At 65.4% G+C, this 230,686-nt stretch carries 186 protein-coding genes, 3 tRNA genes, 3 pseudogenes and 1 riboswitch (1 of these 193 only partly in view); of the genes and pseudogenes, 95 read left to right on the top strand and 97 right to left on the bottom strand.

What is annotated here, in order from left to right:
* Positions 1-45: 45 nt before the first annotated feature.
* The 3 genes from clpP to ACLIMP_RS13950 form a co-directional block, all read right to left on the bottom strand.
* Entirely contained in the window at positions 46-714 is a 669-nt protein-coding gene (gene clpP / locus ACLIMP_RS13940; RefSeq protein ID WP_054440656.1) for an ATP-dependent Clp endopeptidase proteolytic subunit ClpP, read from the bottom strand.
* A gap of 204 nt (positions 715-918) precedes the next feature.
* The gene (gene tig, locus ACLIMP_RS13945) at positions 919-2,475 is read right to left on the bottom strand and encodes a trigger factor (protein ID WP_054440658.1); all 1,557 of its coding nucleotides are present in this window, start codon (positions 2,473-2,475) and stop codon (positions 919-921) included.
* 76 nt (positions 2,476-2,551) lie between these two features.
* Positions 2,552-2,635: transfer RNA gene (locus ACLIMP_RS13950), tRNA-Leu, on the bottom strand.
* A 202-nt stretch (positions 2,636-2,837) separates the two neighbouring features.
* Here ACLIMP_RS13950 and ACLIMP_RS13955 point away from each other — a divergent pair.
* Complete coding sequence (locus tag ACLIMP_RS13955; protein ID WP_165913258.1) at positions 2,838-2,999, top strand: hypothetical protein; 162 nt, start codon at positions 2,838-2,840, stop codon at positions 2,997-2,999.
* Positions 3,000-3,002: 3 nt separating this feature from the next.
* Here ACLIMP_RS13955 and sppA read toward each other — a convergent pair whose 3' ends face one another.
* On the bottom strand, positions 3,003-4,895 hold the full coding sequence (sppA, locus tag ACLIMP_RS13960) for a signal peptide peptidase SppA (RefSeq protein WP_324696207.1): 1,893 nt from the start codon (positions 4,893-4,895) through the stop codon (positions 3,003-3,005).
* Positions 4,896-5,096: 201 nt separating this feature from the next.
* On the opposite strand from sppA, the gene ACLIMP_RS13965 reads away from it, so the two are divergent.
* Together ACLIMP_RS13965 and ACLIMP_RS13970 are read left to right on the top strand one after the other, a co-directional pair.
* Positions 5,097-6,077, top strand: coding sequence for an aspartate carbamoyltransferase catalytic subunit (locus ACLIMP_RS13965; protein WP_054440661.1), 981 nt, complete (start codon positions 5,097-5,099; stop codon positions 6,075-6,077).
* A complete protein-coding gene (locus ACLIMP_RS13970; RefSeq protein WP_132469332.1) occupies positions 6,074-7,315 on the top strand; it encodes a dihydroorotase in 1,242 nt (413 codons plus the stop codon). The genes ACLIMP_RS13965 and ACLIMP_RS13970 overlap by 4 nt, the downstream gene beginning before the upstream one ends.
* 140 nt (positions 7,316-7,455) lie before the next feature.
* On the opposite strand, the gene ACLIMP_RS13975 is transcribed toward ACLIMP_RS13970, so the two are convergent.
* From ACLIMP_RS13975 to ACLIMP_RS13985, 3 genes are read right to left on the bottom strand one after another with little or no spacing between them, the layout of a single operon-like run.
* On the bottom strand, positions 7,456-8,709 hold the full coding sequence (locus ACLIMP_RS13975; protein ID WP_324696210.1) for an SPOR domain-containing protein: 1,254 nt from the start codon (positions 8,707-8,709) through the stop codon (positions 7,456-7,458).
* 23 nt (positions 8,710-8,732) lie between these two features.
* Positions 8,733-9,272 (bottom strand): hypothetical protein, encoded by a 540-nt coding sequence (locus ACLIMP_RS13980; protein WP_243692667.1) that lies wholly within the window; start codon positions 9,270-9,272, stop codon positions 8,733-8,735.
* Positions 9,273-9,274: 2 nt separating this feature from the next.
* The gene (locus ACLIMP_RS13985) at positions 9,275-10,000 is read right to left on the bottom strand and encodes an AAA family ATPase (protein WP_132469333.1); all 726 of its coding nucleotides are present in this window, start codon (positions 9,998-10,000) and stop codon (positions 9,275-9,277) included.
* Between the two features lie 291 nt (positions 10,001-10,291).
* On the opposite strand from ACLIMP_RS13985, the gene ACLIMP_RS13990 reads away from it, so the two are divergent.
* The 5 genes from ACLIMP_RS13990 (at position 10,292) to ACLIMP_RS14010 (ending at position 14,689) form a co-directional block, all read left to right on the top strand.
* The gene (locus ACLIMP_RS13990) at positions 10,292-11,383 is read left to right on the top strand and encodes an SPOR domain-containing protein (RefSeq protein ID WP_324696214.1); all 1,092 of its coding nucleotides are present in this window, start codon (positions 10,292-10,294) and stop codon (positions 11,381-11,383) included.
* Positions 11,384-11,446: 63 nt separating this feature from the next.
* Positions 11,447-12,745 (top strand): DUF418 domain-containing protein, encoded by a 1,299-nt coding sequence (locus tag ACLIMP_RS13995; RefSeq protein WP_443477913.1) that lies wholly within the window; start codon positions 11,447-11,449, stop codon positions 12,743-12,745.
* A gap of 71 nt (positions 12,746-12,816) precedes the next feature.
* Positions 12,817-13,011: a (2Fe-2S)-binding protein gene (locus tag ACLIMP_RS14000; RefSeq protein ID WP_054435417.1), complete on the top strand. Its 195-nt coding sequence runs from the start codon at positions 12,817-12,819 to the stop codon at positions 13,009-13,011.
* Positions 13,012-13,124: 113 nt separating this feature from the next.
* Positions 13,125-13,604 (top strand): bacterioferritin, encoded by a 480-nt coding sequence (gene bfr / locus ACLIMP_RS14005; RefSeq protein WP_054435419.1) that lies wholly within the window; start codon positions 13,125-13,127, stop codon positions 13,602-13,604.
* A 26-nt stretch (positions 13,605-13,630) separates the two neighbouring features.
* A complete protein-coding gene (locus tag ACLIMP_RS14010; RefSeq protein WP_324696220.1) occupies positions 13,631-14,689 on the top strand; it encodes an NAD(P)H-dependent flavin oxidoreductase in 1,059 nt (352 codons plus the stop codon).
* Here the strand turns inward: ACLIMP_RS14010 and ACLIMP_RS14015 are convergent.
* Positions 14,676-16,793, bottom strand: coding sequence for a prolyl oligopeptidase family serine peptidase (locus tag ACLIMP_RS14015; protein ID WP_443477914.1), 2,118 nt, complete (start codon positions 16,791-16,793; stop codon positions 14,676-14,678). The two genes, ACLIMP_RS14010 and ACLIMP_RS14015, sit on opposite strands and share 14 nt — an antisense overlap.
* 117 nt (positions 16,794-16,910) lie before the next feature.
* Here ACLIMP_RS14015 and ACLIMP_RS14020 point away from each other — a divergent pair, with 117 nt between their 5' ends.
* The gene (locus ACLIMP_RS14020; RefSeq protein WP_054435422.1) at positions 16,911-18,080 is read left to right on the top strand and encodes an AI-2E family transporter; all 1,170 of its coding nucleotides are present in this window, start codon (positions 16,911-16,913) and stop codon (positions 18,078-18,080) included.
* 43 nt (positions 18,081-18,123) lie between these two features.
* Here the strand turns inward: ACLIMP_RS14020 and der are convergent, their stop codons facing one another.
* Positions 18,124-19,500, bottom strand: coding sequence for a ribosome biogenesis GTPase Der (gene der / locus ACLIMP_RS14025; RefSeq protein ID WP_185996946.1), 1,377 nt, complete (start codon positions 19,498-19,500; stop codon positions 18,124-18,126).
* A gap of 187 nt (positions 19,501-19,687) precedes the next feature.
* On the opposite strand from der, the gene ACLIMP_RS14030 reads away from it, so the two are divergent.
* On the top strand, positions 19,688-20,311 hold the full coding sequence (locus ACLIMP_RS14030) for a CHAP domain-containing protein (protein WP_324696223.1): 624 nt from the start codon (positions 19,688-19,690) through the stop codon (positions 20,309-20,311).
* Positions 20,312-20,358: 47 nt separating this feature from the next.
* Here the strand turns inward: ACLIMP_RS14030 and ACLIMP_RS14035 are convergent, their stop codons facing one another.
* Positions 20,359-20,646 (bottom strand): DUF3297 family protein, encoded by a 288-nt coding sequence (locus ACLIMP_RS14035; protein ID WP_054435425.1) that lies wholly within the window; start codon positions 20,644-20,646, stop codon positions 20,359-20,361.
* Positions 20,647-20,734: 88 nt separating this feature from the next.
* On the opposite strand from ACLIMP_RS14035, the gene ACLIMP_RS14040 reads away from it, so the two are divergent.
* From ACLIMP_RS14040 to ACLIMP_RS14060, 5 genes are all read left to right on the top strand, one after another.
* Positions 20,735-20,809: transfer RNA gene (locus ACLIMP_RS14040), tRNA-Val, on the top strand.
* Positions 20,810-20,929: 120 nt separating this feature from the next.
* Entirely contained in the window at positions 20,930-22,210 is a 1,281-nt protein-coding gene (gene serS / locus ACLIMP_RS14045) for a serine--tRNA ligase (protein WP_324696226.1), read from the top strand.
* A gap of 160 nt (positions 22,211-22,370) precedes the next feature.
* The gene (gene surE, locus ACLIMP_RS14050) at positions 22,371-23,135 is read left to right on the top strand and encodes a 5'/3'-nucleotidase SurE (RefSeq protein WP_054435428.1); all 765 of its coding nucleotides are present in this window, start codon (positions 22,371-22,373) and stop codon (positions 23,133-23,135) included.
* Entirely contained in the window at positions 23,132-24,247 is a 1,116-nt protein-coding gene (locus ACLIMP_RS14055; protein ID WP_324696228.1) for a LysM peptidoglycan-binding domain-containing M23 family metallopeptidase, read from the top strand. Before surE ends, ACLIMP_RS14055 begins: the two co-directional genes overlap by 4 nt.
* 11 nt (positions 24,248-24,258) lie before the next feature.
* Positions 24,259-25,326 (top strand): potassium channel family protein, encoded by a 1,068-nt coding sequence (locus tag ACLIMP_RS14060; protein ID WP_324696230.1) that lies wholly within the window; start codon positions 24,259-24,261, stop codon positions 25,324-25,326.
* On the opposite strand, the gene ACLIMP_RS14065 is transcribed toward ACLIMP_RS14060, so the two are convergent.
* Entirely contained in the window at positions 25,318-25,710 is a 393-nt protein-coding gene (locus ACLIMP_RS14065) for a DUF1761 domain-containing protein (RefSeq protein ID WP_054435430.1), read from the bottom strand. The genes ACLIMP_RS14060 and ACLIMP_RS14065 overlap by 9 nt on opposite strands.
* Positions 25,711-25,871: 161 nt before the next feature.
* Between ACLIMP_RS14065 and rimO the strand changes: the two genes are divergently transcribed.
* Complete coding sequence (rimO, locus tag ACLIMP_RS14070) at positions 25,872-27,254, top strand: 30S ribosomal protein S12 methylthiotransferase RimO (RefSeq protein ID WP_324696232.1); 1,383 nt, start codon at positions 25,872-25,874, stop codon at positions 27,252-27,254.
* Positions 27,255-27,527: 273 nt separating this feature from the next.
* Here the strand turns inward: rimO and ACLIMP_RS14075 are convergent, their stop codons facing one another.
* On the bottom strand, positions 27,528-27,725 hold the full coding sequence (locus tag ACLIMP_RS14075; protein ID WP_324696234.1) for a hypothetical protein: 198 nt from the start codon (positions 27,723-27,725) through the stop codon (positions 27,528-27,530).
* A gap of 126 nt (positions 27,726-27,851) precedes the next feature.
* On the opposite strand from ACLIMP_RS14075, the gene ACLIMP_RS14080 reads away from it, so the two are divergent.
* Positions 27,852-28,613: a competence/damage-inducible protein A gene (locus ACLIMP_RS14080; RefSeq protein ID WP_324696236.1), complete on the top strand. Its 762-nt coding sequence runs from the start codon at positions 27,852-27,854 to the stop codon at positions 28,611-28,613.
* Positions 28,603-29,157, top strand: a complete 555-nt coding sequence (locus ACLIMP_RS14085) for a hypothetical protein (RefSeq protein WP_443477915.1) — start codon at positions 28,603-28,605, stop codon at positions 29,155-29,157. The genes ACLIMP_RS14080 and ACLIMP_RS14085 overlap by 11 nt, the downstream gene beginning before the upstream one ends.
* A 70-nt stretch (positions 29,158-29,227) precedes the next feature.
* Here ACLIMP_RS14085 and ACLIMP_RS14090 read toward each other — a convergent pair whose 3' ends face one another.
* The 3 genes from ACLIMP_RS14090 to rplK all read right to left on the bottom strand — a co-directional run bounded on the left by ACLIMP_RS14090 (position 29,228) and on the right by rplK (position 31,391).
* Positions 29,228-30,076 (bottom strand): TauD/TfdA dioxygenase family protein, encoded by an 849-nt coding sequence (locus tag ACLIMP_RS14090; RefSeq protein WP_324696240.1) that lies wholly within the window; start codon positions 30,074-30,076, stop codon positions 29,228-29,230.
* Positions 30,077-30,253: 177 nt separating this feature from the next.
* Positions 30,254-30,955 (bottom strand): 50S ribosomal protein L1, encoded by a 702-nt coding sequence (gene rplA, locus ACLIMP_RS14095; RefSeq protein WP_132469337.1) that lies wholly within the window; start codon positions 30,953-30,955, stop codon positions 30,254-30,256.
* A 4-nt stretch (positions 30,956-30,959) separates the two neighbouring features.
* Positions 30,960-31,391 (bottom strand): 50S ribosomal protein L11, encoded by a 432-nt coding sequence (rplK, locus tag ACLIMP_RS14100; RefSeq protein ID WP_054435442.1) that lies wholly within the window; start codon positions 31,389-31,391, stop codon positions 30,960-30,962.
* 204 nt (positions 31,392-31,595) lie between these two features.
* Here rplK and ACLIMP_RS14105 point away from each other — a divergent pair, with 204 nt between their 5' ends.
* Positions 31,596-32,339 carry a GNAT family N-acetyltransferase gene (locus tag ACLIMP_RS14105; RefSeq protein ID WP_324696243.1) on the top strand — a complete coding sequence of 248 codons (744 nt, stop codon included), beginning with the start codon at positions 31,596-31,598 and terminating at the stop codon, positions 32,337-32,339.
* Between the two features lie 51 nt (positions 32,340-32,390).
* Here ACLIMP_RS14105 and nusG read toward each other — a convergent pair whose 3' ends face one another.
* The 4 genes from nusG to ACLIMP_RS14125 form a co-directional block, all read right to left on the bottom strand.
* A complete protein-coding gene (nusG, locus tag ACLIMP_RS14110) occupies positions 32,391-32,927 on the bottom strand; it encodes a transcription termination/antitermination protein NusG (RefSeq protein WP_054435445.1) in 537 nt (178 codons plus the stop codon).
* A gap of 30 nt (positions 32,928-32,957) precedes the next feature.
* On the bottom strand, positions 32,958-33,152 hold the full coding sequence (gene secE / locus ACLIMP_RS14115) for a preprotein translocase subunit SecE (RefSeq protein ID WP_054435447.1): 195 nt from the start codon (positions 33,150-33,152) through the stop codon (positions 32,958-32,960).
* Positions 33,153-33,338: 186 nt separating this feature from the next.
* Positions 33,339-34,868 (bottom strand): hypothetical protein, encoded by a 1,530-nt coding sequence (locus tag ACLIMP_RS14120; protein ID WP_443477916.1) that lies wholly within the window; start codon positions 34,866-34,868, stop codon positions 33,339-33,341.
* A 250-nt stretch (positions 34,869-35,118) separates the two neighbouring features.
* Positions 35,119-35,194, bottom strand: a tRNA-Trp gene (locus ACLIMP_RS14125).
* A gap of 147 nt (positions 35,195-35,341) precedes the next feature.
* Between ACLIMP_RS14125 and aat the strand changes: the two genes are divergently transcribed.
* A complete protein-coding gene (gene aat, locus ACLIMP_RS14130) occupies positions 35,342-36,166 on the top strand; it encodes a leucyl/phenylalanyl-tRNA--protein transferase (protein ID WP_324696247.1) in 825 nt (274 codons plus the stop codon).
* A 35-nt stretch (positions 36,167-36,201) separates the two neighbouring features.
* Here the strand turns inward: aat and ACLIMP_RS14135 are convergent.
* A pseudogene (locus ACLIMP_RS14135) lies at positions 36,202-36,501 on the bottom strand (DUF2155 domain-containing protein); the annotation flags it as partial.
* 131 nt (positions 36,502-36,632) lie between these two features.
* Entirely contained in the window at positions 36,633-37,040 is a 408-nt protein-coding gene (locus ACLIMP_RS14140) for an NADH:ubiquinone oxidoreductase subunit NDUFA12 (protein ID WP_324696249.1), read from the bottom strand.
* Positions 37,041-37,301: 261 nt separating this feature from the next.
* Here ACLIMP_RS14140 and ACLIMP_RS14145 point away from each other — a divergent pair, with 261 nt between their 5' ends.
* Positions 37,302-38,354 carry an extracellular catalytic domain type 2 short-chain-length polyhydroxyalkanoate depolymerase gene (locus ACLIMP_RS14145; protein ID WP_443477917.1) on the top strand — a complete coding sequence of 351 codons (1,053 nt, stop codon included), beginning with the start codon at positions 37,302-37,304 and terminating at the stop codon, positions 38,352-38,354.
* Positions 38,355-38,377: 23 nt separating this feature from the next.
* Here ACLIMP_RS14145 and ACLIMP_RS14150 read toward each other — a convergent pair whose 3' ends face one another.
* Both ACLIMP_RS14150 and ACLIMP_RS14155 read right to left on the bottom strand, forming a co-directional pair.
* Positions 38,378-38,872, bottom strand: coding sequence for a DUF192 domain-containing protein (locus tag ACLIMP_RS14150; RefSeq protein WP_324696252.1), 495 nt, complete (start codon positions 38,870-38,872; stop codon positions 38,378-38,380).
* The gene (locus tag ACLIMP_RS14155; protein ID WP_324696254.1) at positions 38,873-39,418 is read right to left on the bottom strand and encodes a regulatory protein RecX; all 546 of its coding nucleotides are present in this window, start codon (positions 39,416-39,418) and stop codon (positions 38,873-38,875) included.
* 149 nt (positions 39,419-39,567) lie between these two features.
* Between ACLIMP_RS14155 and ACLIMP_RS14160 the strand changes: the two genes are divergently transcribed.
* On the top strand, positions 39,568-41,328 hold the full coding sequence (locus ACLIMP_RS14160; RefSeq protein WP_185996936.1) for a fatty acyl-AMP ligase: 1,761 nt from the start codon (positions 39,568-39,570) through the stop codon (positions 41,326-41,328).
* A 71-nt stretch (positions 41,329-41,399) separates the two neighbouring features.
* On the opposite strand, the gene ACLIMP_RS14165 is transcribed toward ACLIMP_RS14160, so the two are convergent.
* From ACLIMP_RS14165 to ACLIMP_RS14185, 5 genes are all read right to left on the bottom strand, one after another.
* Positions 41,400-42,668 carry an MFS transporter gene (locus tag ACLIMP_RS14165; RefSeq protein WP_324696257.1) on the bottom strand — a complete coding sequence of 423 codons (1,269 nt, stop codon included), beginning with the start codon at positions 42,666-42,668 and terminating at the stop codon, positions 41,400-41,402.
* Between the two features lie 82 nt (positions 42,669-42,750).
* Positions 42,751-43,212: a DUF2721 domain-containing protein gene (locus ACLIMP_RS14170; protein WP_231635469.1), complete on the bottom strand. Its 462-nt coding sequence runs from the start codon at positions 43,210-43,212 to the stop codon at positions 42,751-42,753.
* 3 nt (positions 43,213-43,215) lie between these two features.
* On the bottom strand, positions 43,216-44,031 hold the full coding sequence (locus ACLIMP_RS14175; RefSeq protein ID WP_324696261.1) for a class I mannose-6-phosphate isomerase: 816 nt from the start codon (positions 44,029-44,031) through the stop codon (positions 43,216-43,218).
* Positions 44,032-44,041: 10 nt separating this feature from the next.
* The gene (locus tag ACLIMP_RS14180; RefSeq protein ID WP_324696262.1) at positions 44,042-45,088 is read right to left on the bottom strand and encodes a mannose-1-phosphate guanylyltransferase; all 1,047 of its coding nucleotides are present in this window, start codon (positions 45,086-45,088) and stop codon (positions 44,042-44,044) included.
* A gap of 265 nt (positions 45,089-45,353) precedes the next feature.
* Positions 45,354-46,181: a TonB family protein gene (locus ACLIMP_RS14185; RefSeq protein WP_324696264.1), complete on the bottom strand. Its 828-nt coding sequence runs from the start codon at positions 46,179-46,181 to the stop codon at positions 45,354-45,356.
* Positions 46,182-46,260: 79 nt separating this feature from the next.
* On the opposite strand from ACLIMP_RS14185, the gene ACLIMP_RS14190 reads away from it, so the two are divergent.
* The gene (locus ACLIMP_RS14190) at positions 46,261-47,028 is read left to right on the top strand and encodes a dienelactone hydrolase family protein (protein WP_054436781.1); all 768 of its coding nucleotides are present in this window, start codon (positions 46,261-46,263) and stop codon (positions 47,026-47,028) included.
* Between the two features lie 361 nt (positions 47,029-47,389).
* The gene (locus ACLIMP_RS14195) at positions 47,390-50,041 is read left to right on the top strand and encodes a TonB-dependent receptor (RefSeq protein ID WP_185996931.1); all 2,652 of its coding nucleotides are present in this window, start codon (positions 47,390-47,392) and stop codon (positions 50,039-50,041) included.
* 52 nt (positions 50,042-50,093) lie between these two features.
* Here ACLIMP_RS14195 and ACLIMP_RS14200 read toward each other — a convergent pair whose 3' ends face one another.
* On the bottom strand, positions 50,094-51,161 hold the full coding sequence (locus ACLIMP_RS14200) for a phosphotransferase (protein WP_324696267.1): 1,068 nt from the start codon (positions 51,159-51,161) through the stop codon (positions 50,094-50,096).
* Positions 51,162-51,309: 148 nt separating this feature from the next.
* On the opposite strand from ACLIMP_RS14200, the gene ACLIMP_RS14205 reads away from it, so the two are divergent.
* The 4 genes from ACLIMP_RS14205 to ACLIMP_RS14220 all read left to right on the top strand — a co-directional run bounded on the left by ACLIMP_RS14205 (position 51,310) and on the right by ACLIMP_RS14220 (position 55,405).
* Positions 51,310-52,521 carry a CaiB/BaiF CoA transferase family protein gene (locus ACLIMP_RS14205; protein WP_324696269.1) on the top strand — a complete coding sequence of 404 codons (1,212 nt, stop codon included), beginning with the start codon at positions 51,310-51,312 and terminating at the stop codon, positions 52,519-52,521.
* The gene (locus ACLIMP_RS14210; RefSeq protein WP_054436790.1) at positions 52,521-52,922 is read left to right on the top strand and encodes a Zn-ribbon domain-containing OB-fold protein; all 402 of its coding nucleotides are present in this window, start codon (positions 52,521-52,523) and stop codon (positions 52,920-52,922) included. The genes ACLIMP_RS14205 and ACLIMP_RS14210 overlap by 1 nt, the downstream gene beginning before the upstream one ends.
* Complete coding sequence (locus ACLIMP_RS14215; protein WP_324696272.1) at positions 52,919-54,103, top strand: thiolase family protein; 1,185 nt, start codon at positions 52,919-52,921, stop codon at positions 54,101-54,103. Before ACLIMP_RS14210 ends, ACLIMP_RS14215 begins: the two co-directional genes overlap by 4 nt.
* Positions 54,104-54,193: 90 nt before the next feature.
* Positions 54,194-55,405 (top strand): amidohydrolase family protein, encoded by a 1,212-nt coding sequence (locus tag ACLIMP_RS14220; protein ID WP_324696274.1) that lies wholly within the window; start codon positions 54,194-54,196, stop codon positions 55,403-55,405.
* Between the two features lie 50 nt (positions 55,406-55,455).
* Here the strand turns inward: ACLIMP_RS14220 and ACLIMP_RS14225 are convergent, their stop codons facing one another.
* From ACLIMP_RS14225 to ACLIMP_RS14240, 4 genes are all read right to left on the bottom strand, one after another.
* Complete coding sequence (locus ACLIMP_RS14225; RefSeq protein ID WP_443477918.1) at positions 55,456-56,505, bottom strand: phosphotransferase family protein; 1,050 nt, start codon at positions 56,503-56,505, stop codon at positions 55,456-55,458.
* Positions 56,506-56,637: 132 nt separating this feature from the next.
* On the bottom strand, positions 56,638-57,474 hold the full coding sequence (locus tag ACLIMP_RS14230) for an IclR family transcriptional regulator (protein ID WP_443477919.1): 837 nt from the start codon (positions 57,472-57,474) through the stop codon (positions 56,638-56,640).
* Between the two features lie 62 nt (positions 57,475-57,536).
* Positions 57,537-59,090: a class I adenylate-forming enzyme family protein gene (locus ACLIMP_RS14235; protein ID WP_324696280.1), complete on the bottom strand. Its 1,554-nt coding sequence runs from the start codon at positions 59,088-59,090 to the stop codon at positions 57,537-57,539.
* A gap of 141 nt (positions 59,091-59,231) precedes the next feature.
* Entirely contained in the window at positions 59,232-60,629 is a 1,398-nt protein-coding gene (locus ACLIMP_RS14240; protein WP_443477920.1) for a helix-turn-helix domain-containing protein, read from the bottom strand.
* A 144-nt stretch (positions 60,630-60,773) separates the two neighbouring features.
* On the opposite strand from ACLIMP_RS14240, the gene ACLIMP_RS14245 reads away from it, so the two are divergent.
* From ACLIMP_RS14245 to ACLIMP_RS14260, 4 genes are all read left to right on the top strand, one after another.
* Positions 60,774-62,366, top strand: coding sequence for an isocitrate lyase (locus tag ACLIMP_RS14245; protein ID WP_324696284.1), 1,593 nt, complete (start codon positions 60,774-60,776; stop codon positions 62,364-62,366).
* Positions 62,367-62,467: 101 nt separating this feature from the next.
* Positions 62,468-62,638 carry a hypothetical protein gene (locus ACLIMP_RS14250; RefSeq protein ID WP_165913302.1) on the top strand — a complete coding sequence of 57 codons (171 nt, stop codon included), beginning with the start codon at positions 62,468-62,470 and terminating at the stop codon, positions 62,636-62,638.
* A 295-nt stretch (positions 62,639-62,933) separates the two neighbouring features.
* A complete protein-coding gene (locus ACLIMP_RS14255; protein ID WP_443477921.1) occupies positions 62,934-65,006 on the top strand; it encodes a putative bifunctional diguanylate cyclase/phosphodiesterase in 2,073 nt (690 codons plus the stop codon).
* A 103-nt stretch (positions 65,007-65,109) separates the two neighbouring features.
* Positions 65,110-66,039, top strand: a complete 930-nt coding sequence (locus tag ACLIMP_RS14260; RefSeq protein WP_324696289.1) for a 1-phosphofructokinase family hexose kinase — start codon at positions 65,110-65,112, stop codon at positions 66,037-66,039.
* On the opposite strand, the gene ACLIMP_RS14265 is transcribed toward ACLIMP_RS14260, so the two are convergent.
* Entirely contained in the window at positions 66,036-66,689 is a 654-nt protein-coding gene (locus tag ACLIMP_RS14265; RefSeq protein WP_324696291.1) for a TetR/AcrR family transcriptional regulator, read from the bottom strand. The genes ACLIMP_RS14260 and ACLIMP_RS14265 overlap by 4 nt on opposite strands.
* Positions 66,690-66,841: 152 nt before the next feature.
* On the opposite strand from ACLIMP_RS14265, the gene ACLIMP_RS14270 reads away from it, so the two are divergent.
* From ACLIMP_RS14270 to ACLIMP_RS14280, 3 genes are all read left to right on the top strand, one after another.
* On the top strand, positions 66,842-67,168 hold the full coding sequence (locus tag ACLIMP_RS14270; protein ID WP_054436809.1) for a 2Fe-2S iron-sulfur cluster-binding protein: 327 nt from the start codon (positions 66,842-66,844) through the stop codon (positions 67,166-67,168).
* Positions 67,169-67,190: 22 nt separating this feature from the next.
* Positions 67,191-68,450: a cytochrome P450 gene (locus tag ACLIMP_RS14275; RefSeq protein ID WP_054436811.1), complete on the top strand. Its 1,260-nt coding sequence runs from the start codon at positions 67,191-67,193 to the stop codon at positions 68,448-68,450.
* A 1,688-nt stretch (positions 68,451-70,138) separates the two neighbouring features.
* Complete coding sequence (locus tag ACLIMP_RS14280) at positions 70,139-71,491, top strand: MATE family efflux transporter (protein ID WP_324696295.1); 1,353 nt, start codon at positions 70,139-70,141, stop codon at positions 71,489-71,491.
* Here the strand turns inward: ACLIMP_RS14280 and ACLIMP_RS14285 are convergent.
* The 9 genes from ACLIMP_RS14285 to ACLIMP_RS14325 are packed head-to-tail and all read right to left on the bottom strand — an operon-like array spanning position 71,478 to position 78,146.
* Positions 71,478-72,080: a DUF938 domain-containing protein gene (locus ACLIMP_RS14285; RefSeq protein ID WP_443477922.1), complete on the bottom strand. Its 603-nt coding sequence runs from the start codon at positions 72,078-72,080 to the stop codon at positions 71,478-71,480. The two genes, ACLIMP_RS14280 and ACLIMP_RS14285, sit on opposite strands and share 14 nt — an antisense overlap.
* Before the next feature lie 23 nt (positions 72,081-72,103).
* Positions 72,104-72,445 (bottom strand): hypothetical protein, encoded by a 342-nt coding sequence (locus tag ACLIMP_RS14290; RefSeq protein ID WP_054436819.1) that lies wholly within the window; start codon positions 72,443-72,445, stop codon positions 72,104-72,106.
* 4 nt (positions 72,446-72,449) lie between these two features.
* Entirely contained in the window at positions 72,450-72,902 is a 453-nt protein-coding gene (locus ACLIMP_RS14295; protein WP_054436821.1) for a chemotaxis protein CheW, read from the bottom strand.
* Between the two features lie 13 nt (positions 72,903-72,915).
* Positions 72,916-73,287, bottom strand: coding sequence for a response regulator (locus ACLIMP_RS14300; RefSeq protein WP_082370293.1), 372 nt, complete (start codon positions 73,285-73,287; stop codon positions 72,916-72,918).
* 16 nt (positions 73,288-73,303) lie between these two features.
* Positions 73,304-73,852: a chemotaxis protein CheD gene (locus tag ACLIMP_RS14305; protein ID WP_054436822.1), complete on the bottom strand. Its 549-nt coding sequence runs from the start codon at positions 73,850-73,852 to the stop codon at positions 73,304-73,306.
* Positions 73,853-73,856: 4 nt separating this feature from the next.
* Positions 73,857-74,894 (bottom strand): chemotaxis-specific protein-glutamate methyltransferase CheB, encoded by a 1,038-nt coding sequence (gene cheB, locus ACLIMP_RS14310; protein ID WP_132469630.1) that lies wholly within the window; start codon positions 74,892-74,894, stop codon positions 73,857-73,859.
* On the bottom strand, positions 74,891-75,757 hold the full coding sequence (locus ACLIMP_RS14315) for a CheR family methyltransferase (protein ID WP_443478168.1): 867 nt from the start codon (positions 75,755-75,757) through the stop codon (positions 74,891-74,893). The genes cheB and ACLIMP_RS14315 overlap by 4 nt, the downstream gene beginning before the upstream one ends.
* Positions 75,757-77,889, bottom strand: coding sequence for a chemotaxis protein CheA (locus tag ACLIMP_RS14320; protein WP_324696303.1), 2,133 nt, complete (start codon positions 77,887-77,889; stop codon positions 75,757-75,759). The genes ACLIMP_RS14315 and ACLIMP_RS14320 overlap by 1 nt, the downstream gene beginning before the upstream one ends.
* Complete coding sequence (locus ACLIMP_RS14325) at positions 77,886-78,146, bottom strand: STAS domain-containing protein (RefSeq protein ID WP_324696305.1); 261 nt, start codon at positions 78,144-78,146, stop codon at positions 77,886-77,888. Before ACLIMP_RS14325 ends, ACLIMP_RS14320 begins: the two co-directional genes overlap by 4 nt.
* 172 nt (positions 78,147-78,318) lie before the next feature.
* On the opposite strand from ACLIMP_RS14325, the gene ACLIMP_RS14330 reads away from it, so the two are divergent.
* A complete protein-coding gene (locus tag ACLIMP_RS14330) occupies positions 78,319-79,353 on the top strand; it encodes a chemotaxis protein CheB (protein ID WP_443477923.1) in 1,035 nt (344 codons plus the stop codon).
* Between the two features lie 69 nt (positions 79,354-79,422).
* Here ACLIMP_RS14330 and ACLIMP_RS14335 read toward each other — a convergent pair whose 3' ends face one another.
* Genes ACLIMP_RS14335 through ACLIMP_RS14345 form a run of 3 tightly spaced genes read right to left on the bottom strand, consistent with a single transcriptional unit; the run spans position 79,423 to position 83,578 of the window.
* Positions 79,423-80,976 carry a DHA2 family efflux MFS transporter permease subunit gene (locus ACLIMP_RS14335; RefSeq protein ID WP_054436828.1) on the bottom strand — a complete coding sequence of 518 codons (1,554 nt, stop codon included), beginning with the start codon at positions 80,974-80,976 and terminating at the stop codon, positions 79,423-79,425.
* Positions 80,976-82,115: an HlyD family secretion protein gene (locus ACLIMP_RS14340; protein ID WP_443477924.1), complete on the bottom strand. Its 1,140-nt coding sequence runs from the start codon at positions 82,113-82,115 to the stop codon at positions 80,976-80,978. The genes ACLIMP_RS14335 and ACLIMP_RS14340 overlap by 1 nt, the downstream gene beginning before the upstream one ends.
* Complete coding sequence (locus ACLIMP_RS14345; protein ID WP_185996915.1) at positions 82,115-83,578, bottom strand: efflux transporter outer membrane subunit; 1,464 nt, start codon at positions 83,576-83,578, stop codon at positions 82,115-82,117. Before ACLIMP_RS14345 ends, ACLIMP_RS14340 begins: the two co-directional genes overlap by 1 nt.
* Positions 83,579-83,644: 66 nt before the next feature.
* On the opposite strand from ACLIMP_RS14345, the gene ACLIMP_RS14350 reads away from it, so the two are divergent.
* The 8 genes from ACLIMP_RS14350 (at position 83,645) to ACLIMP_RS14385 (ending at position 94,170) form a co-directional block, all read left to right on the top strand.
* Positions 83,645-84,265, top strand: a complete 621-nt coding sequence (locus ACLIMP_RS14350; RefSeq protein WP_054436833.1) for a TetR/AcrR family transcriptional regulator — start codon at positions 83,645-83,647, stop codon at positions 84,263-84,265.
* A gap of 157 nt (positions 84,266-84,422) precedes the next feature.
* A complete protein-coding gene (locus ACLIMP_RS14355; protein WP_324696311.1) occupies positions 84,423-87,818 on the top strand; it encodes an acyl-[ACP]--phospholipid O-acyltransferase in 3,396 nt (1,131 codons plus the stop codon).
* A gap of 68 nt (positions 87,819-87,886) precedes the next feature.
* Entirely contained in the window at positions 87,887-88,378 is a 492-nt protein-coding gene (locus tag ACLIMP_RS14360; RefSeq protein ID WP_054436837.1) for an asparaginase domain-containing protein, read from the top strand.
* Positions 88,379-88,579: 201 nt separating this feature from the next.
* The gene (locus ACLIMP_RS14365) at positions 88,580-90,037 is read left to right on the top strand and encodes a sensor histidine kinase (protein WP_324696313.1); all 1,458 of its coding nucleotides are present in this window, start codon (positions 88,580-88,582) and stop codon (positions 90,035-90,037) included.
* Complete coding sequence (locus ACLIMP_RS14370; RefSeq protein ID WP_054436838.1) at positions 90,030-90,479, top strand: response regulator; 450 nt, start codon at positions 90,030-90,032, stop codon at positions 90,477-90,479. The genes ACLIMP_RS14365 and ACLIMP_RS14370 overlap by 8 nt, the downstream gene beginning before the upstream one ends.
* A gap of 68 nt (positions 90,480-90,547) precedes the next feature.
* On the top strand, positions 90,548-92,314 hold the full coding sequence (locus ACLIMP_RS14375) for a putative bifunctional diguanylate cyclase/phosphodiesterase (RefSeq protein WP_054436840.1): 1,767 nt from the start codon (positions 90,548-90,550) through the stop codon (positions 92,312-92,314).
* Positions 92,315-92,450: 136 nt separating this feature from the next.
* The gene (locus tag ACLIMP_RS14380; RefSeq protein ID WP_324696317.1) at positions 92,451-92,966 is read left to right on the top strand and encodes a nitroreductase/quinone reductase family protein; all 516 of its coding nucleotides are present in this window, start codon (positions 92,451-92,453) and stop codon (positions 92,964-92,966) included.
* Positions 92,967-93,003: 37 nt separating this feature from the next.
* The gene (locus ACLIMP_RS14385) at positions 93,004-94,170 is read left to right on the top strand and encodes an FAS1-like dehydratase domain-containing protein (RefSeq protein WP_324696319.1); all 1,167 of its coding nucleotides are present in this window, start codon (positions 93,004-93,006) and stop codon (positions 94,168-94,170) included.
* Between the two features lie 48 nt (positions 94,171-94,218).
* Here ACLIMP_RS14385 and ACLIMP_RS14390 read toward each other — a convergent pair whose 3' ends face one another.
* The gene (locus tag ACLIMP_RS14390; RefSeq protein WP_324696321.1) at positions 94,219-95,088 is read right to left on the bottom strand and encodes a PhzF family phenazine biosynthesis protein; all 870 of its coding nucleotides are present in this window, start codon (positions 95,086-95,088) and stop codon (positions 94,219-94,221) included.
* A gap of 175 nt (positions 95,089-95,263) precedes the next feature.
* Between ACLIMP_RS14390 and ACLIMP_RS14395 the strand changes: the two genes are divergently transcribed.
* Positions 95,264-95,635 carry a glycine zipper 2TM domain-containing protein gene (locus tag ACLIMP_RS14395; protein WP_054436846.1) on the top strand — a complete coding sequence of 124 codons (372 nt, stop codon included), beginning with the start codon at positions 95,264-95,266 and terminating at the stop codon, positions 95,633-95,635.
* A 94-nt stretch (positions 95,636-95,729) separates the two neighbouring features.
* On the opposite strand, the gene ACLIMP_RS14400 is transcribed toward ACLIMP_RS14395, so the two are convergent.
* On the bottom strand, positions 95,730-96,518 hold the full coding sequence (locus ACLIMP_RS14400) for a GGDEF domain-containing protein (RefSeq protein ID WP_324696324.1): 789 nt from the start codon (positions 96,516-96,518) through the stop codon (positions 95,730-95,732).
* A gap of 232 nt (positions 96,519-96,750) precedes the next feature.
* Here ACLIMP_RS14400 and ACLIMP_RS14405 point away from each other — a divergent pair, with 232 nt between their 5' ends.
* Positions 96,751-98,250, top strand: a complete 1,500-nt coding sequence (locus ACLIMP_RS14405) for a methyl-accepting chemotaxis protein (protein ID WP_324696326.1) — start codon at positions 96,751-96,753, stop codon at positions 98,248-98,250.
* Positions 98,251-98,355: 105 nt separating this feature from the next.
* Positions 98,356-99,021 carry a hypothetical protein gene (locus tag ACLIMP_RS14410; RefSeq protein ID WP_132469637.1) on the top strand — a complete coding sequence of 222 codons (666 nt, stop codon included), beginning with the start codon at positions 98,356-98,358 and terminating at the stop codon, positions 99,019-99,021.
* Here the strand turns inward: ACLIMP_RS14410 and map are convergent.
* Both map and ACLIMP_RS14420 read right to left on the bottom strand, forming a co-directional pair.
* Entirely contained in the window at positions 99,018-99,791 is a 774-nt protein-coding gene (gene map / locus ACLIMP_RS14415) for a type I methionyl aminopeptidase (protein WP_324696328.1), read from the bottom strand. The two genes, ACLIMP_RS14410 and map, sit on opposite strands and share 4 nt — an antisense overlap.
* Positions 99,788-100,024, bottom strand: a complete 237-nt coding sequence (locus ACLIMP_RS14420; RefSeq protein ID WP_324696330.1) for a ParD-like family protein — start codon at positions 100,022-100,024, stop codon at positions 99,788-99,790. Before ACLIMP_RS14420 ends, map begins: the two co-directional genes overlap by 4 nt.
* Before the next feature lie 245 nt (positions 100,025-100,269).
* Here ACLIMP_RS14420 and ACLIMP_RS14425 point away from each other — a divergent pair, with 245 nt between their 5' ends.
* Positions 100,270-100,602: a glycine zipper 2TM domain-containing protein gene (locus ACLIMP_RS14425; RefSeq protein ID WP_054436853.1), complete on the top strand. Its 333-nt coding sequence runs from the start codon at positions 100,270-100,272 to the stop codon at positions 100,600-100,602.
* A gap of 110 nt (positions 100,603-100,712) precedes the next feature.
* Positions 100,713-101,498, top strand: a complete 786-nt coding sequence (locus ACLIMP_RS14430; protein WP_324696332.1) for a sulfotransferase family 2 domain-containing protein — start codon at positions 100,713-100,715, stop codon at positions 101,496-101,498.
* Here the strand turns inward: ACLIMP_RS14430 and ACLIMP_RS14435 are convergent.
* Complete coding sequence (locus tag ACLIMP_RS14435; RefSeq protein WP_324696334.1) at positions 101,484-101,999, bottom strand: nuclear transport factor 2 family protein; 516 nt, start codon at positions 101,997-101,999, stop codon at positions 101,484-101,486. The genes ACLIMP_RS14430 and ACLIMP_RS14435 overlap by 15 nt on opposite strands.
* A gap of 252 nt (positions 102,000-102,251) precedes the next feature.
* Here ACLIMP_RS14435 and ACLIMP_RS14440 point away from each other — a divergent pair, with 252 nt between their 5' ends.
* From ACLIMP_RS14440 to ACLIMP_RS14460, 5 genes are all read left to right on the top strand, one after another.
* Positions 102,252-103,007 carry an SDR family oxidoreductase gene (locus ACLIMP_RS14440; protein ID WP_324696336.1) on the top strand — a complete coding sequence of 252 codons (756 nt, stop codon included), beginning with the start codon at positions 102,252-102,254 and terminating at the stop codon, positions 103,005-103,007.
* Positions 103,008-103,106: 99 nt separating this feature from the next.
* Positions 103,107-104,354 (top strand): cyclopropane-fatty-acyl-phospholipid synthase family protein, encoded by a 1,248-nt coding sequence (locus ACLIMP_RS14445; RefSeq protein WP_324696338.1) that lies wholly within the window; start codon positions 103,107-103,109, stop codon positions 104,352-104,354.
* A gap of 89 nt (positions 104,355-104,443) precedes the next feature.
* A complete protein-coding gene (locus tag ACLIMP_RS14450; protein ID WP_443477925.1) occupies positions 104,444-105,664 on the top strand; it encodes an argininosuccinate synthase in 1,221 nt (406 codons plus the stop codon).
* A 129-nt stretch (positions 105,665-105,793) separates the two neighbouring features.
* On the top strand, positions 105,794-106,333 hold the full coding sequence (locus ACLIMP_RS14455) for a septal ring lytic transglycosylase RlpA family protein (protein ID WP_443477926.1): 540 nt from the start codon (positions 105,794-105,796) through the stop codon (positions 106,331-106,333).
* Positions 106,334-107,954: 1,621 nt separating this feature from the next.
* Entirely contained in the window at positions 107,955-110,306 is a 2,352-nt protein-coding gene (locus ACLIMP_RS14460; protein ID WP_443477927.1) for an arylsulfatase, read from the top strand.
* Positions 110,307-110,682: 376 nt separating this feature from the next.
* Here ACLIMP_RS14460 and ACLIMP_RS14465 read toward each other — a convergent pair whose 3' ends face one another.
* Complete coding sequence (locus ACLIMP_RS14465) at positions 110,683-111,717, bottom strand: IS110 family RNA-guided transposase (RefSeq protein ID WP_054434091.1); 1,035 nt, start codon at positions 111,715-111,717, stop codon at positions 110,683-110,685.
* Between the two features lie 226 nt (positions 111,718-111,943).
* Complete coding sequence (uvrA, locus tag ACLIMP_RS14470) at positions 111,944-114,844, bottom strand: excinuclease ABC subunit UvrA (protein WP_324696346.1); 2,901 nt, start codon at positions 114,842-114,844, stop codon at positions 111,944-111,946.
* 488 nt (positions 114,845-115,332) lie between these two features.
* On the opposite strand from uvrA, the gene ACLIMP_RS14475 reads away from it, so the two are divergent.
* Both ACLIMP_RS14475 and ACLIMP_RS14480 read left to right on the top strand, forming a co-directional pair.
* The gene (locus tag ACLIMP_RS14475) at positions 115,333-115,734 is read left to right on the top strand and encodes a UrcA family protein (protein WP_185996903.1); all 402 of its coding nucleotides are present in this window, start codon (positions 115,333-115,335) and stop codon (positions 115,732-115,734) included.
* A gap of 201 nt (positions 115,735-115,935) precedes the next feature.
* Positions 115,936-116,331, top strand: coding sequence for a hypothetical protein (locus ACLIMP_RS14480; RefSeq protein ID WP_443477928.1), 396 nt, complete (start codon positions 115,936-115,938; stop codon positions 116,329-116,331).
* A gap of 49 nt (positions 116,332-116,380) precedes the next feature.
* Here ACLIMP_RS14480 and ACLIMP_RS14485 read toward each other — a convergent pair whose 3' ends face one another.
* Positions 116,381-117,406, bottom strand: a complete 1,026-nt coding sequence (locus ACLIMP_RS14485; protein ID WP_443477929.1) for an N-acetylmuramidase domain-containing protein — start codon at positions 117,404-117,406, stop codon at positions 116,381-116,383.
* A 199-nt stretch (positions 117,407-117,605) separates the two neighbouring features.
* On the opposite strand from ACLIMP_RS14485, the gene ACLIMP_RS14490 reads away from it, so the two are divergent.
* Complete coding sequence (locus tag ACLIMP_RS14490; RefSeq protein ID WP_324696352.1) at positions 117,606-119,294, top strand: M28 family metallopeptidase; 1,689 nt, start codon at positions 117,606-117,608, stop codon at positions 119,292-119,294.
* A gap of 3 nt (positions 119,295-119,297) precedes the next feature.
* Here the strand turns inward: ACLIMP_RS14490 and ACLIMP_RS14495 are convergent, their stop codons facing one another.
* Complete coding sequence (locus tag ACLIMP_RS14495; RefSeq protein WP_324696354.1) at positions 119,298-120,803, bottom strand: ABC1 kinase family protein; 1,506 nt, start codon at positions 120,801-120,803, stop codon at positions 119,298-119,300.
* Between the two features lie 117 nt (positions 120,804-120,920).
* On the opposite strand from ACLIMP_RS14495, the gene ACLIMP_RS14500 reads away from it, so the two are divergent.
* Positions 120,921-121,505, top strand: a complete 585-nt coding sequence (locus ACLIMP_RS14500) for a septal ring lytic transglycosylase RlpA family protein (protein WP_443477930.1) — start codon at positions 120,921-120,923, stop codon at positions 121,503-121,505.
* A 30-nt stretch (positions 121,506-121,535) separates the two neighbouring features.
* On the opposite strand, the gene ACLIMP_RS14505 is transcribed toward ACLIMP_RS14500, so the two are convergent.
* The 4 genes from ACLIMP_RS14505 to ACLIMP_RS14520 form a co-directional block, all read right to left on the bottom strand.
* A complete protein-coding gene (locus ACLIMP_RS14505; RefSeq protein WP_443477931.1) occupies positions 121,536-124,169 on the bottom strand; it encodes a transferrin-binding protein-like solute binding protein in 2,634 nt (877 codons plus the stop codon).
* 74 nt (positions 124,170-124,243) lie between these two features.
* On the bottom strand, positions 124,244-125,176 hold the full coding sequence (locus ACLIMP_RS14510; protein WP_324696358.1) for a transferrin-binding protein-like solute binding protein: 933 nt from the start codon (positions 125,174-125,176) through the stop codon (positions 124,244-124,246).
* 11 nt (positions 125,177-125,187) lie between these two features.
* Complete coding sequence (locus ACLIMP_RS14515) at positions 125,188-126,519, bottom strand: surface lipoprotein assembly modifier (RefSeq protein WP_185996896.1); 1,332 nt, start codon at positions 126,517-126,519, stop codon at positions 125,188-125,190.
* A gap of 160 nt (positions 126,520-126,679) precedes the next feature.
* Positions 126,680-127,129: a globin domain-containing protein gene (locus ACLIMP_RS14520; RefSeq protein ID WP_054436877.1), complete on the bottom strand. Its 450-nt coding sequence runs from the start codon at positions 127,127-127,129 to the stop codon at positions 126,680-126,682.
* Positions 127,130-127,223: 94 nt separating this feature from the next.
* On the opposite strand from ACLIMP_RS14520, the gene ACLIMP_RS14525 reads away from it, so the two are divergent.
* The 3 genes from ACLIMP_RS14525 (at position 127,224) to ACLIMP_RS14535 (ending at position 130,364) form a co-directional block, all read left to right on the top strand.
* Positions 127,224-127,643: an Rrf2 family transcriptional regulator gene (locus tag ACLIMP_RS14525; RefSeq protein WP_324696362.1), complete on the top strand. Its 420-nt coding sequence runs from the start codon at positions 127,224-127,226 to the stop codon at positions 127,641-127,643.
* Positions 127,644-127,742: 99 nt separating this feature from the next.
* Positions 127,743-127,901 carry a hypothetical protein gene (locus ACLIMP_RS14530; RefSeq protein ID WP_197282991.1) on the top strand — a complete coding sequence of 53 codons (159 nt, stop codon included), beginning with the start codon at positions 127,743-127,745 and terminating at the stop codon, positions 127,899-127,901.
* Between the two features lie 276 nt (positions 127,902-128,177).
* Positions 128,178-130,364: a M3 family metallopeptidase gene (locus ACLIMP_RS14535; RefSeq protein ID WP_443477932.1), complete on the top strand. Its 2,187-nt coding sequence runs from the start codon at positions 128,178-128,180 to the stop codon at positions 130,362-130,364.
* A 72-nt stretch (positions 130,365-130,436) separates the two neighbouring features.
* Here the strand turns inward: ACLIMP_RS14535 and ACLIMP_RS14540 are convergent, their stop codons facing one another.
* From ACLIMP_RS14540 to ACLIMP_RS14555, 4 genes are read right to left on the bottom strand one after another with little or no spacing between them, the layout of a single operon-like run.
* Positions 130,437-131,216 carry an ABC transporter ATP-binding protein gene (locus tag ACLIMP_RS14540; protein ID WP_054436881.1) on the bottom strand — a complete coding sequence of 260 codons (780 nt, stop codon included), beginning with the start codon at positions 131,214-131,216 and terminating at the stop codon, positions 130,437-130,439.
* Positions 131,213-132,181, bottom strand: coding sequence for a FecCD family ABC transporter permease (locus ACLIMP_RS14545; RefSeq protein ID WP_132469620.1), 969 nt, complete (start codon positions 132,179-132,181; stop codon positions 131,213-131,215). The genes ACLIMP_RS14540 and ACLIMP_RS14545 overlap by 4 nt, the downstream gene beginning before the upstream one ends.
* Entirely contained in the window at positions 132,178-133,128 is a 951-nt protein-coding gene (locus ACLIMP_RS14550; protein ID WP_324696369.1) for an ABC transporter substrate-binding protein, read from the bottom strand. Before ACLIMP_RS14550 ends, ACLIMP_RS14545 begins: the two co-directional genes overlap by 4 nt.
* Positions 133,125-134,957, bottom strand: coding sequence for a TonB-dependent receptor domain-containing protein (locus ACLIMP_RS14555; protein WP_324696371.1), 1,833 nt, complete (start codon positions 134,955-134,957; stop codon positions 133,125-133,127). The genes ACLIMP_RS14550 and ACLIMP_RS14555 overlap by 4 nt, the downstream gene beginning before the upstream one ends.
* Positions 134,958-135,059: 102 nt before the next feature.
* Positions 135,060-135,260: riboswitch (cobalamin riboswitch) on the bottom strand.
* Positions 135,261-135,477: 217 nt separating this feature from the next.
* Here ACLIMP_RS14555 and ACLIMP_RS14560 point away from each other — a divergent pair.
* From ACLIMP_RS14560 to ACLIMP_RS14615, 12 genes are all read left to right on the top strand, one after another.
* Positions 135,478-136,623, top strand: coding sequence for a cell wall hydrolase (locus ACLIMP_RS14560; RefSeq protein WP_292635994.1), 1,146 nt, complete (start codon positions 135,478-135,480; stop codon positions 136,621-136,623).
* Positions 136,624-136,745: 122 nt separating this feature from the next.
* Entirely contained in the window at positions 136,746-137,120 is a 375-nt protein-coding gene (locus tag ACLIMP_RS14565; protein ID WP_185996890.1) for a hypothetical protein, read from the top strand.
* 375 nt (positions 137,121-137,495) lie between these two features.
* A complete protein-coding gene (mdh, locus tag ACLIMP_RS14570; RefSeq protein ID WP_185996889.1) occupies positions 137,496-138,458 on the top strand; it encodes a malate dehydrogenase in 963 nt (320 codons plus the stop codon).
* A gap of 167 nt (positions 138,459-138,625) precedes the next feature.
* Entirely contained in the window at positions 138,626-139,516 is an 891-nt protein-coding gene (gene sucD, locus ACLIMP_RS14575; protein WP_132261868.1) for a succinate--CoA ligase subunit alpha, read from the top strand.
* 181 nt (positions 139,517-139,697) lie between these two features.
* Complete coding sequence (locus tag ACLIMP_RS14580; RefSeq protein ID WP_324696379.1) at positions 139,698-142,547, top strand: 2-oxoglutarate dehydrogenase E1 component; 2,850 nt, start codon at positions 139,698-139,700, stop codon at positions 142,545-142,547.
* An 8-nt stretch (positions 142,548-142,555) separates the two neighbouring features.
* Positions 142,556-143,791 (top strand): 2-oxoglutarate dehydrogenase complex dihydrolipoyllysine-residue succinyltransferase, encoded by a 1,236-nt coding sequence (gene odhB, locus ACLIMP_RS14585; RefSeq protein WP_185996887.1) that lies wholly within the window; start codon positions 142,556-142,558, stop codon positions 143,789-143,791.
* Positions 143,792-143,910: 119 nt separating this feature from the next.
* Entirely contained in the window at positions 143,911-145,308 is a 1,398-nt protein-coding gene (gene lpdA / locus ACLIMP_RS14590; protein WP_324696381.1) for a dihydrolipoyl dehydrogenase, read from the top strand.
* A 99-nt stretch (positions 145,309-145,407) separates the two neighbouring features.
* Positions 145,408-145,833 (top strand): VOC family protein, encoded by a 426-nt coding sequence (locus ACLIMP_RS14595; RefSeq protein WP_054435831.1) that lies wholly within the window; start codon positions 145,408-145,410, stop codon positions 145,831-145,833.
* Between the two features lie 145 nt (positions 145,834-145,978).
* A complete protein-coding gene (locus ACLIMP_RS14600; protein WP_324696383.1) occupies positions 145,979-146,425 on the top strand; it encodes a hypothetical protein in 447 nt (148 codons plus the stop codon).
* Positions 146,426-146,444: 19 nt separating this feature from the next.
* The gene (locus ACLIMP_RS14605) at positions 146,445-147,200 is read left to right on the top strand and encodes a TorF family putative porin (protein ID WP_132469617.1); all 756 of its coding nucleotides are present in this window, start codon (positions 146,445-146,447) and stop codon (positions 147,198-147,200) included.
* Positions 147,201-147,266: 66 nt separating this feature from the next.
* The gene (locus ACLIMP_RS14610) at positions 147,267-148,775 is read left to right on the top strand and encodes a DUF4403 family protein (protein ID WP_231635653.1); all 1,509 of its coding nucleotides are present in this window, start codon (positions 147,267-147,269) and stop codon (positions 148,773-148,775) included.
* Between the two features lie 136 nt (positions 148,776-148,911).
* Complete coding sequence (locus tag ACLIMP_RS14615) at positions 148,912-149,853, top strand: quinone oxidoreductase family protein (protein WP_082370186.1); 942 nt, start codon at positions 148,912-148,914, stop codon at positions 149,851-149,853.
* 10 nt (positions 149,854-149,863) lie between these two features.
* Here ACLIMP_RS14615 and ACLIMP_RS14620 read toward each other — a convergent pair whose 3' ends face one another.
* The 3 genes from ACLIMP_RS14620 to ACLIMP_RS14630 all read right to left on the bottom strand — a co-directional run bounded on the left by ACLIMP_RS14620 (position 149,864) and on the right by ACLIMP_RS14630 (position 154,220).
* Positions 149,864-151,516, bottom strand: a complete 1,653-nt coding sequence (locus ACLIMP_RS14620; protein ID WP_443477933.1) for a DUF8614 domain-containing protein — start codon at positions 151,514-151,516, stop codon at positions 149,864-149,866.
* Positions 151,517-151,677: 161 nt separating this feature from the next.
* The gene (gene recN / locus ACLIMP_RS14625; RefSeq protein ID WP_185996881.1) at positions 151,678-153,339 is read right to left on the bottom strand and encodes a DNA repair protein RecN; all 1,662 of its coding nucleotides are present in this window, start codon (positions 153,337-153,339) and stop codon (positions 151,678-151,680) included.
* Between the two features lie 83 nt (positions 153,340-153,422).
* The gene (locus ACLIMP_RS14630) at positions 153,423-154,220 is read right to left on the bottom strand and encodes an outer membrane protein assembly factor BamD (protein ID WP_054435825.1); all 798 of its coding nucleotides are present in this window, start codon (positions 154,218-154,220) and stop codon (positions 153,423-153,425) included.
* Positions 154,221-154,366: 146 nt separating this feature from the next.
* Here ACLIMP_RS14630 and ACLIMP_RS14635 point away from each other — a divergent pair, with 146 nt between their 5' ends.
* Positions 154,367-156,148 carry a cation:proton antiporter domain-containing protein gene (locus tag ACLIMP_RS14635; protein WP_185996880.1) on the top strand — a complete coding sequence of 594 codons (1,782 nt, stop codon included), beginning with the start codon at positions 154,367-154,369 and terminating at the stop codon, positions 156,146-156,148.
* A gap of 10 nt (positions 156,149-156,158) precedes the next feature.
* Here the strand turns inward: ACLIMP_RS14635 and ACLIMP_RS14640 are convergent, their stop codons facing one another.
* Both ACLIMP_RS14640 and alaS read right to left on the bottom strand, forming a co-directional pair.
* The gene (locus tag ACLIMP_RS14640; RefSeq protein WP_324696393.1) at positions 156,159-157,124 is read right to left on the bottom strand and encodes a glutaminase; all 966 of its coding nucleotides are present in this window, start codon (positions 157,122-157,124) and stop codon (positions 156,159-156,161) included.
* A 143-nt stretch (positions 157,125-157,267) separates the two neighbouring features.
* Positions 157,268-159,928, bottom strand: coding sequence for an alanine--tRNA ligase (alaS, locus tag ACLIMP_RS14645; RefSeq protein ID WP_324696395.1), 2,661 nt, complete (start codon positions 159,926-159,928; stop codon positions 157,268-157,270).
* A gap of 221 nt (positions 159,929-160,149) precedes the next feature.
* On the opposite strand from alaS, the gene ACLIMP_RS14650 reads away from it, so the two are divergent.
* Entirely contained in the window at positions 160,150-161,967 is a 1,818-nt protein-coding gene (locus tag ACLIMP_RS14650) for a DUF885 domain-containing protein (RefSeq protein ID WP_324696396.1), read from the top strand.
* Between the two features lie 87 nt (positions 161,968-162,054).
* Here the strand turns inward: ACLIMP_RS14650 and recA are convergent, their stop codons facing one another.
* The 4 genes from recA to smpB form a co-directional block, all read right to left on the bottom strand.
* On the bottom strand, positions 162,055-163,128 hold the full coding sequence (gene recA, locus ACLIMP_RS14655; RefSeq protein ID WP_054435821.1) for a recombinase RecA: 1,074 nt from the start codon (positions 163,126-163,128) through the stop codon (positions 162,055-162,057).
* Between the two features lie 97 nt (positions 163,129-163,225).
* Positions 163,226-165,676 (bottom strand): hybrid sensor histidine kinase/response regulator, encoded by a 2,451-nt coding sequence (locus tag ACLIMP_RS14660; RefSeq protein ID WP_185996876.1) that lies wholly within the window; start codon positions 165,674-165,676, stop codon positions 163,226-163,228.
* Positions 165,673-166,290, bottom strand: coding sequence for a DUF2062 domain-containing protein (locus ACLIMP_RS14665; RefSeq protein ID WP_054435820.1), 618 nt, complete (start codon positions 166,288-166,290; stop codon positions 165,673-165,675). The genes ACLIMP_RS14660 and ACLIMP_RS14665 overlap by 4 nt, the downstream gene beginning before the upstream one ends.
* Positions 166,287-166,769, bottom strand: coding sequence for an SsrA-binding protein SmpB (gene smpB / locus ACLIMP_RS14670; protein WP_054435819.1), 483 nt, complete (start codon positions 166,767-166,769; stop codon positions 166,287-166,289). Before smpB ends, ACLIMP_RS14665 begins: the two co-directional genes overlap by 4 nt.
* Before the next feature lie 306 nt (positions 166,770-167,075).
* Between smpB and ACLIMP_RS14675 the strand changes: the two genes are divergently transcribed.
* Positions 167,076-168,953, top strand: coding sequence for an alpha/beta hydrolase family protein (locus ACLIMP_RS14675; RefSeq protein ID WP_324696403.1), 1,878 nt, complete (start codon positions 167,076-167,078; stop codon positions 168,951-168,953).
* 64 nt (positions 168,954-169,017) lie between these two features.
* On the opposite strand, the gene dapA is transcribed toward ACLIMP_RS14675, so the two are convergent.
* Complete coding sequence (gene dapA, locus ACLIMP_RS14680; protein WP_054435818.1) at positions 169,018-169,899, bottom strand: 4-hydroxy-tetrahydrodipicolinate synthase; 882 nt, start codon at positions 169,897-169,899, stop codon at positions 169,018-169,020.
* Positions 169,900-169,978: 79 nt separating this feature from the next.
* Here dapA and ACLIMP_RS14685 point away from each other — a divergent pair, with 79 nt between their 5' ends.
* Positions 169,979-171,955 (top strand): lytic transglycosylase domain-containing protein, encoded by a 1,977-nt coding sequence (locus ACLIMP_RS14685; protein WP_185996874.1) that lies wholly within the window; start codon positions 169,979-169,981, stop codon positions 171,953-171,955.
* 203 nt (positions 171,956-172,158) lie between these two features.
* On the opposite strand, the gene ACLIMP_RS14690 is transcribed toward ACLIMP_RS14685, so the two are convergent.
* The gene (locus tag ACLIMP_RS14690; protein ID WP_443478169.1) at positions 172,159-173,532 is read right to left on the bottom strand and encodes a glycoside hydrolase family 27 protein; all 1,374 of its coding nucleotides are present in this window, start codon (positions 173,530-173,532) and stop codon (positions 172,159-172,161) included.
* 125 nt (positions 173,533-173,657) lie between these two features.
* Between ACLIMP_RS14690 and greB the strand changes: the two are divergent.
* The 3 genes and pseudogenes from greB to ACLIMP_RS14705 form a co-directional block, all read left to right on the top strand.
* A pseudogene (greB, locus tag ACLIMP_RS14695) lies at positions 173,658-174,134 on the top strand (transcription elongation factor GreB); the annotation flags it as partial.
* Between the two features lie 216 nt (positions 174,135-174,350).
* A pseudogene (locus tag ACLIMP_RS14700) lies at positions 174,351-174,722 on the top strand (TPM domain-containing protein); the annotation flags it as partial.
* Positions 174,723-174,763: 41 nt separating this feature from the next.
* Positions 174,764-175,276 (top strand): hypothetical protein, encoded by a 513-nt coding sequence (locus tag ACLIMP_RS14705; RefSeq protein WP_324696413.1) that lies wholly within the window; start codon positions 174,764-174,766, stop codon positions 175,274-175,276.
* Between the two features lie 73 nt (positions 175,277-175,349).
* Here the strand turns inward: ACLIMP_RS14705 and ACLIMP_RS14710 are convergent, their stop codons facing one another.
* Positions 175,350-176,030 carry an outer membrane protein gene (locus ACLIMP_RS14710; RefSeq protein WP_054435839.1) on the bottom strand — a complete coding sequence of 227 codons (681 nt, stop codon included), beginning with the start codon at positions 176,028-176,030 and terminating at the stop codon, positions 175,350-175,352.
* 329 nt (positions 176,031-176,359) lie between these two features.
* Here ACLIMP_RS14710 and rlmN point away from each other — a divergent pair, with 329 nt between their 5' ends.
* Both rlmN and ACLIMP_RS14720 read left to right on the top strand, forming a co-directional pair.
* Positions 176,360-177,634, top strand: coding sequence for a 23S rRNA (adenine(2503)-C(2))-methyltransferase RlmN (rlmN, locus tag ACLIMP_RS14715; RefSeq protein ID WP_324699067.1), 1,275 nt, complete (start codon positions 176,360-176,362; stop codon positions 177,632-177,634).
* Positions 177,635-177,793: 159 nt separating this feature from the next.
* Positions 177,794-178,720: a formylglycine-generating enzyme family protein gene (locus tag ACLIMP_RS14720; RefSeq protein ID WP_324699068.1), complete on the top strand. Its 927-nt coding sequence runs from the start codon at positions 177,794-177,796 to the stop codon at positions 178,718-178,720.
* 57 nt (positions 178,721-178,777) lie between these two features.
* On the opposite strand, the gene ACLIMP_RS14725 is transcribed toward ACLIMP_RS14720, so the two are convergent.
* The 4 genes from ACLIMP_RS14725 to ACLIMP_RS14740 form a co-directional block, all read right to left on the bottom strand.
* Positions 178,778-179,518, bottom strand: coding sequence for a LuxR C-terminal-related transcriptional regulator (locus tag ACLIMP_RS14725; RefSeq protein ID WP_054435814.1), 741 nt, complete (start codon positions 179,516-179,518; stop codon positions 178,778-178,780).
* A 1,280-nt stretch (positions 179,519-180,798) separates the two neighbouring features.
* Positions 180,799-181,482 (bottom strand): PIG-L deacetylase family protein, encoded by a 684-nt coding sequence (locus ACLIMP_RS14730; protein WP_054436306.1) that lies wholly within the window; start codon positions 181,480-181,482, stop codon positions 180,799-180,801.
* A 3-nt stretch (positions 181,483-181,485) separates the two neighbouring features.
* Positions 181,486-182,391, bottom strand: coding sequence for a methionyl-tRNA formyltransferase (locus ACLIMP_RS14735; RefSeq protein ID WP_324696419.1), 906 nt, complete (start codon positions 182,389-182,391; stop codon positions 181,486-181,488).
* A 39-nt stretch (positions 182,392-182,430) separates the two neighbouring features.
* Positions 182,431-183,720, bottom strand: coding sequence for a glycosyltransferase family 4 protein (locus ACLIMP_RS14740; protein WP_185996871.1), 1,290 nt, complete (start codon positions 183,718-183,720; stop codon positions 182,431-182,433).
* A 370-nt stretch (positions 183,721-184,090) separates the two neighbouring features.
* On the opposite strand from ACLIMP_RS14740, the gene ACLIMP_RS14745 reads away from it, so the two are divergent.
* Genes ACLIMP_RS14745 through ACLIMP_RS14755 form a run of 3 tightly spaced genes read left to right on the top strand, consistent with a single transcriptional unit; the run spans position 184,091 to position 188,314 of the window.
* Positions 184,091-186,190, top strand: coding sequence for a nucleoside-diphosphate sugar epimerase/dehydratase (locus ACLIMP_RS14745; protein WP_324696422.1), 2,100 nt, complete (start codon positions 184,091-184,093; stop codon positions 186,188-186,190).
* A 13-nt stretch (positions 186,191-186,203) separates the two neighbouring features.
* Positions 186,204-187,469 carry a DegT/DnrJ/EryC1/StrS family aminotransferase gene (locus ACLIMP_RS14750; protein ID WP_324696424.1) on the top strand — a complete coding sequence of 422 codons (1,266 nt, stop codon included), beginning with the start codon at positions 186,204-186,206 and terminating at the stop codon, positions 187,467-187,469.
* Positions 187,466-188,314, top strand: coding sequence for a sulfotransferase family protein (locus ACLIMP_RS14755; protein ID WP_054436311.1), 849 nt, complete (start codon positions 187,466-187,468; stop codon positions 188,312-188,314). Before ACLIMP_RS14750 ends, ACLIMP_RS14755 begins: the two co-directional genes overlap by 4 nt.
* Positions 188,315-188,318: 4 nt before the next feature.
* Here the strand turns inward: ACLIMP_RS14755 and ACLIMP_RS14760 are convergent, their stop codons facing one another.
* From ACLIMP_RS14760 to ACLIMP_RS14775, 4 genes are read right to left on the bottom strand one after another with little or no spacing between them, the layout of a single operon-like run.
* Positions 188,319-188,615: a DUF1294 domain-containing protein gene (locus tag ACLIMP_RS14760; RefSeq protein WP_185996867.1), complete on the bottom strand. Its 297-nt coding sequence runs from the start codon at positions 188,613-188,615 to the stop codon at positions 188,319-188,321.
* 13 nt (positions 188,616-188,628) lie between these two features.
* A complete protein-coding gene (locus ACLIMP_RS14765; RefSeq protein ID WP_185998706.1) occupies positions 188,629-189,510 on the bottom strand; it encodes a transglutaminase family protein in 882 nt (293 codons plus the stop codon).
* Positions 189,510-192,020: a circularly permuted type 2 ATP-grasp protein gene (locus tag ACLIMP_RS14770; RefSeq protein WP_420719846.1), complete on the bottom strand. Its 2,511-nt coding sequence runs from the start codon at positions 192,018-192,020 to the stop codon at positions 189,510-189,512. The genes ACLIMP_RS14765 and ACLIMP_RS14770 overlap by 1 nt, the downstream gene beginning before the upstream one ends.
* A 4-nt stretch (positions 192,021-192,024) precedes the next feature.
* A complete protein-coding gene (locus ACLIMP_RS14775) occupies positions 192,025-195,423 on the bottom strand; it encodes a transglutaminase family protein (RefSeq protein WP_324696430.1) in 3,399 nt (1,132 codons plus the stop codon).
* Between the two features lie 182 nt (positions 195,424-195,605).
* Here ACLIMP_RS14775 and ACLIMP_RS14780 point away from each other — a divergent pair, with 182 nt between their 5' ends.
* Both ACLIMP_RS14780 and ACLIMP_RS14785 read left to right on the top strand, forming a co-directional pair.
* Positions 195,606-197,774, top strand: coding sequence for an RNA degradosome polyphosphate kinase (locus ACLIMP_RS14780; protein WP_420719887.1), 2,169 nt, complete (start codon positions 195,606-195,608; stop codon positions 197,772-197,774).
* Positions 197,775-197,828: 54 nt separating this feature from the next.
* Positions 197,829-199,310: a Ppx/GppA family phosphatase gene (locus tag ACLIMP_RS14785; RefSeq protein ID WP_185996864.1), complete on the top strand. Its 1,482-nt coding sequence runs from the start codon at positions 197,829-197,831 to the stop codon at positions 199,308-199,310.
* A 28-nt stretch (positions 199,311-199,338) separates the two neighbouring features.
* Here ACLIMP_RS14785 and ACLIMP_RS14790 read toward each other — a convergent pair whose 3' ends face one another.
* Entirely contained in the window at positions 199,339-200,244 is a 906-nt protein-coding gene (locus ACLIMP_RS14790) for a LysR family transcriptional regulator (RefSeq protein WP_185996863.1), read from the bottom strand.
* 92 nt (positions 200,245-200,336) lie between these two features.
* Between ACLIMP_RS14790 and ACLIMP_RS14795 the strand changes: the two genes are divergently transcribed.
* Together ACLIMP_RS14795 and ACLIMP_RS14800 are read left to right on the top strand one after the other, a co-directional pair.
* Positions 200,337-200,756, top strand: coding sequence for a DoxX family protein (locus ACLIMP_RS14795; RefSeq protein ID WP_324696435.1), 420 nt, complete (start codon positions 200,337-200,339; stop codon positions 200,754-200,756).
* 14 nt (positions 200,757-200,770) lie between these two features.
* Positions 200,771-201,559, top strand: a complete 789-nt coding sequence (locus ACLIMP_RS14800; protein ID WP_324696437.1) for a DODA-type extradiol aromatic ring-opening family dioxygenase — start codon at positions 200,771-200,773, stop codon at positions 201,557-201,559.
* A gap of 40 nt (positions 201,560-201,599) precedes the next feature.
* Here ACLIMP_RS14800 and ACLIMP_RS14805 read toward each other — a convergent pair whose 3' ends face one another.
* The 6 genes from ACLIMP_RS14805 to ACLIMP_RS14830 all read right to left on the bottom strand — a co-directional run bounded on the left by ACLIMP_RS14805 (position 201,600) and on the right by ACLIMP_RS14830 (position 208,903).
* A complete protein-coding gene (locus ACLIMP_RS14805; protein ID WP_185996861.1) occupies positions 201,600-202,583 on the bottom strand; it encodes a GGDEF domain-containing protein in 984 nt (327 codons plus the stop codon).
* 267 nt (positions 202,584-202,850) lie between these two features.
* Positions 202,851-203,351, bottom strand: a complete 501-nt coding sequence (locus ACLIMP_RS14810; RefSeq protein WP_054436319.1) for a L,D-transpeptidase family protein — start codon at positions 203,349-203,351, stop codon at positions 202,851-202,853.
* A 4-nt stretch (positions 203,352-203,355) separates the two neighbouring features.
* Entirely contained in the window at positions 203,356-204,645 is a 1,290-nt protein-coding gene (locus ACLIMP_RS14815; protein ID WP_054436320.1) for an adenylosuccinate synthase, read from the bottom strand.
* 144 nt (positions 204,646-204,789) lie between these two features.
* Positions 204,790-205,932 (bottom strand): ATP phosphoribosyltransferase regulatory subunit, encoded by a 1,143-nt coding sequence (locus ACLIMP_RS14820; protein ID WP_324696438.1) that lies wholly within the window; start codon positions 205,930-205,932, stop codon positions 204,790-204,792.
* A gap of 141 nt (positions 205,933-206,073) precedes the next feature.
* Complete coding sequence (serA, locus tag ACLIMP_RS14825; protein ID WP_054436322.1) at positions 206,074-207,660, bottom strand: phosphoglycerate dehydrogenase; 1,587 nt, start codon at positions 207,658-207,660, stop codon at positions 206,074-206,076.
* Positions 207,661-207,766: 106 nt separating this feature from the next.
* Positions 207,767-208,903 carry a phosphoserine transaminase gene (locus ACLIMP_RS14830; protein WP_054436323.1) on the bottom strand — a complete coding sequence of 379 codons (1,137 nt, stop codon included), beginning with the start codon at positions 208,901-208,903 and terminating at the stop codon, positions 207,767-207,769.
* Positions 208,904-209,176: 273 nt separating this feature from the next.
* On the opposite strand from ACLIMP_RS14830, the gene ACLIMP_RS14835 reads away from it, so the two are divergent.
* Positions 209,177-209,854 carry an extensin-like domain-containing protein gene (locus tag ACLIMP_RS14835; RefSeq protein ID WP_132469291.1) on the top strand — a complete coding sequence of 226 codons (678 nt, stop codon included), beginning with the start codon at positions 209,177-209,179 and terminating at the stop codon, positions 209,852-209,854.
* A gap of 95 nt (positions 209,855-209,949) precedes the next feature.
* On the opposite strand, the gene ACLIMP_RS14840 is transcribed toward ACLIMP_RS14835, so the two are convergent.
* Positions 209,950-211,218 carry an amidohydrolase family protein gene (locus ACLIMP_RS14840; protein WP_054436325.1) on the bottom strand — a complete coding sequence of 423 codons (1,269 nt, stop codon included), beginning with the start codon at positions 211,216-211,218 and terminating at the stop codon, positions 209,950-209,952.
* A gap of 182 nt (positions 211,219-211,400) precedes the next feature.
* On the opposite strand from ACLIMP_RS14840, the gene ACLIMP_RS14845 reads away from it, so the two are divergent.
* The gene (locus ACLIMP_RS14845) at positions 211,401-212,678 is read left to right on the top strand and encodes a cytochrome P450 (protein WP_324696440.1); all 1,278 of its coding nucleotides are present in this window, start codon (positions 211,401-211,403) and stop codon (positions 212,676-212,678) included.
* 48 nt (positions 212,679-212,726) lie between these two features.
* On the opposite strand, the gene ACLIMP_RS14850 is transcribed toward ACLIMP_RS14845, so the two are convergent.
* Both ACLIMP_RS14850 and ACLIMP_RS14855 read right to left on the bottom strand, forming a co-directional pair.
* The gene (locus ACLIMP_RS14850; RefSeq protein ID WP_324696442.1) at positions 212,727-217,469 is read right to left on the bottom strand and encodes an NAD-glutamate dehydrogenase domain-containing protein; all 4,743 of its coding nucleotides are present in this window, start codon (positions 217,467-217,469) and stop codon (positions 212,727-212,729) included.
* Positions 217,470-217,765: 296 nt separating this feature from the next.
* Positions 217,766-218,884 carry a glycoside hydrolase family 68 protein gene (locus tag ACLIMP_RS14855; RefSeq protein WP_324696444.1) on the bottom strand — a complete coding sequence of 373 codons (1,119 nt, stop codon included), beginning with the start codon at positions 218,882-218,884 and terminating at the stop codon, positions 217,766-217,768.
* A gap of 227 nt (positions 218,885-219,111) precedes the next feature.
* On the opposite strand from ACLIMP_RS14855, the gene ACLIMP_RS14860 reads away from it, so the two are divergent.
* The 4 genes from ACLIMP_RS14860 to ACLIMP_RS14875 all read left to right on the top strand — a co-directional run bounded on the left by ACLIMP_RS14860 (position 219,112) and on the right by ACLIMP_RS14875 (position 225,227).
* On the top strand, positions 219,112-220,479 hold the full coding sequence (locus ACLIMP_RS14860) for an MFS transporter (protein WP_443477934.1): 1,368 nt from the start codon (positions 219,112-219,114) through the stop codon (positions 220,477-220,479).
* Positions 220,480-220,501: 22 nt separating this feature from the next.
* A complete protein-coding gene (locus ACLIMP_RS14865; protein WP_054436329.1) occupies positions 220,502-221,578 on the top strand; it encodes a LacI family DNA-binding transcriptional regulator in 1,077 nt (358 codons plus the stop codon).
* A 164-nt stretch (positions 221,579-221,742) separates the two neighbouring features.
* Positions 221,743-223,449, top strand: coding sequence for an Hsp70 family protein (locus ACLIMP_RS14870; protein WP_324696448.1), 1,707 nt, complete (start codon positions 221,743-221,745; stop codon positions 223,447-223,449).
* Positions 223,446-225,227, top strand: coding sequence for a hypothetical protein (locus tag ACLIMP_RS14875; RefSeq protein ID WP_324696450.1), 1,782 nt, complete (start codon positions 223,446-223,448; stop codon positions 225,225-225,227). The genes ACLIMP_RS14870 and ACLIMP_RS14875 overlap by 4 nt, the downstream gene beginning before the upstream one ends.
* 4 nt (positions 225,228-225,231) lie before the next feature.
* Here the strand turns inward: ACLIMP_RS14875 and ACLIMP_RS14880 are convergent, their stop codons facing one another.
* The 4 genes from ACLIMP_RS14880 to ACLIMP_RS14895 form a co-directional block, all read right to left on the bottom strand.
* A complete protein-coding gene (locus ACLIMP_RS14880; RefSeq protein ID WP_324696452.1) occupies positions 225,232-226,440 on the bottom strand; it encodes a BaiN/RdsA family NAD(P)/FAD-dependent oxidoreductase in 1,209 nt (402 codons plus the stop codon).
* Positions 226,437-228,059: an NAD(P)/FAD-dependent oxidoreductase gene (locus tag ACLIMP_RS14885; protein WP_324696454.1), complete on the bottom strand. Its 1,623-nt coding sequence runs from the start codon at positions 228,057-228,059 to the stop codon at positions 226,437-226,439. Before ACLIMP_RS14885 ends, ACLIMP_RS14880 begins: the two co-directional genes overlap by 4 nt.
* A gap of 212 nt (positions 228,060-228,271) precedes the next feature.
* The gene (locus ACLIMP_RS14890; protein ID WP_324696456.1) at positions 228,272-229,225 is read right to left on the bottom strand and encodes an alpha/beta hydrolase; all 954 of its coding nucleotides are present in this window, start codon (positions 229,223-229,225) and stop codon (positions 228,272-228,274) included.
* A gap of 46 nt (positions 229,226-229,271) precedes the next feature.
* Positions 229,272-230,686, bottom strand: the 3' portion of a protein-coding gene (locus tag ACLIMP_RS14895) for an amidohydrolase (protein ID WP_324696458.1). Its footprint extends 262 nt past the window's final position; the window shows 1,415 of its 1,677 coding nt (coding positions 263-1,677); the start codon falls outside the window, past its right edge; the stop codon is at positions 229,272-229,274.

Below are 230,686 nucleotides of genomic sequence, written 5' to 3' on the forward strand. Positions count from 1 at the left end.
AGGACTGAAGGGCGGGGTTCGAAGACCCCACCCTTCCGGTCATGCTCAGGCGTCGGCCGGCTTGTCGCCATCAGGGCGCGTTTCGAAGACCTTGTCGACGAGGCCGAACGCCAGCGCTTCCTCGGCTTCGAGGAAGGTGTCGCGGTCCATCGCCTTCTCGATCTCGTCGAGCGACTTGCCGGTGTACTTCACGTAGAGATCGTTCAGGCGCTTGCGCATCCGCAGGATTTCGCGCGCCTGGATCTCGATATCCGAAGCCATGCCCTGCGCGCCGCCCGAGGGCTGGTGCACCATGATGCGGGCATTCGGCAGCGCGATACGCATGCCGGGCTCGCCGGCGGCCAGCAGGAAGCTGCCCATCGAGGCGGCCTGGCCGATGCACACGGTCGACACGCGCGGCTTGATGTACTGCATCGTGTCGTGGATCGCCATGCCCGCCGTAACGACGCCGCCCGGCGAATTGATGTACATCGAGATGTCCTTCGAGGGATTTTCCGACTCGAGGAACAGGAGCTGCGCGACGATCAGCGACGCCATGTGGTCTTCGACCTGGCCGGTGATGAAGACGATGCGTTCGCGCAGGAGGCGCGAGTAGATGTCGAAGCTGCGCTCACCGCGGCTGGTCTGCTCGACGACCATCGGCACCAGCGCGCCGGTCACGGGATCGGTAGTGAACTTTCCTTGGGCGCCCGTGGCGCCAAACAGGTCGAGCATGGGAGTCCTCTTCTGGTTTGGACCGCCTATGTCGCGTGCCCATCGCCGATGTTCAAGGGCTTTAACGATCTAACGCGGATGGATGTGGGATAACGTCCTCACGCGGCAGGCAGGCGGGCGGGATGGGAAGGCATCGGCCATACGAAAAACGGCCCGGCGCATCTCCTGCGCCGGGCCGCTTCACGAAATCAAGCCGAAAGGAGATCAATCCTCCTTGGCGGCAGCCTTCTTCTTGGCCGGAGCCTTCTTGGCCGGCTTTGCCTCGGCATCGGCTTCGGCAGCCTCATCCTTCTTGGCAGCGGCCTTCTTGGCGGGAGCCTTCTTCGGCTTTTCCTCGGCAGCAGGAGCTTCCTCGGCGGCCTCTTCCTTCTTGGCAGCAGCCTTCTTCGCCGGAGCCTTCTTGGCCGGCTTCTTGGCTTCGACCGTCTTTTCGCCGTCGGTGTCGGCCTCGATGGCGGCCTGGAGCTCGTCGCGGGTCACTTCACGCTCGGTGACTTCGGCCTTCTCGATCAGGAAATCGACGACCTTGTCTTCGTAAAGCGGCGCGCGCAGCTGGGCGGCCATCATCGGGTCCTGCTGGACATATTCGAAGAAGCGCTGACGATCTTCCGGGCGATACTGCTGGGCAGCCTGGCCGACGAGCATCTGCATTTCCTGCGCGGTCACTTCGACGCCGTTGGACTGGCCGATTTCCGACAGGAGCAGGCCAAGACGCACGCGGCGCTCGGCGATCTTGCGGTAGTCGTCCTTCTCGGCCTCGATCTCGGCGAGAGCGGCTTCCGGGTCTTCCTCGTGGCTGGCTTCGTGCGTGAGCTGCTGCCAGATCTGCGCGAATTCGGCTTCCACCATGGTCGGCGGCACGTCGAAGTCGTGGCCGGCGGCAAGCTGGTCGAGAAGCTGACGCTTCATCGCGGTGCGGGTAAGGCCGGCAGTTTCCTGCTCGAGCTGGCCCTTGAGCAGGCCCTGGAGCTGCTCAAGGCTCTCAAGACCCAGTTCCTTGGCGAAATCGTCGTCGATCTTGCTTTCGGCGGGAGCCTTCACTTCGTGCGCCACGATGTCGAAGGTGGTTTCCTTGCCGGCAAGGTTCGGAGCCTGGTAGTCCTCGGGGAAGGTCACGGTGATGACGCGCTCTTCGCCGGCCTTGATGCCTGCGAGCTGCTCTTCGAAGCCGGGGATGAAACGGCCGGCGCCGATGACCAGCGGGGCCTTCTCGGCCTTGCCGCCTTCGAACTCGACGCCGTCGAGCTTGCCGGTGAAGTCGATGATGACCTGATCGCCGTCTTCAGCCGCGCCGTCCTTGGTCTCGAAACGCTGCTGCTGCGAGGCAATGCGCTCGACCGCTTCGGTCACGGCGTCTTCAGCGACGGGCACGACCAGCTTCTCGAGCTTGAGGCCGTCAAGCGAGGGGGCTGCGATCGTGGGGAGGATTTCGAGGCTGACGGTCAGCTCGGCGTCCTTGCCCTGCTCGTAACCCTCGCCGAGGGCGACGTCGGGGTTCATTGCAGGGCGCAGGGCGTGATCGGCGACCAGCTTGTCCATGGCTTCGCGGATAGCCGCGTTCAGCGCGTCCTGGTGGATCGCTTCGCCGTGCATCTTCTTGACGAGATTGGCGGGGACCTTGCCGGCGCGGAAGCCGGGCATCTTCACCTGCGGGGCGATCTTCTTGATTTCGCCTTCGACACGGGCCGTGATGGTCGTGGCGGGAATGGTCACCGTGTAGGCGCGCTTCAGGCCTTCGTTGGTGGTTTCGACGATCTGCATTTCAAATGCCTTCCTGTGCAATTCAACGGGCCTTACGGGCCAATTCTCGCGACTTATCTCCCCCAGGGCGGCGTAATGGTGCGGGCGAAGGGACTCGAACCCCCACATCTTTCGATACTGGTACCTAAAACCAGCGCGTCTACCATTCCGCCACGCCCGCAAAGATCAAGCCTGAAACTCAAGGGACGTGCCCTTATAAGGACACGCGGAAAAGGGCAAGCGCCGCGAGTCGCGCTATGTGCAAGTCCGTTGCGGCGTTCCCGCTGCGGGATGGATTGCCGCCACCCCGTCTTCCGCCGTCTTGCCCCTGCCCTGCACGCTGCCCACCTTGGATGGAACAGTGCAGAAATGAGAGGTAATCGATGGCCACGCAACCAGCCGACAATCCCGGTGACACCCCGCCGGAAACGCCTGTGCCCCCGGCCGACCCCGGCGAGCCGGACGCACCCACCGAGATCCCCGAAACCGGTCCGGATTTCGACCGGCCCGAAACCGGGCCGATCGAAATGCCTCCTCCGGACTGAACCTCAGTCGCGCCCGGCAAGGCGCGAGAACGTCTCCAGAAGGGAGATAGCTTTCGCGCCCCGCGGCTGTGCCGAGCCCGTCACCACCGGGCATTCCAGGCAATAGGCCTGCGCGCCCCGGGTAGAGAGCATCGCGGTCAGTTGCTGCATGGCCCGGTCCGCCTGCTGGTCCCGGCGCAGGGAAACCAGGCTGGCGAAATCGTAGGCGCCCATTCCGCCCAGCCGCGCCTGCTGCGGCTTCGAGGTCAGGCCATTGACGAAGCGGGTGATCGAATCCTCCTCGCCCTTGAGGTAGACGGCCTGGAACTTGCCGTTGCCGACACCGCCAAGGCGCGCTGCCTCTGCAAGGGCCGCATCGAGATTGCCGATCTTGTCGACCAGACCGATGCGGCGCGCCTCCTCGCCCGGCCAGACCCGCCCCTGCGCGATCGCGTCAAGTTTTTCCGGCGTCGTCTTGCGGGCGGCGGCGGAAAGGCCGACGAACTTGCGATAAGTGCTCTCGATCGAGGCCTGCAACATCCCTTCGACCTCGGGCGTGAAGCCCGCGAAAACATCAGGCTGGCCGGAAAGCGGCGTGGTCGTCACCCCGTCGCTCGTCACGCCGTAGTCCGCCAGCGTCTTCTCGAAGCTGGTCACGACCGCGAAGACGCCAATGGAGCCCGTGATCGTTTCGGGCTGCGCGAAAATCTGCTGGCCGGGCGTCGCGACCCAGTAGCCGCCGCTGGCCGCCATGTTGCCCATCGATACGACGATCGGGATCTTGCGCGCCTTGTAGCGCTCGATCGCGCGGCGAATCCGCTCAGCCGCCATGGCCGAGCCGCCCGGCGAATCGACCCTGACAACGAGCGCCTTGAAGCCCTCGTCGATATTGTCGTCCAGCAGGTCGGCGATACGGTCACCCCCGGCCTGTCCCGGTCCGGCATCGCCATCGACGATCTCGCCCGCGATGGTAACGACACCGATTTTGGCGCCCTCTCCCTTCTCGGGATTCGCGGCGAGCCACGGCTGAAGGCGGGTTGCCTTGTAAGGCAAGTCGCCGTTTTCGTCCTTGCCCGCGATTTCGGCGACGCGGTTCTCGAACTCGGTACGGTCGCCGATACGGTCGACCAGACCCGAAGCCTTGGCGCCCTGTGCGAAATCGCCGCCCGAGGCCTTGGCCCAGGCGATCGGATCGCCGGTCATCTGGTCAAGCCGGGCCTGCGGGCGGGCGCGCGCGATGTCGGCCTTGTAGCCGCTCCACAGCGCACCGTAGATATCCTGATAGGCCTCACGCGCGGCGGGCGACATGTCGCTGCGGATATAGGGCTCGACGAAGCTCTTGTAGGTGCCGGCGCGGTAGACATGGGCGTTGACCTTGAAGCGGTCGATCAGGCCCTTGAAGTAGAGGTGGTTCCCACCCGGCCCGGCGACGAAGGCACCGCCCATCGGATCGACCCAGACCTCGCTGGCATGGGCCGCCAGCTGGACGCCGTCATCGGCATAGGCATTGGCGAATGCGAGCACCGGCTTGCCGGCCTTTCGCACCGCGTCGAGCGACTTTCCGATCTCCTCGATGTGCACCATGCCGCCCCCGAGGAAGCGCGACAGATCGAGCACGACCACCTTGATCCGCGAATCCGTTGCCGCCAGCGCCAACGCCCGTTCGATATCGCGCGCCTGATACTCTCCGGCAGGTGCCTCGGTGCTCATCAGCAGCTTGAGCGGATCGATGTTGCTCTTCTCCTCGACGATGTTCCCGTCGAGTTCGAGGAGCAGCGCGCCGTTCTCGATCTTGCCCGCCGAAGGCCGTGCGGTGAGCGCGGCATAGAGCAGCGCGAAGAACAACAGCAGGAAAATCAACGCCAGGGCATCCTTCACGCCCACCAGCAGTTTCCAGATCTTGCGCGCGAACGTCATGAATTCACCAGCCTTTCGATCCCCATGCCATAACGCCCGAACGGCGGCGCGGCCAGAGCAAGCGAAAGGGAAGGAACCGATACCGCCCAAGTTCCCGTCCGTGCGAAACCCGCAAGCAAAGCCCTTGTACCCAAGAGATAGGCCGCCGACCCAAAATACACCTTGAGCCCACCCCCACCCGAGCCTAAGGCCTTGTCTTCGATGACAGCACCAGAATTCATTTACCCGGAAGGCTCCGCAGCCTTCCCGCATCGCAGCCTCGTGGGCATCGGCGGGCTCGCCCCGCATGAGATCATGTTCCTGCTGGACGAGGCCCAGCAATGGGTCGATCTCAATCGGGGCACGCAGAAGCGCCGTGACCTGCTTTCCGGCCTGACGATCATCAACGCCTTCTTCGAAAACTCGACGCGTACGCTGCTGAGCTTCGAGATCGCCGGAAAGCGCCTGGGCGCCGATGTCGTAAACATGGCGGTCGCCACGTCCAGCGTGAAGAAGGGCGAAACCCTGATCGACACGGCGATGACCCTCAACTCCATGCGCGCCGATGCCATCGTCATCCGCCACGCCAGCTCGGGCGCGGTGCATCTCATCTCGGATCTCATGGATTGCCCCGTGCTCAACGCTGGAGACGGCCAGCACGAGCATCCCACCCAGGCCCTGCTCGACGCGCTGACGATCCGCCAGGCCAAGCGCGCCTTCAACGGCCTGCGCGTAACGATCTGCGGCGACATCCTGCACAGCCGCGTTGCCCGTTCCAACATCCTCTCGCTCAATTCACTGGGTGCCGAGGTGCGCGTCTGCGCGCCGCCCGCCCTGCTGCCCGCCGATATCGAGCGAATGAACGTCAAGGTCTTCCACGATTTCGACGCGGCGCTGAAAGGTGCCGACGTGGTGATGATGCTGCGCCTCCAGCTCGAACGCATGGAAGGCCAGTTCATCCCCTCGCCCCGCGAATATCGCCACCTCTACGGCCTCTCGCTCGATCGTCTTGCCAAAGCGGAAGGCAATGCCCTCGTCATGCACCCCGGCCCGATGAACCGCGGCATCGAGATCGACAGCAATGTCGCCGACCTCGTCGGCCGCTCGCAGATCACCACCCAGGTGGAAATGGGCGTCGCCATGCGCATGGCCTGCCTGGAAGTTCTGACCAGACGGGCACGCGGTGTGGAGGGCTGGGCATGAGCAACAACGCGCCCCTGACCGTGACCGGCGGCAAGCTGATCCTGCCCGATGGCACCGTAACCGCCGGCGCGCTGCGCAGCGAAGGCGGCTTCATCACCGCCCTCGGCGCCAACGTGGCCCCGCAACCCGGCGACGAAGTTCACGACGCCCGCGGCAAGTTGATCGCTCCCGGCCTCGTCGATATCGGCGTCTTTGCCATCGACAAGCCCGCCTTCCATTTCGGCGGGATCACCCGCGCCGCACTGATGCCGGACCAGAACCCGCCGCTCGACGTGCCGGCGCGTGTTCGCTTCGCGGCCCAGTCGGGCAAGCCGGACCTCTGGGTCCACCCGCTCGCCGCCGCGACGCAGAATCTTGAAGGCAAGGCGCTTGCCGAAATCGCCCTGATGCGTGACGCCGGTGCGAAGGCCGTGACCACCGGCCGCCAATGGATCGGCGATTCGGGCACGATGCTCCGTCTGCTCCAGTACACCGGCATGCTTGGCATGGTCGTGCTCTCGCACCCGGAAGATGCCGGGATCACGGGCAAAGCCGTTGCCACCTCGGGCGAGATGGCAACCCGCCTCGGCCTGCCCTCCGCGCCTGCCGAAGCCGAAGCCATCGCCATTTCGCGCGATATCGCCCTTGCCGAACTGGCGGGCGCCGCGATCCACTTCCGCAAGGTCACGACCGCCCGGGGCCTCGACCTCGTGCGCCGTGCGAAGGATCGCGGGCTCAGGGTCACGGCGGGTGTCACGCCCGCCTACTTCATGCTCTCCGACCTCGCGCTGGCGGGCTTCCGGACTTTCGCGCACCTCTCGCCCCCGCTGCGCTCGGAAGACGACCGCAAGGCCGTGATCGCCGCGATCGGCGACGGTACGATCGACGTGATCGCCTCCGGCCACGACCCCCGCGGCCCCGAGGACAAGCGCCTGCCCTTCGCGGATTCCGCCCCCGGCATGGCCGGCGCCGAAACCCTGCTGCCGCTGACGATGAATCTCGTGCGCGACGGTGTGATCTCGCTCTCGCGCGCCTTCGAACTGATCGCGACCAATCCGGCAAGGCTCCTCGGCGTCAATGCGGGCAAGCTGGAAATCGGGGCCGAAGCGGATATTGCGATCGTCGATGCAGACCGGCCGTGGATCGTCGATTCGGACAAGATGGCGGCCGCTGCCGGAAACACCCCGTTCGACAAGCAACCCGTGCAGGGCCGCGTGCTGGCGCTGTTCAAGGGCGGCGTTGCCGTGAAGGCGAAGTAAGGGATAGGCGGGCCCCAAGTATCTGCTTAGGCCCCTGCCCCCAATTCCCCTGAAACCAAAAAAAGACGGCTCCTGTCCGAAGACAGGAGCCGTTTAGTTCACATGGAACTCAGGTGCGAGGCCAGGGCCTCGCGGAAACTCTAAAGCTCGGCGCGGCGCATCTGGTTGGTGCCGACGCCGCCCGGCAGCGGCCGCTGCTGGGCATAGGCGAGACAGGGATTGCCGCCCTGTCGCACGCTGGAACATACCGACTGGGCGGCGCGCTGGTCGAAGCCTTCGGCCGCGACGCGGTAATAGGTCTGCCCGTTCACTTTCGCCTCGGTAATGCGAAGACCGTGGCCTTTGAGCGCGGGATTGCGGGACTGGATGATCCCCCAGGCGCGGCGGGCACCGTCCATCGTGCGGAAGGAACCGAGCTGGACAAGATGCGTAGCCTGGGTTGAGCTCACAGTCTGCGGCTTGCGAGAAGGCACTGCCTTGCGGACCGGAGCGGGATTCGCGGCAGCCATCCGAACCGGCGCGGCAGGCATGGCTACCGGTGCGGGTGCCGCTTCGGCGGCACGGCTGGTGCCCCAGAAGCTCTCGCCGGTCTGGACGGGCGGCAATTCGCCGGTCGGCGCGGCAGGCGCCGGTTCGGGCGCTTCCACACGCGCCATCTGGACGTTGCCCGCAGGCGTATCGAGCGCAAGCATGGCCGGTTGCCCCGGATCGCTGCGCAGCGGTGCGCCGATAAGGCCGGCGATGCGGGCGCGGGACTGGTCGGGCCGCGCGGCGGCGGCCCACTGGCCGAGGCGCGCATCGAGCTGGTCCGCCGGAACGTCCTGCGAAGCGATCAGGCGAGCTTCGCTCCAACGCCCGTCAAGCGCATAGGCATAGGCGAGGTTCTGGCGGGCCTTGGGTGTATTCTCGCCGCCGCGCACGACGTCGGTCAACACGGCGACGCCTTCGGCAGGCTGCCCTGCAAGCGAGATGGCAAGGCCATAGTCGCTGGCGGGAATCCGGTCGTGAAGGCGTGCCAGCACTGCCGTCGCTTCGGCGGAACGCCCTGCGCCAATATAGGCAAGCGCGGTGCCGAGCCCCGTCCGGGGGCTCTGGTCGCCCAGCGCAACGGCATCCTCGAACGTAGTCGCCGCCGAATCGAACCGACCCGCGGAAAGATAGGCCTGCGCCAGTGCGGCGCGGGCCGAACCATCGCGCGGGGAGCGGGCCACGCGCTGTTCGGCACGGGCGAGATCCCTGTCGGGGCTCCGACCGGCCTCGGCGTCACCTGAAATGGCAGTCGCTCCGGTCGCCGCTAGCGGCATCTGCCCCGCACAGCTCACGAGGAGCGCGGCGGCCATCGCGGTGCAGACGGCAAGTCCGGCATTGCGGGCACGAATGTTGAGGCGGTTCATCGGATCGACCCTTTGGCCCGGCATCAACCTCGCCCGCCGACCGTGACGGTCAGCGGCGCGATTTCCGGCATTTCGGAGAGGAACTTGTCGAGCGCCTCGGTCACGAGGACTTGCGCACTGCGGTTCAGCAGCACACCGGCCATCCTGAGCCGGAAGTGACGTTCCGCATCAAGCCGCAGCGTGAAGGCCGCGCGGCGACCTTCCAGCCCGGACGAACGCGTCGGCAGGGCGCCGCGATTCATGCGCTCGGAGATCGCCTCGATCTGGCGGACCACGTCAGGCACCGGCGCGCTGGCAGGCAGTTCGGTGCTCGGACCGGGCAGCGGCGCCGTTTCCGGCAGACCAGCAAGTTCCCGATCGCACCGCTCCGGATCGTTCCGAGCGCCCTCGCTCTGGCCCCAGTCGTTCCAGCCGAGATCCTCGATACGTGCGGTATCGACCGGAAATCCGCCAATTCCGAAGTTCGCCGCGTCCTGACGGCGCATCGCCGGGCGGGCGCGGCCCTTGCGGGCAAGCAGGCCCGGCGTCAGCGAGGCAAAGCCGTGTTCGCTCATTCCGGTCATCGTCAGGACCCTGCAACACGGCGGCCGAAGCCACCGACGGGACGAGGCGCACCGGGCGTGGCCGTCTGTCCGGCAAGCTGGGGCGCGGAAAAGACGGTGCGGCGGAAATTGCGTTCGAGACGGTCGGAAACGTAGTTCCACAGCGCCGTCACTTCCTGTGCCGAGCGCCCGTTGGGATCGACTTCCATGACCGTGCGGCCATCGATCATCGAGGCGGCGAAGTCCGTCCGCTGGTGCAGCGTGACCGGCGCGACCGTCCCGTGCTGCGACAGCGCGACGGCAGCCTCGGCAGTGATGCGGGCCTTGGGCGTGGCCGCATTGACGACAAAGATCAGCGGTTTGCCGGAACGTTCGCACAAGTCGACGGTCGCCCCTACAGCGCGCAGGTCGTGCGGGCTGGGGCGTGTCGGCACCACGATCAGTTCGGACACCGAAATGACGCTCTGGATCGCCATGGTGATCGCCGGCGGCGTATCGATCACGGCGAGCTTGAAGCCCTGCTGGCGCAGCACCTGCAAATCGCCGGCGAGACGGGCCACGGTAGTCTGGGCGAAAGCGGGATATTCGGCCTCGCGCTCGTTCCACCAGTCGGCAAGCGAGCCCTGCGGGTCGATATCGATGAGGACGACGGGGCCAGCTCCGGCACGCTGCGCCTGCACGGCGAGATGACCGGAAAGCGTGGTCTTGCCCGAACCACCCTTCTGCGATGCCAATGCCAGTACGCGCAAAGCCGTTACCCCCCGAGGACGCCGCCGGAAAAAATCGGCGACCCACAAGAGGCTGGATCGCAGATCGTTCCTAATTTAGGGTTAATCCCGAGGGACCGTTCCGGCCTCTCCCATGCCGCGTCCGCCCCGTTGGCCGCGGTGGGGCAGACGCGGCCGCAACATTTATTTTACCATCGAGGTTAACGCGACTTTCGCCCTTACATGGGCATTTTCCAGGATCTTCGGATGGAACGGCGAACACCTTCGCTTACCATGACCGGGACCCGGCGACGAAATTGGGGCCAAAGCAACGTGCGGAAAAATCTACGCTCCCTTCGGCTCGGCCTGTGCGGCTGCACACTGGCGGGAATCGCCTTCACACCGGCGCTGGCCGATGTGAAGGCCGGAGTCGATGCCTGGTCCGCCGGGAACTACCAGGCCGCCGTCCAGCAGTGGAAACCCCTTGCCGACAAGGGTGACGCCGACGCCGAATTCAACCTGGCGCAGGCCTACAAGATGGGCCGCGGCGTTCCGCTCGATCCGGCCAAGGCAGAGGATCTCTACGGCAAGGCAGCGGCCAAGGGCCACATCCAGGCGGCCGACACTTACGGGCTCATGCTGTTCCAGCGGGGCGAGCGCCAGAAGGCCCTTCCCTATCTGGAGGCGTCCGCCGCGAGGGGCGATGCACGGGCGGAATACATTCTCGGCGTTGCGCATTTCAACGGGGATGTCGCGACGAAGGACTGGGTCCGGGCTTACGCGCTCGTCAGCCTTGCCCGGCAAGCCGGACTGCCCCAGGCCGCCAATGCGCTGGCGCAAATGGATGAGCATATCCCGCTGGAAGATCGCCAGAAAAGCGTCCAGCTCGCCGCCCAGCTTTCCAGTGAGGCCGAGGCGAATCGCGCCAGGCAGACGGCGGGCGCCGAACTTGGCAGCCCGGCGCGCGCTGCGCCCACGCCCACGCTTCCCAGGGTGGCTGCGGTGAACGGACCCGCCAATGCCGGTGCGGACTATACGCTCGCCCCGTCACCCCGCCCGGCCGCCACCTCCACGCCATCGCGCATCGCCGCCGCAACTCCGGTGCCCAAGGCCGAGCCCGTAAAGGCCCAGCCGCCGAAAGCGCCGGCTCCGAAAGCGCCAGCTCCGAAACCACAAACTTCACCGGCCGCCGCGGCCGGTGGCTCCTGGCGGCTCCAGCTTGGCGCCTTTGGCGTGTCCGGCAATGCCGAAAAACTCTGGGCCTCCATTTCAGGCCGCCCGGAAATGGCAGGAAGCCGGCGCCAACTGGTGCCCGCAGGCAAGCTGACAAAACTCTATGCCACCGGTTTTTCCAGCAAGGCACAGGCGGAAAAGGCCTGCGGGGCGCTCAGGGCTTCGGGCAAGGAATGCATCGTCACCTCGTAGTCTTCGGCTCACCGTCGACTCGAAACGGTTGATCGCTTACTCTCCCGGCCGGGAGAATGAGGAATGCCGAAAACGATCACGGGCGAACATGCCCGTGCAGTCCACCGTGCGCCCGAAACACCGCCCGCACCCGGCGGCGGCCGCATCGTCACGCTCGACCTGATCCGCGGCGTAGCCATTCTCGGCATTCTCGCGATAAACGTGTCCGGCTTTGCCGGGCCTGCCATCGGCACATTATCGCCGGACTTTCCTTCCCCAAGCAACTTCGCCAACGAAGCCGCGTGGGGCTTCGGATTCCTGTTCTTCGAAGGAAAGATGCGGGCACTCTTTGCCATGCTGTTCGGCGCCGGGATCGCCCTGCAATGCGAACGCATGGATACGGCAGGACGCGACGGCGACGTGATCCAGGTGCGCCGCCTGTCATGGCTCATGGTATTCGGCACCCTGCATTACCTGCTGCTCTGGTGGGGCGACATCCTGTTCGTCTACGCCTGCTGCGGCCTTGCCCTCCTGTTCCTGCGGCGCCTTTCCGGCCCTGTTCTGCTCGGCATTGCCGCAGGTATTTCCCTCACCGCCATGGCCATCGACTTCTGGTCCACGCTCCCGCTCGTTCGCGCAGAAGAAGCAGTAAGGCTGGGAACCGCCAGCCTCTCCCAGCAACAGGACGTCTTCGCGCGGCTGGAGCTCTACCGCCAGAATGTCGCGGCGCAGGCCCTCCTGTACCACTCGGACTTCACCGATATCGCGCTGACCAAGCTGCGCGGCGATCCGTTCTGGCTGTTCCGGATGACGGCCCACGCCTGGAGCGAAGTGCTGCCGCTCATGCTCATCGGCGTCGTGCTGCTTCGCGGCGGCTTCTTCTCCGGCACATGGCCCCGCCGCAGGATATGCGCGCTGGGCCTTGGCGCTGGCGCGACCGGCCTCGCTCTCACGAGCGCCGTTCTCTGGTGGAGCTGGTCCCGGCACTTCCCGCCGATCGCCATGGCCGCGCTGCTGGGCGAAGGACTGTTCGTGCCGCACCTGCTGACGGCGCTGGGCTACGCATCCCTGCTGATACTGGCCGCTCCGCGCCTGACCCGCACCGGCCTGGGAAGACGGCTCATGGCGACAGGGCGCGTCGCCTTCAGCAACTATATCGGGACCAGCCTGCTGATGTGCTGGCTGTTCTACGGATGGGGACTGGGGCTTTACGGACAGGTCGGTCCGCTGGGCCAATGGCTCGTCGTGGCGATGGGCTGCACGGGCATGCTGGGATGGAGCGAATTGTGGCTGAGTCGCTTCCAAAGAGGCCCGCTGGAGCTGCTCTGGAGGTCTCTCGTACTGCAAAAACGGTTGAAAAATCGCCTCCCCGCAACGGCTTGAAAGGCAAATGAAGAACGCTATTGCGATCCATTTGCATTTGCATATGATGGTCTCCCAAGAGGATTCGCACCATGTACGTCTGCATCTGCAATGCCATTCGTGAGACCGACCTGCGTACCGTTGCCCGCTGCTGCCGCGGCGATGCCACGGCGCTTTACGGGGCTCTCGGACATGCGCCGCAGTGCGGACAGTGCCTGGACGAAGCCGAAGATATTATCGCCGAGGAATCGGCAACCGCCAACGCGCCACTGAGCGCGGCAGCCTGACCCTGTAACAAGGCGGTCAAACCCGGCTTCTGTCGGGTGTTTTCGCGCGCCTGCTTGCCTTGTCAGTTCGGAGGGGCCATAATCCGCCCGAACAAATTCAGGAGCATCCCCCCATGAAGGGCGACCAGCAGGTCATCGACTATCTCAACAAGGCGCTCTTCAACGAGCTTACTGCGATCAACCAGTACTGGCTGCACTACCGCATGCTCGACAACTGGGGCATCAAGAAGCTGGCCGAATACGAACGCCACGAATCGATCGACGAGATGAAGCACGCCGACGTGCTGGCCGATCGCATTCTCTATCTCGATGGCCTCCCCAACTTCCAGGCGCTCGGCAAGCTGCGCATCGGCGAAAGCGTCGAGGAAGTGCTCAAGGCCGATCTCGCGCTGGAATACGATGCCATCCCCCTGCTCCGGGATGCGATCGCACACTGCGAAACCGTGCGGGACTTCGTCAGCCGCGAGATTTTCGCCCGCATTCTCGAAAGCGAGGAAGAGCACGTCGACTTCCTCGAGAAGCAGTTCGACATGATCGAACGCATGGGCATCCAGAACTACTGCCAGCTCCAGAGCAAGCCGGCCGAGGACTGACCGAAACCGGAGGCGCGCAAGACCGCATGGATTTTCTCGCGCGCCTCCAGCTTTCGATCCCCCTGATACAGGCACCGATGGCGGGCACTTCGACCCCCGCGCTCGCCGCTCAGGTTTGCGAAGCCGGTGCATTGGGCTCACTTGCCCTCGGCGCCATCGGCCCTGAAGCGGCGCGGCAACAGATTGCCCAGTTGCGCAGCCACACGGCCCGGCCTTTCAACCTCAACCTCTTCGTTCACGAGACATCTCGGCCCGATCCTGCTGGAGAGCAGGCCTGGCTCGAAGCGCTGGCCCCCACTTTCGCGTTGTACGGTGCCCAGCCACCCACCGCGCTGGAAACGATCTACGAAAGCTTCGCCGGCAACGCGGCCATGGTGGATGTGGTCCTTGAGGCCAGGCCAGCGGTCGTCAGCTTCCATTTCGGACTGCCGGAAGCCGCCACGATCGATGCGCTGAAGCGGGCAGGATGCCTTCTGCTCGGCAGCGTCACCAGTCTGGCCGAGGCCGAACTATCGCGCAGCGCCGGGATCGACGTGCTCGTTGCGCAAGGGTGGGAGGCCGGCGGACATCGCGGCATGTTCACCCCCGATGCGCCGGACGACCGGCTCGGCACCTGCGCGCTGACACGCCTGCTCGTTTCATGGGGCAAACTGCCGGTGATCGCAGCGGGCGGGATCATGGACGGCCGCGGCATTCGCGCCGCCCTCGATCTCGGCGCAGTGGCCGCGCAGCTCGGAACCGCTTTCGTCGCCTGCCCTGAGAGCAACGCCGATGACGGCTACCGCGCACTGCTGGCCTCCGATGCCGCATGGCACACGGTGATGACCCGGGCGATCTCGGGCCGTCCGGCGCGGTGCCTCGCCAATCGCTTCACGGAGCTTGGGCAGCGCGCGAATCTTCCGCCGGTTCCGGCTTATCCGCGCACTTATCATGCCGGAAAGGCGCTCAACGCCGCTGCCCTGAGCCAAGGAGAGGCCCTGTTCGGCGCGCAATGGGCGGGACAGGGCGCACCCTTGTCCCGCGCCTTGCCGGCGGCGCAGCTGGTTGCCCTGCTGGCCGCCGAACTCTCGTCTACTCGGCCTTAGCAGCAGGAGCAGCGGCCTTGTCGGTGCGATACTTGTCGAACCACGCAAGGATCGCCGAGGCTTTCGCCGCCGATTGCGAGGGCCGTGCGGCAATGCCGCCATGGCTCGCCCCCGGCACCTTGACCAGCGCGGTGGGCACGCCGCGGATCTGCAGCGCCGCGTAATACTGCTCAGCCTCGCTGACGGGCGTGCGATAGTCGTCCGATCCCACCACGACCATGGTCGGCGTCTTGACGTTTCCGACCAGGCTCAGCGGCGAGCGGCGCCAGTATTCCATGGGATCTTCCCAGGGCTTCTTGTCGAACCAGTAACGCGAGGTGAACGGCGTGGCATCCATCGTCAGGGCTTCGCTGATCCAGTTGATCACAGGCTTCTGCGTGACGGCGGCCTTGAAACGGTCATTCTTGCCGACGATCCACGCCGTCAACACGCCGCCGCCCGATCCCCCGGTGACGAAGAGGTTGTCAGGATCCGCCACCCCGTCCGCGATCGCGGCGTCAACCGACGCCATGAGGTCGTCGTAGTCGGTGCCGGGATAAGCCCGGTCTATCAGGTTGGCGAACTCCTCGCCGTAGGACGTGCTCCCGCGCGGATTGGTATAGAGCACCGCATAGCCGTGCGCCGCGTAGAGCTGGTAATCCGTGGAGAAGCCCGGTGCATAAGCCGTGTTCGGACCGCCATGGATTTCAAGGATCAGCGGCGCCTTCCTGCCCGGCGCCAGGCCCGGCGGCGTCACCAGCCATGCATCGATGGAACGGCCGTCCGGCGCGGTCACGGCAAGCTTGCGAACGGGCGCCAATGCCTTCGCATCCATCCATGTGCCGTTGAGGTCGGTCAGCTTGCGCCCTGCCCCGCCGCCCGACACCCAGAGGTCGGCAGGCCGCTGGGCCGTGCCCGAGGTATAGGCGATGCGCCCGTTGCCGGACACGCTGAAGGCGCCTCCGGTATAGGGACGGTCGAAGTGATCACCCGGGCTCAGCCCCTCGACGACGTTCTTGATCGAACCGTCCAGCCCCACCCGCGCGACATGGGTCTTCGCGTGATCGTCATACTGAACCATGATCGCCGAATTGCCCGCCCAATCGAGCGCATCGATCGAGTGGTCGAAGCTCTTGGTCAGCAACCTCGAACCGGTGCCGTCGATATTCATGACGTAGAGGTCTGAATTCTCGTAGGAACGGTTGACGTCATCGAAGCCCACATAGGCGACATGTTTGCCATCCGGCGAAACCACCGCGCCGGCGTCGGGCCCATTGCGCGAGGTCAGCGCCGTAACCGCGCCGCTGGCGAGGTCGAGCGCGTAGACTTCCGAGTTGTTGATGTCGCGCTGCCAGTTCTCGTGGCGATTGGCGCTGAACAGGATACGCTTTCCGTCCGGGGTCCACGACAGCGGCCCGCCATCGTCGAAATCGCCGAAAGTGAGCTGGCGCGGTGCGCCGCCCTCGGCGGAGACGAGGAACAGGTGGTCATAGCCGGGCTGCGCATAACCGCCGCCGTCGAAACGGTAAGTCACGCGGTCGATCACCTGGAGCGGTTCAGCCCATTGCGCACCCTCCGGCCGATTCGCCGGCTGCGAACCCATCTTGGCACCCTCGCCCGGCACCCGCATGGTATAGGCGATCTGGCGGCCATCGGGCGACCAGGAAAGACCGCCGGGGCTGTCAGGAAGTCCCGTCACCTTCACTTTCGCGCCGCTGTCCAGCCAGAGCACGTAAAGCTGCGGCGCGCCGGTTCCGTCGCTGGAAACGAAGGCGAGCCGCTTGCCATCCGGCGACCAGCGCGGCGAAAAGTGCGCGCCCGCACCCGTGACGAGAGGCCGCTGCACCCCTGTTGCCGCATCGACCAGCCAGATCGAAGGAACGACCTTGTCCGTCATCACGTCGGCCGCGGCGCGAACGTAGGCTATGCGGCTGCCATCCGGGGAAATCTGCGGATCGGTAACGCCGGACAGCTTGAAGAGATCGTCGGGAGTGAACCCGCGCTCGGGCCCCTTGGCCGCGGTGTCCTCCGCCGCCAGCGCGGGCGAAAGCGGAACAGCCGCGCAGGAAAGCGCGAGTACAGCCAGCCGGAAGGGCAAGGCGCGATAGGCCAGAGATCTGGGCAAGATGGAGAGCTCCCCGCTCGAATTGTAGGATGACACTCTGTCGCGCAGAGCCGATGAAAAATCCAGTCAGGATGCCTACCGGGATTGCCTCTCCCGAAATCGTGCTAAGACAGGGTCATGGAGCAACCTGAACGGCCACCTTACACCATCGAGGACTACGGTTTCGGCGTCCTCGTCATTCTCGTCACCGCGGCATTCGCCTGGCTATTGCTGCCCTATTTCGGAGCCGTGCTCTGGGGCGTGGTCGCCGCGATCCTCTTTCAGCCCCTGACCGCCAGGCTCGCCACCCACCTCGGCGGCCGCAAGAATCTGGCGGCAGGCCTCATGCTGCTGATGCTGCTGGCAATCTTCATCATTCCCACCCTGCTGCTGGGCGCCAGCCTCGTGCAGGAAGTCTCGACGATCTACGAAAAGGTCCGGGACGGGCAGATCAATGTCCCACACATGCTCGAACAGTTCCGCGCGGCCCTGCCCGATTCGCTGGAACGGATGATCGACCGCTACGGGCTCACCGATTTCGAGAACCTTCGCCGCCAGTTCGGCGCGGGCATCGCCAACGGGTTGCAAGGGCTCGCCGCAAGGCTGCTTTCGGTGGGCCAAGGCGCGCTCAGCTTCCTCGCGGCGCTGGGCGTGATGCTCTACCTCACCTTCTTCCTCCTGCGCGACGGCGACCGGTACGGCGCCCTGATCCGCGATGCCATGCCGCTGCGCCCGCATCTGCGGGACCGGCTGGTGAGCAACTTCATCGTCGTCGTGCGCGCAACGATGAAGGGCACCGTGGTTGTCGCGGTGGCGCAGGGCGTGGTGGGCGGTACGATCTTCTCGCTGCTGGGCATCGAGGGATCGCTGCTCTGGGGCGTAATGATGGGCTTCTTCTCGCTGCTGCCAGCCGTCGGCACCGGCCTCGTCTGGGTGCCCATGGCCGGCTACCTCTTCGCGACGGGGCAGGTCTGGCAAGGCGCGGTCCTGGCCTTCTGCGGCATGTTCATCATCGGCATGATCGACAACATCCTGCGCCCGATCCTGGTCGGCCGCGATACCCGGATGCCCGATTTCGTGGTGCTCATCGCAACGCTGGCGGGCCTGCAGATCTTCGGGCTCAACGGCTTCATCGTCGGCCCGGTGATCGCGGCCCTGTTCATCGCGGTGTGGAACCTCATGCGCGAGATCAAGAACAGCGACGGCCTGCTGGAACCCGACGCGATCGACATCGAGGAAGTGGAAGTCGAGGAAAGACAGGCCGAATCCCCCAGCTCCGAAGCCGAAGTGGCAGCGCACCCCTCCTGATACGAAACAGGCCGCCGGAGACGATCTCCGGCGGCCTTTTTCGTTACTTGGCGAACGGGTTCTTGGGCATCCGCAAATTGAGCCGGATCGGCACCGCGTCGAACCCGAGTTCCCGGCGGATGCCGTTGATCAGGTAACGGCGGTAGCTTTCCGGCAGCAGGTCGAGCCGGGTGCCGAACAGCACGAAGCCCGGCGGGCGGGTCTTGGCCTGCGTGATATAGCGCAGCTTGATGCGCTTGCCGCCCGGCGCCGGCGGCGGATTGGCCGACAGCGCATCGTCGAACCAGCGATTGAGCGCCGCTGTGGGCACACGCTTGCTCCATGCCTCGCGAATCGAGAATCCGGCGGCGATGAGTTCGTCCAGCCCCTTTCCGGTCCGCGCCGAAACCGCCAGCAGCGGCACGCCGCGCACCTGGGCAAGGCCATCGTCAAGCGCGCCGCGAATGCCGTTGAACAGCGCAGAGGCGCCTTCCGCAACGTCCCACTTGTTGATCGCGATGATCAGCGCACGGCCTTCTTCGAGCACCTTCGAGGCGATGGTGAGATCCTGGTGCTCCAGCCCGCGCGTGGCATCGAGCAGCAGCACGACGACTTCTGCAAAGTCGATCGCATGGCGCGCGTCGGCCACGGCCATGCGCTCCAGCTTCTCGGTGACATTGGCGCGCTTGCGCATGCCGGCGGTGTCGATCAGGCTGACTTGGCGGACTTCCTGCGTCTTGGGATCGGTCCATTCCCAATCCACCGTGATCGAATCGCGGGTGATGCCCGCTTCCGGTCCGGTAAGCAGCCGGTCCTCACCCAGAATCCGGTTGATCAGGGTGGACTTGCCCGCGTTTGGACGGCCGACGATGGCAAGCTTGAGCGGACGGCGCAGCAGCGCCTCCTCGTCAACTTCCTCCTCGAATTCCGGCTCTTCGGGCTGAAGCGGATCGAGATGCGGCAGGAGCGATTCGAACAGGTCGGCCATGCCCACGCCATGTTCGGCCGAAAACGTGATCGGCTCGCCAAGGCCAAGCGAATAGGCCTCGAGGACGCCGCTCTCACCCGCGCGCCCTTCGGCCTTGTTGGCCAGCAGGACCACCGGCACCGGCGAGGCGCGCAGCCACTGGCCGATCTCCTCGTCGAGCGGCGTCAGGCCGGCGCGCGCATCGACCACGAAAAGCGCGACATCGGCGGTTTCCAGCGCCGCTTCGGTCTGCTTGCGCATACGGCCGGGCAAGGTTTCGGCCTCGTCGTCTTCCCAGCCCGCCGTGTCGACGATCTGGAATTTCAGGCCGAGCAACTCGGCGTCGCCGAAACGACGGTCGCGCGTCACGCCCGGCTGATCGTCGACGAGCGCGAGCTTCTTGCCGACGAGCCGATTGAACAGCGTGGACTTGCCGACGTTGGGTCGGCCGATGATGATCACCTGAGGAAGCATGTTGATAACTCGATAAAGGATTCCGGCCCCTAGGGGAATTCGGCGCAGATGGAAACGTCTGCATTTTCGCAGCGCAACAGGGAAGCCCGGGAACAAATTCTTACTTCGGCGTTAACCATGTGCCGAAGGAATCCCCTAACCGTATCGGGCAAATCTGGAAAACATGAAGGTTTATCCGATAGCAATCATGTTGAGCCTGGCTGCCGCGGCCTCCTCTCCGGCCAGCGCCCGCTCCGCGATCGACGACGCCCTGGCCGGCATGGACGACGACCGCTCCGCCGCCGCCAAAGGCCCGGATTACCTCGAATGCGTGCCTTATGCACGCCAGCTTTCCGGCATCCAGATATACGGCGACGCCCATACCTGGTGGAAGCAGGCAAAGGGTCGCTACGCCACCGGCCGCGCACCGCGCATCGGCGCGGTCATGGCGATGGAACCTTACGCAGGCTCGCAGCTCGGCCATGTCGCCACGGTCAGCAAGGTCGTCGATTCGCGCACGATCCTGGTGAGCCATGCCAACTGGTCGCCCATCGAGGGGCAGCGGGGGCGGATCGAAAAGAACGTTACCGTTCTCGACGTATCTCCCTTGAATGACTGGAGCGAAGTGCGGGTCTGGTATGCGCCGATCCACAATCTCGGCAACACGCACTGGCCGGTAACAGGCTTCATCTACAACGCCCGTCCCGGCACGGTGCAGGACGGAGCGTTCCAGACAGCCGATGCGGCCGCAGCCCCCCGGGAACGGGTGAAAGCCAGGAAAAAGGGCCGCCGAAGCGACCCTATCGGCGACATCATCGCCGGAAACTACTGACAGGTCCGCGAACCGGCCGCCCGTTTCGGACAGCCGATCATGCGTCATCAGGCCTTGGCGACAGGCGCGTCTTCGCCGAGATCCTCATACCAGGCTTCGACAGGCCCTGCGAGCTTGACCGTCAGGGGATTACCCTTGCGATCCAGCGTCTTGCCGGCCTGAACGCGCACCCAGCCTTCGGAAATGCAATATTCCTCGACATTGTTGCGAACCGTTCCCTTGAAACGGATGCCCACGCCGCGCTGCAGCTTTTCCTCGTCGAAGAACGGGCTCTTCGGGTTGATCGCAAGGTGGTCGGGCGGCACGTCGGCGCCGGTTTTTGTCTCTTCGGTCATGTCTCGCGATTTAAATGGAGATGGGCGCTTGTCAATTCGATCCGACTCATCTAGAGGCGCGCTTCCGCAACGGACACAGTCCAGCAGCGGGCGCGTAGCTCAGTGGTAGAGCACACCCTTCACACGGGTGGGGTCGCAGGTTCAATCCCTGCCGCGCCCACCATCCCTTATATCCGGGATGGCTGAAAAAGGCGGACATTTCCCCAAAAACACGATGCAACTCCGGTCGAAACGGGCCGCACAAATCTTGCTTGTGCGGGCATGAGGCGGCATAGCGCGCGCCATGCACGATATCCGCCTGATCCGCGAGAATCCCGAAGGATTCGACGCCGGCCTCGCCCGCCGTGGGGTAGCCCCCGTGGCCGCCGAAATCCTCGCCCTCGACGAGCAGCGCCGCTCCGTCGCCACGCGCATGCAGGAAGGGCAGAATCGCCGCAACGAGGCCTCGAAGGCGATCGGCAAGGCCATGGGCCAGGGCGACAGCACCACGGCCGAAGCTCTGAAGGCCGAAGTCGCCCAGCTCAAGGACACCCTCCCCGCGCTCGAAGCCGAGGAGAAAGACCTTTCGGCGCAGCTGCACAATGCGCTCGCCGCCCTGCCGAACATCCCGGTAGCCGACGTGCCGGACGGCGCGGACGAGACCGAGAACCTTGAAGTCGCCAAGTGGGGCACGCCCGGCACGTTCGCGTTCGAGCCGAAGGAACACGCCGATCTCGGTCCGGCGCTCGGTCTCGACTTCGAGACAGGCGCGAAGATTTCCGGCGCCCGCTTCACGTTCCTGAAGGGCCAGATGGCCCGCCTCCACCGCGCGCTCGCGCAGTTCATGCTCGACACCCAGACCGGCACCAACGGTTACATGGAATGCATCGTGCCGCTGCTGGTCAAGGACGAGGCCGTGTTCGGCACCGGCCAGCTTCCCAAGTTCGCGGAAGATCTGTTCAAGACCACCGATGGCCGCTGGCTGATCCCCACCGCCGAAGTTTCGCTGACCAATGCCGTGCAGGACGAAATCGTCGATACTGCCGCCCTGCCCCTGCGCATGACCGCGCTCACCCCCTGCTTCCGGTCGGAAGCGGGCGCTGCGGGCCGCGACACACGCGGGTTCATCCGCCAGCACCAGTTCGAGAAGGTCGAACTCGTCACCGTTTGCCAGCCCGACCAGTCGGAAGCCGAGCACGAGCGCATGGTCGCCGCCGCCGAATCGATCTTGCAGGCGCTGGAACTGCCTTATCGCAAGGTGCTGCTCTGCTCGGGCGACATGGGCGCCACCGCGAAGAAGACCTTCGACCTCGAAGTCTGGCTGCCCGGCCAGGCGGCCTACCGCGAGATCAGCTCGATCTCGAACTGCGGCGACTATCAGGCCCGCCGCATGAACGCACGTTTCAAGCCGGAAGGCTCCAAGAAGACCGAGTTCCTGCACACGCTCAACGGCTCGGGCCTCGCGGTGGGCCGCACGCTGGTTGCCGTGCTGGAGAATTACCAGCAGGAGGACGGCTCGGTACTGGTGCCTGAGGCGCTCAAGCCCTGGATGGGCGGGATCGAAAAGCTGGAGCCCCGCTTCTAAGGGGCTTCGACAAGCTCGGCCTGAGCGGATTTGAGTGGGGCATCCTCCCATTTCACGCAGGCCGAGCCTCCCCTCCGCTCATCCCGAGCTTGTCGAAGGATGAATGGACCGGCGCCTCGCTTGGACCACCAAGCCCGCGCCACATTGCGAGAAAGACACCATGCGCATTCTGCTCACCAACGACGACGGCATCAACGCCCCCGGCCTCTACGTTCTTGAAAAGATCGCCGCGCAGCTTTCGGACGATATCTGGATCTGCGCGCCGAGCGAGGAACAGTCGGGGGCCGGCCATTCGCTGACGCTCGGTCGTCCGGTGCGCATGCGCGAACACGCGCCCAAGCGCTTCTCTGTCACCGGCACGCCTACCGATTCGGTGACCATGGGCATCAAGAAGGCCATGCCCGGACCGCCCGACCTGATCCTCTCCGGCGTCAACCGCGGGGCCAACCTCGGCGATGACGTGACCTATTCGGGCACCGTCTCGGCCGCGATGGAGGGCGCGCTCGCAGGCATCCGCTCGATCGCGCTGAGCCAGGTCTATGCGGGCGAAGGGCACGGCAACAACGTCAGCTTCTCCGCTGCCGAGGAATGGGGCGCAAAGGTACTGAAGCCCCTGCTCGATGCGCCATTCGCGCCGCGAACGCTGGTCAACGTCAACTTTCCGCCCGTCGCCGGGGCCGAGGTCAAGGGCATCCGCGTGGTCCGCCAGGGCTTTCACGATTATGCACGCGGTTCGGTGGTCGAAGGCGTGGACCCTCGCGGGTTCCCCTACTTCTGGTTCGGCCTTCACGGCATCGAGCATACGGCCGGCCACAACACCGACCTCGAAGCGATCTCCGAGGGTTATATCTCGGTAACGCCGCTCCAACTCGACCTCACGCACGACGCATCGCTGGCCGAGATCGCGAGCCGCTTCGAAGCATGATGCGGAAGTCCCTTCTCCTGCTGGCGGCGCTCGCGCTGCCGATCGCGCCCGCCTTCGCCGCGCCCCCTAGGCAAGAAAGCGAGGCCGTGCACGTCGTCGTGGCGGGCGAGACGCTGAACGGCATCGCCAACCGTGCGGGCGTTTCCGCCGAGGCGCTGGCCAGCGCAAACAGCCTCAAGGCTCCTTACGTCGTGAAGCTCGGCCAGAAGCTGACGATCCCTCGCGCCAAGGTAGCTGCGACCAAGGCCGCTCCGGTGCCCGCCAAAAGCGCGGCGAACCCGGCAGCGCCGGCAAAGAAGGCCGCAGCCGCCGCAAATTCGACTGCAAGAGCCGCCATCGCCGCTGCCGGGCCGCCCGAGCAGGAGAGCGTCCACGTCGTCCAGCCCGGAGAGACGCTCGGCAGCATCGCACTCGCCGCCCAAGTACCGCGCATCCTGATCGCCGAGGCCAACGGCCTGCAGCCGCCCTACAATGTGCGCCTGGGCCAGAAGCTGCAAATCCCGCGCACCCGCCGTCATGCGGTAAAGGCAGGCGATACCGGCTTCTCGATCTCCTACAAATATGCCGTGCCATGGGAGCAGATCGCCCTCGCCAACGGCCTCGATCCAACGGCTCCGGTAAAGGCGGGGCAGTCGCTGTTGATCCCCACCCTGCTCGATCCGCCCGCGACCAGCGCCGCCCCCGTCACCGCGGTCACAGCGCCGCCCCCGCCGAAGGCAGCGCCGTCCACCGGGACAGCGCGTTTCGCCTGGCCGGTGAACGGCCCCGTGCGCCGCGGTTTCGCGACCGGCGCCGACCATCACGACGGGCTCGACATCAAGGCGCCTGAAGGCACGATGGTCCGCGCCGCCGCCGCCGGCACCGTCCGGTTCGCCGGAATGGAGAAGGAGCAGTTCGGCAACCTCGTCGTGATCGATCATGGCCAGGGCTGGTTCACCGCCTATGCCTTCCTCAGCCGGGTCACGGTGAAGGAAGGCGCGAAAGTCGCCATTGGCGAGCGCGTCGGCCTGGTCGGCAGCACCGGCCTTGCCAAGGGCAACGAACTGCACTTCGAAGTCCGGCAGGACGGCAAGCCGGTTGACCCGCTGGACGAGCTGCCCAAGGCTCCGTAAGCTCGCCGGGCATGTCGAAGAGACGCTCTGCCTCCAATCCGCCAAAGGCGCCCGTTTTCAAGCCGCTGCGCCGCTCGCTGGCGGTTCCGGTGTGGGCCGACGTGGCCCTGCGGCTGGGCGGCGCATTTTTCCTGATCTTCGTCGTCATCATGGTCCACTGGAGCGACCGGGCGGGCCTCCACGATGTCCATGACGGGCAGGTCAGCTTCCTTGATGTCGTCTACTTCACGATGATCTCGATCACGACGACAGGCTTTGGAGACATCGCCCCCGTCAGTGATCGTGCCCGCCTGATCGAGGCCGTACTGGTCACGCCGATCCGGCTCGCCGTCATCACCATTTTCGTCGGCACCGCCTACAATTTCATCATCAAGCGCAGCTGGGAGACATGGCGCATGAAGCGCATCCAGGAACGGCTGGAAGACCACATCGTCGTGCTCGGCTTCGGCGTCAGCGGCTCGGAAGCAGTGAAGGAACTCGTCGAACGGGGAACCGAACCGGCCTGCATCGTTGTCGTCGATCCGGTACAGGCCCGGCTTGCGCAAGCCGAAAGGATGGGCTGCAACGTCCTCCAGGGAGACGCCACGCGCGACGAGATCCAGAACGCGGTGCGCGTGACCACGGCAAGAACCGTGCTGGTCTCAGCCGGACGAGACGATACCTCGGTGCTCATCGTCCTTACCGCCCGGCACCTTGCCCCCAAGGTGCCGATCACGGTTGTCATCCGCGCCGACGACAACGAACTGCTCGCCCGGCAGGCCGGGGCGAACAACGTCATCAATCCGGTTCGCTTCACCGGCCTCCTGCTGGCCGGCTCGGCCGATGGGCAGCATGTGGCGGACTATTTCTCCGACCTCGCTTCGGTGGCAGGCCGCGTCCAGCTTGTCGAAAGACCGGTTGAACCGTCGGAAGTGGGCCGTTCGCTCGACCAGCTTGCGACCGGCGGCAAGGGCCTCAGGATCTATCGCGGAAACCGCACGATCGGCTTCTGGGAAGACGAGGCGCAGTCCCTGCAACCGGGTGATATCGTGGTCGAGATCACGCCGACGAAGAGCAGCGACGACGAGCCGTCAACCTAGCGCCCAGAACACCAGCCCCATCGCCAGATAGGCAACCAGCCAGAACAGGCAGTCCATCACACGGCGAATCGGCTCGGCACGGTAGCGAACATGCGTCAGCCAGATCGCGGGCAAGACGAAAGCAATGGCGACGCCGCCGGTCTGCATGAAATAGAGCCAGGGCTTTGCCGCAAGCGTTTCCGCGCCGATCCGCGCGAAGTTGTGCCCGAGCATGATCGAACTGACGAGAAACACGAAGCAGACGATTCCGTAGTTCCCCGCGCGTTCCGATTTTCCCGGCGCCAGTCGGCGGTCATTCTGAAACGGCGGTCCGTTCCAGACGAAGCCCACTACCACGGCGAGCACTGCTGCGAGAACCACGGCCAACCAGTTTACCGGACCCATTGCCACATTCCTTTTTCCAACAGGACCTTCCTTGCGCAGGCTCATTGCCGTGGCGCAAGGCCGCGGTGAGATCGTGAAGCGCATCGGCGGGGCCGCAGTGCTGGCATGATTCGTTTTTCGTGACTCTTGGCCGTAATAAGCGTATCGGGCCGGCCATTCCTATGGCTATTGAAATCCCCTCTCCGCCCAAGGTCGGCATGGTCAGCCTCGGCTGCCCCAAGGCGCTTGTCGACTCCGAACGCATTCTCACCCGGTTGCGCGCCGACGGCTACACGATGAGCCCGGACTATGCCGGCGCCGATGTCGTGCTCGTCAACACTTGCGGTTTCCTCGATTCCGCAAAGGAAGAGAGCCTGGCTGCGATCGGTGAAGCCATTGCCGAAAACGGCCGCGTGATCGTCACCGGCTGCATGGGCAACGAGGCCGACGTCATCCGCGCGCGCTTCCCGGACGTGCTCGCCGTAACCGGCGCGCACCAGTACGAAGCCGTGGTCGAGGCCGTGCACGACGCCGCCCCGCCCGAGATTTCGCCCTATGTCGATCTGATCCCGCAGATCTACGACGAAGCGGGCGTGAAGCTGACGCCGCGCCACTACAGCTATCTGAAGATCTCGGAAGGCTGCAACCACGCCTGCTCTTTCTGCATCATCCCCAGCCTGCGCGGCAAGCTGGCGAGCCGCCGCATCGACGCGGTGCTGCGCGAGGCGGAAAAGCTCGTGCAGGCGGGCACGCGCGAACTGCTGGTCATCAGCCAGGACACTTCGGCCTATGGTGTCGACGTGCGCCATGAAACGCGCACATGGAAGGACCACGAGGTCCGCACCCACATGACCGATCTCGCCCGCGAGCTTGGCCAGTTGAGCGATTCGCAAGGCCGCAAGCCTTGGGTGCGCCTGCACTACGTCTACCCTTACCCGCACGTCGACGCGGTGATCCCGCTCATGGCGGAAGGGCTGCTCACCCCCTACCTCGACATTCCGTTCCAGCATGCGGCACCCTCGGTGCTCAAGTCGATGAAGCGCCCGGCCAACGAAGCCAAGGTGCTTGATCGCCTGCGCAAGTGGCGCGAAATCTGCCCGGATATCGCCATCCGCTCCAGCTTCGTGGTCGGCTTCCCCGGTGAGACCGAGGCGGACTTCCAGTACCTGCTCGACTGGCTCGACGAAGCGCAGCTCGACCGTGTCGGCGCGTTCCGCTTCGAGCCGGTCGAAGGCGCCAGCGCCAACAACTTGCCGAACGCCGTGCCGGAAGAGGTCAAGGAAGAACGCTACGCCCGGATCATGGAGAAGACCGCCGCGATCAGCGCGGCCAAGCTCCAGGGTAAAGTCGGCCGCATCCTGCCCGTCATCATCGACGAAGTGGGCGAAGCGGACGAGGATGGCGACATCGGCGCAACCGGCCGCTCTCAGGCCGACGCCCCCGAGATCGACGGCAACGTCTTCCTCCGCAATGCCGGGAAGGACATGCAAGTCGGTGATATCGTTGATGTTCTCATCGAGGATGCCGACGAGCACGATCTTTATGGAGCGATCACTACCGGCTGACGACATCGGTGGCAGACGCCTGAGTTGCACGCCTTGCAACATTGCCCAATCTTTTCGCATTTGCGGCGAATCGGTGTCGGGAGCATATGGAGCAGGCCTTTCAGGCATCCTCTCCCAAAAACTTTCAAAGGGCTGGTCTTCGGACCGGCCCATTTTTTTGCCCGCTTTCCTTGCCTGGCGATCGGTATCGCTCTCCGACCAAGAAGTGCGTGCGAGAACGCGAGAGGCCTGAGGACAGGCAACCCTTATCCAGATTCGATCATGCCTCGTGCATCAGCCGCAAGGAACGAGCGCCTCGGCATCGTTCACTTTGCCCTTCTTCATGTGCAATTCCGGCAAGTCCTGAAGCCGATGGGAATGCCGGTTTTCCAGCGCCTGAGCGATTGGTTGCATGTCACGCAACAGCAGGAAAGTTTTTCGCATTTGCAGCAAAACGTGTCCGGGATCATAAGGATCGGGCCTTTCAGGCATCCTCTCCCAAAACTTTTCAGGGCTGGTCTTCGGATCGGCCCTTTCTTTTTGCCCCGGTCCCGCGCGTGCGAAAGAGAAGCAAATGCACGACTGGCGGCGCGCGCAGCTTTGTCCTAGCCATGCGCCATGGCCGAATCCTCGCGAATCTACACAGCCGCCCTCGTCGTCATCGGTGACGAGATTCTTTCGGGTCGCACGCACGACAAGAACATCGCGCAAGTCGCAACCTGGCTTCAGGTGCAAGGTATCCGCCTGAAGGAAGTGCGCGTCGTCGCGGACGACACTGCCGCGATCGTCGAAGCGGTGAACGTCCTTCGCGCCCGCAACGATTACCTTTTCACAACCGGCGGAATCGGTCCCACGCACGACGATATCACGGTGGACGCGATCGCCGAGGCCCTGGGTGTACCGGCAAGCGTACACCCCGAAGCGCGCGCAATCCTGGAAGGCTACTACGAGACTCGCGGCGGACTGACCGAGGCACGGCTGCGCATGGCACGCACGCCGGAAGGCGCCAGCCTGATCCCTAACCGCTACACCGGCGCCCCGGGCATCCGTTACGAAAACGTCTTCATCATGGCAGGCGTCCCGAGCATAACGGCCGGAATGCTTGACGCCCTGTCCGGGCAGCTCGAAGGCGGAGCGCCGCTGCTGTCCGAGACCATCGGCTGCTGGGTGGGCGAAAGCGAAGTCGCCGAATTGCTCCGGCAGACCGAGAAGACACATGAGAGCTGCCAGATCGGCTCCTACCCTTTCTGGGCGGAAGGCAAGACCGGCGCCAACTTCGTGATCCGCTCCGTCAGCGCCGACGATCTCGCCGCCTGTTCACGCGCGCTGGTCGAGGGCCTCGAAGCGATGGGCCGAGCCGCGGTGCCAGGTGGCATTTGAGCTTGCCGCCGCGTTTGCGCTGATGGCCACTCCTGCCCCTTCCCTGACTGCCGCGCCCACGCTGGACGCATTCGAGGCTGTGCTGAGCCGCCATGACAGCGCCACGCTGGCGCTGGAGGAATGGTGTGCCGCACGAGGATTGGGCGATCCTGCGAGGATCACGGCGCACCTCGTCCAGGGAGCGGATCAGCCGGCACCGGACGACATTCGCACGGTGTTGGCGATCGGACATGGCGACACCGTCAGCCTGCGCAATGTTCGGTTGAACTGCGGCGCCAAGGTCCTGTCAGTGGCATGGAACTGGTATGTCCCGGAGCGCCTGACGCCGGCCATGAACGCGGCGCTGGGGTCCACCGATATCCCCTTCGGCAAGGCGGTGGCCGCCCTTCAATTCCGCCGCAAGCCGCTCTCGACAGTAGCCGGTACGGCCGCGAACTGCCCGCCCGAGACCATTTCCACCCATCAGGCGATGCTGCTGCTGCCCGATGGACGGCCGCTGGCCTATCTGGTCGAGTGCTATACGGCGGCCAACCTGGAGCCCTGACGCCGCCCGTGACCCGCCTGCCCTGGCAAAGCGGGTATTCGGGACGGCGTTCCTGAACGCCTGACCCGGATCAGGCGGCCACGGTCTCAGTGCCGGCGATCGATGTACGGTGCATCATGCGGCCGGTCGATTTGTCATAGGGAATGGCCCGGTGCATCGCCCCGGTATTGTCCCAGATCACGAAATCGCCCTTGGTCCACTTGTGGCGCAGGGAAAACGCCGGCTGCGCCGCCCATTCCTGCAGGCGGATCAGCATCGCCCGGCCCGCCGGAACCTCCATGCCGACGATATGATCGGCAGTAGTCCCTATCACCATCGACTTTCGGCCGGAACCGTGTGTCCAGACCAGCGGATGCTCCTTGACGAGCCCGATGCCGAGCACGCGCTCACGATGCTTTTCCGGAATGGCATCGGCGATCGGCGACAGACTGGCGCGCACGGAGTGCACGGCCTTGAGCCCTTCGAGCGCCTGCTTCTCTTCCTCGGGCAGGCCCTCGTATGCGGCATAAGTGCTGGCGAACTCGGTTTCCCCGCCGATGGCGGGCGCGATGCGGCACGACAGCAGCGTGGCGAAAGGCGGCGGCATGTCCACGGTGATCCCGTCCATGTGCCAGAAGAACGTCCCCAGCACATATTCCGGCTGAGGATTGATCTTCTCATCCAGCGTGACCTGATAGACGTTTTCGTCGTTCTGCTGGACGTTGTTGCGCGCGGTCAACTTCACGGTCCCGCCCATCGCGTCGGTAATGGCAAGTTGCTCGACATCGGTGAGGTTCAGTTCGGGGAAGACCACGACGGTACGCTCTTCCACTTTGGCCCGGATCGCCTCAGCCGCTTCCGGCGTGAAGATGTCCGCTCGGTCGTCCCATACGACACGCGAACCGATGTGTTCCTTGATGTCCTCGAATCGGATGGCCATGGCGGCACGCTCTCCAGTTTATCGTTTTGAACAGTTGTTCAGCACGAAATACACCGCTCGGCGGAACGGTGCAAGAAGGAGCGCCCTGCCGAAGGATCGCCGCAACGAAAAAAGGGCCGGAGGTTTCCCTCCGGCCCTTCTATCCGTTTCGCATGATCCCGAAGGATCAGGTGCCTATCAGGCGCCAGCGATTTCGGTCGTGTCGATCTTCAGGCCGGGGCCCATCGACGACGAAAGCGAAATCTTGCGAACGTACTTGCCCTTGGAGCCCGAGGGCTTGGCCTTGACGATCGCATCGACGAACGCGCTGAAGTTGGTCAGCAGGTCGGCGTCCGAGAACGACATCTTGCCGATGCCGGCGTGGATGATGCCCTGCTTTTCGACGCGGAACTCGATCTGGCCGCCCTTGGCGTCCTTCACGGCCTGCGTGACGTTCGGGGTCACGGTGCCGAGCTTCGGGTTCGGCATCAGGCCCTTCGGACCCAGCAGCTTACCGAGACGACCGACGACGCCCATCATGTCCGGGGTGGCAATGACGCGGTCGTAGTCGAGGTTGCCGGCCTGCATGTCGTCCATGAGGTCTTCCGCACCAACCTTGTCGGCGCCGGCGGCGAGAGCTTCCGCAGCCTTGTCGCCCTTGGCGAACACGGCGACGCGAACGGTCTTGCCGGTGCCGGCCGGAAGCGAAACCATGCCGCGAACCATCTGGTCAGCGTGACGCGGGTCAACACCCAGGTTCATCGCGACTTCGACGGTTTCGTCGAACTTGGTCGTCTTCAGGTCGCGCAGGGTCTGCAGCGCTTCAGCGACAGGGTAGTGCTTGAGGTTTTCGCCGAGCTTCTCGGTCAGCGACTTCTGCTTCTTGGTCACCTTGGCCATGGAATCAGCCCTCCACCACTTGCAGGCCCATCGCGCGGGCCGAACCTTCGATGATCTTGGTGGCGGCTTCAATGTCGTTGGCATTGAGGTCGGCCATCTTGACCTGGGCGATCTCGGCAAGCTGCGAGCGCTTGACGGTACCGGCGCTGATCTTGCCCGGCTCCTTCGAGCCCGACTTCAGGTTCACGGCCTTCTTGATGAGGAAGGTCGCCGGGGGGGTCTTGGTGACGAACGTGAAGCTGCGATCCGCATACACCGTGATGATGGTGGGGATCGGCATGCCCTTTTCGAGCTCCTGCGTGGCAGCATTGAACGCCTTGCAGAATTCCATGATGTTCACGCCGCGCTGACCCAGCGCAGGGCCGATCGGCGGGGACGGCGTGGCGCTGCCAGCCTTGACCTGCAGCTTGATGTAACCTTCGATCTTCTTGGCCATTTGGCCACTCCTTTCACACTTTCACACCTGCACGGCAGATGCTCATGTTTAGCGGTCTTACGGACGCTGGAGCATCCTCCCGCAGGGAATCGCACCGGCACGAGGCCGATCCGAAGTGCGCGCCCCTAAACGATATCGGGATAAAAGGAAAGGGCAGGATTTCCGGCTTTCTCTCGCCCGGTGCAACCGCCATAGAAAGCCAGCATGCACGAGAAACAGGACGCCGGCCGAGACCGTGACCACGGGCACGAACTCGACAACCTCATCTGGAACGCCCTCGAGGGCGAGCAAGCCGGCTTTGCGATCGGAACCGCGAACGCACGGCGCTTCCGCCCCGAAATCGGCCCGCTTGCGGCGGTACGCGATTTCTCCCCGGAATGCCTGGCCGAATTCGCCGACCTTGTGCGCACTACAGGCCCGTTAGCCCTCGCCCGCAGCCGGGTCGCCGAGGACACGATCATCCCGGACCTCGAGATCGTGCGCGGCGCGCAAGGCGTGCAAATGGTCTTCGCCGGTGACGAGGCTGCACTGGAAGCGGTGGAGCACGCCGTCGCCGATCCCCGCATCGTGCCTCTCGGCGAAAGCGACTATCCGGAAATGCTTGCCCTGGCATCCCTGACCGAGCCCGGCCCCTTCGCGGCACGTACCGGTGACCTGGGACGGTTCTGGGGCTTGCGTGAGGACGGGCGACTGCTCGCGATGGCAGGCCAGCGAATGCGCACCCGCCATCATATTGAAGTCAGCGCCGTCTGCACTCATCCGGATGGACGCCGACGAGGCCTCGCCGCCCTGCTCTCCCGGCGCGTGGTGGCGGCGATCCGGGCGGAAGGGCGCCGACCGGTGCTTCACAGCTACACCGACAACGCGACTGCACGCGCGCTCTATCGCCGGCTTGGCTTTACCGAGCGCAGCCTTGTACGCTTCACGCAATACGCCCCGCAGGCCTGACGGCGAGCGGGGCGCTTTGAGCGAGGTGCCGGGCCGAAAGCCCGGCCCCGATTACTTGCTGAGTTCGACGTGCTCGAAATCGAGCTCGACCGGCGTGGCGCGGCCGAAGATCGAGACTGCAACCTTGACCTTGTTCTTGTCGAAGTCGAGTTCCTCGACCAGGCCGTTGAAGCTGGCGAAGGGACCGTCAAGAACCTTCACCGAATCACCGATCTCATAGTCGATGTTGATCTGCTTGCGCGGCGCGGCGGCAGCGGCTTCGGCGGCGCCGAAGTAACGCGCGGCCTCGGTTTCGCTGATCGCCTGCGGCTTGCCGCTCGACCCCAGGAAGCCGGTGACTTTCGGGGTGTTCTTGACGAGGTGGTATACGTCGTCATTCAGCGCGAGCTTGGCGAGCACGTAACCGGGCATGGTCTTGCGTTCGACCTGGACCTTCTTGCCGCGCTTGACCTCGGTGATGGTCTCGTGCGGGACCTGAACGTCCTCGACGAGCTGCGAAAGACCCATCCGCTCGGCTTCCGAGAGGATGGATTCCTTCACCTTGTTCTCAAATCCGGAGTAGGCGTGGATGATGTACCAGCGGGCCATGGTTCTCTCTTCGTTGTCTGGTTCAGGCGATCACAGCAGCGACAGGATCGAGGTGACGATCCAGCCGAACAGCGCATCGATGCCAAGGAAGAACACCGCAAGCAGGACAGTCATCAGCCCGACGAAGATCCCCGTCGTCACCGTCTCCTGGCGCGAGGGCCAGTAGATCTTGGAGGCTTCGTTACGCACCTGCCGGATGAATTCGCCGGGACTGGTCTTGGCCATTTCAGTCGTTCTCGCGTCTTGCCTGCTGCCTGAGCAGAAATGTGTCTCGTTTCTTCCGGATAGGGGCCATCGCCGCCCCGGCCGAGGCCGGGAGGGGCAATTCGTGATCCGCATATCGGAAGGAACCGCGGACTTAGCCCCGCTCCCTGCATTTTGCAAGGGTCGCCCTTCCCATCGCCGGACGATCTAGTTGGCGATATCCGCCGGATCGGCCAGGCGCGCCAGGAACGAGTTGGGGCTGGAGTAGAGGATACGCGCGCCGTCCGGCAGCGCCACGGGCTTTATCCTGCCGATATACCAGAGGTACTCGGCATGACGGGCCGGCGCGAACTTGCGCAGGTCGATATGCTGGCGCGGCGAATAGAGGATGCGCTGGCTCGGATCGGCAAACCGATAGGAAAGATCGCGCATAGACAGCATGTGCACGTCGGGGAGCGCGAAATTCGAATTCTCCATCGCGCTGCGGCGGACCACGGCATAGGAGCCGAAGTGCTCGAACGGACCGAAACGCCACTGGACGCGCGGAATGGCGACGGCCGTAGCGACTCGCGCGCCCTCCGGCACCTGGTCCAGCGCCGCGATCAGTTGCCGCGCGGTCTGCGCATCCTGATACCACACGACCGTCGTAACAGCGGTGCGCGAGATGAACAGCGAAGCCGCAGCCACGATCGCCCAGCGTGGCAGGCTCCAGTCGATCGCCAGGCAGGCGACGAGAAGCGCGGTCGTGCTGAGACGATAGTCGGCATAATCGCCGCCGAAGATCTGGCGCGGCACCGCCAGCGTCAGTACCAGCAGGATGACCGCTGCCCAGCCCAACCTGCCGTCGAAATGGCGACGGAAGATGGCGACTGCAAGCAAGGTGGCAACCGCGCTGACACTGGCGATGTCGAACCAATAGTCATAGCTGCGCATCGCCTTGTACAGGATGCCGAACTTGTAATCGAGGACGTAGCGCCCGTAGGAAACCTTGGAATTCGCGCCTACGCCGAGCAGCATCGGGAACAGCGGGAAGATCAGCGGCCAGGGCTTGATGAAGGGCCGCCAGTCCAGCCAGTTACGGCGGCGGCTCCATTCATAGCCGAACATCAGCACGCCCATCACGCCCCAGCCGGAAACGTGGCAGAGCCAGACGACGAAGCCGATCGGCACCATCACGGCCCAGCGCCAGGGCCGGTCTTCAAGCCTGATCCAGAGCGCGAATGCCAGCAGCCCCAAGGCCACCGACAGCGAATAGTTGAGGAAGCCCATCAGCAGCGAGGGCGACCAGATCATCGCGAAGGCGAGAATCGGGCCGACATCGACCCGGCGGCCCAGCGAGCGGCAGACCGCGATGATCGACAGGCCCGAAAGGAACGGAATCATCACCACGATGATTCGCCCGGCCTGCTCAAGACCGAAGAGCGGCGCCATCGGCACCATCAGCAGTTCGACGCCGAGGTTCCCCGTCCACTCCCAGTTGAACACGAAATAGCGTGTCAGGTAGGGGTCCTGGCCGTGGTCCAGCGCAACCTTGTATCCCGCAAGGTGCGAGGGATAGTCCGTCATCTGCGGAGCCCAGGCAACCAGCGCCGGCAAGGCCGCGATCGCGGCCAGCAGCACGCCCAGCAACAGCGCCCGGTCCCCTCCGAGCAATTCGGCGAGGCGTTGCCATCGGGCTCGCCATGAGGCCCGTGTGAGACCGATCTGTTCCGTCTGCGGTCGCGCGGTTCCGTGCATCTACGCTGATTCTTTCCCGAGCAAGTTGCCGAACGAATCTGGGCCGCACTGTCGACCGAAGCCGCGCAAATGCCCGATTCGCCAAACGCGGCCCTCCTAGTCACAGCACCGCGTTTGACAAGGGCGACACGGTATCGTGCTTCCCCGTTCATCGCAAATGCCGGAATGAGCCGCGCAAAAACCCTTAAAAGCAAAACGCCCGCCGCGGAGTATTCCGGGGCGGGCGATATCGCCGCTTTTCATAAAAAGCTGGCAGGAGTGCACGGACTCGAACCGTGGGCCCTCGGTTTTGGAGACCGATGCTCTACCAACTGAGCTACACTCCTGCGGGCGAGGCAGCCTCTAGAAGGAGATGGAGAGGAATACAAGAGGGTGCAGCAGCATGATGACAAGATATTCCCGCCCCTTGCAATTTGACGTGGAGAAGCCCCAACTCAAGATGGAATTCCGCAGAAACCCTTCAGGATAAACACGTGCACGCCCCCCGCTCCCCCACCACGATCGAGCCGGAACTCCTGATGCTGGCCTATCGCAGCGGAATTTTTCCGATGGCGGACAGCCGCGACGATCCGGAAATCTTCTGGATCGAGCCACGCCTCCGCGCGACTCTTCCGCTCGATGGCTTTCACATGTCGCATTCACTCGCTCGCACCTTGCGGCGCGGACGCTTCACGGTCACCTGCAACGCCGCCTTTTCGCAGGTCATGGACGCCTGCGCCGCGCCGCGCCGCGTCCGCCCGGATAGCGACGACGAAGGCGGAAGCTGGATCAGCCATCGCATCCAGTCCAGCTACGAAAGCCTTCATGCACTGGGCCATGCCCATTCGATCGAAGTCTGGCTGGAACGCGAATCGAGCGAACGCGAACTGGTAGGCGGGCTCTACGGCGTCGGCTTCGACCGGGTATTCTGCGGCGAAAGCATGTTCTCGCGGGAGACCGATTCGTCGAAAGTGGCGCTATGCTGGCTGGTAGCGGCGCTGCGGCGGGCCGGTGCGACCTTGCTGGACTGCCAGTTCATGACGCCGCACCTTGCATCGCTGGGCGCTGTGGAAATGCCGCAGAAGCGCTATCTTGCGCTATTACAGCAGGCTCAATCCTCGACGGGAGCCTCGGGGGACGCGACAGGAGCCGGAGCGACGGCCGATGGCGCGGCGGTCGGCGAAGATACAGCGGCAGGCGCGGAAGCCGTGCTCGCACTGCCGGCGGCTTTTGCGGCATTGCTGGAGGATGCCTCTGCCGTGGGCAAGGCTTCTTCACCCGGGAAGGTCATAGCGCAGGCCTTGACCCAGACATCGTAGACCGGATGCTCGACGACGTTGAGCGCCGGCGAATTCTTGAACAGCCAGCCCGAGAACACCTTGCGCCAGCCGAGTTTTTCGGCGGCATTGCGGCGTTCCTCGGCGAAGACCTGCACAAACGCACCCTCTTCCTGCGGCCGCTCCCAAGGGAGTGACTTCTCGCAAGTGGCCACCTTGACGACGAGGTTGCCGATGCGGCGCGCCTCGCCCGGCTTCATCACCAGGTCCTGCGTCAGGTTGTTGCGCTTGTTGAGGACGCCGAGCGTGACCACGCGGTCCTTGTTCGGCGTGCCGATCTGCTGCCCCTTGGCGGCTTGCGCCGGTCCAGCCTGCATCCCCGCGATGGCATCGGGAACGCTGGTGTCCTGCGCCTCGGGCGCAGGTTCGCCGCTACCGCACCCCGCGAGGAGCGGCAGCAGGACGAGAACGGGTGCGAGGGCATGAACCGGCTTCAAGGCAGCGCCCCTCAGGCGTCGGGCGACCACGCTTCGTAGTCGCCGGTGGCGGCGGCACGCTTCCCGCCGCGCTCGAGCGCGCCCTGGGGGCGATAGGCGGCGGCGGTACCGGTGGCGTTGGGCGTATAGTCCACTTCCCAGATGCGCGGCGGCGCCAGATGGCTTTCCGGCACGCCGTCATAGGAATGGTGCAGCCAGCCGTGCCATTCGGAAGGCACGTTGCTGGCATCGTTCGCGCCGGCATAGATCACCCAGCGGCGTTCATAGCCCTCGGTGGTACGCACCTTGTCCCGCTTGGAACGATAGTACTTGTTGCCCTGCGCGTCGGTGCCGACGTGCTCGCCATTGCGCGAGCTCCAGAGCGAGGTGCCGATGGTGGCGCCGTCCCACCAGGTGAAGATCTTGGACAGGATTCCCATGAGCGGCGCGTTAGCGCTGTTCGCAGCGGATGCCAAGCGTGTTGAAAGCGGACACCGGGCATATTCGCTCCATCCGCGCGAGACATGCCCAAAACAGCCATACGAGCTTCCGCCATTCGGCAGTACCTCCGTTTCCGATACGACCCGGCCGCCTCAAGGCTGGACATGTGGCAAGCCGGGGAACACCGTGCCTTCGGGAGAAATGCCGAAGGCTGCGTTTGATCGATATCGAAGCGCCATATCGAACAGGGGAATGTTCGCATGCCTCCATGGTCACTCTTCCGGATTGTCCTTTGCGCTCTTGTGCTTGCGACTTTCGCACCAGCACATGCCGGCCTTGCGGCAGCCCGCACGCCGCCGCCACTCACCCAACTGCCGAAGCTGGGTGCCGATTCGGCAAGAACCTCGGTCTCGGGCCTGTCCTCGGGCGGGTTCATGGCCGTGCAGTACGCCGTGACCTATTCGGCAAGCACCATCGGCGCCGGCATCGTTGCTGGCGGGCCTTACGGCTGCGGCCTCATGGGGCTGGCAGCCACCCTGCCCTGCATGAAGGGTACACCTTCCGGAAGCGGAAGCTATTGGGCCGCAAACTGGTATCAGGGATTGGGCGCAATCGATCCGATCGCCCACATCGCCCGGCAGCGCATCTACCTTTTCCATGGCACTGCCGACAGCATCGTGGGCTCGGCAACGATGAAGGCCGTGCACGATTTCTACACCGACCTGCATGTCCCGCCGGCCAATCTCGCCTACATCGCAGACTTGCCCGCCGGGCACGCATTTCTGTCCATCGCCCTGGGCGGGGCCTGCGATGCCAATGCAGATCCCTACGTCAATCGCTGCAAGGTGGACGACAAGCCTTACGATCAGCCCGGCGCAATCCTCACGCAGATACTCGGCCAGGCTCTGAGCGCGCGCGCCGAAACGCTCTCCGGCAAAGTGCGCAGCTTCGACCAGCGTCCCTACCTGAGCCCGTTCAGCGCTATGGCCGACACCGGCTACCTCTACGTCCCCGCCGGATGTCGGAAATCCGGCGCGAAGTGCGCGGTACATGTCGTATTCCACGGGTGCGGTCAGGCCGCGAAATATGTGGGTGACGATGTCTACGGCCAACTCGGCTTCAATAACTGGGCGGATACCAACGGGCTGATCGTGCTCTACCCTCAGGTCGAGAAGAGCCAGCCCCTGCCGTTCAACCCGATGGGCTGCTGGGACTGGTGGGGCTATACCGGGTCAACCGCCTTTGCCACGCGCTATGGCCCGCAGCTCAGTTCGGTTCGTGCCATGGTCGAGCGATTGGGCGGGGAAGACTGACCCCTGCCCCGCCGTCCGCTGCCCTACCAGCGCATCTCATCGCCCGGCTTGATACCCAGTTGCGCCGCACGTCCGCCATTAAGTTCGAGAACGCCGATCGCCACGCCCTTCGCCGGCAGCGGGGTTTCATCGTAGGGCACCGCATTCGCCGCAATATTGAGGATGCGGTGATCTGTCCCGATGAAGATGATATCGAGCGGGATCACTGTGTTTCGCATCCAGAAAGCGGCACGGCGCGGCGTCTGCTCCGGAAAAATCATGCCCTCGTCAGCCCCCATTTGCGTGCGGAACATCAGCCCTTTGGCCTGCTCCGCTTCGCTGCGCGCCACTTCGACCATGAACGTGTGCGTTCTGCCGCCCGACTGCACCTTGAGCGGGACCACCGGCAAACCTGATTCGGAATGAACCGCGGGCTTGCCCGACGCCTGACCGGCCGCCACCTTGTCATCGCCCTGAGAGCATCCCGTAGCCGCCATCAGGCCGGCCAACGCGAAAACGAAGCAACGGGTCAGGCGCACTCAATAGTCTCCGCAGTCAGATTCGGCCCATTGTTCGGCCGCTTCAGGATCGTCGGCTTCTACGACCCTGCGGGCAATGTCGAGCCGGTGGCCGGCCCGCAGCATCGCCGCGATATGCTTTTCCCGCGTAGGCCGATCTGGCAAATCCCGCGCGAAGGGCCCCAGCCGCCGCCGCCGCGCCAGCACCACCGCCGCCTGACGCTCCGCCGCGGCATCGGGCCGCATCTCGTCGCGCAGTTCCTCACCAAGACCGGCCTGGCCGAGCGCTTCGCCCACACGCCGCGCCCCATAACCGCGCCTCAGCAGGCTTCCCGCCTTCATCCGCGCCCAGCCGGCATCGTCAACATAACCCAGTTCCACGTAGCGCGCGATCAGCCGGTCGATATCGGGCCGTTCCTCCTCGTCCCAGCCACGCTCATGCAGCTTGCGCTGGAGATAATCGCGTAACTTGCCTTGCGTAGTGGCGAAACGCGCGACATAGGCCAGCGCCAATTCTTCCAGGCGGGGTCCCGTAAGGGGCTGTGGATTGTGACGCTTGGCGGACATCTTGCCCTATTCGTGCCACAGTCGGCTCGGAATGGGGAGAGCGCGCGGAACTTGGCATGTGGAACAGCTATCTCCGGTTCATGTAACGCCGGTTAGAAGCGCCCGGTTCCGATAAGATAAACGTTATAACAACAACGGGTTAGAACGAAATGAACGACACCATCAACATGGTGCCGCAAACGAGCGAAGCACTTGTCGCCACCCCCAACAGGGACGCGCTTGCCCGCCGGTTTGCCGATTTCGACACCTTCTGCGATGCGCTCGACTATGCGGCGCAGGGCCAGCGTGGATTCAATTTTCATGACCCGCGCGGCACGCTGAAGCAGGTCTATCCGTATAGCGCGCTGCGCGAGGATTCGATCAAGGTCGCCCATGCGCTGGTCGCTCGCGGCGTGAAACCGGGTGAACGCGTGGCGCTCATCGCCGAAACCGGCTCCGATTTCGCAGCACTGTTCTGCGGCGTGGTCTACTCTGGCGCCTGGCCGGTGCCGCTCCCGCTGCCGACCAGCTTCGGCGGCAAGGACAACTATATCGAGCAGTTGGCCGTCCAGCTTTCCAGCTCGGACCCGATCCTGCTCGTCGGCCCCGACGAGATCGCCGAGATGACCGCGAAAGCGGCCGAACGCCAGGGTTGCGGCCACGCCACCTGGGCTGACTTCGCGGGCAAGGACGCCCCCGAAGTCGAACTGCCCAAGGCCAGCCCGGACGATATCTGCTACCTCCAGTATTCGAGCGGCTCGACCCGCTTCCCGCACGGCGTCGCGGTCACGCATCGTTCGCTCATGTCGAACCTTGCCGCGCACAGCCACGGCATGGAACTGGCCGAGAACGACCGCTGCATCTCGTGGCTGCCCTGGTACCATGACATGGGGCTGGTCGGCTGCTTCCTCTCGCTGATCGCCAACCAGGTCTCGGGCGACTACCTCAAGACCGAGGACTTCGCCCGCCGTCCCCTGGCCTGGCTCGACCTCATCACCCGCAACGAAGGCACCTCGATCTCGTACTCGCCGACGTTCGGCTACGACATCTGCGCACGCCGCATTTCCAGCCAGAGCCATGTCGACGACCGCTTCGACCTGTCGCGCTGGCGGCTGGCCGGCAACGGCGCCGACATGATCCGCCCGGACGTCATGCAGAACTTCGTCAACGCCTTCGCCGATGCGGGCTTCAAGGCCTCTGCCTTCCTGCCCAGCTACGGCCTTGCCGAAGCGACGCTGGCCGTCACCATCATGCCCCCGGGCGAAGGTATCCGCGTCGAACTGGTCGAGGAAGAACGCCTCTCCGGTAGCCCGCGCGACCTCAGCCGCCCGGCCCGCTACCGCGCCATCGTCAATTGCGGGAAGCCCGTGCTCGACATGGAAGTGGTGATCCGGGGCGAGAACGGTGCGAGCCTTGCGGACCACAAGATCGGCAAGGTCTGGTGCCGCGGCACCAGCGTCATGCATTCCTACTTCCGCGATCCCGAAGCGACCGAGGCCTGCCTTGTCGACGGATGGCTCGACACCGGCGATATGGGCTACATGGCGAACGGCTATCTGTTCATCGTCGGCCGCGCCAAGGACATGATCATCATCAATGGCAAGAACCACTGGCCCCAGGACATCGAATGGGCCGTGGAACAGCTGCCGGGCTTCAACCATGGCGACATCGCGGCCTTCTCGGTGGAAATGGACAATGGCGAGGAAGCTCCCGCCGTCCTCGTGCACTGCCGCGTCTCCGATCCGGTAAAGCGCATCGAACTGCGCGACCTGATCCGCGACAAGGTGCGTTCGATCACCGGCATGAACTGCGTGGTCGAACTGGTGCCCCCCAAGAGCCTGCCGCGTACCAGCTCGGGCAAGCTCAGCCGCGCCAAGGCCAAGAAGCTCTACCTTTCGGGCGAGATCGAACCGTTCAAGCTCGCCGCCTGAACCGCGGAACCTGAATGGAATACGGGCCGGAAAGCTACACGCTTTTCCGGCCCGTTTCGTTTTCGGGTGGCTCAGGCGATCGCTTCGTCCACGGGCTCAGCGCTATCCCAGCGCGGGTAGGCCGGCAGCGTCACCAGCAGCCCGCCGCCGAGAATGCAGCCGATCGTCCCGGCCCACAGGAACGGACCATATCCTCCCGAATAGTCGTAGATCGCGCCCGCTATCAGCGGCCCTAGACCCGAGGCGAGCGCAACGATGGCGGACATCATTCCATATATCGCGCCAAAACTGCGCATGCCGGCATAGCCCGCCGTCAGATAGGCGCAGATCTGCATCTTGGTGCCGGCGGCATAGCCATTGACCAGCAAGGCGAATACGATCGCTGCCGTCGATCCCATCGCCACGGTCAGCAGGAAGAAGGTCACGGCCGTCACCCCCATGGTCAGGCCGCCGATCCAGTTGGGCCGGAACCTGTCAAGCAGAGCGCCCGTCGCCAGCTTGCCGATGATCCCGGCAACGCCCGTCAGCGAACTGAGCCAGGCTGCATTGGTCCGGCTCATCCCCGATTCGGTAAGGATCGGAAAAAGATGGATCCCCAGACCCATGGTCAGCAACATGACCACGAACGTCGAGATCGCCACTTGCCATAGCGGACGGCTGCGTAGGGCCTCCTTGCGGGTCAGGCCCGGAAGATGGGCACCGCCACGCGAAACGCCCGTCTCGCCCCGCCTGGCCGCGCGGTCATGCGCATCGTAAAGGAAAAGCACACAGAGCAGCAGCGACAGCCCGCCCCAGCCCAGCCCGAACCACACGAACGCCCCGCGCCATCCCACTTCGTCAATCAGGAAATTGCCGAGCGGCGGCACGATCGCCTGCGCCAGCGCGGTGCCGGCAACGGTAAAGCCCAGCGCGAGCCCCCTCCCCTTGTCGAACACACTGGCAACCGCAGCGGTCCAGATCGTGGACTTGATGCTGGTAAGGAGCACGCCGAACACCAGCCAGAGCGCGATCCACTGCACTTTCGATCCATTCGCAAATGCGAAGGTGCAAGTTGCCGCCATGACGGCAACGAGGCCCGGCAGGGCCAGCTTTCGCGATCCCAGCTTGTCGATCAGGACACCGTAGAACGGCGAGAGAATTGCAGTGATGAAAGTCGCCAGTCCTGGCCCGGCGGATAGCAGGGAGCGGCTCCAACCGAATTCCTTCGACAGCGGCTCCATGAACAGGCCCGTCCCCGCCAGCAGCACGGACAGGAACGAAAATCCGATCGACGAGGCAAGTACGAGCGTCCAGCCCGACTTCCATTCCCCGGCCTGCCCTGGCACGCGCGGCTTGTTCATGGCAATTCTCTCCCTCGGCGCAGAAGCCTAAAGGGAAAGCGAAAATCACCAACCGCAGGGACGATACCCGCGAGAGCGCAGATCAGATGGTGCGATGCAGTTCCAGATAGTCGCGCGGGATGCTGAGCGCCTGAGCGGCGACCTGCGTTTCATGCAGAAACAGCACCAGCGCCACGAGCAAAAGCACGATCGAGGCCAGAAAGATCACCGCGGCCAGCCCATGGAGATCGAGCCCGGCCAGCCCTTGCAGGAAGAGGATCGCCACGGTCGTGCCGATCGCCAGGGCCGACAGCACCATGAAGCGGATGGCTTTGGTGATGATCGTGATGCGCCTGTCGACAAGGCGAATCTCCAGCACGACCATGTCATGCTCGGCGCCCTGCGTTTCGTTATGGAGCTGCTGCAAGGTCCGCGCACGATCGACCACCCGGCCGAGGCGCGTCGAGAGGATATTCAGAATATTGCCGATCGCCACGAGGACGAACACCGGCGTCAGGGCCAACTGGATGGTCTGGACGATCATGGTGTCCTGTATGGCAAACACGCCTCAGACTGCACAGGCCCTGGCCAGCAGACAGACGCCGTTTTCCGCAAATTCGACGTCCTCCAGCGCGGCTGCCAAGCCGCAGCCGCCCGGCCCTATGGCCTCGCCCGCAACCCTGACAGTGCCTTCGCGCGGGATGACCAGCAAGGCGTCGGGATAACGGCCGGCGATTTCGGCCGAAGGGCGCCCTTCAACCTGGTCGAGCAGGAATAGGGGACCATCTACCAGGGTTTCAGTGGCATGCGCCGCCACCCGCTTGTGCCATTTCGCCAGATCGTAAACTTCGCCCTTCGAGACGGCCATGCCTTCTTCAAGGTGAAGTTCGCGCGGCCGGCCATAGTCGTAGAGGCGGTAAGTGATGTCGCTGTTCTGCTGCACCTCGATCAGGCTGACGCCGATACCGATGGCGTGAACTGTGTTGGCGGGAATATAGAAGAAATCCCCCGGCACGACCTCGTGCCAGGTCATCAATCCCTCGATCGAACCGTCAAGCGCAGCTTCGCGCATGTCCTCCTCGCTGATCGGCGCGTTGAAACCGATCCCCAGCGTGGCGCCGGGCTCTGCGGCGAGGATGAACCAGCATTCTTCCTTGCCCTGCCTGCCGATCCCCTTGGCGAGCGTCTGCGCGTCGCTCGGGTGGACCTGCACCGATAGCTTCTCGCTCGTGAAAATGTACTTCACAAGAAGGTCCGGCAGCGCGGCAGGCGGTTCGAACCAGATCTCGCCAATGCGCTTCCCCTCCGGCGCCTTGAACGGCGCGGGCAGGACATCCTTACCCCAGGGCTTTTCAACCTGGCGGATAGGCAGCGCAGCATTCATCGACTTGTCCTTACTGGTTGACGGCACCGGATAGCTTGCCGACCTTTTGCACACCTTGGACGGTGGTGACCAGTATGTCGTTTCCATCGACGACGACGACGACGTTTTCGAGGCCGATGACCGAGACGCGCGGGCCGTCGCTGTCGACCAGGACATTGCGGCAATCCACCAGTTCCGCCTCACCCGCGCCGCGCGCCGCGTTGCCGTCGGCGTCGCGATCGAGCGCTTCGTGCAGGGCGTGCCAGTTGCCGATGTCCGACCACTCCATGTCGGCCGGCACCAGCGCCGCGCGGCGGGTGTTTTCCATCACCGCATAGTCCACCGAATCGCTTTCCACTTCGGCGAAAGTCGCCGCGTCGGGATGGAAGCGGTGGCCGTCGAGCGTGCCTTTCGCCACGGCCTCGCGCACCTTGGCGGCGATCTGCGGGCGGTGCTCGGCGAGTTCGGCCATGAAATCGCTCACCCGGAAAGCGAAGATGCCTCCGTTCCAGGCGTAATTGCCCTCAGCCAGGAAGGCGCGGGCACGTTCGAGGTCGGGCTTCTCGACGAACTGGGCCGTGCGGAAACCGGGCGTGCCCTCGATCGCCTCGCCGCGCCTGAGGTAGCCGAAGCCGGTTTCCGGCGCGGTCGCCTCGATGCCGAAGGACACCAGCCAGCCGTCCCTGGCGAGCGCGGCGGCAGCAGCCGCGGCACGGGCGAACACGTCCGGGCGGCCGATATGGTGGTCGCTCGGGCAGACCAGCATCACCGCGTCATCCGGCAGGCGGCAGGCGGCCAGCGCGATGGCGGCAGCGGTGTTGCGCGCGGCCGGCTCGACGATCACCGAGGCGCCTTCCTGTCCATGAAGCTGCGCCTCGACATGTTCGAGGTGCTGCCGTCCCGTCACCACCACCGGCGCCGCGAAACCCAGATCCGGCGGGCAGCGCGACACCGTCGCCTCGAACAGCGTGCTCTCTCCCACCAACGGCAGGAAAGGCTTGGGCTTGGCAACGCGGCTGCGCGGCCAAAGCCGCGTGCCGCTGCCTCCGCACAGAATAACTGGAACGATCTGGGACATGGGGCTCGATGAAGGGGCCAAATCGGCGTCATTGGGCGCGTTAATGGTAGCACCTTCCATCAATGCAACGGAGTCGATCAGGTTCGATTTCATCCAAAGCTCCTGCCGGGGCAACATCTCTTTCGGGCAGAGGCTGCCCTGCCTTCGCTCGGTTAGTCCGATCCGGGGCTTCCGGAGATCCAGATCAGCTAAAGGATGACGAGTTGCCTCGCGAGGATCGACACCACCATATCGGATCAACGCGGCGAGGCAGCCGGAAGATCCCTCACCCGGCATCCCTCAGGAACCAGCGCTGGCGCCATCCGAATTCCGCTTCCACCGGCTTGCCGGCAGCATCGCGGGCCGGACGGAAACGAAACCGCTCGGCAGCAAGCAGGCACGTGATGCGATCGGCTTCGTCATCCGGGCTGGCCCTGATGACGCGGCAGCCCTTCACACGTCCATCCACCCCCACCTTCAAGGACACGATGACTTCCGAGCCCAATCGCAAATCACGGCTCCGGCGGGGATAATCGCGCGCCGAATTGATATCGCCGCCGATCTTGACCGGCCCCGAGGCTGCTCCGCCTCCCCCTCGCCCGGAGCCGCCCGTGCCGGCCCCCGTGCCTGTTCCTTGACCGGACGCCCCGGTTCCGTCTCCCTGATCCCGCGCGCCGGACGCATTTTCCGTCCCTTTCCCCACGACTTGTGGCGCTTGCGTGGGCCTGATGGCAATGACCGCCCTGGGCACGGCGACGGCGCGCGGCGCGGCCCGCTTTCCCGGGCTCCCTGCGCCGCCTTCCGCGGCCGGAGCCACCGGCGTCACCGCCAGCGTGGGTTCAGGGCGAGGTTCCGGTGAAGGCCGGGGCGGGTCGAGCGGGATGTCGAAGGCCTGCGTCACTCTACCCGCGATCGAAGCGGCGATCTCCGGGGTAAAGGCCCTGATCAGCACCGCGATCGCCGCAAGATGAAGGATCGTCACCAGCGCTATCGCGCCAAGACGCGCCTTGCGCGCCGGTTTCAGATCGGCCCCGGTCATGCCTTCGAATGCCACGCCGCCGCCATCCCTGGCAATGTCCGGCTGTGCTTTGACATGACCACTGATTGAAGCCATTCTCGATTTGCGAACATAAATTCACCAATTCGACGCGATTCGAAAACGAGGGTGAAACGCGCGAGGAGAGAGCGAACCGATGACCGGCTTCGAACCACTGCCATGCATTCATGACGGCACGCGCTTGTCGGGCCGCCTCGCACGGCCGCAAGGCCGATGGAACGGCGCCGCCGTCCTGATGTTTCCAGGCGCAACCGGCCCCGGCCCCAGCTTCGACCGCGCGATCCGGGAACTGGCGGCAATGGGCTATCTGGTGGTGAGCGCGGACATGTACGAGGCAGGTGCCGACCTCTCTTCGCGAGAAGCCGCAGGCGCGCAGTTCGCAGCCCTCATGGCCGCCCCGGGATTATTGCGGGACCGCACCGTCGCATGGTTCCGGCACGTTCGCGGGCTCGACGGTGTCGACCCCGAACGCATCGCCGCGATCGGCTACTGCTTCGGCGGGAAATGCGTGCTCGAACTGGCACGCAGCGGAGAGCCGGTAAGGGCAATATCCAGCTTCCACGGCCTGCTGGCCACCGATGCGCCTGCCCAGCCGGATACGATCCAGGCCGAAATCTCGATCTGGACCGGCGGAGAAGACCCTTATGTCCCGCAAGAAGATGTCGAGGCCCTGCAAGCAGAACTCGGTGCCGCCCGCGCCCGCTATCAGGTCACGCGCTTTGCGAAAGCCAGGCACGCCTTCACCGATCCCGATCATGATGGCTTCGGACCCGGTATCGCCTATGACCGAATAGCACACAGAATTGCCTGGATGGGCACTCTTGGGCTGCTAGCCGAAACGGTCGGCGAAGATGCGCCATCAAATGTTACCTTACAGCAACGAATACCCGAAAAAGCGCGCTGACCCGCTACAGGAGAGAATTGCGCAAGTTCTCTTCGAGGCATATTTTCCATCCCGTGCCCGGTCTGAAAGCCGGCACGGACGAAAGAACGAAAACATAAGAGAGGTCTCGGCCATCTGCGCAAAATCAACGCGGGCGGGACTTTTGGGATTGAGAAGCAAAGACCTGTGAAGCCGAATACGGCTCGGGATTTGGGAGGGACGGCACCTGGGGAATTACGGGATCACGCCCAGTTCGGGTCGTAATTCCGCACCTTTATCCAACCCTGGACAACCGCAGTAACTCACGGACCGGCAATGACCGGCTACCCGGCGTTCAATTCGGCGACAACTGAGAACACAGTTTCCGGAGGAGAGGACGAACATGGTTGCAAGGAATTTCAGGGCAGCGCTGATGGCTGGCGCTGCGCTTGGCGGCACCACGGCGGCAATGCCGGCGCTGGCGCAGAGTTCGCCGACCATCAATCCGGGCGAGATCATCGTGACGGCTCGCCGCACGGAAGAGCGCCTGCAAGACGTTCCCATATCCATCACCGTGTTCAACCAGGAGCAGCTCAACAATCGGAACGTGGTGAGCGCCAGCGACCTTGCGACGAGCACGCCTTCGCTTTCGGCGAACAACAATTTCGGCTCGCAGAACTCGTCCTTCGCGATCCGCGGCTTCGTGCAGGAAATCGGCACCGCACCGGCCGTGGGCGTCTACTTCGCCGACGTGGTTTCCCCGCGCGGCGCATCGAACGGCCTTCCGTCAGGCGACGGCGCCGGTCCTGGCGCCTACTTCGATCTCCAGAACGTCCAGGTCCTCAAAGGCCCGCAAGGCACGTTGTTCGGTCGGAACACCACGGGCGGCGCGATCCTGCTGGTGCCGCAGAAGCCCACCGATGTGCTGGAGGGCTACGTCCAGGGCTCGATCGGCAATTACGACATGCGCCGCGTCCAGGCCGTCTTGAACGTTCCACTGGCCGAGACGTTCAAGGTTCGCCTCGGCGTCGACCGCATGAAGCGCGACGGCTACCTGAAGAACAACAGCGGCGTTGGGCCGAAGGACTTCAACGATGTCGACTACCTGTCCGCGCGCCTCAGCGTGGTTGCCGAACTGACGCCAGATCTGGAGAACTACACGATCGCGACGTACAGCCGGTCTGACACGCATGGTGACGCGCAGAAGCTCATTGCGGCCGACGCCGCCTATTCGCTGGGCCATTTCGCCGCCGAACAGCTCGATCCCGACAGTCCGAACTATCAGGGCGGCGGCTTCTACGACTTCGCGCAGGACCTTCCGAACGCCCGCTCCCTGTTGACGACATGGCAGATCATCAACACCACGACCTGGCACGCCAGCGACACGCTGACGGTGAAGAACATCGTGAGCTATGGCGAACTGCGCGACCTGTTCAACAATCCGATCTTCGGCACCGCCTTCGAAAGCCCCGCCATCGCTCCGATCGGCCTGCCGAGCTATCGCTTCGGCTTCGCCAGCAGCCAGTCGCTTCCCGGCCATCGCACTGCCGACGAATCGACCTTCACCGAAGAGTTCCAGCTCCAGGGCCGCAGCACGGACGACAAGCTGAACTGGCAGGCCGGCGCCTATCTGGAATCGGTGCGTCCGCTCGACGTGGTCGGGTCCAAGTCACCGGTCATCCAGTCCTGCGCCGGGCCGGAGCAAGTGGCAGCCAGCGAATGCTACGACATCCTGGGCTATCTGGGCGCGATCACCCCGGTGTTTTCCGGCGGCGCCTTCGACCCCACCTCTCACGCAGGCGCGATCAACACCACGGCGGGCCGGACCTCGTTCCACGACGTCGGCCTTTACGCGCAGGCAACTTACAAGCTGAGCGACCAGTTCAAGATCACCGGCGGCTTCCGCTACACCTGGGATCGCGAAAAGAACACCAGCGTCCAGACCACCACGATTACCGGCTATCCGCTGAGCTTCCCCGGATTCCAGCCGATCCCGGCAGGCCCCCTCGCCACGTTCTGCACTTATCCCGATGCGCCCGTGCAGGATCCCGGCGCGATCGACGGCTGCCGCCGCGATATCAAGCAGAAATCCAAGGCGCCGACCTGGCTGATCGATATCGACTATACCCCCACGACCGACGTTCTGATCTACGCCAAATATGCCCGTGGCTACCGCACCGGTGGCATCGCACCGAACGTGACCTCGGCCTTTGCCGTGTTCGAGCCCGAGAAAGTCGATGCCTACGAAATCGGCGCCAAGACCGGCTGGCACGGTTCCATGCCGGGCACGTTCAATGTCGCCGGTTTCTATAACGACTTCCAGAACCAGCAGCTCCAGCTCGGCTTCAACGCCAACCCCTGCCAGTCGGTCGACGCCAACGGCAACTGCGTGGCGGCGCCGGTTTCGCCCACGGCTGCGCCGGTCAATGCCGGCAAGTCGCGTATCTGGGGCGTCGAAGTGGAAGCCTCGTTCAATCCGTTCGCGGGGCTGCTGCTTCAGGTGGGCTATACCTACCTGAACACGAGACTGACCTCGATCGACACCTTCTCGCTGGAACCCGGGTCTCCCTATGTGCTGGCCGGGGCCTATACCAAGGGCGATCCACTGGCGCTTTCGCCCAGGAACAAGGTCACGATAACCGGCACCTACACGCTGCCGCTGCCGGAATCCGTGGGTGCGGTCTCGTTCGGTGCCACATTCACGCACACCGACAGCATGTTCGGCAATCCGTCCAACCGCTTCTACTTCGGCTGCAACGGCACGGCCAATACCTACATGCCCAACTGTCAGACCGGCGCGGTCTCCGACCCTGCCACGGTCGCCTATATCCAGAGCCTCAGCCGCATCCAGAGCACGGACCTGCTCAACCTGAACTTCAACTGGAACAATATCGCGGGAGCCCCGGTCGATCTTGCCCTCTTCGCCACCAATGTTACCAAGGAGAAGTACTACAACTTCTACCCCGGCCTCGTATCCGGCACCGGCTTCGAGACCGCATCGGTCGGCGCACCGCGCATGTACGGGATGAGCCTCAAGTACCACTTCGGAATGTAAGAGACCCGGCAGGGCCGCGCCTTCACCGGCGTGGCCCTTCCGCTTTCGGCAGTCAGATCCCCAGCAGGGCATGGCTTTCATGGCGAGTAACCGCCTTGCCAAGGCGATCGACGAAAGTGGCGATGATCGGCGGATCGACGCGGCGGGTGATCGCCCAGAGATAATAGCCGTAGATCGCCGCTTCGCGGTACTGCCGCCACGCCTCCTCGTCGCCGGGCATTGCCAGGCCGTGGCCACGCATCATCGAGAGATATTCACCGAGCAGCCTGCGCTCCTCGGCTTCGGCAACATCCACGCAGAGCACCGCATTGACGTGATAGGCCACGTCCAGCGCCCAGCCGCCGCGTTGAAGCAGTTGCCAGTCGATCAGGCCCACCCCCCCGCCAAGGCGGAAGACGTTTCCGGCATGGGCATCACCATGGACGAGGAATTGCGGGCACTGTCCATCGCGGGCCGCCAGCGCCCGGATTCCCGCGATCAGGCGCGGTGCGCTGCGGACTTGCCGGGAAAGACCGTCGCCGCGCGGTCCGTCCAGCAGCTCCTGGAGCGTTTCCGGTGTAACGTAGGTCATCTCCGCCAGTTGCGAAACGCGCGGGCGGATCCAGTCTGCCCCTTCCAGCAGGTCGCTGCGCGCGTGAAGCTGTGCGAGTTGCCCCAGACTGAGCACCGCGTCATCGGCACTGAAACTATCCAGAGCGGAACAGAACGTCGCGCCCTGTCCGATCAGGTCGAGCATCACCGTCACCGCCTGCCTGCCCCCCCGGTCGATCACCGTCGCCACGCAGTCAGGCACGGTGAGATCGACGGTCGGCGCGATCCGTCCGTAGAAGTCAGCCTCCAGAACACAGGTCGGTCCGCCGCGTGCGGTCGTCTCGTCCACGTCGAGCAGGCCCTTGAGACAGAACGCGCCGCTCTCCCCGCCCTCGAAAGTGACGGTGAACCGTACCTTGGTCGCGACCGTGCGGATCACTTCGACGGTCTCGACCCCGGATACCACCCTCCCGCCCGAGAACCCGGCGAGCACCGTGGTCAACCAGGCAGGATCGAGCGCCTCCGCGAGTGTGCGGGGAACATGGGCGCTAATCTGCTGCGGCCTCTTCCGAATGGCGGCTTCCGGCATGTCTGTTCTCCCGTGGCCGGTTCCGTCCGGCTTGTACAATTCTCTATTTCGGTACATAATTCGCAATAGAGAATTTATCGTGCCCGCGCAAATAGTCCCGAATGACCGGGAAAGCTGCGGAAATTCGCGAGATGGAGAAGGATCGCCGATGGGCAGGCCGCTGGAAGGCATCAAGGTCGTGGAGGTCGCGATGTGGGCATTCGTGCCGGCTTGCGGCGGCATGCTGGCCGATCTCGGCGCGGACGTCATCAAGGTCGAACCACCCAGCGGAGACCCCTTGCGCGGCCTCACGATCGGCTCGCTATCGGGCAAAGGCACGATCGACTATTCCTGGGAGAGCTACAACCGGGGGAAGCGCTCCGTCACCCTGGATCTCAAGCAGGAGGCGGGCCGCGCCGTGCTGGATCGCCTGCTCGCCGATGCCGACGTGTTCCTCACCAACCTGCTGCCTCCGGCCCGGCGCGCCATGGGGATCGATGCGGAAACGCTGCGCCGCACGTTCTCGAACCTGATCTACGCCAGCGGCAGCGCACTCGGCCCCAACGGCCCTGAAAGCGACCGTGGAGGCTACGACGCGATCACTTTCTGGGCACGCGGCGGCATCGCATCCTCGCTCACCGCGGATGAGGCGCCGCATCCGGTCGGCCCGCCCGGCCCGGCCTTCGGCGATACCTTGTCCGCTGCCATGCTCGCCGGCGGGATCTGCGCCGCCATAGCCCGCCGCGCGATGACCGGCGAGGCAGGCGAAGTCGATGTTTCCCTGCTGGCCGCCGCCATGTGGTCGCAGCAGCGGCTGATCTGCCAGGCCACTGCCGACGGGGTGCGGAAGTTCCCGCGCCCCGATGCGGCCCACCCGCACAATGTACTGGTCGCCAACTACCGCACCCGCGACGGCCGCTTCCTTGCGCTGTGCATGTTGCAGGCGGATCGCTACTGGGCCCGCTTCTGCGAGGTTTCGGGCCGCCCCGACCTTGCCGCCGACCCGCGCTTTACCGATGCCGAGGCCCGGCGCCGGAATCTTGCCGCCTGTCATGCCGAAGTGACCTCCCTGTTCGCCTCGAAAACGCTCGCGGAGTGGAAGCAGATCCTCGCCCGGCAGGACGGCCAATGGGATGTGGTGCAGGATGTCGGCGAACTGGCGCAGGACGAACAGGTTCGCGCCAATCGCTATCTCAAGGCGGTGCACTGCGCGGACGGCAGCACGATCCCGATGGTTTCGGTGCCGATGCTGTTCGAAGGCGAGGCCTTGCCCTCTGACCGCTCGCCCGAACTCGGCGCGGACAGCGACACCGTGCTTGCCGCACTGGGCTACAGCGAAGACGAAATCATCGACCTGAAGGTGCAGGGCGTGGTGTTCTGATGTTGCCCCGCAAACTGCCCATGCTGGAACCGGAAAGCGCCTTCTTCTGGACATCGGGCCAAGACGGAAAGCTGCGTATACAGCACTGCCTCGCCTGCGGGACATGGCAGCACCCTCCCCTGCCCCGGTGCGCCCAGTGCGGCAGCGAGGATGTCTCGCCGGAACCGGTTTCAGGCAGAGGCGTGCTGGCCAGCTTCACGATCAACAACGAACCATGGCTGCCCGGCCTCGAAGTGCCCTTCGTGTTCTGTGCAATCGAACTGCCCGAGCAACGCGGGCTCTACGTTTTCAGCAACCTTCTTGCCGACGTGGCGACCGCTCGCATCGGACTTCCTGTCACGGTCGTGTTCCAACGACACGAGGATATCTGGCTGCCCTTGTTCACACCCGAGACCGCATGACCCTGCTTCCCGAAAAACACGTCTGCGTGACCGGCGCCGCCCTATCGGAGATCGCACGTCCATCCGGGCGAACCGCGCTGCAACTGACCGCCGACGCCTGTCTCGCCGCCATCGCCGACGCCGGCCTTTCCCCGCGCGAGATCGACGGCATCGCCACCTATCCCGGCAAGTCATCCGAAGGCGGCGGGATCGCGCCGGTCAGCCCATCCGAGGCCGCTGCCGTACTGGGGATCGCTCCACGCTGGATTCTCGCTTCCTCGGAAGGCTTCAGCCACATGGCGCCGATCTTCAACGCGATCACCGCCATCGCCTGCGGCCTTGCGCGCCATGTCGTCATTTTCCGCACCGTGGCTCAGGCGAGCGCGCGGCAGCACGCCCGCGGCTCCACGCTGATGGCGGCCAGCCGGGAGCGCGTCGATGGCAACAATGCCTGGACGGTACCCTTCAACGCCCTCTCGCCGGTCAACACTTTCGCGCTTTACGCCCAGGCCTACTTCGAACGCTACGGCGCGGCGGCAGAGGAACTCGGCGCCATCGCCGTCAACGCCCGCGCGAACGCCGCGCACAATCCTTCCGCGATCTACCGCGAACCCATCACTCTGGACCAGTACATGGCCGCCCGCGTGATATCCTCGCCGCTGCGGCTGTTCGACTGCGACGCGCACGTCGACGGCGCCACCGCGCTGGTGCTGTCCCACCGGGATGCCGCCAAAGACCTGCTGAACCCGCCCCTCCATATCGAAGCCATGGGCATGGCCGTGGGCGGCCTCTGGACCGGACAGCACGAAGGCGACTTCACCCAGCTGCCCGCCGCCCGCCGCGCCGGAGACATGCTGTGGTCCCGTACCGACCTGAAGCCCCGCGAGATGGACTGCGCGCAGATGTACGACGGGTTTTCCATCTTCGTCTGGCTCTGGATGGAAGCGCTCGGCCTCGTTCCCCGCGGCGAGGCCTGCCGCTTCACACGCGGCGGCGAACGTATCGCGATCGGGGGGGAACTGCCGCTGAACACCGGCGGGGGCCAACTCTCCGCCGGACGGCTTCACGGATATGGCCACATTCATGAGGCAACCGTCCAGCTCTGGGGACGCGGTGGCGGCAGGCAGGTGCCCGGCGCCAGAACCGCAATCGTCTCGAACGGGGGCTATGGATACGGCGCGATGATCCTGCGGCGCGACTGATCGTATCAGCCGGACCGAGTCGCCCAATTGACTAGACAGTTCTTAATTGCGATCATTTGTTCGGTATTGCGAATAAAAAGGAATCGGGAGATGAGCGAAGCCGATCTGGCACTGAAACCGGCCCCGGAAGGCGCCCAAGCCGCATCCTGGCCCTATGGCCCGATCTTCGATGCCGACGCGCATATCGATCCCCCCCACGACATGTGGAAGGACTACCTTCCTGCGCGGCTCAAGGACCGCGCGCCCTTCATCGAGCACGCCGAGGACGGCGACTACATCTGCTTCGAAGGCAACCGCCGTCCCTTCATGATGATAAACAACCAGGCCGGGCGGGAAGGCAGGAACTTCAAGATGAAGGGCCGCCTCGCCGATCAGCGCAAGGTCTGGGAACCCACAACGCGGCTGGCCGACATGGACGCGGACGGCATGGGCGCCGCCCTGCTGTTCGGCGGCGGGCCGCTCGGCTCGTTCGACAACGAACTCTACGTCGCCAGCTACGAAGCCTATCAGAACTGGGTTCTGGACTTCTGCGCCGCCGCACCGGACCGGCTCTATCCAGTGGGCTACGTGCCGATGCGCGATGTCGGCGAAACCGTTGCCCACGTCCGCCGCCTTGCGGCCAAGGGCTTTCGCGCCATCAACCTGCCTGCCTTCCCCCAGAACCCCGAAGCCTGGAACACCAGTTCCGGCGTCGCCGCGCTCAAACCGGGGCAGGTCTCCGCGCTTACCGGCGATCCGAAGGGAAGCCTGCAATATTACCAGCCGGAGTTCGATCGCCTCTGGTCAGCGATCTGCGATCACGATCTCGTCGTCACGTTTCACCTGGGTGCCCGGGTGCCGCGCTTCGGTGAGAAGCAGTTCTTCCTGCCCGACATGCCGATGAGCAAGCTGGCCATGGCCGAACCGCTCGGCATCCTGATCTACAACGGCGTGTTCGACCGTTTCCCATCCCTTCGCATAGGCTCGATGGAAAGCGGTGTCGGCTGGTTCGCATGGTACGCCGAATACAACGACCGCACCTGGGAAAAGCAGCGCTTCTGGACGGAATCCCCGCTCAAGAACCCGCCGAGCTGGTACATGGACCGCAACGTCTACGGTTCCTTCATCCAGGACCGCGCCGGTATTCTGAACCGGGACCTGCCGGGCGGCCGCAACATCATGTGGTCATCGGACTATCCGCACTCGGAAACCACCTTCCCCCGCTCGCGCGAGGTTATCCTGCGTGACTTCGAGGGCGTGCCGGAGGCGGATGTACGGGCGATCATCCATGACAATTGCCGGCGGATGTTGGGGCTGACGTAACGAAAGCAGGGGCGGTGAGCGCAGCGGGCGCTCCCCCTTCGCCAGCGCCCTCACCCCACCTTCAATCTCGCAGCCATCGCCGAAGCATCCATCATCGGCGAACCGCGCAGATGGCCAAGCCGGATACCCGTGCACGTCATCTTGAACTTCGCAAAGTCCTCATACCATTCAAGTTCGGCGGCAGACTTTCCGGTCAGTTCCTCCCACAGCGCGACTGTTTCCTCACGGCTGCCCATGCCTTCCAGCGGAGCCCCGTGGGCCGAGCGCGGACCATGCATCGTTTCCGCCAGTACGCAGAACCACGCGAGGTCATGAAGAGCCCCGCCAAGCGAGGGCTGTTCCCAGTCCATCACCGCCACCACGTCGAAATCCTTATCGAACATCATGTTGCCGACCCGCGCATCGCCCCAGACGAGGCCCTCGGGCTGATTATCCGGCCAGAGCGAGCGAAGGCGCGCCAGCGCCGCGTCGAGCACGGGCAGCGGCTCGACCTGTTGCAACCAGCGCGCGAAGCGATTGTACTTGGCCCATTCCTGATCGAGCCCGCGCGGCGCGTCCGGCTGCCCGGCAAGGAAATCGAGAGAGCCGAGCGGAACCGCCTGCACCGCAGCAAGCTGCCCCACTGCATTGCGCCAGAGCACGCGGCGCTGCGCGGGGCTCGCATCCCGCAGCCACCCTTCACGGGCATAGGGCGGGACCGAAACCGGCACCCGCCCGACCTTCCTCTCCATCACGAAGAACGGATTGCCGAGCAGCGCCGGGTCAGGCTCGAACCAGAGCGGCCGGGCGACGCGAACCTGTCCGTCATCGGCCAGGACTTGCATGACCCGGTACTGCTCGTCGAACAGGTCGTCGGGAAAGACCGTGAAAGCGCGCGGCTTGATACGGACCACGCAGCCCTGCCGGCGTTCGGCACCCTGTTCGCGCCAGCAGGCATCGAACAGGACCGTCTCATGGCTTTGCCCGGCCCCGCGCGGATAGGCGACATCGCGGATTTCGACATCTGCCGCCTGCGGCATGCGCGCACCGAGCCAGCGCGCGAGCGTCACCGCCAGTTGTTCGAGATTCCGGGTCTCCGGCGCGACGATCACGTCCGACATCCAGTCCTACTCCCACCTGCATTCACGATTGTTCGATATCGCGAATTTATTTTCGGTATTTGTAAGATGCCGCACGGATGCGGTCAAGCGAGGCGAGCCTCGCCTGAAAGGAAAGCCGCGTGGAGCGGGGTGTCAGTCGGTTTCGGGATGTCCGATCAGGAAGCGCGAAATGCGGGTGCAGGCTTCGGCGAGCGCATCGCCCGCCCTGCGGATTTCCACACCGGTCATGGGGCCGTTGAATCCGGCCAGCACCAGCGAGATCGAGACCTTGTCCCTCGCTTCGTAGATCGGCGCCATGATCGCCATCAACGGATAATTGCGCGCATCGTCCAAAGCGGTTTCAGGCAGGACTGGCGGATCTTCCAGGTTGGTGACGATCGCGTTTTCGCCCGGGATACTGTCCGGCCGGCGGGTCAGCGCGATGAAGCCGTGCTCGCGCACGAAGGCCATGCCGCCGGCAAGCTGCTCGATCTGCTCGGCCGTGGGGGACGGGTTTATCCGTGCCTGGGCGGCGTCCGCGTCACGCGGGCTGCGCGCGTAGAACGCCGTTGCCTGCACCCAGCGCAGCGGCATCCGCGTACCCAGCGGAACCGGATATCCCACATGGCTCACCGAAGCGGCACGCTCGCGCAAGTGGATCACATCGCCTTCGAGGAAATAGGCGCCGCAGACGACATCGAAATCGTCCGCCAGCTTGCGCATCTCCGGCTGGACTACCTGTAGCGGCGAGAAATGCTCGGCGGCGGTACGGCCGATCGCCGCCAGCGCCGGGCCCAGCACGTAAGTCTTGTCGCTGGTACGATAGAGGTAGCCCACGTCGACAAGGCCGGTCAGCAAGGCGTGACAGGTCGCGCGGCTGAGCTTGAGCGCGCGGACGAGATCGGTCAGCGCGAAGGCCTGCCCCGGATGGTCGGCGATGAAATTCAGGATGGCGGCCATGCGGGCGACGCCGGGAGAGGAACGCGACATGGGCACTTTCGCTATTTCGAATTCGTCGGGTATGCCCTGCACCGATCTTCGTCAATAGCGCCCTACCCCTGCCGCCGGAGCCGTTCCGCCACGACCCGCGCGATCTCCCGCCGGGCCACCTTGTTGGAATGGAGCAGCGGCACGTCCTCACGCGCCATTTCCACCCAAGCACGGGGCACCTTGTAGCCGGAAAGGCTGGCGCGCATCCTTGCTTCGATGGCGGCAAAGTCCAGCACCGCCCCCTCGCGCGGAACCACCGCCGCCGCCAGCAGCGTTCCGCGCTCCCGGTCCGGCAGGCCGACGACATAGGCGCTGTGCACTCCGCCAAGCGCCTGAAGCTCCATCTCGACTTCGGCGGGAGAAACATTGGAGCCGGACACCTTTATCATGTCCCCACCCCGCCCGACGAAATGAATGCGGCGCCCGTCGGCATGATCCTCGACCAGGCACATGTCCCCCGTGCGCAAGTAACCATCGGCGGTATAGTGATCGGCGCGCTCTATCTTGTGCAGGGCGGGTGCAACCGCGAGCCCGCGCACCTGCATCTCGCCCACTTCGCCGTCACCTACGGAATTGCCCTCCTCATCGGCTATGCGGATGTCGTAGCCGGGGGCGAAATGGTCCATCGGCGCGCAGACGGGGCGGCCGGGCACGCGGAATTCATCCCCCCAGCCGTATGGCCCCAGAGTCTCGCTCATGCCGAGGCCCCACCAGGGTTGCGGCCCCCGGATGCGTTCCAGATCCTCCTCGGCCAGTACGCTCCCCATGGCGAAGCGGCTGTTGCTGAGCGTGCGTTCGGTACAGACCGTTACCGCACCCACTTCCCAGTTCGGCACCAGCGAAAGCATCAGCCCGCCAACCCAGAACATCGGCAATTGCGCGGCGCGTTGCTCGCCCGCCTTGATTCCCAGCATTCCCGCCAGCCAATGGCCACGCGCCATGACCGCTCCATGGAGGTGGCGCACGCCCTTGGGCAGGGCCATCGATCCGGACGTGTAGATCTCGATCATCTGGTCGGTCGGATGAACTTCGCTCTCGACCGCCCTGAGCAGGTCTTCGCTCACGCCAGTCCCGGCCTCGATCAGCCAGGCCGTCGGCGCGATAGCCTCGTGAAGCGCCTCTCCATCGGAAACGATCCAGCGCAAATAGGGAATGCGGGGGATGAGCAGCGCCCCTGCCACCTGCCCATCCAGTTCGGGAACCGCCTCGGCCAATCGCGCCGCCATATCCTTGCCCAACATCTCGCGCTGGACCACCAGGCCCTGCACGTCGGACTGGCGCAGTACGCGGACCAGTTCATTGGCGCGGATCATGGTGCTGATCGGAACGGCGACGGCGCCGATCCGCGCTATCGCGGCCAAGGTAACGGCAAACCCCGGTCCATTGCCGAATATGAAACCAACGCGCGTACCCTTGCCCACCCCGCGCGCCAGCAAACCCTTCGCAAGGGCCGCTGAATCGCGGTCTAGACCGGTGAACGTGGCGCTATCGACACCGGACTCGGTTTCGAGGGTGATGGCGCATGTCCCGCCATGGGCATGAGCGGCCGACCGGATCAGTTCCGGGAAAGTGCGGGCCTTGCCCGGCGCATCTTCCGCGCACGCTTCGCTGGTCACTGCCCGATCATCCTCTCGCTGGGGTCATGCCCTGTCGAGAGCGATCCTGCGGCTTGCGGCAGGGCTGGGCAAGTTACCGGCAAAGGGCATCGCCCCTGCGTCATTCCCTATATGAGAATATACGTTCACTATCGCGAATTTTTAGCTTTCGGCAAAAGTGTAGGGCTGCGCCGCGCGGCGGTAGTCGTCGGCCAATACGTCCCGCCCGATCGGCGGCACCGAACGGGCGGCGCATTCCGCGCGCTGGCAGAGGCGGCAAGTCACCCCGATAGGCGTTCCCGCCACGGTCCCACCCTTCACACCTGCCGCATAGACAAGCTTGTCCGCCTCGTCCGCCGCACAGGCAAGCGCCACGGCGCGTGTCACCCTGGCGCGCCCATATCGCCCCTCGCCAAACGTCACCGTGCGCGCGATCGAGAAGAAGCGCTGCCCGTCCGGCAGTTCGAGCCACTGGGTGCGTATCTCTCCCGGCCAGCGGAATACCTGATGTACCGACCACAGGGGGCAGCCGCCGCCATGCGCCGCGAAAGGGAAGCCTGCGCCGTCCAGCCGCTTTGAGACATTGCCGGCCTCATCCACGCGAAGGAAGAAGAACGGCACCCGTTCCTCTCCCGGCCGATGGAGTGTGGTCAGTCGGTGCGCGACCTGCTCGAAACTGGCACCGAACAGGGCGCCGAGCGCATCGATATCGTAACCGCGCGCCTCTGCGGCACGGGCAAACCGGCCGTAAGGCATGAGGATCGCCGCCGCCGCGTAACCGGCCAGCGCGCGCCGCACGAGCGTGGCGGTCGTGGTCTGCGCAAAAGCCGCAGCGCGCACGACCGACACGATATCGCTGCGCATGGCGGTATGAGCGATGTGCGTGGCGATCTGGAACGCCCGGCTGGCGGGGCCAAGCGTGTCGTCGATCAGGAGTTGCTGGTTATGACGGTCGAACCGCCGCAGGGAATCGACCATGACATCCGGCGGCAGGAAGCGCACCCGCACGCCTTTTGCGCCCAGCCATGCCGCAGCCCCTCCCGCCTGCTCGATTTCGGCAGCCAACTCTTCGGCACGAACATCCAGCGCATGAAAATAGTTGCGAGACTGGCCAAGGAAGCGCTGCGCTTCGCGAACGGGCTCGCTTTCCTCCGCCGCCGGGCCGGATGCGCGTTGCTCCGCCAGCGCCTGGCTTTCGCGGGAATAGGCGCCGTGCAGGCGCAGCAGCGCTTCGGAAATGCCGGGGAAACTCATCGCAAGGTCGGCGATCTCCAGCGGCGGCAGGTCAATATCCGCGAACAAGGGATCGCGCAGCACCTCGCCCACGCGGCGGGCGTAGTCCTCACCGTCGTCTCCGGCGATGTCGGCCATGTCGAGCCGGTAGGTCCGCGCAAGGCGCAGCAGCATGTCCGCCGTAACGGGCCGCTGGTTGCGTTCCAGCAGTGCGACGTAGCTGGGCGAAATCTCCAGATCGTCGGCCATGGCCTGCTGCGTCAGCCCCAGTTCGCGGCGCAGGCGGCGCAGTCGGGGACCGAGATAAAGAGGGCGCGATTCAGCCATGACGGCAATCTTGTCATGCCCACACATCTTTACAAGGAATATCTGTAAAGTTTGACAACCGGACTTCGCCGCGCGTTTCGCACTGCACAAATGCCGCCTAACTCAAGGTCATCGCCCAAACACTTTCGACGGGGACTTTTGGCAGTGACCTACCAGAGCAAGATCAGCGAAGCCGGCCAGACCATCGGCACCGAGCCCACCTGGAACGGCATCGAACCGGAATCGGTCGCACGCATGCGTCTGCAGAACCGCTTCCAGACCGGCCTCGACATCGCCCGCCATACCGCGCGCATCATGCGCGAGGACATGGCCGCCTATGACGCCGATCCTGCCCGCTACACCCAGTCGCTGGGTTGCTGGCACGGATTCATCGGCCAGCAGAAGATGATCTCCATCAAGAAGCACTTCGGCACGACCAAGGGCCGCTACCTCTACCTGTCGGGCTGGATGGTCGCGGCGCTGCGCAGCGAGTTCGGCCCCCTGCCCGACCAGTCGATGCACGAGAAGACATCGGTTCCGGCGCTGGTCGAGGAACTCTACACCTTCCTGCGCCAGGCCGATGCCCGCGAGCTTGGCATGATGTTCCGCGATCTGGACAAGGCGCGAGACGCCGGAGACGAAGTCGAGGCCAAGCGGATCGAACATGCGATCGACAGCCACGAAACCCACGTCGTGCCGATCGTCGCCGATATCGATGCGGGCTTCGGCAATGCCGAGGCGACCTACCTGCTCGCCAGGAAGTTCATCGAGGCGGGCGCCTGCTGCATCCAGATCGAAAACCAGGTCTCGGACGAGAAGCAGTGCGGCCATCAGGACGGCAAGGTCACCGTTCCGCATGAGGACTTCATCGCGAAGATCCGCGCGGTTCGTTACGCCTTCATGGAACTGGGCGTGGACGAAGGGCTTATCGTGGCACGGACCGACTCGCTGGGTGCGGGGCTGACCAAGCAGATCGCCTTTACCCGCGAGGCAGGCGACATCGGCGACCGGTACAACAGCTTCCTCGATTGCGAGGAGGTTTCGCCTGATACGCTTGGCCACGGCGAAGTCCTCATCAGCCGCGACGGCAAGTTGATGAAGCCCCGGCGCCTGCCCAGCAATCTCTACCAGTTCCGCCCCGGGACCGGCGAGGATCGCTGCGTGCTCGATTGCATCGAATCCCTCAGGAACGGCGCAGACCTGCTGTGGATCGAAACCGAAAAGCCGCACATCGGCCAGATCGGCGGAATGGTCAGCCGCATCCGTGAGGTGATCCCGAATGCCAAGCTGGTCTACAACAATTCGCCCAGCTTCAACTGGACCCTCAACTTCCGCCAGCAGGTCTACGATGCCTGGGAAGCGGAAGGGCGTGACACCGGCGCCTATGACCGGGCAAAGCTGATGAGCGTGGACTACGACGGCACCGAACTGGGCCAAGAAGCAGACGAGCGCATCCGCACCTTCCAGAAGGACGCGGCGCGCGAGGCGGGGATCTTCCACCACCTCATCACCCTGCCGACCTACCACACCGCCGCCCTGTCGACCGACAATCTGGCGAAGGAGTACTTCGGCGAGGCGGGCATGCTCGGCTACGTCAAGGGCGTGCAGCGTCAGGAGATCCGCCAGGGCATCGCCTGCGTGAAGCACCAGAACATGGCCGGCTCCGACATCGGCGATGACCACAAGGAATACTTCGCCGGCGAGGCGGCCCTCAAGGCCGGCGGCACGCACAACACGATGAACCAGTTCGCTGCCTGAGGCAGCGGAGGGAACCAGTTCGCTCTGAGGCAGCGGGCGAACCAGTTCGCGGCCTCAGGCCCTTGGGGAAGATCCCCGCATAGCAAGGAAAGGAAGGTACTATGACCACCATGACCACCGAACCGGCCCGCGCCCGCGCGGTGCTTTCGAACCAGGACTTCAAGCTGCTTCAGGAAGCCGTGCTGTTCTACATGCGTGCACACGAGGACGATCCGGTCTCGTCGACTTATTCGAACCTCTACCACCGCCTCGGAACCGCGGGTCGGCGCTGAGCCAGTGAAATCCGCAAGGGAACGCCGGCATCGATAACGCCGGCGACCCGCGCGACCGGCCCCTCGGGACCGGATAACCACTCAAGCGTTTTCCTGGGGAGGAAAGCCAAGGCCCGTCGCACTCCGGTGCGGCGGGCTTCTCGTGTCAGTTAACTTTATCTTCGAATGCGCCTCCCCATCGGCAACCAAATGCTCCGCCCTGCGTTGGCAGAAAAATTAACGTCTTGTGGCATAAGGTGATTTCAGCACAGGGGCTTGGTCGTTGGTTCTGGGAAATGCTGAGAAAGAATACGTGATGCCGGACGGCGACCTGCCGACCGGAACGCTCGAAGCCGCACTGGCTGCTGCTTCGCGGGCGGATCAGCGACTGCGCGAAGCGATCGACGTGCTGCCGCAAGGCGTGGTGTTCCTCGACGAGGAAGGCCGATACATCCTGTGGAACCGCAAGTACGAGGAAATCTACTGCCGCTCGGCCGACCTGCTGGAACCGGGCGCCAGGCTGGCCGATACGCTGCGAGTGGGCGTCCAGCGCGGCGACTATCCCGAAGCCATGGGCCGCGAGGAAGAATGGCTGAACGACCGCCTTGCGCTTATCCAGCAGCCCACCAGCCGTCACGAACAGCGCCTGTCCAATGGCCGCTGCATCCTGATCGAGGAACGCAAGACGGAGGACGGCGGCTCGATCGGCCTTCGCGTCGACATTACCGACCTCAAGCAGAAGGAAGAAAGCTTCCGGCTGCTGTTCGAACAGAACCCGCTGGCCATGCTGGTTCACGATTCCGGCACCGGCCGGATCAATACCGCCAACCAATCCGCCTGCCGCCTGTTCGGCTATTCCGCCGCCGAAATGTCGGGCCTCAACGCCCGAAAGCTGTTCGGCGAGGATAACTGGGCTGCTGCCGCCAGAATGCTGGCCGCCAGGAACCCCACCCGCGATGCCGGATGGCAGATGCTGCGGCGCGACGGCGAAGTGGTGGAAGCGGTTGTCTCCACCCGCCGCCTGCTCCTCGATGGCGTGGAAGTGACGATCGTCTCGATCTTCGACGTGACCGAGCGCCGCCGGATCGAGCAGCGCATGGAACACATGGCGCGCCATGACGAACTGACCGGCCTCGCCAACCGCTCGCACTGCCGCGATACCTTGCGTAACATGCTCGACGCGGCCTCGCCTGCCGAAACCGTCACTCTCGCGCTGATCGACCTGGATCACTTCAAGACAGTGAACGATACTTACGGCCATCATTTCGGCGATGCCCTGCTGACCGACGCGGCGCGCAGAATGCGCGAACTCGTGCCGCCAGGCGCCTTGCTCTGCCGGATCGGCGGAGACGAATTCGCGATCATCTTCCGCCGGTCGAGCCTTACGCAAGCCGAACTCGTGAGCAAGGCGATCATCGCGACGCTTTCCGAACCCTTCCACGTCCACGGCAACACCCTGCACATCGGCGCCACCGTCGGCTTTGCCAGCGCGCCCTTCGACAGCACCGACCACGAAACGCTCATGCGCTTCGCGGACCTTGCGCTCTATGCCGCCAAGGCCGAGCGCAGGGGCAGTTGCCGCGCCTTCGAAATGGCGCTGGACGAAGCCGCACAGGCCAAGAGCCGGCTGGAAAAGGACTTGCGCCAGGCCGTCCGCGACGGCGAACTCGAAGTCCATTACCAGCCGCTGCTCAATCTCGAAACGAACACCATCGAATGCTGCGAAGCGCTGCTTCGCTGGAACCACGCCGAGCGCGGCCAGGTCTCGCCCGAAGTGTTCATCCCGCTTGCCGAGGAACTCGGGCTGATCGACAAGCTGGGACGCTTCGTGCTCCAGACTGCCTGCCACGAAGCCATGAAATGGCCTGACGATGTGCGCCTCTCGGTCAATGTCTCGCCGGTCCAGTTCCGCAACGGAAACCTCCTGGGCACCGTCATCAACGCCCTGTCCAGTTCCGGCCTCGCCGCAGACCGGCTTGAACTGGAAATCACCGAGGCCGTGCTGATGGAGCGCGGCCCCCGTCCTGCCGCGATCATCCGCAACTTGCGCTCCTTCGGTATCGGCATTTCGCTCGACGATTTCGGGACCGGCTACTCATCGCTGAGCTACCTGCTCAATTACCCCTTCACCAAGATCAAGATCGACAAGTCCTTCATCCTCAACCTCCACGAAGAGGCCAATTCGCGCGCGGTGATCCGGGCAGTGATCGGTCTGGGCCGCAGCCTCGGCCTCACCGTCGCGGCAGAAGGGATCGAAAGCGAGGTGGAGCGCGAATACCTTCGGGCCGAAGGCTGCACGCAAGGCCAGGGCTTCCTGTTCGGCCGCCCTCAGCCAGGCACGATGCTGCGCTTTTCATCGCAGCCATCGAGCGCGCTCGACGCCGCCTGATCCTTCCCGCAACTGTCACTGAATCCGGCGAATACTTTGCGATCCGGCGCGAGGCAGGGCATGAAGCCGTGACCCACGCCAGAGCCGTCCAAGGAGCCGCTGGATGAAGAACATCGCCACCCTGACGATGAACCCGACGATCGACGCATCCTATGACGTCGGCAAGGTTCGCCACACCAACAAGATGCGTACCGACAACGAGCATTACGCTCCCGGCGGCGGCGGCATCAATGTGGCGCGTGTCTTCGTCCGGCTCGGCGGCAATGCGCGCTGCTACTATCTTTCCGGCGGCGCCACCGGCCCTGCCCTCGACGGCCTGATCGACCTTCACCAACTGGTCCGAACCCGCATCCCCATCGCGGGGTCCACGCGTATCGCTGCCGACATCCTCGAACACGAAACAGGCAAGGAATATCGGTTCACGCCCGCCGGGCCGGAAATCAGCGAAGCGGAATGGCGGGAATGCCTAGATCGCGTCGCCGAAGCCGATTGCGACGTGATGGTCATGAGCGGATCGCTCCCCCCGGGCGTCCCGGAGGACTTCTACGCCCGTGCCACCCGCCTGTTGCGCCCGCGCGGTATCGAAGTCGTTCTCGACACCTCGGGCGCTGCGCTGGTCGCCGGAATCGATGCCGGAGGGCTGCTGCTGGTCAAACCGAGCCAGAGCGAATTGCAGCATTATGCCGGACGCACGCTCGACTCGGTCGGCGCGATCGGGACTGCGGCCATGGAAATCGTCGAGGCGGAGAAGGCCAGGTTCGTCACCGTGACCATGGGCCATGAAGGCGCGGTCCTGGCGCGCGCCGAGGGGCCGTTGTTCCTGCCTGCCCTCAAGGTCGACGCGGCAAGCGCCGTGGGCGCGGGCGACAGCTTCGTCGCGGCGATGGTTCATGCCCTGTGCCGGGGCGACGGCGAACTCGAGGCATTCCGCCGCGGCATGGCCGGCGGCTCCGCCGCCGTGCTGCGCGCCGGCACCGATCTCGCCCGCGCCGAAGACATCGACCGGCTGCTGGAACGGGTGGAACCGCTCTAGACTACGATCGCCCGGCGGCAGAACTCCCAGATTGCCACCCCAAGCGTTTCACGCTCGGCAAGATCGGGGGCGCCGCCTTCCTCCTGAAGCAGCACGGTGTGAACCGTGGTCGAGACAAGGTTGTAGATCAGCCGTGCCTGCAGGCTGGGATCGGCCTGCAGGAGCAACCCCTGTTCGATGCCTTCGGCGACATGGCCGGCAATCAGGTCCAGTAGCGGTTGCAACGCCGCCTGCAATTCGGCCGGGCGAGACTGCGCAAGCCGGAGGTGTTCGCGGCTGAGCGCGGCGCTGCGCAAGTGCGCGCCGCTGCTCCGCGTCTGCCCCAACTGGCCCACGACGATGCCGGAAACGATAACCTGCAACGCCTCCACAGGATTGTCTGCGCGCGACGAGATATCCCGGAACTGCAACGCCGCCGCCCGCAGCGAAGCATCGAATACCGCCAGCACGAGGTCGTCCTTGCTCTGGAACCGCTCATAGAAGGCACGCCGCGCCAGGCCCGTGCGTGACAGCACCGCCCGGATCGTCAGGCCTTCGAGCCCGCCCTCGTCAAGCAGGTCATGCGCCGCCTCTATCAGCAGGCACGTCCGATCGCGTTCGCCGTCATCGAATTCGGCAAGTTGGGTGGGAGACGGTCGAACAGTGGCCATGGGCGATGGATTAGGCCCTCCGTCCGCGCCGGTCCAGTGCCCGCAATTGCGAAGTTCTCGCCGGTGATTGACTTCACCGGGGGGGAGCGGCTAGAAAATGGAGAACAGCGTTCTCAGAAACGCGCTCAACGGATGAAGGACAGGAGAGTTCGATGCCCAAGGTCACTTATGTCGATCACGAAGGTCACACGACCGACGTGGACGTGGCGATCGGCGAAAACGTCATGCGCGGTGCGGTCTATAATGGAATAGAGGGCATCACCGGCGAATGCGGCGGCGGCCTCTCCTGCGCCACCTGCCATTGCTACGTAGACGAGAACTGGACCGAAGCGGTGGGCGGGCCTTCGTCCCAGGCGGAGGAGGAACTGCTGGAATCGGCTGCTGCCGAAGTGAAGCCGAGCAGCCGCCTCTCCTGCCAGATCGACATGACCGAGAGCCTCGACGGGCTCGTGGTGCACATGCCCGAGCATCAGTTCTGAAGCCGGACACAGGGAGAGAACGATGCCTATCGACGCCGCCAACCCGGTTCCGCCCAGTTTTCCGCGCCATGTCGGCATGGACCAGGTGCCCGATCATGTCCCCCCCGAACTGATCCGCCAGTCCGGCCTCACCTTCGGCCCCGATTTCCTGGCCAACCCGCATGACTTCATGGCCGCGCTGCACGAAAAGCAGCCGCCGATCTATTACGACGTCAGCCCGATGGGCAACATGTGGCACCTCACCAAGCATGAGGACGCGCTGTTCGGTCTGCGCCATCCGCAGATCTTCTCGAACGAAGGCGCCACACCCTTCCCGCGCGATCCGAACGACTATTTCTACTTCATCCCGATCGAGATCGATCCCCCGCATCACCGCAAGTACCGCAACATCGTGGACCCGGTGTTCAGCCCGCAGGGCGTGCTTAAGCTCGAACGGCTGATCCACCAGCGCGCGAACGACCTGATCGACGAGATCGAGGCCAAGGTCGCGGCAGGCGGCGAGTGTGAGTTCACCGAGGACTTCGGGCGGCCACTGCCGGTTGCGGTGTTCCTCGACATCATGGGCCTGCCGCAGGACATGCGCGATACGTTCGTGGAATGGGCAATGGAACTGCTCCATTCGAACGACCGCGCGATCATGGGCCAGTCGATGGCCAAGATCACCGCCTATCTCAAGCAAGCCATCGCCGAGAAGAAGGCCAACCCGGACGACGGCGTCGTCAGCCTGATCGCCCATGCGGAACCAGACGGCGTGCCGCTTTCCGACAAGGAAATCTTCGGCTTCGTCTGCTTCCTGTTCATCGCCGGTCTCGACACCGTTTTCGCCACGCTCAACAATATCTGGGCCTGGCTGGCGGAAAACCCCGAGAAGCGTCAGGAAATCATCGACCGTCCGCAGGACATCGACAGGATCGTCGAGGAACTGCTCCGCCGCTGGTCAGTGACCTTCTCCGGCCGGGTGCTTGACCAGGATCATGAAATGCGCGGCGTGCAGATGAAGAAGGGCGATCGCGTCACCTTCATCCTGCCTGCCTGCAACTTCGACCCTGAGGTGTTCCCCGACCCGATGACGGTGAACTTCGACCGCCCCCGCAAGACGATCCTCGCCTTCACGGTCGGCGTTCATAGCTGCATGGGCGGGCACCTTGCACGGCTCGAAGTGAAGATCGCATTGCAGGAATGGCTGAAGCGCGTGCCTGACTTCACGCTCAAGCCCGGCACCCGGATCGAGTACCGCCCCGGCGGCGTGATCGGCCCCGAAGCCGTGCCGCTGGTCTGGTAAGGGCACCGAGCCAAGGGAGCCGCGCCAATCGGTGCGGCTCCCTTTTCATGTCATTGCATCCCGCGCGATCTCCATCGCTGCGAGTTGCAGCCTCAGGCCTTCGTTTTCTGCGCGCAGCGCGGTGATCTCGCGGTGGGCGCGGACGATGGCCGGCACAGCCACCCGAGACGGTTCAGGCCTACGTTTCGGCGGGCCGGCATTCGGGGCGGCACTCCGCAACATGGCCGCAAACCGATTGGCCGAGGCACGAACCCACGCCTCCATCAGGACAAGCGCGCCATCGCGCCAGATGGCCGGCGCACGATCGCTTGTGAGGGGTTCCGGCCCAGAGGACATTGGCATCGCGAAGGCTTCGTCCACGGATAAAGCGGCGCAGGCCTCCTGACAGGCCTGCGCCGCACGAGCAGCGCGCGGGACGACCCTTGGCGCCTGCTCCCCGGACTTCGCCGCCCACAGTCCGGCGGCGCGCCCTGAACTCCCATGATGACCGTCACGGCCTGGCCGCGCCTGCCGAAGTGAACCCGTCCCCCGCCCGTGGCCCTTCGCACAGGAAACCGGCTCGTTTCCGGCCAGTACGGGCTTGGCCCTTGCGGCCTCCCGGCGCCCCTTTACTACCGGCTGCATCAAGGATCGGAGCAGGGTGAGCAGCGGATCCTGCGAGGCACCGTACCCGGCGCGCAGGCCGCAAGTGCACAGCCTGGGGGCGGTCCAGATCCATCCGCGATCATGACACAGCGCCGCTCCGCTTTCAGCGCCCCCACTGGCGTTCCCGTCATCATTGGCAGCCGGAACCATCGAAGGCCCACGCCGCTCCAACGCCAGTTTCCGCACACGCTTCGTCGCGTGCTGCCCCGATGCGCCCCGAGGGTCAGTCTGCAGATGCCGTTCGGCTATGCCTTTCCCGCGCCGCGTTTCCGGTTTCGATCTGTCCCCGGCAGCTTTTCGCGACCCCGAGTCCTGCAACGACCGGTTGCTCCGGGGGTTTGATCCTTTCCCCTTGCTTCCGGGCAGCTCTTCACCCGGGGCCTCTTCGTCCATGGGCTTTCTCCCAAGTTCTGAAGCTTTCCCCATGGCTGTCACGCGAGCGGCCGGGATTGAAGGTCAGTTAACTCCGTTTTCGTCCGACAGCCCGCTGCGCGCGCGGGACACCGCCCAGTGCCTGTGGTTAATCGAACGGAAACGGGCGCACTTGAGTCAACCCGGAGTCCAGGGCCGCGAGCGCCGCCGCAGCCGGGCAAGGCCTCGTGCCCGGCCTTGCAGCACCGAGGATGCAATCGTTGCGCACGCAAAAGCCATGCACAAACGAGCGCGGATCATGCCATTCCGCTTTGAGATCGCGAGAAATTGTTGCAGAGTGCTTGGCGAAAGGCCGCTAGCGGCTTTACCGGCGTTGGGAGAGAGCGCGCCGGGAGGGAGGTCTACTTCCTTTCCGGCGCGCCGATACTTCGCAGGTGCAACATCATCCAAATATTCGGTTTTGACAACCCTGTTCCGCAAAATTGCGGGGCAGGGTTATCGATGCCATGCTGCATGAAGCACCGCTTGTTAGCGGATGCAGCATGCCCTGCTGCGGCTTCATCGCGTGGCGACGCAGGAGGAAGTGATTCGCCGCGCCGCCCGGCCGCATCTCGATTGCGGGCATGGAACGCCTGGGCTAGCCGCGGGGTACATCAGCAGCGAGCCCGTTCTTGACCCAGCCGACCGTCCCCCACCCCACTCCGCCGCGCAAGGGACAGGCCCGGCTGCTCTGGTCCATCGCGCTTCCCGCGATGCTCACCAACGTTGCCACCGCCCTGTTCGGGCTGGCCGACATGTGGGCCATAGGCCGCCTCGGCGATGCACCGGCGCAAGGCGCGGTGGAACTCGGCGCGAAGTACATGATGGGCCTGCTCAACGTGTTCAACTTCCTGCGCACCAGCACCGTCGCGCTGACGGCTCAGGGGACCGGTCGCGCCGACCGGCAAGCGCAGGCGGAAACACTAACCCGCGCCATGGCCGTGGCGATGGGCATCGGGGTGCTGCTGCTCTGCCTGATGCCCGTGGCGATCCCGTTCGGGCTCGACCTGCTCGAAGCGAGGGGGCCGCTGCGCGAAAGCGCCGGGGACTATATCGCCATCCGCTATTGGGCAGGGCCGCTTTGGCTCGGCAACTGCGTGCTGGTGGGATGGCTGATCGGACAGCGACTGGTGCGCCATGTCCTCGTGGTGGAAATCGGCGCCAATATCCTGCACATCGCGCTCGACCTGTTGCTCGTCCTCGTCGCGAAGTGGGGCGTTGCCGGCGTGGCAACCGCGACGCTGACGTCGGAACTGTTCAAGTTTCTGGTTCTCGCCGCCATCGTCTTGCGCCGCCCCGAAGCCGGCACGGCCTTCGCCCTGGCCCGGTGCCGGACAACGTGGCGGCGCGGCGAACTGGCCCGCCTTTTCGCACTCAACCGCGACCTGTTCCTGCGAACCCTGTTGCTCACCGCCGTGCTGCTCGCATTCGCCCGTGCCGGTGCGCAGGCCGGGCCGCTGACGCTGGCGGCGAATGGCATCCTGTTCCAGCTCTTCATGCTCGCCACCCTCCTGCTCGACGGCTTCGAAAGCGCCGCACAAGTGCTCTGCGGCGAGGCGCTCGGCGCGCGAAACCGGGCTGGCTTCGCGGCAACGGTTCGCTCGGCACTGCTATGGGGCGGCGTGATGGGCCTTGCCCTCACGCTCGCTTACGCGGTGGGAGGCAAGGCGCTGGCGGCCGCATTCAACACCGATCCGGGGGTGATCGCGGCCACTGCGGTTTACGCGCCATGGCTCACCCTGCTGCCACTGCTCGGGGTCTCGGCCTATGTTCTTGACGGGGTGTTCGTTGGCGCCGGGTGGACGCGGGCGATGATGGGGACGATGCTGGCCGCAATGGCAGGTTACGCGCTGCTGCTCTGGCTGCTCCATCCGCTGGGCAACCACGGCCTCTGGGCGGCCTTCACGATGTTCTTCGTCATTCGCGGGCTGGGGCAGGCTGTGGTGCTGCCCCGCCTCGCAAGGCGCAGCTTCAGCGTTTCCTGAACACCAGGCTCAGGTTGTCGGCAGGCATGGAGATCACCTGTTCCAGATCGAGCCCCCTGACGGCGGCGATATCCGCGACGTCTTCGAGCAGGCGCAGGCCCCATTCGGGATTGCGGCGCTTGAGGTCCTCGTCGAAAGCCGCGTTGCCCGGTTCGATCGCATGTCCCTCGCGGCGGTAGGGACCATAAAGCACGAGCGGCGCCCCCGCGGTCAGCAAACGTCCCGCCCCCGCCATGAGCCCCAGCGCCGATTGCCAGGGGCTGATGTGGACCATGTTGATGCACACGATCGCATCGGCGCTGCCGACAGGCCAGTCCTGCGCGGCAGCGTCGAGTTCGAGGGGCGCCAGCAGGTTGGGCAAGCGCTCCGTCTCCCGCCAGCCCTCGATGGAGGCGCGGGCGGCAGCATCCGGATCTGTCGGCTGCCAGTCGAGCCCGGTCATGGCCCGTGCGAAGTATACCGCATGTTCGCCGGTGCCCGAGGCGATCTCCAGCACAAGGCCGCTCGATGGCAACGCACCGCGTAGTACGGCGAGGATAGGATCGCGGTTGCGGGCAACGGCGGGAGCATGGCGGCGAGCGTCGTTCATGCGGCGGGACTAGTCCCGCCGCATCACTCCCACAAGCCCAGCGGATCGCACCCGGCGGTGTCTTCGATCGGGACTTCGCAGCAAGTCTCGGCGGTTCCGTCCATGAACCCGCAGAAGCGTTCATGCAGGGTTTCAAGATTGATGCGCCGCATCTCCACTTCGCTGAACCCGGCCGCAAGGATCGCGGCGAGCGCACGCTGCTTCTGGGCGATAAGGTCTATCGCCTGAAGCTCGCGCAAGTGCCGCGCAACGAAAGTCTCGTCACGGCAGAACACTTCGCCCAGGGCTTCGATCTCGGCGCCGAGTTCGCCCAGGACTTCGGCCATGGCGATGAAGCGCGGCTCGAAAATCGGTTGGTGGATCATCCGCTCAGGCCGCCGCCGCCACGTCGCCCGGCGTACCGCCGGTTTCGCTCAGCGCCCGCAGGTCGAGCACCATGACCATTCGCTCGTCGATGGCGACGAGCCCTTCGAGGAACGGCGTCACCTCGTCCTGCCCCGCATTGGGCGGGGGCTGCAAGGTTTCCGACTGGAGCGCGACGATGTCAGAAACCGAATCCACGATCAGCCCCTGCGCCTGCCCACCCACCTGGCAGACGATGATGGCGTGGCGCGCAGTGGCCTCGGTGGCGGGCCAGCCGAGCCGCGCCGCGAGGTCGATCACCGGCAGGACGGTTCCGCGCAGGTTGACCACGCCGGCGACATAGCGCGGCACACGCGGCATGGGTGTCACCGGGGTCCAGGCGCGTATTTCGCGGATGGCCATGATGTCGAGCGCGAAGATCTGTCCGGCGACTTCGAAAGTGATGAGTTCGCGGTGCATGGCGAGCCTGTCCTCAATGTGCGACGCGGCGAACTGCCGCGACAAGCTTGTCGGTGTCGAAAGGTTTTACGATCCATCCGGTAGCGCCGGCGGCCCGGGCACGGGCTTTCTTCTCGTCCGAGCTTTCGGTGGTGAGAACCAGGATGGGCCGGTCGCGGTGGCGGGTTCCACCGCGCACTTTCTCGATCAGGCCGAACCCGTCGAGCCGGGGCATGTTGATGTCGGTGATGACCACGTCCACCTCGTTCACCGCAAGCCATTCCAGCGCCGAAAGGCCGTCATCCGCCTGCGCCACGTCGAAGCCATTGGTGGAAAGCGCATGGTTGAGCAGCGCGCGCATCGAGGCGCTGTCGTCTACGGTCAGGATGCGGGTGCTACGGGACATAGGGAGCCTCGTTTCTTCAGAACAGTTCGACTTCGCCGCGCGCGGCCGGGCGAACGGGGGGCTGGACGACCGGCTCGGGCGCATCGGCCGCCGCCACCATGCGGCAGCGCACGAGACCGGAAGCCGGGCGGAAATCGAGGCGACGTGCGGCAAGGCCGCCAAGATCCTCGCGCACCAGATCGATCCCCTCGCGCAGGAGGAAGCTGCGCGCGAATTCGGCATTGGCGCTGCCGATCCGCTGCATCCCCCGGTGGAGGTTGGCGCCGCCGTACAGGTGCGCGCGCATCCTGTCCTTGCGCCCGCCCTGCTGCAGCATCTCGTTGATGAGCATTTCCATGAGGTAGACGCCGTAATGCACGTCGACCTCGCCCCGTTCGGTGCCGGACAGCGGCTTGGGCAGGAGAAAATGGTTCATTCCGCCCAGTCCCGCGGCGGGATCGTGGAGGCAGGTGGCGACGCAGCTGCCCAGCACGGTGCCGAACTCGTCCGCCGGCGAGGCGCTCACGCGGAACTGCCCCTGGAGCACGGTGACATGGCTCATGCCGTCCAGCCGATTGTCAAGCATCGCCTCAGGCCGCCTGATGCAATGCATGACGCGCAATGCGGTCGATCGGCGCGACGACGCTGGCAGCGCCGAGCGAAATCGCCGCGCGCGGCATTCCGAAAACCGTGCAGGTGCTTTCATCCTGCGCGATGGTGTGTGCTCCGGCGCGGCTCATCGCCAGCAGCCCGCGCGCGCCGTCCTGCCCCATGCCGGTAAGGAGGATTCCTACGGCCCCGCTTCCCACTTCCGCCGCAACCGAAGCGAACAGCGCGTCCACGCTCGGGATGTGCCCGGAAACCGGCTCCCCCCGGCGCAGCCTTGCGTGCAGCGCGCCGCCTCCCCCACCGCTCATCGCCGCCTTCACTGTGAGGTGGCAGTCCGCTTCGGCGGCGAGATAGACGTTGCCATGGCGCAGCGGCATATCCTGCGCCGCAACCTGCACCCGCGCCGGGCACACCTGGTCGAGCGTGCGCGCGATGGCCGGGGCGAAGCGCGGGTTGACGTGCTGGACGATCAGCGTCGGCGGGCAGTCTTCCGCGAAATCGCGCAGCAGAACCTGCAGCGCCTCGACCCCGCCGGTAGAGGAGCCGACCGCGATCAGCCGCGTGTCGCGCCGGATCGAACGGCGGCCCTCCTCTGCCACGGCCCGGGTCGCCGGGCGGTGAAAGCGGACTTGCGCAGCCTGCCGGATCATCGCCGCCAGTTCGCCGCCATCCTGAAGCGTCAGGCGGCCCGAGCGATCGTACTTGGCATAGCAGTCCACCGCGCCGAGGCCGAGGGCGCGCGCGGTAACCTCGCTGCCCTCCTGCGTCGCGCCGGAGACGACGATCACCGGAGTTGGCCGCAGGGTCATGATCTTCTCGAGGAAATCGAGCCCGTTCATACCCGGCATCTCGATGTCGAGCGTGACCACATCGGGATCGAGCCGCTTGATCATCTCGCGCCCCTCGGCGGCGTTGGATGCGGCGGCAACCACCTCGATGTCGCCCTGCTCTCGCAGCCGGGACATCAGGATCGCACGCATGGTGGGGGAATCGTCGACGATGAGGACGCGGATGCTCATGCGCCCCTCCGGCGGTAGATCGTCGGGCCGACCAGTTCGAGCAGGTCCGCCGCCGATCCGGTCACCCGCTCGGAATGGCCGATGTAGAGGTGGCCGCCCGGAAGCAGCGCCTCGGCGAAGCGGCGCACGAGCCGCTCGTTGGTCGCGGCGTCGAAATAGATCATGACGTTGCGGCAGAAGATCACGTCGAACCGGCCCCGGATCGGCCATTCGCCAAGCAGGTTGAGCGCGCGGAACCGAACGATGGAGCGCGGCGGCTCGGCCAGCGTCACGTGTCCGTGCTGCTCGGCCGTCCAGAGCCTGCGCAAGTCCTGCGGCACCGGCTTGAGATCCTTGGCCGCGTAAGTCGCGCCCGCCGCCTTCTGCAGCGCGTGCGGGGCGATGTCGCTGGCAAGCACGCGCAGGTCGCGGCGCGCGAGGTCTATTCCCGCCGCCCGGTCCGGGCCCAGCAGGGTCATGACGATCGACCATGTTTCCTCGCCGCTTGAACATCCCGCCGACCACAGCCGCACGGGGTCGCGCTGGTGGAGCTTTTCCACGAGGCGCGGGCGGACCTCGCCCTGCAGATGCTCGAAGTGGTGCGCCTCGCGGTAGAAAAAGGTGTGGTTGGTGGTGAGCGCCGCCACCGCCCTGCCCATTTCCTCACCGTTCGCGCGCATCATCTCGATATAGCGCGAGAACGTGACCGCCCCCGCCGCGCGTACCAGCGGGGCGAGGCGGGAATAGACCAGCATCGCCTTGCCGTGCGGCAGGACGATGCCGACCGCCTCGTGGACGATCCGCGAGACCGCCGTGAAATCGGCGGTGCTGTAGATTTCCGGGCTGACGCCGGGAACCGGGTCGGTCATCGCGCTCGTGGCCATCACGCCGCCTGCCTTTCCGGGCCGGACGCCTCCGGTCCCGGCATCGCCGGAGACGACAGGACGCAGGCAACCAGACCGTCCACGTCGACGATCAGGGCCACCCGCCCGTCACCCAGGATGGTCGCCCCGGCCACGCCTTCCACCGATCGGAAGTTGGTCGCCAGGCTCTTGATGACGAACTGGCGCTGGTCCTGGATGTCGTCCACCAGCAGCGCAGCCTGCCCGGCGCTCTCGGTATCGACGACGACCAGCACGCCTGCCCCCGCCGAAGGTGCGCCGCCGCACGCGCCCAGCGCCTCGTGCATGGCGATGACCGGGATGAAGCGTCCACGCACGTTGAGCACCTGACGGCTCGTGCCGATGCCCTGCACCTCGTTCTCGCCGGGACGCAGGCTCTCCACGACATGGGAGAGCGGCACCACCAGGGTCTGGTCGCCGACGTTGACGATCATGCCGTCGGAAATGGCGAGGGTTAGCGGGAGCGTGAGGATGAATTTCGTGCCCTGCCCCGGCGTGCTCTCGATCGTGATCCGTCCGCCCAGTTCCTTCACGTTCTGCCGCACCACGTCCATGCCGACCCCGCGCCCCGAGATGTTCGAGACGACTTCCGCGGTGGAGAAGCCCGGCGCGAAGATCAGGTTGTCAATCTCCTCGGCGGAAAGCTGCGTGTCGCTGCCGACGATGCCCTTGTCGATGGCCTTGGCCAGCACGCGCTCCCGGTTGATGCCCGCGCCGTCATCGGCGATGGAGATGAGGATGCGGCCGGAGCGATGCTCGGCAGCAAGGGTCAGCGTGCCTTCGGGACGCTTTCCGGCGGCGATCCGCTCTTCGGCGCTTTCTATGCCGTGGTCCACCGCGTTGCGGATCAGGTGCGTCAGCGGCTCGCCGAGGCGTTCGATCACGGTCTTGTCGAGTTCGGTGGTTTCCCCCAGCACTTCCAGCCGCACATGCTTGCCGGTGGTCGCGGCCAGATCGCGCAGGATGCGGGGAACCCGGCTGAACACGCTGGCGATCGGCTGGGCCCGGATCGACATGGCGCTTTCCTGCATGTCCCGCGTGAGGCCTTCGAGCAGCGAGAGTTCCTCGCTCGCGGTGACGCCCGCCCCCTCCAGCCGCTGCACGAGCATGGCCTGCGCGATCACCAGTTCGCCCACCAGGTCGATCAGGCGGTCCAGCTTGAAAAGATCGATGCGGATCGACTGCCCGGCGGCAGACGCGGCGGCGGGCTCGCCCTTCCCCGGCAGCGGCTCGGCCCTGCCGGCAGGCGCTTCGGACGGGACCGTTTTCGCCGCCGCTTCGGCCGGGGGCATGGCGATTTCGGCGGGTTCGACAGGCGGGATCGCCTCGCCCTCCCCGATCGCCAGCACGCAGTCCTCGCCGATGAAGTCGAATATCTCGCGTACCATGTCCTCGGCGACATCGCCCGGCATCGCATAGCTCCAGCCGAGATAGCCCTGCGAAACGTCAAGCTGGTCCAGCGGCGGCACGTGCGAAATGTCGCAGTGCAGGCATTCGCCGCCGAGCGCAGCCACATCGCGCAGCATCAGCAGCGGCTCGCTGCCGTTGCGCATGGCACCTGCGCGGGGGCGAATGTGGACCTGCCAGCGCGGCTGTTCGCGCGGCGGCAGGTCGAACCCGCCGGTGAGATCGTCAAGCAATGCATCGAGGTCGAGCGCGAAATCCTCGGCGGCCGGGGCTTCCGGCGCGGGCATGGCGGCGGGTTCCGGCTCAGGCGCATGGGCGTGGGCGTGCTGCGGATTGGCCATCGCCGCTTCCATCTCGGCAATCAACGCCGCATCGGCCGGCGGCGCACCGTCCTCCCGCGCGGCCTCGACATGGTCGGAAAGCGTGTCCAGCGCGCGCAGCAGCAGGTCGACCAGCTTGCGTTCGATCGGCACCAATCCCTCCCGCACGTCGGAGAGCAGCGTCTCGAAGACATGGGTATAGGCCTGGAGCGCGGCATAGCCGAAAGCGCCTGCCCCGCCCTTGATCGAATGGACACCGCGGAACACCGCGTTGACCGTATCGGCGTCCTGGGTGCCCGCCTTGCAGGCGGCCAGACCGGCTTCGGCGGCGGCAAGCGATTCCTCGCACTCGGCAAAGAAGATCTGCTGGATTTCCTCGGGGCTCATGCCGCGGCATCCTCGAAGAGTTCCGCGGTCAGGCCGGTCAGTTCCGCCACATCGCGCAGGACAGGAGACGGTGCGATCACCGCCCCGCCGCCGCTGCGACGTGCCGAAACCAGCAGTTGCAACATGGCCTGCCCCATATGCTCCACCCCCGAACCGTCGATCCCCATGGGCTCGGTGCCCATGGCCGCCGCCAGTTCCGGCCAGAGCGCCTCGGCGGCGGCCCGGTCGCAGCGGGCAGGAAGGATGATGCTGGTCATGTCGGGCCCCGCAAAAGAAGATCGGTCCGATCCACCTATCCGCCGCGATGCCAACAGCGGGTTTTCCCCGGGCTCAGGCGAGTCCCGTATCGGGATGGAGGGATTTCGTTCCATCCTTGGCGCTATCGCGGGCGCCCCAATGCGGTTTTTCGCAAACGAGAAGGCCCCCCTCATGCATGACGCCCGCGTGCTGGTAGTCGACGATTCAGCCGCCATGCGCGCGCTGTTCTGCGACGTGCTGGAGCAGTCCAAGAACGTGCGCGTCGTCGGCACTGCCGCCAGCGCCGCCGAAGCCCGCGACCAGATCGCCGAGCTTTTGCCCAATGTCGTCACGCTCGACGTCGAGATGCCGGGAATGAGCGGAATCGAGTTCCTGGAGGAGATCATGAGCACCAATCCGATGCCCGTGGTCATGCTGTCCGCCCTGACACAGAGCGGCACTGAAACGTCACTGAAAGCCTTTGAGCTGGGGGCGGTGGAATGTTTCCCCAAGCCGCTCAAGGCGACGCCCGAACAATTCGCCAAGACCGTGGGCAAGCTCGGCAAGATCGTCCTTGCCGCCGCCAATTCCAACGTCAGGGACCGTCCCCGCCACCGCGCCGCCAAGCCCGCCGAGAACAACGGCGGCTATGTCGCCAATGGCCGGCTTGCCGCCTTCAGCACATCGATGGGCGGTGTCGACGCCCTGACCGAAGTGCTCTCCCACTATCCGAAGTCGTGCCCGCCGACGGTGATCGTGCTCCAGACCGAACCGGCGCTCGCCGAGATGTTCATCGCCCGCGCCGACAAGGACAGCGCCTGCGCCGTCAAGGCCGCTGCCGACGGGGCCGAGCTGGTGCCGGGCGTGGTCCACATCGCTTTCGATCCCGGCCGCCACGTCATCGTGGAACCCGGCGCCCCGGCGCGCATTCGCCTGGTCGAACGCGATCCGGTCGAGGGCTTCCGTCCATCTGCCACGCTGCTATTCGGCTCCATCGGCCGGGGCGGCATGCCCGCCATCGGCGCGGTGCTGACCGGCATGGGCGAGGACGGCGCCAAGGGGCTCAAGCTGCTTCAGGCGGCGGGCTGCCGCACCCTTGCGCAGGACCGGGCGAGCGCCACGGTGCCGCAGGCCCCCGCCGCCGCGGTCGAAGCGGGCGCGGTGGATGCGGAACTCAAGCTGGAGGATCTCGCGGCCGACGTGCTGGCCCGTTGCGGCGCAGGCTGACAGAGAAAAGCCGCCGACGCCGGGGGGGATGGCATCGACGGCTCTCCTGGCCTCAGGCGGGACGAGGGATCAGTGCCCGCCCGAAGCCGGCTTCGCACCGCGCGGGGGACGCGGGGCGATCCAGATGGTCATGGCTGCGATCAGCAGCAGGATGGCGCAGAGGGCGAAGACGTGGACGGTGCCCAGCGCCGTCCCCTGCGCGGTAACGAGGTTGTCGATCGTGCCGCGCGCCTGCTCCATGGACATGCCTGCCTGCTGAAGCTGGTTCACGGTCTGCTCCGAACCGTTGAGCATTCCCGACAGTTCGGCCTTGTTGTGGCGGGACATGTCGTCCCAGGTCGTCGTGACCAGTGCGGTGGCGATGGCGCCCGCCAGGGTGCGGCCGAAGTTGGCGATGCCCGCAGCCGATGCGGTTTCGTCGGGCCGCACCGAACTGAGGCTGATCGTGGTGAGCGGCACCATGAACAGCGACACCCCGACACCCTGCACCAGCTGCGGCCAGGAAATCGCCCAGAACGTGGAATCGCTGGACCAGCCGGTGCGGAACACCGCGCACATCGCGATCCACGAGATGCCGATGAACACCAGCAGCCTGGGATCGAAACGCTGCATCAGCTTGGGCACGAAGGGCGATGCGATCACCGCCAGCACGCCGGAGAAGGCCATCGCCTCGCCCGCCTGCGTGGCGGTGTAGCCCATCGAGGTCTGGAGCCATTGCGGGATCACCACCACCGACGAGAAGTAGGTGCCGAAGGCGATGGTCAGCGAGAAGGTCGCCGCGCTGAACCCCCGGTGCCGGAACACCTTCAGGTCCACCACCGGATGCTCCTCGGTCAGTTCCCACACCACGAAGGCGATGAAGAAGATCACCGCGATGCAGGCCAGCGCCACGATGAAGGGCGAACCGAACCAGTCGTGCTCACGGCCGAGATCGAGCATCATCTGGAATGCGCCGACCCAGCAGATCAGCAGGAACAGCCCCACCATGTCGATCGGCAGCGAGCGCGTCGGCGTCTCCATGCCCTTGAGGATCGTGGCGAGCGCGAAGAACACCAGGATCACGATCGGCACGTTGATGAAGAAGATCCACTCCCACGACCAGTTGTCGGCGATGTAGCCGCCCAGGATCGGGCCCGCGATCGGGGCCGTCACCACGGTCATCGCCCACATCGCCATGGCGCGCGGGTGCATGTGCTTGGGGAAGATGCGCAGCAGCAGGGTCTGGGTAAGCGGCATCAGCGGACCGCCGCAGAACCCTTGCCCGAGGCGGAACACCACCAGCAGCGGGAAAGTATGCGCGATGCCGCAAAGCGCGGAAAACACGCCGAAGCCCACCAGCGACATGAGGAACACGCGCAAGGTGCCGAAGCGGCCGGAAAGCCACCCCGTCAGCGGAACGCAGATCGCCTCGGCCACGGCGTAGGACGTGATCGCCCAGGTGCCGTTGGACACCGAAACGCCAAGCCCGCCCGCGATGTGCGGGATCGAGACGTTGGCGATCGTCATGTCCAGCACGACGACGAAGTTCGCCATGGCCAGCAGGAAGCCCGCGATCAGCAGCTTCCCGCCCGTCAGAGTGCCTTCCTCGCCTGCTCCGGCTCCGGCAGCAGGTGCGCTGGCCATCAGTCGGCGTCCGCCAGTTCGATCTCGGCATCCATCGAGAGACCGATGCGCAGCGGATGCGCCTCAAGCTCCTTGGGATCGAGCTCGATGCGAACCGGCAGGCGCTGCACCACCTTGATCCAGTTGCCGGTCGCGTTCTGGGCCGGGATCAGCGAGAAGGCCGAACCGGTGCCGCCCGCAAAGCCGATCACCTTGCCGTGGTAGACCACGCCGCTGCCGTAGAAGTCCGACTTGAGCGTCGCCTTCTGGCCGGGGCGGACCTTGCCGAGCTGCGTCTCCTTGAAGTTCGCATCGACATAGAGGTGGCCCACCGGAACCACGGTCATCGCCACGCCGCCGGTCTGGACCTTCTGGCCGACCTGGATGGCGCGCTTGGCGATCACGCCGTCGATCGGCGCGCGCACGACAGTGCGTTCGAGGTCGAGCTTCGCCTGATCGAGCTTGGCCTGGGCCTGGCGGATTTCGGGTGCGGTGGTGTCCGTGGTGCCCTTGGTGAGAGCGACCGAGGCTTCTTCCTGACGGCGGGCGCTGACGGCGGCGGCCTGCATCTGGGCGAGCATGGCGCGCGCCTCGCTGGCGGCGGCCTGCGCCGAGGACAGCTGCTGGCGGGCGGTGGTCAGTTCGTCACCCGAAACCGCGCCGCTGCCGACAAGGGCCTGGCGGCGGGCGAAGTCGGTCTTCGCCTTGGTCAGGGTGGCCTCCGCCGAAGCCACGCTGGCCTTGGCCGAATTGATCTGCGCGTCGCTGGCGTCCGCCGAAGCGCCGAGCGCGCGGTTCTGCGCCAGCGACTGCCCGTAGCGACGCTGCGCCGCGGCGAGTTCGGCTTCGGCCTGCGCCAGCGCGATGCGCTGGTCGGCATCCTCGATGCGGAACAGCAGCTGCCCCTTGCGGACCGGCTGGGTGTCCGTCACGAGCACTTCGACCACGCAGCCCGAAGTCAGCGGGGTCACTTGCGCATTGTCGCCGCCGACATAGGCATTGTCGGTCGAGACCGAGCGGCTGCCGATGAAGACATCATAAGCGAAATAGATCAGGCCCACCGCCGCCACGCCAACGGCAAGGCCGATCAGGAGCGGCTTGCGCTTGTTTTTGTTGAGAACGCTCCCGGAGCCCTGCTCATTGGTTTGTTCGTCACTCATTACTCGGGAGCCTTCTTGCTTGAATTGTCTTCGTAACCGCCGCCCAGCGCGCGCTTGAGCGCGACTTCGCTGGCAAGGGTCCGGAAATGGGCATCGACGGCGGCCTGCCGCGCATCGAGCGCGGTGGTCTCGGCGCTCAGCGCGTCGAGGTAGTTGCCAAGGCCGCCCTTGTAGCGCTTCATGGCGATGTCGTAGGCGCGGGCCGACTGGTCCCGCGCGTCCGCCGAGGCCTGTTCCTGCTCGGCCGCCGCATTGCGCGTGGCGAGCGCATCGGCCACGTCCTGCAGCGCGCCGATCACGGTGCCGTTATAGTCCGCCACCGCAAGATCGTAGGCGCCGCGAACCTTGGTGTATTCGCCCTTGAGCCGGCCGCCCTGGAAGATCGGCAGGCTGATCGCGCCGCCGGCGTTTCCATAAGTGGACCCGCTCTTGAACAGGTTCGAGAGGCCGAGCGACTGGAGGCCGAACAGGCCGCTGATCGAGATATCGGGCAGGAAGGCGGCCTTGGCGGCATCGATCCGCTTGCCCGCGCCTTCGGCGCGCAGACGCGCCGCAACGATGTCGGGACGGCGACCGACCAGGCCGATGCCGGCATCGGCGGGAACCGGCGTGACCGGCAGGCTGGTAATCGCGGTCGGCACGATGGCGAGGCCGCGATCCGGCCCGGCGCCAAGCAGCGCGGCAAGCGCGTGGCGGCGCAGCAGGATCTGCTCGTCATTGGCGGAAAGCGCGGCCCGTGCGGAAGCCGACAGCGACTGCGACTGGCGCAGCGGCAGTTCGCTGTCGAGGCCCTGACGGTTGCGCTGGTCGCTGAGCGTGACCATCGCCTCGCGCGCCTTCACCGCTTCCTTCAGCGCCTCTCCGCGCGCCACGAGGCGGGCGAGGTCAAAGTAGGAGGAGACCACGTTCGAGGAGAGCATCAGCTCGGCCTGGCGGGCATCGGCCTCGGCGGCTTTCTCCTCGGAAGTCGCGGCGGCGAGCGCCTTGCGGTACTTGCCCCAGAGATCGAGGTCGAAATCGCCCGAGAGCGCCAGATCGCCGGTGCTCTTCCAGCCCTTGGGCACGAAGTCGGCCGGGATGCCGTTGTTGTAACTCTGCTTGGTGCCGCCCGCCGAACCCTGCCCGTTGACGGTCGGCAGGGTGGAAGCCCCGGCCACCAGGGTTGCGCCGCGCGCCTGCATGATGCGGGCCTGCGCCTCGGCCACGTCAGGCGAATTGGCCAGTGCCTCGGCCACCAGGGCATCGAGCTGGGCATCGCCATAGGCGGTCCACCACTGCTGCTGCGGCCATGCCCCGTCGGACGCCGCGCCCGGCGGCGACGCCAGCGACCGGGCGCTGTCCAGGGTTGCGGGAGCCCGCATCTGCGGCTTCGGCCCGAGGTCGGGCACGGCGCAGGCGGACAGCGAAAGGCCTACGGCGAGCATCGAAGCTGCCGCGACTCGGGGAAGATTGATCGTACTCATCAGTACAGTTTTTATCGGAGCCCGGCTTGCGCCTGTCAACGGAAAAGTGTACTGACCAGTACCACTATGACAGAAAATCCGGGCAAGAGAGAACTCAACAAGGCGAAAAAGCGCGCCGCCATCGTGGAAGTTGCAACGAAGTCCTTCTTCGAGCGGGGCTATGCCGCCACCACGATGTCTTCGATCGCCGATGAACTGGGCGGCTCGAAAGCCACGCTCTGGGCGCACTTCAGCTCGAAGGAAGAGCTTTTCGCCGCCGTGGTGGACAACAAGGTCGACAGCTTCTCGCAGGACGTGAACGAGGTGCTCACCGGGCAGACCTTCTCGTTCGCCGCGCTGCGGCGCGCCTGCCTGCGCTTCCTCGACTGCCTGCTGCGCGAAAATTCGGTGCAGCTCTTCCGGCTCGTCGTCAGCGAGGGCGAACGGTTCCCCGAGATCAACGAGATGTTCTACGAACGCGGCCCGTCGAAATTCCGGGCTTGCGTGACCTCGTTCTACGAAACCCAGTTCACCCGCGAAGAGGCAGAGCGGCTGACCCAGCTTACGGTTTCAGCGCTGGTGGGCTTTCGCTCCGACATCCTGATGCGGCCCGCGCGCCCCACCCTCAAGGAACGCGAAGGCTTCGTGGACGATCTCATCGGCCTGATCGACTGGCCCCGCCGCCCCTGCCCGCAAGCTGCGGACTGAACGCCGCGCGAGGAAATTGATCGGCGCTCAGAATTAAATTGAGCGCCGTATATTTTTGTGTCACACGATCGTCACGGCGGGAGTGCCTTCGGGCATTTACCGCTTGTGAATTTTCCCGAGCCCATGGAAACGTCCACGGCAACCGAGGGGGATAGGCGTGTCGGCACCTGATTTTTCATTGCTTTCGAGGCGGCGTTTCGCGCCGATGTTCTGCGTCCAGTTCCTGGGCGCCTTCAATGACAACCTGCTGAAATACGCGATGCTGCTGCTGGCCAATTACGGCCTGCTGCGCGATGCGCCGGACAAGGCGGGGATGCTCTCGGTCGTGGCGACCGGGCTGTTCACGCTGCCCTATTTCCTGTTCTCCGCGCTGGCCGGGCAGATTGCCGACCGGATCGACAAGGCCCGCCTCGTGCGCTGGATCAAGGCGGCGGAAGTGGGGATCATGGGCATCGCGCTCCTCGGCTTCGCGCTGGAATCGATCGCGCTGCTGCTCGCCAGCCTGTTCCTGATGGGTCTTCATTCGACGATCTTCGGGCCGGTGAAATACTCGATCCTGCCCCAGCACCTGTCCGAGCGTGAGGTCATGGGCGGCACCGGCCTGATCGAGGCCGGCACTTTCCTGGCGATCCTCGGCGGGCAATTGCTGGCCGGGCAAGTGGTGCCGTGGGAAGCCGGGCTGGTCGCCATGGGCCTTGCGGTGGTGGGCTGGCTGGCCGCGCTGGCCGTTCCGCCCGCGCCGCCCAGCCGTGACGGCCATCCGATCGACTGGAACATCGCGCGCGGGACCTGGGCCGTGCTGGTCGCCGCGCACAAAGGCCGGGGCATCTGGCTGGCGGTGCTCGGCATAAGCTGGTTCTTCACGGCAGGCGCGGTGCTGCTGACCGAGTTCGTTCCCCTCGTCTCCGACACGCTGCAGGCGCGCAAGGAAGTGGCGACGCTGTTCCTGGTGATCTTCTCGGTAACGATCGCGCTCGGCTCGATGACGGTGAACCGCCTGCTCAAGGGCGAGGTTTCCGCCCGCTACGTTCCCGTCAGCGCGTTGATGCTGTCGATCGGCCTGATCGACCTGTGGCTCTCCACGCGCGGGTTCGTGCCCACTGCGATCGACGCCACCGTTCGCCAGTTCGCCGCCGATCCGCAATCGTGGAAGATCTTCGCGGACCTGGTGGTAATCGCCTTCTCCGGCGGCATGTTCATCGTGCCGCTCTACGCGATCCTCCAGATCCATTCCGCGCCGGAGGAACGTTCGCAGGTCATTGCCGCCAACAACATCCTCAACGCAGGCATGACCGTGGCCGCCATCGCCGTTGTCGCGGTGCTGCTGGGCAGCGGCATGAGCGTGCCGGGCGTCATCGGCGTTCTCGGCTTCGCCACGCTGGCGGTGGCGGTGGTCTCGATCTGGCTGCTGCCCGAAACCCTGTTCAAGGCGGTGATCCGGGCCGTGCTCAAGGCGCTCTACCGGGTCGAGGTAACGGGCATGGAAAACATGCCGAAGCCCGGCCAACCGGCGGTCGTCGTGGTCAATCACCTTTCCTATCTCGACGGCCTGCTGCTGGGGGCGTTCCTTCCCGGCAAGCCGACTTTCGCGGTCCACACCGCCATCGCCAAAAGCTGGTGGATCCAGCCCTTCCTCAAGCTGTTCCGAGCATTCCCGGTCGATCCCACCAACCCGATGGCGGCCAAGGCGATGGTCCGCGCCGTAAAGGAAGGCCGGACGCTGGTGATCTTCCCCGAAGGCCGCATCACCGTAACCGGCGCACTGATGAAAGTGTTCGACGGCCCCGGCATGGTGGCCGACAAGGCCGACGCGCCGATCGTGCCAGTCCGTCTGGACGGGCCGCAGTACACGCCCTTCTCCCACCTCAAGGGCAAGGTCCGCCAGCGCTGGTTCCCCAAGGTCTCGATCGACGTGCTGCCCGCGCGCCGTTTCTCGATCGAGGGCGAGATGACCGCCCGCCAGCGCCGCGCCATCGCCGGCCGCCGTCTCTATGACGAGATGAGCCGGATGATCTTCGACACCAGCCACACGGACCGCACCCTGTTCACCGCGCTCTGCGATGCGCGCGAAGTGCACGGCGGCAAGACCAGGGTGGTGGAGGACATCAAGCGCACCCCGCTCAGCTACGACCGCCTGATCCTCGGCGCCGAACTGCTGGGCGAGCGCCTCGCCTTCCGCACCCGCCCCGGTGAGGCGGTGGGCCTGCTGCTGCCCAACGTCAGCGGCGTGGCACTGGCCTTCTTCGCGCTTCAGGCGGAAGGCCGGGTTCCGGCCATGCTGAACTTCACCGTGGGCCAGGCCAGCCTGGTGTCCGCCTGCGCCACCGCGAAGATCGAAACGGTGGTCACCGCGCGCGCCTTCATCGATCAGGGCAAGCTGGAAGCCACCGTCGCCGCGCTGGAGGCGGACGGGCGCAAGGTACTCTACCTCGAAGACCTGGCCGCCGAGATCGGCACTTTCGCCAAGCTCTGGCACATGGTTTCCGCCCGCGCCGCCGATGGCCGCCACGCCCGCCGCAAGGTCTCTCCCGATGCGCCGGCGGTGATCCTGTTCACCTCGGGCTCGGAAGGCGCGCCCAAGGGCGTGGTGCTGACTCACCGCAACCTGCTGTCCAACTGCGCGCAGCTTGCCGCGCGGATCGACTTCAACCCCGCAGACGTGGTGCTGAACGCGCTGCCGGTGTTCCACTCGTTCGGGCTGACCGGGGGCACCCTGCTGCCGCTGCTGAACGGCATCCGCACGGTGTTCTACCCGAGCCCCCTGCACTACCGCATCGTGCCCGCGCTCGCCTACGACGCCAATGCCACGATCCTGTTCGGCACCGACACTTTCCTCTCCGGCTATGCCCGCATGGCGCACAGCTACGACTTCTACTCGCTGCGCTACATCTTCGCGGGCGCGGAGAAGGTGCGCGAGGAAACCCGGCGTACTTATGCCGACAAGTTCGGCCTGCGCATCCTCGAAGGCTACGGCGCCACCGAGTGCGCGCCGGTGATCGCGGTAAACACGCCGATGCACTTCAGGGCGGGCACCGTCGGCCGGATGCTGCCGGCGATGGAAGCGCGGCTCGAGGAAGTGCCCGGCATCACCGAGGGCGGCCGCCTTTACGTGCGCGGGCCGAACGTCATGGCGGGCTACCTGCTGGCGAGCGAGCCCGGCGTGCTCCAGCCGCCCGCCGAGGGCTGGCACGACACCGGCGACATCGTCACCATCGACGAGATCGGCTTCGTCACCATTCGCGGCCGCGCCAAGCGCTTCGCCAAGATCGCGGGCGAAATGGTCTCCCTTCCCGCGGTAGAGGGTTATGCCGCCAAAGTCTGGCCCGATGCGGAGAACGCGGTCGTCACCCGGCCCGACCCGAGAAAGGGCGAACAACTGGTGCTCTACACCACGGCCGGGGGCGCGGATCACAAGGCGCTTCAGGAATGGGGCCGCGCCAACGGCGTTGCCGAGCTCATGATCCCGCGCGATATCCGGGTGCTCGGTGCCCTGCCGGTGCTGGGAACCGGCAAGATCGACTATGTGACCCTGGGCGAAATGGCGAAAGGCTGAGTGCAAGGCCGGTGGCGGGCGGTGTTCGGACGTTGCTCCGCACCCGCCTTCCGGTTTAAAGGCGCGGGATGACCCAGGCACCCATTCTCGTCATCACCACCGGCGGCACCTTCGACAAGCAGTACTTCGACGCGCTCAGCGAATATCAGATCGTCGAGAGCGTGATCGAGAAGCTGCTCAAGGTCGCGCGCGTCGCCCACCCGTTCCGCGTGGTCGAGCTGCTGCGCAAGGACAGTCTCGAACTCACCGGAGAGGACCGCGCGCTGATCGCGGCGACCATCGCCGCCGCGCCGGAAACCCATGTCGTCATCACTCACGGCACCGACACCATGACCGACACCGCCAAGGTGCTTGCCGACATCCCCGGCAAGACCATGGTGCTGACCGGCGCGCTGGCCCCGGCACGTTTCGCCGAGAGCGACGCCACCTTCAACCTCGGCATGGCCTTCGCCTGCACCCAGTCCGCACCCGAAGGCGTATGGATCACGATGAACGGTTCGGTGTTTAACGGGCTCAAGGTCCGCAAGGACCGCGAAGCCGGAAAATTCGTGGCAATTTGACACCGCAATCGTTGCTAATGATCGTTAACTAGGGAGATCCCCGGAAAGCACCTTTCGTCAGGTGCAAAGGGGCTGCCCCTAATCATTGCCGCAGGAGGCCGATCCTGCGTCGTTTCAAGAACGCAACACGACCTCCCGGTCGCACCGTTACGCCGGCTCCCTTCGCGGGGAGCGGGCCATTCGCTGCAATAGGGAGTGACTGTGTCGATAGCGCTTCAGAATCAGGCCGAGGTTCACGCCGCGCTGGCTCATGCGCCGATCGGCGCCATGATAATCGACGAAGCCGGCGTCATCTCCTGGGCGAACCAGGCGGTCGCGGCCCTGCTCGGCGAACCGGACCCTGCCGCGCTGCGCCTGACGCTGGCCTTCGTCTGGCTGCCCGAAGACGATGCCGAGGTCCTGCGCCAGATGCTGGACATGTTCTTCGCCGCCCCGGCGGATGCCCGGCCCACCTGGTCCCGCGTGGTCCCGATCCAGACGATGGAAGGCATCCGGCAAACCGCGGAACTGACGCTGACTTGCGCGCCGGGGGACTTCGACAAGCGCGCATTGCTCTATTTCCAGAGCCTGACCCGCCAGACCATCGCCGAAAAGCGCTTCTCCCAGGTCTTCGAGAACCTGCCGCTCGGCGCGCTGGTGGTCGATACCCGCCAGCGCATCGTCCAGGTCAATTCCGCGCTCGCCAGCGAGTTCGGCTACCCGCGCGAGGAGCTGGTCGGCCAGCCGCTCGAAACGCTGCTGCCCGCCCGCTGCCGTCCGGCGCACCGTGAACATGTCGAAGGCTATGTCGCGGCGCCGGCATCGCGGATGATGGGCACCGGCCGCGATCTCACCGGGCTCCACCGCTCGGGCCAGGAAATCCCGGTCGAGATCGCCCTCACCCGGCTGGAAAACGCGGCGCAGCCGATGTTCATGGCGATCGTCAGCGACATCTCCTCGCGCAAGCGCAGCGAGACGGCGCTCCAGCAGACCAATGCCCAGCTTGAGGAGTTCACTTACGTCGCCAGTCATGACCTGCGCTCTCCGCTGCGCGGCATCGGCGACCTCGTCACCTGGATTCGCGAGGACCTGAGCGGTTTCGAACTGCCGGACGACGTGCAGTACAACTTCGACCGGATTTCCCTGCGGATCGACCGGGCCGAACAGATGATCGACGATCTCCTCCGCTATGCCCGCGCCGGCGTGCGCGACACCGACATGGAGACGATCTCCCCCGCCGAACTGGTGGAGGAGGCGCTCGCCCTCGCCCTGGTGCCGGACAGCTTCACGATCGAGGTGGACCTGCAGGGCGGCGATATCGTCGCCCCGCGCGCGCCGCTCTCCACCTCGCTGCGCAACCTCATCGGCAACGCCGTGAAGCACCACGGCGGCGCGTCCGGCCGCGTGCGCATCACGATGCGCGAGGAAGGCCGCTTCTCGGTCTTCACGGTCGACGATGACGGTCAGGGCGTCACCCCCGGCAACGAGGAGCGCATCTTCAAGCTGTTCCACCGCGCCTCGCCCGGCACCAATGGAGACGGCGTCGGCCTCGCCTTCACCCGGCGCATGATCAACGCGCACGGCGGCATGGTGACGGTGCGTTCGCCCGGCGCGCTCGGCGGCGCCTCGTTCGAGATCCACTGGCCGCGCATTCTCCTGAAGGAACACGAGGATGAATGAGACCCGCCCCGCACCCGAAACCACCTGCGACTACACCGTGCTGGTCGTGGACGACGATGACGTGGCGCTCGAAGGCGTTCTGCGCAGCTTCCGCCGCCACGGCGTGCCGTGCCGCAGCCAGACCGCCGGAGACGGATGCGAGGCGCTGGACGTGCTGCGCGGCCGCCATCCCGCCAAGCAGCTCGCCACCCCGGTGATCGTCCTGCTCGATCTCAACATGCCGAACATGGACGGTTTCCAGTTCCTGGAGGCCCTGCGCGCCGATCCCGAGCTGAAGCGCACCGTGGTCTTCATCCTCAGCACCAGCGCGCGCGAGCAGGACCGTTCACGCGCCTACGACGAACATGTCGCCGGATACATGGTGAAGTCCGCCGTCGGCCCGCAGTTCGCCCAGCTCGCCCAGTTCATCACCAAGTACGCAACGACCCAGAACCTGCCCTGAAACAGGCCGATCGACACGATCCCATGAGCTTGCCTCACGGTCGCCCAACCCCGGAGGACTCGAATACGATGGAATATTCTCACAACGGCAAGACCGAAATCCACGCCCTCGTGGTGGACGACGACGACGTCGACCGGGAGCGGCTGATCCGCATGCTCCAGCGCGGGCCAAGGTCGATCAACGTGATCGAGGCCAGTTCGCAGGCCGAAGCGCTCCAGATCATCCGCCATGCCGAGCCCGCGCTCGACATCGTGTTCCTCGACTTCGGGCTATCCGACGGGGACGGGCGCGATCTCGTTCCCACCATCCGCGCCGAAGTCGATCAGGACTGCCCGATCGTCGCCGTCACCGGCAATGCCGACGAGCAGATCGCCGCGGATTCGATCAAGGCGGGCATGACCGAGTATCTCACCAAGCGCGCGCTTTCCCCCGAACGGGTGGCCGCATCGGTCGAGGAAGGGATCGCCTGGCGCAAGTATCGGCATGACTTGCGCCGTACCGAGGAGGAACTCACTCACCGCAGCCTGCACGACCCGCTCACCGACCTGCCCAACCGCACCCTGCTGTTCGACCGGCTGGGACAGGCCTGCGCCCGCGCGCGCCGCAACGGCAGTTCCTTCGCGGTGATGATGATCGACCTCGACCGCTTCAAGGAGATCAACGACAGCTTCGGCCATGCCGCCGGCGATGTCGTGCTCACCACCATCGGCCGGCGGCTGCGCGGCCACTTGCGCGAAGTGGATACGGTGGCAAGGCTCGGCGGCGACGAATTCGCGCTGCTGCTTCAGGACGTGCCCGACTACGACACCGCAACCGGCCTTGCCGGGAAACTGGCACGCGTGATCGAACAGCCGATCGTCCACGAGAACCGCATCCTCCATGTCGGCGCCTCGATCGGCATCGCCATGTGCCCGCAGCGCGGCTATGCCCCCACCGGCCTGCTCTCCGCCGCCGACGATGCGATGTATGCGGCCAAGCGCGGGCTCGACAAGCTCGTGACCAGCCGCGAGAATCTGCCCGCCGCACCTGCCTTCGATCCCAAGGACATGCTGGAAGAGATCGACCAGGCCATCTCCCACGATGCCCTGGAATGGCACTGGCAGCCCAAGGTCGACCTTCGCGACGGGCGCGTGCTCGGCTTCGAGGCGCTGGTCCGCTGGCGCCATCCGCGCAGCGGCAACATCCCCGCCGACCAGCTCATCCGCACGGTCGAACAGTCGCCCCTGCTGGAAACCTTCACCAACCAGTGCCTAGATACCGTGCTGGCCCAGTTCGCCCGCATCCAAGACAAGGTGGACGGCGCGTCCATCGCCATCAACGTCTCGGCCCGGATGCTCGAACGGCCGACTTTCGTGGACAGCGTGGTCGAACTGATCGAATGCCACCGCATCGCCCCCGAGCGGGTGACGCTGGAGCTGACCGAAACCGCGCTCATCACCAACCCCTCGCAAGCCAAGCGGGTGATCGAAAGCCTGCACGAGCACAAGATCCCGCTCTCCATCGACGATTTCGGGGCGGGCTTCACCTCGTTCGGCTACTTGCGCGAATTCGCGATCAGCGAGATCAAGATCGACCGCTCGTTCATCTCGCGCTTCACCGAGAACCGCTTCGACCAGTCCCTGGTCAACAGCCTCGTGGTGCTCTGCGAAAGCCTCGGCATCCCGCTGGTGGCCGAGGGCGTGGAGAATCCCGAGACGCAGGAACTGCTCGTCTCGCTCGGCTGCAATGCCGGGCAAGGCTACGGCATCTGCAAGCCGATGCCTTATGACGACGTGCTCGACTGGATGGACTCCTGGCGCAACCAGACCCCGATGATCCGGCAGGTCAACGCCTGAAAGGTCATGGGTCATGACCTGATCACCGGGGCGCGGACTACGCCCCGGTGATACCTGCGCGGCATCGGTCCATCGCTGCTGGACCCTGCCTGCGCCTTTCGCGATCCTCCCGCCGAAATCAGGAGAGGAACGCGTCATGAGCGACGAATCGGCAGCGGCGATCAGCGCCGTGCGGCGCGACTGGGTTACCGAACACCGCGACATGTATCTGGGCTCCGGCGGCGCGCAGGGGCACATCATGGACATCACCCCCGTCGGCGGCCGGGCCTTCGCCACGCATTGCCTGGTCAAGTACACCGGTCGCAAGAGCGGGAAGGTCTTCATCACCCCCCTGTGCTACGCGGATATCGGCGGCGAAGTGGTGATCTGCGGCTCCAAGGGCGGAGCGGACACGCATCCGCAATGGTATCTCAACCTCGTTGCCCGCCCCGAAGTCGAATTCCAGATCGCCACGCAGGCCTTCCGGGGCACATGGCGCGAACCCGAAGGCGCCGAGCGCGGGAAGGTCTGGGACTTCTTCGTGGACTGCCACCCCTTCTACGCCGCCTACCAGACCTCGACCGAACGGGTCCTGCCGCTGGTGCTGATGAAGGCGGAAACCGAAATCCCCGTGTTCCGGCCCGAAGAGGCCACCGGCATCCGCACCGCCTGACCCTTTTCGCACCGCATTTTCAGGACATCCATTCGCCATGAGCACCACCACGATCGACTTTTCGGATATCGACCAGTACCTCGGCAAGACCATGGACTTTTCGCCCATGCGCGAACCTGTCGCCAACAACGACATCCGGCGCTGGGTCCATGCCATGCATTACGCCAACCTGCTGCACTTCGATCCGGCCACTTTCGAGGCCAGCCGCTGGGGCCGCCTGGTCGCGCCGCAGAGCTTCGCCATCGCCACGGACGACGGCCACGGCGCCGCACCGGCCTGCGTGGGCTGCATCCCGAACTCGCACCTGCTGTTCGGCGGTGACGAATGGTGGTTCCACGGCCCCCGCATCGAGGCCGGAGACGTGGTGACGAACACCCGCATCCCCTTCGACTACAAGGTCAAGGAAACCGGGTTCGGCCCCACCTGCTTCCAGCGCGGGGACAACAACTATTCGAACCATAAAGGCGAGCAGATCGCCACGCAGCGCTCCACCGCGATCCGCTACCTCGCCCATGCCGGCGGCGATTCCGTGAAGGCCGACGAATTCGAAGAGCCGGAATGGACCGACGAGGCGATCGCCGCACTCGAAGACCGCAAGTTCGCCTGGGTGAAGATGCTTCACGACCTTGGCCACAAGGAGCGCTGGTGGGATGACGTGGCGGTGGGAGACCAGCTTCCCGAACGCGTCTTCGGCCCGCACTCGATCGCCAGCTTCGCGACCGAGTGGCGCGCCTATATCGTCAACACCTGGGGGACGATGAACCTGCGCAAGAATGACCTCGAAGCGCTGGGCTTCACGCGCGAGATGGCCGGGTACGAGAACGACCCGGACATGATGCTGGTCAACCCCTCGCTCACCGACGGCGCCTATTACGGCCCCTCGCGCGGACACCTGTTCCCGAAATACGCCCGCCGCATCGGCATGCCGCGCGGCTACGGCTATGGTGCCTCGATGGGTTCGTGGGTCACGGATTTCCTGGCAGGATGGGCGGGCGAGCATGGCATGGTCGTCCATTCCATCGCCAATTATCGCGGCCCGGCGCTCACCGGCGACGTGACGATCCAGACCGCCGAAGTGACCGAGAAGTCAGTCGACGCGGAAGGCCGCCATCTCGTCCACGTCAAGCACCTCATGACCAACCAGAACGGCAAGACCATGTGCACCGGCACGGCGGAGATCGCACTGCCGAAGAAGGCGGGCTGACGACGGTATCGTGAAACTCGTCCCGGCGCGCTCCGGGACGAGATTTCCTCAGAACGGCCCCGGCAGTGCCCCGCCTTCCGAAACCGTGGTAGCCTTGCCTGCAATCCAGACCGCGCCATCCGCATCCCGGCGGCAATGGACCAGCCCGTCCGCGCCGACCTTCCGCCCTTGCGCCGCGACATAGGGCCCTTGCGCCTGCCCGCTGGCGAAGAGGTACTGCGCGACCGCCGCATTGAGGCTGCCGGTCACCGGGTCCTCGCAAAGGCGCCCGCTCGCATCGGCGAAGAAGGCCCGCAGCTCCCACTGGGCCGCGCTGCCAGCCGCGCTGCCAGCCGCACTGGTCGTCGTTATGGGGCCAAGCAGCGCGACATCGGTATGCAGCGGCGCGCGTGCCGCCGGCTCGGCCGCCAGCACCGCTTCGGCCGACGTAAGGTGGAGCACCTTCCACCCCGGCCCGTTGGCGGCATGGACCCCGGCAAGGACATCGCCTTCGTCAACACCGCAAAGCCTGATCGTCTCGGCGAGATCCTCCGCGTCCAAAGGCCCCGACCGCACCAGGGCCGGCGCGCGGAAGGCGAGCATTTCCCTTTCCTGCCGCACTTCGACGAGGCCGATGCCGCACTCCTGCACGATCGTTCCCGCTGTCCGGGGCACGCCGCCTGCCGCCAGCCAGGCATGGGCGCTGCCAAGCGTCGGGTGCCCCGCGAAAGGCAGTTCGCCCGCCGGATAGAAGATCCTCACCCGGTAATCCGCGGCCGGATCGGTGGGCGGCAGCAGGAAGGTCGTTTCCGAATAGCCGAGCCAGCGGGTGATCCGCTGCATCGTTTCGCTGTCGAGATCCTCCCCGCCGCGCACGACCGCCAGCGGATTCCCGCTGAGCGGCCCCGAGCCGAACACATCCACCAGATCAAGTTGCATTTTTTCGAGTAGCCTTTCGTATCCCGGCATTCGGGCATAGCCTCGTTTCATCGCAGGACAGCCTCGCCCCGTCTTTGGCCCTTCGCGATTTTTTCTGCGGTTCATTCAAGGTTGAGGAGCAAGATCGCAGGCGGACCGTTACAGCAACAAGATCCATTCCAGGAAGGAAACTTCGATGAAAAAGACCCTGCTGGCGCTCACCATGGCCGCGCTCGTGCTGCCGATGGCCGCCCCCGTGGCCGCCGCGCCGCACCACGATCGCCGCGGCCATGACCGTTACGATCGCCGCGATTACGATTCGCGCGGCCGTTACAAGGAGCCGCGCCGCATGTCCCGCAACGATCACGCATGGCGCGGCCGTGACGGCCGCTACTACTGCAAGCGCGACAACGGTACGACCGGCCTCATCATCGGCGCGGGCGCGGGCGCACTGGCCGGTCACGAGATCGCCGGCAGCGGCGACCAGACCCTTGGCACGATCCTCGGCGGTGTCGCCGGTGGCCTGCTCGGCCGCGAGATCGACAAGGGCGACGTGAAGTGCCGTTGATCGGTTGATTCCGGGCCTCTGGACAGGAACGAAAAAGCGCGTCGTCCCCGTGGACGGCGCGTTTTTTATCAGGTCGTAAACGTCAGGGTTGCCGTCAGAGGTGACCCGAGACGAGCCGGAGATGATGCTCCGGAGACGGTTCCGCTGCGGAAACCGTGCGGTTGCGGCCTTGTCGCTTGGCTTCGTACAGCGCCTCGTCCGCGCGGCGCATGGCTTCCGCCAGCGATAGTCCGTGCGTTGCCGAGACGCCGAGGCTGAGCGTGGGCACGACCTTGCCGCCAGAGAACGTCGAAACCGCGAGATCGGCAACCGTGCCGCGCAGGCGCTCGGCGGCGGCATGGGCTTCACGGCCGCTGCGGGCATGGAGGAACAGGCCGAACTCCTCGCCGCCCAGCCTTCCGCACAAGTCCCCCGCGCGCAGATTGGCCTGGATCGCATCGCCGATGGCCACCAGCACCCGGTCCCCCACGCTATGGCCGAAACCGTCGTTGATCTGCTTGAAATGATCGACATCAGCCACGATCAGCCAGCCCGCACGCTCCTCCATCGCCTCGCGGGTCATCTCGATGAAGACGTCGCGATTGGTGAGCCCGGTCATCCCATCCACCCGGGCCATACGCTCCAACCGCTTGAAGGCCTGCGCCAGTTCCCCGTGCAGCGCCGCGATCCGCACCTGCTGCCGCATCAGCACGAGGCAGACCGGTGCCGACACGGCAAGTGCGATCACCACGCCCAGCACCAGCAGCCCCCCTGCGTTCCCGCTCGCCGCACGGTCAGCCATGGCCAGCCCCGGCACGACGTGCGCCAGTTGCAACAGCAGCACGGTGGTCAGCACCGATAATCCGGTGCCGGCAGCGACATTGCGCAAGCCGTGACTCTTCATGCGGATGGAACCCTACCCCGTTGATACCCTCGCGTGCATGTAATGCATGATAGTTAATTATTTGTCATTTCACGCCATTGCGAACTAACCGCGCCATGCAGCAGCCTAGGGTCACCCCCTAAACGGTGCGGAAAACCATCTTAGTCTATCGGCTCTAAAAGCCCTTCCCATGCTCCCGGCTCCTCGGTGCCGGGAAGGCACCGTCATGCAACGCAGGGGAAGAAGACAGCACATGAGCGCTACCTCGCACAGCACGGGTCACGGCAGCGGCCAGGCCGCCAGAGCCAATATCGCGCCGCTCGACGAAGCCAACTACCGGACCTTCCCGCGCATTCTCGCAGCGATCCGCAAGCATGCTCCGGTGGCGCTCAAGAGCCTGTACCGGCGGATCGAATCGTCCCCCGCGCTCAGCCAGCTCCTGCCCGATGCCGAAATCCGCCGCCGCGCCTCCGATGCGCAATACGAGCACTGGATCAAGATGTTCTCCGGCCGGTTCGACAGCGACGCCGCCAAGCGCAGCGAGAAGATCGGCAACATCCATGCCCGCGTAGGGCTCACGCCGGACTATTACATCACCAGCTATGCGCTGGTGCTGGAGGACATGATCGAGGCGATGATGGCGAGGCGCTTCATCTCGCCATTGAACAGCCGCGCCACGGGCAAGATGATCGGCACGCTGGTCAAGGCCGCGCTCCACGACATGCAGATCGCACTCGGCGCCTATTTCGACGCCGAAGCCGAAGCCCGCAACCGCGTGCTGGATTCCATGAGCGAAGCCTTGTCAGAAATGGCCACCGGCAACCTCCAGGCCCAGCTTGGAGACCTTCCCGAAGCTTACGAGAAGCTGGGAGAGGACTTCCACAACATGCGCCACCACGTGGGTTCGCTGGTGGTGGAGATCACCGATTCCGCCGACAGCGTGAAAGTCAGCGCGCAGGAAATCAGCGCCGCCGCCAATGACCTCGCCTTTCGCACCGAAAGCCAGGCCGCGACGATCGCCCGCATTTCAGAAGGCGTGCGCGAAGTCACCGGCGCCATCGGCACGACCGCCAGCAGCGCCAAGAGCGTCGACTCCAGCGTTTCCGAAGTGGCCGGCCATGCCCGGCGCGGCGGCGAGGTGATGGAATCGGCAGTCGTCGCCATGGACAAGATCAAGAATTCCTCCACGGAGATCGCCCAGATCATCGACGTGATCGAAGCCATTGCCTTCCAGACCAACCTGCTGGCGCTTAACGCTGGGGTAGAGGCGGCGCGGGCCGGGGAAGCGGGCAAGGGCTTCGCGGTGGTCGCCACCGAAGTGCGCGCGCTGGCCCATCGCACCACCGAATCGGCGAACAACATCAAGAACCTGATCACCAAGTCGACCCAGGACGTTCACCAGGGCGTGGATCTCGTGGCGCAAACCCGCTCGGCGCTGGACGAGATCATCGCCCGTCTTGCGGAAACCACGCATATGGCGGACGAAATCTCGCGCTATTCCACCACCCAGGCGCAGACCATGCGCGAGCTTTCCACCGAGATCCAGCAGCTCGACACCAATACCCAGCAGAACGCCGCCATGGTGGAGGAATCCAACGCCGCCGCCCGCGCGCTTACCGAACAGGCCCATGCCATGGCGACGACGGTGGGCAAGTTCCGCTTCGAGCGGGGCACGGACCAGCGCCCGGTCGAAGCCGAGCGCCCGCGCCGCGGCGGCAAGCCGATGGCGGTGCGCAAGGCCGTGGGGTTCTAGGTCCGAATAAGTGCTTCCCACCGGGTGATTCCTCGGTCATCGTGCCGCGCATCCGTCCTGTCAGGAGTGCGCGTGTACCGTCCGACGTTGATCGCCGTGAGTGCCATGACCGGTCTGTCCGCGCTTGCGGCCCCGGCTGCCGTGATGGCCGATACGCCGCGCGAACTGCTGACCGCCGCCGCCTTCCAGGCACCGGACAAGGCCAGGGCGCTCGCCCTGATCGGGCAGGCCATCACCGCGTCCGACAAGATACTGGCCGCGCGGCCCGGCGATCATGAGGCCACTCTCCAGCGCGGCGTCGCCATCGGTTACCGCGCGAAGCTGACCCGGAGCCGGTCGGACGCGCGAACCTCGCTCGGCATCTTCGAGCGTCTCGCCGCACAGAACCCGCGCGACGCCGAAGCCCAGATGGTCATCGCCGGCTGGCACCTCGACGCGATCGACCAGTTGGGCGGCCTGGTGGCCCGCACCGCGCTCGGCGCGAAGACGCAGGCCGGCGAGACGGCTCTCTCCCGCGCCGTCGCCCTTGGCGGAGACCGCGCTTTCTATCCGGGACTGGCGGCGCTGATGCAGATCCGCAAGGACCACGGCCAGGTTGCGCAGGCCCGCCGCTGGGCCGAGGACGCCGCCACCGCGCCGACCCCCACGCCGCTCGACACGCTGATGAAACGCGCCGCCCTCGCCATCCTGCCGGCCTTGCGCAAGGGCGATGGCAAGTCGGCCGCCGCAACCGCACGCAAACTGCTGCCGTTCGGGAAGCTGACGGATTAGAACTTCGGGGCAAATCGCTCTTCCGGGCGCAGTGTCAGCACCCGGACACCGTCGCGCGTTACCGCAACGGTATGTTCGAACTGGGCGGAGAGTTTCCCGTCGACGGTGACGACGGTCCATCCATCGTCTTCCGTCCGCACCATCCGGCGCCCCTGGTTGAGCATCGGTTCGATGGTGAAGACCATGCCCTCCCGCAAGGTCAGGCCGGTGCCGGGTTTGCCGAAATGGAGGACCTCCGGTTTTTCGTGCATTTCCCGCCCGATACCGTGCCCGCAATAGTCGCGCACGATCGAGTAGCCGGCGCGCTTGGCATGTTTCTCGATGGCATGGCCGATATCGCCGAGCCGGGCGCCGGGGCGGACCGCACGGATGCCCTTCCACATGGCCTCGTAGGTCGTCTCCACCAGCCGCCGGGCGGTGGGTGAAACCTCGCCGACGAAGTAGGTCTTGCTGGAATCGGCGATGTAGCCGTTCTTCTCCAGCGTGATGTCGAAGTTCACGATATCGCCGTTTGAAAGCACATCCTGCGTCGAGGGGACGCCGTGGCAGACGACCTCGTTTCGCGAGCAGTTCAGCACGAAGCCGTAGCCGTACTGCCCCTTGCTGGCGGGGCGCGCGTGCAGTTCATCGACGATGAAGCGCTCGACAAGGTCGTTGATCTGCATCGTCGTCTGTCCGGCCAGCGCCAGCCCGTCGAGATACGTGAAGACGCTGGCGAGCAGGCGGCCGGATTCGGCCATGATCTCGACTTCGTCGGAAGACTTTATCATGGAACGCGCTCGCTGCTGCGCGCCGCATCTCCCGGCGCGAGATCCCCCGGATCGACGCCCGCTTCCCGCAGTTCGCGGATGACGATCTGCTGGAACGTGAGCTGCGGATTGAGTTCGCAAAGCATGCCGATCCTGATCCAGAAGGCAGCCTGCGCATTGATCGAGCGATAGGACGCCTTGCTCGCCTTGCGGAGCTGCTCGTGCAGCTCATCCTCGATGTTGACGATACCCATCAAACCGTTCCGAATATACGAATCATATATGATCCATATGCAGGCTGTGCACTTTCGGCAAGGCGTCATCGCACCCATGGCGGCAAAAGCTGGATGGAGGGTTGCGACGGCGCCGTTCGTCGCCGCCCTCGGCCACTTCGCCGTGTATCGTCAAATTGACGCCAATGTTCATCCCTCGTTTTGCCGCGCAATGGAAAGGCCGGGGTCGGTCGTAACAAGACATTAAACCGAGAAGGAATTTCCCGATGCGCAAAGCCATCGTGGCGGCGACCATGGCCGCCCTTACCATCCCCGCGACTTTCGCCGTCACCGAAGTTGCCGAAGCGCGCAACCACGGCCACCGCTATCACCGCACCGACAACGGTATCCGTTACTGGCGCGGAAATGACGGCCGTTACCGCTGCAAGAAGTCCAACGGCACCACCGGCCTGCTGATCGGCGGCGTTGCCGGCGCGCTGGCCGGCCGCGCGATCGACACCCGCGGCGATCGTGCCACCGGCACCATCCTCGGCGCTGCCGGCGGCGCCCTGCTGGGCCGCGAGATCGACCGCAACAACTCGCGTCCGCGCTGCCGCTGATCGCTCAGGAACCACGGCGCGCCGCCGCTCCCGACGGCGCGCCGCACGGTTGCCACCACTGAAATATTTCGAAATCACCGGGCGACACGATCGCCCTAGGCCATGCTCCCATGGCACCCGAGTTAGAACCGACTACCGGTACCACCGGCGTCAACCGCATCCTCGCCTCCGCTTTCGGCGTGAAGCTCGTCAGCGACATTCCCGAGCGGCTTTCCCGCCATGGACTGCGCCCCTGGCTGGACGGAAAACGCCGCCGCAGACTGGACCGCATCCGCGACAGCCGCCTGCTGTTCATCCATGTCCCCAAGAACGCCGGAACCTCGATCTGCGACCGGCTCTATGGCGCTCAGATGAAGCACTGCTCGGCAATCTACTACGCCAGGTGCGCGCCCGACGTTCTGGCCCTGCCCAGTTTCGCGATCATCCGCGATCCGGTGGACCGCTTTCTCTCGGCCTTCCGCTACGCCCGCTCCGGCGGAACCCGGCACCGGACGATTTCGGCCCCCTTCCAGAAGCATTACGGCACATTTCACACGATTGACGACGCCATCGACCATCTGGCCGAGGCACGTTCCCCTTTCGACATCGACCATGTGTTCCGCCCGCAGAGCTGGTACGTGCTCGATGGCCGCGGACGCCCGGCCGTGGATCGCCTCATCCCCTATGAACAGATCGGCGATATCGGGCGCAGGCTCGGCCGCGAGGAACTTGCCAGCCTGCCGGAATTCAACCGCAGCCGCGAATGCCGCGAACGTCCGACCGCGTGCCAGCTGGACTTCCTCCACAGCTTCTACGAGGCCGACTTCGCGCTGCGGCACCAGGCGCTGACCGGCATTCCGGCAACTGTGCGGGCGACCGGCCCGATCGGTGCCCCGGTCCCGTCATTTGCCGGGTGAAGGCATCGCGCCGCGTTCCTCCTCCGTCATCGTGCGGTGCCCATAGCTGAGCACGTTGGTGATGCGCCAGCCGTCCGCCCGGTGGGCCCAGACCATCACGAACCGGGCGATCCCTTCGCACTGTCCGGAAGCCAGTTCGCAGAAGCGATGCTCGCCCTCCTCGATCGCGCCATAGTCCTTGATCGGATAGATGCGCAGCGTGGCGGGCAACAGTTCCCGGCGAACCTTGCCGCAGATGTACTTGCGGGTATTGGCGACCACCGTATCGCGATCGAACGTGGCGCCGCCGGTATCGTGGAAGAAGGCCACGCCGGGATCGAAGTATCCCGCGAAAGCATCCAGATCGCAGCGATTGTAGGCATCGAACACTTTCGCATCGAGCGCGGCGACCTCGCGGGTCAGGGGATCGGCCTGAACCGCGGGGGCGGCCGAAGGCGGCACTGCAGGTGCGGAAGACAGCGCGGCGGCGGCGAGCAGTGCGAGGAACGACATGGACGCCATCGTATGCCTTCCTCCGCGCCTGTCCAGACGCAGGCAAAGCCGGCCATGCGGCAATTTCCAAACAGTCTCTTTCCTACAGCTTCAGTCTGTGCTCCTATGCCGCCCGATGAACGTTCGCCTGCCCCCTTCGCCGCGTCACCTCCAATACCGGACCGGAACGACCGCCAGGGCGCGGACCGGCTTTTTCCCTGGCCCCGGATTTCTCTCTGAACAGTGTAAACCGTGTCAACCTGCAGGCATGGCGATGCCGCGATGAGCGATCGGCCTGCCATGCTGGTAACGGGCGGCGCCAAGCGGATCGGCGCCGCCATCGCCCGCTCGTTCGGCGCGGCGGGATGGCATGTCGTCATCCATTACGGACATTCGCGGGAACAGGCGGAGGCGCTGGCGCAGGAACTGCCGTCCTCGGAAATCGTGGGCTGCGAATTGAACGACTGGGACGCCGGCCCCGCCATGGTCGAGGAACTCGCCGCGCGCCTGCCGGACTGGCGCGTGCTGGTGAACTGCGCGGGCATGTTCGACCTCGATACGGCCACCATGCTCGATCCGCCCACTTTCGAGAAAGCCATGCGGGTCAATGCCGGTACCCCGGCCCGGCTCGCGCAGGCCTTCCTCGCCCATGCCCGCGCACGCACCGGACGCCGGGTGATCCACGTCACCGACCAGAAGCTGCTCAATCCGAACCCGGACTTCTTCTCCTACACGATGAGCAAGCACGCGCTGGCGGCCACGATCCCCATGCTGTCGATGGCGCGCATGGCAGAGGATGACCGCATCTACGGCCTCGCGCCCGGCGCGATCCTCGCCAGCCACGACCAGACCGAGGAGGAAGCCGAAATCTCGCACCGGCTGAACCTCCTCCATCGCAAGACCACCCCGGAAGACGTGGCTTCGGCCGCGCTGTTCCTCTCGCAAGGATGGCTGGAAAGCGGCGAAACCCTTTACGTCGATTCCGGCCAGCACCTCCTCGCCCAGCCGCGTGACGTGTTGTTCCTCGCACGCCAGTGAAAACTCCAGGAAGGCAGTAGACGATACCTCGCCTTCGCTTGCGCAGTTCGCAAGCGAAACCCTCTTGCACCGGGCCAAAGCGCCCTTCACAAATGGTTGATGGCAATGGGAATTCTCGATCGTTTCCTCCAGAGAGGCGTCCGCCAGGGCGTTCTGGAGGTTGTCCGCCCCGATGGCAGCGTGAAACGGTTCGGCACGCCTGCCGCCGGCTTTCCCGAAGTCCGTATCCGCTTCACCGATGCCAAGGGCGAACGCCGCATCCTCACCGATCCGCGCCTTGGCGCGGCGGAGGCCTTCATGGACGGGCAACTCGTCATCGAGCAGGGCGACATCATGGAGATGGTCGAACTGATCCGGTCCAACGCCAAGTGGGACAAGGGCGGCGAACTCCATGAACATACCGCCTTCAAGAAGCTGAAAGGCAAGGTCGTCACGCTGGTAGACGGCATCAACAAGGCGGCCAGCGCCAAGAAAAACATCGCGCACCACTACGATATCGGCAACGAACTCTATAACCTGTTCCTCGATATCGAGCACATGCAGTACTCCTGCGCCTACTGGCCGGAACCCGGCATCACGCTGGAACAGGCGCAGACCGCCAAGCTGGCGCATATTGCCGCCAAGCTCGCGCTCGAACCGGGCCAGCGCGTGCTCGACATCGGCTGCGGCTGGGGCGGAATGGCGATCTACCTTGCGAAGAACGCCGGCGTCTCGGTGCTGGGCATCACCCTCAGCGAGGAACAGCTCGCCCTCGCCCGCGAGCGCGCCGAGCAGGCGGGCGTTACCGACAAGGTCACCTTCGAACTCGTCGACTACCGCGACCTTGCCGCGCGCGGCGCCAAGTTCGACCGCATCGTCTCGGTCGGCATGTTCGAACATGTCGGGCAGGCTCAGTTCAGCCAGTTCTTCAGGGCCGTCGGCAACCTGCTGACGGACGACGGCGTCATGCTGCTCCACACCATCGGCCGCATGGGCGGCCCCGGTTCGACCGACGCCTTCACCCGCAAGTACATTTTCCCCGGCGGCTACATCCCAGCCCTCAGCGAAACGGTTGCAGCCAGCGAGAAATTCCGCCTGATCGCAACGGATGTCGAAAACCTGCGCCTTCACTACGCGCTGACCTTGCGGGAATGGTACAAGCGCTGCGTCGCCAACAAGGAAGCCATCGTCAGCCTCATGGACGAACGCTTCTACCGGATGTGGACTTTCTACCTCGCCGGCGCCACCGCAGCCTTCGAAAGTGGCGGCATGTGCAACTATCAGATCCAGTACACCCGCAGCCGCCTCGCCCTTCCGCTCACCCGTGACTATATGCCCGTGGCCGAAGCGGCACTGTTGGGCGCATAGCCCCGCACCTTTCCTTCATTGCGCAGCGGGGCGCGTGCTGATAGGCGCGCCCCCGAATCTCAATGCCCTTTCCTGCGGAGCCTGCGCCCATGTCCGACAGCATCAAGAAGGTCGTCCTCGCCTACTCCGGCGGCCTCGACACCAGCGTCATCCTCAAGTGGCTTCAGGTCACGTACAACTGCGAAGTCGTGACCTTCACGGCCGACCTCGGCCAGGGTGAAGAACTCGAACCCGCGCGCGCCAAGGCCAAGCTGATGGGCCTGCCGGACGAGAACATCTATATCGACGACCTGCGCGAGGAATTCGTGCGCGACTTCGTCTTCCCGATGATGCGCGCCAATGCCCGCTACGAAGGCGACTATCTCCTCGGCACGTCGATCGCCCGCCCGCTGATCTCCAAGCGCCTGATCGAGATCGCGCACGAAACCGGCGCCGACGCCGTCGCGCATGGCGCCACCGGCAAGGGCAACGACCAGGTCCGCTTCGAACTCTCGGCCTATGCCCTCGATCCCAACATCAAGGTCATCGCCCCCTGGCGCGAATGGGACCTGACCAGCCGCACCGCGCTCATCGCCTGGGCAGAGCAGCACCAGATCCCCGTCCCCAAGGACAAGCGCGGCGAAAGCCCGTTCTCGACCGATGCAAACCTCCTCCACACCTCGTCCGAAGGCAAGGTTCTGGAAGATCCGTGGGAAGAAACCCCGGACTACGTCTACTCGCGCACCGTCAACCCGGAAGACGCGCCGGACGCACCGGAATACATCACTGTCGACTTCGAGAAGGGTGACGGCGTCGCGCTCAACGGCGTGGCGATGAGCCCCGCCTCGCTGCTCACCGCGCTCAATGAGCTCGGCCGCAAGCACGGCATCGGCCGCCTCGATCTGGTTGAGAACCGCTTCGTAGGTATGAAGTCGCGCGGCATGTACGAGACGCCGGGCGGCGAGATCTACGCTCGCGCCCATCGCGGCATCGAACAGATCACGCTCGACCGCGGCGCCGCGCACCTCAAGGACGAGCTCATGCCGAAGTATGCAGAGCTGATCTACAACGGCTTCTGGTTCGCGCCGGAGCGCGAGATGCTGCAGGCCGCGATCGATCACTCGCAGGCGCGCGTGAACGGCACCGTCCGCCTGAAGCTCTACAAGGGCAATGCCTTGGTCGTCGGCCGCAAGTCGGCGGACTCGCTCTACTCCGAACGCCACGTCACGTTCGAGGATGATGCCGGCGCCTACGACCAGAAGGACGCGGCCGGCTTCATCAAGCTGAATGCCCTGCGACTCCGCCTGCTCGCCCAGCGCGACGCGAAGTAACAGGCAGCGGATTCGGCCCTCCGAATCCTTTCAACGTCTTAACGACATCCGGCGGCCCGTTGCCAAAGTGCGACGGGCCGCTTTTGCATGGGTCCACAGCGCGACGAACTGCCTGTAGGACTCCTCGCCATGACGGGGAAGCACAACCAACCGCATAAAGCCCGCCGGATTGCCCGGATCGGCTTTGCTCTAGCCACCGCTGCCATGCTGGTAGCGCCGGCCTCCTCGGCGATCGCCGAGTCGAAGCTGGCGCCCGCAAAGGCCGCTGCCGAGGCACCCGCACCTGCCGCGATCGTCGCCGCACCCGCAGCCACCACGCCCGTCGCCGCCCTGCCGCAATCGCTTGAGCAGGACTTCGAGGCTATCAAGGGCGGCACCGCCAGCTTCTATGGCCACTCGCTCCGGGGAGCCCGCACCGCCAGCGGCGAGCGCTTCAACCCGGATGACCTCACGGCCGCCCATCCCTCGCTGCCCTTCGGCACGAAGCTGCGCGTCACCAACGCGCTCACTGGCGATTCCGTCATGGTCCGCATCAACGACCGCGGCCCGTTCCACTCCAACCGCGTGATCGACCTTTCCGAGGCCGCCGCGAAGGAAATCGGCATCGCCCGCATGGGCTCAGGCAAAGTCGAACTGGCCGTCCTTTCCGACGACGCCAACGACGAGTAATCCGCGAAAATCCCTGAAGCAGGACCAGAAACGGGGCCAGAAACAGGGAAGGCCGACGCGGTAACGGAGGGGGTGGGGGAAGCACCACGCCGACCTTCACCCATCATAACATCGCACCCCGCATCGGGTTCCCGGCGCCGCTCAGGTTGACACGCTTTACACTGTCCCGAGCAAGAAAAGCCGCCCCCGACCGACTTGAACTCCATCGGCGGCGCCACCTCCCCGCCCAGCACCGCATCGACCGCACCTTCCGCGCGGCGACGCCAGCCATCCCACTCACCCGCCGCCGCCTCGCGCCAGAGCGCCACGCGCGGATCGGGCTCGTCCTCCGGCCCCGCCTCGCCCGCCGCCACAGCCTGCTCCCACGCCGCATCGGCCTCGTCCTGGAGCATGACGCCCGCCCGGTCGGCATAGACCTCCCGCGACGGCGGCAGGACCGGCTCCGGCCGCCCGGCCCGCACCGGCGCCACCTCGAACAGCTCCGCCGGCGCCTCGCCCGCAACCACCGCCAGCACTTCGTCGAACCGCTCCGCCAGATCGCCGCCCCGCTCTCCCGAGCGCGCCGCATCTGCCTCCACCAGCCGGTCGAGCCGCCCCAGATGCGCCAGCAGCAACCGCGCATCGTAACGCCGCCGCACCGCCACCTGCTCGCCATGATAGAACACCGGCTCCTCCACCCCATCGAGCGCCCGCGTCGCCAGCACGTCCTCGACATGCCGCCGCGCCAGCACCAGCGCCGCATCCCACCCCCGCGCGAACACCCGGTCCCGCCGCCGCAACAGATAGGCCGACTGCCGCGACATCCCCACCGCCGCAGCCGCCGCCCGCACATCCCCCTTGCCGGAGAGCCGGTCGAGAAAACGCACCTTCCGCGCAGGAGACCACCCCTGCTCCCCCTCCCGAGGGAGAGGAAGACCATCGCCGCTCACAGCGAGCCCCAAGCTTGTCGAAGCGCGGAAGGAAGGATCGTGACCGGCCACGGGCGAGACATCCGGAGCCAGGGAAGAAGAAAGCGAAGTGCGAGGGCCATCGCCCTCGCGCTCCCCGCCCCTTTCCGCCGCGCCCCGCCGCCCCGGAGCACCCTCCCCGAGAGCTTCGTCCGGCCAGGCGCCGCAAGCCGAAGCGCCATCTTCTTCGTCGTCCCGGCGAAAGCCGGGATCGCCCTCGGCCGAGCGCCCACCCCGCCCGCGCGGAAAGGACTCCCCCGGCAACCCGATATCCCGAGAGCCCGGAATCCACCCCCGCCCGGCAGCGGTGGGATACGAAGAGTTTGAATGGTCGGACATGGTTCACCCCCAAGACTGGAGCCAAAGCCCCGGCGCAGCCGCGCCGGGGTGAACCGGATCATTTATCGCATGTGGGGAGGTGTAGGAAAGTTGAGCATCAAAGACTACGAAGGGCCGACTCCTTCCCGACCGGTTACGGATTGAAACGTCAGATAGCTGCCATTGCAAAGGTGGGGTAAGCGCATCGGTTTGAGCCGTTGCGCGAGCCAATTTGTCACTGCTGGTGCGCTGCCGCTCTCAGGTCTTTCAGCTCGCGCCGCTGGGGACAACCCCGATACCAGCAAGGGTCAATCACGTCATAATGCGGCTTCCTTCGCAAGGATTGGAGCAGCCCCATGCCCGAGATCGATCGCAGCCGCCTTCCGCTTCCCCGGCCGCCGTTCACCGGCAGAGTCGGCAAAACCTACCAGGATTCGGAAAGCCAATGGCCGGAATTGCCCCAGCCGCCCATGGGTGCGCCCAATGTGGTTCTCATATTGCTGGACGACGTCGGCTTCGGCCAGGCGAGCACGTTCGGCGGGCCGGTGCCGACGCCGGTTCTGGACAAGTTGGCGGGGAGCGGGCTGCGCTACACGCGGTTTCACACTACGGCGATCTGCGGTCCATCGCGCGCGGCGCTGATTACCGGGCGCAATCACCACAATTGCGGCACCGGGTTCCTGTCGGAATGGGCGACCGGCTTCCCCAGCTACAATAATATGATCCCGCAATCGACCTCTACGGTGGGGCGCATTCTGAAAGAAAACGGCTACGCGACCAGCTGGTTCGGCAAGAATCACAATACGCCTGACTGGGAGAGCAGTGTCGCCGGTCCGTTCGACCGCTGGCCCACCGGCATGGGTTTCGACTATTTCTATGGCTTCATTGCCGGGGAAACCCACCAGTACTACCCGGTCCTCTTCGAGAACACCGTCGCCGTGGAGCCCGACAAGTCGCCGGAGGAAGGCTACCATTTTCAGACCGACATGACCGACCGCGCGATCAACTGGATCCGCTATTCGAAGTCGGTCGCGCCCGATAAGCCCTATTTCTGCTACTTCGCGCCGGGCGCGGCCCATGCGCCGCATCATGCTCCGGCCGAGTGGCGAGACAAGTTCAAGGGCCAGTTCGACAAAGGCTGGGAAAAGGTCCGTGAAGAAACCTATCAGCGGCAACTCGCTGCCGGCATCATCCCACAGGACACCGAACTCACGGCGAAGCCGGACTGGGTGCAAAACTGGGACAGCCTGTCGGGCGATGAGAAGAAGCTGTTCGCGCGGTTCATGGAGAACTTTGCTGGCTATCTCTCTTTCGCCGACCACGAGTGTGGCCGCCTGATCGACGCCGTGCACGGACTGCCGGACGCGGACAATACGATCATCATCTATATCGTCGGCGATAACGGCGCGAGTTCCGAAGGCGGCATGACCGGGACCGTCAACGAGGTGATGAACCTCAACGGCATCCCCTCGTCGATCGAGGACAATCTGGCCGCTTATGACGAGATCGGTGGCCCGAATACCGAGCCGCACTATCCGCTGGGCTGGGCCTGGAGCGGCAACGCTCCGTTCCAATGGGTGAAGCAGGTCGCCTCCCACTTCGGCGGATCGCGCAATCCGATGGTGATTTCATGGCCGGACAAGATCAAGGACAAGGGCGGGCTGCGGCCGCAGTTCTGCCATCTGATCGATATCGTGCCGACCCTGCTGGACGCCGCAGGCATTCCCGCGCCGGATTACGTCAACGGCGTCGAACAGAAGCCGATGGACGGCGTTTCCATCCAGTCGACATTCGCAGGCGCCGATGCCCATGCCGTTCGCGAACGCCAGTACTTCGAGGTTTTCTCCAACCGGGCGATCTACGACAAGGGCTGGATCGCCTGCGCGCAGCACACATTCCCGTGGCGGCAGGACTTCGCGCCGGGCCACTGGGAAAACGATGTCTGGGAACTCTACAACATCGACGAGGACTTCAGCGAGGCCAAGAACTTGGCCGCCACGCACCCGGAGAAGGTGGAGGAACTGAAGCGGATCTTCGATGAGGAAGCAGAGAAATACAACGTCTACCCGCTCGACGACCGCGGGTCCGGCCGCCTCGCAGAGCCGAAGCCATCACCGGGCGGCGCGGATCCAAACCGCACCGACTTCACCTATTACGAGGGCGCCGCGCGCCTGCCGGAAACGGCTGCGCCCAATACCAAGAACCGGTCGCACTCGATCAAGGTGGTGGTCGACAACGATTCGGGCAAAGCCGAGGGCGTCCTGCTTGCGGCAGGCGGCGGGTCGGCTGGCTATGCCATCTACATTCTCGATGGCAAGCCGGTGTACCACTACAACTTCTTCGAGAAGGACCGGCTGAACGTCGTGTCGAGCAAGCCGCTTCCCAAGGGCACGTCGACCATCGAAGTCGCCTTCGCTTATGACGGCGGCGGGCTGGGCAAGGGCGGCGAGGCGGTTCTGCTGCTGGATGGTGAGGAAGTAGCCCGGGGCCGCATCGAACAGACGGTCGCGGGCCGGTTCGGGATCGACACCTTCGGAGTTGGGGCGGATAGCGGATCGCCGGTATCGGACGCCTACAAGCCGCCCTTCGCTTTCAAGGGCGGCAAGATCGAGCGGGTGGACATCAAGCTGGCCGCCCGCAATCTCAGCCAGAGCGAGGAAGACGAATTGCACGAACGCTATCTGGCGTTCGCCCAGCATATTGAGTGAGCTTTCCGGGGACGCGCAAAGACACCCATTCCGGCACCGGGCGAACCATGCCGATCGCCCGGTGCACCCGGCCACGGACCGGATCGTCGGCAACATCTGGCGTCCGAGAACGGCATCTGTGGACGCCCCTTCGGATGCAAGCAGTAAATCGGGGTTTGTTGGCACGTAGTCGGATGCTGTCATCTGTCCGGCCTCGATGAGCAGCGCCATATGCTGCGGGCCAGTATGGGAGTTCGCGGACCGGATCCATTTCAGCTATGCGCGCTTGGCTAGCGCTCTGCCATTCCCTGGTTCTTCCAGCCCCGTCTCGCCGACTGTTGTGCCATACCCTCCTTCGACCGCCTACGTCCCCGACGCCTCTGGCCGCTGCCTTGACTTACGTCGCGACCGCTGCCGGAGCTCTGTAATCTTCGTTCTTTGTGAGCAACGCCCAGACCATGCGCGCCATCTTGTTGGCGAGCGCTACCGAGACGAGCATGCGCGGCTTGCGCTCCAGCATCCGCTCAAGCCACGAGCCGGCAGGCGCGCCAAACCGGCATGCCTGGCGTACCATTGAGCTGCCGCCGATGATCAGTAGTCGTCTGATCGTCCGCTCGCCCATCTTCGATATGCTGCCGAGCCGCTGTTTGCCGCCGGTCGAGTGCTGACGGGGGGCGAGGCCAAGCCAAGCCGCGAAGTCGCGACCCTTACGGAACGTCTCGACCGGCGGGGCCAGCGCGATGATGGCGGTCGCAGCGATAGGACCGATCCCTGGAATGGTCATTAGCCGCCTGGCTGCTTCATCCTCCTTGGCACGCTGTGCGATCTCACGGTCCAGCACGGCAACCTGCTTGTCGAGATCGGCCAGCATGTCGACCATGAGCTTGAACATGGGCCGTGCCGCTGCAGGCAGACTTGAAGTCATTTCCTCATCCTCGAGCAGGTCGGCGAGCATTGTCATATGCGCTGTGCCGCGCGGTGCTACCCAACCATACTCCGCTAGGTGCCCGCGAATGGCGTTGATCAACTGAGTGCGCTGCCGCACCGCTAGGTCACGTGTGCGGAACACGAGCCCTGCGGCCTGTTGCTCTTCGCTTTTCACCGCCACGAAGCGCATGCCTGGGCGCTGCGCAGCCTCGGCAATCGCTTCAGCATCAATCGCATCGTTCTTGTTCCGCTTCACGAATGGCTTCACGTAAGATGGCGGGATCAACCGCACATCGTGCCCCATCGTCTGTAGCTGACGCGCCCAATGATGGGCGCCACCGCACGCCTCGAGCGCTACTATGCATACCGGCTGACCTGCGAAGAACTCGAGCAGCTTTGCTCTCGTCAGCTTGCGGCTGAAAACCATCGCACCCCGCTCGTCAGCGCCATGCGCATGGAAAACGTTCTTGGCGATATCCAGACCGATTGTGGTAACCTGTGACACGGACGCCTCCTCAGTGGTGCTTCAACACCTCCACTTTGCCATAAAGGCTGTCGGGGGCGTCCACCCCATCAGCTATTAGGGAAATCGACTGGACGGCCCGAGGCGGTAATGGGCGCAAAGCCACCGCCAAACTTGCTGAACTTGATCGGCAAGTCGACTTTCGAACAACTCAAGATGATCTGGAACGACAGCGCCGCGCCAAGCAATCCCCGGCGCGGCGGATCGATCACTTGGCCAGCAGCGGCTTCAGATAGTGCCCGGTGAAGGACTTCTTCACCTTCACGATATCCTCCGGCGTACCTTCGGCGATCACCTCGCCGCCGCGCACGCCGCCTTCGGGGCCCATGTCGATGATCCAGTCGGCGGTCTTGATGACATCGAGGTTGTGTTCGATCACCACAACCGAATTGCCCTGCTCGACAAGGCGGTGGAGCACTTCGAGCAGTTTGCGCACGTCCTCGAAGTGGAGGCCGGTGGTGGGCTCGTCGAGGATGTAGAGCGTCTGGCCGGTGGAGCGGCGGGCCAGTTCCTTGGCGAGCTTGACGCGCTGCGCCTCGCCGCCGGACAGCGTGGTCGCCTGCTGGCCGACCTTGACGTAGCCGAGGCCCACCTCGTTCAGCATGTGCATCTTGTCGCGGATCGGCGGCACGGCCTTGAAGAACTCCTCCGCGTCCTCGATCGTCATGTCGAGCACGTCGGCGATGGAGTGGCCCTTGAACTTCACTTCCAGCGTTTCGCGGTTGTAGCGCTTGCCGTGGCATTCCTCGCACGTGACGTAGACGTCGGGCAGGAAGTGCATCTCGATCTTGATGAGGCCGTCGCCCTGGCATGCCTCGCACCGGCCGCCCTTGACGTTGAAGCTGAAGCGCCCGGCCTTGTAGCCGCGTGCTTCCGATTCCGGGAGGCCCGCGAACCAGTCGCGGATCTGGGTGAAGGCCCCGGTGTAGGTGGCGGGGTTGGAGCGCGGGGTGCGGCCGATGGGGGACTGGTCGATCTCGATCACCTTGTCGCAGTGTTCGAGCCCGGTGATCCGGTCATGCGCGCCCGCCACCACGCGCGCCCCGTTGAGCTGGCGCGAGGCGCCGGCCTGCAGGGTGTCGATGGTGAGCGAGCTTTTGCCCGAGCCGGAAACGCCGGTGACGCAGCAGAAGGTGCCGAGCGGGAAGGCCGCCGTCACGTTCCTGAGGTTGTTGGCGCGGGCGTTCTCGACCACGATCTGCTTGCCGTTGCCCTTGCGGCGGGTGGTCGGCACCTCGATCTTGCGGGTGCCGTTGAGGTAGGCGGCGGTAAGGCTGTTCTTGGCTTTCAGCACTTGCTTGAGCGTGCCTTCGGCCACGATCTCGCCGCCATGGACACCGGCGCCGGGGCCAAGGTCAACAATATGGTCGGCGGTGCGGATCGCGTCCTCGTCATGTTCGACGACGATCACGGTGTTGCCAAGGTCGCGCAGGCGCTTGAGCGTTTCCAGCAGCATGTCGTTGTCGCGCTGGTGGAGGCCGATCGAGGGTTCGTCGAGCACGTAGAGCACGCCCGACAGGCCCGAGCCGATCTGGCTGGCAAGGCGGATGCGCTGGCTCTCGCCGCCTGACAGGGTGCCGCTGGTGCGGTCGAGGTTGAGGTAATCGAGCCCGACGTTGTTGAGGAAGCCGAGGCGCTCGTTGATTTCCTTGAGTATGGCCTTGGCGATCTGCTGCTGCTGGCTGGTCAGCTTGCCCTCAAGCTCCCCGAACCACGCGAAGCCATCCGCCACCGAAAGGCGCGCGGCATCGGCGATGTCGCTGCCGGCGATCTTCACCGAAAGCGCCTCGGGCTTCAGGCGCTTGCCATCGCAGGTCTCGCAGGGCTGCGCGGTCTGGAACTTGGACAGTTCCTCGCGCATCCAGGCAGAGTCGGTCTGGATCATGCGGCGGTTGAGGTTGCCGATCACGCCCTCGAACGGCTTGTTGACCGTGTATTCCTTCTTGCCGTCCCTGAACGTCAGCGGCACGGCCTTGCCCGCGGTGCCGTAGAGGATGACGATCTTCACCTCGGGCGAAAGCGCGTCCCACGGCGTGGTGAGGTCGAAACCGAAGTGCTCGGCCAGGCTGGAGAGCACCTGCATGTAATAGGGCGAAGGCGGGTTCGACTTGGCCCAGGGCACCACGGCGCCCTGCTTGAGGCTGAGATGCTCGTTCGGGACCACCAGTTGCGGGTCGAACAGCAGCTTCTCTCCCAACCCGTCGCAGGCCGGGCAGGCGCCTTGCGGGGCGTTGAACGAGAACAGGCGCGGCTCGATCTCCTCGATGGTGAAGCCGCTGACCGGGCAGGCGAACTTTTCCGAGAAGACGATGCGGTTCGGCGGCAGGCCGGTTCCCTTGAGGGTCTTCTTCGCACCCTTCCCCTCTTCCTCACGGCCGGGAACGACGCCGTCGGCGAGGTCGATATAGGCCAGCCCTTCGGCCAGCTTCAGCGCCTGTTCGAAGCTGTCTGCAAGGCGGGTCTGGATGCCGTCCTTCACCGCGATACGGTCCACCACGACCTCGATGTCGTGCTTGTACTTCTTGTCGAGCGCGGGGGCGTCCTCGATGGCATAGAGTTCGCCGTCGATGCGGACGCGGGTGTAGCCCGCCTTCTGCCACTCGGCCAGTTCCTTGCGGTATTCGCCCTTGCGGCCGCGGACCACCGGCGCCAGCAGATAGGCGCGGGTGCCTTCGGGCAGTTCCATCACCCGATCGACCATGTTGGACACGGTCTGCGCCTCGATCGGCAGGCCCGTGGCCGGCGAATAGGGAATGCCCACGCGCGCCCAGAGCAGGCGCATGTAGTCCCAGATCTCCGTCACCGTCGCCACCGTGGAGCGCGGGTTGCGGCTGGTGGTCTTCTGCTCGATCGAGATCGCGGGGCTGAGGCCGTCGATATGCTCGACGTCCGGCTTCTGCATCATCTCCAGGAACTGGCGCGCATAGGCCGAGAGACTCTCGACATAGCGGCGCTGCCCTTCGGCATAGATCGTGTCGAACGCGAGGCTCGATTTCCCCGAGCCCGACAGCCCGGTGATGACGATCAGCTTCTCGCGCGGAAGCTCGATGTCGAAGCCCTTGAGGTTATGCTCGCGCGCACCGCGCACCGTGATGTGGGAGAGACTCATGGAGGTGACGTGTTCCAGATTTGTTCGCAAAGCGCAAGCAGCCGCGCCGCTCTCCGATCGCCTCGCCGAAATGCCAGGCCGCGATGTGGGGACGCCCTGCGCGATTGCAACGCCGGGCGCGGCAGGCCTGTCATGTCGCCCGTCGATCCGCAAATGCCGTTCGACGACAGAGACCGCGTTATGACTTGAAAGCGACATGGTTCTGCGCAATAGCAGGATCGCCCGATAAAAGTACCGACTCACCTTTTGCGATATGGCAATTTACTCATACAAGTAAATTTACGCGCATACCTTGAACGCCGGGGTGATAATCGCGGGGCCTTTTAAAGTATAGACATATTTATACTTAGGTCGACACCCTCCCCACAGCCTGTGGCTGTTTGGGAACGACTTTCCACATCCATTGAGGTCGCCAGCAGTTCGCTGCCCCGTAGATCCGCGAAGGTCTGCGTGCGGGGGCTGCACTCTCGAGCAACAGGAGAATGCAGATGACCAGGATTCACACGAAAATCGTCACCACCGCCATGTTCGCCATGGCCTCGTTCGCGCTTGTCACCCCCGTCCTTGCGGACGTGGTGGTCAAGGAAGTCCGCAACTCGAACCTGCCAACCCGCGAGGTCCGCTACGGGGACCTCGATCTCACCACCGCCAGCGGTCAGGATTCGCTGACGCGGCGCCTCACCGTCGCGGTACGCCAGGTGTGCGGCGGCGCGGACATGCGCGACCTGCCGGCATATTCCGACATGATGCGGTGCCGCGACGATTCCTCGGAAAGGGCCTTCACACAGCGTGATGCCCTGTTCGCCGAACGGATCGCCGCGCGCGGCCAGCCCGACCGGATCGCGACCAATACCCGCGCGATTTCGATCGTTGCCGTAAGGAGCCATTGAGCCGTCCAGGGATCGGGATTCCGCCGGCCGGAGAAATCCGGCCGGCGGCTTCTTGCCCGCAAATTCGCCCACGCCGCCTAACGGCGCGGCTCACGCCTGAACCGCTCCGTCGCGCCGGGCAACGGCTCGTCGCATAGCCGTTTGCATCCGCCCCATCGCCCCGCCAGAGCGCGGGAAAGCCAGCGAGGGATGGAGATTACGATGAGGGGAGCGCGCGCTCTGATTGCGTTCGGCACACTCGTGCTGGCGGCGGGACCGGCTCTGGCCGACGACCCTCACGACCGGATGAGCGCTGAGGATATCGCCCGCGATCGCGCGATCATTCGCAAGCTCAACAATGACCAGTTGCAGTACGTCCGCAAGCGCGACGCGCAATATGCTGCCGGATGGAAGGATTACGACCGCGCCCGGGGCGGCAACGACTATGCCGACGAGGACGCGAACGGGGACGCGGAGGAAGCGCCGCGCGGCAGCAGCTATTCGCGCCAATCCCGCGAATACGACAGGGCCCGCCGCGATTACGAGGCTGACCTTGCCCGCTGGCGCCGCGATGTCGCCGCCTGCCGCGCGGGCGACTATTCCCGCTGCGAGCGCTGAGACAGATCTTTCCTCCAGGCGGCACGGCAAGCTCCCGGACAATGGCCGTTCACGGCAGCAGCGCCGCCCATGTGGCGGCGCCGACGACGCCGTCCGCCTTGAGTGCTTTCGACTTCTGGAAATCCATCACCGCCTGCGCCGTCATCGAGCCGAAAGCGCCATCGGCGGGGAGCTTCAGCAGCTTCTGCAGGAAGGCGACATCCTCGCCCTTGTCGCCGAAGCGCAGCGGCTGGCGTGAAAGCGCGGCATCGACGGAGGGGCTGGCAGCGGCTGACGGCGCAGAGGAAGGCGCCTGAAGCGCAAGCCAGGTCTGCGCACCGACGATCCCGTCCGCATAGAGACCCTTGCCCTTCTGGAACGCAATCACCTTCGTCTTGGTGGCCGGGCCGAAATCGCCGTCCATCGGCAATCCCAGCAATTGCTGGAGATGCAGCACGGGCTGGCCCTTGTCTCCCAGCTTCAGCACCGGCGTGGGATTGGCGGTGCGCGCGCCGCCCGCCATGAAGCTCTCGTAAGCCCGGCGCATCTTGTTGTGATAGTCGTTCGCCGCGTAGTCCGGCCCGTTGTAGCCGCGTGCGAAGCCTGCCCAGTCCAGCCGGATCAGTTCGTCGTCCAGCCGGTTCTTGCGGATGAACCCGACGAAGGCATCAAGCTGCCCCGCTTCTCCATCGACCATCGCCTTCACGAACGCCTCGACGTCGGCATAGCCGGATGAAGCGTAATTGAAGCCCATGATCTGGAACCGGCCCCAGCTTGCCGACTGGAGCGCGGCCTTGCGGTCCAGCGCGATGGCCTGCCTGAGGCGTGGATACTCCCCTGCCCCGCCGACATAGCCGCCGCGCTTGGGCCAGGAGATATCGGAGTGGGCCGCGGTGTAATTGCCCTTCGTCAGTTTGTGGAAGATGTGCCGTTCGAACAGTATCTTGGGCCGTCCATCCGCAAGGAAACCGCCGCCTGCGCTTTCCACTTGCGATACAGCCCGGATGGCGGCAACCGAACAACCGATCTTCTTGGCGGCCGCTTCGTAATCCGCCGCAGACAAGGGCGCGGAATTCCCTTTGAATTCATCAGCCATGACCGTTTCCCCTCAAGTCATCATGAAATAGACTCGCGGCCCTGACATTTTTATTTGACGTATAATTACGCCGCCCCCGGTAGACCCACAATAACCATCAAGACGTAAGTATAACTACGATGATGGAGAATGGCGGCCCGCGCGCGCCGCCGGGCGCCGGGGCTTGCCTCCCCGGCCCCGCCTCCTAAAAGCGCTGGGCATGAACACCACCGTCACGCCCCGCTCCGCCCGCCGCCTCGCCCTCCCGCTGGTCGCGGCCCTCCTTGCCGCCACGGCCCACCCCGCTCTCGCCAGGGACGCGATCGATCCCGAGCGGATGGTGGCCGATGTGAAGACGCTGGCCTCGGACACGTTCGAAGGCCGCGCGCCCGGCACCGTGGGAGAGGAACGGACCATCGGCTACCTCATCGCCCGCTTCCAGGATATCGGCCTCCAGCCCGCCGGTCCGGACGGCCAGTGGGTGCAGAAGGTGCCGCTACTGCACACCCGGCTCGAAACGCCGGCGACACTGGCCTTCTCCAGCCCCAGGGGCGCCATGCCGGTGACCGTGGCCAAGGACATCTACATCTCGACCGTGCGCCCCGATGACACCGCCCGCATCGCCGGCGCCCCCGTGGTCTTCGTCGGCTACGGCGTGAACGCGCCGGAACGCGGCTGGGACGATTTCAAGGGCATGGACCTCAAGGGCAAGGTCGTGGTCTTCCTCATCAACGACCCCGACTTCCACGCCGGAAAGGGTGAGCCTGCCGCCGGAAAGTTCGGCGACCGGACGATGACCTACTATGGCCGCTGGACCTACAAGTTCGAGGAAGCCGCGCGGCAGGGCGCGGTAGCGGCGCTGATCGTCCACGAGACGGAAGGCGCGGGCTATGGCTGGAACGTCGTCACCAGTCCGGGCGGCGAAAACTACGACATCGTGCGCTCGCCCGACAAGCTGACCAGCCTCGCCTTGCAGGGCTGGCTCTCGGCCGATGCGGCAACGCGGCTGTTCTCCTCTGCCGGGCTGGACCTGACAAAGCTCTCCGCCGCCGCGCGCCGTCCGGATTTCCGGCCGGTGACGCTCAAGGGCGTCAGCTTCGACGCCGAAGTGCCGGTGAAGCACGAGGAAGTCATGAGCCACAACGTGCTGGCGCAGATCCCCGGCACCGCGCGCAAGGACGAAGTGGTGATGTTCGGCGCCCACTGGGACGCCTACGGCAAGGGCGCGCCCGATGCGCAGGGCCGCATCTACCGCGCCGGCGCCAATGACGACGGCATCGGCATTGCCGGCATCCTCGACATCGCCCGCGTCATGAAGAGCGAACCGGCGCCGCAGCGCACGGTGGTCTTCGCGGCGTGGACCGCGGAGGAGCGCGGGCTGCTCGGTTCGGAATTCTATGCCGCCAACCCGGTGTTCCCGATGGAGAAGACCGTCGCCAACCTCACCATCGACGTGCTCCAGACCGCGGGCGCCGCTAACGACGTGACGGTGATCGGCAAGGGCCAGGACACGCTGGAGGACGACATGGCGCGCGTCGCCGCCACCCAGGGCCGCCGCGTGACGGTAGAGAGCCTGCCCGAGCGCGGGCTGTTCTACCGCGCGGACCACTTCTCCTTCGCCAAGCGCGGCGTGCCGGTCATGCTGATGATGGGCCTTGCCGGAGCGGCCGACCTGAAGGACGGCGGCGTCAAGGCCGGGCAGGCCTGGATCGATGCCTATACCGGCCAGTGCTACCACCAGGCCTGCGACGCCTGGTCGCCCGACTGGAAGATGGAAGGCGCGGTGCAGGACGTGGAACTGGTCCGCGAGATCGGCCGCGACCTCGCCAATTCGGCGAAGTGGCCGCAGTGGAAACCCGGCTCCGAGTTCAAGGGCCTGCGCGACAAGTCGGACGCGGTGCGCAAGTAACCGTCAGGTCCAGTGGACCAGCAGGTCGGCGAGCGCATGGAACACCACCGCGCCGCCGATCAGCCACCCGGCCAGTTTCACCGCCCGCGCCGTGCCGTTGTCAGGCGCGGGCGGTGACGGCGCCTCCATCCGCGCCGAGGCCGCGCGCAGGAATCGCGGCGCTTCCCCGGCAATGCGCGAAAGCTCCAGCAGCGCCGCCTCCACCTTGTCCGGCGCGGCGAGGCCCGAAATCCGCGAGGCGACGAGCCGGCCGCGCATCCCCTCCAGCGCCTCGGACAAGTCGAACCCGGGCGCGATTCCGGCCAGTACGCCGTCCATCGTCACCATCGCCTTGAAGATCAGCACGAGGTCCGGCGGCAGAACCAGCCCCTCCTGCCGCAGCAGCGGGAAGAAATCCGCCACCATCGCGTTCAGCACCAGCGCCCCGCTGCCGTGCCGGGCAACCAGGCGTTCGGAGGCACGCAGCAGCTTCTCCCGCGAAATCCCCCCGTTTTCCGACCATATCGCCAGCATGTCCGCCACGCCGCCGGGATCGCCGCTGCGCAGGGCGAGGATGAAGGTCAGGAACTCGTGCTGGCGGCGCGGACTTACCACCCCCACCGAACCGAGATCGAGCAAGGCCAGCCGATCTCCGGGAAGGCACAACAGGTTGCCGGGATGCGGGTCGGCGTGGAAGCGCCCGCCGATCAGCACCATCTCCAGCACCAGTTCGGCCCCCAGCGCGGCAATGCGCGAGGGATCGATCCCGGCCGCCCTCAAGACCTCGGGATCGCGCGGAGGAATGCCCGCGATATAATCCATGACCAGCACTTGCTCGCCGGTCCATTCCCAATGGATGCGCGGCACCTCGACACGGTCCAGCGCGGCAAGGTCCGCGCGGAGCAGGTCGGCGTTGCGCCCTTCGCCGGTGAAATCCAGCTCGTCGAGGATTTCGCGCCCCAGCTGCTCGATCATCGCCGTGGGCCGCATCCGCCGCACCTGCCCGCTGCGCGCCTCCGCCATGGCCGCCAGATGGCGCATGAGCCTGAGGTCCGCCTCCATCCGCGCGCGAATGCCCGGGCGGCGGATCTTCACCACCACTTCGGTGCCATCCTTCAGCACCGCCCGGTGGACCTGTGCGATCGAGGCTGCCGCCAGCGGCTCGGTATCGAACCAGGCAAACGCGGTTTCCGGCGGCTCGCCCAGCGCGGCCTCCACTTCACCGCGCAGCGCCTCGAACGGCAGGCGCGGCGCATCGCTCTGGAGCTGCTCGAAGGCCGCGATCCATGCATCCGGCAGCAGATCGCGCCGGGTCGCGAGAATCTGGCCGAGCTTCACGTAAGTCGGCCCCAGCGCCTCCAGCGCGCGGCGCGTGCGCGTTGGCAGGTCGCGCGGCTCATGGCCCGCATCGTCCCCTTCGCCGAGGCCCAGCCGCACCGCCAGCGCCTCAAGACCGAACCGGACGATCACCGCCGACACTTCGGCCATCCGCGCCCGGTCCCGCGCCGCCACGGCTATCGACTTGAACATGCGTCACTCCTTCAGCGGTGGACAACCGGGCTGACGGGGTTCCGGTTCCGGCGACATGCCCTGCTCCGGGGTCGGACGGAGTGGACAGCCCCGAATGCACAAAGCTAGGGATGGCGCATGAGCGGCAGTTTAACGGGGGCGCTCAAGCCCTTATTCGCAGTAGCCCTGATGTCCACGCTGGCAGCCTGCGGCGGCGGCACCAAGTTCCGCCCGGTCAGCGACGTGCCGGTACGCGTCGGCCCGCCCTACAAGGTGCGCGGCACGACCTACACGCCCGCCACCCAGCCCGGTTACGACGTGCTCGGCTATGCGACATGGTACGGCAGCGAATCCGGCAACAAAGTGGCCAATGGCGAACGCTTCCGCCCCAGGTGGATCACGGCCGCCCACAAGACCCTGCCCCTGCCCAGCTACGTCGAAGTCACCTCGCTCGACACCGGCCGCCGCATCGTGGTGCGCGTGAACGACCGCGGCCCCTTCGGCGAGAGCGCCCGCGTCATCGACCTTTCCAGAGGCGCGGCGGAAGAACTGGGCATCCGGAACAAGGGCAAGGCCGCCGTGCGCGTGCGCTTGGTGGAGCCCCCCGAAAAGGACCGCGCCGCCTTGCGCAAGGGCAAGGCGGCGCAGGAACTGCCCCCGGTCAGCCCGGCGACGCTGGCGAACCTGCAATCGCAGTTCGAGCGCGGTGTGGGAACGCGGTGAACCGGAAGGGCAGAAAGCTCACAACCGGTATCAGCGACCCGCCGCGACGAAGGCACCTCTGACCGTGCCACCTCCCACACTGGGCGAAAAGTACTCGAAATTGAAGTTGCCTCCGACTTCGTTGGCATTCGGCCCGAAGAACATGCCGTTGAGGGTTCCTTCAAGCCCGCCACCACGGGTGGCGGAAAAGCCACCGACGCGCTGCGCGTCGGCGGTCACGTCCCCGATAGTGCCGGCGAAGCTCGTAGTCCCGAAACTCAGATCGCGTCCATTGGCGAGATTGGTGCCGCTGAGGGCGAGTTGACCGGATATCTTGCCCGTTCCGAAATTTGCGGAGAGAGATGACGTCCCGGAAACGTCGTACATGTCGATCCTGATATCGTTGTTGTAGATGACCGCGCTGCCATGTGCGACGCCCGTATAGCTCGCCGTTCCAGTGGTCGGCATGAGGCCTTTGGGCGTGGCCTGACCATAGGCGATATAGCCCATGTTATAGTTTCCGGCGCCCGATTGTGTCACGCCTCCCGCCAGCACGTACTTCGCGAAGCCAGAATAGGTGAGAGCGATCCTGCCGCCCTTCCCATCGAAAATATAGCGATCCACCGCAGCATAGCTGGAGAAGCCTCCGCTGCTCACCGCCCCGGATCGATAAACCGTACGCTCAGCATTGGATGTCGCGCTGTCTACATCGGAGCTTTGCATGGCGGCGTATGTGCCGCTGCCCGAATTGCGGGTCACCCGGATCGCTCCGACAGGCGAGCCGGACGACAGTTCCACAGCGTAATCGGTGGTCGTCGCACCCGCGAAATTATCAGAATAGTCATTGTTTATAGTAACCCTATATGCCACCTCGGCGCCGATCCCATGTAACAGCGTAGTGCCTGTAATGTTGGCCAGGCCCGTGGGGGGAGAAATGGCAGGGTCGGTGCTGCCGATCAGATATCCGTTCGCCTTTCCGCCGGTCGTGCTCGAAAGCAGAAACGTACCACCGATCTGATCGCCTGCGTCACCGTAGAACCGCGCATCGAGATTGCCGGTATAATCTTTCGTACCATCGAGAGAAAGTGTGCCCGCAATCGCGTTCGTCGTGCTGGATATCGTAGCGCTGGTCGTCCAGGTCCCGTTGTCTGTGCCGCTGTAAACTGATCCCGCCGGCACGATCATGCTGGCCGGACTGAACAGACTGAGTTGATAATCGCCCGAACCGGATAGCGTGCCCGTTCCAAGGTTGGCTGCAAGACGTCCGGTTCCATCCAGTGTCTGCAATTGCTGTCCCGTTTCCAGCACGGCACCACCGATCCTGGCATTGTAATGTCCGGTTCCGGTTCGCGGAACAGCCGAGGAGGCCGTCTCGTCACCGTAGACATAGGCATCGAGGATCGTCGACGGCCCGGTCCGGTCATATTGCAGCCCCGCGACCACGGCAGCCTCTTGCCCCATCCCCAAGAAGGCTGTCGTCTCGTCGTAAGTCGCCTCAACGTCGCGGCGCTGCAACGGGGCAAGGACCTGTCCGGACGACCGGTAAAACAGTCCGCCGCGGCCCCATGCCGCATACTTCGCGAACAACCCGCTGGCCTGCCCCGTCGAAACGAGCTTTCCGTTGCCATCAAGCGAAAGCGAGACACTCTGCCCGCGCACGCGGAAGAAAGTGGCGTTTTCAGGATTTAAGATGCTACCGTGCTGGTTGAGCGGATAGTCGTTTCGGCCACCCCAGACCACACCGACCGTTGCTTCATCGGCATAGGCGCTGGAAAAGGTAGCACCCACCTCCGCCGCTCCTGGTCCGTAGAACGATCCCTGAAACGTACTTGTGCCAGTTTCGTAGTTCGTGGTGGTCCCGAGAATGCCGGCAAAGCCGTTGGTCCCGGACTTCATCATCGCATTGGCAATGAGAATGCTGCCATAGCCGGTCAGCCCCGTCTCGCTTTCCGTCATGGAGAAAGGCACGTTGGCGTGGATGGCCCCCGTCGCGAAATCGGCGTCGAGCCGACCGCTGCCTGCGAGAGTGTGGATATTGATGTTGGACGCCGAAACGCCCAGCAACTTGACGTCATAACTAGCCGCACCAGTGCGCGGCATATCCGCGGCCGCTGTCTTCACACCATAAGCAAAAGCATCAAAACGCCCATCAACGCTCGACTTGCCTTCGGTCACCCGCTGCCAGAACCCGGCGCCGACATAGCGCGTCTGGCCGGCTCCGCTCCCTGTCTTGGACAGCGTCAGGAAGTCGGTCGTCGACTTGGCTGTCAGTTTGTAGGTGGTGACGGCCGCATTCGACTGGGCAGGATCGATATCAGCCTGCCGGAATGCTTGGCTGACCGAGCCATCGGTCAGGGTGTAACTCTGGTTCGCGGCATTGTAGGCGATCGTCAGCGCCGTCTTCCCGGCGCTATGGGTCGCGGAGCCCGTCTTGGTCGAGACTGAAATCTTGCCAAGGATCGCGTCGTTCGTGAAGTTCTCCGAGACCAGCGGCCCGATGAGATCGTCGTTCTTTGCCGTGGGAGTGGGAGTGGGAGTGGGAGTGGGAGTGGGAGTGGGAGTGGGAGTGGGTGTAGGCGTCGGCGTGCTGTTGACGTCGCCGCCACCACCGCAGGCCGCAAGCAACAGACTGAGCGCCGTAAGCGAGGTCATGGTCGCCAACTTGGCGACGGGTACGGTCTTCATGAACAATCCCCCTGTTCAGAATGCCAAGGCAAGCCACCCACGTCTTGCCTCGGCGAGAATACAAGCCTGTGCTTTCAGTTCTTCCGGCCGACGACCGCGCCCGAGCCGTTGCCTATCTCCGGATTGCCGAGGCCCTGGCGCAGCGTGAACGCTCCGCCCATTTCCGACGCACCCGGGCCGTAGAAGAACCCGTGCAGGTCCGCGGAATAAGCCGCGTTCAAATCCGAGGATGCCTCGAACTCGTTGCCCTTGTAGAACTGGTTGGGCGTCTTGATGATGCCATCGAGCTGCAGATTGCCGAAGACTTTGGTGCGCCCGTCGACCACGTGCTGGCCTGTCGGGCTCATCTCGAAGCGGACGGTTCCGGCTGCGAAATTCGCCGCGAAGCTGCTGGCGCCGGACAGCACATAGGCACCGGTTCCATCGGCGTACTGGCCGTCGATCCTGGTCTGATACGTCGCCGAGCCGGACTTCGGCATGTCGGAGGGGCTGGTCGTCACGCCGTAAGTGAAGAATGCCGTGCTCACGTCGAGATCGGTGCCCTTGTCGACGATCTTCTGCCAGGCGCCGTAGCTGGCGTAAGTGAGCGCCATGTCGGGATTGGCCGCGCCCGGCCTGAACAGGACGAAGTCTTCCTGCGTATTGCCGGCAATCTTGCGATAACCCGTCGTCGCGGCCGTATCGCCGAGCTTGTCGGCCGGGCGGAAGATCGTGGTGCCCATCGTCGTGCCGACGAGGGTGTAGGACTGGCTCGCGGCATCGTAACGCACCTCGGTCGGCGCCTGGACCGAACTCTTTCCGCTGGCGGCCCCGGTCGCGCGGGACAGCGAATAGTTCGCCTGCGCGTAGTAGGCCGTGAAGTCCTGGCTGACGCGCAGCTCCGCGAGAGTGGCATTCCCCTGGCCCGTGGGCGGCTTGGGGAGCGAGGCGACATCCTCTCCCCCGCCGCCGCATGCCGCGAGCAGGACGCTGATCGACGTGACGAATATCGGATGCGAAAGCTTCATGTCCTTATCCCTCAGAATGCCGAAGTGACGCCGAATTCCGCGGCAACGCGGCGGTAGTCGTAGATTTCGATGGAGGAGCGGTTGCGCTCCCATTTGAGGCGCACGAGCGGTGCGAAGCTGCCGAGGTGCAGCGCGCGCAAGGTGGCGGCGATGCTGGCGCTGTAGCGGTTTTCCCGGCGCCGCTCGGGGTAGAGGAACAGGCGCTCGTCCGCCTCCAGATGGCTGTAGGCCATGGTGCCGACCAGGGTGGTTCGGCCCATTTCGCGGAACAGGTAGACCGAGGCGCCCCCGCTCGCGAGGGAATAGCCGGGATCGCGCGCGGCCTCGCGGAAGCCGTAGACCTGCAGGCCGCCGCCGAACCGGGCGCTGAAGGCACGGTCGAGGCTGGCGGAAAGCGTGAAATCATCGGCGGTCTGGAGCGCATTGCGCTTGTTGTCGACATGGGAAATCCCGCCGTCGAGGCGGATCTGGCTGCGCTTACCCGTCGGGCGCTGCCAGCTTACGTTGCCGCCGATCGTCATGCTGTAGGGATCACGGCCGTACCAGCGCCACGAAGGGCCGAACGAGAAGGTGAGCTGGTTGCCGCCCCATGCATATTGCGGGCCGGCCTGCACCCCCACGGTCACGTCGTTGAAGTCCGGCTCGCGGTAGAGCGTGGCGCTGGTCGAGGCGCGCACCAGCAGGTCGGCTCCGGGCTGGATGCCGAGGCGGAAGTAGCCCTGCCCCTGAAGGTTGAGGCCCACGCCCGATTTCGCCTGCGCCTCGTCGTCCAGCGTGAAGTCACCGATCACGGTGCCCAGCGTGTCGGAACGGGTGGCGCGATTGATGTTGCTGTCCGGCGCGAGCGCGAACTCCACCGAACCGCCGAACGGCTTCCGGGCGTTGAGCGCACGGGTATAGAAGCGCACGAGCTGTTCCACCGAGGTCGGCAGTCCCGCCGCCTGGGCCGCGCGCAGTTCCTTGCGGGCGGCGCCGAAATTGCCGAGCGAGGCCTGCATCCGGGCCAGCTCCAGCCGGACACGCGCCGCGCCGGGCTTGTCGTCAAGGATGCGGCGGAATTCGAGCGCGGCGTCGGCATAGCGCTTGAGATCGTCGCCCAGCATCAGGCCAAGACGGAAACGCGCCTCTGTCCGCACTTCGAGATCCCGGTCCTGCGACAGGGCCCGATAAGCCGTCTCCGCAGTCGCGAAGTCACCTTCCGCGCGGGCCTGCTCGGCCAGTGCGAAAACCTGCGCGGCCGAAAGGCCCGCATGCGTGGCAGGTTGCGCCGCAGGCCACTGCGCGCCGGTTGCCCCCTGGCCCGCCGCGTCCTGCGCGCTTACGCCGGTGGCAAGGCCCGCCAAGACCGCTGCCGCCAGCCAATGCTGAATCGGAATGTCACACCCCCGTTTGGCGGTGTGTTAGTACTCCGATCAAATACTTGTCCAGATGCAACAAGACCGGGTCACCGGCGCGACGTCAAAATTCGGGCGGTGAACGGCATTTGTCACTATTGCAGCCCGTTCAGGCTGCCTCGCGCTCCGCGTAGACTTCGGCCTCCTTGCCGATGAGGATGTCAGCAAGGAACCAGTAGGCCTCGCCCCAGGCGGCGAGCACTTCGTCGGTTGCCGCTTCGCCCAGCACGTCGCGGATCGCGGGCAGCAGCGCTTCGGCGACCAGCGGATAGTGCTCTGCCTTCACGCCTGTATCGACATGGCGCTGCACCATGCGCGCCACCGCGCCGGTGAGGTTCTGGAGCTTGTCCACGTTCTGCGCATAACCCAGGATCGCGGCGGCAAGACGGCGCGGCTGCTCGCCAGAGGTCTGCGCGGCCTGGTCGAACATCGCGCGCACGTCGGCATTCTCGAACAGGCGTTCGTACATGCGGGTGGTGATCGCGACCCCGTGCTGCTGAAGCGCGGGCGCGGTTGCCTTGATCGTGGCGACGGTCTGTTCGCTGAGCGGAGCGGCCATTTCGATTCGTCCTTTAAAGATGCATTGTTGATGCATCTATACGCCGAAGGGAAAAGATGTAAATACGGCGCATCATTTTAACCGGAGACCGCCCTTGCGCCTCACCGCGCACACCGACTACGCCCTGCGCATCCTGCTCCACGCCGCCGTGGAGCCGGAGCGGCTGTTCTCGATCGCCCAGGTTGCAGAGGCGCACGCGATCTCGCGCAATCACGCGATGAAAGTGGTCAACCTGCTCGGCAATGCCGGGCTGCTGGAGACGGTTCGCGGGCGGGGCGGCGGTTTTCGTCTCGGCCGCCCTGCACGGGAAATCGCGCTGGGCGAAGTCGTGCGGCTGACCGAACCCAACATGAGCCCCGCCGATTGCGGCAACTGCCTGCTTCAGGGCGCCTGCGGCCTCACCGGGATCCTGCGCAAGGCCATGGCCGCCTTTCTCGCCGAACTCGACGCGCATACGCTGGCCGACGCCGCCATGGGAACCCGGCTGCCCTTCCCGCTTTTACAGTCTTCCTGAAGCGAAACTCTTCGAGAATTACTGGTCCGATCAATTGGCCCGATCATCGGGAACTTTCCCGTCGTACCCGCGTTCCTCCTCCAAAGAGGAGAGCCTGAAATGAATATCGGAGCCGAAATCCCGTTCCGGCGCAGTCGCTTCGCGCGCAAGACCGGATCGTTGATCCTGGACCGCCAGCGCGAAGAGCAAAAGCAGGAACGCGATCCCGATTCCGATCCCATGCTTGTTTGGTCCAACGGTCGCTTCCGGTCCAACTGACCGGACCCGATTCCCCCTGTCGGTGCGACCGTACGACGCGCCGGAGCGCAACTTGATTGCGCTCCGGCGCGAAATCGTATGCGCCGCGAAATGTCGCATACGTCCTTTGAGCAACAGGTTTTCCAAAGCCTGACCGGCGCTTGCAAGGCCCGGTTTTCTGCGCTTCAACCCTGCTCCTAGATACCTCGGCAGCCAATTCGCAGCACTCGGGCACGGCGCAGCCGCTCCCCTTTCGCTCCATTCCCCACCGGCTGCCGAAGTCAGGAGAAAACAACGATGAAGACCCGGCTCATGGCCGCTGCCGCCCCCTTCGTGCTTGGCGCAGCGCTGCTTGGAGGATTTTCCGTGACCGCTACCGCAAAGACTGGCACCGCAAAGACTGGCACCGCAAAGACCGGCACCGCCACTCCGGCCTATGCCGGCCCCTTCGCGAAGCCCAGCACGCTCCCGCTCCACGCGCCGGACTTCACCCAGTACAAGGATAGCGACTGGCAGCCCGCCATCGAGGCCGGCATTGCCGCCAAGCGCGCCGAGATCAAGGCGATCGCCGCGAACACGGCCAGGCCGACTTTCCAGAACACCATCGTCGCGATGGAGCGCGCGGGCACGCTCTATGACCGCGTCTACAACGTGTTCAGCCAGCTCACTTCGGCTAACACCAGCGATGCGCTCGACGCGATCGACACCGCCGTAAGCCCGCAGATTTCCGCGCTGAACGACGATATCTACCTCGACGACGCGCTGTTCGCCCGCGTCAAGGCCGTGCACGACAGCGCGCAGGGCAAGGCCCTGACCGGCGAGGACGCCATGCTGCTGGCGACGACTTACGACAAGTTCGTCCACCGCGGCGCCCTGCTTTCGGCCGAACAGAAGGTCGAGCTGAAGGCGATGAACCTCGAGATCGCCAAGCTCGAAACCGCCTTCTCGCAGAAGCTGACCACGGCCACCGCCGCCAAGGCGCCGATCTTCGACACCGCCGCGCAGCTCGACGGGCTTTCGCAGGCAGAGATCGCCGCCGCCGCCAAGCTCGCCGCCGAAAAGGGCCATCCCGGCAAGTTCATGCTGGCGCTGGGCAACACCACGCAGCAGGCCGCGCTGACCAGCCTCAACAACCGCGCCAGCCGCAAGATCCTGTGGGACGCCAGCGTGAACCGCACTTCGGGCGGCGACGAGTACGACACCACCGCAATGGTCACCCAGATGGCCACCCTGCGCGCAAAGAAGGCCAGGCTGCTCGGCGCGCCCGACTTCGCGACGTACCAGATGTACGACCGCATGGTGAAGACGCCGGGTCAGGCGATGGAGTTCATGAAGGGCTTCGTCCCCGCGCTGCGCGCCACGCAGGACCGCGAGGCCGCCATGCTCGAAGCCGCCGCCAAGGCCGACGGACAGGCCATCAAGCTGGAGCCGTGGGACTGGTCCTACTACGCCGAGAAGGTCCGCAAGGCGAAGTACGACCTCGATGAAAGCCAGATCAAGCCTTACTTCGAAGTCTGGCGCACGCTGGAAGACGGAGTGTTCTACGCCGCGAACCAGACTTATGGCCTGACCTTCAAGCGCCGCACCGACCTTCCGGTCTACCACCCGACCATGCGCGCCTATGAAGTGTTCGACGCCGACGGCAAGTCGCTGGCGATCTTCTACTATGATCCCTTCGCCCGCTCCAACAAGAAGGGCGGCGCCTGGATGAACAACTTCGTCGAGCAGTCCTACCTGCTGGGCGAAAAGCCGGTGGTCAGCAATACCCTGAACATCGCTCCGCCCGCCGATGGCGAACCCGCGCTCGCCAGCTTCGACGACGTGGAGACCATGTTCCACGAGTTCGGCCATGCGCTGCACGGCTTCTTCGCCAGCCAGAAGTACCCCTCGCTCTCGGGCACCAACACCGCGCGTGACTTCGTGGAATTCCCCAGCCAGTTCAACGAGAACTTCGCGACGATCCCCGCCGTGCTCAACCACTACGCCAAGCATTACCAGACCGGCGCGACGATCCCCTCGGACCTGATCGCCAAGATCGAGGCGGCGAAGACCTTCAACCAGGGCCTGGGCCTGGGCGAAACGCTTTCGGCGGCGATGCTCGACATCCAGTGGCACCAGCTCTCCCCCGAGGAAGCCGCGCAGCCGCCGATGGCCTTCGAAGCCAAGGCGCTGGCCGCGACCGGGCTCAACACCGACCTGATCCCGCCGCGCTACAAGACGCCCTACTTCCGCCACATCTGGGATAACGGCTACGCGGCCGGATACTACTCGTACATCTGGACCGAGATGCTGGCACACGACGGCTGGGACTGGGTGGAAAAGCACGGCGGCATGACCCGCGCCAACGGCGACCACATCCGCAAGTCGTTCCTCGGCCAGGGCCACACCAAGGACTTCGCCCAGCTCTACCGCGACTTCACCGGGCACGACCCCAAGGTCGAACCGATGCTGGAAGCGCGCGGTCTGGCGCCGAAGGCCCAGTAACGCCGGGATAATCCATGCACGAAACGCCGCTCCGGAAACGGGGCGGCGTTTTTTGTTTCATTCCGACCCCGCCTAGAACTGCTGCCGGAAATCCACCGCCAGCGGTGCCGGCGCGCCGATCGAGAGGGCGCGTTCGCCGGGGTCGCCCAGCCAGTGCGCCGGGCAGTTCCACACGCGGCTGATGACCTCGCGCGAGAGGGCCATCTCGGGCGGGCCTTCGGCCTCCACCCGGCCCTTGGCCAGCACCAGCACCTGATCGGCATGGTTCATCGCCGTCGCCAGATCATGAAGCACGAGGACGACGCCCTTCCCGGCCCGCGCCTGCTGGCGGAAGCGCTGCATCAGCGCCGCACCGTGCGCAAGGTCGAGGCTGGCGAAAGGTTCGTCGGCAAGCAGCCAGCCGGGCTGGGTAGCCAGCACGCGGGCCATGAGCGCGCGGGCGCGTTCGCCGCCGGAAAGGGTGGAGACCGGACGGTGGCGCAAGTCCTGAAGGTCCATCGCGGCGATGGCGTCCTCGATCGCTTCCTGCGTCTCGGCGGCCGGAGCACCGCGCCATGGCAGGCGGCCGAGCGAGATCAGCACTTCGACAGAGACATCCCAGGCCACTTCCGGCGTCTGCGGCAGGTAGCCGATCCACTGCGCGCGCTGCGCCAGCGATACCGCGGAAAGCGCCCGCCCGCCCATCACGGCGCGGCCGCCATCGGGCTTGAGCAGCCCCGCGATCACGGAAAGCAGCGTGGACTTGCCCGCGCCGTTGGGCCCGCAGATCGCGGTTATCATGCCGCGGCGGCAGTTGAGCGAGACATCCTCCAGCCGCCCGGCGACAGTGACCTTGTCAGCGCCGAAGCTCATGCCACCATGCCCTGGCGCATCCTGAGCAGCAGGCGCAGGAAGAACGGCGCGCCCAGCAGGCTGAGCGCGATGCCGAGCCGCAGTTCGCCGCCGGTCAGCGGCAGGATGCGGCAGAGACAGTCGGCCATGAGCAGCAGCAAAGCGCCCGCCAGCGCGGAAGGCACGAGCAGCGAGGACGGCTTGCGGTCCGTCATCGGTCGCACGAGATGCGGCACCATCAGGCCGACGAAGCCGATGATGCCCGCCACCGCCACGCCCGAACCGACAATCAGGCCCACGCCCAGGATCATCAGCGCCTGAAGCCGCAGCGGCTCCACGCCGAGCGAGCGGGCGGCCATCTCCCCCAGGGTCATCGCATCGAGATCGCGCCCCGCGTAGATCAGCACGCCGATGCCGCCCAGGGTCAGCGGCATGGCAATCCAGACCTCCCGCCATGAACGGTCCGCCAGCGAGCCCATCATCCAGGTAACGATCTCGCTCATCGCGAAAGGCGACGGGGAGAGGCTGATGGCAAGGCTCATCAGTGCGCCGGCAAGACTGGAAACCATGAGCCCGGCCAGCGTGAACAACGCCACACCGCCGCCGCGCCCGGCGATCAGCGCCAGCAGGGTCATCGCCCCGCCCGCGCCGACCAGCGCGAAGACCGGCAGCATCCAAGGCGCCGAGGCATAGCCGGTCCAGAAGCTCAGCACCGCGCCCAGCGCCGCGCCGGGCGCTATGCCGAACAGGCCGGGGTCGGCAAGCGGATTGCGCAGGTAGCCCTGCATCGCCGCCCCCGCCGCGCCCAGCCCGGCGCCGAGCACCAGCGCCAATACCGCGCGCGGCAGTCGCAGCTGCACGAGGATGATCGATGCGTTCTGAAGTTCCGGGGAAAAAGGGTTGATCCAAACGCGGCCCGCCAGCAGCGACAAAGGCACCGCGACACAAAGCGCGAGAGCCAGCAGCAGGACAAAACGCAGGTTCATGGTCTGAGGGAAACAGTCCAATCGCCCAATGGCTCCGGCGAGGCCAGCGCCCGGCGCGCCGCCGCGAGTTCGTCGAGCGCACGCGGAATGGTTGGCCCCCCGCACCACAGGATGGAGCGGCTCAGCAAGAAACGCCGGGTACTGGTCAGCGCGGAAAGCGCCGGGTGATGCAGCATTCGGTCCTCCTCGGCGAGCGGATCGCCTACCGCGAAGACCACGCGCGGCGGGTCCGCCAGCACATGCTCCAAGGGCAGATAATCGGCCTGGGAGAGGCCGCGCGCGCCGGCAATATTCGTAAAGCCGGTGTGCTCCATCATGTCAACGATCAGGGTCCGGTCTCCGGCCACCAGTCCACCGGATTCCCACACCAGTGCCGGAATTTGCCGCATTCCGGCAGGCGGCGCGTTTCGGGCCACGGCCGCATCGATCCGCTGGACCAGCCGCTCGCCCCGTTCGGGATGCCCGGCCAGCCGTGCAAGCTGGCGCACCTGCTCGCGCGCGGCCCGAAGGTCGGAGGCTATCGGAACCTTGACCAGCTCGAACCCCAGCCGCCGGAACGCCGCCTCGCTTGCGGGATCGAGGAAGGCGCTGGCGACGACGACACGCGGGCCGATCCTCGCCACTTCCTCCACCGATCCCGAAACCGCCCTGAAACGACGCGCCGCTTCCATCGGCATCGAACTGCTCTCGGGATCGTGGCTGTAGTTCGAGATCGCCAGCAACTGGCCCGGCCCTGTCACTTCGGCAAGGATCGCGTCCGTGCAGGGGTTGAGCGAGACGATCGTGGGATGACCACTGGCCTTCGCGGAACCGGGCGCGTCGGCCGCATCGCCGCCCCCGCATCCCGCCAGCGCCGCCACCGGGCCGGCAAGAGCCAGCGCGGCGGCGAGCAGGCGGGCCTTGCGCCTTCCCCGTCCCGACCGTGTCAGGGAAAGCGCTCGGATCACATCTTCACCCGAACCCCGGCATAAGCCGCGCGGCCCGGCGTGCCGTATGTCCGCACCACTTCGTAGTGCTCGTCGAACAGGTTCTCGACCCGGCCATAGAGCTGGATGTTCCGCGTCACGTCATAAGCCGTGCGCAGGCCCACCACGACATTGCCGCCAAGATAATAGGTGTTCGCCACGTCGTCATAGCGCCCCCCGCCCACGCGCAGGTCCGCGCCGAGGCGGAAGCCGTCCGACCAGTGCTTGTCGAGGCTGGCGTAGAGGTTGGTCTTGGGACGGCGGGCCAGCTGCTTGCCGGTGTCCTCGTTGGTGGCGTCGAGGTACGTGGCGGAAAGGCTCATGTCGAAGCCGTTCCAGTCGCTCACCTGCATCCCCAGTTCCACGCCCTTCGCGCGGGCCCGGCCGACATTGTAGTAGTTCCATTCGGCCAGATCGTAGTCGATCAGGTTTTTGGTCTTGCGGTCGAAATAGGTGACCGAGAACGTCCCGTGCCCTTCCGCGAAGGGCTGCTCGACGCCCACGTCCCACGACTTCGAAGTCTCGGGATCGAGCGCGCGGAAACCGCCATTGGTATAGAGCTGGTAAAGCGACGGCGCCTTGAAGCCCTCGCCATAGCTGGCGCGCAGGATCGGCGCGCTTTCGCCGCCGCCGATCACCCAGGCGCCATTGGCCGAGAACGTGGTCTTGTGGCCGAAGTCCGAATTGTCGTCGTAGCGCAGCCCGCCGTTCAGGGTCAGTCCGGTGACCGGACGCAGCGTCAGCATGCCGAAGTAGCTGTCGATCGAGGTCGAGTCCTTCGCGTAATCGCTCGAGAATTTCTGCTTCTCGGTCTCCGCGCCCAGCAGGATGCTGGCCATGTCGATCGGGCTGAAGGAAACCTGCCCCTCGAAGCGGTCCGCGCGGCCGTTGGTGGTGTAGGGACCGAAGACCGCGTCGTCCGAGATGCGGCGGGTGTCGGTGAGGCCGTAGCCCACGCGCGCGGTCAGGCGGCCGTCGAGCCCCTTATAGCGAAGGTTCGCATAGCCCACCGTGTCGCGCTTCATGCCCACGTTCAGGGCATCGGCGCCGGTGTTGTCGTAATCGTAGTTGGCCTTGGTCCAGTAGGTCCCGGCGTCGGCGGACAGGCCGCTTACCAGTTCCACTTCGGCCCGGGCATTGGCGCTCTTGCTTTCGAAGCCGTCCTTTTCCTTACCGCCGAGGCGCTCGTCGAAGGCGGAATAGCCGTCGCCCTTGAGCCAGTTGCCGCCCAGCGTCAGGCCGACCGGTCCCACTTTGCCCGCCGCCGAGGCGCCGAGCTGCTTCTGGTCGCGCCACCCATATTCGGCCTGGCCGCGCGCGGTCCACTGCTCGGTCGGGCGCGCGGTGATGAGGTTGACGACGCCGCCGATGGCGCGGCTGCCCCAGAGAACGCCGGAAGAGCCGCGCACCACTTCGATACGGTCGAACTGGCCGACGGTCAGGCTGCCGAAGTCGAAGCCGCCGCCGACATCGCCCGGATCGTTGATGCGCACACCGTCGATAAGCACGAGGCTCTGCGCATTCTCGGCGCCCCGGATGAACACGCTTGCGGGCTGGCCGAAGCCGCCGGACTGGGTGAAGGTCACGCCCGGCAGGCGGGCCAGCACATCGGTGGCGGTGACCGCCTGGGTACGCTCGATATCCTCGCGGGTGACGACCGAGACCGACTGGCCGATCTCGCTCACCGGGGTCTCGGTGCGGGTCGCGGTGACGACGATGCCGTCCGCTGCGATGCTATCGTTTGCGGCTTCGTCCGCCAGCGCGGGAGTGGCGACGGACAGGGCCGTCCCCAGCAGAAACAGATACTTCACGGTAATTCCTCCAACCTTGAACGACATTGCCGTCCATGGCGGAGACGCGCGCCTTTCCTCATGCGCGCGTGCTCGCTGCATGCCGGGACACCCCGCCCGGCTGCGGAACGACCGTCAAGGGCAGGTCTCCTGGCTTCCGGATCGCCGCGCCGCCTCCGCCTTCCCGGTTTGACCCAGTGGCATCGCGTGGAGGGGGCGCTCCCCGGTCACAGTTGCGGGGGCAGCTTCGGGCTTTCGCCGAAATTCCCACCAGGTTCCAATCCTGGGGCCCGGCTCCGGGCCACCCATGACGTCGCTTGCGCCGATACTGTCCGGCGCGAGGATTGGCAAGCAGTGCCGGTAAAGGCCGCGCCAGGTATCGCCGCCGGGAAAACCGGAAGATTCTCTTAAGCCATTAAGGCTATCGGCAGGGCCTGTACCGCTTCGGGACGTGCCGATCTGCAGGGATGCCGCGCGCCGCAAAGCGGGTTAGGCGCAAGATGCGCCCGTCCCCCGAAAGGACGCGCCAAGAGGACTATTCGTGACCGCTGCCGCCCTTCCTGCCTGCCTCGAACCCTGGGAAGCGCGTCCGCGCGATTTCCGCGGGCACTTCGCGCGCGGCGGCCGGCGACATGTCGCACGCCGCGCGCGCCGGCGCTGGTCGCTGGGTTTCGCCGCACTGGCCGCCGTGGCACTGCCCGCCTTCGCCTCGCCGGGCTCCTGGCAGCAATTCTCCATCGCCGATGCGCGGTCGCCCGAACAGACGGTCCTGCCGATGCCCTTCGAGCAGGCCGGAGCCAGCTTCCCCGGTTCGGCCTTCTACTATCTCGATGCCGAAGAACCGGTGCTCAGGATCGGCGAAGGCATTCATTCCGATGCCGATGACGGCGTGACCGGCCCCGGCCCGGTCGCCCGCGCGCTGCGCATCGACAATTCCGGGGTGGACCGCAGCCGCGCGCTCCAGTGCCTGACCGCCGCAATCTACTATGAGGCCGCCAGCGAGCCGGATGCCGGCCAGCGCGCGGTGGCGCAGGTCGTACTCAACCGGCTGGCCCATCCCGCCTATCCCAAGACCGTCTGCGGCGTGGTCTACCAGGGCTCCGAGCGCTCGACCGGCTGCCAGTTCTCCTTCACCTGCGACGGGTCGCTGGCACGCGCGCCGCAGCGCTTCTTCTGGCAGCGTGCGCAGGAAGTCGCCCGCGCGGCGCTTTCCGGCTACGTCTACGCGCCGGTCGGCCTGGCCACGCATTACCACACCGTCCAGGTCAATCCCTACTGGGCGCCGAGCCTCCATTATCTCTCGACGATCGGCGCGCACCGTTTCTATGCCCTGAGCGGACCGGCGGGGAGCCCTTCGGCCTTCCGCTTCGCCTACTTCGGCGGGGAGCCGCTCGCCGCGCCGCATCGCCATGACGATTCCGCCGCCAGCGCGGTCGCCAACGCCGCGCTGGACCCGCTCGCGGTGCAGCGCGCCTTCGAGGCGGCAACCCCGATCCGGCCGGACACCGCCATCCAGCCCGCCTCCGCTCCGGCCACCCTCGTGCAGGCCGCCGTCCCTGCCTATGCCAGCGATGTGCGCGAACGGGGCGGCGAAGCGCTATACCGGGCGAGGAACCTGCCCGAGGCCCATGGGATCAGGCCCGAGTATGCCAATTCCGGGCGCTGGATCGGGCAACCGGTTCAGTAAACCTCCCGATTCCCCTCTCAAGGTTTCGGCAACCATACGCCCTCATTAAGGCTTAGCGCCTGCAATCCTATAACGGGGTCGCGGCACCACCCCCTAACGCCGAAGACAAGAGGCCCGATACCATGGCAATCCGCTTCTCCGCCGCCAAAGGCGGGACGTGTCCTGTGATCGTGCGAGCGCTGTGTCCATCCGTGCCGCTCGGCGCGGTCAACGACAACGGCACTCGTCGCCGAACGCGCCGGCCGCGGACGGAGGGGCACGCCACCGCGCAGCAGCAGGATGCGGCCACCCTGGCCGCGAACGAGCGCATCTTCGCCGAAGCCTTGCGCCATTTCGCCCGCCACGGCCTGTCCGCCGCCTCCCATGCCCGCGCCAATGCCGCCGCCGCGCGCCTCGCGGGGGACATCGCGGCCTGCGACTGGTGGATCGCCATCTGCCGGCAGCTCGATCACCGCATGGCCGAAGCCTTCGCCAGACGGCTCACCACGAACGCCTGACAGTCTCGCCGCCGCCGCCGTGACTCGCGACCGCCTGCCCTTCCTCCAAGGCGACTCGCCCTCCCCGACGCTTGCCTGTCATACCGCCGTGCGAGACACTTGGATGCAATCTGCGCCCGCCGGGTTGCGCAAAACAGGCTCCGAACCCCGCTTCCCGGGCCCGTTTTCCGCGCATTCCCGCCCACTATTGCAATTGCGAACTATTATCAGTAAAAACTGCCCCACCAGCCCTTTGCGCGGGCTTTTCACGGTTGCAATGTCGGTTTGAGGGGCGTAGGTCGCCCCTCGTTGAACACCGGCACCTGCCTTTAGCGGGACACAGCAGGCCGCCTTTTCGTCCGTCGATCCCGCCTCTGGGAAGGACAAGCAAGCATCATGGCTCGTAAGAAGATTGCCCTCATCGGCGCCGGCAACATCGGCGGCACCCTCGCGCACCTCGCCGCGCAGAAGGAACTGGGCGACATCGTCCTCTTCGACGTCGCAGAAGGCCTGCCGCAGGGCAAGGCGCTCGACCTGTCGCAGTGCGGTCCCGTCGAGGGCTTCGACGCCAAGATCACCGGCACCAACGACTATGCCGACATTGCCGGCGCCGACGTCATCATCGTCACCGCCGGTGTCGCCCGCAAGCCGGGCATGAGCCGCGACGACCTGCTGGGCATCAACCTCAAGGTGATGAAGGCAGTCGGCGAAGGCATCGCCGCCAACGCACCCGACGCTTTCGTGATCTGCATCACCAACCCGCTCGACGCGATGGTCTGGGCGCTGCGCGAATTCTCGGGCCTGCCCCACAACAAGGTCGTCGGCATGGCCGGCGTGCTGGACTCGGCCCGCTTCTCGACCTTCCTGGCCTGGGAATTCGGCGTTTCGGTCCGCGACGTGACCTCGTTCGTGCTCGGCGGCCACGGCGACACCATGGTGCCGGTGGTCGAATACTCGACCGTCAAGGGCATCCCGGTTCCCGACCTCATCAAGATGGGCAAGACCACCCAGGAGCGCATCGACGCCATCGTCAAGCGCACCGCCAACGGCGGCGGCGAAGTGGTGGCCCTGCTGAAGACCGGCTCGGCCTTCTACGCTCCCGCCGCTTCGGCGATCGCCATGGCTGAATCGTACCTGGGCGACCAGAAGCGCGTCCTGCCCTGTGCCGCGCACCTCGAAGGCCAGTACGGCGTCGACGGCCTCTATGTCGGCGTGCCCGTCGTGATCGGCGCCGATGGCGTCGAGCAGGTCATCGAGATCGAGCTGAACGAGAAGGCGAAGGCCGGTCTCCAGGTCTCGATCGACGCGGTCAAGGAACTGCTGGTCGCCTGCAAGGCGATCGACGGCTCGCTGGCCTGATCCGTTTGACCGGCCCGGCCCGCCCGGCAAAGTGCCGGAGCGGGCCGGGCTCGGCTTACTGGCCCGTTGATTTTACGACTTGGACGGTTGCACTTCGCGGAATTTGCGCCATGGCGCTTCCCAAGCCGGAATCGGCCTACACCAGGAACAGGAATTAGGATTCCCCTATGTCCATTCTCGTCAACAAGAACACCAAGGTCATTACCCAGGGTATGACCGGTGCCACCGGCACCTTCCACACCGAGCAGGCGCTCGCCTATGGCACCCAGATGGTTGCCGGCGTGACTCCGGGCAAGGGCGGCACGACCCACATCGGTCTGCCGAACTACAACACCGTCGCCGAAGCCAAGGCCGCGACCGGTGCGACCGCCACCTGCATCTACGTTCCGCCGCCGTTCGCCGCCGACTCGATCCTCGAGGCGATCGACGCCGAGATGGAACTGATCGTCGCGATCACCGAGGGTATCCCGGTTCTCGACATGGTCCGCGTGAAGCGCGCCCTTTCGGGCTCGAAGTCGCGCCTGATCGGTCCGAACTGCCCCGGCGTCCTGACCCCCGGCGAATGCAAGATCGGCATCATGCCCGGCAGCATCTTCTCCAAGGGTTCGGTCGGCGTCGTCTCGCGCTCGGGCACGCTCACCTATGAAGCCGTGTTCCAGACCACCAACGCGGGCCTGGGCCAGACCACCGCTGTCGGCATCGGCGGCGACCCGGTCAACGGCACCAACTTCATCGACGTGCTGGAACTGTTCCTGGCCGACGACGAGACCAAGTCGATCATCATGATCGGCGAAATCGGCGGCAGCGCCGAAGAAGAAGCGGCCCAGTTCCTCAAGGACGAAGCCAAGCGCGGCCGCAAGAAGCCCATGGCGGGCTTCATCGCCGGACGCACGGCGCCTCCGGGCCGCCGCATGGGCCACGCCGGCGCGATCGTGTCGGGCGGCCAGGGCGGCGCCGAGGACAAGATCGCGGCGATGGAAGAAGCGGGCATCCGCGTCTCCGCCTCGCCGTCGCTTCTGGGTGAAACCCTTGTGGAAGTCCTCAAGGAACTCGCCTGACACTATCCCCGCGGGCGGCGCGTGTCTTCGGACCCGCGCCGCCACGGGACCCACGAGCGATCCGGCACGTTTGAGATGCCGGACGCGATGCGGACGAAGAGGCCCCCACCATCGGGACCATCGTCCTAGAACGAGTTTGGTAGCGCCGGCCGTTTTCCGGCGCGACAAAAGGTGACACCCGATGGGCGACGAAAGTTTCGACTTCACCCCCGATGATGCCCTCGACGGCCCGCAGGCCGGCCCGAGCTGGCAGCGCAAGAACTGGCCGCTCGTAGGAGCGGAATTCGAGGACGACCTGACCCAGGGCCTCGACCCCAGCGCGCTCAAGGTCCAGATCGAGAAGGCAGCGGCAAAGGGCGGCCAGAAGGTCGACCAGTCCCGCATAGACGAAGCCGCGGCCGACGCAATCCGCGCCATGATGCTGATCCGCACATATCGCGTGCGCGGTCACCTGGCAGCCGATCTCGACCCGCTCGGCCTCAACCAGCGCCAGCTTCCCGCTGACCTCACGCCCGAATACCACGGCTTCGTAGGCGCCGCGCAGGACCGTCCGGTCTACGTCGGCGGCGCGCTCGGCCTCGAATGGACGACCGTTCGCGAGATCGTGCAGATCCTGCGCGCGAACTATTGCGGCAAGGTCGGCCTCGAATACATGCACATCGCCGATGTCGAGGAACGCCGTTTCCTCCAGGAGCGGATGGAAGGCGCGAACAAGGAAATCGAGTTCACCGCCGAAGGCAAGAAGGCAATCCTTCAGGCCGTCGTCCGCGGCGAGCAGTACGAGAAGTTCCTCGGCAAGAAGTACGTCGGCACCAAGCGCTTCGGCCTTGACGGCGGCGAAGCCATGATCCCGGCGCTCGAAGCCGTGATCAAGTACGGCGGCGCGCTGGGCGTGAAGGAAATCGTGTACGGCATGGCCCACCGCGGCCGCCTGAACGTTCTCGCCAACGTGCTTGCCAAGCCCTACAAGGTCATCTTCCACGAATTCTCGGGCGGCACCGCCAACCCGGAAGACGTGGGCGGCTCGGGCGACGTGAAGTACCACCTCGGCACTTCGGCCGACCGTGAGTTCGACGGCATCAAGGTCCACATGAGCCTGATGCCCAACCCGTCGCACCTCGAAACGGTCGACCCGGTCGTGCTGGGCAAGGTCCGCGCCTACCAGACCATCGCCGACGACATCGGCGACGACATCGGCCCCGGCGCCAAGCACAAGCAGGTGCTGCCGGTCCTGATCCACGGTGACGCGGCCTTCGCCGGCCAGGGCATCATCTGGGAGTGCTTCGGCCTCTCGGGCGTGAAGGGCTACAACACCGGCGGTTGCATCCACTTCATCATCAACAACCAGATCGGCTTCACGACGAGCCCGCAGTTCGCGCGCAACTCGCCGTACCCGTCCGACGTGGCGAAGGGCGTCCAGGCCCCGATCCTGCACGTCAACGGCGACGATCCGGCTGCGGTGACGTTCGCGTGCAAGCTGGCGATCGACTATCGCCAGACCTTCGGCCGCGACATCGTGATCGACATGTGGTGCTATCGCCGCTTCGGCCACAACGAAGGCGACGAGCCCGGCTTCACGCAGCCGCTGATGTACCAGAAGATCCGCCAGCATCCGCCGGTCAGCCAGATCTATGGCGACCGTCTGAAGCAGGACGGCGTCATCGACGACACCTTCCTGGCGAAGACCGAAGCGGACTTCACCGCGCATCTCGAAGAGCAGTTCGAGGCGGCCAAGACCTACAAGGCCAACCAGGCCGACTGGTTCTCCGGCCAGTGGAGCGGCTTCCACAAGCCTGCCGATCCCGAAACCGCGCGCCGCAACGTCGACACCACGATCGAGACCAAGCTGTTCGACAGCCTCGGCCGTACCCTGACCACCGTTCCCGAAGGCCTGACCGTCCACAAGACGCTGGCCCGCGTGCTGGCGGCCAAGGAAGAGATGTTCAAGTCGGGCGACGGCTTCGACTGGGCCACGGCGGAAGCTCTCGCTTTCGGCAGCCTCGTCACCGAAGGCTACAACGTGCGCCTGTCCGGCCAGGACTGCGAACGCGGCACCTTCTCGCAGCGTCACTCCGTCTGGGTCGACCAGAAGGACGAGCACAAGTACACGCCGCTCACCACCCTGCCCCACGGCCGCTTCGAGGTCCTGAACTCGACGCTTTCGGAATATGGCGTGCTCGGCTTCGAGTACGGCTTCGCCAGCGCCGACCCGAAGACGCTGGTGCTCTGGGAAGCCCAGTTCGGTGACTTCGCCAACGGTGCGCAGATCATCATCGACCAGTACGTCGCCTCGGCGGAGTCCAAGTGGCTGCGCGCCAACGGCCTCGTCATGCTGCTGCCCCACGGCTACGAAGGCCAGGGTCCGGAGCACTCGTCGGCCCGTCTGGAACGTTACCTGCAGCTCTGCGCACAGGACAACATCCAGGTCTGCAACATCACGACGCCCGCGAACTACTTCCACGTTCTGCGCCGTCAGATGCACCGTCCGTTCCGCAAGCCGCTGATCATCATGACCCCGAAGTCGCTGCTTCGCCACCCGCTGGCAAAGTCGCAGGCCTCGGAGTTCACCACCGGCACCTTCTCGCGCATCCTCTCCGACCCCAGGGCTTCGGAAGATGCGGCCACCAAGAAGGTCATCCTGTGCTCGGGCAAGGTCTTCTACGACCTGCTCGAAGCCCGCGATGCCGCCGAGATCGACGACACCCAGATCATCCGCATCGAGCAGCTCTATCCCTTCCCGGGCGAGCCGCTGGCAAAGCGCCTGGCGCGCATGCCGAACCTCGAAGAGGTCGTCTGGTGCCAGGAAGAACCGCAGAACAACGGTTCCTGGTTCTTCGTCGAATCGCAGATCGAGGCTGCCGCCAAGGAAGCCGGCGTCGCCCAGCCGCGTCCGCGCTATGCCGGTCGCAATGCCTCGGCCTCGCCTGCCACCGGTCTCGCCAAGCGCCACGTTGCCGAACAGGCTGCGCTGGTCGCCGATGCGCTGCATCTTTCCGTTCGTTCCGAACTCCGTCGCAAGCAGAAGGCTTGAGATAAATCATGACCACCGAAGTCAAGGTCCCCGTCCTCGGGGAATCCGTCGCCGAAGCCACCATCGGCCAGTGGCTGAAGCAGCCCGGCGAAGCCGTTGCCGCTGACGAGCCCATTGCCAGCCTCGAGACCGACAAGGTCGCGATCGACGTCATGGCGCCCCACGCGGGCGTCATGGGCCAGCAGATCGCCAAGGAAGGCGACACCGTCGTCGTCGGCGCGCTGATCGCCACGATCGAGGAAGGCACCGGCGCCGCCGCCGCTCCCAAGGCTGCCGCAGCACCGGCCGCCGCCGCTCCGGCTCCGGCCCCCGCGGCTGCCGCCGTCGCCCCGGCCGCGGCTGCTGCCGCCGACGAAGGTTCGGCCGGTTCCTCGGTCCTGTCGCCGGCCGTCCGCCGCGCGATCCTGGAACACGGCATCGACCCGGCCACCATCAAGGGCACCGGCAAGGACGGCCGCATCACCAAGGACGACGTCCTTGAAGCCGCCAAGAACAAGCCCGCCTCGGCGCCTGTCGCCGCTTCGGCCGCCGCCGCTCCGGCTGCGCGCAACGAAGAACGCGTCAAGATGACGCGCCTGCGCCAGACCATCGCCAAGCGCCTGAAGTCCGCGCAGGACAACGCCGCGCTTCTCACCACCTTCAACGACGTCGACATGTCGGCCGTCATCGAGGCGCGCGAGAAGTACAAGGACGTGTTCCAGAAGAAGCACGGCATCAAGCTCGGCTTCATGTCGTTCTTCGCCAAGGCTTCGGTCCTGGCGCTGAAGGACATCCCGGCGGTCAACGCCCAGATCGACGGCGACCAGATCGTCTATCACGACTACGTCGACATCTCGATCGCCGTCTCGGCCCCGAACGGCCTCGTCGTTCCGGTCGTGAAGGACTGCGACAAGCTCGGCTTCGCCGGCATCGAGAAGGCGATCGCGAACTTCGGCAAGAAGGCCAAGGAAGGCACGCTGACCATGGCCGACATGGCCGGCGGCACCTTCACGATCTCCAACGGCGGCGTGTTCGGCGGCCTGATGTCGACCCCGATCATCAACCCTCCGCAGTCGGCCGTGCTCGGCCTGCACCGCATCGAGGATCGCCCGGTCGTCCGTAACGGCGAGATCGTGATCCGCCCGATGATGTACATCGCGCTGTCCTACGATCACCGCCTGATCGACGGCCGTGAAGCGGTCACCGCGCTCAAGACGATCAAGGAAGCGATCGAGGATCCCACCCGTCTCCTCATCGACCTCTGAGTTGCAGACCCCGCCCGTCCTGAAAAACATCTGGCCGGGCGGGGTTTTCACTTGAGTTGAAATGACTATTTTCCGCTCGTGCCCAAAGTGCGAAGCACGAGCGTACGGAGGCCTGAACAATGGCTGATTACGATTACGACGTCCTTGTCATCGGTGCCGGCCCTGGCGGCTATGTCGCTGCGATCCGCGCCGCACAGCTCGGTCTGAAGACCGCCTGCGCCGAAGGTCGCGAGACGCTGGGCGGTACCTGCCTCAACGTCGGCTGCATCCCCTCCAAGGCCCTGCTCCACGCATCGGAATACTTCGAGGCGGCCAAGGGCGGCGCGATGGCGGCGATGGGCATCAAGGTGACCCCCGAGCTCGACCTCGACACCATGCAGGGCCAGCGCAAGGACGCCGTGAAGGGCCTGACCGGCGGCATCGAATTCCTGTTCAAGAAGAACAAGATCGACTGGCTGAAGGGCTACGCCCAGTTCAAGGACGCGCACAGCGTGGAAGTCGCGGGCAAGACCGTGACCGCCAAGAACATCGTGATCGCCACCGGTTCCTCGGTCACCCCGCTTCCCGGCGTCGAGATCAACAATGCCGGCGGCGTGGTGGTTGATTCCACCGGCGCGCTGGAGCTGGCCTCCGTTCCCAAGAAGATGGTCGTCATCGGCGGCGGCGTGATCGGTCTCGAACTCGGTTCGGTCTGGCGCCGTCTCGGCGCGGAAGTCACCGTCGTCGAATACCTCGACCAGCTCCTGCCCGGCATGGACGGCGAAGTGCGCCGTGAAGCCGGCAAGATCTTCAAGAAGCAGGGCATGGTCCTGAAGCTCGGCACCAAGGTCACCGGCGTGACCGTGGAAGGCAAGACCGCCAAGGTCACTGTCGAACCCGCCAAGGGCGGTGACGCGGAAGTGATCGAGGCCGACGTCGTGCTGGTTTCGATCGGTCGCCGTCCCAACACCGAAGGCCTTGGCCTCGACAAGATCGGCATCGAACTGAACGCACGCGCTCAGATCGAAACCGACCACGACTTCGCCACCAAGGTGGACGGCGTCTGGGCCATCGGCGACGTGATCCCCGGCCCGATGCTCGCGCATAAGGCCGAGGACGAAGGCATTGCCGTGGCCGAGAACATCGCGGGCCTGACCGGCATCGTGAACCATGACGTGATCCCGGGCGTGGTCTACACCCAGCCGGAATTCGCGGGCGTCGGCCTCACCGAGGAAGCCGCCAAGGAACGCGGCGCGATCAAGGTCGGCAAGTTCCCGATGCTCGCCAACTCGCGCGCCAAGACCAACCACGAGCCGGACGGCTTCGTGAAGGTGATCGCCGATGCCGAGACCGACCGCGTGCTCGGCGTGTGGTGCATCGCCTCGGTGGCAGGCACGATGATCGGCCAGGCCGCGCAGGCCATGGAATTCGGCGCGACCTCGGAAGACATCGCCTACACCTGCCACGCGCACCCGACCCATTCGGAAGCGATCAAGGAAGCGGCCATGGCCGTGCTGGGCAAGCCGATCCACATCTGATCGGCTCCTTCTTCGAAGGCCAGGCGAAAGCCGGCGGTGCGAAAGCATCGCCGGCTTTTCCATTTGGGGCGCGCGCGCATTCCCGCTACCTCTCGCCCCATGAACCTGCGCCCCTTCCACCTCGCCTTTCCCGTCCACGATCTCGACGCCGCCCGGGCATTCTGGGGCGGGGTCATGGGATGCCGGGAAGGACGCAGCAGTGCATCGTGGATCGACTTCGACTTCCATGGCCACCAGATCGTCGCCCATCACGTGCCGGACATGGCGCGCGGCGATGCCGGATCCAATCCGGTCGATGGACACGGCGTGCCGGTGCCGCATTTCGGGATCGTGCTGGCGATGGAGGACTGGCAGGCTCTCGCCGCGCGTCTGCGCGACGCCGGGATGGCGTTCGGCATCGAACCCTATATCCGCTTTGCCGGACAGCCGGGCGAACAGGCCACGATGTTCTTCCGCGATCCTTCCGGCAATGCCATCGAGATGAAGGCTTTCGCCGATCTTGGCCAGCTCTTCGCCCGAAACTGAACCGCGTGTCGCGAATTCGGCCGCCCGGAAAGACAATGAAATTCAAGATCGGGAAACGAACGGGACAATAGCCGCTGCTATCGAGGATGCCCAAACAATAAGCATTTAATGCCTATTATTTAGGCAAAGATGAGAGGGTGATCACTTGAGCTTCCTGGTTCTCGCCGCAACCGCAGCCATCTCCGCCTCCGCAGTTCCCCGCGCGGCTCCGGCCCATTCGCTCGAGGTCCAGCATCGCGGCGCGGCCTACACGGTCGATTACGTCACCCGGATCGAGACCCGCGCCAAGGCCATCGGCATCTCCCCCCCGGCCCGCACCAGCAGCCGGCGCTGCATCCTTACCGCGCAAGTCTCGGTCGAGCGGCGCATTCAGCCTGCGGGCGGCGCCAGGGCCATCGCCACCGTGCTTCCCGGCACGAGGACCTTCACGCAGAGCCAACCCGGAGACTGCCGCCGCGACGACCGGCAGAGGGGCGAATTCGTGGCGGGCAAGGCCGATGCGATTTCGGATCACGTCCGCGAACTGGCATCCGCCGACCACCACGATACATTGGCCGCAATCGACGCCGCACGCGATTTCGCCGCGAACTGAACCGCGCTAGAGCGTCGGGATGACCAGATACGCTTTCCCGGCGGCCCTCGTGGCCGCCGCAATCGTCTTTCCCGCCCACAGCCAGGCCCAGTCCGCCGCCGCCAGCGTCTCGCTGGAGGCCACCAGCGACTTGCGCGCACGCGGGCTGAGCTGGAGCGGCGGCCGCGCGGCCATGGCGGTGGATGCCAGCCTGCCCTTGTCCTCCGATGTCTCGATCGATCTCGGCGCCGCCAGCCTGCGGGACAGCGCAAGACACGGCGACGCCGACATAGGCCTCACCCTGTCTCCGGAATTGACGCTCTACTCCGGCGGCGGATGGACGCTTTCCGCGGCAGCCACCGGCCATGTCTTCGTCGGCGCCTCGGGCCTGAGCTACGGCGAACTCGGCACGCGCCTCTCCCGCACGATCGGCCCCGCCCGTCTCGACCTCGGCGCCAGCTTCGCGCCTTCGCAGAAGGCGATCGGCGGCAGCGATCTCTACCTTGAAGCCAATGCTGCCGTCGGCATTCCCGGCACCGCGCTCACCGTCTATGGTGGGGGCGGCTACAGCACCGGCTCCACCCGGAATTCCGCTCTTGCCGCCATGCGCGTCCAGCGCCTGCGCCCGGACGGCAGTTACTGGGACCATTATCTCGGCGTCGAACAGCAGATGGACCGGCTCGCGCTGGGCCTGCGATATACCGGGACATCGATCGGGGACGACCTGGCCCCCGGCCGCTATCGCGACCGCCACACAGGCTCCAGGATTGCGGCTTACCTGCGTTTCACACCGTGATTGGAACTGCCGCAATTCTCGCGTATTGTCCTGTGCGGAGGGGACAATTTCCGGGACATTCGCGCAATGAGGACAGGAAAGGTCCGTGCGGCGGGCCACTGCGCCATGGGAGCGACGACGCTCGCGCTTTGCCTCGCGCTCGCGCTCGCGGGGTGTAAGCGCCGGGCCGATGAAGGGCCGCCGCCCCGCGCCACCGACGCCATTCGCATGGAACCGCAGGCATCGCTCGTCACCGTCCCCATCCATGCCGACGTAAGCGAACTCGCCCGGGCGCTGGAGCGGGAGATTCCCCGCCGGCTCTGGTCGATCGACAGGCCGGACAGCACTTGCGTTCCGTCAAGGAAGGTCAAGGTGGCTTTCGTCAAGCTCAAGACCCCGGACATCAAGTGCCGCATCATCGGCGAAGTCACGCGCGGTCCGGTAAGCTTCACCGGCAAGGGCCGCGACATCGTGCTGACCATGCCGCTGCACGCCGTCGTCCGCGCCGAGGATATCGCCGGCGTCCTCAAGCGGGAAACCGCAACGGCAGATGCCACGGCCCGCGCCACGATCCGCCTCACGCTCGCGCAGGACTGGACCCCGCGCGGCACGGTGGACATCCGCTATAGCTGGACCGAGCATCCCCATCTCGATTTCCTCGGCCAGCGCATAGACCTCACCGAACCGGCGGACCGCAAGCTCGCCCCGGTGATCGCCCGGCTTGAAACAACTCTCCCCGGGCAGCTTGCCCGCCTGGAACTGAGACCGCAGATCGAAAGGGCCTGGGCCTCCGCCTTCACCTCGCTCGCCCTGAATGAGAGGAACCCGCCTGTCTGGATGCGGATCACGCCGCAGGAATTGCAGTACGGCGGGTACGAACTGGATGGACATCGGCTGGTCCTGCGGCTGGGCCTCAAGGCGCTCACCGAAACCTTCGTTGGCCACCGTCCGCCCGATCCGCCCGCCGCGCCCCTGCCCCCGCTGCGCCCGATGACAGCGGAAGCCGGCCGGCTGGCTTTCTTCATCCCGGTGATCGCCGATTATCGCGAGCTTGAGCCGGTCCTGATGCGCGCGCTCGTCAAGCGGTCGCAGCGGCCGTTCGCGGTTCCGCACATCGGCCCGGTAATGGCCACCTTCCACAAGGCGACCATCTACGGAACCACCGGCGGCAGAATCGCGGTAGGTATAAACTTCACGGCCCGCGGCGTAGCCGAACGGTTGAAGGCGGCACATGGAACGGTCTGGATCACCGCAACCCCGGTAAATGCCGCTAATTCGCGCAAGGTGGACTTCGCCGATTTCCATGTCGGCGGCACGACGGACGCGGTGGGCGGCGATATCCTGCTGGCCCTTGCCAATACGCCCGGCGTGTCCAGCACGCTCTCCGCGGCGCTCGGGCAGAATTTCGAGAACGACTACCGGGACCTCCTCGGCAAGATCGCGCGCGCCATCGACGACAAGCGGGAAGGCGAATTCGTGATCCGGGCCGAAGTCACCGAAACGCACACAGGGACCATCAAGGCCAGCGGACGCGGGCTCTACCTGCCGGTTCGCGCCGGTGGAAAAACGTCGATCACACTGAGAGATAAGCCATAATGGCAGCAGTTTACCCGCAGGAGTGCCTTGACGTGCAATCGATTTTATACAGTGTTGTCCAACAAGATCGAATTCAATCCAGAGACGCGGGGATCGTTTGAAGGCTGTTTTTCACTCCGGGCCCGGAGCACGTCCCATGCTGACTTTTGGCGATGCACCTGAACCGGATGTAGCGGCAGACATGGTGCTTATCCGTGTCGAGCTGGCTTCCATCGAAGCCATCGATCTGGTGAAGCTGGCGCTCTATCAAAGCGGCCTTGCGGAGATCCCCCCTTCGGGCATTGCCGGTAGCCAGGCCTGCGGCATCGTCATCGCCACCGGCGCGAAAGTAACCCGGTTCCGCATCGGCGACCGGGTTGTGGCCTGCCACGGCTGGGGCAGCCATGCCGAACTGTTCGCCGCGCCGGAAGCTTCCACCTGGCCCCTGCCCCAGGGCATCGATCCGGGCTTCGGGACGGCCGCGCCTTTCACGCTGGCCGCCGCGCAGGGGACGCTTTTCGCACGGGGCCAGCTGCAACCCGGCGAAGTCCTGCTCATCAATCACATCACCAGCAGTCTCGGTATCGTCGCGCTGCAACTCGCCGCCGAAACGGGCGCCACCGTCATCGGAATATCCCGAGATCCGGCGCGCGGCGCCAGGCTGAGGGAACTCGGCCTCCATCACGCCCTCTACCCCGAACAGGACGACGTGATGGCCGCATGTCTGGAACTGACCGGTGGCAAGGGCGTCGATTTCGTGTTCGACGTCAGCGCCGGTGAAAGGTCCACGCAGCTTGCCCGTCTCGTTGCACCGGGCGGACGCTACGCCGCGATCTCAGCCGCCGGAAACGGTCTGGCCTCGATCGGATATGGCAAGGAAGGCGCAGGCGGCCCCACGATCAGGCGCTTCGCCATCGCGCCCGCCGGCCCGCTGGGCGAGCCCGATATCCACGACGAAGTCACGCGCCTGCTGGCCCGCGTAAGCCAGGGCGGCATCCAGCTTCCCATCGAGCACGAGTTCGCCTTGTGCGAGGCCGCCGAAGCCTACGAATTCATCCTCAGCGGCCAGCCCTTCGGCCATGTGGTTATGCGGCCCTGACCGGCAGCGGTCAGATGCCTTCGGGATAGACCGGCCGGATATCGACCGGCAGGCTCGCCATGCTCGCGATCACGGCTTCCGCCTCGGGATCCAGCTTCGCCCAGCGCGCCATGAAGACCTTCGTGCCTTCGTAGTCGCCCTTGGCCTGAAGCATCAGCATGTCGTGCAGCAGGTCGCGCAGCCCTGCCTCCATCTTCGCATCGTCGAAAGCATAGCGCCGCGCCGCTGCGTCGTAAGTGAAGGCGCCCTTGTCGCGCAGGTACCCATATTGGAGCGCGGCGCCCTTGCCATGCGCCTCCACCGCGCCGAAGCGCACCGCGCGGAAGATGCCCGCGACATAAGTGGCGAAAAGCTGGGGACGCTCGGATGCCGGAATCTCGCCCTTCTTCATCATCAACAGGATGTCCCAGACCCCGGCGACATCGGCCTTGGCTTCCTCGATTGCCGAGTTCTGCTCCTTCAGCGCCTTGTCCACGGTGGTGGTCTGACCGTTCACGACGATCGTGCCCGGCCCGAGGCTGTGCGAGAGTTCATGGAACAGCGTTTCGAGCTGCATGTACTTGCGATCGACCAGACCCGCCTGCGACGGCACCAGCACCAGTGCGCCCATGGGCTTCAGGATACGCTCGAACTTTGCGCCCAGCACATTCGACAGGATCACCTTCTTGGCGCCCTTGGCCTCGCGCACGCGCTCGTCATTGGGAAGGTTGAAAGCGACCGTCTGCGGCCCCGGCACATTGTCGCCGCCGCCGCGAATCTGTTCGGCCACGGCAATCGGACTTTCGAACCCGCGCTGGAAGTTCTTGTAGGCATCCTCGATCGGAAGGTTCGCTTCCATGTCGCGCAAGTAGTCCTTGTACTTGGCAAGCGCAGCGGATTCCACCGGGTCCTTGAGCGTCACGAAGCTCTCGAACGACGTTTTAGCGCCCATCAGACGATCGGTGTAGACCTCATAGGGCCCGATGGCGACTTCGATGGGCGTGTCCTTCAGGTCCATCCATGCCAGTTCGCTCTCGTAGTAGTCGTCCGTGCGGAAGGCCTTGGCCCGCAGCGAAAGGAATTTCTTCAGGCTGGCGTTGCTCGTCCGCGCCGCCGCCTGATCGAGCAGGCCGGCCGCCGGTTCCAGCCACGCCTTGTAGGCGACCGAATAAGGCACCGCGACCAGCTTCGCGCCGTCCCTGCGGACGACCGTGTAAGGGCTGGTCAGCGCCGCCTTCTGGTCCGGGTGCGCGGCAAGGTAAGCCTCGAAATCGGCGCGCGTAAGATCTTCGGGATAGAAGCCCGCACCTTCCGGCATCGGCGTGGTGCCCCAGAACGGGTGCAGGTCGGCCAGTTCGTCCCAGGGCCCGAAATTACGGTCGAACATCTCGACCAACAGGTCGCGGTCGGCGCGGCGGTTCATCGAGACCGCGCGGCGCACTTGCGGGTTCTCCGCGTAGTGCTGCCGCAAGTAGACCTCGCTCATCAGGTCGGAAGCCTTGATGAGGAGGTTCACCACGTCCCGCTCCTCGGCCGAGAGGAACTTCGTGTCCACCTCCATCGGGATCGTCGCCAGCTTCGCCTTCTGCACGGCGAGATCGTAGGCCGGTTCCGCCGCAAGGGCCGGAGCGGAAACGAGGCTGGTCGCGGCGAGCAGCGCGGAGGCGAGGAGGAACTTGGGCATGGGATGTGGTCCGTCTGGGGGAATTGTCGGGGCGGACACTAGGCTTCCTGCCTTGCAGTGCAAAGGGAAGAAAAGGAAAAGCAGCGGAGGGTACTACGGACAGACAACGGGCGAGGTTGAAGTTCCGAGGGTCCGGGGGATCATCCCCCGGGGCTTGCCTTTTAAACTTCGAGCAACCGATCCGCCTGCGCCCGAGCCTCGGCCGTCACCTCCGCCCCGGAGAGCATCCGCGCGATCTCTTCCTTGCGCTCGCCCTCGTCGAGCAGCGCCACCGAGGTGCGCGTGACGGTGCCTTCGCTGGACTTGGCGATCATGTAGTGCCGCCGCCCGCGCGCCGCGACCTGCGGGCTGTGCGTAACCGCCAGCAACTGCCCTTCCGAGGCAAGCCGCGCCAGACGCTCGCCGATCGCGCTGGCGACCGCGCCGCCGACACCCCGGTCGATCTCGTCGAAGATCACCGTCGCGGCGCCGCCTTCTTCGGCCAGCGCCACCTTGAGCGCGAGGATGAAGCGCGAGAGTTCGCCGCCCGAAGCGATCTTGGCAAGCGGAGCGAAATCGGCGCCGGGATTCGTGCTGATGAGAAATTCGACGGCATCCATGCCATGCGAACCCCAGCGGTCTTCCGGCACGCGGATCACCGAGGTCTGGAAGCGGGCGGCATCGAGCTTCAGCGGCGCGAGTTCGGCCGCCACCGCCTTGTCGAGCCGCTTGGCGGCGGCCCGGCGCAGGTCGTGCAGCGCCTCGGCCTGTTCGCGATAGGCCAGCGCCGCCTTCTGCGCGGTGCGTTCAAGCCCGGCGACATGCTCCTCTCCGCCTTCGATGGCGTCCAGCGCACTGCGCATCTCCCGCATCTTTTCCGGCAGCTCGTCCACCTGGCAGCCCTGCTTGCGGGCCGCGGCGCGCAGATCGAACAACCGCGTCTCGATTCGGTCGAGTTCGTCGGGGTCGAAAGCCAGGGCCTCGGCGGCGCGGTCCAGCTTGTCTTCCGCCTCGCTCGCCTCGATCACCGCCCGGTCCAGCGCTTCGAGCGCTTCGGCAAGCAGGTGATGCTCGCCGGCGATACGGTCAAGCCGGCGGGACGCGCCGCGCAGTGAAGCCAGCGCCGAATCGGACCCGGTCCACAGATGCTGGAGCGCAACGAGATCGTCGGAAAGCTTCTCGCCCTTCTGCATTTCGGCGCGGGCATGGGCGAGTTCTTCCTCCTCGCCTTCCTGCGGACCCAGCGCATCCAGCTCGGCAAGGTGCGCCAGCAACAGGTCCTGATCTTCGGCCGCCTTGGCGACTTGCGCGCGCGCACCGTCAAGGGCGCTCTGGGCGGTGCGCCAGGTCTTCCACGCAGCCTCCACCCCGGCAACGTCCCCGCCCGCGAAACGATCGAGCAGGGCGCGGTGCCCCTTCGCGTTCACGAGGCCGCGATCGTCGTGCTGGCCGTGGATCTCAACGAGCGCCGGCGCAATTTCGCGCAGCAGCGCAACGCCCACCGGCTGGTCGTTGAGGAAGGCCCGGCTGCCGCCATCAGCCTTGAGCTGGCGCTTGAGGATCAGCGGCTCGCCCGGCTCGATTTCGAGATCGGCCTCTTCCAGCACCTTGCGAACGACGCCGGGAAGCTCTGCGAATTCGAAGCTGGCCGTGACGATCGCCCGGCTTTCGCCGGCCCGCACCAGCCCGCTGTCGGCACGGTTCCCGATCACGAGGCCCAGTGCATCGAGCAGGATCGACTTGCCCGCGCCGGTTTCACCCGTGAGAACGCCCAGCCCCCTTGCGAAATCGAGGTCGAGCGCTTCGATCAGCACGATGTTGCGGATGGAGAGGCGGTTCAGCATGTTCGCGATCCGTTCTAGCGAAAACTTATTCGCCCGTCACGCATCTTTGCGCCCACCGCTCAGGCAGCCGCACCGCAGGCGCCTCAGGCGGCGACGTTCTTCGGAGCGTACTTTTCCATTAGCTTGTAGGCGCGTGCGTACCACTTGCTGTTCGGATAGTTGTTTTCCAGCACGGCCGCCGCCTTCTGCGCTTCCTCGGGCACGCCGAGCGAGAGATATCCCTCGACCAGACGGAAGAGGGCTTCCGGTGCATGGCTGGTGGTCTGGAAATTGTCGACGACGTTGCGGAAGCGCAGGGTTGCCGCGAGCCACTTGCCGCTGGCCTCGTAGCCGCGGCCGATGGTCATTTCCTTGCCGGCGAGGTGATCGTTCACAAGGTCGATCTTGAGCTTCGCGTCCGCGGCGTAAGGCGTGCCGGGATAGCGGCGCATCACGTCGGTCAGCGCCTGCTTGGCCTGCTCGGTGGTCTTCTGGTCGCGCGTGACGTCGCTGATCTGTTCGTAATAGCAGATCGCGATCAGGTAATAGGCGTAAGGCGCGTCCTTGTTGCCCGGGTGGATCGAGAGGAAGCGCTGCGCCGACTGGATCGACTTCGTATAGTCACGCGCGGCATAGTAGCTGAACGCACTCATGAGCTGCGCGCGGCGGGCCCAGGGCGAATAGGGGTGCTGGCGCTCCACTTCGTCGAACAGGGCGGCGGCCTGCTTGGTGCGGCCCTGATTCAGGCGCTGCTGCGCGGCCGCGTAAAGCGTATCGACGTCGCGCGCGACGTAGGCGGTGTCCTTGTTTCCGCCCCTCCCGCCTGCGCATCCTGCGGTGAGGACGATCGCGCCGGTGGCGGCAGCGAGAAGGGCGATCTTGAAGCGCGAGCGTTCGAACATGGCCGGGTCTATAACCAGCGCTTTGCTGAACGCCAAGTGAAGTTGCACGGCAAGGCGACAGGAAGGCATTTCTTCCCCGGCTTAGACGCTGAATCGGCGAAGTTCGGCATTGTCTGGCGCGGCGTGCCTGCCATAGTCGGACCGATATGGCCGGCAGCAACGCTCTCTCCTCTCCCGTCTTGTCCGATGCACTGGTTATCCTGGGTGCAGCGGGCATCGTGATTCCCGTTTTCAACCGTTTCCGCATCACCCCGGTGATCGGGTTCATCCTCGTAGGGCTGCTGGTCGGCCCCTTCGGTCTCGGCCGGCTGGTGTTCGATACGCCGTGGCTGTCCTGGGTGACGATAACCGACCCCGACGGGCTGGAGATATTCGCCGAATTCGGCATCATCCTGCTGCTGTTCTCGATCGGCCTGGAACTGTCGTTCGGCCGCTTGTGGGCGATGCGGCGCTTCGTGTTCGGGCTCGGCTCGCTGGAACTGATCCTGACCGGCAGCGCCCTCACATTCTTCTTCGCCGCGATCGGGCAGGGATTCTCCGGCGCGATGGCGCTCGGCCTCGCACTGGCGCTATCCTCCACGGCGCTCGTCCTCAAGATGACCGACACCACCACCCCGGTCGGCCGCGCGGCGCTCGCCATGCTGCTGTTCGAGGATATCGCGCTGGTGCCGATCATCTTCCTGCTGGGCGCACTGGCACCCCACGCCAAGGGCGCGGGAATGGACGGCCTGATCCACACGCTGGTCTGGGGCACGCTGGTCGTCACCGCGCTGCTGGTGCTGGGCCGCTACCTGCTCCCGCCGCTCTTCGCGCAGGCGGCACGCACCAAGAGCCCCGAACTGTTCCTGGCGGCCAGCCTGCTGGTGGTGATCCTGGCCTCGCTGGCGACGGGGGCGACCGGTCTTTCCCCTATAGTCGGCGCGCTCGTCGCGGGCCTGCTGATCGCCGAGACCGAATACCATACCGAGGTCGAACAGATCATCGAGCCGTTCAAGGGCCTCGCGCTCGGCGTGTTCCTCATCACCATCGGCATGAGCATCGACCTTCGGATCGTGTGGGAGAACCTCACCTCGATCCTGATCGCCGCGGTTGGCGTGATCCTGCTCAAGTCCACGGTGACGGGCCTGCTGCTGCGCATGATGGGCGCCCGGCGCGGCACCGCGACCGAAACCGGCATCCTGATGTCGAGCCCTTCGGAAACGACGCTGATCGTGCTGAGCGCGGCGGGCGCGGCACAGCTCATCCAGCCAGGCACGGCGATGTTCTGGCAGATCGTCACCGCGCTGGGCCTTACCGTCACCCCGCTGCTGTCGATGATCGGCAAGCTGCTCGCCAAACAGGTGGACAGCGTGGAAACGCCGCACCAGCCCGCCGAGGCGACCGACAAGCCGCAGACCCTCATCATCGGCTTCGGGCGCGTCGGACGGCTGGTGGCCGACATGCTGGCCCGTCACGGCCGCCCCTACCTCGCGGTGGACAGCAATACCGACCTCGTCACGGACGGGCGCCGCCATGGCTACACGGTGGCCTTCGGGGATGCCGGTCGCGGCGATGCCATGCTGCGCTTCGGCGCAGCCGGTGCGGCGGCGGTGATCCTGACGATGGACGAACCCGTCACCGCCCAGCGCATCGTCCGCAAGCTGCGCGCCGATTTTCCCGACCTGCCGATCATCGCCCGCGCCCGCGACGCCGAGCATGCTGCCGTGCTCTATCGCGCCGGCGCCACGCACGCGGTGCCCGAAACGCTCGAAAGCTCGTTGCAACTCTCGGAAGCCGCACTCACCGAGATCGGCGTCGCCATGGGGCCGGTAATCGCCTCGATCCACGAAAAGCGCGACGAATTCCGCGAACAGATCAAGGAACAGGGCGGCCTGGCGCAGAAACCTGCGCTCAAGTCAGGCCAGTTGAAGCAGCCCGAGCGGGCCTAGACGGAGAGGGCTACAACGATCGCGGCTCGAACACGGACCAGCCGGTCCGCTGAACAAGCCGCTCCAGCGCCAGTTGCCCGAGGTGCGAATTGCCGCTCTGGTTGAGCCCGGGAGACCATACCGCGATACTCGCGGTGCCCGGCGCCACGGCAAGAATTCCGCCGCCAACGCCCGACTTTCCGGGCAACCCGATGCGATAGGCGAAATCGCCCGAGTTATCGTAGTGGCCGCAGGACATCATCAACGCATTGATGCGCCGCGCACGCCGCTCATTGATGACGCGGTGCCCGTGCGAGATTCCGCCGTTCATCAGATAGCGCCCGGCCAGCGCAAGTTGGCGGCAACTCATGGCGAGCGCGCAGAAGTGGAAATAGGTCCCCAGCACCCGCTCGACATCGCCGTGGATATTGCCGAAAGCCCGCATGTAATTGGCCAGCGCGCGGTTGCGAAAACCCGTCTCGCTCTCGGCGGCGGCCACGACCTCGTCGATGACGATGCCGTCGTCACCCGCGAGTTCGCGCACGAAGCGCAGCATCTGGCCGATCGCCTCGCGCGGCTCCAGGCGCCCGAGCAGCACGTCGGTGACGACGATGGCCCCGGCGTTGATGAAAGGATTGCGCGGGATGCCATGCTCGGTTTCAAGCTGGACGATCGAATTGAACGCACTGCCGGACGGTTCACGGCCCACCCGGCTCCACAACTGATCTCCCACCGCGCCCAGTGCCAGCGTCAGCGCAAAGACCTTGGAAATCGACTGTATCGAAAACGCCTCTTCGGCATCACCCGCCGTGTGCACCGCGCCGTCCGCCATGACCACCGCGATCCCGAACTTGGTGTCCGGCACGGCAGCCAGCGGCGGGATATAGTCCGCCACCTTCCCGCGATAGTCGGCGAAGCGGAGTTCCTCCGCGATTTCGGCGATAATCGCGCCGGGTGCGTCAGCGCCCGAAGTTCCCTTGTTTAATGAAGCTTCCAAACTACCGGCACCCCGCGATAGTGCACTCCATCGTAAACAGGCACCCTTCCGCGAATAGGACTGGCTGCAGGAAGATTCCCGCAGCGCCAAGAATATAGCCAAGCTTATCCTTTTTCATGCCCATCCGCCCCCCAAGGTGAAAACTATCCTGCCAGAACGGCCTTCACCGCAGCAATGGCGTCCGCCGCCTTGTCGCCGTCGGGACCGCCGCCCTGCGCCATGTCGGCGCGGCCGCCGCCGCCCTTGCCGCCCAGCGCTTCCACACCCTTGCGGACCAGATCGACGGCGCTGATCGTGCCGGTGAGGTCTTCGGTGACGGCAGCGGCGATGCTCGCCTTGCCCTCGTTCACCGCGACGATCGCGGCGACGCCCGAGCCCATGCGCTGCTTCGCCTGATCGAGCAGGCCGCGCAGTTCCTTGGGATCGAGCCCCTCGAGCACTTGCCCCGAGAACTTCACGCCGTTCACTTCTTCGTCGGCAGCTTCAGCCTTGGCACCGCCGCCGCCGAGCGCCAGCGCCTTCTTCGCTTCGGCCAGTTCGCGTTCGAGCTTGCGACGCTCGTCCAGCAGCGCGGCGACGCGGGTTTCGACATCTTCGGGAGTGGTGCGCAGCAGCCCGGCCGCGCCCTTCAGCGCGTCCTCACGGGCGACCAGCCACTGGCGCGCGCCCTCGCCGGTCAGAGCCTCGATACGGCGCACGCCCGAGGAAACGGCGCTTTCCGAAACGATACGGAACACACCGATATCGCCCGTGGCGCGCACATGCGTGCCGCCGCAAAGCTCGACCGAATAAGTGCGCTCGCCGCCTTCGGTCTTTGCCGTGCGGCCCATGGAAAGAACGCGCACTTCATCGCCGTACTTCTCGCCGAACAGTGCCATGGCGCCGGCGCCAATGGCGTCGTCAGGCGTCATGAGGCGAGTCAGGACCGGGTCGTTCGCACGGATTTCCGCATTCACCTCGGCTTCGATCGCAGCGATATCCTCGGCGGTGAGGGCAGTCGGGTGCGAGAAGTCGAAGCGCAGGCGTTCGGCGGCGACCAGCGATCCCTTCTGGGTAACATGATCGCCCAGACGCTTGCGCAGCGCGGCATGAAGGAGGTGCGTGGCGGAGTGATTGGCACGAACCGCGTCACGGCGCTCGACATCGACCGTGAGGTTCACGGCATCGCCGACCTTGATCGTGCCTGCCTCGACCGTACCGCTCATCGCGTGAAGGCGGCCGAGCGGCTTCGCGGTGTCGGCAACGTCGATCTTCAGGCCATTCGCGCCTGCGATCGCACCGCGATCGCCTTCCTGACCGCCCGATTCGCCATAGAACGGGGTCTGGTTGGTAACCACGACAACCTGATCGCCGGCAGTGGCCGAAATGACCTCCTTGCCGTCCTTCACCAGCGCCACGACCTGGCCTTCGCCGGTCGTGGAGGCGTAGCCGGTGAACTCGGTCGCGCCTTCGCGCTCGGCGATGTCGAACCACACTTCGCTGTCGGCGGCCTGCCCCGAACCCTTCCACGCGGCGCGGGCGGCAGCCTTCTGCTGGGCCATGGCAGCATCGAAACCGGCGCGGTCCACCGCGATGCCGCGCGAACGCAGGGCGTCTTCGGTCAGGTCGTAAGGGAAGCCGAAAGTATCATAGAGCTTGAACGCGGTCTCGCCGGGGAGCTCGCCGCCCTCACCCATGTCGCCGGTCGCTTCGTCCAGCAGCTTGAGGCCATTGGCGAGCGTGCGACGGAACTGCACTTCCTCGCGCTCCAGCGTTTCCTCGATCAGCGGCTGGGCGCGGCCGAGCTCCGGATAGGCCTGGCCCATCTCGGCGACCAGCGCGGGGACAAGGCGATGCATCAGCGGGTCACGCGCGCCGAGCAGATGAGCATGGCGCATGGCGCGGCGCATGATGCGACGCAGGACATAGCCGCGGCCTTCGTTGGACGGTAGCACGCCGTCGGCCAGCAGGAAGCTGGTGGAACGCAGATGGTCCGCGATCACACGGTGGCTGGCGCGCTGCTCGCCCTCGGCGGCAACGCCGGTGAGGCTTTCCGAGGCGGCAATCAGCGCCTTGAACGTGTCGATATCGTAGTTGTCATGCACGCCCTGCATGACCGCCGAGATGCGTTCGAGGCCCATGCCCGTATCAATCGAGGGCTTGGGCAGATTGCCGACGATCTCGCCCGCAGCCTGTTCGAACTGCATGAACACGAGGTTCCAGATCTCGATGAAGCGGTCGCCATCTTCCTCCGGGCTACCCGGAGGGCCGCCCCAGATGTGATCGCCGTGGTCGAAGAAGATTTCCGAGCACGGGCCGCACGGGCCTTCGTCACCCATCGCCCAGAAGTTGTCCTTCGTCGGGATGCGGATGATCTTCGATTCGGGCAGGCCGGCGACCTTCTTCCACAGATCGAAGGCTTCATCGTCAGTGTGATAGACGGTGACCAGCAGCTTCTCGACCGGAAGGCCCCATTCCTTGGTCAGCAGGGTCCAGGCGTGGGTGATCGCCTGTTCCTTGAAGTAGTCGCCGAACGAGAAGTTGCCCAGCATCTCGAAGAAAGTGTGGTGGCGCGCGGTGTAGCCGACGTTGTCGAGATCGTTGTGCTTGCCGCCGGCGCGTACGCACTTCTGCGACGACGTGGCGCGCGGCGTGGCGCGGGTTTCAAGGCCCGTGAACACGTTCTTGAACGGCACCATGCCGGCATTCACGAACATCAGCGTCGGGTCGTTATAAGGAACGAGCGGCGCGGACTGGACGGCCTCGTGACCATTGCTGGCGAAATAGTCGAGGAAGGACCGGCGGATTTCGTTGGTCGTGTGCATAACCCGCGCCGATAATCCAGCGACGCGGCGGCGGCAAGCCGGTTGCTGCGGTCAGACTGGTCGAGATTTGCGATAATCGGCAGCGGTGTGCGCTGACGGCCACAGGAAACGACCTTGGGGCATAGTTCATCCAGCGAGCGCCCATGCCATTGCATTGCCCTCGCTGCCCCGCTTAGGTTCGCGCGATCCGGCTCTCAAAACAGATTTCAAAGGGGAATTTCATGGATCGTCGCTCGTTTCTGGGCCAGGCCAGCGTTGCAGCGCTGGTCGCAGGCATGCCGGCCGGGCTGGCCGCCGCCAGCAACGGATCGCGCAATGGCGACGCTGCTCTCAGAGCCCTGCTGGACCGGATTTTCGCAGACCGCCTGGCAGAAAACCCGGAAGGCGCCACGCGGCTCGGGCTCGACAGCGGCGCGAATGCCGCCCTCAAGTCCCGGCTTTCGGGCCGTTCGACGGCAGACAGTGCACGCGAACTTGCCCGGTCCCGCGCCGAACTCGGAGCGGTGAAGGCGATCGGCAGCAGCGGGCTCGGCGCTGATGCCAAGCTCGATTACGATGTCGTCACCTATCAGCTCGAACGGAGCATCGCCGGGCAGCAAAGCTTCACTTACGGTTCCAGCGGCGGCCGCTTCACACCTTATCTGATCAGTCAGCTCACAGGCGCCTATCAGGATGTGCCTGACTTTCTCGACACCCAGCACCGTGTGAACAGCGCCGAAGACGCGGATGCCTATCTGGCACGGCTCGGCGCATTCGCAACCGTTCTGGATCAGGAAAGCGAGAGACAGCGCGAGGATGCTGCGCGGGGCGTCTATGCCCCCGACTATATTCTCGACACCACGCTCAGGCAGTTCGCCGCCCTTCGGGACAAGTCTGCCGGAGAGACCGGGCTCGTGACGGGGTTCGCGGCCAAACTCGCCAAGGCGAACCTGCCGCCGGAACGTGCGGTGCAAGCCACCCGGATCGTCGAGGATAAAGTGTTCCCGGCGCTCGACCGGCAGCGCGCATTGGTGAACGAACTGCGCGCAAAAGCCGTTCATGATGCCGGTTGCTGGCGGCTGCCCGATGGCGAGGCCTACTATACCGCCGCGGCAGAGGCCGCGACCACGGTTCGCATGAGCGGCGAGGAAATTCATCGCCTCGGCCTTGATCAGGTGGCCGAGATCGGCGGCCGGATCGATGCGATCCTCAAAAAGCAGGGAATGAGCCAGGGCACCGTGGGGGAGCGCCTCGTTGCGCTCAACCAGAGGCCGGACCAGCTCTATCCCAACACCGACGAGGGCCGCGCTTCGCTGCTCGGCGAACTCAACGCGCAGATCGTCAAGATGCAGGCCCGGCTTTCGGAACAATTCGCCACGCTCCCCAAGGCGCCCGTCGAAGTCCGCCGCGTGCCGCCTGCCATCCAGGCCGGCGCGCCGGGCGGTTACTATCAGAACGCCTCGCTCGATGGCTCACGCCCTGCGATCTACTACATAAACCTGCGCGATACTTTCGACCGGCCGAAGTTCGGCCTCGCCACGCTTACGCATCATGAGGCGGTCCCCGGCCATCACCTCCAGGTCATGCTGGCGCTGGAATCGCAGGACATTCCGATGATCCGTCGGCGTGGTGGCTTCAGCGGCTACAGCGAAGGCTGGGCGCTCTATTCCGAGCAACTGGCGGACGAAATGGGGATGTATGAAGGCGATCCGCTTGGCCAGGTCGGCTACCTCCAGTCACTGCTTTTCCGTGCCACCCGTCTCGTAGTGGACTCCGGGATGCACGCCAAGCGCTGGAGCCGCGAGAAGGCGACCGACTATCTGATAGCGACCACCGGCATCGCCCGTGGGCGCAGCCAGGGCGAGATCGATCGCTACACCGTCTGGCCGGGGCAGGCCTGCAGCTACAAGATCGGACACACGATGTGGGTGAAGCTGCGTGACGAGGCCCGCGCGAAGGCCGGTGCGAAGTGGGACCCTCGCGCCTTCCATTCGGTGCTGCTCAAGGGTGCACTGCCGCTCGCCGTGCTCGAACAGCTGGTCAAGGCCCGTTACGCCTGACGCTGACCGGCACAAGGCAAAGCAGGGCAAAAAGAAAACCCCGGTCGCTTGGACCGGGGTTTTTCTTATTTCCAATAATCCGATGCCTTATTCGGCATCTTCCGCCGAGGGACCGACCATCATCTCTTCAGCAAGGCCGGCCGTGCGGGCGCGGATCGCCTTTTCGAGACGGTCGCAGATCTCCACGTTTTCCTTGAGATAGGTCTTGGCGTTTTCACGCCCCTGGCCGATGCGGATCGAATCATAGCTGAACCATGCCCCGGACTTCTCGACGATGCCGGCCTTGACGCCCAGATCGAGGATCTCGCCGATCTTCGAGATACCCTCGCCGTACATGATGTCGAATTCGACCTGCTTGAACGGCGGCGCGACCTTGTTCTTCACGACCTTCACGCGGGTGGCATTGCCGACGATGTCGTCACGGTCCTTGATCTGGCCGGTGCGGCGAATGTCGAGGCGGACCGAAGCGTAGAACTTGAGCGCGTTGCCGCCCGTGGTCGTCTCGGGGTTGCCGTACATGACGCCGATTTTCATGCGCAGCTGGTTGATGAAGATCACCATGCAGCGCGAGCGGCTGATCGAACCGGTCAGCTTGCGGAGCGACTGGCTCATCAGGCGGGCCTGAAGACCGACGTGGCTGTCGCCCATCTCGCCTTCGATTTCCGCGCGGGGAACAAGCGCGGCAACCGAGTCGACCACCAGAACGTCGATCGCGTTCGAGCGCACCAGCGTATCGGTGATTTCGAGCGCCTGTTCGCCGGTATCGGGCTGCGAGACGATCAGTTCATCGATGTTGACGCCCAGCTTCTTGGCGTAGACCGGGTCAAGCGCGTGCTCAGCGTCGATGAAGGCGGCAGTGCCGCCGGACTTTTGCGCTTCGGCGATGACATGGAGCGCGAGAGTGGTCTTGCCCGAGCTTTCCGGCCCGTAGACTTCGATCACACGGCCGCGCGGAAGACCACCGACCCCCAGCGCGATGTCGAGCCCCAGCGAGCCGGTGGAGATCGCCTCGACCTGCATCGCCTCCTTGGAACCCAGCTTCATCGCGGAGCCCTTGCCGAACGCCTTGTCGATCTGCGCAAGCGCGGCTTCGAGCGCCTTCTGACGGTCCATGTTGTCCTTTTCCTTGCCTTCCTGGATCAGCTTGAGCTGAGCAGCCATGTCACTTCCCCTTTGCTACCGGCCTGACCGGAAAGGTCAACGTCGCGGGAAGCTATGTATCGCCTTTGTTCTCACGGAACAAGAGGCGAACACCGGCTTATTTCCTATTTTTAACGCCGCCTGCCGTGCGTGCGAGAACATCCCCGACTTTTTCAGAGAGCTGCTGAACCGAGAAGGGTTTCGGCATGAACCACGCATTGGCGATGCCGATTTCCTTGCGCAGCTGCTCCTCCGCATAGCCCGACATGAACAGCACCGGCAGGTCCGGCGCAATGCGGCGGATCTCCCGCGCCATGGCCGGACCATCGAGCGAGGGCATCACCACATCGGAAACCACCAGGTCGAACCGGCCGCCTTCCTGCACCAGTTCAAGCCCCTCCTCGCCATCGCGCGCGCACGTCACCTCGTAGCCCTGCCGGGTGAGCGCCCGCTCCGCAACGATGCGCACGGGATCCTCGTCCTCCACCAGCAGGATCGTGCCGCCGCCCGCCCACTGGCTGGGTTCCGCCTCCACTTCCTCTACCGGTGCGGGCGCAGCCGCCGCCCCCGGCGCAACATGGTGGACCGGCAGATAGACGACGAAGCGCGTCCCCCTGCCCACTTCGCTCTCCGCGAAGATGAAGCCGCCTGACTGCTTGACGATGCCATAGACCGTCGAAAGCCCGAGGCCGGTGCCCTTGCCCTGCTCCTTGGTGGTGAAGAAAGGCTCGAAGATCTTGCCGAGATGCTCGGGCGGAATACCCCCGCCGGTATCCTCGACGATGAGCGCGGTATAGTCGCCCGCCGGGATGATCTCGCTGCGCATCGCACGCACATCGGTATTGGTGATGCGCCGCGTGGCGAGCGTCAGCGTGCCCGAACCATCGCTGCCCTTGCGCATCTGCATCGCATCGCGCGCGTTGACGGCAAGGTTGACGATCACCTGCTCAAGCTGCGTCGGGTCGGCCCGCACGGGCCCAAGGTCGCGGTCGTGACTGACGACCAGCTGGATTTTCTCGCCGATCAGGCGGCGCAGCATCTGGGAAACGTCCGCCACCACGTCGGGAAGCTGGAGCACTTCGGGCCGCAGCGTCTGCTGGCGGGAGAACGCGAGCAATTGCCGCGTCAGCGACGCCGCGCGATTGGAATTCGCGCGAATTTGCTGGATATCGTCATAGTCGGAATCGCCGGGCGTATGGCGCATCAGCATGAGATCGCAGGTGCCCAGGATCGCCGTCAGCACGTTGTTGAAATCGTGCGCAACGCCGCCTGCGAGCTGGCCAACGGCCTGCATCTTGGTGGCCTGAGCGACCTGCCGCTTGAGCCGCGTTTCCTCCGAAGTATCCGTAAGGCCGAGCAGTACGGCCGCCTCGCCGAGGCCGCGCACGCCGGCCAGGCTGAGCGATACCGGATCGTCAGGCTGACTGGAAAGCCGCACTGCGATATCGCCGGCCGCGGCCGGTCCTTGCGCAAAGCGCCGGATCGCCTCGGACAGCGCCCGCTTGTCATCCCGCACGACCAGGTCGGTAGGATAAGTCGGGGGCGATTGCCCCTCCTGCCCGGCCGCGCGCATGAAGGCGGGGTTTGCGAAAAGCAGCCGGCCGTCCCGGTCGGCCATGGCAAGGCCCAGCGGCAACTGGCTGAGCAGGGCTTCGAGATGCGGCGCAGCAGTTCCACCGCCGCCGCCAGCGCCAATACCCTGTCCCGCCTCCATCACCAGCATCAGCGAAGGGGTGGTGTTGGGATCGGGTTCGACGGGCGAATCCGGATCGGCCACGGGAACGTGATAGAGCACCAGCGGCCCGCCGCGCCCCGTATCGCGCGCCCAGCCGATCCGTTCGCCCTCGTCCTGGCTGATGAGCGAAACGAAATCCAGGCCGGTCATGTCGGCCAGCACGTCTCCGGTCGCGCGCTGGGCAAAGCCCGCGCTCGCTGCGCGGATCATGCCGTCAGGATCGACGAGCGCCGCCGAAATCCCGGCGCGGGCCAGCCCTTTGCCGAGCTTTCCGTCTATCTGCCGGACCAGTTCCCCCACGAGGTCAACCGAGCTGACCGGCTGGATACGCCACACCAGAAAGTCGTCGGCCCGGCCAGAGCGCTGGATTTCCACGCGCCAGTCGGCCGCGTGATCGCCTTCCGAACGCACGTCGGCACGGGCGTGCCCGTCCCGCCAAGCCGCGCGCACGGCATCGGTGAGACGCTCCAGGCCGGCATCGTCCACCGGCAGCCTGGGCGGGGGATTGGCGGTACCGAACCACAGCTCGAAGCTGCCATTGGCGCAGGCGAGGCGCCCGGCCCGGTCCGTCACCACGATCGCAGTGTCGGAACGGTCTATCGCTGCCACCGTAACCGACCAGTCGGGCTGCGCGAATTCGGTCTCTGCCGCTTGCGGGCGGCGGTTGGCCACCAGCCATGCGAGGGCGGAGAAGGCGATCAGCACGGCTACAAGGACGGAGACGAGCAACCCGTCTCCGCTCACCAGCCAGACCAGCGCCGCGCTCGCCACCAGAGCGATCCCGACGACCGCCGTGTCGGAAAGTCCGCCGATGCGCTGCCGGCCTGCGTTCATGCGATTCCTTCCGTACCTTCCGTGTCGCCGGCCTTTTCGGGCGCCGAACCCTCGCCATGGCGGAACAACGAGCGGTGGCGGCGCGCCCGATGCTTGCGCCCGATCCAGTAGCGCCAGAACCACATCGTGAGAAAGTAGCTGACGAACGCGGCCACCACCGACTGGATGAACAGGCCGATCACCACCGCCGGGGCGGTGTCGGAGACAAGCCAGTTGCGCCACTCGGCCAGACCCGCGCCTTCACGCACCATCGCCTCTACCGTCGCGATATCGGCGTGGTACCCGAAGCTGTTGCCGATCGCGACCGCCACGGGGAGAATGATAAGCAGGGTCGTCACCGGATTGCTGATGAAGGTGACGGCGGCAGCCAGCGGAATATTCCCGCGGAACGGCACGCACATCAGCGCTGCGCCCACGATCTGGACTCCCGGAATCAGTGCGAAGATGCCGATGAACATGCCCACCGCCACGCCGCGCGGCACGGACCGGCGGGTAAAGCGGAACAGTTCGGGGCGGCGCGTGAAGGGCGCCGTGAAGCGATTCGCCTCAAGCTGCGCATGCGTGGGCATCTGGCCATGCAGCCAGGCACCCAGGCGGTGCAGCAGCGTGCTCACTTGTGTTCGCGCAGGAGGCGGCCCTGCTCCCGCTTCCAGTCGCGTTCCTTGATCGTGTCGCGCTTGTCGGCCGCGTTCTTGCCCTTGGCGAGCGCCAGTTCGACTTTCGCGCGCCCCCGTCCGTTGAAATAGATCGAGAGCGGCACGAGCGTCATGCCCTTGCGCTCCACCGAGCCTTGCAGACGCGAGATTTCCCGCTCGTGCAGCAAGAGCTTGCGGGGGCGCTTCGGCACGTGATTGTAACGGTTGCCGTGGCTGAATTCGGGAACGTTGGAGTTCACCAGCCAGCATTCGCCGTTCTTGATCTCGGCGTAGGACTCCGCGATCGAACCCTCGCCGAACCGCAGCGATTTGACCTCGGTGCCGGTCAGCGCGATGCCGGCCTCGAAGGTTTCCTCGATGTAGTACTCGAAGCGGGCCCTGCGGTTTTCCGCGACGCTCTTGTGCTTGTCGAATGTCTTGTGTTGCGGACGTGCCATGATGTCCCGGCATGTAGGGATTCGCGCGCAAAAAGGAAACGCCCCGTTTGCGCTCTTTCGTCATGATGTGTGCCACATCCGATCCGTCGCCCGGTAAGGCGTTCGGCTCCCCGGCCCGCCCGGTTGAACGAACCTAAGTAGTTGGCCTTAGATGAATGCAATTTAACGCCTAGTGACCAGTAAATCACCCTTGCAAAGGGGAAATTCCCTCGGAATAACCAAGAACAAATGGGGGATATTTACGTGAGAATGCTGCTCCGGTCGGTTCTGCCGTCCGCCTTGCTTGTTCTTGATCCAGCACATGCCATGGCTGCGCCGGAAGCACCGCCGCTCGATGCCTATGGAGAACTACCTCGAATCGAGGACGTTGCCATTTCACCTGACGGCCAGGCCATCGCCACCGTCGCGCAGGACGAAGGCGATCGCCGCGTCATTGTCATGAAGGACGGCAAGCCCCTGCTGAACGGTTCGTCCGGCAAGACCAAGGTGCGCGCCATCGAATGGGCGGACAGTGATACCGTGTTGCTGACCAACAGCAGCACGGTTTCGCTCTTCGGCTTCGCTGCCGCAAAATACGAACTCAGCGGCACGATCATATTGCCCATGAAGCCGGGCAACGAATCCGGCCTTGTCTTCGCAAAGAACCAGGCCATCGCGAAGACCACGCGAGGCCGCTACGGCATCCGCAACATCGCCGGCCGCACCGTAGGCTATTTCGGCGGCCTCGCGCTCGACGTCGATGGCGGGGAAACCCGCTTCCGCCATGGCCGCGCCACACTCTACGCAGTGGACATACAGACCAATCGGGCGCGGATTGCCGCCGCGGCACCGGCCGAAAATCACTATCGGGACTGGCTGGTCGATGCGGCCGGCAACGTTGCCGTGACCCTGGACATCTCCGAATCCACCGGCGTCTGGAAAATCACCCCGGCCAAGGGACAGGAACTGGCGCGCGGCGTGGACCCGACCGGCGACGTCAGCCTCGTCTCCTTCGGCAAGGGCGGCTCGACCGTGATCTACCAGGTCGAGGACGAGGACGGTAACGACCGCTGGTTCGAAGTCCCGCTGGCCGGCGGCGAGTCCAGGGAAATCCTGAACGATATCGCCATAGAACGGCTGTTCGTCGATCGCAGCACCGGCAACATGATCGGCTACCGGATGTCGGGGGAAAGCCGGAAGACCGTAATGGACGATCCCGCCCACCAGAGTGCGCTGACCCGGATATTCCGCGCGTTCTCCGGCCGCGAAGCCCATTTGGTAGACTGGACACCGGACTTTTCGAAGGTGGTCGTAAGGACCACCGGCAACAAGGACAGCGGCACCTGGTTCCTCGTGGACGTACCCAATCGGCGCGCGGACCCCATCGGCGATGAGCGCCCCAAGATCGCGCCCGAACAGGTCGGCCCGATCTCGCTGGTCAATTATACCGCGCAGGACGGGCTGGAAATGGACGGGGTCCTGACCTTGCCTCCCGGCCGCGAAGCCAAGAACCTCCCGTTGATCGTGCTGCCCCATGGCGGCCCGGCCGCACACGACAAGCCCGAATTCGATTGGTGGGCTCAGGCATTCGCTTCACGCGGATATGCGGTATTCCAACCCAATTTCCGGGGCTCGACAGGGCGATCGGACGCGTTCCGCCATGCTGGCGACGGCGAATGGGGCCGGAAGATGCAGACCGACATTTCGGACGGCGTCGCGGAACTGGCAAAGCGCGGGCTGGTCGATCCGAGGCGCGCCTGCATCGTCGGCGCAAGCTATGGCGGCTATGCGGCCCTGGCGGGGGTCACGCTCCAGAACGGGCTCTATCGCTGTTCCGTGGCCGTTGCAGGCGTCGCCGACCTTCCGATGATGTACAGCACCGATGTGCGGGAGAGCGGCGATTCCAAGATGCTCGGCAAGGCGCTGCGCGAACAGCTCGGCGATCCGAAGCGCTATGGCGAGGTTTCACCGCGCCGGTTCGCCGCGAAGGCCGATGCGCCGGTCCTGCTGATCCACGGCAAGGACGATACCGTGGTCGCCTATCGCCAGAGCCAGGCCATGGCGGAAGCGCTCAAGGACGCGGGTAAGCCTTATGAACTGGTAACGCTTCCGGGTGAGGACCACTGGCTGTCCCGTGAGGAAACGCGCAAACGCATGCTGCTGGAAACCATGCGCTTCGTGCAGAAATACAACCCGGCGGACTGAGCCGTCCAGAAAACCCCAGGTCCCCCGGAGACGATCCGGGGGACCTGGGATATCATGCCTTTGTTCAGAGCAGACCGGCGTGGACCAGCGCTTCGTCCACCGCCGTGCGTGCCTTTTCGCTGCAAGGGACCAGCGGCAGGCGCAGTTCGTTCTCGATCCAGTCATGGACCTGCGCCAAGGCATACTTGCAGGGGCCGGGCGAGCTGTCCTCGAACATCGCATAGTGCAGCGGATAGAGCAGGTCGTTAAGGCGGCGCGCCTCTTCGAGGTCATTGGCCGCGCAGGCCGCCTGGAATTCCGCGCAGAGCTTCGGCGCGACGTTCGCCGTCACCGAGATGCAGCCCACGCCGCCGGCCGCGTTGAACGGCAGGGCCAGCTCATCGTCGCCGCAAAGCTGCACGAAGCCCTTGCCGATCCCCATGCGGTGATCGGTCACGCGCGACAGGTCGCCGCTGGCATCCTTGATGGCGATGAACCGGTCGGGATAGCGCCGCGCGAGTTCGCAAACCGTTTCGGGCAGCAGGTCAGTGACCGTGCGGCCGGGAACGTTGTAAAGCACGATCGGCAGATCGCTGTGTTCGGCAAGGTAGCTGAAGTGGGCCAGCAGACCGTCCTGGCTCGGGCGGTTGTAGTAGGGCGCCACCAGCAGCGCGGCCGAAGCACCGCACTTCTTCGAAAAATTCATGTGCAGCAGCGCATTCATCGTGTCGTTGCTGCCGCAACCCGCGATCACCGGCACCCGGCCCGCGGCCTGTTCGATGCAGACTTCGATGACGCGGTGATGCTCCGCGTTCGAGAGCGTCGAATTTTCGCCGGTGGTCCCACAGGGAACGAGCGCGGAAGAACCCGACTCGATCTGCCAGTCCACGAGTCGCCGAAAAGCCTGCTCATCGAACGCTCCGTCGCGAAACGGTGTAACAAGCGCAGGAATGGAACCCGAGAACATGGACTTTACCTCACCTGATGTTCAATGATCGGGCCAACGGACCCGATGTTCAGCGCCTGATAAGGAGCCTTTTCCCAAAATGTCCAGCATGCAGCGTGCCGCCCCCCTCGTCCTGCTTGCTTCGACCGCCTTGTCTGGCATCGTTTTCGGGAGCCCCGCAGCCGCGCAGGACGGTCGTGAATGGGATCTCGCCAAGGCCCGTGCGATGCAGTCGCACGACATGGTGGTGCACCAGTCGATCGACCGCTGGCGCCAGCTTGTGGCGTCCGATCAGTTCGATTTCGGCAGCTATGCCAGCTTCCTGATGACCTATCCCGGCTATCCGCAAGCCGACAAGATTCGCGCTTCGGCAGAGCGTGCGCTGATAAACCAGTCACCCGACGCCAATTCGGTCGTCTCGTTCTTCAGCCGCTATCCCCCACTCTCCAATCAGGCAGCCGGTCGCTATGCCGCGGCACTGACCACGCTGCGCCGCCCGGATGCGCAAGTGCGTGCCATCGCGGCATGGCGGGGCGGCACGTTGTCACCCAATGATGAAGCGCTGATTCTCGCCACATATCGCGGAACCCTGACCGCCGCCGATCACGACGCGCGGATGGACCGCCTGCTCTGGCAGAGCGAAACCTCCCAGGCCGAACGGCAGGTCTCCTTCGTCTCGGCCGAACGCCGCGCCCTGTTCATGGAACGGCTGGCGATGCTTCAGGGCTCGCCGGCGGGATCGCTCGGCCTCGCGCTGACGCCGCAGATGAATGCCGACGCCGGATATATCTATGCCCGTGCGGTTCAGGCGCGGAAAACCGGCAATCTACCTGCCGAAATCTCGCTCCTGTCCACTCGTCCAACGCTGACATCCCCCGTTCCCGAACCGGAAAAGTGGGTGCGCGAACTGTTGACCGCCGCGAAGGGCGCTGGCGCCGATGCCGCCGTGCGCATCGCCAGCGGGATCGACGATGCCTTTCCGCCCGGCACCGATATCAGCCAGCTCTCCTATCGCCTGCGCGACGATTACACGACGCTTGTCTGGCTGGGCGGCACCAAGGCGCTGTGGCAATTGGGCGATGCCCGCCGCGCCGCTCCGCTGTTCTATCGCTATGGCGCCGCCGCGCAGACGCCCGGCACCCGCTCCAAGGGCTTCTACTGGGCCGGCCGCGCGCTGGCCCGCGCCGGGGACACGGCAGGCGCCAATCGCTACTTCGAGATGGCGGCCGCCTACCCGCACTACTTCTATGGCCAGCTCGCGCTGGAACGCCTGAGCCGTCCCCTGCCCAATCTCGACACCCGCCCCCGCGCCGTACCTACCCCGGCCGAGCGCTCCGCCTTTTTCGCCAAGCCGCTGACCAATGCGGTGCGCGATGTTGCCCGCGACGGCGACTGGCGCACCACCGTCCAGTTCTTCCGGGAGATTTCGGATCAGGCGCAAAGCCAGGCCGACCACGTCCTCGTGGCCGAACTGGCGCAGCAGATCGGCCGCCGCGATCTCGCCGTCATCCTCGGCCAGAGCGCCCATTCCGACGGATACCAGGACTTCGGACAGATCGCCTATCCGCTGATCCCGGTACCGCCGGGCGCGGATTTCGCCATGGTCCACGCCCTCACCCGGCAGGAAAGCCAGTTCGCCCAGAACGCGCTCAGCCACGCCGGCGCGCGCGGCCTGATGCAGCTGATGCCCGCCACCGCGCGCGAACAGGCGGGCAAGCTCGGCATGGCCTACGACCAGAACCAGCTGGTCAGCGACGCCAGCTACAACATCCGCCTCGGCGATGCTTACTTCACCCGCATGCGCAACTACTTCGGCGGCTCGCTGCCGCTGGCAGTCGGCGCCTACAACGCCGGCGCGGGCAATGTGAACAAGTGGCTCGCGGCCAACGGCGACCCGCGCACCGGCGCGGTCGACTGGATCGACTGGCTGGAGCAGATCCCCATCTACGAGACCAAGAACTACATCCAGCGCGTGCTGGAGAACGCCGTGGTCTACGAATCGATGTATCCGAGCCAGTCGGGCTATCGCGGGAATACGCCGCTTACGCAGCTCATCGGGAAGCGGTCGCCGGGGTGAAGTTTTAAAAGCTTCGAGAAGCAGGGGAGCATAGCCTCCCTGCACCCCCAATACCGTCTAGGTCATACCCAGCCTATCCGCTGCGCGCCCATGGTCGCGTCGGGAGACTTATTGGCTGCGCCGCAGGGAGCGCAAAACGTCAAGCCGCGCGCGACTCTGACATTTTGAGGGTCTGGGGGATCATCTCCCAGAACTTCCTCTGTTTAAATGCCCTTCACCCTGAACAGCCCCGCCCCATGCGAAGCAAGCCGCGCCGAAAAGCGCCCTTCGACCTGGCCAAGGTCCTTGCCCTCCCACAAATCCCGCACCGAAGCTCTCCGCCCGAGACCAAGCAGCGAGAGCGCCACGCCCACCTCGCGCGGCTGGTCCGCTACGTTGAACAGCGCCACGTAGCGATCCGCCCCGCCCTCCGCGCGCGCGGTCCAGACCTTGGTGCCGTCATCGAGGAACAGCGGCGCGTTGTCGGTGCTTGACTGGTTCACCGCCAGCACCTCGCGGTTGGTCAGCAGCGCCAGTGTCGGCGCGTCGAGGTGGCGCAGGTCGCCCCCCATGATGAGCGGCGAGCGGGCAATCGACCAGAGCGTCATCAGCGTGCGCTGTTCGTCGGGGGTGAAGCGGGTGTCGCGGTCTCCCAGCGCGAGGCGGCCGAGGGGGAGCATGTCGGCATCGGGCCAGAAGCCGGGACCACGGAACGGCGTCCAGTTTTCGAGGCGGGTGAACTGGGCGTGGAGCTGTGCCCATTCGTCCCAGAAATCGTCGGAAATGCGCCACATCTGTGCGTGCTGGCGAACGTGGGCACCGCGCAGGACCGGGGTCTCGCCGGGGGAGAGGCTGAGCACGATGGGTCGGCCGCAGCGGGCGATGGCCTTGGCAGCGGCCTCGATCTCGGGCGCGTGGGCATCGTATGGTCGGCTCATGTCGTCCATCTTGACGAAATCGACGCCCCAGGAGGCATAGAGTTTGAAGATGCTGTCGTAGTATTCCTGGGCGCCGGGCTTGCTCATGTCGACGCCGTACATGTCGGGGTTCCACGAGCACACGCTGGAGGTGTCGGCGATATCCTGCGCGCGCAGCTTGGTGCCGAGCACCGGAAGGTTGAGCTTCACGGCGTGGCGCGGGATGCCGCGCATGACGTGGATGCCAAACTTCATGCCCATGGCGTGGACCTTGGCGGCCAGCGGCGCAAAGCCCTTGCCGCCTTTTGACGACGGGAAGCGGTTCGGTGCGGGGATCATCCGGCCGTGAGCGTCAAGCGCCGGGACCGGGTTGGCGTTGTAGGTGTAGCTCCTGGCCTCCGGCTCGTACCACTGGATGTCGACGGTGAAGACGTCGTAACCGAAGGGCAGCAACTTGGTGCGCATGATCGCTGCGGTTTCGAGCGCCTGCGCCTCGGTAATGGTCCCGGCGAAGCTGTTCCAGCTGTTCCAGCCCATCGGTGGGCGCGGGGCGAGCGCGGCGCCGGGCGCCGGTTCGAGGATCGCCTGCGGTGCGCCGTTCTGGGCGCCGGCCTTCGCGGCGAGCCCGGCCAGCGGCGCGGAAGCGGCGGCGAGCAAGGCAGTGCGGCGTGAAATATCCATCTTGATCCTCAATTCCCGGTACGTCATTCGCCGCTCTTTTGTCGGACTAATAGACTTCGCGCAAGCCGGTGACGAAGCGGATCAGGGACTTGGCCGGACCGGCAATGCTTTATAAGGATCTCGTCATGAAACCTGCCGGTCCTCCTATCTCGCCTTCAGGCATGGCCGCGCTGCGTGCCCGCTACGACCACCTGCTCGGCAAGGAACGCCCGGAGATCGTCGAGATCGTGTCCTGGGCGGCGGGCAATGGAGATCGCTCGGAAAACGGTGACTATCTCTACGGCCGCAAGCGCATGCGCGAGATCGACCGAGAACTGGGCTACCTCGCCCGCCGCATGAAGGCGCTGCGGGTGGTGAACCCGGCGGACCAGACCGAGCGCGGCAAAGTGTTCTTCGGCGCCACGGTTACCATCGCCGACGAGGACGACAACCACAAGACCCTCACCATCGTCGGCGACGACGAGCAAGACGCTGCCAAGGGCCGGATCGGCTGGAGCGCGCCGATCGCCCGCGCCCTGCGCGGCGCCGCCGTGGGCGACCTGAAGATGGTGCGCCTGCCTTCCGGCGAGAAGGAATGGGAAGTCATGGAAATCGAATACCCGCAAGCCCGATCGTGCCGGCAGCTTGACGGCTGCCTCTGGCCCGATCAGAATTTCTTCATGAAATTTCGCGGCTTCGCTGGCCTCCTCCTGGGTGCGTCCCTGCTCATGACCCTCGGCTGCAAAGGCGATGCCGATGCGACGGGCGCGCCCTTTGCCGCATCGACCGAGCAACCCTCCGGTGCGCCGCTGACCCTGCAAGGGCGAGTGAACGATGCCGCCGGAGCATTGACATCCGATGCCGAGGAACGCCTGACCCGCCTGTCCGAAGCTCTCGAACGCACCACCGGTCATCAACTCGTGGTCGTGACCACACCGTCGCTAGGTGAAAAGACGATCTCCGATTACACCCGGGAACTCGGCAACCGCTGGGGTATCGGCCGGAAGGGCGTGAACGATGGAATCATCGTGCTGGTCGCGCCTCGGGAACGCGGCGCAAGGATCGAGATCGGCAAAGGCATGACCGAGCAACTTCCCGATACGGTTTGCAGTGAAATCATGGAGCAGGAGATGGTGCCGCATTTTCGCAGAGGCGACTATGACGGCGGCCTGGAGGCTGGCGTTTCGGCGCTGATCGCCCGTCTTCACTGAGGCTTTCGGGCGTGCCGCTTTCGTGCCATGAGCCGCCCTCAATGCCTGTCATCCGCTTCCACCACCTGGCCGCCGCCGCTGCCTGCCTCGCTCTGGCCCTGCCCGGTGTTCCGGCGCTCGCACGCGAAAGTCTGGGAATCTACGCCAGTTGGGGGGCATTTCGCGACCCGGTGATCCCGCGTTGCTATGCCATCGCCATGGCCGAACCCAGCACGGCGGCGCGGGAATACCAGCCTTTCGCGGCGATCGGCACATGGCCCCGGCGCGGCGCGCGCGGGCAAGTGCATTTCCGGCTGTCGCGCCGGATCGCGCAAGGCACGCAAGTCACCCTTTCGCTGGGCGGACAGCGCTTCATCCTCGCTTCGGGTGAAGGCGATGCCTGGGGACGCGACGAGCAGGACAATGCCGCCATCGTCGCGGCCATGCGCTCCGCCCCGCGCATGACCGTCACCGCGCGCGACCGGCAGGGCAAACGCTTCGTCAATGCCTGGCCTCTTTCGGGTGCGGCCTCGGCGATGGACGCCGCCCTGATCGGCTGCGCCAAACTGCCATAGGCCGGCTCCGCCACCGCAACGAAAAAGGGCGGGAGCTTTCGCCCCCGCCCTCTCTCCTGCATCTAGATGCGGCTCAGAAGCGAACGCCGACGCCGGCCATGACCTGATGACGGTCAGTGTCGAGGTTGAAGCGGTTGCCGTCCGGAATGTCGCCGGTGTAGTCGAGTTCACCCTTCTCGTAGTTCGAATAGCGGTATTCGAGCTTTACGAAGGCGTTGTTCGTGATCGCCTGCTCGACACCCGCGCCGATCCGCCAGCCGTCGGCATCGATATCGCGGTTCGTCTCGACCGTGCCGACCGCGTTGCGCACGTCGAACTTGGCATTGGTGTAGCCGCCCTTCGCGTAGATCATGGTGCTGGGGGTGACGACGTAGCCGACGCGGGCGCCGACGTAGAGGTCGCGGTTGGCCTTGACGTTGCCGATGCCGAAGCCTTCGAAATCGCCGTCGTTGAACTTCGTCTTGGCGGTCGACCAGGTCACTTCGGCTTCCGGACCGAAGACGAGGTTGCCCGAGCGGAAGTCATAGCCGGCGCCGACGCCATAGGCGAAGCCGTCGATCGACTGGTCGTTGTCGACATTAACGTCGTCATCGACGCTGCTGCCGGCCTTAGTCACATCGTAACCGGCGAGCGCCTCGACGTGGAAGCCGGAGAAAGGCTGGGCCGGGCCGGTATCCTGCGCCATGGCGGGAGCCGATGCGATGGCGGTACCGGCAGCGGTTCCAAGGGCGAGGCAGACGAGAATCTTCTTCATGGGATGCTCCATTCTTGTTTTCTCGGGCGGGCATCCGTGATGGCGACCGGCCCGTCCGGACTGGTCAAATGATCGTCATGGGGGCTCGGTTTCCTGAACCTAACACAACGAAAACACTGATGTTTTTCGGTCACACTTGATCGACGGAGCGCCCCCGGCAAGCGCCCGGCGGCGGGAACCCGGCAAGCTTTGCGGCAGTTCGCGCGAGCCCCCATGCGCGCGCATCTTCCGTTTTTATCCCGGATGCACTATATGCCCGCCCAATCATGACAGACGCGACCCACACCCTTTCCGGCGCCACCGGCCCAGTTTCCCATTCCGGCGCCCCCATGCCGATCCCGGGCCATATCGACCCCGTGCCGGTGCCCCGCCCCAACCTCGTCGAAGGGGTCACGCCGCGCGAGGACGGCCGGCTGGACCTGATCGGCCTGCAGAAGAAGCGGATCGCGGAACTGTTCGAAAGCGCCGGGCTTGACGCGAAGGCCGCAAAGCTGCGCGCCAAGCAGGTCTACCACTGGCTTTACCACCGTGGCGTCACCGAGTTCGAGGCGATGACCGACATCGCCAAGACCATGCGCCCCTGGTTGGCAGAACGCTTCGTGATCGGCCGCCCGGAAATCGTCGAAGCCCAGCACTCCAGCGACGGCACCCGCAAGTGGCTGCTGCGCACGGCGGACGCCCATGATTTCGAAATGGTGTTCATCCCCGATGCCGATCGCGGCACGCTCTGCGTGTCCTCGCAGGTCGGCTGCACGCTCAACTGCCGCTTCTGCCACACCGGCACCATGCGCCTCGTGCGCAACCTGACGGTGGGCGAGATCGTCGGCCAGGTCATGCTGGCCCGCGATGCGCTGGGCGAATGGCCCAAGGGCCGCATGGACTTCAGCTTCGGCGACGGGATCGACGGCGCGGATGCGGCTGACGACGAAGAGGAAGGCAGCTACACTTCGGACGGCCGCCTGCTCACCAACATCGTGATGATGGGCATGGGCGAGCCGCTCTACAATTTCGACAACGTGCGCGACGCGCTCAAGCTGGTCATGGACGGTGACGGGCTCGCGCTTTCGAAGCGCCGCATCACTCTCTCCACCTCGGGCGTGATCCCGCAGATGGCCCGCTGCGGCGAGGAAATCGGCGTGAACCTGGCCGTCTCGCTCCATGCGGTAACCAAGGAAGTCCGCGACGAGATCGTGCCGGTCAACAAGAAGTACGGCATCGAGGACCTGCTCCAGGCCTGCGCCGACTATCCCGGTGCCTCTAACGCGCGCCGCATCACGTTCGAATACGTGATGCTCAAGGACAAGAACGACAGCGACGCCGACGCGCACGAACTGGTCCGCCTGCTGAAGAAGTACAACCTTCCGGCCAAGGTCAACCTGATCCCGTTCAACCCCTGGCCCGGCGCGCAGTACGAGTGCTCGACGCCGGACCGGATCAGGACGTTCTCGGACATCGTGTTCAAGGGCGGCATCTCCGCGCCGGTCCGCACCCCGCGCGGACGCGATATCGACGCGGCCTGCGGCCAGCTCAAGACCGCCGCCGAAAAGAAGAGCCGCGCCGAACTGGAACGGCTCTACGCCGAGAAGGAAAAGGAACTCGGCTGAGCCGGCGTCGATCCGCACCGTCTCCCGGCTCGCTTTGACAATACGCATTTGGCGTGGGGTCAAAGCGAACCTAGAGAGGACAGAGATCGACAGAGAGGCTCCTGAATGACCCAGATCCTGCCCCCGACTTCGGCCGAAGTCGGCGAGCGCCTGCACGGCATGATCCGCGTGTCCGGCGGCACCTTCACGATGGGCTCGGAAAGGTTCTACCCCGAGGAAGCACCCCTGCGGCGAGTCACTGTCGATCCTTTCTGGATCGACGAAGTGCCCGTCACCAATCGCGAGTTCGCCCGCTTCGTCGAGGCGACCGGCCATGTGACCGTGGCGGAGATCGCCCCTGATCCCAGGGACTATCCCGGCATGTCGCCGGAAATGGCGCAAGCCGGATCGTTGGTTTTCCGCAAGACCGCGACGCCGGTGGATACGGCCAATCCCGCCAACTGGTGGAGCTTCGAATTCGGCGCCTCATGGCGCTATCCCCTCGGACCGGGCAGCGATGTCGATGCGCTTGGTCTTTGGGATCATCCGGTCGTCCATGTCGCCTACGCCGATGCCGAAGCTTATGCGCAGTGGGCGGGCAAGGACCTGCCGACAGAGGCCGAGTTCGAATTCGCCGCCAGGGGCGGTCTCGAAAACGCCGACTATGCCTGGGGTGACGAACTCGCGCCCGACGGCAGGATGATGGCCAATTACTGGCAGGGCCTGTTCCCGTTTGCCAACCAGTGCCTCGACGGCTGGGAGCGCACTTCGCCGGTCCGGTCCTTCCCCGCGAACGGCTACGGCCTTCACGACATGATCGGCAACACCTGGGAATGGACGCGCGACTGGTGGGCCGAGCGCCCGGAAGCGCCGAAGAAATCCGGCGGTTCCTGCTGCGCCTTGAGCAATCCGCGCGGCGGCAAGCTCAAGGACAGCTTCGACCCCGCCCAACCGCTGGTGCGGATCGGGCGCAAGGTCATCAAGGGAGGGTCGCACCTCTGCGCGGCGAACTACTGCCAGCGCTATCGCCCCGCCGCGCGCCATCCCGAGATGATCGACACGGCCACGACGCATATCGGTTTTCGCTGCGTGGTTCGGGAAAGCTGAAGCCTCCGGTTTCGCGGAGGCAGCAGGCCGGGGCGTTACCCCCGGCCATGCTCGATGTCAGCGTGCCAGCGCCAGTGACACCGGAGCGCGGCTGACTTCTTCGACAGGCACGTAATCCGCCGTTTCGCGGAATTCGCCGACTTGCGTGATGACACCCTGGTTCACCGCCCAGATTGCCGCCTGGGTCCGGTTCTGGACCATGAGCTTGCGCAGGATCGCCTTCACGTGGACCTTCACGGTGGCTTCGCTGATGTCCAGCCGATAGGCGATCACCTTGTTGGGATAGCCCATCACAAGGCAGCGCAGCGTATCGATTTCCCGTTCGGAAAGCAGTTCGCTGAGCTGAACCTGCACTTCGGCCTGGCCTTCCGACATGACCTGCTTTTGCGGCAGGTGCTGAAGCAGGGCGCTGGGCAGTACCTTTTCACCCTGGTTAACCAAGCGAAGGGATTCGATGAGCGGCTCGGAACCGATCTCCTTGAGCAGATAGGCATGAGCGCCAAGCTGGAACGCTTCCACCATCTGGCCGAATTCGAATTCGTCGGCCAGCAGCACGGCGCGCATGTAGGGATGCCGATCCTTCAGCGCCGGCAGGCTCGCCAGCAGGTCCCCACAGGTCCCCATGTCAAAAATGGTAAGGCCTATCGGAAGGCCGATCTCTCCGGCGAGAACGTCATCGCAGTCCTTGAAGAACCGTGAACACCTGAACTCGCAGGTATTCAGGATCTTGCAGATTCCCTCTCTGACAAGGGAATTGAAGCCGACAATCGTCACGCAGACTTCTTCGAAATTCGCCATCGTCTTTCTCTCCTTGAATGCGGAAATACGGACGACCCAAAACGTCTTATTGATTTTTTTGAATTACCCTGACGTAACCCGGATGCAGGAGGGAACATCAAGATCTCGATACCTCGAAATCCTGAAATGAACCTTTACGTGACAATCACCGGATGAACAGACCGAGTGGTCAGCCCCCTTGCGTGTCCCCCTTTTAGCCCCACACCATTAGGTACACCACCTTAGAACATATCCTCGTCTTTAAGTCGAGAGGCCGACAGGCGACCTTACCGCTCCGTAAGGATAAATCGTATATTCTTAAAAGAGGCGTATGTTCAGTATGATAACGCCCCTTTCGGAAAGTTCATTTGGCTAGGTAACACGCGAACCGTATAATTCTGGTACAGCCTACCCCGAAAGAGGTATAAAAGATATAAACTCACCCATTTCAATATGTTAACTTTGCGCGCTGTAAATTGCGCAACCGTCAATCGACACAAAGGTGAATCACCTTCAAGTTCGATGGGCGCCATCATCCGGGATCGCAGCCGGAAATCGGCAGTTTCAGCAAGGCGACTCGGGAATGTCCGGCCTTCTTCCCTCACAAATTTCGGTGCTTGCGCGTATTCGGGCCATCCGCCGCAAAGCCACCAATCGATGCGTTTGCACGCACGCAAGGCCGGCCGGGGCCATGAACCTGCCCGCGGCACCGCCCATCGCCCGAATCCCGTCAATGCCCTGCGGATCGAACAGGCCGTCACCTTACGGGCTGACCGATCGTCAGCTAACGAAGCGCGTCGGAGGTAGCGAAAATCGTTGGCGGGCCACGGTAAATCTCCGTCCCGAAGGCTTCTGGAGGCCCCCATCCCGCAAGCGGACGACAAAGCAGCCGCCCCGGCTACGCTGATTTTTCCAAGTAATGACCGTAATAGATACTCATTACATGACGACTGTCCAAAACGGGTACTTCCGAATACACCGGGATACCTGAAGCGCTGCCTGAAAAATCCGGTTCTTGCGAAAACCGGAATCGCCGTCTGCATCCGCCCCCGGAAGGCCAGGCGGCGTGTGACAAGAAAACGCAGCCGTGACCGGGCCGTTACGACCCAGGCGGCGTGGACGAATTCGGCCTAGGGCGTAAACTCATAAATGGCACCATCGAGGTTTGAGGCAAAATGGCTCAGCGCAAGAAGGGAAGGCGCTGGAATATGTCGATATTTCAAGCCTTCCCGACGCTGCGATGGGCCATTTTGGTCAAATCCATCCGGGACACTCGCAGGCGTGATTAACAGGTCCTGCCCCTAGCGCTCGATCGCGCGCACGAGGATGAAGCCTTCCGCCGCTTCGCAGTAGACGGTCGAACCGCGCAGACGGGCCAGCGCCTCGATCGTGATGAGCGAACGCTCGTCGGGAAAGGGGCGGACCTGGCTTTCGAACATCGCAAAGGCATCGAGCTTGCGTTGCAGCGTGCCGGATATGTCGATGTGCACGTTGGGCACGAAAGGCGGCGTCATCGGCGCCGCGTACCAGTTGGTTTCGGACAGCGTCTCGTAGCAGAGCACCCGTGTCGGCACTTGCCGATCCCGCGGCCGCGCCGCCACCATCGAGGCGAGGAAGGCGAGCTGGTGATCCTGATGGATGTCTCCCAGAAACGGCACGAAGAGCGTGTCGGGCTGCACGTCCCGCACGATCCGGCAGAATGCGGCGTTCAGTTCCGCGGCCGGAACGATGTCGAGCGAGGCGGCCGGGAAATCCAGCATATGCGTGCGGCTCACGCCGATATGAGCATGGGCGCTGCGCATTTCCGCCTGCACTCTCGCCACGCCGTCGGCAGCGAAGGCGGGCGGGCGGCCGCTGGTGATGACCGCCACCTGCACGTCCAGCCCTTCCTCGACCATCCGCGCCATGGTGCCGCCGCAGCCGAGGATTTCGTCATCGGGATGCGGCGCGATGACAAGGACTTTTCCATAGTGCTGCAAAGCCAAGCGCTATCCTTTCAACACGGCGTGAAGCGCAGGCGGCCTGCCCTCCGCCACTTCCCAGTCGACCAGTTCGATCAGGCCCTCGCCGGTCTGCACGGTCAGTACCCCGCCGCCGTTCGCCATGACCTGCCCGGGAAGGGCATGATGCCGCTCCCCGCCCGAAACCGGGCGCGATGACCAGACGGTGATCCTGCGCCCGGCGACATGGGTGAAGGCCCCCGGATAGGGCCGCCCCACCGCGCGGATCAGGCGGTCTATCGCCGAGGCCGGCTGGCGCCAGTCGATCAGCCCGTCCGCCTGGGTGCGCTTCGTCGCCCATGTCGCATAGCGCTCGTCCTGAACCTGCCTCGGCTGATCTCCCGCCGCCAGCACCGGCAGCACCGCGCGCAGCATCGAACGCAGCGCCGCCATGTGCTTGTCGTAAAGCCCCTGCGCGGTCTCGTCCCGCGCGAGATGGAAGTATTGCTGGGCAAGGATGTCGCCGTCGTCCGTGCCTTCGGCGATCCAGAACAGGCTGGAGGCGGAAATCGGCTCGTCGAGCAGGATCGTCCAGGGGATCGCCGCCCGACCGCGCAGACGGGGAAGCGGTGCGGGATGATAGCCGATGGCCCCCTTCGCCGCGATCGAGAGGAATTCCGGCCCGCATATCTGCGACCAGCCGACCACGAAGACATAGTCCGGCGCCTCCGCGCGCACCATGTCCAGCACTTGCGGATCGTTGGTTCGCGCGATGGGAGCCAGCCGCACCCCGTGCCGCCCGGCCAGCACCGAAAGATCGACGATGTCGGAATGCCGCCCGTGAAGCTCGGGCGGCAGCGTGCCGATCATCGTCAGCTCCCATCCCGGTACAGCGACCAGTTCCTCCACCAGCACTTCGGTGCTGCCTACTGCGCCGATTACGACTGCCTTCATCGTCATGACCTTGCGCCCCCGCTCGATCCCGGTCGAAAATTAGCTGGCGATCGCCCGTGAAGTCGCCGCATCGTGCATTCCGGCCGGGCTGCGCGGCAGATCGTCCAGCGGGTCGGGCGCCTCGTGCAGCGTCGCGGGTTCGTTCCAGGGTTCGCGCAGGAGGTCCATCTCGTCGAGCAACTGATGATTGACCTTGCGCACATCGTAGATTTTCTCGACGAGATCGCGCGAACGCGCCGCCATTCCCGCCACCAGTTGCGGAGCATCGACGAAGCGCTGCATCGCCGCCCGCAGAGCGCCGGCGTCGCGCGGCTTCACCAGGAAGCCGTTCTCGCCCTCGATCACCGGCTCCCGGCAACCGGGCATGTCGGTGGTGATGATGGGGCGCCCGGTGGCCATCGCTTCGAGGATCGTGCGCGGCAGCCCCTCGCGATAGTAGGACGGCAGCACGAAGACGGAGCACCCGGCGAGATAGGGCCGCACGTCGCTGGTTCCGGGAATGAACTGCACCGGGAACTGCCGCGCGAGGCGGGCGCATTCCACTTCGTCGATCCCGGTCGGATTGTCCCGCTCGTAATGGCCGAGCACGCAGAATTCGACGTCCGGATGGTCCAGCTTGATCTGCCTTGCCGCCTCAGCGAACTCGTAGATGCCCTTGTCGCGCATGAGCCGCCCCACCAGCAGGAAGCGAAGCCGGTTGCGCGGCAGCGGTTCGAGGTGGAACCTTTCGAGGTCGATACCGGAGCCGGGAACCTGGACCACGTTCTGGCGCGGCGTGACGATACCCAGGTCGATCATGTCCTTGCGGTCGTCGGCGTTGAACACGAAGACGCCGCGCGACCGGCGCACGGCCTCGCGGTAGAGCCGCGCCACCGCCCAGCGCAGCGCCTTGCCGGCGCCGCTCCCCTCGCTGAACACATAGCCGAGTCCCGACATCAGCGCGAAGAAGCGCGGGACGCAGAGCATCCGCGCGGCGATGCCGCCGTAGATGATCGGCTTCTGCGTATAGGCCAGAACGAGATCGGGCTTCTCCGCGGTCATCAGCCGCAGGTAAGCCGAAAGGAGGCTCGCATCCTTCACCGGATTGGTCCCCGTCCGGGCCATCGGCACGATTCGCAGGCCGACCCCCCAGGCCGAAAGGTCCGCCTCGACCGCCGGGTTCCGGTCAGGCGCCACCGCAATCACGTCATGCCCGTTCGCTTTCAGTTCGCGCAGCAGCGCTCCCCTGAAATTCGTGAGCGAATAGGCGAGACTGGACAGGACAAGTACCTTCATTGCGTAATCGAGCCCCAGGCTGACGGACGGTGCCGCTGCGGCGGGTCTGCGCAAGCCCCTCCCCGCGTGACCACCCGTCCTTGTCGACCGAATGATGGCCCCCGGGCCGCTGACCGCAAGCAACCTATCGGCTGATAGCCCATAGAGATGACTGGCGGCGATTAAGGGAGGGGCGGGAACCGGGACTGGCGCTCCATTGGAGGCATAGTTCTGCCCGACAGTCGAAATCGCCCCCTATTCGCAAGAGCCCCGGCAATTACGGCTGATGACTTCATGCACAAGTGCGCGGCCCGAGAATGGTCAATAGATCATGAACGACATGAGGCCCGACTGGGCAGTGGTACGTTTTCTCGCCGGGAAAAACCGCGCGTCACGCCAATACGGCCAAAACAAACGCGGCCGAACAAACGCGAAGGTCGAAACAATGAACCAAACCGCCGCGGGGGCCAGCGCCTCGTCGATGTCCTCCGGTTCCGCGAACAAGTTCCTCCGCGTGCGCAAGTTCGGCTCGTCCGAAGCGCGGTCGCGATCGTCGATCACCCAGTTCAGCCTGCGGCGCGCCTTTCGCAACACGGTGTTGATGACGATCGATTTCGTGGTGGTGGCCCTGACCCTGGCCCTCGCGTTCGAACTCATCGGCAAGACCGGCTTTCCCAAGTCCGACGGCCATCTCGGCGCAATCCTGTCGTTCGGGCTCGTGGTGGTGGGGGTGTTCTACACGGCGGGTCTCTACCGGCGGAGCTGGCGCTATTTCAGCTTTGCCCACGCCATCCAGCTGGCGATGCTGACCGCACCGTCCTTCGCGCTGGCCTGGGTGGCGATCCTGCTGGTTCCCGGCGTCCGCGCCGAGCATGGCCAGCTTCTGCAGATCGCGCTGGCACAGTGGCTGTTCGCGATGTCCGCGCTGTTCTTCGTGCGCGGCGCCCGGCGCGCCCTGCGCGAGAAGCTGACGCAGGGCGCCAAGGCGCTGCCCGCCTTTTCCGACGGCAAGAACCTGCGCGGCGCGCTGCTGGTCGGCTCTCCCGACTGGGTGCTCTCCATCATCGAGATGCTGAAGCGCGAATCGACGCCCAGCCTGTCGATCTGCGGCATCCTGCTGCCTTCGGTGAACGACACGCTGCTGCAGATCGCCAGCGTTCCCGTACTCGGCAGCCACGACGATCTTGCCCATGCCGTGGAGACGCTGGACCTTCAGGGACGGCGCCCATCGCTGGTGATCGCCTGCGACGACGGCACCGACCTTTCCAACCGCGAAATGGCGCGCCTCACCTCGCGCGCGCGCAATCTCGGCCTCGAACTCTCGCGCATTCGCGATGGCTGGAGCCATATCCTCCAGCGGAACCACGGCACATCGCCGGACGAGCTTTCGGTGAAGGACCTGCTTGGCCGCAGCGAATTCACGCTGGAGGGAGAGCAGATCACCAGCCAGATCACCGGCAAGTGCGTGCTCGTCACCGGCGCGGGCGGCACGATCGGCGGTGAACTGTGCTGGCAGCTCGCCAGCTTCCGCCCCTCGCGCCTCGTGCTGGTCGAGCATAGCGAATACCACCTCTACGCCATCGAGATGAAGCTGCGCGAGCAGTTCCCCGATCTCGATGTCCAGCCGGAGCTCTGCAACATCCGCGAGCGGGACGAAGTGCGCCGGGTGTTCGAGAAGCACAGGCCGGTGATCGTCTATCACGCCGCCGCGCTCAAGCATGTGCCCATCGTCGAGGCCAGTCCCTGCGCCGGGGTGCACACCAATATCCTGGGCACCCGGATCGTGGCCGATGCGGTCTGCGAATTCTCGGCCAAGGCGATGGTGCAGGTTTCCACGGACAAGGCGGTGAACCCGGTCGGCATGATGGGAGCGACCAAGCGCGTGGGCGAGCTTTACAGCCAGGCGCTGGACATGTGCGGGGTGGACGATGCCGATGCGCCGCGCTTCATGACCGTGCGGTTCGGCAACGTGCTGGGATCGAGCGGCTCGATCGTGCCGCTGTTCCACCGCCAGCTGCGCGAGGGGCGGCCCCTCACCGTGACGCACCCCGATATCGAACGCTTCTTCATGACCGTGCGCGAGGCGGTCCAGCTTATCCTGCAGAGCAGTTCCGCCGCGCTCAGCCAGAACTCCCAGCGCGGCACGATCTTCGTGCTCGACATGGGCAAGGCGGTGCGGATCGTGGACCTCGCCTACCGGATGATCCGGCTCTACGGGCTTCAGCCGGAGATCGACGTGCCGGTGGAATTCGTGGGCCTGCGCCCCGGCGAAAAGCTCTACGAGGAGCTGTTCGACATCTGCGAGGAACAGCTTCCCTCCGGCATCAAGGGCATCTTCGAGGCGCAGTCCAAGCCGATTCCCCTGCCCTTCATCTCCCGCAGCATCGACCGCCTCGCCCGCGCGGTGGAGCTGGGCGACCATACCGAGGCGCGCCGCATCACGCATACCCTGGTCAAGGTGCCGAGCGGAAGCGCGGGGTTCGAGGTGATCGAGAATGAAAGCCTGTCCGCCCCGCGCGGCGCCGGCGAACCGCTGAAGGCCTGAGGAGATGAAGCCGGTGAACCTTGCGTCCACGCCCGCATTGGCTCCGATCGAGGAACCGTCAGGCGGCCGTGCCGGAAGCGCCGGGGCCGCTATCCGGCCACGGCCGGTGCACAGCCGCTGGCCCCATCACGAACCCGACGAGATCGAGGCCGTGGCGCAAGTGCTGCGGTCCGGCAGGGTCAACGCCCTTGTCCATGGCACCGAAAATCGCGCGTTCGCAGCGGAATTCAGCCGCTTCATCGGAATGCCGGAAGGCATGTGCATCGCCAACGGCACGCTCACTCTCGAAGTGGCCCTGCGCGCGCTGGGGATCGGGCCGCGCGACGAGGTGATCGTTCCCGCGCGCAGTTTCTTCGCCACGGCAAGCTGCGTTCTGGCCGTGGGCGCGATCCCCGTCTTCGCCGATGTCGATCCGGTAAGCCAGAACATCGATCCCCGTTCGGCCGCGCGGCTGGTGAATTCCGCCACGAAAGCGATGATCTGCGTCCACCTTGCGGGCTGGCCCTGCGACATGGACGCGCTTGCGGAGCTTTGCGACACGCATGGCCTGCACCTGATCGAGGACTGCGCGCAGGCCCACGGCGCAACCTGGCGCGGGCGTCCGGTCGGCTCCTTCGGGGCGGCGGCGTCCTTCTCGTTCTGCACGGACAAGATCATGTCCACCGGCGGCGAAGGCGGCCTCCTGCTGTTTCGCGATCACCCGACATGGCTGCGCGCCTGGGCCATCAAGGACCATGGCAAGAACTACCTCAAGACCGTGGACGGCGGCGGCACGCCGGGCGCCTTCCGCTACGTTCACGACACGCCGGGCTCGAACTACCGGATGACGGAGATGCAGGCCGCGCTGGGCCGCTGCCAGCTCGCCAAGCTGCCGCGCTGGCTCGAAGCGCGGCGGCGCAATGCGCAGGTCCTGCTCGATCTCCTGGTGCAAGTGCCCGGCATCCTCCTGCCTGCCGTGCCATCCGAAGCCGGCCATGCCTGGTACAAGTTCTATGTCCAGCTGACGGACCCCGACGATATCGTGGAGGAACGCCGCCGTCTCGTGCTGGCGGGGCTGCTGGCGCGGGGAATCCCGGCGGGAAGCGGATCGTGCCCCGACATGAGCCGCGAGCACGCCCTTTCCGGCATCCCGATCCGCCGCGACGGGGGGCTGGGCAACGCGATCGGCCTGGGGAGACGGACGCTGATGTTCCCCGTCGATCACACGCTGAACACGGCAGACATGGAGCGCATCGCCGAAGGGCTGCGCGAAACGATGATGGAGACGAAAGCGCAATGAAGGCTCCCAGCTGGCATCCCGATTTCATCGTCATCGGCGCGGTCAAGGCTGCCACGACCTGGATACAGGCGCGCCTTCAGGAAAATCCGCAGATATTCATGCCCGACCCGGAACCCCATTACTTCAGTTCCGGATTCGATCACGGCGAGCAATGGTATCGCAGTTTCTTCAGAGACCGGCCCGAGACCGCGGAAGTGATCGGCGAGAAGTCCGCGGACTATCTCGCCCATCCGCTCGCCGCACACCGCATTGCCCAGACGCTCCCCGAGGCGCGGCTGGTGCTGCAGCTTCGCAACCCGGTGGCCCGTGCCTATTCGGACTACAAGATGTTCTTCCGCCGGGGACAGGCGAAAGGCCCGCCCGAAGATTACCTCCAGGGCGCCGAATCGCCTTATCCGCGGTTTCTGGAAGACGGCCTCTACGCCCGCCACTTGTCCCGCTGGTTCGACCTGTTCCCCCGCGAACAGATCCTGATCTACCTTTACGAAGACGTGGCCGTTCACCCGCAGCGGATCGTCGAGGCGGTCTCGGCGCATATCGGCGTCGCCCCGGTGTTCCGGAAGGAAGCCGCGGCGGAACGCGAGAACAACAGCCAGGCCGCCATCCTGCCGCTGCCGCTCCGCAAGGCGCTGGCGCCGCTCAAGGACAGCGTGCGCCCACTGCGCGGCAAGCAGGTGTTCGAGAACGTGCGTTCCCTGCTGGCACGCGAGATAACCTATCCGCCGCTCAGCCCAGCCCTGCGCGAACGGCTCACCGATTACTACGCCCGCGACATCGAGACACTGGAGGCGATCTGCGGGCTCGACCTGTCGCGCTGGAAGGCCACGGCCCGGAACACCGCCTGACCGCTCAGAGCCCCGGCAGCAGACCGTTCACGGCAAGCAATCCGGCGACCAGCGCCGTTACCTGCACGCCCACGATCAGGCGCAGGCGGTTAACGAATGGCTGCTTGCGTGTCTTGTGCCGCAGCATCCGCCGCGCGATCAGGGCCCCGGGGGAGCCACCGATCGCGGCATATGTGAGCAGCTTGGATTCCGGCACCCGGCGACCGCCACGGATCGCCCGCTCCTTGTCGAATGCGAAAGCCACGAAAGCAATGAAGTTCACGGCTCCAAAATAGAGCCCCGCCAGATCAGCCTTGTCCATCCCGCCGCCCTTCTCAATTCAGCGGTGCCACGTCCACCGAGAAGAACATGTTCTGCTGTGACGATCCCCTGAAAGTACCGTCCAGCGGTGCCACGTCCGAGTAATCGCGCCCCATGCCGATGAAGATATGGTCGGCATCGGCCAGCATGTCGTTCGTGGGATCGAAGCCGACCCAGCCCAGTTCCTCGCCGCACCACAAGTTGACCCAGGCATGCATGGCGTCCGCCCCGACCAGCCGGTCCCGGCCCGGCGGCGGCAGGGTGCGCAGGTAGCCGCTGACGTAGGCCGCCGGAATCCCGTGCGCGCGCGCGGCGATGATCATGATGTGGCTGAAGTCCTGGCAGACGCCGTGGCGGGCGTGAAAAGCCTCGATGGGGGGCGTATCGGCGGCGGTCGCCCCGGAATCGTAGGCGAACTGTCCATGGATCGCCGACATCAGCGCCCTGCCGGCTTCCATGACCGGCATCGCATCGTTGAGAAAGCCGCTGGCCCAGAGCGCGATGTCACGCTCCGGCGCGGCAATCGGCGAGGCGAAGATGTAGGACGCGGGGCCGCGCGCCGAGAGATCGGGCTTCTTCATCGCCCGCTCCCGCAAGTCGGCAAGCCCCGGCCCGCTCGATCCGGTGACGAAGAACGGCAGCGGCTCGCGCTCGACGATGAAGCGGCTCTCGATCCGAAGCTGGGCTATCGGCTTGCGCAACGCGAAGCGCGCCTCGTTGATGTAGTAGCCGCCTTCGCCGTCCACCACTTGCGCCGGCTGCGGATCGACGGTGAGCCGGTAGTCGCTCACCACCTGCCCGGGCCAGGCGGCGGGGCGCAGGCGGATGTTGAACTGCGCAAGCTGCACCGGCGCTGCATATTTCAGCGTGGTGAGGTGGCTGACCGAATAGCGCATCACAGCAGGGCCGTCCGTTTCTCCGCCTCGTCCGCCTCGAACTGGAGGAAATAGCGCGACGAGATCGCATCCGAGAGGCCGAGCAACTGCCCCTCGATCCCGGCCAGCCACTGCGAACCGGTATCCTGCGCATTCGCCGCCTGGACCTGCCCCAGCAGCGCGCGGGCAAGGCGCATCGGCGGTTCGGGCAGATTATCGTCGCGGACGCTCGGCAAGGCGGCCAGATGCTCGACGATACCGGCGATCTGGAACACCAGCGCACGGGGATTGTCGGGATCAAGCAGGACGAGATCGCGCACCGGCCCGGCCATCGGCCCGGTCAGGTAGCGTGTCCGGTAGATGATCTGGCTGTCGCACAGGTCCAGCAGGACACCGAGCGCGCCGTCTTTCTCCCCGCCCTCTTCCAGCTCGCCAAGTCGGCGCACCATGCGGCAGATGCCCTGCGCCCGCTCGATGCGCTGGCCGATTTCCAGGAACCGCCAGGCCGCGGAGCGCACCATGTTTTCAGAGACGAGACCCGAAAGCGCGCTGTAATGCTCCGTCAGCATGCGCACCGCCGCGAGCAGCGTGGCCGGACGATGGATATCGACAGGCGGCATCGGACGACTGACGAGCCGCCAGAAATCACGCGCGAAACGCTCCCGCAGGGACAGGCCCACGGCCTGGCGGCGGCGCATCAGCGCCGTCACGCCGCCGGGAAGCTGCGCTTCGACAAGGGCGGCTGCACAGATCGCGGCGGCCGGCCGGGTGGCCGCCGAGCGCGGGATCACGGCGCCCTCCACCAGCAGTTCGACCAGCGCGTTGGACACGCCGATCCGGTCGCTCACGCCGCCTTCGACCTCCACCGAACCGTCGAGCAGGGCGCGCAGCACCCGTGTAACGTACTGCGCCCGTTCGTTGTAGCGGCCGAACCAGTAGAGGTTGTCCGCCGCCTGGCTGGCAAGGATGCCGCCCCCGCGCGAGATCGGCGGTTCGTCGATGACACGGGGAACCTGGGCCGCATCCGGCGGCCGGTCCTCGATCACCCAGACGTCTGCCGAAAGATCACCCTCGCCCATCAGCGATGTCGGCAGCGCCTTGCCCGAGGAGAGGCGCGCGAACCCGCCGTGCATGACCGTCCAGTCCCCTTTCGCGTCGCGGGCCACGAAAGCGCGGACGGTGAAGGGGCGCGGTGCCAGTTCGCCATTTATGATCGCCGGGGTGGTGGAGAGATGCACGATCTCCTGCCCGCAATAGTCCATCGGCCGCCGGGAAAGCGCCTCCAGCAGCGCGGCCCGTTCGGCGCCTTCCAGTTCGGCCCCGGCCACGGGTTCGCGCCGCGCCAGCCCTTCGACCGGCTGGCCGAAGGCGGGAACGAGCGCAAGCTGGTCAAGCCGGGACGCCACGATCGCGCTCTCGGTCGCCTGTCCGCACCACCATGTCGCCACGTTCGGCAGCAAGGGTTCCTCGCCCAGCAGCACCCGGCAGAGACGCGGCAGGAATGCGGCGAAAGCGGGGCTTTCCAGCACTTCGGTTCCCGGCCAGTTGACCATGCCGACACCGCCCCCTGCCCAGGCCTCGAACAGGTTGGCCACGCCGAGTTCGGACTTGGCATCGAAGGAAAGCGGATCGAGCGCGGTGGTATTGATCCAGCGCCAGATCGCATCGACCCGCTTGGGCCCCGCGATGGTGCCGACCCAGAGCCGGTCGTCCATCACCGAAAGGTCCCGGCCTTCCACCAGCGGAAAACCGAGATAGCGCGCCAGATGGGCCTGTTCGGCATATGTCTGGTTGAACCGCCCGGCGGTAAGCAGGGCGATGCGCGGCGAATCCCGGCCGCAGGCGGCGACCATGCCCTCCCGCATCTGGTCGAAGAACTCGACGATGCGGCGCACGTGGCTCTCGGCCAGAAGGTGCCCGCCGGTCCGGGTCATGGCGAGACGGTTCTCCAGCGCGTAGCCGATCCCGCTGGACATGCGCACGCGGTCCTGCAGGACCCGCCACTGGCCGCGCGGGCCGCGCGCGAGATCGGCGGAATAGACCTGGATATAGCGCCCGTCGCGCGGGGCACGGCCAAGCATCTTGCGCGCGAAGAACGGGCTCCCCGCGATAACGGCGGCCGGCAGGTGGCCGTCCTTCACCAGCTGCTGGGGTCCGTAGATGTCCGAGGCGAGACGCTCGAGCAGGTTCGCCCGCTGGACGAGGCCGCGCTCGATCCCCGCCCATTCGGACGCGCCGATCACCAGCGGCATGGCGTTGAGCGGCCAGTCCCGCTCCTCCTCGTCGCCAGTGACGCGGAAGGTCAGGCCGAGATCGGCGGCATGGCGCGTGACGGTGTCCTGCAGGACGGCGGGATCGCCCTCCGCCAGCGCCGAGAGGCCGGAAGCCACCGCGCGCCAGTGTGCCGCGACCGGCTCGGCCGCGTCGCCGAACAGGTCGCCGCCGGTCACCGCCACCGGATAGGCATCCAGCCAGCCCGTCGCGATTTCGGTCAAGCCGGCCGGCGGGCTGGAGGGCGGACTTGAGGACATGGCATCAGACTACGCGCGGCGGGCGGCGAAGGTCCAGCGAATACGGGAATTCGCCCGGTGCTTCTTCCGGCGGCACCGCCAGGGGCCCCGGAGAATGTCCGTGCGGCTGGAACCGCGCCTTGCGCCGGGCTTCGGCCTCGTAGCCGTTGATCGGCACATCGTCGTAATTGCGGCCTCCGGGATGCGCGACGTGATAGACGCAGCCTCCCAGCGACCGATTGTTCCACAAGTCGAAGATGTCGAACGTTAGCGGGGCATTGGACGCCAGCATGGGGTGCAGGCACTCGGCCGGCGCCCACGCCTTGTAGCGCACACCGCCCACCCCTTCGCCCGGCCCTGTCACGGTCAGCGGCACGCGCCGGCCGTTGCAGGAAATGACGTGGCGGCCGGGCACCAGCCCCGTCGCCCGCACCTGCAACCGTTCGGTCGAACTGTCGACATAGCGCACCGTGCCGCCGATCGCCCCGGTTTCGCCAAGGACGTTCCAGGGTTCGAGCGCATGGCTGATTTCAAGGCTCACGCCCCCGCCTTCCACTTCGCCGTGGACCGGGAAACGGAACATGCGCTGCGCCTCGAACCAGGCCGGATCGAACCGGTATCCCGCCCGCGAAAGGTCGCCAAGCACGTCGAGGAAATCGGCCCAGACGAAGTGGCCAAGCATGAACCTGTCGTGGAGCTGCGTACCCCAGCGCACCAGCGATCCGCCCTGCGGTTCCTTCCAGAACCATGCCGCAAGCGCACGCAGCAGGAGCTGCTGCGCCAGGCTCATCTTCGCATCCGGCGGCATCTCGAAGCCGCGGAACTCGACAAGGCCGAGACGCCCGGTCGGCCCGTCAGGGCTGAACATCTTGTCGATGCAGATTTCGGTGCGGTGCGTATTGCCGGTGACATCGACCAGCAGGTTGCGGAACAGGCGGTCCACCACCCAGGGCGGCGGAAGGTCGGCTTCCCCGGCTCCGGGAACCGGGCCCTGCACCTGCGCAAGCGCGATTTCGAGTTCGTAGAGCGCGTCATGCCGCGCCTCGTCGATACGGGGCGCCTGGCTGGTCGGGCCGATGAACAGGCCCGAGAACAGATAGCTGAGCGATGGGTGGCGCTGCCAGTAGGTCACGAAGCTCTTGAGCAGGTCCGGCCGGCGAATGAACGGGCTTTCGAGCAGGCTCGGCCCGCCCAGCACGATGTGATTGCCGCCGCCCGTGCCGATCGAGCGACCGTCCACCATGAACTTGTCGGCAGTCAGCCCCACTTCGCGCGCGCAGTCGTAAAGGGTTTCGGTGATTTCCACCGTCTCTCGCCACGATGCCGACGGGTGGATGTTCACTTCGATCACGCCGGGATCGGGGGTGATCTTCAGGACCTGCAGGCGCGGATCCGGCGGCGGCGGATAGCCTTCGATCCGGATCGGCATGCCGTGGGTCTCTGCCACCACCTCGACTGCGGCCACGAGTTCGAGATAGTCCTCCAGCCGCTCGGTCGGCGGAATGAACACCGCCAGATAATCTCCGCGCGGCTCCACGGTGATCGCGGTGCGCACCGCACCCTCGATGATCTGCTGCTCGACCACGTCCTGTGCGGCGTGGCCTCCTTCGGCCTGCTCCACCTGCTGCACGCGCAGACCATGGCGATCGGCGGCAGCTTCGCGCGTGTCATGGCCGCGCTCGACCACCTGCTCCCGGAAATCGGCAAGCGGCGAGCGCGGCTCGGCCGTATCGCGGGGGTGGATATAGGGATAGTCGGAAGGCGGCACATAGGGCAGCGATCCCAGCGGAAGCCGGTAGCCCAGGGCCGAATCGCCCGGCACGGCCGTCAGCACCTCCTTGCGTACCCGCCAGCGTTCGCTCTTCCAGCGCGGCACCGAAAGATCGGCCGCATTCCAGCGCTGCACCGGCAGGACATAGCCCACCGCCTTGTCGAGCCCGCGCCGGTAGGTCCGCACGAAACGACGGGACAGTTCCTCGTCATCGACCTTGGGATCGAGCGGGGTGACGTTGAACGGAAGCTCCGCCTCCTTCTCCGCCCATTCCCCGGTATCCTCGTAGACCGGCTGGACGAAGGCCTGCTCCACGCCCAGCCCCCGCGCCGTCTCGCGCAGCAGCGTCTCGGCCACGGCGACATCGACGGTCGGCACGGGTTCCGCCTCTGCATCCCGGGCGCGTGGCTTCTCGTCCGCGATCAGCGAGGGGTCGCGCCAGATCGGCGTGCCGTCCTTGCGCCAGTAGATCGAGAATCCCCAACGCGGCAGGCTCTCGCCCGGATACCACTTGCCCTGCCCGTAATGCAGCAGCGATCCCGGCGCGAACTTCTCGCGCAGAAGGCGGATCAGCTTGTCCGCATAGGCCGCCTTGGTCGGGCCCACGGCATCGCCGTTCCATTCGCCCGCCTCGAAATCGGTATCGGCGATGAAGGTCGGCTCCCCGCCCATCGTCAGATTGGCGCCGGCAGCGTCAAGGTCCGCATCCACCCGGTCGCCCAGGTCGAGCAGGGCCTGCCAGCGCTCCTCGGTGAAGGGCTTGGTGATGCGTACTGCCTCGGCAATGCGGCTTACGCCCATCTCGAAGTGGAATTCGACTTCGGCCGGCTCCGCCATGCCTTCGATCGGCGTGGCGGACCTGTAGTGCGGCGCCGCGCAGAGCGGAATATGCCCCTCTCCCGCGAACATGCCGGAGGTGGCGTCAAGCGCGATCCAGCCCGCGCCGGGCACATAGGCTTCGGCCCAGGCGTGAAGGTCGGTCACGTCCTCCATCACGCCCTTGGGGCCGTCCTTCGGGATCACGTCGGCAACGAGCTGGATCGAATAGCCCGAGACGAAGCGCGCCGCAAAGCCGAGGCGGCGCAGCAACTGCACCAGGAGCCAGGCCGAATCCCGGCATGAACCGATACCGGCGCCCAGCGTTTCCTCGGGGGTCATGACCCCTGTTTCCATGCGGATCACGTAGCCGATGCGCTGCTGCAGCCTGTGATTGATATCGACGAGGAAATCGACCGTGCGCCCCGAGTACCCGGCGTGGGAGGCCACCAGCGATTCGAACAGCTCGCCCTGCTCCTCCACCTCGAAATAGGCGGCGAGGTCCAATTTCAGGGTTTCGGGATAAACGAAGGGATAATTCTCCGCCTCCGGCTCCACGAAGAAATCGAACGGATTGATGACCGCCAGTTCGGCCAGCAGATCCACTTCGATCGAAAAATGATCGACCGGATCGGGGAACACCACCCGCGCCTGCCAGTTGCCATGGGGGTCCTGCTGCCAGTTGAGGAAATGTTCCGGCGGACTGATCTTCAGCGAATAGTTGGGCACCGCCGTGCGGCTGTGCGGCGCCGGGCGAAGCCGGATCAGCTGGGGACCGAGGCGCACTCGCCGCGAATAGCGGTAGCGCGTGAGATGGTGGAGGGCCGCCTTTATCATCGAAAGCGACTGTGCTTGAAACAATGCTGCACTGCAACGATGTTCCAACGATTGACGCCCGCATGACGATGAAATTGCGTATAAGACAATATTACCCGAGGATCGTCGTGATTGCCGCCAAACTGTCATCGTGGCATGCAAGGGCAATCGCCTAGGACGGAGCAGACGTGAAAACCAAGGATATGCTCGAAATTCGCGAAACACCCGAAGAACAGGAAACCTGCGAGATCGCGCAGCTTTCCACCCTGCCCGCCCGCTTCTTCAATCGCGAGCAGAGCTGGCTCGCGTTCAACGAACGCGTTCTCGCCGAAGCGACCAATCCGAACTATCCGCTGCTCGAACGACTCCGCTTCCTGTCCATCTCGGGCAGCAACATCGATGAATTCCTGATGGTGCGCGTCGCCGGGCTCGCCGGCCAGGTGCGCCGCCAGATCGAGGAAATCTCGATCGACGGCCTCACCCCGTCGCAGGCCATCGCCGCAACGCACGAGAAAGTGCTGCAGCTCGAACAGATCCAGCAGGAGACCTGGGCGGGCCTGAAGGTCCAGCTTGCCGAGGAAGGCATCCGCGTCATCGGTGACGGGCGCCTCGATGCCGAGCGCGAGGCATGGCAGCGCGAGTATTTCCTCGAACATGTCATGCCGGTCATCACCCCGCAGGCGATCGACCCGGCGCACCCTTTCCCCTTCGTGGCCAACCAGGGCATCGGCGTGCTCTTCGCGCTGACCCGCCTTGCCGACGATGCGCCCGTCATGGAAATGGTGCTGATACCCGCGCCGCTGCCGCGCTTCGTGCGCATTCCGGGCGAGGAAGCGGCCTGGATCTCGATCGAGGACCTGATCTGCCGCAATGCCGACCAGCTGTTCCCCGGCTTCGGGGTGAACGGCCACGGCGTGTTCCGCATCCTGCGCGACAGCGACATCGAGATCGAGGAAGATGCCGAGGATCTCGTGCGCTATTATCGCACCGCGATCCAGCGCCGCCGACGCGGGCTCGTGATCGTGCTCCAGCTGCAGGGCGCCTTCGATCCCTCGGCCGAGGAACTGCTGCGCAACCAGCTCGGCCTCGACAAGGCGCTCATCATGAAGACCGAGGGGCTGATCGGCTTCTCCGGCCTTTCCGTGATCTGCGACGAGGACCGCCCCGAGCTCAAGTTCGAACCCTATACCCCCCGCTATCCCGAGCGCATCCTCGAGCATGACGGCGACATCTTCGCCGCCATCCGCGAGAAGGACATCGTCGTCCAGCACCCCTACGAAAGCTTCGAGGTGGTGATCGACTATCTGCGCCAGGCCGCCCGCGACCCCGACGTCGTGGCGATCAAGCAGACGCTCTACCGCGCGGGCAAGCAGTCCGCGATCATTTCCGCGCTCATCTATGCGGCCGAACAGGGCAAGTCGGTCACGGCCGTCGTCGAGCTGAAGGCCCGTTTCGACGAGGAGCAGAACCTGCTCTGGGCCAGCCAGCTCGAACGTGCGGGCGTCCAGGTGATCTACGGATTCGTGGACTGGAAGACGCACGCCAAGGTCTCGATGATCGTGCGCCGCGAAGGCGATGGCTATCGCACCTACTGCCACTTCGGCACGGGCAACTATCACCCGATCACCGCGCGCATCTATACCGACCTGTCCTATTTCACGGCCGATCCCGCGATCGGCCGTGATGTGGGCAAGCTTTTCAACTTCATCACCGGCTATGTCGAACCCAAGGTGACGGAGTGCCTGTCGATCTCGCCGATCTCCCTGCGCTCGACCTTGTACGAATGCATCGACGGCGAGATCGAGAATGCCCGTGCCGGCAAGCCCGCCACGATCTGGGCCAAGCTCAACTCGCTTACCGACCCGGACCTGATCGACCGGCTCTACGCCGCCAGCGAGGCCGGCGTGGAGATCGACCTCGTGGTGCGCGGCATCTGCTGCCTGCGCCCCGGCATCACCGGCCTTTCCGAGAATATCACGGTGAAATCCGTGATCGGCCGGTTCCTCGAACATTGCCGCATCTGGGCCTTCGCCAATGGCGCCGAACTTCCCAATCGCCGCGCCAGGGTCTTCATCACTTCGGCCGACGCCATGAGTCGCAATCTCGACCGCCGCGTCGAGGTCATGGTGCCGATCACCAACAAGACGGTGCACGATCAGGTGCTCGATCAGGTCATGCTGGCCAATCTGCTCGATACCGAACAGTCATGGATCCTGCATCCGGACGGCACCTCGGAACGGGTGGGCGAGAGCGACAACCCGTTCAATCTCCACCGTTATTTCATGACGAACCCGTCCCTCTCGGGCCGCGGCGCTTCACTCGCCAGTGGACGAAAGGTACCAAAGCTCTCGCTAAGACGCGGTAATATCTGACATAGGGAACGCAGGTCGCCCGGAACCCGGGCCTATGCGATACGTCTGAACGGAATGATCGGCATCAGCCACAGCAGCGAAAAGCGCGCCATCATCGACATCGGCTCGAACACGGTGCGCCTCGTCGTATACAACGGGCCGCCCCGTGCGCCGGTCGTCGTCCTGAACGAGAAAGTGAACGCCCGGCTCGGGCGCGATCTCGGGAAGACCAAGGCGATCTCCGAAAAGGCGATGAAGACCGCGCTCGTCGCGCTTGGCCGGTTTGCCGGGCTGCTCCGCCTGCTGGATGTGAAGGATGTCGAATGCGTGGCGACCGCCGCGGCGCGGGACGCTTCGAACGGCAAGGAATTCCTTGACGCCGTGCGCCAGCTCGGGCTCGAACCCCGCCTGCTTTCGGGCGAGGAGGAAGCCCGCGCCAGCGCCACCGGCGTGATCGCGGCCTTCCCCGGCGCTCGCGGCATCGCGGCCGATCTCGGCGGCGGCAGCCTCGAACTGGTGGAGATCGCCGATGGCGTGAGCAACGGCGGCATCACTCTCCCGCTCGGCACCCTGCGCCTGCCGGACCTTCGCGCAGCCGGTGAGGCAGCATTTTCCGAAACCGTGCAAAGCCGCCTCCAGAAGGCGGGATGGAACAAGGGCCGCGGACAGCCGCTCTATATCGTCGGCGGTTCCTGGCGTGCGCTGGCGCTTCAGGCCATGCGCGCGCTCGACTTCCCGGTGGACGATCCGCACGGCTTCGAGCTGGAAGCGGCAGAGGCCCTGCGCCTCGCCCGCATCTTCGCGAAGGGCAAGCTGAACGACGTCGATCCGCGCATCTCCGGTTCACGCCTCGCCAGCCTGCCGGACGCCGCCGCGCTGATGGTCGAGGTTATTACCCGGCTGGAACCCTCCAAGCTGGTGTTTTCATCCTGGGGCCTGCGCGAGGGGCTTCTTCACGCCCAGCTTCCGGCCGAAATCCAGGCGCAGGACCCGATGCTGGCCAGCGTTGCCGGCTTCTCCGCCTCGGCCCGCGTCACCGCCGAGGATGCCATGGCCCTCGCCCGCTGGACGGCGCCGGTCTGCCGCGAAGAACCGCAGGATCGCCAGTTGCGGCAGGCTTCCGGCCTGCTCGCCCTCGCCGCCATGCGCACCGAACCGAACCTGCGCACCGAGGAAGCCATGACCTGGGCTCTGCGCAAACGCTGGATCGGCCTCGACATGCACGGGCGCGGGATGATGGCGATGACCGTCTTCGCCAATTCCGGCCAGACCGAAGTGCCCGAGCAGTTCACCCGGCTCGCCGTTCAGGAAGACCTTGACCGCGCAATCGGCTGGGGCCTTGCCGTGCGCCTCTGCCGCCGACTGACCGGCTGCACCGCACAAGGCCTCGCGCGCAGTTCAATCCGCAGCGAGGACGGAAAGCTGATCCTTACGCTCGGCGATTCCATGCGCCCGCTCTACAGCCCGGGCGTCGCCAAAGACCACAAGTCGCTGTCCGAATGGCTGGGGCTGGCGGCGACGGTCCATGATCCCGAGGGCAACGTCCTGATCGATTGACGGCGGAACGATCGCAGCGGCTGCCGAACTACCAGTCCTGCGCCATGGCCGGCAGTCTCTGCACAAGGAAATCGATCCACGCGCGGGTCTTGGCCGCGGGGCGCCGCGTCCGGTGCGTGACGGCGTGAACGGCGCCGAGATCCAGCAGTTCCGCTCCCAGGTCCAGTTCCACCAGTCGCCCATCGCCGATGGCGCGATCCACGAAGAAGCGCGGGCCGTAGACGAGGCCCATGCCCGCCACCGCCGCCTGGGCAAGAACCTGCCCGTTGTTCGCATGGAGCGAGCCGCGCACCGCCACCGCGCGGCTGCCGTCGCGGCCGAAGCCCCAGCGCGTGGTGCCGGTCTCGTTGCCCAGCGTGTAGCCGAGGCAGTCATGCCCTGCCAGATCGTCCAGCGAATGCGGCGTCCCGCGCCTTTCGAGATAGGCGGGCGAAGCACAGATAGCCATCCGCACGGGCGCGAGCTTGCGGGCGACGAGATTGCTGTCCGCCAGTCGGCCGATGCGCACGGCGACATCCCAGCGCTCCTCCAGCAGGTCGACCACACGGTCGTTCAGCCCCAGTTCCACGGTGACGGCAGGATGGCGTTCGTGGAACGCGGTGACGAGATCGACGAGGTAGGCGCTGCCGAAAGCGGCCGGCCCCGAGACGCGCAGCAGCCCCTCCACCGCCGCGGACTGGGCCATGGCCTCCGCATCGGCATCCTCCAGTTCCGCCAGCACGCGCTCGGCCTTGTCGAGATAGGCAGCCCCCACTTCGGTAAGCGCAAGGCGGCGCGTCGTGCGGTTCGCCAGGGTCGCGCCGAGGCGCTGTTCCAGCGCATTGAGGTGCTTGGCCGCCATCGCCGGAGACATCGAGAGATCGCGCGCCGCTGCCGAAAGGCCGCCCAGACGGATCGCCTTGACGAAAACCTCGATGCCCTTCAGCCGGTCCATTCAACACCTGTGATAAAAAGTCATTCAACAAACTGCATGATTATCACCAATCAGGAGAAGGTCTAGATCGGCTCTCGAAAGGAAGCCCCCCCATGAACCAGCCTTCGACGATCCCCTCCCCCCAGACCGCACCTTACGGCGCCTTCGTCCTGCGCGTGGCGCTCGGCACAGTGTTCCTCGCCCATTTCGCGCTCAAGCTGTTCGTCTTCACGCCTGCCGGAACCGCCGCGTTCTTTGGCAGTCTCGGCCTTCCCGGCGGCCTTGCCTATGTGACGATGGCGGCCGAACTTCTCGGCGGCCTTGCGCTGATCCTGGGCATCTACGCCCGCGTCGTTGCGCTGGCCTTGATCCCGCTGCTGCTCGGCACCATCGTGATGGTGCATGGAGCCAACGGCTTCTTCTTCGATTCCAAGGGTGGCGGCTGGGAATATCCCGCCTTCTGGTCGATCACCCTCTTCGTCCTCGCCCTGATCGGAGACGGTGCCCACGCACTGATCCCCACGCGGCGCTGAAAGGAACACGCACCATGACCCGCCAACCCAGCTTCTTCATTCCCCACGGCGGCGGCCCCTGCTTCTTCATGCCGGACCCGCAAGGCAACTGGGAAACGATGGCCGAGTTCCTGCGCGGCCTGCCCGCCCGCCTGCCCGAAGCGCCCAAGGCGATCCTCGTGGTGTCCGGGCACTGGGAAACGCACGGCTTCGCCTTCACCGGCGCCGAGCGACCCGCGCTGCTTTATGATTACTACGGCTTTCCGCAGCACACTTACGAGCTGCGCTTCGATGCCCCCGGCTCACCCTGGCTGGCAGCCCGCGCGAGCCAGCTCCTGCGCGAGGCCGGCTTCGCGGCAGCCGCCGATCCGCAGCGCGGGTACGACCACGGGGTGTTCGTTCCACTGAAGGTGGCGTGGCCCGCTGCGGATGTCCCTGTCGTGGAGATGTCGCTGGACCGTTCGCTCAATCCGGCAATGCACCTCGCCGCCGGGCAGGCCCTCGCCCCGCTGCGCGACGAAGGCGTGCTGATCCTGGGATCGGGCATGAGCTTCCACAACATGCGCGGCTACGGCAATCCGGCCTCGACCGCACCTTCGCTGGCATTCGACGAGTGGCTGACCGAGGCTGCCGAAGCCGGACCGGATGACCGGGCCAAGGCCCTGTCGCGCTGGGCGGATGCTCCCGGAGGGCGGTTCTCGCACCCGCGCGAGGAACACCTGCTGCCGCTGATGGTGGCTGCAGGTGCCGCACAGGGCGCCGGGGAAAAAGTCTACTCCGATATCGTGCTCAAGACGGCGATCTCGGCGTTCCGGTTCGATTGAGAAACATCGGGACAGGCAGGGGCCAGACCCCTGCCTGTCCTCAATGCAAGAGCTCGCAGCGGTTCCGTCCGCCCCGCTTCGCGGCGTAAAGCGGCCCATCTGCCGCCGCGAGCCAGTCCTCGACACTGGCGATCGCCGCATTCAGCGGGGCGATGCCGAAGCTGGCCGTGACACGGATCGTGCCGCCGCCCGGCAGCGTAATGTCACGGGCGGCAAGCGTCTCCCGAAAACGCTCCACCGCCGCAAGAGCATCGGACGGTTCGGTTTCCGGCAGGAGAACGGCAAACTCCTCGCCGCCGAGCCTGCCGAGGAAATCGACCGGCCGCGTCGAGCCGACCACCGTCGCCGCCATTTCGCGCAGGACCGCGTCTCCGGCCGGATGGCCATGCGTGTCGTTCACCCGCTTGAAGTGGTCGAGATCGATCAGCACGAGGCAGCACGGACGGCCGTAGCGCTGGAAGCGGGTCATCTCCTGCTTCGCCTTGTCCACGAAACCGCGCCGGGTCAGCGCCCCGGTAAGCTGGTCCCGCTCGGCGATGCGGCGCAGTTCCAGCTCGTTCATGACGATACGGGCGAAATTGGAGAGGATCGCCACTTCGGCTTCGTTGAAATCGCGCACCTTGTCGTCGATCGCGCAAAGGACGCCCACGTTGTAACCCTCCGGCGTCAGCAGCGGAATACCGGCATAGCTGCGCACGCCGGGCTCGGTCGCCACGAAGGGATTGTCGGCAAAGCGCGCGTCGAGCCGGGCATCGGAGATCAGGAACGGTGCGGTCTGCTGGATCGCATGCGTGCAGAACGAGACACTGCGCGGCGTTTCCGAAACGTCCAGCCCGCTGCGCGCCTTGAACCACTGGCGGTCGGCATCGACCAGCGTGACGGCGGCCATCGGCACGCGAAGCACGGCCCGCACCAGAGAGACGACATGCTCGAAAGCCTCCTCCGGCTCGCTGTCGAGCACTTCGAGGTTCTGCAGGGCGGCAAGGCGGCCCTGCTCGTCGTTCAGGATGGTTTGCGGGAGCATCGAGGAGGCGTTCCGACCGCGCCGCCCCGTCGCAAGGGTGGCAATGTTGAACCAGAGACCGGCTCCCGGCAGATAGTCCTGCCGTGCGAACCGGTCGCGAAAGGGCGCGCGAGCCTCACCTGGCCGAATCCCGGCAACGGCTCCCCGATTCCCCGTACACATCCATAGTGCAGGATTAAATTTCTTAAAACGCAAGACAGCCTCGACACGGCGTATCCCGGGCGAAATCGGGCGGACATCGCAGCCACAATGGCTGCATCGGCGCGATCAGGGCAGGATCTCTATCGCGGTTCCATCGCCGACCGATTCCCAGAGGAATTCGATCTCGTCATTGGAAACGGCGATGCACCCATCGGTCCAGTCGCCCGGCACCCGGCCTTGCGGCAGGGAGTTGGGCTGCCCGTGAATCATGATCATCCCGCCCGGCGAACGCCCGCGCGCCTGTGCATAGGCGCGGTCCTGCGGGCCGGGATAGGAGATGTGGAGCGAGAGGTGATAGGCGCTGGCAGGGTTGCCCCAGTCGATCTCGTAGCGCCCCTCGGGGGTTCGCTCGTCGCCCTCGAAGCGCTTGGGGCCGGTCGGCTCGTCGCCCAGCTGGATATGCTCGATCCTGTGAACGAGCCGGTCGCCGGACCAGAGTTCCATGAACCGCGCCGCCTTGCGCACGCGGATCAGGTCGATTTCGGGAAGCGGCGGCGCAGGCTCGGCGTCGGCGGCGCCGATACCGAGCAGTAGCAGGAGCGGCGCGAGTCTGGACCCGCGCCGCACCGGATCAGTCCTGGAAAGGATCGCGCACGAGGATGGTATCCTCGCGCTCGGGGCTGGTCGAAACCAGTGCCACCGGGGTTTCGATCAGTTCCTGCACGCGCTGGATGTACTTGATCGCCTGTGCAGGCAGATCGGCCCAGGAACGGGCGCCGGCGGTGGTGCCCTGCCAGCCGTCCATTTCCTCGTAGATCGGCTCGACATTGGCCTGATCGGCGGCGTGGCTCGGGAAATAGTCCAGAACCTTGCCGTGGAGGCGGTAGCCGGTGCAGATCTTCACCTTCTCGAAGCCGTCGAGAACGTCGAGCTTGGTGAGAGCGATGCCGGTCACGCCCGAGATCGCGCAGGACTGGCGGGTCAGCACCGCGTCGAACCAGCCGCAACGGCGCTTGCGGCCGGTGACGGTGCCGAATTCATGGCCGCGTTCGCCCAGGCGCTGGCCGGTTTCGTCTTCCAGCTCGGTCGGGAACGGACCCGAGCCGACGCGGGTGGTGTAGGCCTTCACGATACCGAGCACGAAGCCCGTCGCCGCAGGACCGAGGCCCGAACCCGAAGCCGCCGTGCCCGAAACCGTGTTCGAGCTGGTGACGAAGGGATAAGTGCCGTGATCGACATCGAGCAGCACGCCCTGCGCGCCTTCGAACAGGATGCGGGCGCCGGCCTTGCGCACCTTGTTGAGGCGCTTCCACACCGGCTGCGAGAACTGGAGCACGAAGGGCGCGATCTCGCGCAGTTCGGCGAGCAGCGCTTCACGGTCCACCGGCGGCTGGCCGAAACCGGCGCGCAGTGCGTCGTGGTGGGCGCAGAGACGGTCGAGCTGCGGCTCAAGCGCATCGAGGTGCGCAAGATCGCAGACGCGGATGGCGCGGCGGCCGACCTTGTCCTCGTAAGCCGGGCCGATGCCGCGTCCGGTGGTGCCGATCTTGCCCGAACCGGCAGCCGATTCGCGCAGACCGTCGAGATCGCGGTGAAGCGGCAGGATCAGCGGGCAATTGTCCGCGATCGCAAAGTTATCGGGATTGATCTCCACGCCCTGGCCGCGCAGCTTCTCGACTTCCGACTTGAGGTGCCAGGGGTCGAGGACGACGCCGTTGCCGATGATCGACAGGGTGCCGGTGACGATGCCCGAGGGCAGCAGCGAAAGCTTGTAGACCTGCTCGCCCACTACCAGCGTGTGGCCGGCGTTGTGGCCACCCTGGAAGCGGACCACGGCATCGGCGCGGCTTGCCAGCCAGTCGACGATCTTGCCCTTGCCCTCATCGCCCCACTGGGCACCGATCACGGTTACGTTAGCCATGGATATACTCCTCCACCCTGCCTCGGTGGATCCAATAACGCCCTTCGACAGGACTCGGCGATATGGATTGTCATTAGGGCGGAAGCGCCCCGGCTTTTCGTTGGGCGCCCTAGGGGCAAGCCCCCCGGCTAGTCAAGAGCGCGCTCAGGCCAGCGGTATCGCTTCCGCGCCTTCCAACAGGTGCGAACAGCCCAGCGCGACCGGATCGTCGCTTTCGGAAAGCGCCGCCACGGTGGCCCAGCCCACCGCGCGCTGCTGCCCGGCGATGCGCGGATCGTGCCCCAGCGGCAGGAACAGCTTGCGCTGCACTGGCGGCTCGGTGGCCAGCAGGTCCACCAGCGGGTCCGGATAGAGCGAGAAGCCGGTCGCGGCTTCGGGGTGGTGCCCGGTCTGGCCGAGGATGCGATAGGTGCCGCCGCGCCCCAGGCTGCCGGAGATACCCTCGGCATAGATCGTGAAGCCGAACCACGACTGGTACTCGAAGCCATGACGCTCCGAAGGGTCGAGTGTGATGCGCGCCTTGTCGCCCAGGCGCGCCGCGATTTCGCGAAGCCCGGCGATCCGGCTGGCCAGCGCGCCGCCGCTGACACCCTCCGGGGCATCGAAGGCGGCCAGTCGCTCGATCGCGGTGGCGAAGGGGCCGACGGCGTAGAGCAGTGGCAGATAGGCTTCGCCGCCAACATCCACCAGCCCGCCTGCGTCCTTGGCGTCCAGCATCTGGCGCACGGCCTCTATCCGGCCCTCGGGCAGCGGCAGCGCTTCCGCCGACAGCGCGTCAACGAGGTCCGGCATCGTGAAGTCCACCGAAATCCCGGTCGCGCCCGCTGCGCGAAGGGATTCGATCGCCAGTTCCACGATCTCACCGGCGGCGGCAACAGAATCGGTGCCGATCAGCTCCGCGCCGAGCTGAAGACGTTCGCGGCGCGGGTCGAGTCCGTCGCCCTTGATGGTGCAGACCTGACCCGAATAGGACAGGCGCAGCGGGCGCGGCGCCTCGGCAAGGCCGGTGGCGGCGATGCGGGCGACTTGCGCTGTCATGTCCGAGCGCAGCGCGAGCATCCTCATCGACACCGGATCGACGAAACGGAACATGCGCCGCACCTGCACGCCGGCCATGCGGCTGGCGAGCGCCTTTTCGAATTCGATCAGCGGCGTCTCGACGCGTTCGTAGCCATGGCTGGTCAGCACGTCATGCGCCATGCGGCGCACTTGCTGGGAGGCCCAGGCCTGCTGCGGAAGACGGTCGCCCAGTCCTTCGGGCAAGAGATCGCGGTCGTTGTCCTGCATGATGGTCGGGGCCTTAGCGGGATGAGGAAGAATTGTCGATTGGTTGCTGAAAACAGCCCGTTCAGGCACATTTTCGCAAAGGAAAAGGGGCCGGCACTTGCGCACCGGCCCCTTCCGTTGGGAGCTTGTAAATCCGCCCGATCAGACGAACTTGAGCGCCTTAACGGTCTTCACGCCCGGCAGCGAAGTGGCAGCCTTGAGCACGTCTTCCGACACGGCGCTGTCAACCGAGAGCAGCAGAACCGCCTCGCCACCGGTATCGCGGCGACCGAGGTTGAAGGTGCCGATGTTGATCGCGTTTTCGCCCAGCAGGGTGCCGATGCGGCCGATGAAGCCCGGCGCGTCCTCGTTGACGATGTACATCATGTCACCGGCGAGTTCGGCTTCGACCTTGATGCCGAACATCTCGACCAGACGCGGCTCGCGGTTGTTGAACAGCGTGCCGGCCACCGAACGCTCGCCCGCTTCGGTCTTCACCGAGACGCGGATCAGCGTGTGGTAGTCGCCCTCGCGCTCGGTCTTCACTTCGCGCACTTCAAGGCCGCGCTCCTTGGCGAGGAACGGCGCGTTGACCATGTTCACCGTGTCCGACTGGACGCGCATGAAACCGGCCAGCACGGCGGCGGTGATCGGCTTCTGGTTCAGTTCGGCAGCCGCGCCTTCGACGTGGATCGAGATGCGGGGAACCGAATCGCGGGTCAGCTGGCCGACCATCGAGCCGAGCATTTCCGCCAGCTTCATGTAAGGCTTCAGCTTCGGCGCTTCCTCGGCCGAAAGCGAAGGCATGTTGAGCGCGTTGGTGACGCCGCCGTTGACCAGGAAGTCGGCCAGCTGCTCGGCCACCTGAAGCGCCACGTTGACCTGCGCCTCGGTGGTCGATGCGCCAAGGTGCGGAGTGCAGATGAAGTTCGGCGTGCCGAACAGCGGCGAGTCCTTGGCGGGCTCGGTCTGGAACACGTCGAGCGCGGCACCGGCGACGTGGCCGTTGTCGAGCATGGTCTTGAGCGCGGCTTCGTCGATCAACCCGCCACGCGCGCAATTGACGATGCGCACGCCCTTCTTGGTCTTGGCCAGGTTCTCGGCCGAGAGGATGTTGCGGGTCTGGTCGGTCAGCGGCGTGTGCAGCGTGATGAAGTCCGCCTTCTCGAGCAGGGTGTCGAGATCGGCCTTTTCCACGCCCATTTCCACGGCGCGTTCCGGGGTGAGGAACGGGTCGAAGGCGACGACCTTCATCTTCAGGCCCAGCGCGCGGCTGGCGACGATCGAGCCGATGTTGCCGGCACCGATCAGGCCCAGCGTCTTGCCGGTGACTTCAACGCCCATGAAGCCGTTCTTCGGCCACAGGCCCGCTTGCGTCTGCGCGTTGGCTTCAGGAATCTGGCGGGCCAGCGCGAAGATCATGGCGATGGCGTGTTCGGCGGTGGTGATCGAGTTGCCGAACGGCGTGTTCATCACGACGACGCCCTGGGCCGAAGCGGCCGGGATATCGACGTTGTCGACGCCGATACCGGCGCGGCCGATCACCTTCAGGTTCTTCGCGGCGGCGAGGATTTCCTTGGTGACCTTGGTCGACGAACGGATGGCAAGGCCATCATAGTCGCCGATGCGCGCGATCAACTGCTCGGGCGTTTCGCCGGTGATGACGTCTACGTCGCAGCCACGGATCTCGAAGATACGGGCGGCATTGGGGTCCATCTTGTCCGAAATGAGGACGCGGGGCTTGGTCATGGAATTTTTCCTTCACTCGTCATCCCAGCGCAGGCCGGGATCGCAGGCCGCAAGCGCGGCGCTCGGTTGGAAGCGGTCCCAGCTTTCGCTGGGACGACGTTGAAAATCAGGCGGCAGCCTTGACGGTGGCGTAGGCCCAGTCGAGCCACGGTCCCAGCGCCTCGATGTCGGCGGTGTCCACGGTCGCGCCGCACCAGATGCGCAGGCCCGCAGGGGCATCGCGGTATCCGGCGACGTCGTAAGCCGCGCCTTCCTTTTCGAGGACGGCGGCAAACTTCTTGATGAAGTCTGCATCCGCACCTTCGACCGTAAGGCAAACCGAGGTCTTCGAACGCGTGCCGGAATCAACCGCAAGGTGGCCAAGCCAGTCACGCTCGGCGACGATCTTGTCCAGCGCGTGGGCATTGGCGTTCGAACGGGCCTTCAGCCCTTCGAGACCGCCCAGACCCTTGGCCCATTCCAGAGCGAAGATCGCATCCTCGACGGCGAGCATCGAGGGGGTGTTGATGGTTTCGCCCTTGAACACGCCTTCTGCCAGCTTGCCCTTCGACACAAGGCGGAACACCTTGGGAAGCGGCCAGGCCGGGGTGTAGTTCTCCAGACGCTCGACCGCGCGGGGGCCGAGGATCAGGACGCCGTGGCCGCCCTCGCCGCCCAGAACCTTCTGCCAGGAGAAGGTGGCAACGTCGATCTTGGACCAGTCGATGTCGTAGGCGAAAACTGCCGAAGTGGCGTCGGCGAAGGACAGGCCTTCACGGTCTGCCGGGATCCAGTTGGCATCCGGAACGCGCACGCCCGAGGTAGTGCCGTTCCAGGTGAAGAGCACGTCGTCGGACCAGTCGATCTTGTCGAGGTCGGGCAGCTGGCCATAGTCGGCGCGGAACACGGTGGGTTCCAGCTTGAGCTGCTTGACGGCGTCGGTAACCCAGCCCTCACCGAAGCTTTCCCAGGCCAGCGCGGTCACGCCGCGGGCGCCGAGCATGGTCCACATGGCCATCTCGAAGGCGCCGGTGTCCGAACCGGGGACGATACCGATGCGATGCGTATCGGGCAGCTGCAGAACTTCGCGCATCAGATCGATGCAGTACGCAAGGCGCGTCTTGCCGATCTTGGCGCGGTGCGAGCGGCCGAGAGCTTCGGTGTTCAGTTTTTCGGGGGCATATCCGGGCGGCTTGGCGCAGGGACCGGAAGAGAAGTGCGGACGCGCAGGTTTGCGCGCGGGAACGCTAATAATATCAGTCATTTCTGACTCTCCTTACAGAGAGCTCGCGCGGCGTTGGGACCGCGTGGCCCGGCGCCGCGTCTAAAGAGGCCGGGAAATTTGTCAAACGATTCTCCGGCCTCTTGCGCCAGATCGTTTCCCGATTGCGGGCTTTCGAGGCGGTTCGCTGCGCGGAAAAAGCCGGTTTCATGCATAGAGGTTATTCGGGGGAAAACTTCGAACCGCCCGATTCCCGCGCCCTTCCCGCACGGGTAAGCTCCGGTTCACCCAAGGCCCGGATGCTTGAGCCGGATGATGAAATCGCTGCACCGATTGCTGTTCGCCCTGCCCGTGATCGCCGTCCTCAGCGGCTGTATCGACCGGCCGGAACCGCCACGCGGACGCGGCTCGCGTCCAGCCGCCACGTCACGCCCGGAAACGCCGCCCACGCGCGAACTGCGCCAGTGCATGGCGACACTCGGCAACCAGAACGCGGTGTTCACTCAGGTGACGGACAAATACTACGGCAATGGCTGCGCCACACTCGGCACCGTCAAGCTGGCCGCGCTCAACACCGACAATGCCACGATCACCGTCACCAACCTCGGCCCGGTGACATGCGCCACGGCCACGCCCTTCGCCGCCTGGACGCGCTACGGCGTGGACAGGGCCGCGCAGCAGATCCTGGGAAGCCGCATCGTGCGGATCGAGACCTTCGGCAGCTACAGTTGCCGCAATGTCGCGGGCACCAACCGCCGCTCCGGCCATGCCATAGCCAATGCCATCGACGTTTCCGCCTTCGTGCTGGGTGACGGCCGCCGCATCAGCGTGCTGGAAGACTGGAACGGCGGAACCCCGGCCGAGCGCCGTTTCCTGCGCACGGTGCACGAAAGCGCCTGCAAGCGCTTCGGCACGACGCTGGGGCCGGACTACAACGAGGCTCACCGCAATCACTTCCACCTGGAAGCCGACGGCGCGAGCTTCTGCCGCTGAACGCGGCAATCCGCCCCGCGAAACGACTGGAAATGAAAAGGCCGGAGCGATTGCTCGCCCCGGCCTTTTTCCCTGAACCCGGTCTTGTCGGAACCTTAGAACGGCAGCTTGTAGAAGCGCACCGCGTTGTCCTGCAGGACCTTCTTCTTGGTGGCGAAGTCGTAGCCGCCCAGCACGTCCTTGATGTGCGCCTGCACGCCCGGATAGAGCGAGGTGGGGTGCGGGAAGTCGGTTTCGAACATCACGTTGCCCACGCCGATGGTTTCCAGCAGCAGCTTGGGCGCCACCTTTTCGAACCAGAAAGTGCACATGAAGTGATCGCGGAAGTAGTCCCAGGGCTGCTTCTTCAGTACGTTGCGCTTGCTGGGCAGCATTTCCTGGAACTGGTGCTCCAGCGCTTCCACCGCGAAGGGCACCCAGCCCATGCCGCTTTCGATCAGGCCGATCTTGAGGTTCGGGTGGCGATCGAGACGGCCAGAAACCATCCAGTTGCCCAGCGTTGCCGCATTGCCGATCGAGAACATCGTCGCCACCACCGACAGCGTCTGTTCGAACTGGAAACCTTCCCAGGTCAGCGTGTTCGGGTCGATCGCGGCGTTGAGGTGGAAGTTGAGCGAGATGCCTTCGGCGTCGATCATCTCCAGGAACGGCGTCCAGTATTCGTGGTTGAAGCTGGGCACGCCGACGCGTTCGGGGGTATCGGGCAGCACGAAGCCGCGCAGGCCCATGTCGATGCAGCGACGGGCTTCCTTCTCCATCTCCGCCTTGTTCCAGAACGGCAGGTGCGCCATCGGGAACAGGCGTTCGCCCGATTCACGCTGATAGTCGGCGTTGAAATCGTTGAACGTCTTCATGATGGTCACGGCCAGATCGTCATCGCCCAGCGTCATCAGCATGCCCGCCTGGGTGACGCCCGAGTTCTGGAAGCAAATCTGCGCATAGACGCCCATGTCATCCATCGCCTGAAGGCGCGGGGCGATTTCGTGACCGCCCGGATGTGCTTCTTCCAGCGTGGGGAAGGCAAGGCGGCCGAGCAGCTTGTTGTTGTCCTTGCGGATCACATTGCCGCCCAGCGAGCCGCAATTACGGTCCCCGATGTACCAGCGATCGACCCCATCGGCATCACGCTTCACGAACGGCATCTTGCTCTTCAGGCCGATCGGCGCGCGGTCGGTGAACAGCGTCGGCGGTTCGCTGAGGTGGGTATCGGTATCGACGATCTTGATGCCTTCCAGCGAGGGATCAAGCCCGCCAGACTGGGTGGAATAGTCAACCTCGCGGATCACGCCGCCCTTGGTGTAGCCCTCAGCGGACCAGTACTTGCGTGCAGATTCCTGCATTTCCTTCGTGTCGCCATCGGCCATGGCCTTATCTCCCAAAAGATGTGTTGGAACCCATGTCGCAACCTGAGCGGCTGCAAGCAATCGAAGAGCCCAACGCCGAGACGATGAATGTCCTAGGAGCGGCTGCCGGGCCGCGCGCATCGGTCTCTGCGCCTTGCCGCGGGGAGGATGCCCGGGCATCCATGGCCTCGGGAGACGACATTATGCCACAGATGCACACGCTCGACGACATCCGAGTCGATTTCGATGCACCGGACAACGTTCCGAAGGATCGCATCGTGGACCTCGGCTTCGCCATGGGCGGCCAGCCCAACGACCTCCTGGACCCTTACGAGCCCTGCGAATGGCTATCCGGCCCGGAGATCCCGCGCCTGCTCTACAATCCGCCCGCCCGCCACGGCCTCGGCGCGATCAGCGGCAATCGCGCGGGCAGCTGGGTCGTCAGCCACTACGAGGATATCGAGCGCGTCTATACCGACAACGCGCACTTCTCGAACGCGGGCACGGCGGAATTCCAGCGGTTGATCGGAGAGACGTTCAAGTCGATCCCGCTGGCCATCGATCCGCCGGACCATTCCAAGTACCGGCTCTACCTGATGCCCTATTTCTCACCGGCGCGGATCACCCGCGAACTGGAACCCCGCATCCGCAAGGTCGTCACCGAGATGATCGACGCCGTGGCGGACAAGGGCGAAGTGGACATGGCCTGGGATTTCGCACGGGTCTATCCCGTGCGCATCTTCATGGGCCTGATGGGTTTTCCGGACGAGAAGTTCGAGCAGTTCCTGGACTGGGAGTGGGACATCCTTCACTCGGGCAGCCTCGAAAAGATGCAGGCGGCGCTGCGCGGCGTGCTCGAATTCCTGCGCGCCTTCATCGCCGAGAAGGAAATCCATCCCGACGAGCATCTCGTCTCCTCGATCGTGCACGGAAAGATCGAGGGCCGCGCGCCGACCGAGGACGAGAAGATCGGCATGGTCTGGTTCCTGTGGCTGGGCGGGCTCGATACCGTGGCGGCCACGATCGCGCAGATGTTCCGCCGCCTCGCGCTCCAGCCCGAACTGCAAAAGCGCATCCGCGAGAATCCGGCGATCATCAACTCGGCGGTCGAGGAATTCCTGCGCACCCAGCCGATCCTCTCCTCGTCCCGTTCCGCCACGAAGGATTTCGAGTGGCACGGCGTGCAAATCCGCAAGGGCGACACGTTCGCCTGCCTCAATCCTTCCGGCAACTTCGATCCCGCGCGATTCGACGATCCGCGAACCTTCGATCCCGAACGCAAGGCGAACCGCCATTTCACCTTTGTCGGCGGGGTCCATATCTGTCTTGGCGCCCATCTCGCCCGGCGCGAGCTTCGGCTGCTGCTGGAGGAATGGTTCACGCGCATTCCCGAATTCCGGGTCAAGCCCGGCGCGGATACGGCGGTGTTTCCGGGGCTGCTCTCGATCCGCAACCTGCCGATCGTCTGGGACGCACCGTAACGAAAAAGGGCAGGAGACCGCCGCCTCCCGCCCCTGTTTTTCCGGTTCCTAGCGTCCGAGCAGGTTTCGCGCCTGGCTGGCGATCTGGGCCAGCATGGCCGGGCTCAGCGGCACGGTGTTCTCCGCACGCTGGACCATCGAGCGGAAAGTCTGGATCGCGGCGATATGTGCGCGGCCCCATTCCTCGGCCGCCGCCGCCGGGTCGGACTTGCCCGACTTCGTGCGCGCCAGACGCTTGAGGAAGTCGAGCCGCATCTGCTGGAAGTCCCGGGCGAGGCCGGCGACGAGCAGGCGTTCCCATGGGTCCGACGGGTTCATGATCGTGGCGCTGGCCTGCGCCCAGTCAAGCCCCAGTCCGGCGCCGATGCGGGTGAAGGCCCCCACCAGCCGGCGCGCGTCGATCCCGGTCTCGGCGGCGAGATCGGCGATGCCCACCGCTCCGTCGAGGTCGTAGAGATTGGAGACCAGCGCCGCCTCTTCTTCCGGAGCCCCGAGTTCGAGCAGGCCCGCACGCAGCTTCCTGGAATGCACGACGATGCGTTCGCCGAGCAGTTCATGCGTATCCACCGACAGCGCGGCGACCGGGGCACCGATGCGTTCGAGCAGTTCGGCCGGCGGAACCTGTCCGGCTCCGGCGCGCAGCAGGTCGGCCATGTGGCCGCGCACGACGCCCGCCGTGCGGTCGAACAGCGCAATACGCGCGTCTTCCGACATCGGTGCGACTTCGAGACGCTCCCACAGCACGTCGAGATCGAACAACTTCACCGCCAGTGCGAACGCTGCGGCAACCTGCGACAGGTCAGCGCCCTCTTCCTCGGCCAGTTCGAAGGGATGGACGATGCCGAGCCGGTTGACGATCCGATTGGCCAGCTTGGTCGCGATGATCTCACCGGCGAGGCGATGGCCTTCGATGAACCGGGCATACTTCGCCTGCATCGGCTGCGGGAACGCCGCGAGCAGCATCGGCTGGAGCGTGGCGTCGGTAGCGAGGTCGGAGGCCTCGATCGCGGCTTGCAGCACCAGCTTGCCGCTCGAGAGCAGCACCGCGAGTTCGGGACGGGTCAACCCGCGCCCGTCCTGTGCGCGGCGGCCCAGCGCTTCGTTGTCGGCCAGCCCTTCGGTCTTGCGATCAAGGTTGCCGCCTTCTTCCAGCGTCTCGATCAGGCGGATGTGCGAAGGCATCGCAGTGGCCCCGCCGCGCTCGGCGATCGAGAGCGCCAGCGCCTGGAGACGGTTGTCCTCCAGCACCAGTTCGGCAACCTCGTCAGTCATCTCGCGCAGCAGTTCGACGCGCTCTTCCTCGGTGAGCCTGTCGGCCCGCTTGGCGGCGGCCAGCGCGATCTTGATGTTGACCTCGTTGTCCGAACAATCAACGCCCGCCGAGTTATCGATGAAGTCGGTGTTGATCCGCCCGCCGCGCGAAGCGAATTCGATGCGCGCGGCCTGGGTGACGCCGAGGTTGGCGCCCTCCCCGATCACGCGCACGCGCAGTTCGTTGGCGCTGACGCGCAGCGCGTCGTTGGCCGGATCGCCCACGGTGGCGTTGTTCTCGCCCGAGGACTTCACGTAAGTGCCGATGCCGCCGAACCACAACAGGTCGACCGGCGCCCAGAGGATCGCCGAGATCAGCGATTCCGGGTCCAGTTCCGTCGCCTCGATACCAAGCGCCTCGCGCACCTCGTTCGTCAAGGTAATCGATTTAGACTTGCGCGAGAACACGCCGCCGCCCTGCGAAATCAGGGCCTTGTCGTAATCGTCCCAGCTCGAATGCGGCAGGTCGAACATGCGCTTGCGCTCGGCCCAGCTCTTTGCCGCATCCGGGTCGGGATCGAGGAAGATATGGCGGTGATCGAAGGCGGCCACCACCTTGAGCGACTTCGAGAGCAGCATGCCGTTGCCGAACACGTCGCCGGACATGTCGCCGCAGCCGATCACGCGGACCGGGTCGCTCTGCACGTCGACGCCCATTTCAAGGAAGTGGCGCTGCACCGAAAGCCACGCGCCGCGCGCGGTAATGCCCATGGCCTTGTGGTCATAACCGTTGGAGCCGCCGCTGGCGAAAGCGTCGTCGAGCCAGAAGTCGCGCGATTCGGCGATGCCGTTGGCCACGTCGGAGAACTTGGCCGTTCCCTTGTCGGCCGCGACCACGAAGTAGGGATCCTCGCCGTCGAGGATCACCACCGCCTCGGGATGGACCACCTTGTCCGCCACGATATTGTCGGTGATCGACAGCAGGGTGCCGATGAACACCTCGTAACTCGCCTGCCCCTCGGCCGCCCAGCCGGCGCGGTCGAGGGTAGGGTCGGGCAGCTGCTTGGGATAGAAGCCGCCCTTGGCGCCGGTCGGCACGATGACAGCGTTCTTCACGCGCTGCGCCTTCATCAGTCCGAGGATTTCGGTGCGATAGTCGTCCCGGCGATCGGACCAGCGAAGGCCGCCGCGCGCAACCGGCCCGGCGCGCAGGTGAATGCCCTCGACCCGGCGCGAATAGACGAAGATCTCGCGCCACGGCAGCGGCTTGGGCAGCCCCGGAACCAGCGCGGAATCGAGCTTGAAGGCCAGCGCGACTTGCGCCGCGGGCGCGAAGGCATTGGTGCGCAGCATGGCGATGACGACATCGCGGAAAGCGCGCAGCACGCGGTCGTCGTTGATGGCGCTGACATTGGCAAGGCCCGCACGGATCGCCTCCTGCGCCTGTGCCTTGGCCTGCGCGCGATCTCCCTTGAAGGCAGGATCGTGAATGCCGCGGAACAGATCGACGATACCCAGCGTGACCGCCGGTGCGCCAAGAAGAGCATCGACCACAGTGCCGATCCCGAAATGCATGCCTGCCTGCCGCAAGTAGCGATACCAGGCGCGCAGCCAGTCCGCCTCACGCTTGGACAGGCCGAGCCCGGGGACGAGACGGTTGAAAGGATCGTTCTCGGCAAGGTTATTGAGCACGCCGGCCAGGGCGTCCTCGATCATCGGCGCCAGCTTGAGCACTTCGCGCACTTCGCTACCGGACGGCAGCGCGAGCGTGAAATCATGGATCGTGCCGATCCGGCCCTTGTCGAGCGGAGTAGGCATCTCGGCGAGCACGCGGAAGCCGAAATTCTCCAGCGCGGGCACGGCATCGGACAGCGGCAAACTGCCTTCGGCCTGGTAGATCTTGAGGCGAAGCTGCGGCGCCTCGCCGCCATCGTGCTGATAGAGGCGCACCCCGCGGCTGCCGCGCAAGTCGGTGCCGGCATCGCCCACCACGAGACCGCGCATATGCGCAATGTCGAGCGCGGCTTCGGCCGGGCCATAATCGCTGCGATAGGCCATCGGGAAGGCATCGGCATAGCGCGTGGCGATTGCGGCGGCACGGCCCGGCTCCAGCGTCTGGGCAAGTGCGGCCTCGACCGCCTCGCCCCAGCCGCGCAGCATGACTTGCAAGCGGCGATCGAGCGCCTCTTCGTCAAGCACCTGGGCGCCGTCGCGAATATCGACCGTATAGCGCAGCATGGCAAGGTTGCCCGCCTCGACGCTGAGCGACCAGTCCAGCGTCGGCGCTTGCGCGGCTTCCTCGATCATTGCCTGAATGCGCTTGCGCATCTGCGTGGAGAGCGTGTCGCGCGCGATCCAGACGAAGGCGAACAGGTGGCGCGAGAGCGGCGAAGTGGTAACGACCAGACGCGGACGCGGCCGGTCCACCAGCGCGGTCATCGTCGTCGCCAAGCGCTCGACGTCAGCCTCGCCGAAGCCGAGAACCAGATCGTGCGGCAGGCTGGTCATGGCATGGGCCAGCGCCTTGCCGGTATGGCCACCCGGATCGAAGCCGAGCTTGGCGCCCAGACCTGCCAGCAGGCGGCGCAAGCGCGGAACCCGGTCAGGCGCTGCCGCGAGCGCGGCGCTCGTCCACATGCCCGCGTGAACCGAAAGCGCGATCAGCTTCCCGTCCTCGATCACCGGCACCAGGAACAGGTCGAACGGCACGCGGCGGTGCACGGTGGCGATGACATTGGCCTTGATGACCATCGGCGAACGCACCTCGCCCGCTGCGAGCTGGGCATCGAACACCGCAAAAGCGCGATCGTAGCTGGCATCCGACAGGAGATCGCGCGCGTCGCGCTTGCACACGCCGAGCAGGTCGGCATGCGTCCCGTCGCGGTAGCGGGTTACATGGCCGAGCTGGGTCAGCATACCGCCGGCGAACCAGCGCAGCAGTTCCGCGCCTTCGCTGTCGTCCACGCGGTCGGCATCGGCGTCCATCGCCTCGACCATGCGGGGCCAGTCCGCAACGGCAACACGCACATCGGCCAGCGTGGTTTCCAGCGCCGCCTGGAGATCCCGGCGCTGCCGCGCATCGATGCGGTCGGTCTCGATGTAGATCATCGATTCGCGGCGCGTACCGGCCGTTGCGGCATCGGGCAGCGCGGCCAGTTCACCCTGGGCATCGCGTTCGACGAACACGACGGGATGGGCCAGGCGATCGATGACGAGCCCTGCCTCGGCAACCGCTGCCGCCACTGAATCCACCAGGAACGGCATGTCGTCGTTGACGAGCGCGATGCGCAGATAACGCCGCTCCTCGTTCTCCGAAGCGATGTCGATCACCGCCTTGCCGGGCTCACGGTGCGCAGCAAGCGCGAGCAGCACATGCGCCGCTTCTTCAACCCAGGCACTGCCATCGGGCGTGTCGCTCGCCACATCGCCGGGCAGCAGCGAATCGCGAATGCGCGCAGCCAGCGCCGGTTGCAGCGCGGAAGCCTTCCGTCCGGCTTTGGATCGGGTCTTGGGGGCGGCGGTCAGATCGTCTGCGCTCATTGCATTCTCCCGCAAATCAACGGCATGCGGCAACTGCGCGTTTCGCGGCGCGTCAGCTGCCCCACGACAAATATAGGGCCGGTCGTGCGATCCGGCATCCACCGCCAGCCCTTTTTTGGCAAGGGTAGCGGTGTAGCCTTTCCGGTGATGCGACCTTGCACCACAGCAGCCCGAAGCGACCGGCCGGTCTGTTCGGCGTTAGGCGGAGTTGTAACGCCATTTCACTATCGCGCAATATTCGTTTAACCGCGCGAAATTGAATAATTTGCATCTGGAAGACGAACGCTCCGCCGGTATCACTCGAGAGAGGCGTTCCGGCCACTCAGCCGCAGCTTGAGGAAAGGTGCGAATGTCCCGCCGAACCGCGCGCGCCCTTGGGGCTTGGCAAGGGCGTTCGGATCGTCGAGCCCCCAGTAATCGACGAAGCTGGCTACGGTCAGGTCAGGGAGCACCCACCAGCTATAGGCTTGAAACGGCTCTCGCTCGGGATTGGCAAAGACGAGCCCGTGCCCGTTGAGCAGGTGCCACGGACCGCGGATATCCGACGCTACAGCGCCGTAGAGCCCGGTCGGTGCCTCCACTCCCGGCGCGAATACGTGTGCTTGCGTGGACCAGAACAGGTAGCACCGGCCATCATGCACAACGACATGCGGGCGTTCGAGTTCGTTGTTCACGCCTGCAGCATCGATCGCAGGCGGCAACTTGCGATAGGTCCCGTCGTCGTCCTGACGAGCGAGGCCGATGACGCCGTTGTAAGCCTCCTCGCTGGCGGCGGAGGAGGCCGTGAACAGCAGGTATCGCCGCCCGTCGGGCGCGCGATAGGGTGCCGGATCGCGGAAAGCCTTGATCTGCCCGCTCCGCCCGGCGCCCTCGTGACGGCTCATGTAGAGGAGGTCCGCCGGTGCAACGATCTCCTCCGGTTCGGTCCAATCACTGAAAACCTGCCCCTCGTCGGCCAGTCGCGCCCGGCTCGCGAACAGGCGCTGCCGAAACGAGGGCACGTGCTCCCCCCTCTCACCTGCCGCCGTGAAGCGCAGCACGACCTGGCCGGCATCCAACGTCGCCGAGCCTGACCATTCGCGGCTGCCGGGCGTGAGACCTTCCCGGAAGGTTTGCCCGAGATGATGGAAGCCTTCGGCAGTACGATGGAAATGATGGATGCGGGCATGGGCGTGACGCTGTTCGGGATCGTCGAATACGTCAGCGGCAAGCGCGAACCACAGTTCGCCGCCACGCCAGGGAACCGGCCGTCCGTCACCATCGCCGAGCGGCCAGGAATCCCACACGTCGAGCCCCGGCGTGTCCCGCGCGACCTTGCCGATGACAGGTGCGCGGTTGATCGTGTTGCCCGACAAACGGGAAAGATCGGCGGGCGACCAGCGCAGCGGTGAAATCGCGATCTCGGTGTCCGACATGAAACGGCAGTCCCCCCGCACGAATAGGCCCCGGATGCGCAATGGATTGCAAGACATCCCTCCCTTCACGTCAAGTACGCATAGAACCGTAGTGGATTCAACCGGGGTCGCCTTGGGACCGAAAATCCTGCATTCCTTTGCAATTCCGACCGCGGCCATTCCGAAACCGAACAGGCCGTGCGTCCGGTTACGCCGCAGATGGGCCGCGTCATTTCGGAGACCAGTCTATGCATCCTGCCCGAAGGCCGAAACTCTCGCTGCTGCGCATTTGCGAGATGAACGCCGGTTTCTTCGGGCTCCAGTTCAGCTTCGGCCTGCAGCAGGCCAACATGAGCCCGATCTACCGCACGCTCGGCGCATCCGAGGCCAGCCTGCCACTGCTCTGGCTCGCCGGCCCTGCAACCGGGCTGCTGGTACAGCCGCTGATCGGCGCGATGAGCGACCGCACCCGATCGAGAATGGGGCGGCGAACGCCCTACTTCCTGATCGGTGCAGTGCTCTGCTCGCTCTGCCTTCTGGCGATGCCGCATTCTCCCGCGCTCTGGGCGGCGGCGGCCCTGCTCTGGCTGCTGGATGCCGGCAACAATGTAACGATGGAGCCCTACCGCGCCTACATTGCCGACCGTCTCTCGCCGGAACAACAGGCCACCGGATTCCTCACCCAAAGCGCCTTCACCGGGCTTGCCCAGACCCTTGCCTACCTCGCTCCCTCGCTTCTGGCCTTCATGATCGACCGCGAACTGCTCGGCCCTAACGGAATACCGGTCATCGTGCGGGCCGCCTTCACGATCGGGGCCGTGCTCTCCGTCTCGACGATCGTCTGGTCGATCCTGCGCGTTCCCGAACTGCCCCTCGCACCGCAAGAACATGCCGCCATCGCCGGAAAGAGCTTCAGGCCCCGCGCCCTGCTGCGCGAAGTGGTGCAAGCCCTGAACGAGATGCCCCGGCCGATGCGCAGGATGATCCCGGCGATGCTCTGCCAATGGTACGCGATGTTCGTCTATTGGCAGTACATTACCGAGGCGATCGCACGATCGCTGTTCGACACTGCCAGTCCGGCCACTCCCGCCTATCGCGCGGCGACGCTTGCCGCGCAGGAGTTGGGCGCGCTCTACAATACCGTCGCATTCCTGGGCGCGCTGGCACTGATACCGCTCGTTCGGCGCCTGGGAGCCCGGAAAGTGCATGTCGCCTGCCTCGCCGCGTCCGGGCTTGCCATGCTGTTGATCCCCGCCGCCCCCTCCATTGCCGTGCTCGCTTTCCTGATGCTGGGCGTAGGCCTCGGCTGGGCCGGCATGATGGCCAATCCCTACGTCATGCTTGCCGAAGCAATCCCGCATGACCGGGTCGGAGTGTACATGGGGATTTTCAATATTTTAATCGTGATTCCAATGTTGATCGAGACGCTGACGGTGCCATTGCTCTATAACCCCCTGCTGGCTTCCGATCCGCGCGCCGCGCTGATCCTGGCCGGGATCTTCATGCTGGCCGGTGCAGGTGCGACGTGGTTCGTCGGCCCTTCCCGCCTGCCACATGAAGGGACACGCGAACGATACTCCGATGCCCCGCTTCCGCCGCGGGATTCGAACTGTTAATGGCCGGAAAAAGGGAAGTTGGATGGCCGGCAAGGTAGAACCGACAATCACGGTAGAGGATGACACCGATCGCACGAGCGAAAGTGGCATCAGGTTGCAAGTGCGCACGCTCGCCGATCTGGCGCGCATCGCCGGCGTTTCAGCGGGCACGGTATCGCGGGCGTTGGCGGGGAAAGCGCTCGTCAATCCCGAAACCCGCGATCGCATCCAGGCGCTCGCCCGCCAGCACGGGTTCCAGCCGAACCAGATGGCCAGCAAGCTGCGTACCGGGCGAACCGGGGTGATCGGCGTCGTCATTCCGCTGAGCCACGAGAAACGCCAGCACATCTCCGATCCGTTCTTCCTGACCCTGCTCGGCCATCTTGCGGACGAACTGACCGAAAGCGGCTTCGACGTCATGCTCAGCCGCGCCATGCCCGACGGCACGTCGAACTGGCTGGACCGTCTCACCGGCTCCGGCATGGTGGACGGCCTTATCGTCATCGGCCAGTCCGACCAGTACCACCTCATCGAACGCGCCGCCCAGAGCTACCGGCCGATGGTGGTATGGGGCCATTACCGCAGCGGACAAACGCACTGCGCCGTCGGCACAGACAATGAAGCAGGCGGCCGCATCGCGGTGGAACACCTGCTCGCAAGCGGGGCCCGCAATCTCGCCTTCCTCGGTCAGACCGGCGGGATCGAGATCGCCACCCGCTTTCGCGGCGCGGCGGCGGCTGCCGAAGCGGCGGGCGCACCCTTCGCCTATCTCCCCGTCGAACTGGCCGATGCGTCGATGGGGCCGCAGATCGAGGAAGCCCTGTCCCGCGCCGATCTCGAGATAGACGGGATCGTCGCAGCCTCGGACCTTGTCGCCATGTCCGCGCTGCGCGCGCTGCACGACATGGGCCGGTCCGTTCCCGGGCAAGTCCGCATCGTCGGTTTCGACGACCTTCCTCTCGCCGCGCAAACAACGCCGCCCCTCACCACCATCCGTCAGGAGATAGCGGAGGGAGCCCGCGCGCTGGTGGAGAAACTGAAGGCGCGGATCGAGGGTGAAACCACCCTCAGCCTCGTCATGCCGCCCAAGCTAGTGATACGCCAGACAACGCGGGCCTGATACCCGCTCACGACTCACTCTTTTTCCCCGCCACTTCATGCTTCCGGTAACGGACCTATGACGCTAGTCAGCGTTGGGCCCGAACCGGAATCACGTTTCCGGCGGCAAGGTGCGACAATGAGGGGAAATTTTCAGGTGGCTCTGAAAGTGAGCGGCATGGCGCCATGCTGATCGGTATCGATCTGGGGACGACGAACAGTGCCGTTGCGATCTGGCGCGACGGCGAAGCCACGCTCGTCCCGAACGCCCTCGGCGAACTTCTCACATCCTCGGCTGTCTCCATCGAGAAAAGCGGGCAGGCATGGATCGGACGCTCCGCGCTGGATAGGCTCGCGAACCAGCCTCAGGATACCGCCAGCAGTTTCAAGCGCCTGATGGGCACCGCCAGCACCGCGCGGCTGGGCGGGAAGGACTACGGGGCGGAGGACCTGTCCGCGCTGGTACTCGGCGCGCTGGTGAGCGATGTCGAGGCCCTCATGGGTCAGCGCCCGACAGAGGCGGTGATCACCGTACCGGCCTACTTCAACGACCGCCAGCGCAAGGCCACGCGCCGCGCCGGCGAACTGGCCGGCCTCACCGTGCGCCGCCTGATCAACGAACCGACCGCCGCCGCGCTGGCCTTCGGCCTTCAGGACAAGGGCGACCGCGAACCGTTCCTGGTCTTCGATCTCGGCGGCGGCACGTTCGACGTCTCCATCGTCGAGATGTTCGACGGCATCGTCGAGGTCCGCGCTTCCGCGGGCGACAACCGTCTTGGCGGCGACGATTTCGACCTGGTGTTGGCTTCCCTGATGAAGCCGCGCATCGATCCGGAGCACCGGCTTGAATCGCTTTCGGCCGAACACCGCGAAGCACTGCTCAAGCGCGCCGCCGAAGCCTGCCGCCGCACGCTGAGTTCCGCGAACGAAGCCGAATTCGCCGTGGTCGTCGGCGAGGAGCGCCTTGCCGCCACCGTGACCGAAGCCGAGTTCGAGGCGGCCTGTGAGCCGTTGCTGCGCCGCCTGCGTGAACCCGTGGTGCGCGCATTGCGTGACTGCGCGATCGATGCGGCCGAACTGTCCGAAGTGGTGCTGGTGGGAGGTGCCACGCGCATGCCGGTGGTGCGCCGCGCGATCACCCGCCTGTTCGGCCGGTTTCCCAACAGCTCGGTCCACCCCGACCATGCCGTGGCGCTGGGCGCTGCGATGCAGGCCGCGCTGGTAGGCCGCGATGCCGCGCTTGACGAAATCCGCATTACCGACGTCTGCCCCTTCACCCTCGGCGTGGAAGTGGCCGAGCAGGACGGTTACGGCGGCCTTCAGCGCGGGCTCTTCTCTCCGGTGATCGAGCGCAACACGCCGGTACCGGTCAGCCGCATGAACGTCTACTCCACCCTGGGAGACAACCAGAAGAAGCTGGAATTCGGCATCTATCAAGGCGAAGCGCGCGAGGTGAAGGGCAACGTCAAGCTGGGCGAGATCACGATCCCCGTCCCGGCGCGCCCGGCCGGAGAAGTCTCTGCGGAAGTGCGTTTTTCCTACGACAGTTCCGGCCTGCTCGAGATCGACGTCCACGTGCCGGCGAGCGGCATCGAACGCAATCTCGTCATCGTCGATGAAGAGGACCGGCCGGACCGCAGGGAACTGGAAAGCCGCCGCGCCGCGCTCGCGAAGCTCAAGTTCCATCCGCGCGAGGATGCAGGCAACGTGGCGCTGATGGCGCGCGCGGAACGCTGCTACGAAGACCACATCGGCGAGGTGCGGCAGGCAATCGGCCATTGGATAACCCAGTTCGCCGGTGCGCTCGACACGCAGGATCCGCGCCGCATTGCCGATGCCCGCACGATGCTGGCCGCCCGGCTCGATGAAATCGAGAGCGCGGGGCCATTATGAGCGACGGCGCGCCCTGGTCGATCCTGGGCATCGAGAAGACCTCCGATAGCGCAGCCATCCGCAAAGCCTATGCCGCGCGGCTGAAGGCGATGGATGTGGACAGGGATGTCACCGGCTTCGCTCAGTTGCGGCAAGCCCGGGACCTGGCCCTGCGCCTCGCCCGCAACATCGACCTCCCGCCGGTGGAAGAGGAAGCCGAAACCGCTGCGGAGCCGGAATTCGGCCCCTCGCCCGAGGCGCCTCCACGCTGGACTTACGCCGCGCCGGAACTTCCGGGTGAATGGCAGACGGGTACCGATCTGGCCGCCCGTCCCGGCGAGCCGGACGATTCGACGATGCTTGGCCGCATGGCCTGGGCGGCAGCCGCCGCGCGGGAAGGCGTGAGCGGCGCGGGCATTCCGCTCACCACGATCGATCCCTTCACCGCCCCGTTCCTCCCCGGCAATCACGCAGCAGACGATGCCCTTGGCCTGCGCCCCGGCGAAAGCCCGGCGGAACGGCTCGCGATCCTTCTCGATCCCGAGAGCGAGACCGCGGCAGAGCCCCTGACCGAGACCGAAGCCCGGCAGGCGACGCGGGCCCTGCGCAAGATACTCGACGATGCGGCGCAGTCCCACGTCACGCGCCAGCAGCAGATAGAAGACTGGCTGGCCGAAGTCCTGGCACGCGGCTGGCCGCGCTCCGCGCCGCTTCTGGAAGATGCCAATGCCGCTTTCGGCTGGGAGCGCGAATGGGCGGCCCATGACGCGCGCGCCGGCGTGGCTTTCCTTGGCGCAAGGCTGCGCGGCTACCGCTTCCAGCAGAACGTCCTCCAACCCGGCCATCGCTACAACAAGGCGTGGAACGAACTTGTCCGTCCCGGCAAGGCAAGCCCTTTCCGCATGCTCAGCGGCCCGAGCCAGGGGGATGTGGACGCGCTGCTGCGCGGGGTGCGCAAGAATTTCCCCGAGCTCGAATCGCATTTCGCTCCCGAACGCGTCGCCTCGTGGGAGGGCGGCAATCCGTTCATGACCGGGCTTCTGGTCGCCCTCGGCCTCATCGCCTTCGCCATCGTGCTCGCCGTCGCGCAGACTTCGAACTCCCCATCCTCGCGGCCGGACCGGGTCGCCGCCGCAAGCCCGCTGGAAGCTCAGGGCGAGGAAGCGGAAACGGTGCCCGGAGACGGCGCCGTTACCCGGATCGTCCAGGCTTCGATCAGGGAAGCCTTTGGCGAGGATCGCGACATGAACTGGCTCCAGACGTTCCAGCCGGAACTGGCGCAAGTCTTCACCGCCAATGCCCGCAACGGCGTGAAGACCGGCGAGGAAGAGCCGGTCTTGATCGACAAGGCCGTCGCGATCGTTCGCGAACGCAGCTACCGGAACGGAAGGGACCTTTCGGGCGACTTGTTCGAAAAGGCGATGCGGCTGCGCCTCGGCCAACTTCGCGCGGCGCGCGAACAGGGAGCATCCGCCTGTCGCCAACTGGGCAACTCCGGCTGGCTAGACTCATTGGAGGTTTCGCCCGAACTGCGCAGCAAGGAGCGCGACTATGCCGTGCAACTGGTAGAAAGCCATGCCCTCGGCGCGCCCAAGGCCAGCGACCAGCACAGCGCGATGGTCCCCGGCACGCTCATCGAAGACGTGATGAAAGCCACCAAACTCAGCCAGAGCGAGGTCGCCGAAGCGATGCAAGGCAAGAGCAGCGATGCCAACCGCTGCGCCGTCACCATCGCCCTGCTCGACAAGACGCTGGGCTGGCGGGGCAAGAACCGCAGGGATATCCTGATGACGCTCTGAAGCGTCAGACCGCCAACCCCGCTGCCCGCGCGCTGGCCCAGGCCCATTGGAAATTGTAGCCGCCAAGCCAGCCCGTCACGTCAGCAGCCTCGCCGATCACATATAGCCCCGGAACCTTGCGAGCCTCCATCGTCTTGGAGGAGATGCCGCCGGTATCGATGCCACCAGCGGTAACTTCCGCCTTGGCGAAGCCTTCCGAACCGTCCGGCACGAACGGCCAGCGCGCCAGCTTCGCTTCGGCCGCCGCGAGCGCCTTGTCGGACATGGCGCCGAGTTCGCCGTTCAGGCCGAGCCTTTCGCACAGCACATCCACCAGCCGTTCCGGCAGTCCTTCGCCCAGCACCTTGCGGAGTGCCGTGCGCGGGCGATCGCGCTTGGCGTCCCTCAGCCAGCCTTCGCCCCGGTCCGGCAGGAACTGCGTCGTCACGGTCTGTCCGCGCTGCCAGTAGCTCGATATCTGGAGGATGGCCGGGCCGGAGAGCCCGCGGTGCGTAAACAGCGCCGCCTCGCGGAACGCGGCCTTGCCGCCCGCCTTGCCGTCTATGCGCGCGACGACCTCGGTCGACACGCCGGACAACTCGCGGAACAAGGCCTCGTCGCCCGAAAGCGTCAACGGCACCAGGGCGGGGCGCGGCTGGACAACCTTGAGCCCGAACTTGCGGGCCAGGTCATAGGCGATCCCGGTCGCGCCCATTTTCGGGATCGAAGGCCCCCCGGTCGCGATCACGAGCGCCGGGGCCGTCGCCATGCGCTCGCCGAAAGCGACGCGGTAGAGCCCGTCGGCATGATCGATTTCACCAAGCGCATCGCCGCAGTTCACCGCGACGCCGCCCTTGGCGCATTCCTCCAGCAACATCGCCACGATCTGCCTGGCCGAACCGTCGCAGAACAGTTGACCCAGCGTCTTTTCGTGCCAGGCGATGCCATAGGCATCGACCAGCGCAATGAAATCGGCCGCAGTATAACGGCTGAGCGCGGATTTCGCGAAGTGAGGATTGCCCGAAAGGTAGCGGTCGGGCGCAGTGTGAACGTTGGTGAAGTTGCAGCGCCCGCCGCCCGAGATCAGGATCTTCTTGCCCGGCTGATCGGCATGGTCGAGCAGCAGCACGCGCTTGCCGCGCTGTCCGGCCGTCGCCGCGCAGAACAGCCCGGCCGCGCCGGCGCCGAGAACGATGACATCGTATGGCACGATGCCCGCCGTGGATGCCGTCATGCCGGCGCCAGTTCCAGCGCGAGCGCTTCGGCCACGCGGATGCCGTCAACCGCAGCCGAGAGGATGCCCCCGGCGTAGCCCGCCCCTTCGCCCGCAGGGTAAAGCCCCCGCGTATTGAGGCTCTGCAGGTCCTTGCCGCGCGTGATCCGAACCGGCGATGACGTGCGCGTTTCCACGCCCGTCATCACCACGTCGGGGTGATCGTAACCCGGCACCTGTCGGCCGAACACCGGCAGCGCCTCGCGGATCGCATCCACCACGAAATCGGGCAGGCACTGCTTGAGTTCGGTCAGGTGGACACCGGGCTGATAGCTCGGAATAACTTCGCCGAACTCGCTCGAAGGCCGGTCGGCCAGGAAATCGCCCAGCTTCTGGCCGGGCGCCTTGTAGTTTTCACCGCCGGCCTTGTAGGCCAGTTCCTCGAACTTGCGCTGGAAGGCGATGCCCGCCAACGGATCGCCGGGGTAGTCCTTGTCCGGATCGATATCGACCACGAGGCCGGAATTGGCATTGAACTCGGCGCGCGAATACTGGCTCATGCCGTTGGTGACGACGCGGCCCGGCTCGCTTGCCGCCGCCACGACCCGCCCGCCCGGACACATGCAGAAACTGTAGACTGTGCGCCCGTTCGAAGCCTTGTGCGCGATCGAATAGGCGGCAGGACCAAGGATCTTGTTGCCCGCGTTGTCGCCATAACGCGCCGTGTCGATCCAGCTCTGCGGATGCTCGATGCGCACGCCGATCGCGAAAGGCTTGGCCTCGATATGGACGCCGCGGCCGTGCAGCACCTCGAAAGTGTCACGCGCGGAATGGCCCACCGCCATGATGACGTGGGTGGCGGGCAGGAATTCTCCGTTGGAGAGATGCAGGCCGGTGATGCGGCGCTCGCCGTCCTCACCCTGCGCGACCTCGAAATCATCGACGCGGGTGCCGAAACGGTATTCGCCGCCAAGTTGCTCGATCGTCTCGCGCATCGACATCACCATGGTGACGAGACGGAACGTGCCGATATGCGGGTGGGCCTCGGTAAGGATGTCGTCCGGCGCACCGGCCTTGACGAATTCGGTCAGCACCTTGCGGCCGAGGTGGCGACTGTCCTTGATGCGGCTGTAGAGCTTGCCGTCGGAAAACGTGCCCGCTCCGCCCTCGCCGAACTGCACGTTGCTCTCGGTATCGAGCACCGAGCGGCGCCAGAGCCCCCAGGTATCCTTCGTCCGCTCGCGCACGGCCTTGCCGCGCTCGACGATGATCGGCCTGAAGCCCATCTGTGCAAGCACAAGTGCGGCCAGCAGTCCGCAGGGACCGGCGCCGATCACCACCGGTCGCGGGCCATCGAAGCCTTCCGGCGCATGGGCGACGAACTTGTATGACGTATCCGGCGTCGGGCGCACGTGCTGGTCGCCATGATGCGCCGCCAGCACTTTGGCCTCGTCCTTCACCAGCACGTCCAGCGTGTAGACCAGCTTGATCGCGTTCTTGCGCCGCGCGTCATTACCGCGGCGCACCACCGTGACGCGCTCGAGAGCGCCGGGTTCGATCCCCAGCCGCGCGCAGACGGCGGCGTCGAGTTCCTCAGGGGCATGGTCGAGCGGCATGGTAAGGTCGGACAAGCGTAACATTCGCGGGCCCTTATACCCGTTCGGTCCAGGACGCCACGGCTTTGCGGGACCGCCGGGGTGCCGTTATGGCAAACCCGCTTGAAGCGGAAAGAAAATCCCCAACGGCTCACAACGCGCCCTCGCCCCGGCGATGTGCCCATGAACCGGAACGCAGCAGTGAGGGAGAGTTCACCTTCCCGGGCGGTTCACCCCAAAAGCGCGCGCCTTGTCGATCACCTTTCGGCGAGAATTCCCGCAAGCCATTGCGAAGCCTCGCCAATCGCCCGATCGGCAAGACCCGAAACGGAAACGGCCTCAAGAAAGCTATGCGTGGCGCCCGGATAGACGCGCAGTTCGGTCGCCACGCCTGCTTTCGCGAGTCGCGCCGCCATCTCAAGGTTCTCGTCAAGCAGCACATCGCATTCGGCTACGCAGAGCCATGAAGGCGCAAGCCCCCCAAGCTCTGCATGAAGCGGCCGGGCGAGCGGATCGTCAACCGGCTCCTGGCCGAGATAGCTCGCCCAGAATTCGTCCATCTCCGGCCCGGTGAGCATGTAGCGATCGCCATCCCCATAACGGCGATAGCTTCCTGTCCAGGTGCCGTCCCAAGCGCCATAATTGAGCAGAAGGCCAAGCGGCATCACGGCCCCGACGGTCCTGCGGCGCAGGGCTGCGGCAACCGCGAGATTCGCGCCCGCACTGTCTCCGCCCAGTGCATAACGCGCCGGGTCCAGGCCGTGCGCCGCCCCTGCACCGGCAAGCCAGTCCAGTACCTCCGTGATCGCCTCGATGGCGCAAGGGAAGCGCTGCTCCGGCGCCAGCGGATAATCGATGCCCAGCACCGCGCAGCCGGCTCGGCCTGCATATTCCCGCATCAGCCGGTCATGGGTGTCGATGCTGAACAGGGTCCATCCGCCGCCGTGAAGGTAGACGAGCACGGGCAGGTTCGCTTCGACGGAGGGCCGGTGAATGCGGATTCGCACGCCGGAGGCTCCGACATGGAACTCATCCGCGGCGGCCATCGCCGGGCCGCCCGCTCGCCATGGCTCCCGCTGCCGTTCGGCAATCGCACGGCGCTCGGAGACCGAAATCCCCGGCCGCGAGCCGAGGGCCGCCGAGGCGGCGAACATCGCGGTCAGCCATGACCGGATTTCGGGATCGACATCGTCATTGGGAAACCGTGCCATCGAATCCTGCGCAACCGAGACGGAAATCCGGGAAGATCGAAGCGTTTCAGCCGTAGACTTTCGTTCCGCCAAGGTGGGTCGAAACGACCTTGGCCTTGTCCAGATCGGCCGGATCGATTGCGGCCAGGTCGCGGTCCCAGATCACGAAGTCCGCCAGTCTCCCCGGCGAGAGCGTGCCGGTGTCTGCCTCCGATCGTCCGGCGAAAGCAGCGCCGCGCGTATAGGCGAGCAGCGCGTCATGAATCTCGACCTTCTGTTCGGGATACCAGCCGTTCGGATTGGCCCCGTCGAGCGTCTGGCGCAGCACCGCCGCTTTGAGCCCGGTCAGCGGATCGATCGGCGCCACCGGCCAGTCCGAACCGAACGAGACATGCGCGCCGCTCCTGATGAGCGATTCGAAAGCATATGTGGTCTTGAGCCGTTCCGGGCCGATGCGGCGCACCGCCCAGCGGCCGTCGTCCACGGCATGGAACGGCTGGACCGAGGCGATCACTCCCTGTTCGGCGAAACGGCCGATGGATGCGGGGTTGAGATGCTGTGCATGTTCGATGCGCCCCCGCCGATCGCGCGGGCCATTTACCCTGGCCACCTCCGCCCAGAAATCGAGCACCATGTCATTGGCGCGGTCCCCGATGGCATGCGTGGCGATCTGGAGGCCCGCAGCATCCGCCGCCAGCATGAGCGATCGCATCTCGTCAGGATCGGTCACCGTGATGCCCCGCGTCTTGGGATCGTCGAGATAAGGCTCGTAGAACAGCGCCGTGCGCGAGCCGAGCGACCCGTCGAACACGACCTTGCAACCGCCCCAGCGCACGAATTCATCACCGCGCCCCTCCGCCTTGATGATCGCGTCGAGCTTCTGCCAGTCCTTGAGCGGGGTCATCGCATAGAAGCGGAACGGCAGATTGCCAGAAACCCGCATCCGGCGCGCGGATTCGAAGGTGTTCCAGTCGATCCCGGTCTCGTGAACCTGCGTCACCCCCTTTGACAGGGCAAGCTGGATGCCCCGGCGGTTCGTTGCATCGATCTGCGCGTCGGTGGGGCGCGGAATGCGCTCGATCACCATGTCCTTGGCGGCGTCCTTGAACACGCCGGTAAGGCGGCCCTTGCCGTCTCGAACGATCACGCCGCCGGCCACATCGGGCGTATCCTCGCCGAGGTTCAGCATCCTGAGCGCCAACGAATTCAGCACGATCATATGCAAGTCGTAGCGGACCACGGCGACGGGCGTCTGCTGGCTCACCGTATCGAACCAGTCGCGGCTCGGCAGTTCGCCGCCCCAGGAATCGTTGTCCCAGTTGCCGCCGAGCAGCCATTCCCCCGCCGGCATCGCCTTGGCCGCGTCGGCAATCACTTTCACGAAAGCCTCGCGATTGTGCGCCTCTCGAAGAGAAGGCTGGCCGATCGTGGCCGAGCCCATGGTGAAGTGGACGTGGCAATCGGTAAAGCCGGGCGTGACGA

The organism is Novosphingobium aeonii (assembly GCF_052279045.1).
Classification (GTDB): Bacteria; Pseudomonadota; Alphaproteobacteria; order Sphingomonadales; family Sphingomonadaceae; genus Novosphingobium.

What these genes read in the sequence shown, in the direction of transcription:
- ACLIMP_RS14205 (WP_324696269.1), top strand. Translation starts at nt 51,310, where the DNA reads ATGGGCAGGCCGCTGGAAGGCATCAAGGTCGTGGAGGTCGCGATGTGG.
- ACLIMP_RS14030 (WP_324696223.1), top strand. Translation starts at nt 19,688, where the DNA reads ATGTTGAGCCTGGCTGCCGCGGCCTCCTCTCCGGCCAGCGCCCGCTCC.
- mdh (WP_185996889.1), top strand. Translation starts at nt 137,496, where the DNA reads ATGGCTCGTAAGAAGATTGCCCTCATCGGCGCCGGCAACATCGGCGGC.
- ACLIMP_RS14780 (WP_420719887.1), top strand. Translation starts at nt 195,606, where the DNA reads ATGCTCGAAATTCGCGAAACACCCGAAGAACAGGAAACCTGCGAGATC.
- ACLIMP_RS14360 (WP_054436837.1), top strand. Translation starts at nt 87,887, where the DNA reads ATGACCCAGGCACCCATTCTCGTCATCACCACCGGCGGCACCTTCGAC.
- ACLIMP_RS14605 (WP_132469617.1), top strand. Translation starts at nt 146,445, where the DNA reads ATGACCAGATACGCTTTCCCGGCGGCCCTCGTGGCCGCCGCAATCGTC.
- ACLIMP_RS14385 (WP_324696319.1), top strand. Translation starts at nt 93,004, where the DNA reads ATGAGCACCACCACGATCGACTTTTCGGATATCGACCAGTACCTCGGC.
- ACLIMP_RS14720 (WP_324699068.1), top strand. Translation starts at nt 177,794, where the DNA reads ATGATCCGCGTGTCCGGCGGCACCTTCACGATGGGCTCGGAAAGGTTC.
- rimO (WP_324696232.1), top strand. Translation starts at nt 25,872, where the DNA reads ATGGCTATTGAAATCCCCTCTCCGCCCAAGGTCGGCATGGTCAGCCTC.
- ACLIMP_RS14035 (WP_054435425.1), bottom strand. Translation starts at nt 20,646, where the DNA reads ATGACCGAAGAGACAAAAACCGGCGCCGACGTGCCGCCCGACCACCTT.
- ACLIMP_RS14175 (WP_324696261.1), bottom strand. Translation starts at nt 44,031, where the DNA reads ATGAATGCTGCGCTGCCTATCCGCCAGGTTGAAAAGCCCTGGGGTAAG.
- map (WP_324696328.1), bottom strand. Translation starts at nt 99,791, where the DNA reads ATGATAAAGTCTTCCGACGAAGTCGAGATCATGGCCGAATCCGGCCGC.
- ACLIMP_RS14395 (WP_054436846.1), top strand. Translation starts at nt 95,264, where the DNA reads ATGAAAAAGACCCTGCTGGCGCTCACCATGGCCGCGCTCGTGCTGCCG.
- ACLIMP_RS14790 (WP_185996863.1), bottom strand. Translation starts at nt 200,244, where the DNA reads ATGGACCGGCTGAAGGGCATCGAGGTTTTCGTCAAGGCGATCCGTCTG.
- ACLIMP_RS14565 (WP_185996890.1), top strand. Translation starts at nt 136,746, where the DNA reads ATGGCAATCCGCTTCTCCGCCGCCAAAGGCGGGACGTGTCCTGTGATC.
- clpP (WP_054440656.1), bottom strand. Translation starts at nt 714, where the DNA reads ATGCTCGACCTGTTTGGCGCCACGGGCGCCCAAGGAAAGTTCACTACC.
- ACLIMP_RS14795 (WP_324696435.1), top strand. Translation starts at nt 200,337, where the DNA reads ATGAACCAGCCTTCGACGATCCCCTCCCCCCAGACCGCACCTTACGGC.
- ACLIMP_RS14260 (WP_324696289.1), top strand. Translation starts at nt 65,110, where the DNA reads ATGAAGAACATCGCCACCCTGACGATGAACCCGACGATCGACGCATCC.
- alaS (WP_324696395.1), bottom strand. Translation starts at nt 159,928, where the DNA reads ATGCACACGACCAACGAAATCCGCCGGTCCTTCCTCGACTATTTCGCC.
- ACLIMP_RS13975 (WP_324696210.1), bottom strand. Translation starts at nt 8,709, where the DNA reads ATGAACCGCCTCAACATTCGTGCCCGCAATGCCGGACTTGCCGTCTGC.
- ACLIMP_RS14275 (WP_054436811.1), top strand. Translation starts at nt 67,191, where the DNA reads ATGCCTATCGACGCCGCCAACCCGGTTCCGCCCAGTTTTCCGCGCCAT.
- ACLIMP_RS14225 (WP_443477918.1), bottom strand. Translation starts at nt 56,505, where the DNA reads ATGTCGGACGTGATCGTCGCGCCGGAGACCCGGAATCTCGAACAACTG.
- ACLIMP_RS14265 (WP_324696291.1), bottom strand. Translation starts at nt 66,689, where the DNA reads ATGGCCACTGTTCGACCGTCTCCCACCCAACTTGCCGAATTCGATGAC.
- ACLIMP_RS13995 (WP_443477913.1), top strand. Translation starts at nt 11,447, where the DNA reads ATGCCGAAAACGATCACGGGCGAACATGCCCGTGCAGTCCACCGTGCG.
- ACLIMP_RS14420 (WP_324696330.1), bottom strand. Translation starts at nt 100,024, where the DNA reads ATGGGTATCGTCAACATCGAGGATGAGCTGCACGAGCAGCTCCGCAAG.
- ACLIMP_RS14220 (WP_324696274.1), top strand. Translation starts at nt 54,194, where the DNA reads ATGAGCGAAGCCGATCTGGCACTGAAACCGGCCCCGGAAGGCGCCCAA.
- ACLIMP_RS14250 (WP_165913302.1), top strand. Translation starts at nt 62,468, where the DNA reads ATGACCACCATGACCACCGAACCGGCCCGCGCCCGCGCGGTGCTTTCG.
- ACLIMP_RS14860 (WP_443477934.1), top strand. Translation starts at nt 219,112, where the DNA reads ATGCATCCTGCCCGAAGGCCGAAACTCTCGCTGCTGCGCATTTGCGAG.
- uvrA (WP_324696346.1), bottom strand. Translation starts at nt 114,844, where the DNA reads ATGAGTCTCTCCCACATCACGGTGCGCGGTGCGCGCGAGCATAACCTC.
- ACLIMP_RS14300 (WP_082370293.1), bottom strand. Translation starts at nt 73,287, where the DNA reads ATGTCCCGTAGCACCCGCATCCTGACCGTAGACGACAGCGCCTCGATG.
- ACLIMP_RS13955 (WP_165913258.1), top strand. Translation starts at nt 2,838, where the DNA reads ATGGCCACGCAACCAGCCGACAATCCCGGTGACACCCCGCCGGAAACG.
- ACLIMP_RS14770 (WP_420719846.1), bottom strand. Translation starts at nt 192,020, where the DNA reads ATGTCCTCAAGTCCGCCCTCCAGCCCGCCGGCCGGCTTGACCGAAATC.
- secE (WP_054435447.1), bottom strand. Translation starts at nt 33,152, where the DNA reads ATGGCCAAGACCAGTCCCGGCGAATTCATCCGGCAGGTGCGTAACGAA.
- ACLIMP_RS14830 (WP_054436323.1), bottom strand. Translation starts at nt 208,903, where the DNA reads ATGACTGATATTATTAGCGTTCCCGCGCGCAAACCTGCGCGTCCGCAC.
- ACLIMP_RS13980 (WP_243692667.1), bottom strand. Translation starts at nt 9,272, where the DNA reads ATGACCGGAATGAGCGAACACGGCTTTGCCTCGCTGACGCCGGGCCTG.
- ACLIMP_RS14090 (WP_324696240.1), bottom strand. Translation starts at nt 30,076, where the DNA reads ATGGCCATCCGATTCGAGGACATCAAGGAACACATCGGTTCGCGTGTC.
- ACLIMP_RS14410 (WP_132469637.1), top strand. Translation starts at nt 98,356, where the DNA reads ATGACCGGTCTGTCCGCGCTTGCGGCCCCGGCTGCCGTGATGGCCGAT.
- ACLIMP_RS14380 (WP_324696317.1), top strand. Translation starts at nt 92,451, where the DNA reads ATGAGCGACGAATCGGCAGCGGCGATCAGCGCCGTGCGGCGCGACTGG.
- sppA (WP_324696207.1), bottom strand. Translation starts at nt 4,895, where the DNA reads ATGACGTTCGCGCGCAAGATCTGGAAACTGCTGGTGGGCGTGAAGGAT.
- ACLIMP_RS14000 (WP_054435417.1), top strand. Translation starts at nt 12,817, where the DNA reads ATGTACGTCTGCATCTGCAATGCCATTCGTGAGACCGACCTGCGTACC.
- ACLIMP_RS14375 (WP_054436840.1), top strand. Translation starts at nt 90,548, where the DNA reads ATGGAATATTCTCACAACGGCAAGACCGAAATCCACGCCCTCGTGGTG.
- ACLIMP_RS14120 (WP_443477916.1), bottom strand. Translation starts at nt 34,868, where the DNA reads ATGCACGGAACCGCGCGACCGCAGACGGAACAGATCGGTCTCACACGG.
- ACLIMP_RS14460 (WP_443477927.1), top strand. Translation starts at nt 107,955, where the DNA reads ATGCCCGAGATCGATCGCAGCCGCCTTCCGCTTCCCCGGCCGCCGTTC.
- ACLIMP_RS14765 (WP_185998706.1), bottom strand. Translation starts at nt 189,510, where the DNA reads ATGCGCTATTCGGTCAGCCACCTCACCACGCTGAAATATGCAGCGCCG.
- ACLIMP_RS14815 (WP_054436320.1), bottom strand. Translation starts at nt 204,645, where the DNA reads ATGGCTAACGTAACCGTGATCGGTGCCCAGTGGGGCGATGAGGGCAAG.
- ACLIMP_RS14240 (WP_443477920.1), bottom strand. Translation starts at nt 60,629, where the DNA reads ATGGCTGAATCGCGCCCTCTTTATCTCGGTCCCCGACTGCGCCGCCTG.
- ACLIMP_RS14865 (WP_054436329.1), top strand. Translation starts at nt 220,502, where the DNA reads ATGGCCGGCAAGGTAGAACCGACAATCACGGTAGAGGATGACACCGAT.
- ACLIMP_RS14200 (WP_324696267.1), bottom strand. Translation starts at nt 51,161, where the DNA reads ATGCCGGAAGCCGCCATTCGGAAGAGGCCGCAGCAGATTAGCGCCCAT.
- ACLIMP_RS14320 (WP_324696303.1), bottom strand. Translation starts at nt 77,889, where the DNA reads ATGAGCCCCGAGGAAATCCAGCAGATCTTCTTTGCCGAGTGCGAGGAA.
- ACLIMP_RS14195 (WP_185996931.1), top strand. Translation starts at nt 47,390, where the DNA reads ATGGTTGCAAGGAATTTCAGGGCAGCGCTGATGGCTGGCGCTGCGCTT.
- surE (WP_054435428.1), top strand. Translation starts at nt 22,371, where the DNA reads ATGCGCATTCTGCTCACCAACGACGACGGCATCAACGCCCCCGGCCTC.
- ACLIMP_RS14155 (WP_324696254.1), bottom strand. Translation starts at nt 39,418, where the DNA reads ATGTCCGCCAAGCGTCACAATCCACAGCCCCTTACGGGACCCCGCCTG.
- ACLIMP_RS14140 (WP_324696249.1), bottom strand. Translation starts at nt 37,040, where the DNA reads ATGGGAATCCTGTCCAAGATCTTCACCTGGTGGGACGGCGCCACCATC.
- ACLIMP_RS14880 (WP_324696452.1), bottom strand. Translation starts at nt 226,440, where the DNA reads ATGACGGCATCCACGGCGGGCATCGTGCCATACGATGTCATCGTTCTC.
- ACLIMP_RS14290 (WP_054436819.1), bottom strand. Translation starts at nt 72,445, where the DNA reads ATGATCCACCAACCGATTTTCGAGCCGCGCTTCATCGCCATGGCCGAA.
- ACLIMP_RS14405 (WP_324696326.1), top strand. Translation starts at nt 96,751, where the DNA reads ATGAGCGCTACCTCGCACAGCACGGGTCACGGCAGCGGCCAGGCCGCC.
- ACLIMP_RS14615 (WP_082370186.1), top strand. Translation starts at nt 148,912, where the DNA reads ATGCTGACTTTTGGCGATGCACCTGAACCGGATGTAGCGGCAGACATG.
- serA (WP_054436322.1), bottom strand. Translation starts at nt 207,660, where the DNA reads ATGACCAAGCCCCGCGTCCTCATTTCGGACAAGATGGACCCCAATGCC.
- ACLIMP_RS14400 (WP_324696324.1), bottom strand. Translation starts at nt 96,518, where the DNA reads ATGAAGAGTCACGGCTTGCGCAATGTCGCTGCCGGCACCGGATTATCG.
- smpB (WP_054435819.1), bottom strand. Translation starts at nt 166,769, where the DNA reads ATGGCACGTCCGCAACACAAGACATTCGACAAGCACAAGAGCGTCGCG.
- ACLIMP_RS14785 (WP_185996864.1), top strand. Translation starts at nt 197,829, where the DNA reads ATGATCGGCATCAGCCACAGCAGCGAAAAGCGCGCCATCATCGACATC.
- ACLIMP_RS14870 (WP_324696448.1), top strand. Translation starts at nt 221,743, where the DNA reads ATGCTGATCGGTATCGATCTGGGGACGACGAACAGTGCCGTTGCGATC.
- ACLIMP_RS14630 (WP_054435825.1), bottom strand. Translation starts at nt 154,220, where the DNA reads ATGTTCGAACGCTCGCGCTTCAAGATCGCCCTTCTCGCTGCCGCCACC.
- rplA (WP_132469337.1), bottom strand. Translation starts at nt 30,955, where the DNA reads ATGGCCAAGGTGACCAAGAAGCAGAAGTCGCTGACCGAGAAGCTCGGC.
- ACLIMP_RS14455 (WP_443477926.1), top strand. Translation starts at nt 105,794, where the DNA reads ATGACGGGGAAGCACAACCAACCGCATAAAGCCCGCCGGATTGCCCGG.
- ACLIMP_RS14285 (WP_443477922.1), bottom strand. Translation starts at nt 72,080, where the DNA reads ATGAACGACGCTCGCCGCCATGCTCCCGCCGTTGCCCGCAACCGCGAT.
- ACLIMP_RS14475 (WP_185996903.1), top strand. Translation starts at nt 115,333, where the DNA reads ATGACCAGGATTCACACGAAAATCGTCACCACCGCCATGTTCGCCATG.
- ACLIMP_RS14735 (WP_324696419.1), bottom strand. Translation starts at nt 182,391, where the DNA reads ATGAAGGCAGTCGTAATCGGCGCAGTAGGCAGCACCGAAGTGCTGGTG.
- ACLIMP_RS14675 (WP_324696403.1), top strand. Translation starts at nt 167,076, where the DNA reads ATGGCTGCGCCGGAAGCACCGCCGCTCGATGCCTATGGAGAACTACCT.
- tig (WP_054440658.1), bottom strand. Translation starts at nt 2,475, where the DNA reads ATGCAGATCGTCGAAACCACCAACGAAGGCCTGAAGCGCGCCTACACG.
- ACLIMP_RS14185 (WP_324696264.1), bottom strand. Translation starts at nt 46,181, where the DNA reads ATGGCTTCAATCAGTGGTCATGTCAAAGCACAGCCGGACATTGCCAGG.
- ACLIMP_RS14500 (WP_443477930.1), top strand. Translation starts at nt 120,921, where the DNA reads ATGAGCGGCAGTTTAACGGGGGCGCTCAAGCCCTTATTCGCAGTAGCC.
- ACLIMP_RS14610 (WP_231635653.1), top strand. Translation starts at nt 147,267, where the DNA reads ATGAGGACAGGAAAGGTCCGTGCGGCGGGCCACTGCGCCATGGGAGCG.
- ACLIMP_RS14885 (WP_324696454.1), bottom strand. Translation starts at nt 228,059, where the DNA reads ATGTTACGCTTGTCCGACCTTACCATGCCGCTCGACCATGCCCCTGAG.
- ACLIMP_RS14690 (WP_443478169.1), bottom strand. Translation starts at nt 173,532, where the DNA reads ATGGATATTTCACGCCGCACTGCCTTGCTCGCCGCCGCTTCCGCGCCG.
- ACLIMP_RS14705 (WP_324696413.1), top strand. Translation starts at nt 174,764, where the DNA reads ATGCCTGTCATCCGCTTCCACCACCTGGCCGCCGCCGCTGCCTGCCTC.
- ACLIMP_RS14505 (WP_443477931.1), bottom strand. Translation starts at nt 124,169, where the DNA reads ATGAAGACCGTACCCGTCGCCAAGTTGGCGACCATGACCTCGCTTACG.
- bfr (WP_054435419.1), top strand. Translation starts at nt 13,125, where the DNA reads ATGAAGGGCGACCAGCAGGTCATCGACTATCTCAACAAGGCGCTCTTC.
- ACLIMP_RS14165 (WP_324696257.1), bottom strand. Translation starts at nt 42,668, where the DNA reads ATGAACAAGCCGCGCGTGCCAGGGCAGGCCGGGGAATGGAAGTCGGGC.
- ACLIMP_RS14075 (WP_324696234.1), bottom strand. Translation starts at nt 27,725, where the DNA reads ATGCCTGAAAGGCCCGATCCTTATGATCCCGGACACGTTTTGCTGCAA.
- ACLIMP_RS14490 (WP_324696352.1), top strand. Translation starts at nt 117,606, where the DNA reads ATGAACACCACCGTCACGCCCCGCTCCGCCCGCCGCCTCGCCCTCCCG.
- ACLIMP_RS14480 (WP_443477928.1), top strand. Translation starts at nt 115,936, where the DNA reads ATGAGGGGAGCGCGCGCTCTGATTGCGTTCGGCACACTCGTGCTGGCG.
- ACLIMP_RS14540 (WP_054436881.1), bottom strand. Translation starts at nt 131,216, where the DNA reads ATGAGCTTCGGCGCTGACAAGGTCACTGTCGCCGGGCGGCTGGAGGAT.
- ACLIMP_RS14875 (WP_324696450.1), top strand. Translation starts at nt 223,446, where the DNA reads ATGAGCGACGGCGCGCCCTGGTCGATCCTGGGCATCGAGAAGACCTCC.
- ACLIMP_RS14620 (WP_443477933.1), bottom strand. Translation starts at nt 151,516, where the DNA reads ATGCCCAAGTTCCTCCTCGCCTCCGCGCTGCTCGCCGCGACCAGCCTC.
- ACLIMP_RS14760 (WP_185996867.1), bottom strand. Translation starts at nt 188,615, where the DNA reads ATGGACAAGGCTGATCTGGCGGGGCTCTATTTTGGAGCCGTGAACTTC.
- ACLIMP_RS14805 (WP_185996861.1), bottom strand. Translation starts at nt 202,583, where the DNA reads ATGCTCCCGCAAACCATCCTGAACGACGAGCAGGGCCGCCTTGCCGCC.
- ACLIMP_RS14650 (WP_324696396.1), top strand. Translation starts at nt 160,150, where the DNA reads ATGGATCGTCGCTCGTTTCTGGGCCAGGCCAGCGTTGCAGCGCTGGTC.
- rlmN (WP_324699067.1), top strand. Translation starts at nt 176,360, where the DNA reads ATGCCGATCCCGGGCCATATCGACCCCGTGCCGGTGCCCCGCCCCAAC.
- ACLIMP_RS14745 (WP_324696422.1), top strand. Translation starts at nt 184,091, where the DNA reads ATGAACCAAACCGCCGCGGGGGCCAGCGCCTCGTCGATGTCCTCCGGT.
- ACLIMP_RS14580 (WP_324696379.1), top strand. Translation starts at nt 139,698, where the DNA reads ATGGGCGACGAAAGTTTCGACTTCACCCCCGATGATGCCCTCGACGGC.
- ACLIMP_RS14390 (WP_324696321.1), bottom strand. Translation starts at nt 95,088, where the DNA reads ATGCAACTTGATCTGGTGGATGTGTTCGGCTCGGGGCCGCTCAGCGGG.
- ACLIMP_RS14305 (WP_054436822.1), bottom strand. Translation starts at nt 73,852, where the DNA reads ATGCTTGACAATCGGCTGGACGGCATGAGCCATGTCACCGTGCTCCAG.
- ACLIMP_RS14535 (WP_443477932.1), top strand. Translation starts at nt 128,178, where the DNA reads ATGAAGACCCGGCTCATGGCCGCTGCCGCCCCCTTCGTGCTTGGCGCA.
- ACLIMP_RS14845 (WP_324696440.1), top strand. Translation starts at nt 211,401, where the DNA reads ATGCCACAGATGCACACGCTCGACGACATCCGAGTCGATTTCGATGCA.
- ACLIMP_RS14350 (WP_054436833.1), top strand. Translation starts at nt 83,645, where the DNA reads ATGACAGAAAATCCGGGCAAGAGAGAACTCAACAAGGCGAAAAAGCGC.
- ACLIMP_RS14660 (WP_185996876.1), bottom strand. Translation starts at nt 165,676, where the DNA reads ATGAACGCAGGCCGGCAGCGCATCGGCGGACTTTCCGACACGGCGGTC.
- ACLIMP_RS14840 (WP_054436325.1), bottom strand. Translation starts at nt 211,218, where the DNA reads ATGGCCGATGGCGACACGAAGGAAATGCAGGAATCTGCACGCAAGTAC.
- ACLIMP_RS14065 (WP_054435430.1), bottom strand. Translation starts at nt 25,710, where the DNA reads ATGGGTCCGGTAAACTGGTTGGCCGTGGTTCTCGCAGCAGTGCTCGCC.
- der (WP_185996946.1), bottom strand. Translation starts at nt 19,500, where the DNA reads ATGCTTCCTCAGGTGATCATCATCGGCCGACCCAACGTCGGCAAGTCC.
- recN (WP_185996881.1), bottom strand. Translation starts at nt 153,339, where the DNA reads ATGCTGAACCGCCTCTCCATCCGCAACATCGTGCTGATCGAAGCGCTC.
- ACLIMP_RS14435 (WP_324696334.1), bottom strand. Translation starts at nt 101,999, where the DNA reads ATGGCGTCCATGTCGTTCCTCGCACTGCTCGCCGCCGCCGCGCTGTCT.
- ACLIMP_RS14370 (WP_054436838.1), top strand. Translation starts at nt 90,030, where the DNA reads ATGAATGAGACCCGCCCCGCACCCGAAACCACCTGCGACTACACCGTG.
- ACLIMP_RS14080 (WP_324696236.1), top strand. Translation starts at nt 27,852, where the DNA reads ATGGCCGAATCCTCGCGAATCTACACAGCCGCCCTCGTCGTCATCGGT.
- ACLIMP_RS14335 (WP_054436828.1), bottom strand. Translation starts at nt 80,976, where the DNA reads ATGGCCAGCGCACCTGCTGCCGGAGCCGGAGCAGGCGAGGAAGGCACT.
- ACLIMP_RS14160 (WP_185996936.1), top strand. Translation starts at nt 39,568, where the DNA reads ATGAACGACACCATCAACATGGTGCCGCAAACGAGCGAAGCACTTGTC.
- ACLIMP_RS14775 (WP_324696430.1), bottom strand. Translation starts at nt 195,423, where the DNA reads ATGATAAAGGCGGCCCTCCACCATCTCACGCGCTACCGCTATTCGCGG.
- ACLIMP_RS14820 (WP_324696438.1), bottom strand. Translation starts at nt 205,932, where the DNA reads ATGCAGGACAACGACCGCGATCTCTTGCCCGAAGGACTGGGCGACCGT.
- ACLIMP_RS14295 (WP_054436821.1), bottom strand. Translation starts at nt 72,902, where the DNA reads ATGCACCGCGAACTCATCACTTTCGAAGTCGCCGGACAGATCTTCGCG.
- ACLIMP_RS14850 (WP_324696442.1), bottom strand. Translation starts at nt 217,469, where the DNA reads ATGAGCGCAGACGATCTGACCGCCGCCCCCAAGACCCGATCCAAAGCC.
- ACLIMP_RS14725 (WP_054435814.1), bottom strand. Translation starts at nt 179,518, where the DNA reads ATGGCGAATTTCGAAGAAGTCTGCGTGACGATTGTCGGCTTCAATTCC.
- serS (WP_324696226.1), top strand. Translation starts at nt 20,930, where the DNA reads ATGCACGATATCCGCCTGATCCGCGAGAATCCCGAAGGATTCGACGCC.
- ACLIMP_RS14545 (WP_132469620.1), bottom strand. Translation starts at nt 132,181, where the DNA reads ATGAACCTGCGTTTTGTCCTGCTGCTGGCTCTCGCGCTTTGTGTCGCG.
- ACLIMP_RS14835 (WP_132469291.1), top strand. Translation starts at nt 209,177, where the DNA reads ATGAAATCGCTGCACCGATTGCTGTTCGCCCTGCCCGTGATCGCCGTC.
- ACLIMP_RS14450 (WP_443477925.1), top strand. Translation starts at nt 104,444, where the DNA reads ATGTCCGACAGCATCAAGAAGGTCGTCCTCGCCTACTCCGGCGGCCTC.
- ACLIMP_RS14210 (WP_054436790.1), top strand. Translation starts at nt 52,521, where the DNA reads ATGTTGCCCCGCAAACTGCCCATGCTGGAACCGGAAAGCGCCTTCTTC.
- ACLIMP_RS14530 (WP_197282991.1), top strand. Translation starts at nt 127,743, where the DNA reads ATGAATATCGGAGCCGAAATCCCGTTCCGGCGCAGTCGCTTCGCGCGC.
- dapA (WP_054435818.1), bottom strand. Translation starts at nt 169,899, where the DNA reads ATGTTCTCGGGTTCCATTCCTGCGCTTGTTACACCGTTTCGCGACGGA.
- ACLIMP_RS14340 (WP_443477924.1), bottom strand. Translation starts at nt 82,115, where the DNA reads ATGAGTGACGAACAAACCAATGAGCAGGGCTCCGGGAGCGTTCTCAAC.
- ACLIMP_RS14520 (WP_054436877.1), bottom strand. Translation starts at nt 127,129, where the DNA reads ATGGCCGCTCCGCTCAGCGAACAGACCGTCGCCACGATCAAGGCAACC.
- ACLIMP_RS14425 (WP_054436853.1), top strand. Translation starts at nt 100,270, where the DNA reads ATGCGCAAAGCCATCGTGGCGGCGACCATGGCCGCCCTTACCATCCCC.
- ACLIMP_RS14190 (WP_054436781.1), top strand. Translation starts at nt 46,261, where the DNA reads ATGACCGGCTTCGAACCACTGCCATGCATTCATGACGGCACGCGCTTG.
- ACLIMP_RS14890 (WP_324696456.1), bottom strand. Translation starts at nt 229,225, where the DNA reads ATGGCACGGTTTCCCAATGACGATGTCGATCCCGAAATCCGGTCATGG.
- ACLIMP_RS14105 (WP_324696243.1), top strand. Translation starts at nt 31,596, where the DNA reads ATGCACGAGAAACAGGACGCCGGCCGAGACCGTGACCACGGGCACGAA.
- ACLIMP_RS14180 (WP_324696262.1), bottom strand. Translation starts at nt 45,088, where the DNA reads ATGTCCCAGATCGTTCCAGTTATTCTGTGCGGAGGCAGCGGCACGCGG.
- ACLIMP_RS14685 (WP_185996874.1), top strand. Translation starts at nt 169,979, where the DNA reads ATGTCCAGCATGCAGCGTGCCGCCCCCCTCGTCCTGCTTGCTTCGACC.
- nusG (WP_054435445.1), bottom strand. Translation starts at nt 32,927, where the DNA reads ATGGCCCGCTGGTACATCATCCACGCCTACTCCGGATTTGAGAACAAG.
- ACLIMP_RS14315 (WP_443478168.1), bottom strand. Translation starts at nt 75,757, where the DNA reads ATGGCCACGAGCGCGATGACCGACCCGGTTCCCGGCGTCAGCCCGGAA.
- ACLIMP_RS13965 (WP_054440661.1), top strand. Translation starts at nt 5,097, where the DNA reads ATGACAGCACCAGAATTCATTTACCCGGAAGGCTCCGCAGCCTTCCCG.
- recA (WP_054435821.1), bottom strand. Translation starts at nt 163,128, where the DNA reads ATGGCTGCTCAGCTCAAGCTGATCCAGGAAGGCAAGGAAAAGGACAAC.
- ACLIMP_RS13970 (WP_132469332.1), top strand. Translation starts at nt 6,074, where the DNA reads ATGAGCAACAACGCGCCCCTGACCGTGACCGGCGGCAAGCTGATCCTG.
- ACLIMP_RS14325 (WP_324696305.1), bottom strand. Translation starts at nt 78,146, where the DNA reads ATGACCAGCATCATCCTTCCTGCCCGCTGCGACCGGGCCGCCGCCGAG.
- ACLIMP_RS14635 (WP_185996880.1), top strand. Translation starts at nt 154,367, where the DNA reads ATGGCCGGCAGCAACGCTCTCTCCTCTCCCGTCTTGTCCGATGCACTG.
- ACLIMP_RS14345 (WP_185996915.1), bottom strand. Translation starts at nt 83,578, where the DNA reads ATGAGTACGATCAATCTTCCCCGAGTCGCGGCAGCTTCGATGCTCGCC.
- odhB (WP_185996887.1), top strand. Translation starts at nt 142,556, where the DNA reads ATGACCACCGAAGTCAAGGTCCCCGTCCTCGGGGAATCCGTCGCCGAA.
- ACLIMP_RS14215 (WP_324696272.1), top strand. Translation starts at nt 52,919, where the DNA reads ATGACCCTGCTTCCCGAAAAACACGTCTGCGTGACCGGCGCCGCCCTA.
- ACLIMP_RS14055 (WP_324696228.1), top strand. Translation starts at nt 23,132, where the DNA reads ATGATGCGGAAGTCCCTTCTCCTGCTGGCGGCGCTCGCGCTGCCGATC.
- ACLIMP_RS14595 (WP_054435831.1), top strand. Translation starts at nt 145,408, where the DNA reads ATGAACCTGCGCCCCTTCCACCTCGCCTTTCCCGTCCACGATCTCGAC.
- ACLIMP_RS14270 (WP_054436809.1), top strand. Translation starts at nt 66,842, where the DNA reads ATGCCCAAGGTCACTTATGTCGATCACGAAGGTCACACGACCGACGTG.
- ACLIMP_RS14755 (WP_054436311.1), top strand. Translation starts at nt 187,466, where the DNA reads ATGAAGGCTCCCAGCTGGCATCCCGATTTCATCGTCATCGGCGCGGTC.
- ACLIMP_RS14445 (WP_324696338.1), top strand. Translation starts at nt 103,107, where the DNA reads ATGGCAATGGGAATTCTCGATCGTTTCCTCCAGAGAGGCGTCCGCCAG.
- ACLIMP_RS14510 (WP_324696358.1), bottom strand. Translation starts at nt 125,176, where the DNA reads ATGAAGCTTTCGCATCCGATATTCGTCACGTCGATCAGCGTCCTGCTC.
- cheB (WP_132469630.1), bottom strand. Translation starts at nt 74,894, where the DNA reads ATGAGCATCCGCGTCCTCATCGTCGACGATTCCCCCACCATGCGTGCG.
- ACLIMP_RS14255 (WP_443477921.1), top strand. Translation starts at nt 62,934, where the DNA reads ATGCCGGACGGCGACCTGCCGACCGGAACGCTCGAAGCCGCACTGGCT.
- ACLIMP_RS14800 (WP_324696437.1), top strand. Translation starts at nt 200,771, where the DNA reads ATGACCCGCCAACCCAGCTTCTTCATTCCCCACGGCGGCGGCCCCTGC.
- ACLIMP_RS14485 (WP_443477929.1), bottom strand. Translation starts at nt 117,406, where the DNA reads ATGGCTGATGAATTCAAAGGGAATTCCGCGCCCTTGTCTGCGGCGGAT.
- sucD (WP_132261868.1), top strand. Translation starts at nt 138,626, where the DNA reads ATGTCCATTCTCGTCAACAAGAACACCAAGGTCATTACCCAGGGTATG.
- ACLIMP_RS14230 (WP_443477919.1), bottom strand. Translation starts at nt 57,474, where the DNA reads ATGTCGCGTTCCTCTCCCGGCGTCGCCCGCATGGCCGCCATCCTGAAT.
- ACLIMP_RS14330 (WP_443477923.1), top strand. Translation starts at nt 78,319, where the DNA reads ATGCATGACGCCCGCGTGCTGGTAGTCGACGATTCAGCCGCCATGCGC.
- ACLIMP_RS14430 (WP_324696332.1), top strand. Translation starts at nt 100,713, where the DNA reads ATGGCACCCGAGTTAGAACCGACTACCGGTACCACCGGCGTCAACCGC.
- ACLIMP_RS14710 (WP_054435839.1), bottom strand. Translation starts at nt 176,030, where the DNA reads ATGAAGAAGATTCTCGTCTGCCTCGCCCTTGGAACCGCTGCCGGTACC.
- ACLIMP_RS14495 (WP_324696354.1), bottom strand. Translation starts at nt 120,803, where the DNA reads ATGTTCAAGTCGATAGCCGTGGCGGCGCGGGACCGGGCGCGGATGGCC.
- ACLIMP_RS14020 (WP_054435422.1), top strand. Translation starts at nt 16,911, where the DNA reads ATGGAGCAACCTGAACGGCCACCTTACACCATCGAGGACTACGGTTTC.
- ACLIMP_RS14855 (WP_324696444.1), bottom strand. Translation starts at nt 218,884, where the DNA reads ATGTCGGACACCGAGATCGCGATTTCACCGCTGCGCTGGTCGCCCGCC.
- ACLIMP_RS14060 (WP_324696230.1), top strand. Translation starts at nt 24,259, where the DNA reads ATGTCGAAGAGACGCTCTGCCTCCAATCCGCCAAAGGCGCCCGTTTTC.
- ACLIMP_RS14440 (WP_324696336.1), top strand. Translation starts at nt 102,252, where the DNA reads ATGAGCGATCGGCCTGCCATGCTGGTAACGGGCGGCGCCAAGCGGATC.
- ACLIMP_RS14010 (WP_324696220.1), top strand. Translation starts at nt 13,631, where the DNA reads ATGGATTTTCTCGCGCGCCTCCAGCTTTCGATCCCCCTGATACAGGCA.
- rplK (WP_054435442.1), bottom strand. Translation starts at nt 31,391, where the DNA reads ATGGCCAAGAAGATCGAAGGTTACATCAAGCTGCAGGTCAAGGCTGGC.
- lpdA (WP_324696381.1), top strand. Translation starts at nt 143,911, where the DNA reads ATGGCTGATTACGATTACGACGTCCTTGTCATCGGTGCCGGCCCTGGC.
- ACLIMP_RS14145 (WP_443477917.1), top strand. Translation starts at nt 37,302, where the DNA reads ATGCCTCCATGGTCACTCTTCCGGATTGTCCTTTGCGCTCTTGTGCTT.